This is a genomic window from Pseudomonas trutticola BRTCR10, from assembly GCF_056155105.1.
Window position 1 is genome coordinate 3,787,554 of record NZ_CM149552.1, and the last position, 230,017, is coordinate 4,017,570.

A 230,017-nucleotide genomic window follows, 5' to 3' on the forward strand; every position below is an offset into this window, starting at 1 on the left:
CGCGCCAGACCACCACATTGACGTTGCCGAACTCATCTTCCAAGGTGACAAAGGTCACGCCGCTGGCGGTGCCCGGTCGTTGCCGGCCCGTGACCAGACCGGCAATGCTCACCGGCCGCCCGTGTTCAACATCGAGTAACTCTTGCGAACTGCGGCAGCGCAGCGCCTTCAATTCGCCGCGCAACAGCGCCAGCGGATGCGGCCCCAGCGTGGTGCCCACCGTCGTGTAATCGGCGTGCAGATCCTCGCCGACGCTGGGTTTTGGCAGCACCACATCAGGCTCTTCCTGGCTCGGCAATCCGGCAAACAACCCAAGTTGTTTCTGCACCCCGGCGACTTCCCAGCGCGCCCGGTGACGATGCCCGGCCAGGCCGCGTAATGCTCCGGAATCCGCCAGCAACGCCTGCGCCCGACTGTCGAGCGCAGCCCGCTCGCCCAGGTCGGCAACGTCGGCAAACGCCCCACGCGCACGCGCCGCTTCAATGCGCTGGGCATCGTCTTCGCGAAAACCCTTGATCATGCGCAGGCCCATGCGAATCGCCGGTTGCGCGCCGCTGATCGGTTCCAGGCTGCAATCCCAGTCACTGGCGCGCACGTCCACTGGACGAATCTGCAACTGATGCCGCCGGGCGTCCTGGAGAATCTGATCGGGGCTGTAGAAACCCATCGGCCAACTGTTGATCAGCGCACAGGCGAAGGCCGCCGGTTCGTGGCACTTGAGCCAGCAACTGGCGTAGGTCAACAAGGCGAAACTGGCGGCGTGGGATTCGGGGAAACCGTAGCTGCCGAAACCCTTGATCTGCTCGAAGATCTGCGCGGCGAATTCTTCCGTGTAGCCGTTTTTCTTCATGCCGGCGGCCAGACGTGCCTTGTGCGGCTCCAGACCGCCGTGACGTTTCCACGCGGCCATGGAGCGGCGCAACTGATCGGCCTCACCGGGGCTGTAGTCGGCGGCGACAATGGCGATCTGCATCACCTGTTCCTGAAACAGCGGTACGCCGAGGGTTCTTTCCAGCACCACCTTGAGTTCTGGCGACGGATAGGTTTCCTCTTCTTCCTTGTTCCGCCGGCGCAGATACGGATGCACCATCCCGCCCTGAATCGGCCCCGGCCGGACGATGGCCACTTCGATCACCAGATCATAGAACTTCGCCGGTTTCAGGCGCGGCAGCATCGACATCTGTGCCCGCGATTCGATCTGGAACACGCCGATGGTGTCGGCGCGGCTGATCATCTCGTAGGTCGGTTTGTCTTCGGCCGGGATGTTCGCCAGGCTCAGGTCCATATTGCGATGGCGGCGCAGCAAGTCGAAACAGCGGCGGATCGCGCTGAGCATGCCCAGCGCGAGGATATCGACCTTGAGCAGCCCGACTGCGTCGAGATCGTCCTTGTCCCACTGAATGATCGTGCGGTCGGCCATTGCCGCGTTCTCCACCGGCACCAGTGTGTCCAGCGGCTGCTCGGAAATCACGAAACCGCCGGGGTGTTGCGACAGGTGCCGGGGGAAGCCGATCAGTTGCCCGGTCAGGCTCAACACCCGGCGCAGCACCGGGCTGTCGGGGTCAAACCCGCCTTCGAGCAAGCGCGCCACTGGCGGCGTTTCATCGCTCCAGTGGCCGCAGCAATCGGCCAATGCGTTGATCTGATCCGGCGGCAACCCCAGCGCCTTGGCCACATCGCGCACGGCCCCGGCGGCGTGATAGGTGCTGACCACCGCCGTCAGCGCCGCGCGATGACGGCCATAACGACGGAACACGTATTGCAGGACTTCTTCGCGGCGTTCGTGTTCGAAGTCGACATCGATGTCCGGTGGCTCGTTGCGCTCTTTGGACATGAAACGCTCGAACAGCAACGTCGTGCGATCCGGGTCGATTTCGGTGATACCCAAGGCAAAACACACCGCCGAGTTGGCCGCCGAACCCCGCCCCTGACAGAGGATGTGCTGCTTGCGAGCGAAGCTCACCACGTCGTGTACGGTGAGAAAGTAGCTTTCGTAGCCGAGTTCGGCGATCAGTTCCAGCTCAGCGTCGATCTGCTTGAGCACTTTGGCCTGCGGTCCTTGCGGCCAGCGCCAGGCGATGCCTTCTTCGGTCAAATGCCGCAACCAGGAACTGCCGGTATGCCCCTCCGGCACCAACTCCTTGGGGTATTGATAACGCAACTGGCCGAGATCGAAGGTGCAGCGTCGGGCCAGCTTCACTGATGCCTCCAGCAATGCCGACGGATACAGCTCGCGCACTACCTCAACGCTACGCAAATGCCGCTCGCCATTGGGATGTAAACGCAATCCGGCCTCGGCCACGGGTACGTGATGGCGGATCGCGGTCATGGTGTCCTGCAAGGCACGCCGGCCCCGGGCGTGCATATGCACATCGCCACTGGCCACGGCGGGAATCTGCAGCTCGGCGGCCAGACTCAGCAGCATCGCCAACCGTCGCTGATCGTCCTGCCCGCGATGCAGTTGTACCGCCAGCCACAGCCGTTCGCCGAAGGTCTGTTTCAGCCAGCGGCCCTCCTCCACATCCTCCACAGTGTCCGGCACCCACAACACCAACAACCCGGGCAGCGCTCCGCTGAAGTCCTCGCGCAGCACTTGATACTGGCCTTTCTGCGTACGCCGCCGGGCACGGGTGATCAAGCCGCACAGCGCCTGATAACCCTCAAGGTTCTCGACCAGCAGCACCAGTTTCGGGCCGTTGTCGATACGGATCTCGCTGCCGATGATCAGCGGCAGCTCAACGGATTTCGCCGCTTGCCAGGCGCGAACGATCCCGGCCAGGGTGCATTCGTCGGTGATCGCCAGCGCCTGATAGCCGTGCTTTTTCGCCCGCTGAAACAGTTCCAGCGCACTGGACGCACCGCGCTGAAAACTGAAGTTCGACAGGCAGTGCAGTTCGGCGTAGCCAGCGTTCATGCAAACCAGCCCTGCAGCCACAACGGACCGTCCTCGCCCACCGCCCGATAGGCCCAGCCTTGCTGACCGGCGCGGTTCTGGATCAGGTAGTAATCGCGACGCACATCGTCACCATCCCACCAGCCGGATTCGATGCGCTCGGGGCCCATGAGGATCCGCGCCGAACCTTGCGGCACGCTCTGCGGCTCGCCGAGCAACCAGCCCGGGCGGTGGACACTGGGCAAGCCTGAGCACGGTTGTTTATCGACGCCGTTTTGCCAGGCGCACTCTGGCCGATGATCCGCCTGAAAGCGCAGCCCTTGTACCGCGTCATCCCCCAGCCGAGCGCGCAGGCGTTCGCGCAATTGCTCCCAAGGCAAGGTCTGCTGCGGACGGTCGTCGAACAGCTCCTGAAACTGCGGCACAAAACTCGGCAGATCTTCGGCGCGCAAACGGAAGCCACGCACCGGTGCCTCGACCTGCACCTGCTCCAGCCGACCACGGGCCAGTTCGAAGAGCATCGCCGGATCGCGTTCGGCGCTGAGCAGACCGACCTTGATCACGGTGTCCGGCAGCCCGGCGTGTTCCAGATGCAGATCAAAGCGCTGCACGCCGCTGTCACGCCCGCACAGGAACGCCGACAGATCACCGGTCAGACGCCGTAACGGGAATAACAAGGCCTGATGGGATTGCACGTCGAAATTCAGCTCGATGCGCACATCGAAACGATCCGGCGGCAAGTAAAACTCCAGCGCCAATGGCCGCGCACCGAACAAGGTGTCGAGGTGTTTGAGCATCGGCGCCTCGAAACGCCGGGCCAGCGCCTGGCGCGGCAGGCTCTGCACCTGACTCAGATTGCGCAGGCCCATGCGCGACAACGCCGTGGCCACGCCCGGCTCCAGACCGACGCGGTCGATCGGCAACTGGCCGAGGTGATGCTGCAAGGCCTCGCCGTCCGGCACCACCAGCCCGTCATAAGCGTTGGCCAGAATGCGCGCGGCCGCCGGGTTGGGCGCCGCGACAATGCGATGACGGAAACCCAGATCGGTCAGTTCCTTGCGCAGTCGTGCTTCGAACTGCGCCCAGGAACCGAACAGGCCCAGGCTGGATTCGATCTCGAACACCACGGTGCGTGGGTAATGCACGCTGACCTGAGCACTGAAACCGTAGGCCCACGCGGCGAGAAACCGCTGCCAGTGTTCGACCTCGGCCACCTCGTAATCGGCGGTGGCGAAACCTTTGCTCATGGCCTGCGCGGCCGTCATCGACTGGCCGGGGCGCAAGCCGAGTTGGCGTGCCGCCGGGTTGACCGCTTGCAACACCCGACGCTGGGCCGGACCGCTCAGCAGCACCAACGGCTCAGCGGGATCGGGCCGCTGACGCAGCACGGCGTCGAGGGCCAATTGCGGAAAAACAATACACACCCAGCGCATGACGACCTCAATGCCCCACGGCAAAGGCAATCGGCGCTGTACGCGCCAGTCCGCCGCGGCACTTGAGGACGCGCAGTTGCGCAGGCTTGGCATCGATGGCAATGCGCAGCGCTGCCGGCGACGGGTTGACCGCTTCGCTCAACGGTCGCCAGGCGAATGCCAGGGTCTGGCCGGTTTCCGCCGCCACCTGCAAGCGCCGCAATGCGCGGTCGTCAGCCTTGTGCGGCCAGCACAGCACCGCGCCGCAACTGCCCGAACGCAGGCATTGTTCCGCGGCCCACAAGGCATCGCGTTCACTGGCCTGAATCACCGACAACTGGCGCAGATCGACCCCGGCGTTTTCCCATGCCTGCGGGTACGGCACAAACGGTGGCGCCACCAGCACGATGCGCTCGCCTGCCGCCGAGAGTCGCGCCAGCGTCGGCCAGACCAGTTGCAGTTCGCCGACACCGGGGCCGGCCAACAGAATTTCGCTCAGTGCCGCCTCCGGCCAGCCACCGCTGGGCAATGCCGCGTCCAGCGCGGCATGGCCGGTGGGTTGTGGACTGGCCGCCGGAGGCGCAGGCCGGCCCTTCCAGACCTGGCCGCCATTGAACAGCGTATCCAACGCAACAACGGCGCCCATCAGCCTTGCCTCACCAGACCGCAGAACACCCCTTCGATGGCCAGATCCTGATCATCGCCCACGACAATCGGCTGATACGCCGGGTTGCGCGGCAACAGCCGCACCGTGTCGCCGACACGTTCGAAACGTTTGATGGTGACTTCTCCGTCGAGCCGCGCCACGACGATCTGGCCGTTCAACGCCTCGGGATTACGCCGCACGCCGACCAGATCGCCGTCGAGAATGCCGTCCTCGATCATCGAGTCGCCCTGCACTCGCAGCATGTAATCGGGTGTGCGGGAGAACAACGCCGGGTCGAGCATCAAGCGGCTATGGATGTCGGCATCAGCGCCAATCGGTGCACCGGCGGCCACCCGACCGAGCACCGGGATGTCGAGCAATTCCGGACGTGGCGGTTGCCCGAGCAAACGAATGCCCCGGGCCTGATGCGGATTGACCTCGATAAACCCGGCTTCGGTGAGCGCCAGCACATGCTTGCGCGCCACGCTACGGGAGGCAAAACCAAAAGCCTCGCTGATTTCAGCGAGGCTTGGGGGCTGACCGTGTTCGGCGATGCGTTCGCGGATAAAGGTCAGGATGGCGGTACGGCGGGGAGTCAGGTTCGTCATGGAGTACATTTGTACTCCTGTAGGATTTTCCTGACAAGCGCCGCAGGTCGGCCTACCCCTTGATCGTTCCCACGCTCCGCGTGGGAATGCAGCCCGTGACGCTCCGCGTCACTGGACGCAGAGCGTCCCCAGAGGCATTCCCACGCAGAGCGTAGGAACGATCAAGGACTGGGTGTCAGTTGAGGCCGCGTTCGGCGAGGAATGCGCCGATGTAATCGATGAACGCCACGACTTTCGCCGTGGCCCGCCGATGGCTCGGGTACACCGCCAGAATGTGCGGGCCGAAGGTATCCGGGTCGATGTCGTAGTCGGCCATGACCCGCACCAGACGCCCGTCGGCAATGTACGGCGCGGCGCTCCACAGCGGCGTGTGCAGCAAACCGCGCCCGGCCAGGGCGCTGGCCAGCAACAGGTCGTAATTGTCACTGCGTAATAACGGTGTTGCAGGTTGTGCCAGGCTCAAGCGCTGGCCATCGCGCTCGGCCCACCAGAATTCACGGCTGAGCAACGGATGCCGGTACAGCAGCCATTCATGCTGATCGAGGGTTTGCGGGTTCACCGGCAAACCCTTGCGCGCCAGATATTCCGGGCTGCCGCAAAGGGCCAGGCGATTGCTGCCGACCACCCGCGCAATCAGCCCCGGCAGGTCATCATGGCCTTCGCGCAAGGCCAGGTCATAACCGCTTTCGAGCAGATTGACGAACGCGTCGCACAGATCCACTTGCAGGCTGATCTGCGGATATTGCTGCAAGAAACCGTCGCACACCTGATCGAGAAACGCCCGTCCATACGCCAGCGGCGCAGTGATTTTCAAGCTGCCGCGCAAACCATGTTGCAGCTGTTCGATTTCCTCGCCGGCCTCCTCCAGCCGCTGCAACACCAACCGTGCGGTTTCCAGATACACCCGGCCGATCTCGGTCAGCAAAATCCGCCGCGTGCTGCGTTCGAACAGCCGCGCGCCGAGTTCCGTTTCGAGGTGATTGACCGCTTTGGTCAGGGCCGACGGGGTCTTGCCGAGTTGCTCGGCGGCGCGACTGAAACTACCGAGTTGCGCCGTGACCACGAACATTTTCAATGCACCCAACTTGTCCATGCTTTTTCCATTCAGGCAAAAACGTTTTTCGTGAGGGAGGCGTTCTGTTGGCCGTTGCCAGCCACTAATCTGGCCATCAGACGCAATAACAAGGAAATCTTCAATGAAAAGATTCATCCCGAGCCTGCTGGCTGCCGCCGTAAGTTTTGCCTCGATGGAAGCCATGGCCGCTGCCGATCTGGTGCTGCTCAACGGCAAGATTTTCACCGCTGATCGCGCTCAACCCAAGGTTCAGGCACTGGCCGTAGAGAATGGCAAGGTGCTGAAAGTCGGCAGCGATGCGCAGATCAAAGCGCTGATCGAACCCGGTACCCAAGTGATCGACCTCAAAGGCAAAGCACTGATGCCCGGCCTGATCGACAGCCATTCCCACGCGATTTTCGGTGGACTGGAAATGGTCTCGGCGAACATGGAAGACGAAGTCGTCGCCCTCGATGAGCTGGAAAACAACCTGCGCACCTGGCGTGACGACGGTACGGCCAGACACGGCGATGTCTTGAGCATCGCGGGCATGAGTTCGAAGTACTGGGCACAAGCCGAAGCCTTGGGCAAAACCTTCAACAGTGGCGAATGGGCCAACGTGCCGGTGGTGTTCATTGGCAGTGACCACCACACCGCGTGGGCCAACAACGTCATGCTCAAGCGCGCCGGCATCGACGCCGCAATGCTGAAAACCCTGCCCGACGCGGAAAAAGACACCATCGGCAAACTGGCCAGCGGCGAACCCAACGGCTTTGTAGTCGATGCCGGTTGGGATCGGGTCGCCTCGAAAATGCCGGTGCCGAGTGCCGCCGACATGCTCAAAGCCGCACAGTCCGCCGTACGTTTCAATAACAGCCTCGGCATCACGGCGTGGATGGACCCCGCCGCCAACGCCGCACCGGGCGAAGCGGTTTTCGCCCTCAAGCCCACCGAGAAAACCGTCGGCGTGCTGCCGGCCTATAAGGCCTTGTCGGAAAGCGGCGACATGAGCGTCCACGTCGCCGCATTGTTAGTGGCCAATCCAAAAAGCGTGCCGGCCGACCTCGATACGCTGGACAAGGTGCGCCAGCAATTCCAGGGCATCCCCAACCTGACCCTGCCCGGCATCAAGATCTTCGCCGACGGCGTGATCGAATACCCGGCGCAAAGCGCAGCGATGATCGATCCCTACAGCAACTCGCACAAACAGGGCGAGTTGCTGATCGACCCGCAGCACTTCGGCGAACTGGTCAGCGCCATCGACCAGCGCGACTGGCTGGTGCACATTCATGCCATCGGCGACCGCGCGGTGCGCGAATCGCTGAACGGCATCGCCCAGGCGCGCAAGGATCGCCAGAGTGGCGTGACGCACTCGATCACCCACCTGCAAATGGTCAATCCAAAAGAGTTCGCCCGCTTCAAGCCGCTGAACGTGATCGCCTCGATGCAATTGCTCTGGGCCAGCGCCGACGATTACACCACCGACATGATCAAGCCCTACGTCAGCGCCCTCGCCTTTCGCTATCAATACCCGGCGCATTCGCTGCTGAAACAGGGCGCGACGATTGCCGGCGCCAGTGACTGGCCGGTGTCGTCGCCGAACCCGTTCAACGCCATGGCCCAGGCGATCACCCGCGTGGGCCCGCTGGGCGTGCTCAACGCCGACGAGCGTCTGGACCGCGAAACCATGTTCTACGCCTACACCGCCAACGCGGCGCGCACCATTGGCCTGGACCAGCAGATCGGTTCGCTGACACCGGGCAAACAGGCCGACTTCATCGTGCTCGACCGCGATGTGTTCAGCGTCGACGCCAAAGCCCTGCATGACACCCAGGTTTTGCAAACCTGGTTCGGCGGCCGTCAGGTCTACACCTCCGCCCAATAACACCAAAAATCCCCCTGTAGGAGTGAGCCTGCTCGCGATAGCGGTGTGTCAGTCACCATCAACGCTGAATGAACCACCGCTTTCGCGAGCAGGCTCGCTCCCACAAGGTCTGTGAGGGTGGCTGAGATTGCATTCCCCCTACAGTTTTCGTACTGCCCAATAAAAATCACAACATCGGGACTTCACATGAAAGCCTTGCCTCTGTTCGCCCTGAGTTTCTTGAGCGTGCTGCCCTTGAGCAGCTTTGCGATCCCCTTGAACGACGACTTCGCCGTGCTGGTGGATCTGACCCTGGCCAGCGACTATCGCACTCGCGGTATCTCGCAGACCCAGAATGACCCGGCGCTTCAGGCCGGTCTGACCCTCGCCCACAGCAGTGGCTTGTACCTCGGCGCCTGGAGTTCGAACGTCGATTTCGGCGGCGGTCTGAAAACCCGCCAAGAGGTCGATTACTACGCCGGCTGGCTTTGGCAGGCCACCGAAGATGTCAGCCTCGATCTGGGCTATCTCAAGTACGCCTATCCCAAGGAAAGTCAGTTCAATCAGAGTGAGGTCTACGGGATTTTCGGCGCTTACGGGGTGAAAGTGGCGGCGTATTACTCCAGCGATGCGCCGGGGATCGACAGCAAGCAGAGTTCGCTTTACAGCTATGTCAGTTATGAAACCGGGCTGCCGTTCGATTCAGGCCTGAAATTGCGTTACGGCAATATGGACTTCAAGGACCCGCACCTGTACTCCGCGTCGGGGCATGGCGAAGAGTCGTACCGGGAATGGGAAGTCAAAGTCACTCACAATCTGGCCGGTGTGGTACTGGGCTTGAGCTATATCGACACCGATCTGTCGCAGGCGCAATGCCTGAGTAATTGGGGCTTCAAGGATGTGTGCACGGCCACCGTCGTCGCCAGCGTCGGCAAATCCTTCTGACCAGCGAAATCACCTGTAGGAGTGAGCCTGCTCGCGATAGCACTGTGTCAGATAACACATCGACACCTGACACACCGCTATCGCGAGCAGGCTCACGCCTACAGGGTTTCGCTGTGCTTTCGGCGTTTGTTACGGGATGTTTACGAATTTTTTACTAATGTTCTTCTACAGTTACCCGCGCAACCGCGTGGGTTTTCTATTCATGTAGAGGAATGTTTGACATGGCTTTGGGCAACGGACTGCGTTTACCGTCCATCACTCCTACCCGACTGGTGCTGCTGTTTTCCCTGGCGCTGGTGGCGTTGTACAACCTGGCGACCTGGAAGGCGCTGGGCACGCTGATTACCCTGCAGGGCGCGCACAAACTGGCGTTCTTCGCCTCTTTCGGGGTGTTCCTGTGGGCGGCCATCACCCTGCTGCTGACCCTGGTGTCGTTTCGCTGGACGCTGAAACCGGTGCTCACGGTGGTCGCCCTGCTCTCGGCCTGCGCCGCGTATTTCATGAACGAATACGGAATCACCATCGACACGGTGATGATCCAGAACGTCTTCGAAACCAATCCCGCCGAAGCCACTGCACTGTTCAACGGCAAACTGCTGACCTATGTGCTGCTGCTCGGCGTGCTGCCGGCGGCGTTGATCTGGCGTTGGCCGGTGAGTTACCGGCCGTTCTTTCGCGGTTTGCTCAACAAGATACTGGTGATCGTCGCCTGCGTACTGGTCATCGCCGTCTCGGTGGGTGCGTTCTATTCGACCTATGCGCCGATCTTTCGTGAAGAAGACAAGCTCACTCACTTCATCAACCCGACCAACTACATCTACGCGATCAGCAAATACACCAAGCAGCGTCTGGGGATCAAAAAACACTTCGTGGTGCAGGCCATCGGCGAAGACGCGGTGATGAGCGCCAAGGCTGCCAGCCGCGAGAGGAAATCGCTGATGGTCTTCGTGGTCGGCGAAACCGCCCGCGCCGATCATTTTTCCCTGAACGGTTACGAGCGCGAGACCAACCCCGAGCTGAGCAAGCTGGACATCCTCAACTTCACCCAAGTGCATTCCTGCGGCACGTCCACCGCGGTGTCGGTGCCGTGCATGTTTTCGATGTTCCCGCGTGAGGATTACAGCGACAAGAAAGGCAAAACCTACGAGGGCCTGCTGGATATCCTGCAACGGGTCGGCGTGCAAGTGCTGTGGCTGGACAACAACAGCGATTGCAAAGGCACCTGCCTGCGCGTGCCCAATCGCGATATTTCAAAGAACCAGCCGGGACCGTTCTGCGACGGCAAAAACTGCCTGGATGAGGCCTTGCTGGCGGATCTGCAAAGCTACATCGACAGCCTCAAGGGCCACGCGATCATCGTCCTGCACGCCGATGGCAGCCACGGCCCCGAGTATTACGAGCGCTATCCGAAAGACATGGAGCGTTTCAAACCGATCTGCCACACCAACCAGTTGGGCAGTTGCAGCCGCGATGAACTGGTCAACGTGTACGACAACACGATTTTGTACACCGACCATTTCCTCGCCAAGGTGATTGAGCTGCTCAAGCGCAATCAGCAGACCCTCGATACATCGATGATCTATGTCTCCGATCATGGCGAGTCGCTGGGCGAGAACGGCTTGTACCTGCACGCGGCGCCGTATGCGCTCGCACCGGAGGCACAGACCCATGTGCCGATGGTGATGTGGTTTGGCGACAACACCCTGGCCCACGAAGGCATTGACCGCGGTTGCCTGCAAGGCAAGACCGGGCAGGCTGATTTGAGCCATGACAACCTGTTTCATTCGGTGTTGGGTCTGTTTGAAGTCAAGACTTCGCTGTATCAGCCGGGGCTGGACATATTCCACGGATGCCGGCCTTCCATGACGGCTGCGCAATAGTTCAGGCACTGAAGATCCCTGTGGGAGCTGGCTTGCCAGCGATGGCGGTTTGTCAGTCACTACAGATGCCGGATGTGCCGACCTCATCGCTGGCAAGCCAGCTCCCACAGGGATCTTCAGTGTTCTCAGGGGGTGAGGTTTGCGAGGTAGGCCCACGGATAGATCCCGCGTTGGTGGCCGTCGCTGAACACCAGTTGCACTCCGTAGCCCTGGGGATTGAGTTCGATCAGGCGCACACGGTCATCGACCAGCGGCACCATGCCTTTGAGGCGAAACGCGCGGCATTGCGAGCACGGGCACTGGCGGCGCAATTCGGCGTGGTTGAGATGCTGTTCGCGGCCGTCCGGCCAGCTCAACCGCAGCGTCTGCTGGCTCTGCGAGTTCCCCACTGACAGCGGGTTCATTGCAACTGACTCAAGGCAATGCGCACCGCTTTGCGCACTTCCGGGTCGCCATCATCCTGCGCCGCCTGCAATGCGGCCACGGCGCCGCGATCATTCAGTTCACCCAAGGCCAGTGCGGCTTCCTTGCGCAGGTTGCTGATGCGATGGCCGAGGGTTTCGATCAGCGCGTCCAGCGCCGGAGCGAAACGCAAGCGGCCGAGGCTGCGAGTGGCGCGTAAACGCACTTGCCAATAATCGTCACCCAAGGCGTCGACCAGTGCCGGGCCGGCGTCGCTGTGGCCGACCTTGCCCAAAGTCGTCGCAGCTTCTTCGCGCACCTGCCAGGCGTCGTCCTGCAAGGCCTGACGCAGGGCCGGAAGGACTTCAGCACCAGAGGCCAGACCAAGGGCACCGGTGGCAGCGCGGCGGACTTCGGTGTCCGGATCGTCGCTGGCCAGTCGTGCCAATGCCGGTAATGCATCGAGTTGCTTGAGCCAGCCAAGTACGCCGACGGCTTCGCGGCGCACATTGGCGTCGGCATCATTAAGTGCCGCGAGAGCTGCCGGCGCGGCATCGGCGAAACGCAATTCACGCAGGGCGCGGAACGCGGCGATGCGTACGCTGACGTCGGCATGATCGGTCCACGGCAGAATCACCCGCCCCGCCGCCTCGGTCTTGAGCAGGCTCAAACTTTGGGCTGCGGCGGCTTGCACGGCAGGCGACGGGTCGGTCAACGCTTCGCACAAGGCTTGCACAACAGGCTGATCTTCCCAGGCCTCCAGCAACCGCGCGGCTTCAGCGCGGACTTCTTCGGCGGGATCCTGAGCGAGGCGATCGACCAGCCAGAGCAAGCCATCCGGCTCCTCCAGATCCGCCAGATCAATCAGGGCAATGCGCCGCACAGCGGCGTCGTCGGCGGTCAGGCGCGGTTGCAGGGCGAGGATGTCTTCGTTAACGGTCACAGCAAAAATAGAGGTCATAAGGCAAATCGCGGCAAAGGGTTTTCGGGAGGCAGGCCGAGCGGATTGAGGCGCGGCAGCGGTCGGTTGTCGTCGTGACGCAGCAGGTCGAGGCAGTGGCGCTTGAGTCGGGAGAACTCGGGGCTGGTGACCAGTTCGCTGGTGCGTGGCCGGGCGAAGTCGAGACGCAAGTCTTCGATGATGCGCCCCGGCCGTGCGCTCATCACCAGCAAGCGGTCGGCGAGAAACAGCGCTTCGTCGATGTCGTGGGTAACGAAGACCACGGTGGTGCGGATGCGCGTCCAGATGTCCAGTAGCAGTTCCTGCATATTCAAACGGGTCAGTGCATCCAGTGCGCCGAACGGCTCGTCCATCAGCAACAGGCGCGGGCGGTTGACCAGCACTCGGGCAATCTCGACGCGTTGCTGCATGCCGCCGGAGAGTTGATCGGGCCAGCGTTCGGCAAAGCCGTCGAGGCCGACCAGGTTGAGAATTTCGTCCGCCGCGCGATGGCGCTCAGCCTTGCCGATGCCACGCATTTTCAAACCGAAGGCGACGTTGTCGCGCACCGTGCGCCACGGGAACAGCGTGTGATGCTGGAACACCATGCCGCGCTGCGGCGACGGCCCGGACACTTCGCCGCCATCGACTTTCAGGCTGCCGGCATGAGCGCTTAGATGCCCGGCCAGCGCGCCGAGCAAGGTCGATTTGCCGCAACCGGACGGGCCGAGAATGCACACGAACTGGCCGGGTTCGATTTGGCAATCGAGCCCCTGAACCGCTTCGAACGCTTCTCGGCCTTCGCCAAGGACAATCGACAGTTGGCGAATATCGATCCGCCCTTCCGGGGTTTGCATCACGCTCATCAGGTTTTTCCTCGCGGTCGATGCCAGGGCGTGAACAACCCGCCGAGGCGTTTGATCAGCAGACTGCTGCCCATGCCCAATACGCCAATCAAGAGCATGCCGACGACGATATCGGCGTAGTTCTGAATAGTGTAGGACTCCCAGGTGTAGTAGCCGATGCCGAACTGGCCGGAGATCATTTCCGCTGTCACCAGGCAGAACCACGACGTGCCCATGCCGATGGCGAGGCCGGTGATGATGCTTGGGGCAGCGCCGGGCAGGATCACTTCCAGCAGGATCGCCTGGCGCCTTGCTCCAAGGCTTTTCGCTGAGGCGATCAGGCGCGGATCGACGCCTTCGACGCCGTGCACGGTGTTGAGCAGAATCGGGAACAGGGCGCCGGTGAAGGTGATGAAGACCATCGATAGCTCGGAGGATGGGAACATCAGGATGGCCAGTGGAATCCATGCCACGGCGGGGATCGGGCGCAGGACTTCGAGCGGCGGCAGTAACAAGTCTTCGGCCCATTTCGAGCGGCCGATGGCCAGGCCAAGGGCGATGCCGATGAGCAATGCGGCGAGGTAACCGGCGAAGACGCGGCTAAGGCTGGCGGTCAGGTGTTGCAGGAGCTTGCCGGAATCGCCGAGGCCAAGTGCGGCTTCGAGCACGGCCAGCGGCGTTGGCACGTTGGCAAAGGTGACGAGGCCGAGGTTCCAGTGGTGGCTGGCGGCGAGTTGCCAGAACAGCAGGCAGAGCAGCAGTGAGGCGGCCCTCGGAACCCAGCGCAAATAGGATCGGTACACAGTAATTCCTCTTAAACCCAAATCCCTGTAGGAGTGAGCCTGCTCGCGATAGCGGTATGTCAGTTGTTGCTGTGTTGTCTGACACACCGTTATCGCGAGCAGGCTCACTCCTACAGGGGAACGCGGTGTTATTGGGGTTAGCGGATGGCAACGGCTTGGGTCGTGGCATCGGTAAAGTCGAAAACCTTGCCACCCTGCGTCGCCGCATATTGCTGCGCCTGGCCCTTGAGCAGAAATGCACTCAAGCGACCCTTGGCATCACTGGCAAACCACGCCTGATCGGCGAGCAATTTGATCCCGCTGTCGCTGGCCTGCGCATACACCGCGCGGATGTTTTTGCCTTCCTGCTTCAGTGCAGCGAGCGCGGTGAACGCTGATTCGGCGGAGGCGTATTGGCGCACCTTGTCCTCACCGCGCACCCAGATTTCGGCGACGTGGCTGAAGTCGGTGATCGCTTTACCGCTCGCCGCATCCATGGCCTTCAGCGGCGTCTGCGTGTAGTTGGCCAGTTGCGCGGTGTAATCCAGATTCGACGCCTTGAACGCCGCCCGGATGTATTGGTCGTCGATGAAGGTGTTGAGATCGAGGCCACGATCGGCCTTCTTCAGCAACTTCAACGTTTCAATGGCGGTTCCGACAGCCTGGCGATATTCGGGCTTCCAGCTCAGGTCGCGGGTCTGCACGCCGAGCGGGCCGTGGAACAGGTAATTGACCTCGGCATCGACGCCGGTGACTTTGGCGATCAGCTCGCTGTACTTTTCAGGTTCAGCCGCGAGCAGTTGATTGGCCTCAATGCTCGCACGCAGGTAAGCGACGACGATCTCCGGGTACTGTTTCGCGTAGGCCTGATCCACCAATGCGCCGTGGAAAGTCGGCGCATTGGCCTGGGCGCCGTCGTAAATCTTGCGAGCGAAACCACGGCTGGGGAACAGCTCGGCGAACGGCACAAAATCAGCGTGGGCGTCGATCTTGCCGGCTTGCAACGCGGAGCCGGCAACTTCCGGCGGCTGAGCGATGATGTTCACATCCTTGAGCGGATCCCAGCCCTGCTCCGCCACCGCGCGCAACAACATGCCGTGGGCGGTCGAGGCGAATGGCACGGAAATGGTCTTGCCCTTGAGTTCGCTCAGCGACTGCACGCCGGACGCGCTCGGCACGACGATGCCGTTGCCGCTGCCCTTGATACTGCCCGACAGCACGCTGATGAACAGGCTGTGTTTGCCGGCGGTTTCGAACGCGACACCGTTGAACGCACCGGGGAAATCGGCCATGGCGCCGAAGTCGAGTTTGCCGGCGACCATCTCGTTGGTCAGCGGTGCGCCGCTGGTGAAGTTCTTCCACTGCACGTCGTATTTGGCGTCTTTATAGGCGCCGTCGTGAGGCAGGTATTTGTCGAGCAGACCGAGCTCACGAATCAACAAGCCGCCGGCGGCGCAGTTGATGGTGGTGTCCTGGGTGCCGATGGCAATGCGGATGGTTTCGGCCGAGGCCGACAAGGTGAACGAAGCCAGTACCAGACCGGCGATTGCTGCACGCAACATGGTTGTTTCCCCTCGAATCATTTATTGGATGTTCGTCTCCGCCGCGATCAGGGCGCGGTGGGAAACGAGGGGTGTCTTGAATCCAGCGTCCGGTGTTTCCGGATGGCTATTGTTGTCTGGGCCGGCCTCATCGCTGGCAAGCCAGCTCCCACAGGGTTTTCGGGTGTTTGCAAGATCTATGTCCGAACAAAAATCCCTGTGGGAGCTGGCTTGCCAGCGATGAGGCCCTATCAGTCAACGCAATAAATAAGGAATGTCGACTTTCACGGCCCCGGTCGGGCAATCCTTTTCGCACGGCATGCAGTACCAGCATTCATCGAACGCCATATAGGCCTTTTGCGTGGCCGGGTTGATCGCCAGCAAGTCCATCGGGCAGACATCCACGCACACGGTGCAGCCTTTTTCAGCGATGCATTTGTCCTCGTCCACGGTGACGGGGGCGTTGGAGCGGAAGAAGATTTCCTGAGCTTGATAGGCCATGGTTCGGACTCTTTGATGTATTGATGTATCAAGCGGCAAAAGCGCCCACCCGCAAGCGGTCGTAAGCCTGCATTTCTTCAGCATCGAGGGGGATGATGTAGGGCTCGACGGCTTTCTTGAAGCTGGTCATCTGCCCGTCCTCGCCCTTCTTCAGATGGCAATGGCAGAACCATTCACTGTCGTTGCGCTGCGGGTGATCGACGCGATAGTGGTACAGGCCCCAACGGCTTTCGGCGCGGAACAACGAGGCGCGCGCGGCCATTTCGGCGCAGTCGCGGATCACGCTGGTTTCCATCGCGCGCATCAGTTCATGGGCGTTGTTGGCCTTCATCTGCTCGAGATCGCGCTCGATATCGCTGAAGCGTTGCAGACCAATCTGCATCTTCTTGGTCACTTTCGGCGGTTGCAGGTAATCGTTGACGAAGCGTCGCAGCTTGTATTCGACCTGTGCCGGCGGCAGACCGTGTTCGCGATCCAGTGGCGCGTAAACTCGGGCTTTCTCTTTCTCGATCTGCTCGGTATCCAGCGCCGAAAACTCGCGACCGGCGACGAAATCCGCCGCGTTGTGCCCGGCGAACCAGCCGTAGGTGAACGCACCGAGCATGTAGTTGTGCGGCACCGCGGCCATGTCACCGGCCGAGTACAAGCCTTTCACCGACGTCTCGGCCCGTTCGTTGACCCACACGCCCGACGCCGAATGGCCGCTGCAAAAGCCGATTTCGGAGATGTGCATCTCGACCATCTGCGTACGGTAGTCAGTGCCGCGATTGGCGTGGAACTGGCCGCGACTTGGACGCTCGTTGCTGTGCAGGATTTCCTCGATGTTCTGGATGGTTTCTTCCGCCAGGTGATCGAGCTTGAGGAACACCGGGCCGTTGCCGCTCTCCAGTTCCTGGTGAAACTCCCACATCATCTGCCCGCTCCAGTAATCGCACTCGATGAAGCGTTCGCCCTTGTTATTGGCGGTGTAGCCACCCAGCGGGCCGGTGACATAAGCGCAGGCCGGGCCGTTGTAATCCTTGATCAGCGGGTTGATCTGGAAGCACTCGAGGTTGGCCAGTTCGGCTCCAGCGTGATAGGCCATCGCGTAACCATCGCCGGCGTTGGTCGGGTTTTCGTAGGTGCCCATCAGGTAACCCGATGAAGGCAAGCCGAGACGCCCGGCGGCGCCGCACGCGAGGATCACTGCTTTGGCCTTGATCACATGGAAGTCGGCGGTGCGGCAATCGAAGCCCATCACGCCATTGACGGCGCCCTCCTCGTCGGTCAGCAAACGCGTGCACACCAGGCGATTGGTGATGCTCACCCGTGCGCGTTTCAGCTGGCGATAAAGGACCTTCTTGATGTCGTGCCCTTCCGGCATCGGCAGCACATAAGCACCCATGTGATGGACTTTTTTCACCGCGTAATCGCCGGTTTCGTCCTTCTCGAACTTCACGCCCCAGCGGTCGAGCTGCTCGATGGTTTCGAAACTGTGCGTCGCGTAGGCGTACACCGCCGCCTGATTGACGATGCCGTCGTTGGCGATGGTGATTTCCTTGGTGTACTGCTCTGGCGTCGAATGGCCGGGGATGATCGCGTTGTTCAGGCCGTCCATGCCCATGCTGATCGCGCCGCTGCGCTTGACGTTGGCCTTGTCGACCAGCAACACACGCAAATCCTTGTTTTTTTCCTTGGCCTTGATGGCGGCCATCGGGCCTGCGGTGCCACCGCCGATGACGACGATGTCGTATTCCTGTTCGAGAACGTTGCGGGTCATGCCTGCTCCCCTTTTTGCCGGTCGATCCGCAGGCGGTACTGGAACGCATCGCCACGGTAGTAAAGGTGCTCGAAGTCCAGCGGCTGGCCGTCGGCGTCGTGGGTCAGGCGTTCGATGCGCATGATTGGCGAGCCGGCCTCGACGTTGAGGGCCTGGGTCAGATCGCTGTCAGCGAGCACCGCGTCGATGGCCAGATCGGCGTGGCCGAGGGCGATGCCGCAGTCGTTTTCGAGAATCAGGAAGATGTCGCGGGTGACCAGATCAGCCTTCTCCAGCCGTTCGCCGATGGCTTTGGGCAGGTAGGTGATTTCCAGCGAGATCGGCTCGCGGTTGATCAGCCGTACGCGTTTGATCTGCGCGACGGACTCGCCTTCTGCGACTTGCAAACGCTCGGCGACGCGTTTGTCGGCCGGGATGAATTTGAAACTGCGCAGGCGGTTGATCACCTCATAACCGCGCCCGGTCATGGACTCGGCGAGGCCTTGCAGGCTGCTGACGTTCTGAAAGGTTTTCGGTTTGGCGACGAAGGTACCTTTGCCGTGAATCTTGAAGATCAGCCCTTCCTTCTGCAGATCGCCCAAGGCCTGGCGCACGGTGATGCGGCTGACTTTGAACAGCGCACCGAGTTCGCTTTCAGAAGGCATCTGGCTGTCTTGCGGGTATTCGCCGTCGAGAATGCGCGCACGGAGGACATCGCGCAGTTGGGTGTGCAGCGGCACGCTGGAAAGAGATAGAACGTTATCGGTCATCACAGGATCACTTGTTATAACGAGTTATGACGTGATCTTAGAGTTGTTATGACAAGGTTGAGAAATACCGAATGGGCATAACCTTAGATGCATGGCACACGCTGTCACCTGTGGGAGCTGGCTTGCCAGCGATGGCGTCCTGTCAGCCAACGGATTGGCTATCTGAAGCACCGCTATCGCTGGCAAGCCAGCTCCCACAGGGGGATGGTGTAAGACTGGTGGTCAGTGGCGCTTGAGGATCTGGTCCATGACCCAGTCAGTCTTGAGCGCTTGTGCGGCCATGGCCGGGTGTTGCGAGTCGCCACGGATGTGCGCGTTCATGCCGAGCACGTGATGCCACTGAATGTGTTCGTGATGGGGGATTTCCAGACTGATCTGTTCGTCGGCAAATAGCTGGACCGGGTGCTCATCGAATACGGAAAAACTGATCCGCCCGAGGCTGCCAATGATCTCGACCCGATCCTCGCGCCGATCCGCGACAAAGCTCCAGCAGCCCATGCCCAGCGCCCCTGAAGCAAACCGCCAACTGGCGCTGACGGCGTCCTCAGCCGCATACAACCCGGCTTGCCGTGCGGTGAATCCGGCGACTTCAACAATGTCGCCAAGCAGATACTGGAACAGATCAAAACCATGGCTGGCCAGATCCGCGAAGTAACCGCCGCCGGCCACCGCCGGATCGGTGCGCCAGTTATCGCGACCTTCCAGATCCGCTGCTGATGGCGCCTTGGTCAGCGTCCAGCTCAAATGCCGCACGTCACCAATACGCCCCAGCTCCAGCCACTGACGCACCTGCGCAAAACGCGGCAACGAACGGCGATAGTAGGAAACGAACAGGTGCAGGCCTGCGTCGGCAAACGTCTGCTGCATCTCGCGGCTTTGCCCGGCGTTGAGCGCCATGGGCTTTTCCACACAGCAATGTTTGCCGGCGGCAGCGACTTTGAGGCTATAGGCGTGGTGACTGTCGGGCGGCGTGGCGATGTACACCGCATCCACCTCGGGGTCGTTGATCAGCGCATCGACATCGGTGTAGACCCGGGCGATGCCGTGGCGCGTGGCGTAATCGCTCACCGCTTCAAGGCGTCGCCCCATCACCGCCACCAGCGCCGAACCGGGGGCCTTGTAGAAGGCCGGTCCGCTTTTGCGTTCAGCGACGCTGCCGCAACCGATCATGCCCCAACGCACCACGTTCATGTCTACTCCCTGTATTTGAAGGCCTTAGCCGATGCGCAAAGCGCGCAGATCCAGATGCCCGTCCTTGAGTGGCGGGCACCAGTAATAGCCGCCGGTGATCGGACGGCTGATGCGATACAGACCGTCGGTGATGCCGTCTTCCAGACCGCTCATGCGGCGCAGCTGCGCTTCGAACGCATCCAGCGAAAAACCGAACGCGAGGAACATCAGGCCCGCGCGATCACCTTCAATCCACGGCATCGAGCGGCGTACGACGAACGCTTCCGGCGCAAAGCTTTCCTGCGCGGTGCGTTTGACGTGGGCGGAGACCGGCGCGTCGTCGATCTCTTCGTTGTCGCTCAGGCGCCGGCCCATGATGTTGTCCTTGTCTTCGGCGGACAGCTTATGGAAACCCTTGAGATCGTGCTGCCATTGCTGGATCGCGGCGAAGCTGCTGCCGACCAGGCCATCGGCGCCTTCACCCAGCAATGCAGCGGCGATGGCTGCGTCATCGTGCGGGTTTTCCGTGCCGTCCTCGTAGCCAGTCAGGTCGTGGCCGTCCTTGTGGCGGAAGGCTTCCTGCACATCTGCCAGACGCAGTGCCGGCGCCAGTGCGGCTTCGAAGGCATTGCAGCGGTTGAGCAACTCGCCACGGTCAACGCCGTGCAGCCAGAGCCACAGCGCGTGCTGGGTCGACGGGTTTTCCACGCCGACGCCGGTCATGGCCGGGAAGCTGCGCAGGCCGTCGATTTCCACGTTAAGAGCTTTGGCCAGGGACTCGCCGAAACCGACCACTGCCGATTTGCCGTCCACCAGGTTCATCAGGTTGTCGATCGCCTGCGGCAGTGCTTCAACCGATTCGAGGGCGAAAAACAGATGACGTGCTTGCGCAGGAACAGGGGTGGCGAGAATGCCCGGCTGGTAGTAACTCATGTGAACTCCTTGGAAAGTGCGCGGGAGTTTACCTGTGGCCGGAGGGTTTGTGGGGTTGAAACGCTGATGTACTAAGCACGAAGTTCCCTTGTGGCGAGGGGATTTATCCCCGATGGGCTGCGCAGCGGCCCCAATTCAGCCACCACTGGTCAGCCTGATTCACCGCGTATTGAGGTTTTGGGGCCGCTTCGCAACCCATCGGGGATAAATCCCCTCGCCACAGGGTTCATCTAAACCGTTGCGATGCTCTCAACCCGCCACGCACTCGGGCTCATCCCCGTCCAGCGCTTGAACGCCCGGCGAAAACTGCGCACATCGCTGTAGCCCACCTCCTCGGTAATCCGCTCGATGGGCATGTCCGGATTGGCCAACAGACTCATCGTCCGCGCCTGCCGTACTTGCTCCAGCAGTGCTTCAAAAGTCAGCGAATGTTCGGTCAGGCGCCGACGCAAAGTGCGGCTGCTCATGTTCAGATCACCGGCAATCTTTTCGATATGGCTGCCCCGGCTCAGGTCCCGGGCAATCGCCCGCTCCACTGCCTGAATCAGATCAAGTTTCTGATGCACCTGCGCCGCTTCCAGCTCCAGCAACGCCACTGCCTGACGCAACGCCAGCGAGTGGTGATTCGGTAGATTCACATCAAGCCATTGCACGTCGATCAACATGCGATTGTGCAGGCAACCGAAGCGCACCTGCGGCCCGAGCAGGCGGTGATATTCGCTCAGGTAATCCGGGGCGGCATGCATGAACTCCACGGCAATTGCCTGGAAATCGGCCCCCGCCAGCGCCCGGCCATACACCAGCAGACTGGCGAAAAACTCCTCGACCGCGAACACCTGCACATCGGCGAACGGCAAGCGGCATTCGGCATCGAGATGGACCTGTTCACCGACCACATCGACGCTGGACACCACAATTCCGCCCGACGTGTGCTGATGGCGAATCCCCAGGGCAAAGGCATCGCGCAAGGTCTTGCACAGCGACAAAACGTGGCCGAGCAGCCCCAGCGTGCCCAGTACATTCTGCGCGCCGACCCACAGGCCCAGGCCCTGATTGGGCAGCACCTTGAGCGCGCGCTGAATCATCGCCACGGCCTGACGATAGGAAATCCGCTGAGCCGGATCCTGCAAATCTTCGAGGGTAAAACCCAGCCCACGGCACAGGCTTTCGGGGTCGACGCCCTTGTTCTGCGCGACTTCGGCGAGGGTTTGCAGGAGAAATGGCGATACCAACGCCAGTTCAAAGGTCGGGTCTTGGACTTTTACGTTCATGGGGGCGAGACATTCCGGAGCACGCTTGATTGTTATTTTTGTAACCGGTTATGTCGAAAGAAGTTAGCACAGGGTTGGCGCACTGTCCGCAGAAGTCCCCCTAACTGTCCGCCAATACCCTGCCCTGTCGGGCGCCAAGCGCTTATTTCTATAGTGCCGGGCGTCCTGCGTGCCGGCGTTGCGCCCAATCACAATAATAATGAGGACGGATATGAACCCGAACCGCGCGACTTACCGTTGCCGCCTGGCCCTGACATTACTGGCCGGCACCGCGACCCTGCCGGCGCTGGCCACCGAAGCCGGCGTCGACAACATCGGCACCGGCACCGACGGCTTCTTCATGCTGCCGCTGGAAGTCGACAGCCTTCCGGAGAACATGGTCGCGTTCAACCTCTACTACAACCATTACAAGGCGCGAAAACTCAACATCAGCTCGTTTGGCGGCAAAGTGCCGAATGTCGAGATCGAATCCACCGCCGTCATTCCACGCCTAGATTATCTGAGCCCCGTGCGGATATTCGGCGGACGTCTGGCCGGCTACATTGCCCAGCCGTGGTTGAAGCAGGAAGTCTCGGTGTTCGGCCTCAGCGACACCCGCGAAGGCATGGGCGACACCACCATCGCGCCGATCATTCTGTGGGACATGGGCAAGAACCTGACCCTCGGTGCAGCGGTGGAAATCACCGTGCCGACCGGCGAATACAGCGTCGATCGGTTGGCCAACACCAGCAACAATTTCTACACCTACAAACCGCTGTTCTCCTTCACTTGGCTGCCCACGGACAAGACCGAAGTCTCGATGAAGACCACTTACAGCTTCAACGAAAAGAACAAGGACACCGATTACAAATCGGGGCAGATCTTTCACTTCGATTATTCCGCCAGCTACAAGATCACCGACGATCTGATGCTCGGCATCAACGGCTACTACCTCAAGCAGACCACCGACGACAAACAGTTCGGCCACACCGTGCAGTTTGCCGGGCAGGACGTCGATGACGGCGTGCGTGGCAAGGTCTTCGCGATTGGTCCGGCGCTCCACTTCACCTTCCTCAAGTACGCCAGTGCGGAGATTCGCTGGGCCAAGGAATTTGATGTGGAGAACCGGCCGGAAGGGGAAATGTTGTGGGCGAAAGTCAGCATTCCTTACGCTTTCTGACCCCACCGCAATCCCCCGTGGGAGTGAGCCTGCTCGCGATAGCGGTGTATCAGTTACTGATGTGCTGTCTGACACACCGCTATCGCGAGCAGGCTCATTCCTACAAGGGTTGTGGCCAGTTCCGAAGTTTTTAGCAGAAAAAAAGGGCGGCCAAATGGCCGCCCAAACGTACTACACGAGAGTCTTTTACAACGTCAGTTGTCCACGCTCCTCCTCGGTCAACTGCTGTTTCGCCTGTTCATCCAGCGCCCCCGCGCCCAGCACCTGCACCGGGCTGTTCGGGTTGTAACCCGGAGCCGGCGCGCGGCTGGCGCCATCGCGGGACGGTGCGAGCTGCTCATTGCCGAAACTCAACACCTGCACGGTAAACACCGACGCCTGATTCTGCCGCGCTGCCGCCTGCTGCTGACGGGCGACGTCTTCCGCCGCCTGGGTCGCCGATGACGCGGCGGAACTGGCTGAGGTGATGGCCCCGGTGTTGACCGCCGAGACCACCGGCACACCCGTCGACTTGCCCTGCACCGAAATGTTGGCGGCGTTGACCACCGTCAGCGCGGCGATGTTGACGTTGCCCGACACGCGAATCCCCGCCTCGCCCGCATCAATCGTGCCCAGCGGCGCGATCAGATCGATGTCGCCTGGCTTCACTTCGGCAATCGGATTGAGCGTGGCGATACCGGCACCCGTGCTCGGTACCGATGGCGACAGGGTCACGTTGCCCCAGGTGTCGTAGACGCGTTTCGGCGGGGTGTAGACCACAGTGGTTTTCGAGCCACGACCGGCGTTGATATCGCCTTCGGCCGACCAGCCGAGAATCGAGCCGCCGAAGGTGGTCATGATCCGGCTCTGACCGAGCAGGATGCTGCCCTGCGAATAGAGCTGAATGTTGCCCGAGCCCTGGGTGATGATCCCCGCCGTCGACGGTGGCGCTGCGCCTTCGATGCCGAACACCTGACCACCGCCCGGTGTGAGCATCTGGATGTCGCCGCCAAACAGCGTCTTGACCCCGGCGCCGCCGTACAGCGTGATGTCGCCGTCGTAGCGGATCGGATTGCCGGCCACATCGGTGGTCGGGAACAGCGCGGCAATGGCATTGCGACCGCGCAGGTAACTGCCTTTGCGCGGGCCGTCGACATCGTTGTATTCCAGGCCACCGGCACGCAGTTCGGCGAAGTACACCTGACGGGCGAAGATCGCCTGCTCGGCACTCGGCAACGCGGCGTAGAACGCTTGCGCCTGTTCGGCGCTGCCGCTGAAGCCGTAACCGAGGGTCAACCAGCTCTGTAGTTCGTCGAGATAGGTTTTGACCACCTTGCCCGGTTGCGCGCTGAGCGAGGTATCCGGATTGGCAACATTCAGCGTGTTCAGATACCGCGCGATGAACCGCAAATAATCCGGCCCCTGTGCCCCTGCGCCAGCCTGCAACACCACGCTCGCGCCAGGCTGGTTATCCCCGGCCACCAACGGCCCTATGCTGTTGATGCTGGCGCGATCCTCCATGAGGATGTTGCGCCCGGCATTCACGTCCAGAACACCCGGCCCGGCGATGTCGAAACTGCTATAGAGGATGTCGCGCCCGGCCGAGACCCGAGAGACATCGCCAGGCTGGCTGTGCACGAACAGATTGCCGGTAGAGGCGATCTGCTCGTTACTGCGGCCCCTGCCCTCGCTGGCCGAATACGTCTGTTGTCCCAGGTTCGTACCGGAAGCGACGATGTCGCGCCCCGCCACCATCCACACCGGACCCGCGGCTTCATACCAGGTGCGTTTCGTGGTCTCGAAGAACAATGTCTCGCCCGTACGAATCCCCACCAGATCACCGGTCAATGCATAGAAACGCGCCGGCCCCTGGACACGGCTCAACCCCGAGTAACTATCAGGACCAAAAGCAAAGAGTGGGTAGCGCGTATTGGTCTCCGCCAGCACACCGTCGCTGCCGGCGTTGCTCATGATCGGTCGGCTGTAGACGTTGTTGCCGTAGCCATTGAATGCAGGTGCAAAGGGTGTCGCGATGGCCGATGGGCTGGCACCTGACTGGTTGATGGCGTAGCCACCGGCATAGATCGAATCGCCTGCGATCAGCTCAAGCTGCCCCGCGTTCGAAGGCGCCAGCAGCAGCGAATAGTTCAGGGCCGGTGCAGCGTTGCCTACACCGTAAGCCGCTGACGGCCCGACATAAATCGAACCCTGGCCCGCGACGGCGCGCAGTATCGACGGGATCACGTAGCGATCATCGGTGGGCGACGTATTGAGCCCGTCGATTTTCCCTTGGACGGTGGTTTCCATCAGTTGGGTGTTCGGCGTCAGATTGCCGCCTGCCGAGAATAAATCGATGGCCGTGTGATCGGTCCACAGCGAAAACCCCGTCAAACCGCCACCGGCGTGGTAAACGCCATCGGCCGTGGTAAACGGTGTCGAGTTCTGCAGACGCACGCGGCCTGGGTCCGCAGCGCCACCGAGTACCAGATCGCCTCGGGTATTGAGGCGCATACCCGAGTCGCCGGGAATCAGCACCACCCCGCCGCTGGCATTGCTGGCCGTCGAATTGAACGGATCGAAGGCGCGCGTTTCCCTTGGGTCGTGAAACAGCGAAGACGCGCCGTACTGCAGATTGACCCCGCCCAACGCGGCGCCCGTCAGTTGCGCAGCACCACGCAGGTTGATGATCGCGCCCTGCAAATCGTGCGTCGGCGTGCCTGTACCTGGCAGGCCCGCGCGTGCTTGCAGAGACGGATTGAGGGTGCCACCGAGACGAATATCCAGGTCTCCGCCCCCGGTCAGTTGCAGGTTGCCGTCGCTACCGACGCGGCCGGTGCTGCCGACCGCCACGATCAGGCCCTGACTGCGTGGGTAAGCCGCATACTTTTCATCGCCCATGGCCTTGAGCATGCCGGCATCCCCGGTGGCGCTCAAACTGATGTTGCCGCCGCCCAACGTACCGAAACCGGTGAAGCCCACCAGATAGGGTTTGCTTTCCACACCCTGCATTGGTAGAGGCTGCGCAGCGTAGCTGCCAAAGTTGATCCACCAGGCCGTCGGCACATCGTCGTTTCCCGTCCCCTGGCGCCACAGCCAATTGCCCACCGCGACACTTGGAAGCTGCTCACGCGTGCCGTCGGCAACGGCAGTGGTACGACGGCCGAGCACGTCACCCGACACCGACCCGCCGGCATTGATCGTCAGGTTACCGCCCATCTGCGGATACCAGGCCTGATAAAGACTGGCACTGCCGCCATCGACCCATTTTTCGGCATCGCTGCCCGCGCTGCCCAACACCGAACCATCGGCCGACAGACGCCCTCGTGCCTGGTTGTAACGCGCATCGACGTTGCTCGATTGAGTGCCGGCGGTGTACACGCCAAACGGTGAAGCCATGCTCACGTTACCGGCAGCCATCAGGTCCAGGTCACCGGTGCCGGTGCGCAACACGCTGAACATTTGCGAATGGGCTTCGGCGCTCTTGCGGGGATTGTTTTCGATGCACAGCGCCGGATCGATGCTGCACCAGAACAATTCGTCATCGTTCATCGGCGTGTAATCCGGCATGCCCATCCAGTTACCCGGCGCCCACACCGTGCGCGCCATCGGCGCACAGGCGTCGGGCGCGATCTCGCAAAGCAGCAGGTATTCCTCTGGAACCGGTTCGTACGGAGTAAAGCCATACTCGTTACCTACGGCCCAGACCAGTTTGCCGGCCACCTCGATCATGGTCACACCGTAGTGGGTGTCCGCCAGCTGCAAGTTGCCGGCGCTGGCCTGAGGTTTCACTGCACGGCTGTCGGCTGCGGCCAGATCGGCGCCTGCCACCATGCGCATCGACCACGACGCACTGCCTGCCGGCAGCATGCTGGCAATCGCCCAGTTGCGACCTTGTTGTGTGCCATTGGACGGACGCAGATCGAGGAACACGGTGCCGTCCGCCAGCTTCACATTGGTCATGGATGGAATCAGCGAACCACGTAACAGCTCCAGCGTAGTGCTCAGCAAGACGCCGACCGTTTTATTGTCGCCATCGACAGCACCCGGCAGCGGCACACCTTTGGGCCATAGCAGGGTCTGTAACGCAGTGGCGTTGTTCAAACGAATGCCTGCGCCCAAACGACTGCCTGCCGGCAGGGTCACAGCGTTTTCGAGCAATGTGCCGGCGGCATACAGCAGATTGCCCACCGAGTCATGCACATCGCCAGCCAGCACGGTTCCGGCCTCAAGCGTATAGGGTGCGGCCAGCGTGCCCTGAACCGGCAACACAGTACCCGCTGCCAGCGTGGCGGCCTGAATCGGCAAGTCGTAGTTCAATGTTGCACCGACCGGGAAAAGCGTACCTTCGGCAAGGCTCACCCCGGCGCCCGGCACAATCAGGTCGCCACCGTACGGCTGAATGCCCGGTACCAGTTTCCAGCCAGCATCGTCGGCAGTTTCCGGCGGCGGCGCAAAACCGTCGTTGATGCTGCCGTAGATATCGAGATTGCCACCCGCCCGGATCAACAGGCTGCCCGCCTCACCGCTGCCATACACCGAGGTTCGGCGAGTGTTCGGGTTGAGGCTTGCATAACGGTAGCCGGACAGATCGAGATCGCCCTGTACAACCAGATCACCGTCGGCAGATTTACTGACGATTTCGACACCCGGGCGCAGGTGAAATACATCCGCGTAGGTCGCATTGTTGAGGCCGGCCAGTTTACGTTGCAGCAGATCACTGTTGTTCAGTGCCGCGTTGATAAAGCCGTCGCTGTCAGTGTGAATGCGGTCCAGGTAGCCCTGATCGATCACCTGATACGGGCGACCGCTGGCCGCCGGATCGGTGCCGTCGACGGCATCGCTGTAGCGGCGCACGGCGTTCAGCCCAATGGAGCGGGCACCTTGAATATTCACCGCGCCGCTGGCATCAATCGCAATGTCATTGCCGCCCAGGCGCGGTGCATTCAGCTCCAGCGTCCCACGCGCCAGACCATCGCGTTGTCCCGCCAGGTTTCCAGCCACTGCATCGGTGCCGTGACGCAGATCGATCCGTGCACCGGCGGCCAACGTCAGTACACCGTCAGCGGAATTGAGCTCGACCATGGCGCGGTTCGGCGCGTCGATGATCTGGCCGTAGCTGTCGACTCGCAGCACGCGGCCATGAGCATCCAGCACCGCGTCACCGGTCAGGCTCAAGCCGTTTTTGCCGGCCAGACGAATGCTGCCGACCCGTTCGCCACTGGCATCGATCAGCCCGGCCACGGTGAGGCTGCCGCTGTCCACCGAGACATTGACCTCGCCGGCCTTGAGCCCGTCACCGATGACCAGATCACCCTGCTTGAACTGGAAGCTGCGGCTTCCAGTCACTGCGCCCTCATTCAGGCGCTGGTTGAGGCTGGAGAAGGCCTGGCTCAAATCACCCTGCAGACGCTGAGCGCGAATGTCCACACCGGCGGCCTTGTACGGCACCCAGGTGCCGCCCGCATCGTAGTAGCCGCTGCTGCTGCCGACGATCTGCCCTTGCAGGTCAACCTGTCCGGCGTCGACGGCCAGGGCCACGACACTGAGTTGGCCGGCCTGATTGTTGACTGCCGACAGATCGATCCGCGAACCCGCCGCCTGATGAATATTGCCTGCGCTGCTGTGCAACGACACATCGCCGCCCCAGCTGTATTTCTTCACATCGTTGAACGGCAGGACGCGACCTGCCATGTCCACCTGCGCGCCGCTGCCAAGCGTCAGATCGTCCTCGGCATTGACCAGCAGTTTGCCGCTGGCAAGCACGATGCGACTGTCGAGCACAACGCTGCGTGCCGACAGACTCAGTTGCGCGCCGAGGGCATCCGCCACCGCCGTGGTGGCGGTGCCGCTCAGGCTCAGGTTGTTGCCGGCCTTGAGCTCGCTGACCGAGGCGGCTTCGCCGGTCAACAATGGCGTGCGCAGGTTGAGATTGCCACCGCTGTAGCTGAACCCCGTGACCGCGTCGTAAGCCCCTTGCGATTCGTACACCGCCAGGCTGCCCTTGTGGTTGGCGGTGATGCGTTCGCTGGCATTGAGGTTGACGTTGGCAAAACCCAGAGTGAGTCGGTTGTTGAGATCCAGACCATTGGGTTGTGGATTCGGGCCATAACCCAGTTCGATCCGTTGCGCCTGAATATCCAGCGTGCCGCGGCCGTTGCCAGCGCCATCCTTGACCACCGTGCCCGGCGCTTGCGTGGCACCGTTCCAGATCAGATTCCGGGTGCGAATCGTCGCCACGTCGCGGACACCTCCCGAGCCATAGATGGCCGGGGTGCCCAGCACCAGATTCTGCAATCGGCTCTCGCCGGTCTGTGGGTCGAGCGTGTCGAGGGTGACATCGCCGAAAAAGTTGAATGCATCGCGGGCCACCAGACTCAGGGTTTCCAGGGCTGGCGCGCCGAATTGCGTGTCGCCCTGCAACAAACGATCAAGCACGTTCTGGTTCAGCGTCAGGCCTGCGGGCAGACGACCGGTGGCCGCTGCCAGTGCTTGCGCACTGCCGGCATTCACCACGCCGACCGACAGTCCCAACTGGCGGGTGCCGAAACGAACGCTCTCGCCCATTTCGAAGTCTTTGTCGGTGGCGGCGATGATGCTGCCATTGGAGTACAGCAACGCCGGCGCCGTGCACTCGGCGGTCGGACAGGCGCCAATACGAATGCTCCCGCCTCCGCCCGGAGAAGGCGCAAGCACTGGCGTCCAGCCATTGGAGACCACCAGCAGGCTGTTGCGCTCCGGTACATAGATGAAACCGGCCGCCGCATCGTACGCAACGGCGCCGCGCCCCAAGGTATTGATGCCCGCTCCCGCATCAATCGTGATGCCGCCATTGGCGCTGGTGGTGCTTAGCACGACCTCCGGCGCCGAGAGGATGGCTCCCTCTCTCAGCGTGATGGCGGAGGTGCTGCCGATCATTTTTATGGAGCTGCCTTCCGCGCCGTAATACACGGTCGGGGTGCCACCGATGGTCAGTCGTCCGGCATTCAGCGCATTGAGGGTGTCGGCATACAGCGATACACCGGTAAACCCCGCCGTGCGCGTCCGCCCGGCGCCGAGAATCTCAAACTCACCGCCGGTATAACCGCCCTGGACGACAGTGGTGCCCATCACCCCGCCATCGGCGGGCTTGAACAGCACCCGCCCATTGAAGTCGAGAGCGTTGTCATGTTCGCCGCCGCTGACCATGCGCAGGTGCAGCGTGTTGCCGTCCAGCGGCGTGCGAGCACGTGGCAGGCCGCGCCGTGCGGCATCGTTGAGAACAAATTGGGTGTAGCCGGTTTCGTTGTACTGCGAATAACGCCGCAGGACATCGGCAGACGTCACAATCACCTGGCTGGGCAGGCTGTCACGAATGCCGGTATTGGCAATCGACATCTGCCCGGAACTGGTCCAGGAACCGTTGCGCAACGGCAACGCGCTGCCCATCGGGCCGGCCATCGCCTGACCATTGATTTCGACCCGGAAGGCACCCGGTAACAAGGCGAAGGTTGACGGCAGCAAAGTGTAGGTGCCCGGCGCCAGCCCGGGAATACCGGCCTGGAGCGTGATCTGCTGGCCGATACGCGGATCGACGGCGCCGGCCTCGGCGAGCATCGGCGCATAACGGCTCTGGTCACCCGCGACAATGGCATAAACGGGGTTGCTGGCCAGTCCCGGCAGGCTGAAGGTGCCATCGGTGGCATTGCGTACCAGCGGATTGAAACGTGCGTCGGTAGAGCCGCCTCGCCCGGAAACAAAACCGGCCCCGCGCAAATCGCCGCCCCCCGCAAGATCGATCAGCGCGCCGGCCTGTACATCGGTGTATTGCGCGTCGAGTATCACCCCGGATGTCGCACCGGCAATGCCATTGAGGATCACCGACTTGCCGTTGTATCGATAGTCGATCCCGTCGGTGGTTCCGCCATAAGGCATGACCAGTCCGGCGGCACTGACAGACGTCACGCTCCCGGGCAGCAGGTGCAATTCACGGGTTTTGACAAAAACGTCCTCACCCAGCGCAATGAGACCCAACGGCGCCCGAATCACGCCCCCCTGCTCAATGTGGCCAGCGCTCAATGTGAGGCTGCCGAACACCGAGTAAGGCAGTGTCGTCGGCGCCGCCCCGTGACTGCTGATACGCAACGTATGCTCCGGCACCGATCCGGCCTGGCTCTGATAACCCACGCGCACTTCAGCCTGGACACCACTGGCCGGATAGATTTGCGCTGCACGCAAGTGCATGTCACCGGGTGTCCACAGACGGCTTCGCTGTTGCTCATCACTCGGCGCGAGAAATCTCATGTCGCCTGCGCTGTCGAGCGTCACCTCAGCAAAGCCACGCCGACTGACCTTGAGCTCCGGTGCTCCTGCTTGCAAAACAGTCCCTTCGGTGCCAAAAGACAGCGAACTCCCAAGGTCCAGCAGGTTCGCAGAGGCGTTGAACTGCGCAGTGGACAACAGCGCGGTCGGGTTGCTCATGACCCGTGGACGAATCTTGCTGTCCGAACTCAGGTAAGTGCCCACCCCGGACAGGCGCAAATAAGGCGCACTGAGGTTGACCCGAGTGCTGTCCTTCGCCGACTCGGCCAGGGAAATGGAACCGGCGAACAGACTCAGACTCTGCCCCATGTTCAGGTCGACATCGCCCTCGAACGACATCAGGCCGTTGCTCAGCAGACTGACGTTATCGAAACCGCCACTGGTTAATTGATCAGCACTCAGACGCGTCCGTCCATAACGTAAAAGTGCCGCGGCTTCGCCCGCTTGCAGCGTCTGCGGCAGTGCCTCCGTCGGCCCTTGGCCGATGATCAATTCCCGTGGCACCCGCACCGCGTTGGTCATGACCGCGGCACCGTAGGCCGGCGTGTCCAGCGCGATTTCCAGACGTCCGCCCGCCGCGCCTGCACCACCGGCGCCGGCCTGCAGACTGCCTTCGATAAACAGGCCATTGTAGGAGCTCAAGGCAATGCGTCCGCCATCGGTGGCCACGCGAACCGGTCCTTGCCCGGTATTGTCCAGCACCGCTTGCGTGCCGGAAGCCTCCAGACGCGCACCTTGACGGACGATGACGTAAGCGTCGGCGGCGGTCGCGGTGGCCTTCTTCGCATCAATTTCGCCACCGAGGATGATCGAGCCGCCCTTGCCGACCTGACCGTAGACTCTGCCCAACGCATCCACTGCTGTCGCGGCCCGACCGGCGACATCGAGCACGGCATGCTCACCGATCCAGATCGAACGGTTGTGCGCCGTCGGATCCGCCTCTTGCAACGACGTTGCCACATCAATCGAGCCGAATTGCTGCTGACGGATATCAATGCTGCCGCCCCACGCGTTGAGCTCACCGTCCACCGTGATCTGACCTGCCCCGCGCAAGCTGATGCGCTGACCGGGATCGACGTTGATCCGTGAGCCCTGGCCGATGGACAACGGGCTGTCGGCGGGGTCAATCAAACCGGGGAACGTTGCGCCGGCCTGCAATGCAACGGAGGCACCAGCTCTTTGCGTCAGTACGCCCTTGAGCGGATTTTCCTGGAACAGCGTCGGCGTCCAAAGCTCAAGGGCATTGCCTGGTGTCGTACCGGACGGCACGTTCGAGGCTGATTCGGCGAAACGATAGACCGGCATCAGCACATCGAGGGCGGTGTCATCGGCCAGTTCCAGGCCCTTCAAACCGATGATGTTGTAGGCGCTGAAGCCCGAGCGGAACAGTCCCGGCGCCAGACGCAACGTCTGTCCATCGAGGCCCTCGCTGGCAGAGCCGATCAGCACCTTATTGGCCTGCAGGGTCAGCGTACCGCCGCCGCTCACGCCGTAACCCTGAATGTCACCATCAAGCACCATGTGTGACTGGCCGGGCGCGCTGTTGGTGCTGGATTCAAGGGTCACGTCGCCCCCCTTGCCGCCACGGGTCTTGCCGTTGGCCAGTATCGCGCCGCCCGATGAGACATCGACTTGACTGCCACTGGCCAGAAGGATGTCGCCGCTGCTGCGGATCGACACCGTCCCGCCGTCGATGTACGCCAGTCCGCCAGCGTCGTCCGGGTTGCTCGACAGGTTGCTCCAGAGACCTTGAGTCTGCAAATGCACACCCTGTGCAACGGCCACCCGCGCCTGTTTAGCCGCTGGCACCGGGAGGCTGACGTCGTCGCGTCGATTCGTGGCGAGCTGGTTCAACACGTTGCCAAGACGCAGGCTGCCACCTTGCGCTACCAGGTCAGCGTTGACCTGTACCTCAGGGCTGAACAGCGTGATGTCACCGCCATTGTCCAGCGCCACGCGGTCATTGACCTCAATGCTGTTTTTGGCGGAAATCTTCAGCGCCCCCAGCTTGAATCCATTAAGCAGCCCGGCATCGAGAAACAGTTTGCCCCGACGCTCTTCAGCGACCGCGCCAGCCAATCCTGAATCAGTACCGGTGTCACGCACGCCCCCGACCTGCACTTGATCCAGCAGCGGGCTGAGCTGATAAAGCAAGCCCGAACTGGCAGCGACATAGGCGGCATCGTAGCCACCCACGATCAACTGCCCACGCCGTGCCCGGGCGGTCTGCGCCTGCTCATATCCGTCGAGACCGGCCCGGGGGGTCCGGGTTTGCCGTTCGCCCTGAAACACCTCGCCCAACAGTTGACCGTCCAGCACGGCGTTGCCCGTGGCAATCACCAATTGCCCGGCGTCACGACCCACGGTATACCCGGCTTCCAGACGACGCGTCGGCGCGATCAATGGGCTATAGAAATATTCAGTCTGCCCCCAGCGCTCACTGCTACTTTCGTAACCTTTGTAAAGACCGCTGTAGAGAATGTCGCCCGGCGCACGGGAGACTTCGTATAAGCGCCCGTCGGCACCGCGCAGCCAGCTCTGGCGAATCTCGCCGCTTTGCACATCGAGCGTGCCGCCGGACAAATTGATCAGCGAACCTTTTTCGCTGATCACATCATTGCCGGAAAATCTCACTTCACCGCCCTGAGCCATCCATTCACCGATACCGTGGCCCTGGGTGCCAAGGTAACCGCCCACTTCCAGCAGCCCGCCGGCGGTGTACCAGCGGTCAGTGGCGTAACCGTTGGTGCCCACCGGCACGAAGACCAATTCGCGAACATCGACCCAGACATCGTTACTGTTCAGCGCACCGCTCTGGCGATTGACCGAGGCATCGCGCTGCTCGTTACCCTGCACGTTGATCTTGATGTTGTTGGCTTCCATGGCCACTTTCACGCCCAGGGCGCCGGAGACATCAATCACCGCCCCGTCGCGCACCAGATTGCGCTGGCCGGCAGCCACGGCGACCTGACCGCCAGTAGCGAGGGTGATCGAGCCTCGTTGAAACTCGACGGTACCCCCGCTGCCGATATCGATGCGTGACTGGTCACTGCGAATCCGGTTGTCGGCATTCACACCGATCAGCGCCGACTCGCGCTGACTGTCGAGGGCGGTCAGGTCGCTGCTGTCGAGCAGGATTGCACTGACGCTGCCTTCGCCCAATGTCACACGGCCCCGAGTGTCAGTGGCCGGATTGAGCAAGTGCACGGTGCCACGCGTCGCGACCGAAGTGCTCGCCAGCAGCACGCCGTTTTGCACGACGTCGCGGCCAGTCAGAGTGATGTCGCCCGTCGCGGCCTGAATCAGGCCGGTGTTGCTGACCTTGCCGGTGCTGTCAGCCTTGAAACCGGGAATGACCTCGCTGCCAAAGGTCGTGGAATAACCATTACCCTCGGTGCCCGAACCTTTACGAATGTAGAAGCGGTCACCCGCGCCGAGGACAGTCTGACCTTTGGCCGTGCTGATAGAGCCGTCGTTCTGCACTTCCTTGCCGAGCAACAGGGTGTAGCCGCCGGAATCAGTGGAAAGCGCAGGTTTGCGTGTTTCAATCGCGGCACCACGTTCCACAAGGACTTTGCCGGCAGCGTCGGTGAAGGTTGGCTGGCTGCCCTTGCTGTCGAAATACAGACCACGGTCGCGGAACTGCACATCGCTGATATCCGCCGCTGCCGCCACCAGGTTACGCACATTGACCTGACTGCTGCCGCTGAACACGATGCCGTTGCGGTTAATCAGGATGACGGTACCGTCCGCCTTGATCTGTCCTTGAATCTGGCTGGGCCGCGCGCTCGGATCATTGACCCGGTTGAGCACCGCCCAGTTGGACTGCTGGGCAAATTCCACCGTGGTATTGCGCCCGACGTTGAAGGTTTCCCAATTGAGAATCGCCTTGTCGGCAGTCTGCTCGATCTTCACCGAGGTCTTGCCGTCGGCCTGGGTTTGTTGCGGGCCTTTGGCATTCATCCAGCCCTGGGCCAGGCTGTTGTCGACTTTCAGACCGCCCTCGCCCAGTCCATCGGGCACCACTTGCACACTGCCCACTGCGGCGGCGCGTCCGGCCGCTTGTGCCGCCTGCTGGGCGGCGATCGCCGCCACGGTGTTGTTGAGTGTCTGCAACGAACGCTGTAACTGCTGATTGGCCCGCTGCTGCTGGGCCAGCGGTGGCGTCATCCCCGGCAAACCACCCACGCCAGGTCTCGCCGCCGCTGCTTGCTGCGCAACACCTTTAGCGGCAAACCAGCTCGAGCTGAACGCGGTTGCGGCCTCGGCACTGCCCGCCACCAGACACAACGCCATCGCCTGGGCCAGCGGCTTGAGCAACCACTGGGCCGGATCGCCAGCGCCACGGTTTGCAGGCTGGACACGGGTACTGCGACGGGAGGTGCGAGCAAGCATCACTACAGATCCTTTTTGATTGCAGGCCGGTTCAGCCCTGCTGTTACGACATAGGCAGTTGGCGAGCATCACGACCGAACGGATGTCACACAAATTTCATGTTCGAGGTGTAAATCGGCAAAAAAAATGGCAGCAGCCCGAAGGCAGCTGCCATTTCATTGCGCGTGAAACGAGGCTTGCTTAAGGACGACCGACACCGTTGCAGGCGTTGGCGTTGTTGATGTCCAGGTTGTTGCCCGAGCTGTTGGTGATGAAGTTGGCGGTCACAGCGGTTTTCCAGTTGTTTGGAACCGGCGTGAAGCTGTGGGCAACGGTGGCAACGTTGTTGCCCGGGTTGCTGTAGTGAGTGGTCAGGAAGGCTTTGACATCAGCGGCCACGGCTGCGTCCTTGTAGCACTGGCCGAAGATGAAGTTGGTGTAAGCCACGATCGGATAACCGGTGGCCGGGTTAGGCACGACTGGCGCCCACTGTGCCGGGTTGGCCGGCGCGGTTGGCAAGGCAGCAGTGCTGAGTGCCAGGGTCACGTTGGCGTTGGTTGGCTGTACGCCATTGACGCGGGCAACCACGGCGTTGCTGGTTGCGTTCACGCCGTCCGGACCGACGTAACCGATGGAACCGTCTACGGCGTTCACGGCAGTCGCCACGTCAGCGGTGTTGGCTACGCCGACCCAAGTCGAAGGCAGAGCAGAACCGGCTGGCAGACGAGCGTTGCTGAAGGTGGAGTTGACGGCGAATTTGCCTGGGCAAACAGCATTCAAGTGGCGGCTGAGGATTTCAGTGGTGCCACTGGAAACGTTGCGGTAAACCACACGGATCGGAGTGGTGTCGGAAGTGCCCAACAGGGTACCCCAATCGGTCACGCTGCCCGAAAGCGCGTTGCACAGCTGAGTGCTGGTCAGGTTAAGCGCGGTCTGGCCGGCTTTTTTGTACGGAATGGCAACCGAAGTGGCCACCGATGGCAACTGGATCAGCGGGCCGTATGAAGTACCGAAGTTGGTGGTGTAGGTGCTGAGTTCCGAAGCGCTGAGAATCGAATCGCTACCGGCGAAGTGCACAGTGCCGGTGGTGCTGAACTGTGCAGAGTTGTTGGTCAGGAAAGCACTTTTGCCAACGCCGCTACCGGTCACGGCGTAGCTGAAGTTGGCAGGCAGGATGCTGTTGGCAGAGCCTTTGTACAGAGCGGCAGGCAGTGAAGCGCCACCACCGGTTACGGCCATGGCCTGGGCAGAGGCCAATGCGGCGACAGTCAGTGAGGCTGCGATCAGAGTGCGCTTGAACATGAAGAATCTCCTTTTCAACTGGGTTGTGAACACAGGGTTTCGGATGGCTTGCATGACACTGGGAGGACTCACCGGGCCCTCGCTAGCGCTGGCCCTGGTTGAGTCGCACTGAGAAATTCGCAGTTTCCGGTGACAGATAAAGGAAAAAACCTCGGGAGCTGCGGGGTGTTTCTGAAGGGATTTTCTCGGGTGTTTGTCGGATGCTGCGCAGCGTCTGGATCGCGGGTTTGGCTGAATCGGGCTGGAGCCGTTGGCGGGTGGTTGCAGATGACAGAAAGGAGAACCCGAGGATCGGGGAAACATGGCTCGGGTGATGGAGAATCTTTTGCAAAAACTTTGAATGATCTATTGGCCTGACTGGCCTCATCGCTGGCAAGCCAGCTCCCACAAAGAACCATGTCGTCAATGCGATCTGCGACACAACACAAAAACCTGTGGGAGCTGGCTTGCCAGCGATGAGGCCGGCCCAGTCACCATCAATATTTCAGACACACCACTACTGGACCAGTTGGTTGATCTCGATGATCGGCAACAACACCGCCATCACAATCACCAGCACCACCCCGCCCATCACCACAATCATCAGCGGTTCGAGCAACGCCGTCATGCCCATCGCCCGCCGCTCGATATCGCGGGACAACGTCTGCGCCGCCCGCTCCAGCATAGGCGGCAGCGAACCGGTTTTCTCACCACTGGCGATCAGGTGAATCAGCACCGGCGGGAAGACGTTTTCCACTCGCAATGCTGCGGCGAGGTTGACGCCTTCGCGCACCTTGGCCGTCGCCTCAGTGACACTCAGGCTCAAGCGATCGTTGGACAGTGTCTGCCGCGCTGCTTCCAATGCGCGCAACAGCGGCACCCCGGCGCCGCCGAGAATCGCCAGGGTCGAGGCGAAACGTGCGGTGTTCAGACCCAGGATAAAACGCCCGAAAAGCGGCAACTTCAACACCCGATGATGCCAACTCAAACGCGCCGCCGGATTGCGCAGATACAAGCGCCAACTCCAGAAGCTTGCGCCCATGATCCCTGCACACAGCCAGCCCCAACTACGGATGAAATCACTGGCATTGAGCATCGCCAGGGTAAGCCCCGGCAAATCCTGCCGCGCCTGGGAAAACGCGCTGACTACCTGCGGCACGACGTAACTGAGCAGGAAAATCACAATGCCGATCGACACCAGCCCGACCACGCCCGGATAGATAAACGCGGTGAGAATCTTGCCGCGCAGGTTGTTGCGCTCCTCGATGTAATCCGCCAGGCGCTCCATGACTTGCGCCAGATCCCCGGACTCTTCCCCCGCCGCAATTAGCGCGCGATAAATCTCCGGAAAATCCCGTGGCCGCGCCGCCAGCGATTCCGCCAGACGCATGCCGCTGCGCACATCGGCGCGCACGGCGCTGAGGGTGTGGGCGATGTGTTTTTTCTCGGCCTGCTCGACCGTGGCACTCAGCGCGGCCTCCAGCGGCAGACTGGCGCCCAACAGACTCGCCAATTGCCGCGTGGCCCAGGCCAGATCGTTGTCCGAGAGCTTGGCGCTGAACAATCCGCCACCGCCATGGCTGGCGACATTGCTTTCCTTGTGCACCGATAACGCGGTCAAACCACGCCCGCGCAACGCACTGAACGCGGCGCCCTGACTGTCCGCTTCAAGGTGCCCGGATTCGATCTTGCCGGTCGCATCGGCGGCTTCAAAACGATAGCGATTCATCAGGCGTCCCGTGTCACACGAAGGATTTCTTCAGGGGCGGTGGCGCCGCTGCGGATCCAGCGCTCACCGTCCTCGCGCAGGCTGAACATCCCGGCCTTGGCCGCCGATGCACGCAGAGCCTGCTCCCCTGCACCTTGGTGAATCAGGGTGCGGATGTCGTCGTCGATGCAGAACAATTCGTGAATGCCGGTGCGGCCGCTGTAGCCGGTTTGATTGCAAGCCGCGCAGCCGACCGGGCGCCACGTCCCCGGTGTCGCCGGGTCTTCCTGTTTGCACTGATTGCACAAGCGTCGCACCAAGCGTTGCGCGAGTACGCCAAGCATCGACGAGGCCAGGAGAAACGGTTCGACGCCCATGTCGATCAAGCGGTTGACCGCCGACACCGCGTCGTTGGTGTGCAGCGTTGCCAGCACCAAATGCCCGGTCAGCGACGCCTGCACGGCGATTTGTGCGGTTTCCAGATCGCGGATCTCGCCGATCATGATGATGTCCGGGTCCTGGCGCAGGATCGCTCGCAGCGCCAGCGCGAAGGTCATGTCGATCTTGGCGTTGACCTGAATCTGGCTGATGCCCGGCAGGTCGTATTCCACCGGGTCTTCGACGGTGAGGATGTTGCTGGTGCTCGCATCGAGTCGCGCCAGGGCGGCGTACAGGCTGGTGGTTTTTCCGCTGCCCGTCGGGCCGGTAACCAGCACGATGCCGTGGGGCTGGCGGATCAGGTGATCGAGTTTGGCCAACACCTGCGCGTCCATGCCGAGGGTTTCCAGATGCAGACGCCCGGCCTGTTTGTCGAGCAAACGCATCACCACCCTTTCGCCATGCCCGGTCGGCACCGTTGAAACACGAATATCAATCGGCCGCCCGGCCACGCGCAAAGCGATGCGACCGTCCTGCGGCAGGCGTTTTTCGGCGATATCGAGTTGCGCCATGATCTTGATCCGCGACACCAGCGCACCGTGCAACGCCTTGCGCGGCGAGACCACGTCACGCAGCGTGCCGTCGACCCGGTAGCGCACCACCGAATGGGTTTCGAACGGTTCGATGTGAATGTCACTGGCCTCGTCGCGCGCGGCTTGGGTGAGCAAGGCGTTGATCATGCGAATCACCGGTGCGCCGTCCTGGGTGTCGAGCAGGTCGGTGATTTCCGGCATGTCTTGCATCAAGCGGTCGAGGTCGACTTCGTTTTCTGCTGCGCCGACCACCGCTGCCGCACTACCCGTGTCGGCATAGGCACTGGCAAGCAAGCCATCGAGTTCGTCATCGCGCACGCGCTGAATCGTGGTCGCACCAAACTGCCGCCGCGCCTCGCTGATCGACCAACCCGGCGTTGACGGGCACACCGTCAGTACGCCATCGCACAAAAGAATCCGCTGTGCCTTGGCCCAGGCGTAAGGCAACGCACTCATCGCCGCCCCTCCGCAACCCGAATGATCTCCCCGATGGCAATGCAATCCCTTGGAACACTGGGATCCCCTGTGGCGAGGGGATTTATCCCCGATCGGCTGCGCAGCAGTCGTAAATCCTGCACATGCGGTCCATCAGTAAAATCCGGGTGACTGGTTTTGGGGCTGCTGCGCAACCCATCGGGGATAAATCCCCTCACCACAAAGGCATCACTCACATTGAGGGCAGGTTTCAAAAGCGTGTGCTCCCTTCAATCGGCACCGCTTTGATGGTTGCTCGCGGCCCCGAACTCGGCCCCACCGCCGGCACACCCTGCGCCGCCGCCGGCAACTGCGGTGCCTGCATGTCCGGCATCGCCCAGCTGCGTTCCGGCTGCAAACCACCCTGCGCCCGGCGCATGAAGTCATAGCGGTTCAGCGTAATGCTGCGCCCCGCTTCGCTATCACGAATGATGTACGGGCGCAGGAACACCATCAGGTTGGTCTTGGTGATCGCCCGGCGTTCATTGCGAAACAATGCGCCAAGGCCGGGGATCGTCGATAACCATGGCACCGCGTCATTGCTCTGGCTGTAACCGTCCTGGAGCAAGCCGCCGAGCACCATGATCTGGCCGTCATCGAGCAGGATGCTGGTATCGATTGCGCGTTTGTTGGTGACGATGCCCGCAGCTTTTGCACTGCTGGAGGCACGCTCATCAATGCTGCTCACTTCCTGATAGATATCGAGCTTGACCGTGCCGCCCTCGGAAATCTGCGGGCGCACGTTAAGCTTCAAGCCAACCTCTTCACGGGTCACCGTCTGGAACGGGTTATTGCTGGTGCCCCCGCCGCCCGTAACGTAACTACCACTGACAAACGGAATGGTCTGGCCAACAAAAATACTCGCCGCTTCGTTGTCCAGGGTCAGCAGGTTCGGCGTCGACAGCACGTTGGTGCCGCCCTTGCTCTTCAAGGCCCGGGCCAGCACTTTCAGGTCAAGAATCTTGCCGATGCCGGGGATGTCCACCGTGCCGTTGACGTAACCGAGGTTCAAGCCTTGCGGCAGCACGTCGAGGCTGGTTTTGCCGTTGAGGTTGATCCCCGAACCACCCAGATTCGCGCCACCGATCACGCCATTACCGCCGAGGTTGCCGGTCTGCCATTGCACGCCGAACTCACTGGCATCGTCCTCGCCGACTTCGACGATCAGGCTTTCGATCACCACTTGCGCACGCCGTTGGTCAAGCAGATCGATGACTTCGCGCAGGTTGCGATACAGCGGTTCCGGCGCGGAAATCAACAAAGTGTTGGTGGTGGCGTCGGCCTGAATGGTCACGCCACCGGCACTGAAGGCGACGTTCTGCTCGCTGGCCTGATTAGCGCCGCTGCTGGTCGAGCTGCTGCCCTGCGCATAACTGCCACCAGTGCTGCCGCTGCTATTGCTGGTCGATGTCGTGCCGCTGCTTTGCGCACCACTCTGGCCGTTCTGCCCAGCGTTGCCGCCAGTGCTTGCACCCATGGCGCTGAGCATCGAACGGGCACTGTCGCTGGTGCCGCTGTCGCTCTCGCCCGTGAGCAAACCGCGCAATGCCTGCGCCAGTTTCGCCGCTTGCGCGTTGCGCAAATAAACCACATGCAAATTGCTCGGATTGCTCTGCGCGTTGTCGAGTTTGTAGATCAGATTACGCGCCAGCTCCGTGCGCTCCGGGCTGCCGGCGCGAATGATGATGGTGTTGGAGCGCGGATCACCGATCACTGCGATTTTCTGCGTCGGATCATTGCCCGGCGCATCGAGCAAATCCGCCACCATCGGCGCAATGTCGGCAGCGATACCGTTCTGGATCTGCACCACATCGGTGTCAATCGCACTCGGCGAATCAATGCTCGCAATCAACTGCGCCACGCGGGTCAGGTTCTCCGCGTAATCGGTGATGACGATGGTGTTATTGCCCGGATAGGCGTTGATCGGATTGTTCGGCGAAACAATCGGGCGCAGCACCGGAATAAGGTTCACCGCGTTCTCGTATTGCAAACGAAACGTACGGGTGAGCATGCCGTTACCCGCCGGTTTGTCAGCGCTGTAAATTGGCCCACCCAACAACTTCGCATCCGCCTCCGGCACCACCTGCGCCACGCCGCCGACATCAACGACGCTGAAACCCTGCATACGCAACGCCGCGAGCAGCATGTCGTAAGCCTGCCGCGCCGGCACCTGACCTTCCGAGACCAGCGTCAACGTGCCCTTCACCCTAGGATCGACCAGAAACTGCTGCCCGGTCGAACGCGACAGCGCCCGCACCACCGCTTGAATATCGGCGTCGACAAAATTCAGCGTCACCGGTTGATCGCCCAAAGGATTGCTCGGCAACGCAATACCCGACGCCGCCGCGCCGCTGCGCGCACGCTTGCTGATGTTGTGCAATTGCTTCGGCACAGGTCGCGCCTGCGCCTGTGCGCGCTCGCGGTCGAGCACCGCGTCGCCGCTGCGTTGGGTGTTGGCCAGCGGCCGGCCCAGCTCACTGTCGACCAGCAATGGCGGCTGATTCTGTGGTGTGGTGGTGTTGCTGCACGCGCTCAACGCCATCAGCAACATCGGCAACGCCAGACGTGCCGGTTTGGATCCTGACCCCTTCATGAAGCTTCCTTAGCGCCCAGCGCCTGATCCATGCGAACGGTGCCTGACAAAGTGCCGGCAGTGACTTCGGTCGAGGGGTTGTCTGCGCGTTGCAAACGGGCCTCGACCACTTGCAGAGAAAGTTGTGCCGGGTTGCTCAACAGCCAGTCGAGCACGGCGTCGGCCGGTGCCGCGTCGAAGGTCAGCAGCCAGGCACCCTGCGCATCCTGTAATTGGTAATGGCCCGCCAGGCCGCTGGCCTGCAGCGTCTGCTCCAGCGACTGCGCCAAGCTTTGCCCGTCCGGGCGCACGCTGACTTCGCGCAGCAGTACTTCCAGCGCCTCGGTCTGAGCGCGCAGCTTTGGCGTTTCGGCTTGCCAATAAGCGATTTTCTTCAGCGGCGGCTGGATCAGCGCGACCCACAGCAGCAGGCCGACCAGCGCAACGGCCATGCCGCCGACCATGCGTTTTTCGCGCAACGCCAACGGCTGCCAACGCGCCTGCATCTGAGCGTTAACGCGTTGCCATTTGGCGCGGTACAGCGCGAGCGAGGCCTTATTCATCTTCTTCTGCTCCGCCGCTGTCATCGCTCTCGCTTGGGGTGGCTTCAGTGGACGGACGCAAGGTCCAACCCTCCTCATCTGCCGTCACGCTGATACCGGCCTGGGCCAAGGTGCTTTGCCAGTCCTGATCATTGCCGCCACGACGGGCTTCACTGAGCAGACTCAGTTGCAAGGTGCCGTCGACAAACGCCAGGCGCTCGACACTGCCGGCCATCGACGGCATGCCGCTGCCCGCCTGCAACACCAGACGATTGAAAGTCTGCGCCGGATCATCCGCCGCGCCCTTCTGCCGCGCCGCCAATTGCTGACGGGCCTGTTGCAACGGGTTGAGAATCACCGGCAACTCGGGAAAAGCCTGCTTTACCCGCAGGTTCATCTGGGTTTTCAGTTGCTGGCCCTGCCCGGCTTCGCGAGCGGCATACAGGTTCAATCCAACGACCCAAACGGCCACGGCCAACGCTGACAGAGCGATCGCCCTGCCCCAGCCGCGATGTTCGGTGTGTTGCTGTTGCACTGCACCATGCAGTCCCCAACCCGGTAGCGGCCCGGTCCAGCGCTGCACATCGGCCATCGGCAGTTCAGCACCCGATGGCGGTTGATCACCGATCCAATGCAAAGTCGCACCCGGTTCCCACACCACACCGTCAAAACCGTCATCGAACAACGGCTGCACCCGCGCCACTTGCACGCTGTCGCGCAACAACAAATGCCCGTCCTGCACGCAAGCAACGGTGCCCGGCAGCACCGGCAAGCTGTAAGGCGCCGGGTAGAGTCCGCGCAGGTTCAGCCCAGCACTTTTCAGCAACTGGCCAAAACCCAACAAAAGCTGCCGAGGCGCCCAGGCGATCTGCACCTGCCCGGCCTCATCCCGCGAGCTGTGCGCGATGTGCATCTCGCTGCTGTCGCCCAGCATCAACGCCTGCGCCGCACACTGCACCGCCGCGACGATCTTGTTCGCAGGCAGCGGCGGCAAATCGAGACTCGCCAACAGGCTGTCGGCCGGGTGCAGAAAACACACCAGCGGCGGCACTTTCGACTGCTGACTCAACTGGCTCAGGCTGAGGCGCTCTTCCCGCGTGACCTGCCCCTGACGATCCAGCCAGGCGCAGTGCAATTCACTGTGCAAATCCAGCTCCGCCAAGGGCGGCAACGCCACCTTCAACTGGCTCATACGCCCACCCGCGACCAGATCACCTGCGGCAAGCGGTCCTGGCTGCGATGCAGCAACGCCTCAAGACTGACCCGCCGCTGATCGCGCCGCGCCTCGCCGCGCAGGCGAAACCAGTCACTGGTGATGCCGACTTTGACGCTGGTCAGCTCCAGCTGCGGCATGCGCAAACGGTTAACGAAATCGCCACGGTTGATAAACCAGCGCCCGGCATCGCGTTCAGCGATCAGCGCATTCGCGCGCTCCAGCGACAGCCCCGGCACATAAGCAGCTAAAACCGGCGCAGTGGCAGTGTTGCCATTGAGCCAAGTCGTCGCCGGAATCACCGTCAGGTACGGCGCCAGTTTGCCGATCAGCGCCTCATTAACGCCGTCGACACTGCGCAAATCATCAATGCTGCGCAGCATTGGCAACGTCGGGTTCTGCGGTTTGCGGGAAGCGTTTGGCGAGGTCGCGCGACCACTGTCGAAACCCGTTTTCGGCGTCTCGGCAATCTGCGGATTCAGCAATCTCGGGTACGAAGCAATCACCCGCTGACTGATGCGCTGGCTCAACCCGGCACTGACCCCGATCAACTCGCACAAGCGCTGAAACGCCGCGACCTGCGCTTCATCGACCCGCTCATTGGCGACCAGATTGCGCAGGTTGAACTTGCCCTGCTCATCCTCCAGTCGCCCCTCAAAACCTGGCGCGGAGAGACGTTGCGCCCACGGCTGATCGAGCCGGGTCAATGGATCGCGCTGGCGTGCATCCCAGAGCAATTGCCGGCTGATCTCCAACCCGCCCTGCACCAGCCAACGCCCCTGCACACGCTGCTGATCCGCCTCCAGCGCACGGGTCGACACGCTCTGGCGCGTCAACATGCCCGCCGCAATCACCGCCACCACGGCCGCAATCAACAACGCGCTGATAATCGCCATGCCCTGTTGCTTCGCCCCCTCAGGCGAGCGGCTGTTCATGGCCGGCCTTACAACTGCCAGGAACCGATATCGGCATTCACGCCGTCGCCGTCCGGCTGACCGTCGGCACCGAGAGAAAAGATGTCGATCTCGCCATTCGCGCCAGGGTTGAGGTACTGATAAGGACGCCCCCACGGATCGTTCGGCAAGCGCTCCAGGTACGAGCGCCAATTGCTGTTCTTCGCATCCGCCGGCCGCTCCACCAACACCTTCAGGCCCTGGTTCATGCTCGGGTAAGTGCCATGATCGAGGCGATACAACTTCAACGCCTGCATCAACCCACCAATATCCTGCTTCGCCGCCGTCGCCCGCGCCTGATCCGGCCGGTCAAGCACCTTGGGCACCACCATCGCCGCGAGAATCCCCAGAATCACCACGACCACCATGATCTCGATCAGGGTAAAACCCTGCTGACCACGCGGCTTGCGCAACGGTTGATGAAGCGATTTGAAAGGTGCGATATCCATCTCGACATTCCCTGGCTTGATTCGATTCGACGCGCAGTGTTGCAAGAAGATATGTCAGTGATGTTGAAAATCCTCGGGTGTTTTCGTCGTCAAGCCGTCAAGGACGGGGGTTAGCGTCGAGGGCTGTGCTTTGGCTTTAGGCCTTTTATGCGTGCGCGTTCGCGAGAAGACGGTTTCACTTTGATTGAGGTGCTGGTGGCGCTGGCGATTATTGCCGTGGCCATGTCGGCGGCTGTGCGCGTGGCGGGGTTGATGACGCAGAGTAGCGGGGTTTTAAGGGATCGGTCGGTGGCGATGATTGCGGCGCAGAGTCGGATGGCGGAGTTGCGGCTGGAAGGCAAGTTGCCGATGGGCATGAAAGCGCAGGATTGCGATCAGGGGCGGCTAATGCTGCGCTGTGAACAGGTAATCGCAGCGGCAGAGAATGGTCGATTGCTGAAGATCGGCATCCAAGTATTCGACCGCAACCAGGATGCGCCGCCGTTGGCAAAACTCGAAACCCTACTAAACCGCCCCCTGTAGGAGCTGCCGCAGGTTTTGTGGTGTTTGCAGATTTTGCACTCACCACAGAACCCTGTGGGAGCGGGCTTGCCCGCGAAGGCGCCAGAACAGACACCCATCAATCACCAGGTGACCCCGACACGCGCATCACCCCGTCAATTACAAATTATCTAACACCCGATTCACCGCCAGCACTCCCTATAACCGAACACGGCAATCGGTCGAACATCGGCTTCCGCCCGATGACTGACTAACCTGCCATCCCAGCCAGACATTCATATGCCCGTCAGCGTTACGGATAAGGCACACCAAGCTCCCAGCGTGATTGCCAATGCGCGATGTATTGACGCGAAACCTCTGGCATATCCCGAATCACCACCACATTTTCCGAGTTAGTCGTTTCGGCGGACGGAGCGAAATTGAACGAACCTGTTTCGACCGTATTACCGTCGACAATGATGGTTTTGTCGTGATGGAGATGGAAATGTTCATTGGTACGCAGCTCCACGCCGTTCAAAACCACAAGGTCCATAGCCGTCTTACTGGACTTGCCCAGATTCCGCTTTTTATCGACCACTATGCGCACCTCCACCCCACGCTTCTTCGCATCAATCAAAGCCTGCACGATATCGGGAGCCTGGAACGCATAGGCGAGCATTTGAATGCTGTGCTGCGCAGACCCGATGGTTTCCAAAACCAGCTTTCGCGCCGAACCTTCCGGGGAAAAACCGACCTGAACGCTTGGATCTGCATGTGATATGGCCGCAATACAGAGCAAGATCGCCAGCGCGGCGCATTGCAATCTAGTCATGTTTGAAGACCTTGAGTTGACCAGGCGGGACGTTTTAATTGCAGGATGCCAGCCCATCTGAGCTACCTCTTCTCGGAAAAGATCAGCAACAGAACCAGCAACTATCCTGCAAAGTCGCAATGTATCTGCATGCTCTCTGTCGGGTTGCGGTGAATCTCGAAGCCGCACTGCACCAGAGCAGCCTTGACCTCGTTGAGAACGCTGAGATGTTCAGCCGCCCTGCTGTGTTGAAGGCTCGGTGATGTAAATACGCCCAACGGCAAAAATCGCAATCTCCTGCCATTCAGAATGATTGAAACATCCACATGAGAGCCATCCACATCATGCCCATTGGAGCCGAATATATCGCTCACCTCGTCTTTTCGGCCTGGATAGCATGCGCAAAACAACCGGATGCCCAGCCACCTCGACAGGAACCTGAACAACCCCAGCTGACTGCTTTTATTTTCATAACCCCGAACGAGCAGTAGTTGAACTGACGGGGGAAGCTTCGACTGAGCTTCAATCAATTTAAGGAAGACATTTTGTTCAATCAGTACTTCAGAGGATGGCCAGCGAGGTTTGACCTTCAAGCCCTGATTCTCTCCCTTGGAAAGGGTCAACATAGCGTTCGAACTCTACTTTTAACGATCTGATTTCCCAAAATTTAGCATGAGCAAGCGTCCCTCCGCTTACAGGCAAAAATCCAGGCTGTCGGGCCACCATCGCGGTCAAGCCAACTCCCTCAGGTTTCAATCCCCGGACACACTATCCGTGACCAACCCAAAACCCTGTAGGAGTGAGCCTGCTCGCGAAGGCGCCAGAACGGACACCCAATCAATCACCAGATGTACCCGACACCCGCATCAATCCGCCAACTGCAGATTATCCAAAGCCCGATTCACCGCCAGCTCCCCGAGCATGATCAACTGCGCAATCCCCAACAACGCCCGACGCTGCGCCGCCGGCAACAGACTGGCGCAGTCCTGCGCGATGGTTTTGGCCGAAACGAGTGTTTCGCTGGCATCGATCAGTAATTCTTCGTTTTTGTTGTCCGCAGTCACGGCGTACATCCCACGGGTTTTACGTGGCGGCGGCGTGGAACCGGGCGGACAGAGGTAATGGTCGAGGGCGCGGTCGGCGGCTTCGTGGAGTTTTCTGGAATCGAGGGATTCGTACGGCGAAACCGAATCGGTTTCGGGCGGGTTGGGTGTTGGTTTGATCATGGTGAAGCTCCTATTAGAGTGGAGCCGCCATAACTGTCGCTAAACAGAAAGGTGGCGGCTGTACGCAGGTTAGCGAACCGGTTATAGGCACCCGGCAGACCCAAGGGTCTCCCGCATACAGCCACCATAGCGGAGTAGCAGACATTGAATCTGCGACAAAGCATGGAACGCTGATGCACCTATTTATAAGTCGAGTCGCTAAACCCGATCGCTGATTCCTCAGCGACCGCACCACAATAGAACCCGCCTCCAAGGCGCACAAGCCGGCGGATTCTGGCGTAGCTGTAGGCAAAGGCGCAAGGATTTGTAGCCTGCGAGAGTGTTTGGAGATGTCTTTTAAACGTTGGTGTTTATGGAGACCCTCATTCCGTCTCGGATCCCTCAACAGATTCGTGCCCTTGTCCCAACAGACAAAAGAAAATGGCCGAGATTGTCAGTCGTAACTGACAACCTCGGCCAAATGAACAGCTCTATTTTTTCCGGCACATCTCAACGTCATCCTGGGTTTTCAGGTCTGTATCAATTCCCAAGCGGTACCGGCAGTAGTCGATAATCCTCCCCCGCTCATCTGCCATCAGGCGCTCTACCTTCCTGATCTCACCGTCGTTTGCGTGGATGTTGTAGAACTTCATCTGAAACGTGGGATGTTTCTTGATGAAGACAATCGTCTCGATGTCACCATCCTCTAGGGCTTCGTAGTAACCGACGTAGAGCATCGTCACCACGGCGAGGATTACTGCGATTAAAAGCTTTTTCATTCTTGCGGCGCCGGAGGTGGGAGTAGTTGGGTCTTGGCAGGAAAGAAGGCTGATTGCTTTTCAGAAAATGAATCAGTCGCCATTTTTCACCACCAGCCCAACTCCCACAGGTATCAGCATCCTACAAAATATCTGTAATCAACATAAAACCCTGTAGGAGTGAGCCTGCTCGCGAAGGCGCCAGAACGGACACCTAATCAATCACCAGAAGTGCCCGACGCCAGCATCAATCCGCCAATTGCAGATTATCCAGCGCCCGATTCACCGCCAACTCACCAAGCATGATCAACTGCGCAATCCCCAACAACGCCCGACGCTGTGACGCCGGCAACAGACTGGCGCAGTCCTGCGCGATGGTTTTGGCCGAAGCAAGTGTTTCGCTGGCATCGATCAGCAGTTCTTCGTTTTTGTTGTCCGCAGTCACGGCGTACATCCCGCGGATTCTACGTGGGGGCGGCGTGGAACCGGGCGGACAGAGGTAATGGTCGAGAGCGCGGTCAGCGGCTTCGTGGAGTTTTTTTGAATCGAGGGATTCGTAGGGGGAAACCGAGTCGGTTTCGGGCGGGTTGGGTGTTGGTTTGATCATGAGTGAATCTCCAAATCATAGAAAAGGAGCCATCATCTTTCGCTACCAAACGAAGGGGTGGTGGCCATACGAAGGTTGGTAGACCGGTGACTTGGAGAACCGGCGCGCCCGAAGACGCCCTGCGCATGGCCACCATAAATACACAGCCCCAAAAGGACCTGTATCGGGTGACGCTATGCGCCAAGTCAAAAGCCGGGCTACCAAACCCGATCACTGATTCGTCAGCGACTGGACCACAATAGAACCCACCCCCAAAGCGCACAAGCCGGCGGATTCTGGCGTAGCTGTAGGCAAAGGCGCAAGGATATGTAGCCTAAGAGAGTGACTGGAGATGTCTTTTTAAACGTTGGTGTTTATCGAGACCGGATTACCTCACGCATCCCTATAGACCCATCCCCTTAACCCGAGTCCCCTTATCCCAGCAGACAAAAAAATGGCGAGGTTGCGGCACGTAACTAACAACCTCGGCCAGATAGCCTATGCTCATTCTTCCGGCACATTTCAGAGGAATGCGTCCTAAAAAACACTTGGGTTGATCGATAACGAAATCTTACCGGCATAGATCTGCTGGTCAGTCTGTTCCTAGCTGAGAGGGTCAAGAGTGTTGCAATGCATAAATTGTCGCTGATGAAAGGAAATCGTAATGCGAGTCACAAAAATCACTATAGAAAACTTCAGGCTACTAAAGAAAATATCGGTAGATATAGAAAATAATTTATCGCTAATAATCGGCAAAAACAACTGCGGAAAAACGTCATTTCTTTTATGTTTAGAAAAGTTTGTTGGCGGCAGCTCAACGAAAAACACATTTACATTTGAAGACTTAAGCAGCGACACGAAGGATAATCTATTAAAAGTAGTCGAAGGCACGATGCCTAACGACCAACGCATTGCAATATCATTAAAGATATTCATCCAATACGATGATACAGACGACCTTGAACACATTGGCGACAAGGTAATAATAGACTTAGACACCGACAACAAATATGTTGTCATAGCTTTCGAGTACGGGGCCAGCACAAAGGACATACAGAGTCTTTCAACCGACTTCAACAACCTCAAAAACAGAAAAATAGCTGAAGGCAAACCTTACAAGAACCTATTTGACTACTTGAAAGAATATCACAGCAGATATTTTTCAATCGCAAGGCGTAGTCTGCGTTTTGATATACCATCAAACCAAGAAGATGACACGACCTTCATTGACTTAGATGCTGAAGGAATAAACCTGACAAAAATAATAAATTTCAAATGGATAAGCGCACGAAGAAACGTTTCCAACAAAGATGCGGATAATTCACTATCACTGCTATCCGCTAAAATCTACAAAAAACTTGAGGCTAGCAATCCAGATCAGAACATTGTAGAAAACTTTAAGGACACATTAACCGCAACTGATACAAAGCTCAACGCCGTGTATGATAAAATATTTGAGGACGTGATTGACGATGTAAAGAAATTTGGCGGAGTTAACCAGAACGAATCGGTAATAAAAATCGTATCCTCACTACAGCATCGAGATCTCTTGGAGGAAAATACTACCGTCATGTATGGACTGGGCGGTAGTGATCACGATCTTCCCGAAAACTACAATGGGTTAGGATATCTGAATCTCATCAGCATGATATTTGAAATCAAGCTCAAGCTTCACGACTTCCACAAAGACATAACTGAGTCCCCTTCTGACATAAATCTACTATTCATTGAAGAGCCTGAAGCCCACACACACCCTCAGCTTCAAAGAATTTTTATAAAAAACATTAAATCCTTATTAAGCCCAGGAATCAGCCGTGCTGACGGTATCACCAGGAGCCTGCAGACGATATTGAGCACCCACTCCTCTTACATAGTTTCAGAAAGTGATTTTGAAGATATCAAGTACTTCAAGAAAGCAAATGGATACGTTACCTCAAAGAACCTGAAAGACCTCAAAGATTATTATGGCGACTCACAGCACTATACTTTTCTGAAGCAATACCTGACCATTCATAGATCTGAGTTATTCTTTGCAGACAAAGCAATTTTTATAGAAGGGGACACCGAGCGAGTTTTACTTCCAGCCATGATGATGAAAGTAGACCAAGAAGACTTGGTAGAAAACGTTAGGTCAGGTGCGAAAAGCCACATACCGCTTCTTTCCCAAAACATCTCAATGATTGAGGTTGGTGCGTATTCGCACATTTTTGAAAAATTTGTTAGTTTTATCGGTGTTCGCTCTCTGATTATAACCGACATTGATTCAGCCAAAGAGTTTCCAGCTTTGGATGATCAAGGCAACGTTAAATTAAATAAACAAAATGAACCAAAAACTGATTTGAAGAAATGCAGGGTCGCTGAAGGCACCCACACCACCAACGCTTCTTTGGGCTTCTTCTACAACACTGACGACTTGGGGTTTTTCAGCGCCCTTAAAATGACGCATAAAACACTAACAAAAAGAGTAGGCTCCCCATGGAGCCAGTGCGAACAGGGAGAGTTACTTTGCGCATATCAAACCGCAGAAAAGAATTCGTTGGGTGAGGAATACCACGCACGTAGCTTTGAAGATGCCTTTTTCCACGTAAATAAAGATTTTATAAAAAGTCTAGCCTTTGACCAAGAAAACAGTTTCATCGGAAAGATCAAGCTGCCCTCGCTAGTACAAACACATCTAAAAGATTTTGCAAACTCCATCACGGACGCTTACACATGTGCTGAAAAAGCGATAGGTAGCAAACCATCTTTCGCTATGGAAATACTATTGAATAGCACTAGCCACGAACTAACACTCACGGACACACAAACAGGCGCCCCTATTAAAATCACTATAGAATTCGCCAACTGGCACACCCCAGCGTATATCAAGGAAGCTCTAAAATGGCTGAAACAAGACTAACTCTAGAGCCCGAAGTCCAAGAGATATTCAAGCTAATTGATGAAGGAAGTAACTTTTTGCTTAGTGGGGGCGCGGGTAGCGGGAAGACGTATTCGTTGGTGCAATGTATAAGGCAAGTATTAAGCGAGAATTTGCACTGCTCTATTGCCTGCATGACGTATACGAATGCAGCTGTCGCAGAAATTCGTAGCCGCATAAGTGATCAAAGGTTACACGTAGGCACCATTCACGATTTTTTATGGGATCTAATAAGCCCCTACAGGGCCGAACTTATGGACCTGCTAATACAGTCATTAGAAAGTGAAGACCCCGACTCTATAAGTAACCCGGACGATGACTTTGACCCCTCCTCCTTGAAAGGCAAAGAGGTGAAGTACAAAGAGTATACAATTATCCGAGAAGGAATTATATCTCATGACGAGTTGCTCATTATCGCTCACGAGATGTTTAATTCTCACCCCAAGCTTTGCGATATAGCTAAAGACAGGTATAAATTTATATTTATCGATGAATATCAAGACACATCAGCAGCAGTGATTAGAATATTCCTTCAACACTTCCAGCAAGGAACGAAGAAAAATATTGTCGGTTTTTTTGGAGACGCAATGCAGTCAATTTATGACGACGGCGTCGGAAACCTAGACAAATATATTGAGGAAGGGTGCGTCCATGAAGTTAAGAAGGAACAAAACCGAAGAAATCCAAGATTGGTATTCGAGCTCGCTAATAGACTGAGAACTGACAATTTAAGACAAGTAGCTTCGCTTGATGAGAACGCACCTAACATGCTGAACGGGATTGTTATAGATGGCGAAATAAAGTTTATTTATTCCGAGGGACCAGAAGACAATCTGCAGCTAGTTAAAGATTCATTGAGCTGGGACTTTAACCATACCAAAGAGAACAAAGAGTTAAATCTAACGCATAATTTAATCGCACCTAAAGCGGGCTTTCCTGAGCTAATGCTAATTTATGATGGTGATAAAATCCTCGAATACCGGGATCGCATAAAGAAATTTATCAAAACTAGAAAAATATCTACAGACTTTTCGAACCTTACATTCGGACAGGTAATAAATCGTTTACTCGATACATACCCCATTGAAAAAGCCAATCTTTCTCCTACGCCGACGATGCAACAGTTTATAGATCTACATCGCGATCTGTACGATCGTGCTCTCGCAGAGCAGTATGAGACTTTCAGGCGTATATACTTGTCTAAAGATGCGCTTATAGACGATAAAAAAGATGATCCTAATGCGTCCTCGAAGGCTGGTAGCAAACGTGACGCACTCATAAAACATCTGTACAAAATTCAACACATAGTGAACCTTTACGAAAACAAAAAATATCATGACTTTCTGAAACTGACGGAGTTTAAGATACGCTCTATCGAGGACAAGAGAAGACTTAAGGACTTCATCGACGAGTTGAGAGAAATGTCTAGCTCCACTATCGGCACAGTCATCGATAGAGCGGATGAACTTGGCATTTGCAGAAAGGATGACAAACTTTCTATTTTTACTGCACGCAACCGCTATGTTTACGACAGAGTAAAAGAGGTCAAGTTTGTCGAATTTAAGAAGCTATACCAATACTTGGAAGGCCACACTCCATTCTCCACTCAGCACAAGATAAAAGGTGCAGAATTCGATAATGTTCTCGTGGTATTAGATAACGGAAAATGGAACAAATACAACTTTAACTATCTCTTCGAAGAAGCGGGCACTCCATCTGTTCTTGAAAGGACAAAAAAGCTTTTCTATGTTTGCTGCACACGCTCAAAAAAAAGCTTAGTCGTTTACTATCGAAACCCTAGTAAGAAAGTGTTAGCAACAGCCATAAAATGGTTCGGAGACGCCGCTGTTTCGAGTATGGGGTGACTCAACCATTTGCCCAACATGCGCCGCACCCTCGGTGCGGCACAACTAGGAAGGTTTTATCTTAAGGCGAAGGTGCAGTTACCCCTGCTCACAATGAGATGGCATGTGGCTTAGGTGTAATGACTTTATCCGAGGCGAATAACCGAGCTCGGGAAGCCAATTGTTCTTTACGATTTACAGAAGTACCCAGTACGAACTGCACATGGGTATATGCCTGCAAATCACGGCCTAACCAACCTCGGCAACACCACCCCCTCCGCCAACCTCTCCACCCCCAACCTTACCCTCTCCCCACCCTGCTCAATCACCACCCCATCCCCCTCCACAGCCACCAACTTCACCCCAGGCCCAACCTTCTCCCCCTGCAAAAAACTCCTCGGCGGCCCATCGTTCAGGCTCAGTATCGCCACCGCCCCGCGACTCCCCGCCATCACCCCGCTCACCTTGATATCCATCGGCGCCGTCTGATTGGAAAACCACTGCAACGCCGGGCTATCACTGCGCGCCGCCAGCAACTGCGGGGCCGCTGCGGGGGTGTGTGATTCGGCGGTGGTCAGCAGCAGCGACGACCATGTCGCCACGCCGACCAGCGCTGCGAGCAGCGCGAGGGCCTGGACCATTTGGGGTGGGGAAACGCGTGCGGTGAAGGTCATGGGTTGAATCTCCTTTTTATCCCTGCTGTCAGCCTACGCGGCAATTCTCTCCGTTTTATTTCACACGCCTTACATGTTGGCCGTGCACGATGGCGCTGGACGCAAAGGAGCGCGCGCGCGATGAACAGGCAAGAGGGTTTTACGCTGATCGAGTTGATGGTGGTGCTGGTGATCATCGGTATCGCCAGTGCGGCGATCAGCCTGAGTATCAAGCCGGATCCGCTGCAGTTGCTGCGCAAGGATGCCGAGCGTGTGGCGCAGTTGCTGCAGGTGGCGCAGGCGGAGGCCCGGGCGGATGGCCGGCCGATTGTGTGGGTGAGTGATGCCAAGGGGTTTTGGTTTAGTCGGCGCAGTGACAGTGGCAAGGGGTTTGATCATTTCGCTCAGGATCCGCAGTTGCGGCCGCGTGCCTGGCAGAGTCCGAAGATGGAGGTGCGGGTGGAGCCGAAACAGAGGGTTGTGCTGAACGCTGAGTGGATCAATCCGCCGCTGCAATTGACGTTGTCGGATGGGATGAATCGCTTGAGTGTGCTGCGTGATGGCAGTGGAAGGATCAGCCTGCAATGAAGCGCCAGCAAGGGTTTACGTTGATTGAGGTGATGGTCGCGATTTTGTTGATGGCGGTGGTGAGTTTGATTGCCTGGCGGGGGCTGGACAGTGTGACGCGGGCGGACAGTCATTTGCAGGCGAGCAGTGAGCAGAGTGACGGTTTGTTGCGGGCGTTGAATCAGTTGCAGCGGGATGTGGAGATGCGGGCGGGGGTTGAGTTGACCGAGCCGAGGAAGGTTGGCGTGGATGATGAGCCGCCGAGCGCCCCGCCCGCTCTGACTGTGCGCAGTAGCGACAGTAAAGGTTTTCGTCTGGACATCATTCGCACGGCGGCGGATCAGCCGGGGGCTTTGCAGCGGGTGCGGTGGTGGGTCAAGGGCGACACGTTGTATCGGGCGGTGGCTGAGGCGCGGAGTCGGTATCCGTTGCCGGCGCCTGGGAATGGGGTTGCTGTTTTGAGTGATGTCAGTGATGTGCAGGTGCGGGTTTGGGAGGTGGATAAGGGCTGGCGGCAGTTGAGCGGGAATCGGCGGGAGGATCCGTTGGGGTTGGAGATTCGGTTGAGTCGGGGGACGGCGCAGGGGGTGGAGAAGTATCGGCAGGTGATTGGGCCGTTGGAGTGATTTGCGGGCCATGAATCAAATGTGGGAATGGGTGGAGTCAGTTGTGGATTGGTTGGCTGGTAGGCCGTCATCGCTGGCAAGCCAGCTCCCACAGGGATTGAGTGAGGTCAGTGGGGATTGTTGGCTGTGAGGTCGTCATCGCGAGCAGGCTCACTCCTACAGGTGGATTGGGTACATCAGCAAGAGATTGGTTGGTTGGCAGGCCGTCATCGCTGGCAAGCCAGCTCCCACAGGGATTGGGTGAGGTCAGTTGGGGGATTGGTTGGCTGTGAGGTCGTCATCGCGAGCAGGCTCACTCCTACAGTTGGATCGGGTACATCAGCAAGAGATTGGTTGGTTGGCAGGCCGTCATCGCTGGCGAGCCAGCTCCCACAGGGATTGGGTGAGGTCAGTTGGGGATTGGTTGGCTGTGAGGCCGTCATCGCGAGCAGGCGCACTCCTACAGTTGGATCGGGTACATCAGCAAGAGATTGGTTGGCTGGTAGGCCGTCATCGCTGGCGAGCCAGCTCCCACAGGGATTGAGTGAGGTCAGTGGGGATTGGTTGGCTGTTAGGTCGTCATCGCGAGCAGGCTCGCTCCTAGAGTTGGAGCGGGTACATCAGCAAGAGATTGGTTGGCTGGATGGCCGCCTTCGCGAGCAGGCTCGCTCCCACACAAAAGCAACAGCAAGATCAAAAGATCGCAGCCTTCGGCAGCTCCTACAGGGGTGATATGTACCACCCGCACGCGGCGAATGCCGCACCACTCAAAGGATGAGCGTTAGCTCGGCTGCAGCTTTTGATCTTGATCCACGGGCGACGTCGTAAGGCTGAGTGGAGGGATTCATCCGGGGGGTGGGAGCGCAGCGACCGTTTGGCGCAGCCAAACACATCGAGAGGAGGTGCAGCGAAGCAAACCGGAGGCGATGCCCCCGGATGGATCCCGGAGCGAAGGAACCCCGAGCCTCAGCGAGCGGGCCGCACGTAGGAGCAAGCCTTTTGGGTTACCTTTTCGGCGTTTGGAAAAGGTGACCCGCCGTAAGGGCGGAACCCTAAGCAGCCGTTACCGCAGCAACGGATATGTACCCAGTCAAACCCACTAGCTCAAAACCACGACGCCCCCCGGCAACTCGGTGCATTTGACCCCGTAGGCATCCCGAATCAGCAATGCAACGCCAGCAAGTTGGTCAAGGCTGAACCGCGCCTGCACCCGCCGCTGCCCAAGCTCACGGTTGAGCAGCAACAGCATCCCCGGCCGATACCGGTTGATCTCATCAATCATCTGACTCAGGGTCGCGCCGTTGAAGACCAGCACTTGTTGGCGCCAGTTCATCACTGCGGCTGTGTCGACGCTTTGTACGCTGCCCACCTGCCGCGCGTCGTAGGTCACCTGCTGCCCCGGCTCCAGGCGCAGGCTACGACCTTCAACATCCACTTCAACCGCGCCATCAAGACAGGTCACGCAGACTTGTTGATCAGTGTTACGCAAGTTGAAACGCCCCTGACTGGCCCGCAACCACCCTCCCCCAGCCTGCATCGCCAGTGGCAACCGCGCGGTCTGCACCTCAACTTCACCACTGACCAGCTCAAAACCCTGCACACCGTCAGACACTGCGCGCTGATTGATCCGCGTCTGCGTGTTCAGCTCCAGGCTCACACCCTGCGCCGGTTCAAATCGGCGCTACTGGCCGACTTCAGTGATGTAGTCAGCACCCAACCCTTCGAAGCCACCGGGAATCGTCCCGCGAACCAGCAAAAACGCCGCCGACGCGGCAATTGCCCCGCCGAGAAAGGTACGTCGACCGAAACGACGTGGCGCCTGCATTTGCTCCACGGCCGGTTGCAGCAACTGCCACAACCGCTTGGCCTCTTCGAACGCGCGGGCATGTTCGGCGCTCTGCGCGCACCATTCGCGCAGAGCGCGGGCGTCGGCCACGGTGGCGCGGCCGGAGGTCAGCAGGACCAGCCAGTCGCGGGCTTCGCTGTGCAGATTGTCGGCCGCCGATGGCTCGGCAGGTGTCAGTCGAAAGATGTTCAAACGCGCAGATTCTCAACGAATTGATCGGGCACTATTCAGAAGACGGTTTTCCGGCCCCGCGACCGAACCGCTGAAACACTTTTCTTTCCAGTTTCGCGGCGCAGAAGCCCAATGCGGCTTTGATTTCCTTTTCGACCATGCGCGTGGAAATGCCGAAGCGCTGGGAAATTTCCAAGTGCGGCGCCTCTTCCAGACGCGCCGCAATGAAGATCTTGCGACGGCGTGCGGGCAGTTCGTAGAGGGCGTTGAGCAGCGACTGGATTTCCTTTTGCCCGCCCACTACCCGCGCCGGGTCCAGGGCTTCGTCACCGATTTGCAGCAGCTCTTCGACTTCCTCGCCGGTGAGCAGCCGCGCATCGGCCTGACGGCGGTCGGCGGCGATGTTCAGGGCCATGCGATAGAGGTAGGCATTGGGTCGCAGGACGTTCGGCGGCGTCTCCATGCGGTCGACCCGCAGGTAGGTTTCGTGCAGCACGTCGTTGGCCAGATCCTCCGAACCGAGACGCCTGCGCAGGCGCACCCGAAAGTCCTCGTAGGACGTCAGGAACAGTTGGACCATCGAACCTTGTCCGGTGTCTTTCATCCCCCGGAAACTCCTTCCCATGTGGTGCATTCCATGCGTTTCCCTGACGACTCCGGTAACAACAGCAACGTGACCGGCTGACGCAAAGCGCTGGGCGTCGGCCGGTCGATCCTGAGATTGCGAAAACTCTCCACCAGCGCGTTGTCGCGCCGTACATCACCGGTCGAAGTGACCAACCGGTTGTGCTGCACCAAGCCGTCGCGGCCGACCCACACCTGCAACACCGCGCGGTAACTGCCCGGACGGGTCAGCGGCGAACGGCACAGGTTGCGCTCGATGGCAGCCTGCACCGCCGTGGCGTAACTGCGGTTGACCGCGACGCTTTCCGGCGTCTGTTTTTGTGGCGGCGCCGGCACGTCTTCGACCTGCGCCACTTGCAAGGTAAATGCATCGTCCCGGGCATACCGCGCCATCAAACCACTGCCGCCGAGCAATCGACGCAGGGCATCGGCGGCGGTGTATTCACCGTCCACCGCCAGCGAGCGACGACCGCGACTCAACTGACTGTCGACCAGCACCGCAACGCCAGTGGCGTGGCTGTACTGATCCAGCGCATGGGCCAGATCCTGTGCCGGAATATGCAGCGTCATGCGCAAGTCCGCCGGCACCGCGTCGGCCATCGCGTGGCCCGCCGCACAGCCAAGCAGCCACCCCAGACACATCCGGCGCACAAGCCTCGTTGAACGCTGAAAACCGTCTCGGGAACTGCCTCGCTGCACGGCTGACGAATCCTTGAAAATCGTCATCCTGAGGGCTGTTTATGAATCTGGTGTGACGGGCGGTGCAAAAAAACCATCACGGGAATTGCGCATGGCTTGCACTAGACTCAAGCCATAGCGCGGCCCCTCCGGGCCGGCCAGGAGGCGAGCATGAAAACAGTGTGGCGATTGAGCCTTGGCGGGCTGTTGTTGATGGCGCTGTCGAGCGCTTATGCCGAGCAGCCGTTGGGTTGTGTGGAAGTGACGGTCGGCGGTTACAAAGCGCCGAATTACGACTGCTTGAGCCAGCAGATGGGCAACAACCCGGAAGGCGCTGCGGCGGCGGAGAAGAATCAGGAAGCACTGAATGTGCCGGTGAATAAACGGCCGCCGAATCAGCTTGGTCTCGCGACGCCGGCGGCGACCAGTACGCGGATGGGCAACACCTTCGGCACCTCAGTAAAACCACAACGCCCACCGCAATGATTTTGATCTTGATCGTTCCCACGCTCCGCGTGGGCACGCAGCCCGGGACGCTCCGCGTACCATCCAGAGCCGAACGCAGAGCGCCCGTTGAGGCATTCCCACGCAGAGCGTGGGAACGATCATGTGGTGTTCAATCGCTTGGGGTTTACCGATCGTTCCCACGCTCCGCGTGGGCACGCAGCCCGGGACGCTCTGCGTCCCATCCAGAGCCGAACGCGGAGCGTCCGTTGAAGCATTCCCACGCAGAGCGTGGGAACGATCATGTAGTGTTCAATCGCTTGGGGTTTGGCGGAAGCTGACGGCCAGACGATTCCAGCTGTTGATGGTAGTCACGGCCATGGTCAGGTCGACCAGTTCCCCTTCGCTGAATTGCTCGCGGGCCTGCTGATAAATATCGTCAGGCACATGACTTTCCGCCAACAACGTCACCGCCTCCGCCCAGGCCAACGCCGCACGCTCGCGCGGGTTGAAGAAGTTGCTGTCGCGCCACACCGCGATCGCATACAAACGCCGATCACTCTCCCCCGCGCGCCGCGCATCCACCGAATGCATGTCGGTACAGAACGCACAGCCATTGAGCTGCGAGGCGCGGATCCGGATCAGTTGCAACAGTGGCTGTTCGATACTGAGGTTGGCAGTCAGCGCCTCCATGGCAATCATCGCTTTCATCGCCTTGGGCGAAGCGTTGTAGTAATCCAGGCGCGGGGACATGGCGGTTCTCGGTGGACGGAATAATGACTTCACCGTAACCGCCGACAGCGATGCATTACAGCCCCAATTGCACGGAAAACCGCTACACCACTGAATCCGGACACACACTGACCCTGTGGGAGCTGGCTTGCCAGCGATGGCGGTATATCTGCTGACACTAATGCTGGATCCGAAGGCCTCATCGCTGGCAAGCCAGCTCCCACAAGGTACGTGACCAATTCGAGTTTTTTACTCCACGCAACTACTGCCCCCCAAACAAACGGGAGTAATCTGGCCGGCACACTCAATTGCCCGGGGAGCCTCGTCGGTATGGAACTTCACGTCGTGATCAACGGCCGCAAGGATCTCGCCGGTCAGTTGTATCAGCAGCTGCGCGGGGCCATCGAGTCCGGCCGTCTGGCCGCCGGCACGCAATTGCCACCCAGCCGTCTGCTCGCCGAGCAACTGGGCATCTCGCGCAAGACCATTTCCGACACCTACGCACAACTGACCTACGAAAACTTTCTCACCGGAGTGATCGGCAAAGGCACCTACGTCAACGCGCGCCCGGCGCAGATCCAGCGCAAGCAAAGCCACACCGAACTGGCCAGTGCCGACGTGATCGAGAGCTGGCGCAATCTGCCGGTGTTTCTGCGCCACCCGACGCTGGAAGGCTCGCTGCGTTATGACTTCATCGGCGGCGCCACCAGCAAAGGCCAGTTTCCGCAGGATGACTGGCGCCGCTGCGTCGCCCATGCGATGCGCCAGATGGGCCAGTCCAAGGGTTTCTACAGTGTCGCCGAGGGCCTGCCGGCGCTGCGCAATGCGATTGCCCGGCACATCGCGTTTTCCCGTGGGATCAACTGTCAGGATGAAGACATCGTCGTGTGCAACGGCGCGCAACAGGCGCTGGACTTGATCACTCGCGTGTTGATCCGCCCCGGCAGTCTGGTCGCCATGGAAGACCCCGGGTATCCGCCGGCACGCCTGTTGTTCGGTCCCCATGGCGCCGAGGTGGTCGGTGTGCCGGTGGATGCTGAAGGGATTGTCGTCGAGCAGATTCCCGACGGTACGCGGCTGATTTATGTAACGCCTTCGCACCAGTTCCCGCTGGGCATGCCGATGAGTCAGGCACGCCGCGAAGCCTTGCTGGTCCGCGCCCATGAACTGGGCGCAATCATCATCGAGGACGACTATGACAGTGAGTTTCGCTATGAAGGCCGGCCCACCGATTCGCTGTTCAATCTCGATCAACGCGGCATCGTCGCCTACGTCGGCACCTTCTCGAAAACCCTGTTACCGGAGCTGCGTCTGGGCTATGCGATCCTGCCGCCGGCCATTCTCGAGGCAGTGATCCGCGCCAAACAGCTCACCGACCTGCACGCCTCAACCCTCCCGCAATGGGCGTTGGCCAAGTTCATCGCCGAGGGTTGCCTGCTCAAGCATATCCGCCGCTGCCACACCATTTATGCCCAGCGCCGCGAACGGATTCTGGCGCGCATGGCCACCGATCTGGCGCCATGGCTGGACGCGGTGCCGGCCAGCGCGGGCTTTCACATGGCGGTGTTCTGCAAGGTGCCGATCGACTTGCCGTTGGTAATCGAACTGGCGAAAAAGGTCGAGGTTGGCCTGTATTCGATCAATGGTTTCTATTACCAGCAACCGCCGAAAAACGGTCTGTACTTCGGCTTCGGCGCCATCGAAACCCTCGACATTGATATCGCTCTGGATCGCCTGCGCGACATTCTGCAACAAGTTGCCTGAATGATTGGTCTGGGTGATTAACCGCCGATTGGTTATTGGTGATCGACAGGTGCAGGCCTATTCTGCACAGGCGTTATCCCTCAATGAGCAGGATTCGTCCGGCCTGATTCAGGAGTGTGAGCAATGTCCAACGAAGTGATCAATACGGTCCAGGTGCAGGCTGCCGCCGGCCGCTCGGAGGAACTGGGCAGGCAACTGCAGAAGATCGTCGAAACCCTGCGCGAAACCCCGGGCTGCGATTCCTATCTGGTCGACCGTTGCCCTGAGGACAGTCACCGCTGGACGGTCAGTGCGCGCTGGCAGTCGGAGGCGGCGATGCAGGCGCATTTCAACCGGCCCGAAGCGCAGGGGTTTATTGACCTGATCGATAGCCGGTTGGCCAATAGCGTCGACTTCAACAGCTTTCCCATCGTTTGACTTACGGACGCCATCGCTGGCAAGCCAGGCTCCCACAGGGTTTTGTGTCGTTCATTAATCATACGAACGACGCAAAAACCTGTGGGAGCTGGCTTGCCAGCGATGGCTTATTTGAAAGCACTGAAGATCCACAGATTGGTCACCTGATCTTCCCGAATATTGGCCGTTTGAATGCGCCACCCTGCGGACTACTGTGATTGCACCCCCAACCTCACAGGTAACCCGCCATGAAAGCCCTGCCCTTCTTCGCCGCCGCCCTCGCCCTGAGCCTTTGCGCCTCGGCCGCTTTCGCCCACGACCCGTCCGAAAAAGTCACCGTGCTGCAAGACCAGATGCTGAAAAACGCCCCCGGCAAAAAAGCCATGATGATCGAAGTGGACTACAAACCCGGCCAGTCTTCCATTGCCCACAAACACGACGGCACGGCCATGGCCTACGTACTCGAAGGCGAAGTCATTTCCCAGGTAAAAGGCGAACAGGCGATCACCTACAAGAAGGGCCAATTCTGGTACGAGCCTGCCGGCTCCGAACATCTGGTGTCGAAAAATGCCAGCAAAACCAAACCGGCCAAGTTGTTGGTGTTCATGGTGCTGTCGCCGGATGAGCAAGTGCTGATCCCGCTGAAAAACTGATGGATGTTTAATCAGCCATAAATAAAAAGGCGCAAATCATCGATTTGCGCCTTTTTATTTCCCGGCGCAATTAACCGCCCCGCGTTACAGCAAATAAAACTATTCAACAGCAAACCAGACAGCAAATTGTCAGGTTGCTTACAGCGTAGCGGGTTTAGTCTCAATTAACGGTCGTCAACGACGACAACTCAAACTTTCCGACTGATGTTGTTTCACGGGAGAAACACCATGAAACTTGCGTTTGCCAGCACCTTGGCGATATCGGTTCTAGCACTTTCCGCCTGCTCGGTGCCGACCGCACCGAAAGCAGTTTCATCCCTCGACACACTCTTCACCCAACCGGTCGGCCGCAGCAGCGCCGCCCAGGTGAAAAGCGGTCCCGGCGTATCGCTCGGCGTGGTCTACAGCCCGAGCACCCAGACCAACCGCGAATACCTTCGCAACTATCAGGCCAACGCCGGCACCGGTTTCGGCCAGAGCCTGCTGGTGCAACCGATTCACGACGCCTACGTCGCCAGTTCAAAACCCGACATGGCGGTGGATTGGGTCAACGCCTCGCTGCAGCGTCAGTTCGGCTCGGTGACGGTGTATCCGGACATGCAGAGCCTGCGTGCGGCCAGACCGGATGTGGTGGCGATTATCGACACTCACAGCCAGTTGATCACCTCGCGCAGTTCCGATATCAAGGCGGATGTCAGTGCCGATTTTTATGATGCGCGGTTGAACTATATCGGTACGGCGAAAGGTTCGGATGCGCGGGAATTGACGCCGGTGTGGGCGGACTTCAAGCGGTCGGAAGAGATAGTGGCGGATATTAATCAGCAGCAGGATGTGCAAGTAAGGGCGTTGCAGAAGTTTGACCAGTCGCTCAGTAATTTATTGACCAAGGCGACAGATAAAGTGTCGATGCTTGATAGTAAACAGGATAAAAAGTTGTATTGAATGTGAGGGCCTCATCGCTGGCAAGCCAGCTCCCACAGGGCACTTGTGTCGATCACAAAACCATTGTGGGAGCTGGCTTGCCAGCGATGAGGCCAGAACAGCCACCACAAAACCCTCAGACATAAAAAAGCCCCGGCATCTCACGACACCGGGGCTTTTTCATTCAGCCACTACTTACGCCAGTTCAAGCTCGGCATTCGCAGTCACCGCAGGCACTACCGCTTGCCCACTCAACGCCAGATCCAGCAGTTCACGGTTGGCCACCGCATACATGGCGTAGTCCGTGCCGCTCGCCGCACGGATTTCTACCAGCATGGCGCGCCAGCGCGAGATCATGCTTTCGTGCTGTTCCATCCACAGCGCCAGGCGTGCTTCCACGTCCTGAGTGCCGTCGCCCTGTTGCAGGACGGAGATGGTGATCGCACGTTGCTGCCAGTCGACGTCATCGCGGAACGCTTCACGGGCCAGGGCTTGCCAGTTGTTTTCAACCGGCAGCGCGCTGATCTGTTGCAGGTACCAGGTGATGTCCAGCGCACTGCCCACAGCGAAGTAGGCCTTGGCCACTTCGGCCGGGTTCTGGCCAGTCACGTCGGAGGCTTCGATGATCGGCAGCAGCGTGTACAGGTGCGAGGTGCCCGCAACCATACGCGCCAGCAGTTCCGGTACGCCGGCTTCGACATACGCCTGATAACGCGCCTGCCAGTTTTCACGGATTTCGCCGCTCAGCAGCTCGTCGAGTTTCAGACCCAGCTCTTTCAGGTGCGGACCGAAATGCGCGACGTCACGGGCAGCGTTCTGCTCGTTGCGGCGAGCACGCAGGAACCAGCGCGTGGCACGGCGGCCTAGACGCATCAGCTCGTCCATCAGTTCCAGCTGTACGTCAGCGCTGACTTGGTAGTCCAGCGCTTCGATCTGACGGAACCAGTGCGGGAGGTGGAAGATGTCGCGCACGATCACATAGGCGCCAGCCACGTTCGCCGGGCTCATGCCGGTCGACTCTTTGAGTCGTTGAACGAAGGTGATGCCCATGTGGTTGACCAGGTCGTTGGCGATCTGGGTGCTGACGATCTCGCGCTTCAGACGGTGACGACGCATGGCTTCGGAGAACTTGCTGACCAGGGTCGGCGGGAACGCCGTTTCCATGTCGCGGGTCAGGTAGTCGTCGTCCGGCACCAAAGAGCCCAACAGCTGCTCTTTGAGGTCGATCTTGCTGTAGGAGATCAGTACCGACAGCTCAGGACGGGTCAGGCCGTGGCCTTCAGCGATACGCTCGTTGATCTGCTCTTCGGTCGGCAGGAACTCGATGGCGCGGTCCAGCTTGCCACGGCCTTCCAGATCACCCATCAGACGCTTGTACTCAGCGATGCGCTCGTAGGCACGACGCGCTGCCAGGGACAGGGCCTGAGTCTGCTTGTAGTTGTTGCCCAGCACCAGATTGCCGACTTCGTCGGTCATGCTCGCCAGCAACTGGTTGCGTTGCTTGTCGGTCATGTCACCGGCCTGAACCACTTCGTTCAGCAGGATCTTGATGTTTACTTCGTGGTCGGAGCAGTCGACGCCACCGGCGTTGTCGATGAAGTCGGTGTTGGAGCCGCCGCCATTCAGACCGAATTCCACACGACCCAGTTGGGTCATGCCGAGGTTACCGCCCTCGCCCACGACTTTGCAGCGCAGCTCGTTGCCGTTCACGCGCAGCGCATCGTTGGCCTTGTCGCCGACATCGGCGTGGCTTTCAGTGCTGGCCTTGACGTAAGTACCGATACCGCCGTTCCACAGCAGATCCACCGGTGCCTTGAGCAAGGCATTCAGCAGTTCGGTCGGGGTCAGCTTGTCAGCCTTGATGTCGAAGCGTTCCTGCATCTGCGGGGAGATCGCGATGCTCTTCGCGCTACGCGAGAAGATACCGCCACCTTCGGACATGATGCTGGTGTCGTAGTCGGTCCAGGCCGAACGCGGCAGGTCAAACATGCGTTGACGCTCGACGAAACTGGTCGCCGGGTTCGGGTTCGGGTCGATGAAGATGTGCAGGTGGTTGAACGCAGCGACCAGTTGCAGCTTGTCGGACATCAACAGGCCGTTACCAAACACGTCACCGGCCATGTCACCCACGCCGACCACGGTGATGCTGTCTTCCTGGACATTGATGCCGCGCTCGCGGAAGTGACGCTGTACGCCAACCCACGCGCCTTTGGCGGTAATGCCCATTTTCTTGTGGTCGTAACCGGCCGAACCACCGGACGCAAACGCGTCACCCAGCCAGAAGCCATAGTCGATGGCGATGCCGTTGGCGATGTCGGAGAAGGTTGCAGTGCCCTTGTCCGCCGCTACTACCAGGTAGGGGTCGTCATCGTCGTGGCGAACCACGTTCAATGGCGGCACCAGTGCGCCGTCTTTCAGGTTGTCGGTAATGTCCAACAGGCCCGAAATGAAGATGCGGTAGCAGGCGATGCCCTCGGCCGCGATCTCGTCACGGCTGCCGCCCAGTGGCAGACGACGCGGCAGGAAGCCGCCCTTCGCACCCACTGGCACGATGACCGAGTTCTTCACTTGCTGGGCTTTTACCAGACCGAGGACTTCAGTACGGAAGTCTTCTTCACGGTCGGACCAGCGCAGACCACCACGAGCGACGTTACCGAAGCGCAGGTGCACGCCTTCAACGCGCGGCGAGTAAACGAAGATTTCGAACTTCGGCACTGGCTTCGGCAGCTCAGGAATCGCGTGCGGGTTGAACTTGAAGCTGAAGTACGACTTGTTCTGGCCGTTGGCGTCAGTCTGATAGAAGTTGGTCCGCAGGGTGGCTTTGATCAGGTCGAGGTAACGACGCAGGATGCGGTCTTCGTTGAGCACCTGGACGTCGTCCAGTGCGGTCAGAATCGCTTGTTCCAGACGCAGTTGCTTGTCTTCCAGATCGTCGTCGCTGAGTTTGCGCGCCAGATAGAAGCGTGTCTTGAACAACCGGGTCAGTTCGCGAGCGATGTCGGTGTGGTTGTTCAGGGTGCTGGCGATGTAGCCCAGATCGAAGCCCAGACGAATCTGCTTCAGGTAACGCGCGTAAGCGCGCAGCAGCGCCACGTCGCGCCATGGCAGACCGGCGGTCAGCACCAGACGGTTGAACGCATCGTTTTCGGCGTCGCCACGAACGATGTGGACGAACGCGTCCTGCAGGGTGTCGTTGAGTTGCTGGATGTCGAGGTCCAGGCCTTCAGCGGCGGTGAACGCGAAGTCGTGAATCCAGAACTCGCGGCCATTGGTGTGACGCAGACGGTACGGGAATTCACCCAGTACGCGCAGACCGAGGTTTTCCAGAATCGGCAACACGTCGGACAGTGCCAACGGGGTGTCGGCGTGATACAGCTTGCAATGCAGCTCGCGCTGGCCGGAGACCTGGCCGAGCGGCTGATAGAAGCTCATCACCAGCGGATTTTTTTCGTTCAGGCTCAGCAGGTGCTGCATGTCGACCACGGCCGAATGCGCTGCAAAGCGCTCGCGGTAACCGGCCGGGAAGCCTTTCGGGAAGTCGGCCAGCACGTTGGTGCCGTGGGCTTCGCCGAAGCTTTCGACGGTCAGTGCAGCATAGTCGTCCTGCCAGCTGCGGCACGCTTGGACGACTTCTTTTTCCAGCAGCACCGGATCGATGTCGAGACGGTTTTTCGGGTCGACACGCAGGATCAACTGCACGCGCGCCAGAACCGATTCGGAGAAGAACGTCCAGAATTCGCAATCGGAAGCCTTCAGGCGCTCCATCAGCACTTGCTGGATCTTCTGGCGAACTTCGGTGGAATAGATGTCGCGCGGCACGTAGGCCAGGCAGTAGCAGAAACGACCGTACGGGTCTTTGCGCAGGAACACGCGGATCTTGTTGCGTTCCTGGATCTGCACGATCGACATCACGGTGGTGAACAGTTCATCGACCGGGGTCTGGAACAGGTCATCACGCGGCAGCACTTCGAGGACCTGCGCCAGTTCCTTGCCCAGGTGAGCCTTGGACTGGAAGCCGGAGCGGGTTTCGATTTCTTCGACCTTGCGGCGGATGAACGGGATGACCCGCACGCTCTCGCCATACACCGACGAGGTGTACAGGCCCATGAAGCGGTGTTCCTTGATGACTTTGCCGTCAGCGTCGATTTCACGGATCGACACGTAGTCCGGGTAAGCCGGACGGTGTACGCGGCTCGGGTGCGCTGCCTTGGCGAACGACAACAGGGTCGGTTCGCGCAGGTAGTTCACCGCGTAGTCTTCGATGCGCAGGTCATCGTAGGTCAGGCCGGTGCGCAGCAGTTTGGTCAGGCCGAGGAAAGAGTTCTGGTCGTACTCGATGTGGCCGCCATCAGCCTGATCGGTGACCACGAATTCTTCGTAGCCGAGGAAGGTGAAGTGGTTGCCCACCAGCCATTCCAGGAAGCTTTTGATTTCGTTCTTTTCGTCGGTATCGACGGCGAACGCGCTGTTGTCGAGCTTGGTGAGGATTTCCTGCACCTTGGCTTTCATCGGCTCGAAATCGGCGACCGCGACGCGGACTTCACCGAGAACCTGTTCCAGCTCTTTGCTCAGCACATTCAGTTCGGCCGCGTTCGCGCAGCGGTCGATTTCCAGGTACATCAGCGATTCGTGCAGAACACCTTCGCCGGTGCTGCCTTTTGGCAGAATTTCCAGCAGTTCGCCCTTGCTGCCACGACGTACGCTGAGCACGGTGGTTTGCAGGGTGTGGATGCTGTAGCCGCGGCGGTTCAGCTCGGTGCGGACCGAGTCGACCAGAAATGGCAGGTCGTGGTGCAGGACTTCGACCGCGGTGTGGGTCGACTGCCAGCCATGACGCTCGTAATCAGGGTTGTAGACGCGCACTTGCGGTTGCGCGTGATCGAAGCGCTCAAGCAGGCGCCACGCAGAAAGAGTACAGCCAGCGAGGTCGGAGAGGCGACGTTGAGTCAGCTCGTCCAGGGAAATGATGCCGAAGAATTGTTCAGCGAACAGCGCCACTTGTGGCAGTGCCTGTTCACTGATGTGCTGCGCCAGTGCCGCTTGCAGTTGGTGCTGGAAGTCGGCTTTGCTGGCTGCGGTGAAGAACGCCATCTGTGGTACTCCGCTTAAGCTTGTTATTGATGGAAAGCGTCGCGTGCAACACCCCTTTCGGGGTTCAAGTCACCCTGCTCCTGATTCTCGGGCAGAGGAAACAGGGGGACAGGTGGGTGAAGCTGGACGGGACACTCAGGTCACATTCACCTTCCATAGAATGAGCATCTGCAAAAACGACTGTCGGGGCTGCCAACAATGCCTTTACGGGTGCTCATCCGTTGCGCAGCTTAATGGGTGCGACAATGTGTCTGCTTGCGGTGCTGCGACATATTCGGTCATTGGCACGTAAACCAAGGCTTTGGCACCGGTAAACACTAGCAGGCATTAAGAAAAACAGCGGCTCGAATGCCCGTATTTACGGTACATGCGTGCCAGAAATGACCATTGACCTGTGTCGCGTACACGACACATCCTCTGACACTCTCACATGCAGAAATTCCCGAGGGCTGGCAGAATCGCGCCCAATTGCGACCAACACGCCCTACGAGGCAGGAATTCCCCATGCAAATGACCACCGCCCTACTGATCGTCAACCCGTGCGATGACGAAGAAGACAACATGGCCATGCTCTGCTGCCACAGCGACAAGGGCGACATGTTTCTGATGAGCCGTTATCCGGATGAGGATGAGCTGGAGATTACGCTGGATGGCGAGCCTTCGACGCTGGATGGGGTGAAAGTCACCCTGACCTCGAACCTGTTGAAGATCGAAATCGCTGCAGCGGATGCCGATGCGTTGAACGGGGATGATGTGCTGGAGATCAGCTTTAACCCGGACATGGTGGATCTGGATGAGGTTGTCGAGACCTTGACGAACATCCTTGATGGGACGGGTACCTTCATTAACGAGATTTGATGTTGCCTAGGCTGGCCCCATCGCTGGCAAGCCAGCTCCCACAGTGATCGATGTGTTGCACAAATCGCATGCACACCACAGATAACTGTGGGGGCTGTGTTGCACAAATCGCATGCACAACCCTGAACCTGTGGGAGCTGGCTTGCCAGCGATGAGGCCAGAACAGTCACCCCCAACACTCCCCCGCTACAAAAATCCAACAAATCCCCCAGTCATTTCCCGCACTTTGCGCAAAATGCCGTTAGTCGCCACCCCCCGCGATGGATTAAAGTAACGCCCCCAGCCCCGGCGTTATCCGAACGCCCGTGGCCATCCCTTTCCAGGAACAGTCATCGATGGAACATCGTGAAGCGCTGCTGGCGCTGCGAACCTTTCTTTCAACGCAGATTCTCGGCCAGGAAAAACTCATCGAGCGGTTGCTCATCGCCCTGCTCGCCGACGGCCACATGCTGGTCGAGGGCGCGCCAGGGCTGGCCAAGACCAAAGCGATCAAAGAACTCGCCGAGGGCATCGAAGCCCAGTTCCATCGCATCCAGTTCACCCCTGACCTGCTGCCCGCCGACATCACCGGCACCGAGATCTATCGCCCGGAAACCGGCAGTTTCGTGTTCCAGCAAGGGCCGATCTTCCACAACCTGGTACTGGCGGACGAAATCAACCGCGCCCCGGCCAAGGTGCAATCGGCGCTGCTCGAAGCCATGGCCGAACGTCAGGTGAGTGTCGGCCGCAGCACCTACGAACTGTCGCCGCTGTTTCTGGTAATGGCCACGCAGAACCCGATCGAGCAGGAAGGCACTTACCCGCTGCCGGAAGCCCAGCTCGACCGTTTCCTGATGCACGTGAAAATCGGTTTCCCGGACGCTGCCGTCGAACGCCGCATCCTCCAGCAGGCCCGTGGCGAAGCGCTGAACGGCGAGACCAAGCCCGAGCGTCGTGTCAGCCAGCAGGCGATCTTCGCCGCGCGCAAGGAAATCCTCGGTTTGTACATGGCCGACGCCGTGGAGGAATACCTGGTGCAACTGGTCATGGCCACGCGCACCCCGGCCAAGTTCGACCCGGAGATGGCCGAGTGGATCGCTTACGGCGCCAGCCCGCGTGGCTCGATCGCCCTCGACCGCTGCGCCCGCGCCCACGCCTGGCTGGCCGGTCGCGATTTCGTCAGCCCGGAAGACATCCAAGCGGTGCTGTTCGACGTGTTGCGTCACCGCATCATTCTGTCGTTTGAAGCCGAAGCCGCCGGCATCGATCAGGATCGGGTGGTGCAGCGGATTCTCGACGTCGTAGCCGTCGCTTGACCCCCATGAACGCCCCTCTGCCGTCCGAACCGGGCATCCGCGTCAGCCTCGCCGAGCTGATCGAGATGCGTCACCGGGTGCGCGAAGTGCAGCTGTTTTCCACGCCGAGCCAGCGCAGCCCGCTGATCGGCCTGCATCACTCGAAATTCCGTGGTCGCGGGGTCGACTTCGATCAGGTGCGGGTCTATCAGGCCGGCGACGACGTGCGCACCATCGACTGGCGGGTGACGGCACGCACGCAAGAACCGCACACCAAGCTGTTCCATGAGGAACGCGAGCGGCCGATTTTCATCATGGTCGAGCAAAGCACGCGGCTGTTTTTCGGCTCCGGGCTGATGTTCAAATCGGTGCTGGCGGCGCAAGCGGCGGCGTTGATCGGCTGGGCCGCACTGGGCCATAACGATCGCGTTGGCGGGCTGGTGTTCGGCGACAACGAGCACTACGAAATCAAGCCACGGCGCAGCAAACAAAGCCTGCTGCAATTGCTCAACCGCTTGGTGAAGGTCAATCAGTCGCTGCACAGCGAGCGTGAGCCGGATCGCGATGCGTTTGGCGTCGCCCTGCGCCGTGCCCGTGAAGTGCTGCGCCCGGGCAGTCTGGTAATCGTGATTTGTGATGAGCGTGCGCTGTCCGACAGCGCCGAGCAGCAACTGAGCCTGCTGTCGCGTCACTGCGACCTGCTGATGCTGCCGCTGTCCGATCCGCTCGATCACGCCCTGCCCGCTGCCGGGCTTTTAAGATTCGCCGAACGCGGCGCGCAACTGGAACTCGACACCCTCAACTTCGACCTGCGCCAGACCTATCGCGCTCAGGCCGAAGCGCGAATCGCCCGTTGGGAATTGCTCGCGCAGAAGTTGCGGGTGCTGCTGATGCCGCTGAGCACGCAGAGTGAAATGGTCGAGCAGATGCGCGAGTTCCTCAATCCGCAGCGCCCAGGGAAAGGTCGATGAACGGCCTCGAACAACTGCAACCGCTGATCTCGCCGCCACCGATTGCCTTCTGGCCACCGGCGCCGGGCTGGTGGCTGCTGCTTCTGTTGCTGCCGCTGCTCGGTTTCGCCGTGTGGCGCCTGCGGCGTTTCATTCCGATGAAGAAACGCCCGATCATCCGCGCCGAACAACCACTCGACCCGGTGCGCGTCGCCGCCCTCGCAGAACTGGCGCAGATGCCCAAACCTTACGACGGCGCCCCGGCCGGGGCGTGGCTGCAACAGCTCAACGGCCTGCTCAAGCGCTTGTGCCGCAACCACTATCCCTACAGCCAGAGCCACACCCTCAATGGCCGCAAATGGCTGGCGTTCCTCGACAACCGCTGCCCGGCCGCCGGCCTGACACGCTGGATGGTGCTGGTCGAAGGCGCGTACAAACCGGAATGCAAACTCGACGACAAAGCCATCGCCGGCCTGACCCAGGCCGTCGACACGTGGATTCGCAAACATGTTTGAGTTCGCCTGGCCGTGGATTTTCGCGCTGTTGCCGCTGCCGTGGTTGATGCGCCTTGTACTGCCGGTGGCCGACAGCGGCGAGCCGGCGCTGAAAGTCAGTTTCCTCGCCGACCTCGAAGGCCTCGCTCGCCGCCGCGCCCGCGCCAACCTGCCGGCGTGGCGCCAACAGGCACCGTTCATGCTGTTGTGGCTGTTGCTGCTGACCGCCGCTGCCCGTCCGCAATGGCTCGGTGAGCCGCTGCCGATTGCGGCCAGTGGGCGTGATCTGTTGGTTGCCGTCGACGTGTCCGGTTCGATGGACTTCCCCGACATGCAATGGCAGGACGAAGACGTCAGCCGACTGAATCTTGTGCAGCACTTGCTCGGCGATTTCCTCGAAAGCCGTGACGGCGACCGCGTCGGCTTGATCCTGTTCGGCAGTCAGGCCTATCTGCAGGCGCCGCTGACCTTCGACCGCCACACCGTGCGCGTCTGGCTCGACGAAGCGCGCATCGGCATTGCCGGCAAGAACACCGCCATTGGCGATGCCATCGGTCTGGCCCTGAAACGCCTGCGCATGCGCCCGGCGCAAAGTCGCGTGCTGATTCTGGTCACCGACGGCGCCAACAATGGCGGTGAAATCGATCCACTGACCGCGGCAAAACTGGCGGCGAGTGAAGGCGTGAAGATCTACCCGATCGGCATTGGCGCCAACCCGGAAGAAAGTGGCTCCACAGCGCTGCTCGGGGTCAACCCGAGCCTTGATCTCGACGAGCCGGCGCTCAAAGCCATCGCCGAAGTAACCGGCGGCCAGTATTTCCGCGCCCACGACGGCAAAGAGCTGCAAGCGATCAAGGACACCCTCGACCAGCTCGAACCGGTCACCCAGCAACCGACCCAGGCCCGGCCGGCGCAAGCCTTGTATCACTGGCCGCTGGCGTTGGCCTTGTGGTTGAGCCTGCTGCTGGTTGCGCGCGAATTGTGGCCGGATAACCCGCTGCAACGCCTGTTCACCAAGGAGCTGTATCTGCAAAGTCCGTTGCCTGACTGGCGCGAGCGCCTCAAGCGCCTGCGTCTGCGGAGGCGTCGATGATCGCCCTCTGGCCGCACTGGTTCCGTCCCTGGTGGCTGCTGCTGTTGCCGCTGCTCGGCTGGCTGCTCTGGCAACTCTGGCATCGGCAGAAACGCGCCGGGCGCTGGCAGATGATTCTGCCGCCGGCGTTCCATGCCACGCTGCTCAGCGGCGGTAACGGCCGCGACAGCAAACTGCCGTGGGTCGCCCTGGGTGTGGCGTGGCTGCTGACGATTCTGGCGCTGCTCGGGCCGAGCTGGGAACGCGTCGAACAGACCAGCCAGAAACCTGCCGACCCGTTAGTGGTGGTGCTGGAACTGACCCCGGAAATGCTCGCCACCGATTCGCCGCCGACGCGACTGGAACAGGCGCGGCGCAAGCTGTTCGATCTGTTGCAGGCGCGCAGCGATGCGCAGACCGCCATCGTCGTCTACGCCGGCAGCGCGCACACGCTGGTGCCGCTGTCGGATGACCTCGCGACCAGTCGTAATCTGCTCGATGCGCTCAAGCCATCGCTGATGCCGGAAAGCGGCCATCGCGCCGATCTGGCCGTTGGCAAAGCACTGGCGCTGCTGAAACAGGGCGCGCTGGGTCAGGGGCGAATTTTGCTGATCGGCTCATCGCTGAGCGAAGAGGAACGCCAAGGCATTCGCCGCGCACTCAGCGGACAATCGGCGCAATTGTTGATGCTCGGCATCGGCACCGCTGAAGGTGCACCGATCGCTCAAGAGGACGGCAGTTTCCTCAAGGACGAACAAGGCGCGATTCGCGTGCCGCAACTCGACAGTCCAGGCCTGAGCGCATTCCTCAATAGCGTCGGCGGCGAATACCACCCTGCCCGTCTGGACGAAGGCGATCTAGCTGCCCTCGGCCTGCTCGACGGCCCGCGCAGCCTGCGCGACGACGGCCAGACCGTACGCCTGGATACCTGGGCCGATCAGGGTTACTGGCTGCTGTTGCCGCTGTTGTTATTGGCCGGGTGTGCCGGACGGCGCGGCTGGCTGTTCTGTTTGCCGTTGCTGTTGTGCCTGCCGCAACCGAGCTACGCTTTCGATTTCGAAGACCTCTGGCTGCGCCCAGACCAGCAAGGCCTGCACCTGCTCAAACAGAAACGCCCGGCCGAAGCGGCGCAACATTTTGACGATCACCAGTGGCAAGGGGTGGCGTTGTACGAGGCCGGCGACTACAGTGGCGCCGCCCAGCGTTTCGCCGAAGGCAGCGATGCCCGCGCTCACTACAATCGTGGTAACGCGCTGGCGAAAAGCGGCGAGCTGGACGCAGCGATCGACGCCTATGAACAGGCGTTGGAACTGCAACCGGACTTGCGCCCGGCACAGACCAACAAGGCCCTGGTGGAAAACCTGCTGAAGCAGAAAAACACCCCGCCGCCCGCCGAGCCGGAAAACAAGCCCAGCGAGCAAAACCTGCCCGGCGATGAACCGCCGCCAGCGACTGCACCGCCGCCGGCAGTGAAAAGTGAAACACAGAGCGAGGCGCAGCCCGCCGAGCCGGCCAGCGAACCGCCGCCAACCACACCACCGCAGCCAGGCCCCGACGAACTAACGGGCAGCGTTGAGGAAGAACAAACCGACACCGTGCCGACCCTGCGCCCGAGCGAGGACAACCTCGAAGGCGAGCAACGCCAGGCACTGGAACAATGGCTGGGCAAGATCCCGGACGATCCGGGCGAATTGCTGCGACGCAAATTCTGGTACGAACAGCAACAACATCAGGATCAGGAAAACACTCGATGAACCGTTTCACCGCGCTCTTGCTGCCCCTGCTGCTCTGCACGGCCACCGCCAATGCGGCCGAGCTGACCGCCAGTGTGGATCGCAGCCGCCTGAATTCCGGCGAGACGGTCGAACTCACTCTCGAAACCAGCGACGTCACCCAGTTCGGCAAACCCGACCTGGCCCCGCTGGAAGCGTTGTTCGAAGTGCGCGGCACGCGGCAAGTCAACCAACTCAACACCCTCAATGGCGACAACCGCGCGACCACGCGCTGGATCATCACCCTGTTGCCGAAAGAGAACGGCAGCGTGGTCATTCCGCCGCTGCAAGTCGGTGATGTGCAGAGCCAGCCGATCACCGTGCAAGTGGTCGAAAGTGACACTCGTGACGAGAAGAACAACCTCGATCCGGTGTTCATCGAGGCCAGCCTCGACCAGTCCAGTGTTTACGTACAGGCCCAGTCGATTCTGACCCTGCGCATCTACCATTCGGTCTCGTTGTATGACGACAGCAGCCTGACCCCGCTGCAAATCGCCGATGCGCGGGTTGAGCAGTTGGGCGACACCCGCACATACGAAAAAGACATCAACGGTGTGCGCCATGGCGTGATCGAGATGCGCTATGCGATCTATCCGCAGCACAGCGGGTTGCTGACCATCGTGCCGCAGACGTTCAGCGCGACGCTGGTCGACACGCAGCCGGCCCAGGACGCCAGCGCACAAGGGCCAAAGGCCGGCAAATTGATGCGCGTCAGTTCCGCCGAAATCCCCCTGACCGTCAAGCCCAAGCCGCAGACCTACCCCGCCGATTCGCCGTGGCTACCGGCGCGCAGCCTGAGCCTGAGCGAGAGCTGGAACCCGGAGCCGGAGCACATCCAGGTCGGCGACTCCCTGACCCGCAGCCTGACGCTGAAAGTCGAAGGCTTGGCCAGCTCGCAACTGCCAGCGCTGCCCGCCACCGAAGTCAACGGCCTGCGCCGCTATCCGGATCAACCGGTGCTGAGCAACCAGAGCAGCGACCGGGGCCTGATCGGCAGCCGTGAAGAACGCGAAGCCCTGGTGCCGAGCCGCAGTGGCTCGATTGATTTACCGACGGTCGATGTGGTGTGGTGGAACACCTTCGAAGACCATCTGGAACACACCAGCCTGCCAGCGCGCACCCTGCAAGTGGCGAACAACCCGAGCCTGCAAGTCGACACCCCGGCCGGCAACCTGCAACCGGGAAGCGTCGATAACGATGTGTTGTGGTGGTGGAAACTCAGCACCCTGATCCTCGCCTGCACCACCCTCATCGGCTTCGGCCTCTGGTGGCGCGCACGCTGGCAACCGGCAGTGCATCGCGCCGCCCAAACCGGCCCGAGCCCGCGCACCTTGATGGACGACATCAAGCGTGCGAGCCAGGCGAATGACCCGCAGGCGACGCGGCAGGCACTGGATGCATGGGCGCGTCAGCAGCCGGAGACACTGGCGGACATGGCGGCGCGGTTTGTGCCGTTGTCGGATGCGCTGGATGGGCTCAATGGTGCGCTGTACAGCGAGACGGGGCAGCATTGGCAAGGTGAGGATTTGTGGCGGGCGATCCGCGCGATTCCGGCGGCGGAACGGGTGCAGGATCCGGTGGGTGACAGCGGGTTGCCGCCGCTTTATCCGAAGTAAAAAATAGCTGAGGAAAATCGGAATCGATAGTTGAATTCGTTGTTACTTGCTCGCCTTCGCGATAGGAGAAAACAAAAGCCTTCCATTGTTCACCGCGCTTGCCTGCGCTGGCCTGTAATTCGCCTACCAGACGAAGAATGATCGCGCCGTTGATGTCGTTCTCGACGTTCTAGGCCTCTACGCCGTCCTTCTCAACGCACAGCTGCGTCTCAATATATCCTCACCCAGTTCGACACCATAACGAAACGCATCATAGCCATGAACTACGCCGGTTTCGACCAGCTGGAAAATTTCCTGGGCAATTTTTTATATTTTCAGTGATCACTCTATTTACCCCCTGCCAATTTATTCACACTTGATCAACTGCTCTAGAATTCCATGCCGATCAGGCAAGGAAACAATAGTATTTTGAAATACCTCCTCGAGGCTGCCAGACCATCTATAGACCTTGAACTGATCAAGGAATCCCGACACCAAGCGCAGCAACAGACAATAGTCCAGCGCAATCCCACCCTCGTCCATTTCAATAATCATGAGCGTTATTCCAGCCATATCTACTGGCAACACAGCGCCTTCTTTTCGCAGAAATTCTTCTAGACTCTGCCCTTTAAATTTTTCAATTCTTATCCACGGCTCAGAGCTCTGCTTACTGCTCCACTCACGATTGACTTCCCATTTATTGACTTTCAAATCCAAAAAACTGCAATCGCTAAAAACCTCTCTATCCTGAAAATAAGAAACGGGAACGCTTCCCCATGCCTGACTGACCAAAGCGTCTCTCTCAGGCAAGTGAGCCCCTGGTTCCAATACAACAGCATATCTATTGCTCATGAGAGCCCGGTACAGATAACGGACCTGTTTTGCGAAGTGGTTTTTTCTATTTCCTGCAGCCTAAACATAGTCCATCCAGTCATCAGAATTAACAGAGCGTCCCTTTTCAAGGAAAGCCTTGTAGCGCTCCCTGTATTTATCTAGAGAAACATCTGAAACGTTTATGAAAACAAATCCGCTCTGTCTCTCTTCAACAGACAAAGACACTGGATCTATTTTTATCGGAGCACCGCTTACCACAACCCCCGACAATTTTGACCGATGAAATATAAAGCTCTTCCCTCCCGCCAGCGGAAGAATTAGCTCTGCAACGGCAAATATTATCTCCGGCTTTGAAACTTCACACCTATCACCTTCCTCATAATTTTCCGAGTGGTTTTCCGGAATAAGAAACAATCTGTAATCTATAATTACCAACCATCCTTGCAAGTCAACACAATCGCCAACAGTCACTGTTACTCCCCAATCACAATAGCGCTATATAGAGCCGGGACAGACAACCTTCATTAACCGAGCATCTTCAATCATTCAATATTTGAAACATAAGGGTCAACACCCTCACGGATTAATCGCTCCCGCAGCTCAAACAAAAACTTCATAACTGCTTCCTCACCCATGGCTGCGGTCAGCGCTTCCTGTTCCGAAATCTCATCCTCACGTATGACATCCACGTGATTACCCGCGTCGTACTTGATGAAATAACGTTCGTGGCGCAGGTAAATTTCCACATCGCGAAATTTGAATAACACGTTATCCACGCCGCTTCCTCATTGGAAAGTCGAAAGCAAACTCACTTTCCCCGTCGTTTGCCTCGCACGTTCAGTCGCAGCATTGATCTCATCCGCATACGCCGACACGTCCAGACCCAGACTGATCATCGACCTGATCGATTCCAATGCGACGTAAATCGCACGGTTGCCGTGACGTGAAGTCACCTTCAGTAATACGACCAGTGCTCTCTCATCCGGGTCTCCCAACGTCTCGCATAACCGCAATACCCAGAAATCGCTTTTGCTGTCTACAACTGCCAATAGCTCCAGCCAATCGGCGTCAGAAAAGCCATCCAGCATTTCGTAAGCCCTGATAATGGCGACATCGGACCAGTAATCGCTTGAGTATTCTTTATCAGCAAACATCTCGATAAATTTATCAAACTTAATAAACATCGTCGCTTGGCTCACCCCGTGAAGAAACCACCTACCGACTTCTAAAGAAGAAAAAGTTTCGTACGGCTTCCATGTCCGATAGTAAAACGGGGACAGACTACGTTTTCGGAGTACTTCCTAAACGTGGTCTGTCCCCATCATTTACCCGTATATCTCAAGAAATCCCTTGTCACTCGATTCAACGGTAAGCACTGCATCCTCATACCCCTCAAGGTCATCGCTCAGCCAGGTTTCCCCTGGGCGCAGCAGATGAAACTTCACCGTCGCATCGAATTCGTCACCCGAAATGACTCCCTGCAGAACTCCCGGCTGACCTGACTTGTTCCACGCCTCAAACACTAAAAACAAGTACGAGAGCGCGCATGCCAAAAAATCAGCGGTTACATAATCATCGGCATGGATCGAGTTAACGAAACATTCATATCCCGTTCTATCTGGGAAATTCTTCAGGCTTACATGCTTCTGGAAGCTCTCCAGACTCTTCAAAAAAACACAACCATCCCGTTCCACGAAACCGGACCTTGCGATATCCGCCAACTCGCCATCCAGAGAAGCACACCCCACACGAGCGAGCATTTGCTGCATTTCACAGTTAAGTTTCACACACGTCCCTCAAGCATCACGCCACTTCGCCAAGCACCAGGGCTGTAAGGGTGTATCGCGCACGGACAAATGCAGAATACAGAACCGGGGACCCTGCACCGAGGACAGACTACAGTTTATTTAAACGTAGTCTGCCCCCCCCAAATTTATTGCTTACTCCGCCAGTCAGAGAGTGCGGCCCGTTAATTGGAGCTCTTTCCATAATCAAACCCTTCGGGAATGTCAGGCCAAACTGGCTTTACGAGCAACGCATCCAGATCGTCATAGATATCCCTGAAAAAATTCGCAAGATCCATGAAATTCATACGTGAATGCACCAGCGCCGCCGCCAACATGACATCATCCCCACTCTCCCTGGCGGAGGCCATTTTAGACATATTGAAAAGAGCTTTCTCAAGTCTTTCCGACAACTCGGCCTCCCAATTCAGTTTGTAATCAGCCTCCCAACTGTCATCATCAAAACCACCGGTTTTTTCTTTAACCAATTGGATGATCAGGTTTTTCACCGATTGGAAATCATTCATCTCAACTTTCTCTTTTCCGCGCGGGCATTTTTGTTTTTGCTTCATTTACCGGACCATCGAGGTTCAACACAACTTTCAGATCGTTAAATTTATCGAAGACCTTAAGGTGGTCATGGTGAGCGTTATTGCAATAAAACCGGGACCGATCACGTTTATTATCAAATCAATGGTTGAATTTCGTTGTCACTTGTTCGCCTTCGCGGCAGGACAGGACAGGACAGGACAAAGGATATCCATGGCTCGCCGCGAGCGACTGCAATCTCGTGTAATTTTTCTACAATCGCATAGATTTTCGAATGGTTGAAATCGTTTTCAGCGCCCCAGATTTCTGAACCATTTTTTTCAATGGCGAGACTGACTTACTTCCTTTATATAGGAAGAAAACTGTCCACCACCTTGATCCACATGCAGCCGCCCGCACTGCTGGCATCGATAAACCGTCACAGCCCCTTGATCTATCGTTTCGTAGAACTCGTCTTCAGACAGCCAACGATTTGATAGCGCACAGCCAATTTCATCTATCTTCTGTTCAGCGACCAGAGACATTTCACACTCGGAGGTCCCTTGAGACAGGTTGATTACATGACCGCAGACACAAGCAAATTTCGGCATGATTACTGAAGCGTCCTCTTTCTGTTCAAGCTTCGTCTTATGCCCATTTTAGAAGCACAGCTTCATCGGAAACTGTTGGTAGTTTTCTAAAACGCGAAAAGCATACCGCACCTACCGCCAATGATATCAATATGATAGCCAAATACCAGATAACCGCTGTCAGGCGTCACCGTAATGCCCAGCCGCGCGATACCCCGACAAGCCCTCACGCCGCAATAATCTGTAAACTCTCCCCTCTTTCGCCGCCCTTCATGTCCCTGCGGCCATCACCTCTTTATCTGTAGCGGAGTCCGCCTTGCGTCTGTTTCACACCTCCGACTGGCACCTTGGGCAAAACCTGCACGGCCAGGAGCGCGATTTCGAGCATGCGTGCTTTCTGGAATGGCTGCTGCGCCAACTGCAACTGGCGCAGCCGGATGTGCTGCTGATTGCCGGGGACATCTTCGACACGGTGAACCCGCCGGTCAAAGCCCAGGAACGCCTCTACGATTTCATCGTCAGCGCCCACGAGCAGCAGCCGTTGCTGACCATCGTAATGATTGCCGGCAACCACGATTCCGGCTCGCGGATCGAACTGCCCGCGCCGTTGATGCGCCGTTTGCGTACTCATGCGCTGGGTCGGGTGCTGTGGTTGGACGATGGCCAACTCGATGCCGAGCGTCTGCTGCTGCCGCTGCCGAACGCACAGGGGGAGATCGCCGCGTGGTGCCTGGCGCTGCCGTTCCTGCGCCCGGCGGAGGTGACTGGCGCGCATTTGGGCGACAACTATTTGCGCGGTATCGGTCAGGTGCATGAGTGGCTGATCGAAGCGGCCAACGCCAAGCGCAGGCCCGGCCAAGCGCTGATCGCCATCAGCCACGCGCACATGGCCGGTGGTTCGGTGTCCGAGGACTCCGAGCGCAGCCTGATCATTGGCAACGCCGAAGCCCTGCCCGCCAGTCTGTTCGGGCCGAGCATCAGCTACGTCGCCCTAGGTCATTTGCACAAGCCGCAGAAGGTCAACGGCGAAGAACGCATTCGCTACAGCGGTTCGCCGATTCCGCTGTCGTTCTCGGAGATTGGCTACCAGCACCAGATTCTCGACGTCGTGCTTGATGGCGAAGCCCTGGTCAGCGTCGAGCCGAAACTGATCCCGCGCTCGGTCAACCTGCAGCGCATCGGCCCGGCACCGCTGGCCGAGATTCTGCTGCAGCTGGCCGACCTGCCGAACATCGATCTGCTCGCCGAAACCCAGCGCCAGCCATGGCTGGAAGTGCGCGTGCGCCTTGACGAACCGCAACCGGATCTGCGCCATCAAGTGGAAACCGCCTTGCAAGGCAAAGCCGTTCGACTGGTACGCATCGCCGCAGAATACGCCGGCAACCGTGTCGCGGACGGCAGCGAGGACGGCACTGCGTTGATCGAACTCGATCAACTCACCCCGCAGGAATTATTCAGCCGCGCCTGGCTGGACAACTACGGCAGCGAGGTCGATGAGCAGACGCTGAAGGACTTCGCCGAACTGCTGCAAGACGTGCAACTGGAGGGCGAGCAGCCATGAAGATTCTCGCCATTCGCTTGAAAAACCTCGCTTCGCTCGCGGGCCCGTTCGAGATCGATTTCACCGCCGAGCCGCTGGCCAGCGCCGGTCTGTTCGCGATTACCGGCCCGACCGGCGCCGGTAAAAGCACCCTGCTCGACGCCTTGTGCCTGGCGCTGTTCGGCGCGGTTCCACGCCTGAACAACACCGGCCGTGACGCCAAAGTCCCGGATGCCGACGGCGAAATCGCCACTGGCGACCCGCGCACGCTACTCCGTCGAGGCACGGGCGAAGGCTACGCAGAAGTCGATTTCGTCGGTGTCGACGGCCGTCGCTATCGCGCACGTTGGGAAGCCAACCGCGCCCGCGAGAAGGCCGGCGGCAAGTTGCAGGCCAGCCGTCAAAGCCTGCGCGACATCGATCAGGATCAACTGCTCGCCAGCCAGAAAGGCGAATACAAGACGCAACTGGAAGCCGCGCTGGGTCTGAATTTCGAACAATTCACCCGCGCCGTGCTTCTTGCCCAAAGTGAGTTCAGCGCATTCCTCAAGGCTGATGACAACGACCGCAGCGAGCTGCTGGAAAAACTCACCGACACCGCGCTGTACACCCGCTTGGGCCGCCGCGCGTTCGACAAAACCAAAGAAGCCCGCGAAGCGCACAAGCTGTTGCAGGATCAGGCGACCGGCGTCACTCCGCTGGCCCCTGAAGCCCGCGCCGAACTGGATGAGCGTTTCAATGCAGCGCAGCAACAGCTGAAACTGCAACAGGCGCAACTCAAGCAGCTTGAGCAGCAGCACGGCTGGCTCAAGGATCTGCGCCAGTTGCAGGACGCGCAGCAAGCGGCAGCCGAACAACTGCACAGTGCCCGACAGCAGTGGGAAAGTCTGGCCGGTGAACGGGTCAAACTGACGCGACTGGAGCAGCTCGGCCCGCAACGGCACCAGTTCGCCCGCAAGACTGAACTCGACGCGCTCTTGTCCCCGTTGGCCGCACAGATTGCCGCGCACACGCAGCAACTCGCCGAGCTGACCGAGCACCAGACACTGCTGGAGCAAAACCTCGACACGGCGAAAGTCGCCCTGAGCGAAGCCCAGCACACGCAAAGCGAAAGTGCAGCGTTGTTGCGTCAGGCTTTTGAAGAGCAAAGCACCCTCGCCCGTCTGGCCAAAGACACGGCCCAGAGCAGCGAAGCGAAACACAACGCGGAGCAAGCCTGCAGCCAGGGCCAGAGCGCCATTCAAGCCTTGCTGGACAAGCAGACCCAGGTCGCCGAACGCCTGCAACGCATTGCCGCCGGACTTGAGCAAAGCGCTCATCTCGCGCCATTGAGCGATGCGTGGAATGCCTACCGCGATCGCCTGCAACAGCTGATGCTGATCGGCAATCGCTTGAACAAGGGCCAGACAGAACTGGCTTCGCTCGAAGAAAACGCCACTCGCAGCGCCGAAGCATTCGCGACACAAAAGCAGCAACTGGAAGTGTTGTTCAAAGAGGCTGGCGCCGAGCCGGATGCCGTTGCCGAGCAGATCGGCATCCTCGGCAACCTGTTGCAGGACAACCGCAAACAGTTGCGTGCCATTGAAGACCTCTCGCGGCTGTGGGCTACGCGGCAGGATCTGGACAAACGCGGCGCCGAGCTACAACAGCGTCAGCTCAACGCTCAGCAGGAGCGCGAGCGCCTGACTCAGGACGGGGTCAAAACCAAAGCCGAACTGACCATCGCCGAGCAAACTCTTAACGTCACCCGCGAGTTGCTTGAGCGTCAGCGTCTGGCCCGCAGTGCCAGTGTCGAGGAGTTGCGCGCGCAGTTGCAGGACGACCAGCCGTGCCCGGTCTGCGGCAGCAACGAACATCCGTACCACCAGCCCGAGGCGCTGTTGCAAAGCCTTGGCAAACACGATGAAAGCGAGCAGGCCAACGCCCAGCGAGTGGTCGATCAGCTCAAGGAAAAACTCACGGAACTGCGCGCCGAAGTGGTTGGCGTCATCGCTCAGCAGAAAGAACTGCTGCAACAGCAGGAGCATTTGGCGAATCAGCAGCAGGCGTTGGCACCAAGCCTCGACGCTCATCCGCAAACCGTGCAACTGATGAATCAGGACGCCGACAAGCGCGACGCCTGGCTCACCCGGCAGAACGAGCAGTTACACCAGAGCATCACTCAGGACGAACAACGCCAAAGCGCCCTGCTCACCTTGCAGCAGGATGCCGCGCGGCTGACCCAGCAACTGCGTCAGGCCGAAACCGCGCATCAGCAAGCGGCGCAGCATCTGAGCAACCAACAGCGCGAGCTGAACAGCGACCGGCAGCGGCTTGAAGAAGAAATCAGCGCGTTCGCCAGTCTGCTGCCAGCGGACACTCTTGAGGCCTTGCGTGTAGAGCCTGCGGCAACGTTCATGCAACTCGACCGACAGATCGCCGAGCGCCTTGAGCAAGTCGATCAGCAAAAGGAAGAGCTGGCCGAACAGCAACAACGTCAACAGACGTTGGAGAAAGAACAGGATCGTCAGCAGAGCCGCGTGCAACAGTCGCAAGTCGCCGAACAGCAGTTCAATGCGCTGGCCGAGCAACAGCGGGCCTGTCAGGAAAAACTCGCGCAACTGCTCGGCGAGCACAGCAGCGCCGAGCACTGGCAGCAGCAACTGGAACAGGCCGTAGAGCAGGCGCGTAACGCCGAAACCACGACTGCCCAGGAACTGCAAAACGTGCGCACGCAACTTGTGCAGATCGCTGCCGAGCTCAAGGCGCAGCAGGAACGCTTGCAGGCGCTGGACACTGAAGACAAGGATCTGGCCGGCAAGATTGCCGACTGGCGCGCCCGTCACCCGGAACTGGACGACGGCGGCCTCGAAGAGCTGTTGCGCGTCGACGACGGGCAACTCACTGCACTGCGCCAACGCCTGCAACTCAATGAAAAAGCCATCGAACAGGCGAATGTTCTGTTGCAGGAGCGCGAGCAGCGCTTGCTCGATCATCAGGCCCAGCACAACGGCAATCTCGACGGCGAACAACTGGCCAGCGCCCTTGCCGACCTGCAAAACCAGTTCAACGTCAGTGAGCAGCAATGCGCCGAACTGCGTGCCGAACAGGCTGAAGACCAGCGTCGGCAGAACGCCAATCAGGCGCTGGCGCAGCAGATCGCCGACGCCTATGCCGAGTACCAGCGCTGGGCACGCCTGAGCGCATTGATCGGTTCGGCGACTGGCGACACATTCCGCAAGATCGCCCAGGCCTACAACCTCGACTTGCTGGTGCACCACGCCAACGTGCAGTTGCGTCAACTGGTCAAGCGCTACCGTTTGAAGCGCGGCGGCAGCATGTTGGGGCTGTTGGTGATGGACACGGAAATGGGCGACGAACTGCGCTCGGTGCATTCACTGTCCGGCGGCGAGACGTTCCTGGTGTCGTTGGCTCTGGCGTTGGGCCTGGCATCGATGGCATCGAGCACGCTGAAAATCGAATCGCTGTTCATCGACGAAGGCTTCGGCAGCCTCGACCCGGAATCCCTGCAACTGGCGATGGACGCCCTCGACGGCTTGCAGGCGCAGGGTCGCAAGGTCGCGGTGATTTCCCACGTACAGGAAATGCACGAGCGGATCCCGGTGCAGATTCAGGTGCAGCGTCAGGGCAATGGTTTGAGCACATTGGAGGTGAAATGAATACGCTGTACTCCTTCCGCCGTTGCCCGTACGCGATGCGGGCGCGGATGGCGCTGCGTTATTCGGGCGTGGCGGTGAACATTGTTGAGGTCAGCCTCAAGGCCAAACCGGCCGAGATGCTAGCGATCTCGCCCAAAGGCACGGTGCCGGTGCTGGATGCCGGTGGTCTTGTGATTGATGAGAGCCTGGAGATCATGCGCTGGGCGCTGGCGCAGAATGATCCGCAGGGTTGGTTGCTTGGCGGGGATTCACGGATTGCGGAGCTGATCGAGGCGAACGATCAGGGGTTTAAGGTTGATTTGAATCGGTATAAGTACGCCGAGCGCTATCCGGAGCAAACGATGGAGATTTATCGGGCCGAGGGCGCGGTGTATTTGCAGAGGCTGGAGGAACTGCTGACGGATCGCGATTATTTGTTGGCGGATCATCCGAGCCTGGCGGATATCGCCTTGTTGCCATTCGTACGTCAGTTCGCCCATGTTGATCGCGAGTGGTTTGCGCAGACGCCTTTCGTACGATTACAGGCTTGGTTACAACACTTTCTAGAATCCGACCTCTTCACCTCGATCATGAAGAAGTAAACCTTACCCTCCGCTTGAAGATCGTTCCCACGCTCCGCGTGGGAATGTCTCAAGGGACGCTCTGCGTTCCAATCGGACGCAGAGCGTCCGGGGCTGCATTCCCACGCAGAGCGTGGGAACGATCAAGTAAGCGCTTTACGCCAGAGCATCGCACATACCCAACGCCGAGCAATCCACTTCAAACGGCCCGAGGAAATCGACCGAGACCTTTGCCGGTGGATTACCGGCCAGCAGCCCCAGCGTATTTGCCCGCTCAATGTTGTGCGCAATGTTGTGGTTGGCCTCTATGGCCCGGGCCAATGCACCGACCGAGCCTTGACCAATCCCCAGTAATGAAGCGCCATTGGTGATTAATGCCAGACCGGCAATCACCCAGAATCTGTAGCCTTTCATGCTCCACCGACTCCTGCGAGTTCAGTCCTATCAACCATCACGCTGTGCGAACGGTGTTCAAACTGGATGCCGGGGTTTGCGACTTGAATCGGCGCTTCGAACGTGTGTTCCAGTTGCGATGAAATGCTGACGATCAGCACCAGAGCCAGGTAAAGACCGATGGCCAGGTAGGCGCCGAATTTGGCAGAAGAGATGATTGCGCTGGCCATGGTGTTCTCCGTGGGCATGTTTCGATGGCCACAGAATCGATCAAAAAACTTCAGCTAACCACTCAGCGTTTCCCATAGTAACCATCAGCTTCGTTGATTATTTAGCCAGTCTATTTGCGAGTTTGAAGAAACCTATCGTGCCGCGAAAAACACACGCAAACGTGTAGGAGCTGCCGAAGGCTGCGATCTGATCGTTCCCATGCTCAGCGTGGGAATGCCTCTTGGGACGCTCTGCGTCCAGTGACGCGGAGCGTCACGGGCTGCGTTCCCACGCAGAGCGTGGGAACGATCCCAAGGGCAAGATCAAGACTGCAGCCTTCGGCAGCTCCTATAGGGAGTCGCGCGAGGCGGGAATTTCAGTGTTGGGCTTTGTGATCCAGGGCGGCGTAGAAGTTGGCGCTCTGTTGCAGGTATTTCTGGGTGTAGCTCTGGGTGTGGGATTTTTTGCTGTTGATTTCAACGTTGGCGCTGGCTGGCAGAACCACGGTGGCGGAGATGGCGGAAGCGGCGATAACGGAGAAGAGATTGAAGTTCATGGCGGTAACCCTCGTGTTCGGTTGGCTTGCTTGCCCGGTTGGGCCGTGGAGCAAACTTAACGCTCGAGGGTTGATCGCTTGAAATGCTTTGTAGCATTAGCAGTTATCAGCGCGATTAATACAAAGAGACAGGCCCCGTAAACCGGGGCCTGTGGCTTATTGTCGCACTAGAAACTTGAGGTCGCTCGGGGCATCCATCGGCAGTTTCTGCACGGTTTTGCCGAGCAGACCGGTCTTGCCATCGCGTTCGACGACGACAATTTCGTTGCTTTTCTGGTTGGCGATCAGCAGGAATCTGCCACTCGGATCGAGGCTGAATTCGCGCGGGTGATCACCTTCCACCGCACGTTTTTGCAGCTCTTTGAGCTGGCCGGTCGCCGGATCAATGCTGAACACCAGCAGTTGATTAGCGGTGCCACGGTTGCTGACGTAGAGGAATTTGCCGTCAGCGGAAGCATGCAGCGCCGCCCCGGCCTTGTCCGATGTCGGTTGGCCAGCGGCCAGATCGACCAGTTGCGTCTGGGTCAGCACGCCGTCGTTGTAGTCGAACACCGCAACCTGCGCGCTCATCTCCATGGTCAGCCAGGCGTGTTTGCCGTCAGCGCTGAACAGCAGATGACGCGGGCCACTGCCTGCCGGCAAAGTCACCGAGGCGGTTTTGGCCGGGGTCAGCGGCAAGTCAGGATTGGCTTTCGGGTCGAATTTATAGATGAAGACTTTGTCCGCACCGAGGTCGTTGGAGAACACATAGCGGCCGTCCGGCGAAGATACCGTCGAGTGCACGTGGTTCGAGGCCTGACGCTCGGGATTGACCCGGCTCGCCGGGTGCGCGCTCATCTGCACCACCGGTTTCAACTTGCCGTCGGCGCCGACCGGCAATACCGCCAGCGTTCCGCCCGGATCTTCCATCACCGAATAGTTGCTGACGAACAGATGGCTGGCGTCCGCGCTGAGGCTCGAATGGGTGGGTTCGTTGCCCAGGCTTTGCACTTGGTTGATCAGGCTCAGCGCGTGGGTCTTCGGATCGATCGCATAGCTGCTGACGCGACCGACCGGGTCTTTCTGGCCAGGGCCGTTTTCATTGACCACGAACAGGCGTTTCTGGTCTTTGGAAAGGGTCAGCCACGACGGGTTTTCACTCTTGATCACTTGCAGCGGTTTGGTGGCGATCTGGCCGGTGGCGCTGTCGAAGTTCATTCGATAGATGCCCTGGCTGGTGCCTGCGGTGTAGGAGCCAACCAGCAACTGGAAGTTTTCCGCGCTGGCGCTGGAAAGGCCCATCGCGCCGACGCTGCCGGCCATCAGCAGCGGCCAGAATTTACGCATTTTCATCGGTTTCATCCTCATCGTCGCTGCCGCCGAAGGCTTCGCTGCAGACCAAGCGGTGCTCACCGGAATCACCAACGATCACCCAGCTTTGCAGGTCATTATCAAAGGTTGCTGCTGCGACCTGCGCCGGCGTGAACTCCCAGTGCTTGGCCGCTCGGCCATCCATGCATTCGATGTGCAGGTTGTCGTCTTCGTCGAGAGAAAATTCGAAGGCATGCAAGCCGTCGATTTCGACCATATCGGAGTGTTCGAGGACGTCGAGAAGGGTTTGGGCAGTCATGGCAAACAGTCTTTCTAGGGGGGAAAGGGCCAATGATAGCTCATTGGCGACGCAGAACCCTGTGGGAGCTGCGGTGCGACGATTCGACTTGCCAGCGATAGCAATCTGTCTGACACAACAATGTTGGATGTGCCGCAGTCATCGCTGGCAAGCCAGCTCCCACAGGTTTGTGGTGTGGTTTAGAGCGCGTCGCGCGATGGCTTGCCGTCGACCAGTCGCTGGATGCGCAACGGGTTGGCATTCTTCAGCGGCTCGGGCAGCATGCTGTCCGGGTAATTCTGGAAGCACACCGGGCGCAGGAAGCGATCGATGGCGAGCGTGCCGACGGAGGTGCCCCGCGCATCGGACGTCGCCGGATACGGCCCGCCGTGTACCATCGAATCGCACACTTCGACGCCGGTGGGATAGCCGTTGAGCAGGATCCGTCCGACCTTCTGTTCCAGCAGCGGTGTCAGTTCCGGGAAGCGTTCGAAGTCCGCCTGCTCGCCAATGATCGTCGCGGTGAGTTGGCCGTGCAGCCCCGTCAACGCCGCGCTGAGTTGCGCCTTGTCCGCGACTTCGACAATCACTGTGGTCGGGCCGAACACTTCTTCCTGCAGCACTTCATCGCCATCAATCAGCAGGCTTGCATCAGCCTTGAACAACTGCGGCTGCGCCTGATTGCCCTGCTGTGGATTGCCGGCCAGATGCTCGACGCCAGGATGCGCCAGCAGCTTCTGCAAACCTTTGCCGTAGCTGCCGAGGGTGCCAGCGTTGAGCATGGTTTGCGCCGGTTGATCGCCAATCAGCCCGGCAACCTGCTGCACGAACGCGCTGAACTGCGGCGAGCGGATCCCGATGACCAAGCCCGGATTGGTGCAGAACTGACCGCAGCCCTGCACCACCGACGCAGTGAGGTCGCGGGCCACGGTTTCCGAGCGCTCGGCCAGCGCCTGCGGCAGAACGATCACTGGATTGATGCTCGACATCTCGGCGAACACCGGGATCGGTTGCGGGCGTGCAGCCGCCATGTCGCACAAGGCACGCCCGCCCTTGAGCGAGCCAGTGAAGCCGACAGCCTGGATCGCCGGATGTTTGACCAGCCATTCACCGACGCCGCCGCCATAAACCATGTTGAATACGCCGGCTGGCATCGCGGTTTTTTCCGCCGCACGAATCAGCGCATCGGCGACCAGTTCCGCTGTCGCCATATGGCCGCTGTGTGCCTTGAACACCACCGGGCAACCGGCGGCCAGGGCCGACGCGGTGTCACCGCCAGCGGTGGAAAATGCCAGCGGAAAGTTGCTGGCGCCGAACACCGCCACCGGGCCGAGGCCGATGCGGTACTGGCGCAAATCGGGACGCGGCAACGGTTGACGATCCGGCAGCGGCAGATCGATCCGCGCCCCATAAAAATCACCACGGCGCAGCACTTTGGCGAACAGGCGCATCTGCCCGCTGGTACGCCCGCGCTCACCTTGAATACGCCCGGCTGGCAATGCCGTTTCGCGGCAGACCACGGCAACGAAGTCATCGCCGAGCGCGTCCAGTTCATCGGCGATCGCATCGAGAAACTGTGCGCGGCGTTCAGCGCTGAGGCTGCGATAAGCCGGGTACGCGGCAGCGGCGGCTTTGGCGGCGGCGTCGACTTCCTGCTCCGTGGCCTGGATGAAATCGTGAGGCAATTGCTCGCCCGTCGTTGCATCGACGGATTGCAGTTTGACGTCGCCAGCTGCGCTGCGCTGCCCGCCGATGTAGTTGTGACCGAGAATCTGAGTCATGGGATCTCCTTAAAGGGTGCCGATGCTGTCCGGTTCAAAAGCCGCTGCAACCGGGGCGATGCCATTGACCAGCGGGGCGCCGAATTCGGCCTGGCTGATCTCGAATACATCGCCCGGTCGCGTGCGGATGCCGTCGGCAAACGACAGGGTCGCGGTGCCGAAGAAGTGAATGTGCACGTCGCCAGGACGCAGGAACTGGCTGTATTTGAAGTGGTGGTATTCGAGGTTGGCGAGGCTGTGGCACATGTTCGCCTCGCCGCTGAGAAACTCGTTCTGCCAGAGCACTTCGCCGTCGCGCAGAATGCGACTGCTGCCCGCCAGGTGTTGAGGTAGTCCGCCGACGCGAAGTTCCGGACCATAACTGCAACTGCGCAGTTTCGAGTGCGCGAGGTACAGGTAATTCTTGCGTTCCATGATGTGGTCGGAAAACTCGTTGCCGACCGCGAAACCCAGCCGATAGGGCTTGCCGTCATGACCGATGACGTAGAGGCCGGCCATCTCCGGTTCCTCGCCGGCGTCCTCGGCGAACGGCGGCAGCGGGAACGGTTGGCCCGGACGCACGACAATGCTGCCGTCGCCCTTGTAGAACCATTCCGGCTGCACACCGGCCTGCCCCGCCGCCGGTTTGCCACCCTCCACGCCCCATTTGAAGATGCGCATGGTGTCGGTCATCGTCGCTTCGTCGCCCGCTTGCTGATGCATTTTGTCCCGGGCCGAAGCACTGCCCAAATGCGTCAGACCGGTGCCACTGACCAGCGTGTGCGCCGGGTCCGGATGATCGAGCGGCGGCAGGATGCGCAGGTCTTTGAGCAACTGCGCATAGTCGTGGCTGATACCCAGGCCGAGGGTGTGCACTTGCTGTTCGAGGGTGCTGCCGGCCTCGATGGCGGCCAGCGCCAGATCGCGGGTGCTGCGGGCGTCTTGCACTTCGCGCACGAGACCGTCCTCGACCACGCCGACGCGGCGCTCGCCGTTGCTTAATTCGAATTGAACCAGATGCATGTTCTTCTCCTATTCCTTCGAAAACACCGCTGATCCCTGTGGGAGCTGGCTTGCCAGCGATGGCGGCGGCACATTCAGCATTGATGTGACTGACAGATTGCTATCGCTGGCAAGCCAGCTCCCACAGGGTTTGCGGTGATGGATCGTTTGATATCAGGTTCGCGTGGCACCACGGGCGCTGGCAGCAAACTGGTCGACTGGCAGGACGTGTTTACGTTCCAGCACGCGGTAGACGATTCCGGTCAGGATCAACCCGAACACCATCACCCCGGAGAGGAAGTACAGACCTGAAGCCAGATTCCCGGTGTACTCCTTCAACGCGCCAATCACGAACGGTCCGATGTACCCGCCAAGATTCCCCACCGAGTTGATCAGTGCGATCCCCGCCGCCGCACTCGCGCCAGCAAAGAACCGCCCTGGCAAAGTCCAGAACACCGCCGTGCAGGAAAACAGCGCGAAAGCGACCAGACACAGCGCCGCCAGTTGCGCTACCGGTAACGACAGCCACGCGCTCATGAACAGGCCAATCGCACCGAGCACGTAGAGCACGGCGAGATGGCCGTAGCGATCATTCATACGGTCGGAACTGCGCGGCACGATCAGCAAGCCGATGATCCCGAAGATGTATGGCACCGACGATACAAAACCGGTGACCAGATCGCTGCCACCGAACTGCTTGATAAGCGTCGGTAGCCACAAACCGAGCCCATAAATGCTCAACGTCACCGGCAGATAAAACAGCGCCAGCAGCAACACTCGCTTGTCTTTCAGCGCATGCAGCGGATTGCCGTGACGGGTCTGACCGTATGCCTGCAAATCCTTTTTCAGCTCGCCGGTCAGCCAGTCTTTCTCGGCCTGATCCATCCATTTCACTTGTTGCGGGCCATCCGGCAACCAGCGCAGTACCGGCCAGGTCAGCAGGATCGCCGGGGTGCCGATGACGATGAACAGCCACTGCCAGCCATGCAGCCCAAGGATGCCGTCCATGCCCAGCAGGCCGCCGGACACCGGGCCGGTAATCATCATCGCGATGGGTTGCGAGAGGATGAACAGGCCAAGGATCTTGCCGCGATGGCGCACCGGGAACCATTGGGTGATGTAGTACAGAACGCCGGGGAAGAACCCCGCCTCCGCCGCGCCGAGCAGAAAGCGCATCACGTAGAAACTGTGCGGCCCCTGGACGAACGCCATGCCGATGGTAATGGCGCCCCAGGTAATCATGATCCGCGCAAACCAGCGCCGCGCACCGAAGCGTTCGAGCATCAGGTTGCTGGGGATTTCGAGGAGAAAGTAGCCGATGAAAAACAGCCCGGCGCCGAGACCGTAGGCGGCGTCGCCGATGCCGATGTCGGCGCCCATGTGCAGCTTGGCGAAGCCGACGGCGGAGCGATCCACATAGGCGATCAGGTACAGCAGGATCAGGAAGGGAATCAGTTTCAGCGTAATGCGCCGGATCAGCCGCAGTTCCTGGCTCATGAGATCGGTCTCCGATTGTTGTTTTTATAGAACCTCGGGGGACGCCTCTCACGAAAAACCGCCAGGGCCATCCCTCCGTCGAAAACGACTATATAGTAATACTAATTACCCAACAACACTTCCAAACCGTCGATTTTGCGCTTATGTTAGGCCGTAGCTCGAACACTATAGTCATACAATAAGAGAATCGATCATGTCTGATAAGAAACCCACCCTGCGCTCCGCCCAATGGTTTGGCACGGCCGACAAGAACGGCTTCATGTACCGCAGCTGGATGAAGAATCAGGGCATCGCCGACCACCAGTTTCATGGCAAGCCGATCATCGGCATCTGCAACACCTGGTCGGAACTGACCCCGTGCAACGCGCACTTCCGCCAGATCGCGGAGCACGTCAAACGCGGGGTGATCGAGGCCGGTGGTTTCCCGGTGGAATTCCCGGTGTTCTCCAATGGCGAATCGAACCTGCGCCCGACCGCGATGCTGACGCGCAACCTGGCGAGCATGGACGTTGAAGAAGCGATTCGCGGCAACCCGATTGACGGCGTGGTGCTGCTGACCGGTTGCGACAAAACCACCCCGGCGCTGCTGATGGGCGCGGCCAGTTGCGACGTGCCAGCCATCGTCGTGACCGGCGGGCCGATGCTCAACGGCAAGCACAAAGGCAAGGACATCGGCTCCGGCACTGTGGTCTGGCAGCTCAGCGAACAGGTCAAGGCCGGCACCATCACCATCGACGATTTTCTGGCGGCCGAGGGCGGCATGTCGCGTTCCGCGGGCACCTGCAACACCATGGGCACCGCGTCGACCATGGCCTGCATGGCGGAAGCACTCGGCACTTCCCTGCCGCACAACGCGGCGATTCCGGCGGTGGATGCGCGGCGTTATGTGTTGGCACACATGTCCGGTATGCGTGCGGTGGAGATGGTTCGCGAGGATCTGAAACTGTCGAAGATTCTGACCAAGGAAGCCTTCGAGAACGCTATTCGGGTCAACGCAGCCATCGGTGGTTCGACCAACGCGGTGATTCACTTGAAAGCCATCGCCGGACGCATCGGCGTCGAGCTGGATCTGGACGACTGGACCCGCATCGGGCGCGGCATGCCGACCATCGTCGACCTGCAACCTTCCGGGCGTTTCCTGATGGAAGAGTTCTATTACGCCGGTGGTTTGCCAGCGGTGCTGCGCCGTCTCGGTGAAGCCAATCTGATCCCTAATCCGCACGCATTGACCGTCAATGGCAAGTCCATCGGCGAGAACACCAAGGACGCGCCGATCTATGGCGAGGACGAAGTGATCCGCACGCTCGACAATCCGATCCGCGCCGACGGTGGAATTTGCGTGTTGCGCGGCAACCTGGCGCCACTCGGCGCGGTGCTCAAGCCGTCCGCCGCCACCCCGGAACTGATGCAGCATCGTGGCCGTGCGGTGGTGTTCGAGAACTTCGACATGTACAAGGCGCGGATCAATGATCCGGAGCTGGATGTCGATAAAGATTCCATTCTCGTGATGAAGAACTGCGGGCCAAAGGGTTATCCGGGCATGGCCGAAGTCGGCAACATGGGTTTGCCGGCCAAGCTGTTGGCGCAGGGTGTGACCGACATGGTGCGCATTTCTGACGCGCGGATGAGCGGCACGGCGTACGGCACCGTGGTTTTGCACGTAGCGCCGGAAGCAGCGGCTGGTGGGCCTTTGGCAACGGTCAAGGAAGGCGACTGGATCGAGCTGGATTGCGCGACCGGACGTTTGCATCTGGATATTCCGGATGCCGAGCTGGCAGCGCGTATGGCCGATCTGCAACCACCGCAGCAATTGTTGGTGGGTGGCTATCGTCAGTTGTACATCGACCATGTGCTACAGGCGGATCAGGGCTGTGATTTTGACTTCCTGGTCGGGTGCCGAGGGGCTGAAGTCCCCCGCCATTCCCACTAACACCGCCGTCCCCTGTGGGAGCTGGCTTGCCAGCGATTACGGTCTTTCAGCTGACATTCATGTTGACTGACACTCCGCCATCGCTGGCAAGCCAGCTCCCACATTTGCTTTTTGTATACGCCTCAAGATTGTGTCGTGCCTGCTATGATGCGCGCCATCTCCATCGCTCAGGATCGCGCCGTTCCCCATGGATTACCGCAAACCTTCCGACCGTAAAAGCATGCACTCGCGCATCGTCCAGGAACTGGGCATGCAGATCGTCTCCGGACGCTTTTTGCCCGATGACAAACTGCCCGCCGAAGCCTTGCTCTGCGAGGAGTACGCGGTCAGTCGGCCGGTGTTGCGTGAAGCCACGCGGGTGCTGGTGGCCAAGGGGCTGGTGTATTCCAAACCGCGTGTCGGCACGGTGGTCAAGGCTCGGCGCGAGTGGCACATGCTCGATCCGGATGTGCTGCACTGGCTGATGCAAAGCAGCCCGCAGAATGAGTTTTTCAACGTGCTGACCAGCGTGCGCAGCATCATCGAACCCGCCGCCGCCGCCCTCGCCGCCCAACATGCGACCGAGGCCGACATTGCCCTCATCGGCGAAGCCTACCAACGCATGGAAGCGGCGCCGACGCCGGAAGCCCTGTTGCAACCGGATCTGGACTTTCATAGCCGGATTGCCGATGCGACGCACAATGATTTGCTGGCGAACCTGTGCAACATGCTGTCGGTGGCGATTGCCGAAGCGTTGAAGCATTCGAATCAACGGCCGAATCTGCATGAATTGGCGTTGCCTCGGCACAAGGCGATTCTCACCGCGATCGAAAATCGCGATGCGTTGGGGGCACGGCATGCGACGTTGGTGCAGTTGGATGATGCCCGAAGTGCGCTCAGCGTCGTGCTAGGCACAGAACTTTCCTGACACACCCCAATCCCCCATGTAGGAGTGAGCCTGCTCGCGATAGCGGTATGTCAGGTAAAGAATCGCTGACTGACACACCGCTATCGCGAGCAGGCTCACTCCTACAAGGGGATTGTGTGAAATTCGCGGGATAAAAAAAGCCGCAACCCTGAGGTTGCGGCTTTGTCGTTTCAGCCTTGCAGATCAGTGAGCAAACAACGAGTTGCCCTTCTGCCCCGCCAGCTTCTCCGGTTTGATCAGGAACTTCGCCAGTGCAGGCAACAGCCACAGCGCACCGAACATGTTCCACAGCAGCATGAAGGTCAGCATCAGGCCCATGTCGGCCTGGAACTTGATCGCCGAGAAGATCCAGGTGCACACGCCGATGGCCAGGCAGAGACCGGTGAACAGCACCGCTTTACCGGTGGATTTCAGGGTTTGGTAATAAGCTTCCTGCAACGGCAGACCGGCACGCAGGAAACTTTCCAGGCGGCTGTAGATGTAGATGCCGTAGTCGACGCCAATCCCCACCCCCAGCGCCACTACTGGCAGCGTCGCGACTTTCACGCCGATGCCCATGAACGCCATCAGCGCGTTGCCGAGTACCGAGGTCAGCACCAGCGGCAGGACGATGCACAAGGTCGCCGCCCACGAGCGGAAGGTGATCATGCACATCACCGCCACGCAGATGTACACCAGAATCAGGATGGTCAGCTCAGCCTGTTTGATGACTTCGTTGGTGGCCGCTTCGATCCCGGCGTTACCCGCTGCGAGGATGAATTCCAGACCGTCCTTGTTGTTGTCCTTGGCGAATTCCTGCACCGCATGCACCGCACGATCGAGGGTTTCGGCCTTGTGATCGTTGAGGAACACCAGCACCGGCGCGAGCGAGCAACTGTTGTTGTACAGACCGTCAGCGCGGGCAATCGAGTTGTTCAGCACATCCGGGTTACGCGACAGGGTTTCCCATTTCAGGTTGCCCTCGTTCATGCCCTTGATCATCTGCTTGGACACAGTCACCAGCGAGATCGCCGACTGCACGCCCTCGGTGTTCTGCATCTTCCACATCAGTTCGTCGATTGGCGCCATGGCCTCAAAGCGTGAACAGCCTTCAGCCTTGGTCTTGACCATCACCACCAGCACATCGGAACTGGTCGAATAGTTGTTGATGATGAAGTTGTTGTCCTTGTTGTAACGCGAGTCCGGACGCAGCTCCGGCGCGCCCTGGTCGAGGTCGCCGATTTTCAGGTTCTGGCTGTACCAGAGGCCGCCGCCGAAGGCGATCAGCGCCAGCACTACCGAGATGCGTGCGACTTTCGGGTTGGCGAAGTTCGACAGCAGGCGCCAGAACGGGTGTTCGCGGTTCGCGTCCTTCTTGCTCTTGGCAATCGCCCGCTTGCTGATGCCGACATAGGAAATCGCTACCGGCAGCAGGATCAGGTTGGTGAACACGATCACTGCCACGCCGATCGACGCGCCGATGGCCAGTTCACGGATCACGCCGATGTCGATGATCAGCAGCGTAATAAACCCGACCGCATCCGCGAGAATCGCGATCATCCCCGGCAGGAACAGTTGCCGGAAGGTGCGCCGCGCTGCGGTCAGGGCGTTGTCGGCCTCGCTGGATTGCAGGGCGATACCGTTGATCTTTTGTACGCCGTGGGAAATACCGATGGCGAAGATCAGGAACGGCACCAGCATCGAATACGGATCGAGCCCGAAGCCGAAGAAGTGCATTAATCCGAGCTGCCAGACCACCGCCACCAGTGTCGTGCTCAACACCGCAATGGTGCTGCGCAAGCAATTGGTGAACCACAACAGCAGGATCAGGGTGATGACGAAGGCGATGCCGAAGAACATCACCACCATCACCAGACCGTCGATCAGGTCACCGACCTTCTTGGCGAAACCGACGATGTGGATCTTGACGTTAGGGTTCTGCGCTTCGAACTTGTTGCGGATCTTGTCTTCGAGTTCATGGGAGAACTTGCGGTAGTCCAGCGCCAGCAACTTGCCCTGGTCATCCGGGTCCGGATAGGACTCCAGCAACGGGATGTCGACAATGCTCGACTTGAAGTCGTTGGCCACCAGACGCCCGACCTGACCGGACTTGAGCACGTTGTTGCGCAGCAGATCGAGGCTGTCCTGCGAGCCGTTGTAGCTCTGCGGGATCACTTCGCCGCCGGCAAAACCTTCTTCGGTCACTTCGGTCCAGCGTACGCTCGGGCTCCACAGCGACTTGAGGCCGGAACGGTCGACGCCGGAGATGTAGAACACCTCGTCGTTGATCTGACGCAGGGTCTCCATGTACTCCTTGGAGAAGATGTCGCCGTCGGTGGCTTCCACCGAAATCCGCACGGTGTTGCCCAGGTTCGCCAGATCGTTGCGGTGCTCCATCATCTTCTCGATGAACGGATGCTTGAGCGGGATCATTTTTTCGAAGCTGGTCGACGGCCGGATCAGCGTGGCCTGCCAGAACAGGAAAATACTGACCACCAGACAGATAAGGATCACGGCCGGGCGGTTGTTGAAAATCAGACGTTCGAGGAACGTCGCCTTGTCCTGCTGAGGAGTGATCAAGGAAGTCATAGCCCCGCCTTCTTATTATTGATCTCGGCGCCGTTTGGCAGTGTGGTGTGCACACCGCCCTGCCCGGTCAGAATCAGGTTGCCGTCGCCAGCCGCAGTGACCGAGGACAGCGAAATGCGATCCGGGCGGTTGAACACGCTGAAGGTTTCGCCATTGTCGCTACTGCTGATCACCGAACCGCCGTTGCCGACGATGACGATGGAGCCGTCCGCCAGCAGCGTGGCGCCGGACAGGCCGAACTCCAGCGCACCGCGCGCGGCTTTCAGTTCGACCTGTTCCCAGGTGCTGCCGAAATCGGTGGAGCGGTAAAGGTTGCCGCGCAGACCGTAGGCCAGCAGGGTCTGCGCTTGCGCGGTGCCTATCACGCCGAACAGCGAGCCCTCGTACGGGCCTTCGAGTTTTTCCCAGGTCTGGCCCCAGTCGGCGGAGCGGAACATGCTGCCGGATTCGCCGACGATGAACAGCCCGGCGTCTTTCACCGCCGCGATGGCGTTGAGGTGGAACTGGTCTTCATTGTCGAGGCGGTCGCTGACGTCTTCCCAGTGTTTGCCGCCGTCGGTGGTTTCCAGCAGCGCGCCATACGCGCCCACGGCGAGGCCGCTGTCGACGTCCTTGAACCAGACGTCGAGCAGCGGCGATTCACGTTTGAGGTCTTCGAATTGCTTGGTCCAGGTCAGACCGCCGTCTTCACTGGCGAGAATCTGCGCGTCATGGCCGACCGCCCAGCCGTGTTTGTCGTCGACAAAGTACACCGCCGTGAGCAGTTGCCGGCTCGGCACCTTGGCTTGAGTCCAGGTCTTGCCCTGGTCATCGGAATAGACGATGTGCCCGCGATCTCCGACCGCCACCAGCCGCGTTCCGGCGTGGACAACATCGAGAATCAGGCTTTTCGTGGCTTTGGCGGATTCGGTGGCGTACACCACGTCGGCCGGGGCCTCGGCGGCGATCACAGGTGCCGACAACGTGGCGAAGCCCAGCAGAGAGAGTGCTGTGGCCAGCAACGCGGTGTTGCGTAACGCCGGCGGGCGGCAACGACTCATAGACCTTCCCCTATTTATTATTGTTAGGCCATCTGGCCTTCAAGGGCGCCGCAAGTGTGCTCCAGTGATGGCTGGTCAGAAGCATAGTCCTGAAACCCGCAATCCAGAGCCACTTCGGAAGCTGGCCCATCCTATCGGGCTTTAGAAACGTCTGACAATCGGCGCCACGTTATCTTTTGTTAACCAAAAGCGGCCCGCTATTGCCGAGATATTCCCCTTGTAGGAGTGAGCCTGCTCGCGATAGCGGTGTGTCACTTAGCAATTGTTCAGTTGACACACCGCTATCGCGAGCAGGCTCACTCCTACAAGGGATCGTGGGGGCTTAGGGATTTGAATGCATGACCATTCGCCGGAGTGATGCGGCAAATCTTGTGAGAGGACTTGCACGATCAGTATTATGGTATACCATCAGACGCACAGACACTCTCAATCCCCCAACGGAGCAGCTCATGAGTTTCGAAATTCGCAAGATCGTCAGCTATGTCGAAGAGACCTTCATCGAAGGCGGCAAGGCCGCTGACAAGCCAGTGACCATGGTCGGCCTCGCCGTGGTGATGAAAAACCCGTGGGTGGATAACGGTTTCGTTGAAGACCTCAAGCCGCAGATCCGCGCCAATTGCTCCGACCTCGGTGCACTGATGGTCGAGCGTCTGGTTGGCATCATCGGCGGCGCCGAGAAGATCGAGGCGTACGGCAAAGCGGCCGTGGTCGGCGCCGATGGCGAGATCGAACACGCCTCCGCCGTGATCCACACCCTGCGCTTTGGCAATCACTATCGCGAAGCGGTCAACGCCAAGAGCTATCTGAGCTTCACCAACAAGCGCGGCGGCCCGGGCACCTCGATCCAGATCCCGATGATGCACAAGGACGACGAAGGCCAGCGTTCGCACTACATCACCCTGGAAATGCAGATCGAAGACGCGCCGCGTGCCGACGAAATCGTCGTGGTGCTCGGTTGCGCCGACGGTGGTCGCCTGCATCCGCGCATCGGCAACCGTTACATCGATCTGGAAGAACTGGCCGCCGAAAAAGCCCAGTAATCACAATAAAAAGGCATTGCAGGAGCGCTCCATGATTCGGCTCACCGCTGAACTCACCCCGGCTGGCACCAGTTACCTGGCGACCGGCCAAGGCCAGCCCGTGGTCTTGATCCACGGCGTGGGCCTGAACAAAGAAATGTGGGGCGGCCAGATCGTTGGCCTGTCGGCCCAATATCAGGTGATCGCCTACGACATGCTCGGCCACGGCGCCAGCCCGCGACCGGCCAGCGGCACCGACCTGCTCGGGTACGCTGATCAGTTGCTGGAACTGCTCGATCACTTGAACCTGCCTGAGGCAGCGGTGATCGGTTTTTCCATGGGCGGGCTGGTGGCGCGGGCGTTTGCCTTGCATTACCCGCAGCGCCTGCAAAGCCTTGTGGTGTTGAACAGCGTGTTCAACCGCAGCGAAGAGCAGCGTGCCGGCGTTATCGCCCGCACCGCTCAGGCTGCCGAACATGGGCCGGACGCCAATGCCGAAGCGGCGCTGTCACGCTGGTTCAGCCGTGAATATCAGGCGGCTAACCCGGCGCAGATCGCCGCGATCCGCCAGACCCTCGCCGGCAATGATCCGCAAGGCTATCTGACCACTTATGAGCTGTTCGCCACCCAAGACATGTACCGCGCCGACGACCTGGGCAGCATTCAGGCGCCGACGCTGATTGCCACCGGCGAACTCGACCCGGGTTCGACCCCGGAAATGGCCGAGCAACTGGCCCGGCGCATCCCCGGCGCGAAGGTTGCCGTGCTGCCCGAGCAACGGCATATGATGCCCGTAGAGTCGCCGCGACTGGTCAACCAGACGCTGCTGGAATTTCTCCAATTCGCACACTCCCGACAAAACCAAATAAAGGGGATCGTTGCATGACACTCGCACGCTTCCAGATGTGCATCGGCGGAGAATGGGTCGACGCCCTCTCCGGCAAGACTTTCGAAAGCCTCAATCCGGCCTCCGCACAAGCCTGGGCCGAACTGCCCGACGCCGATGAAGCGGACGTCGAACGCGCCGTGCAATCAGCGCAGGCCGCGTTCGACAGCCCGGCCTGGCGTGGCCTCACCGCCACTGCACGGGGCAAACTGCTGCGTCGCCTCGGTGACCTGATTGCGGAAAACAAGGAACAACTGGCGCAGCTGGAAAGCCGCGACAACGGCAAACTGATCCGCGAAACCCGGGGTCAGGTCGGTTATCTGCCGGAGTTCTTCCACTACACCGCAGGCCTCGCCGACAAGCTCGAAGGCGGCACGCTGCCGCTGGATAAGCCCGACCTGTTCGCCTACACCGTGCACGAAGCGATGGGTGTGGTCGCCGCGATCATTCCGTGGAACAGCCCGCTGTACCTGACTGCAATCAAACTCGCCCCGGCCCTCGCCGCCGGCAACACGATTGTGATCAAGCCGTCCGAGCACGCTTCGGCGACGATTCTGGAGCTGGCGCGTCTGGCCCTCGAAGCCGGGATTCCGCCGGGCGTGGTCAACGTCGTCACCGGGTATGGCCCGAGCACCGGCGCCGCCCTCACCCGTCATCCGCTGATCCGCAAGATCGCCTTCACTGGCGGCGCGGCGACGGCGCGGCATGTGGTGCGCAGCAGCGCCGAGAACTTCGCCAAGCTGTCGCTGGAACTGGGCGGCAAGTCGCCGAACATCATCTTCGCCGATGCCGATCTGGACAGCGCGATCAACGGCGCGATTGCCGGGATCTACGCGGCATCCGGTCAGAGCTGCGTGTCCGGCTCCCGCCTGTTGGTGCAGGACGAAATCTACGACGAGTTCGTCAATCGGCTTGTCGAGCGCGCTCAACGCATCCGCATCGGCAACCCACAGGAAGACAACAGTGAGATGGGCCCGATGGCCACCGCGCAGCAACTGGCGGTGGTCGAAGGTCTTGTGGCTGATGCCATCGCAGAAGGTGCGCGTTTGCGTACCGGCGGCAAGCGTCCGGCGGGTCTTGGTGAAGGCTGGTTCTACGAGCCGACGCTGTTCGAATGCGACCGCAATTCGATGAAGATCATGCAGGAAGAAGTGTTCGGCCCGGTGGCTTCGGTGATTCGATTCAAAGATGAAGCTGAAGCGCTGGCGATCGCCAACGACTCGCAGTTCGGCCTCGCCGCCGGCATCTGGACCCGCGATCTCGGTCGCGCCCATCGCCTCGCCCGGGATGTACGTTCGGGGATCATCTGGGTCAACACCTACCGTGCGGTGTCGGCGATGGCGCCGATTGGCGGCTTCAAGAACAGTGGCTATGGACGCGAAAGCGGCATCGACTCGGTGCTGGCTTACACCGAACTGAAAACGGTGTGGATCAACCTCTCTCAGGCACCGATGCCTGATCCGTTTGTGATGCGCTAGGAGTCCTGCGAAATGATCGAACCCGGCATTTACAAAGACGTGATGAGTTCGTTTCCGTCTGGCGTCACGGTGGTCACCACCCTCGATCCGGATGGCGGCATCGTCGGCATCACCGCCAGCGCCTTTAGCGCGCTGTCGATTGACCCGGCGCTGGTGCTGTTCTGTCCCAACTACGCTTCCGACACCTATCCGGTTTTGCGCGACAGCAAGAAATTCGCAATCCATTTGCTGTCCGCCGAGCAGACCGCCGAGGCCTATGCGTTTGCTGGTAAAGGCAAGGACAAGGCCAAGGATATCGAGTGGCATCTGAGCGAACTCGGTAACCCGATTCTGGCCAAAGCGACGGCGATCATCGAGTGCGAGCTGTGGCGGGAATACGACGGCGGTGATCACGCGATCATCGTGGGCGCGGTGAAGAACCTGATCCTGCCGGCGCAACCGGTGACGCCGATGATCTACCACAAAGGCAAGCTCGGGCCATTGCCGACACTGGCCTGACAGAACAATGCAAAATCCTGTGGGAGCTGGCTTGCCAGCGATGAGGACTTAACATTCAACATCGATGTTGGCTGATAGTCCGCTATCGCTGGCAAGCCAGCTCCCACAGGGATTGAGGTGAGGCAAAGAATATGAATAACGAGAAGTACGAAAAAGGCCTGAAGATTCGCACCCAGGTGCTCGGCGAAGCCTATGTGCAGCGCTCGATCGACAACGCCGACGACTTCACCCGCCCCCTGCAGGAAATGGTCACCGAATACTGTTGGGGTCATGTCTGGGGCCGCGAAGGCTTGTCGCTCAAGGAGCGCAGCATGATCAACCTGGCGATGATCTCGGCGCTCAACCGTCCGCACGAACTCAAGCTGCATGTGCGCGGCGCCTTGCGTAACGGCCTTAGTCGTGAGCAAATACGCGAAATTCTGCTTCAGGTCGGCATTTATTGCGGCGTCCCGGCGGCCGTGGACAGTTTCCGGCTCGCCCGTGAAGCCTTCGCCGAAGCCGACGCCGAGGCCTCCAGTTAACCCCTCGGCTGTTTTGATGCCCGTCTGGCATGGACAGCCACAGTAAAGAGCGGACCCCATGAAACGCCAGCCACTCGACGACAGCTTCAAGGTCAATCGCAACCCCGTTACCCTGCGCGAAATCGTGCTGGATAAACTGCGTAGCGCGATCATGAATTTCCAGCTCATGCCGGGCGATCGTCTGGTGGAGCGCGATCTGTGCGATCGCCTTGGCGTCAGCCGCACATCGGTGCGCGAAGCCTTGCGTCACCTTGAATCTGAAGGCCTGGTCGAGTTCGCCGATGCCAAAGGCCCGCGCGTGGCAATCATCACCCTCGCCGATGCCGTCGATATCTATGAGCTGCGTTGCGTGCTCGAAGGTTTGATCGTCCAGCTGTTCACGCTGCGCGCCAAGGCCAAGGACATCAAAGCCCTGGAAAAAGCCCTCGACGAGAACCGCAAGGCACTCAAGGACGGCGAACTGCAACAGGTGATCGACTCGGTGCAGGGCTTCTACGACGTGCTGCTGGAAGGTTCGGGCAACCATGTTGCGGCGACTCAGCTGCGTCAGTTGCAGGCTCGCATCAGCTACTTGCGCGCGACTTCGGTTTCCCAGGAAAACCGTCGCGGCGCGAGTAATCAGGAAATGGAAAAAATGGTCGCGGCGATCAAGAGCGGCGATCCGCTGGCGGCGCATCAGGCCTGTGTTGATCACGTTCGCGCTGCCGCTGCGGTGGCACTCGACTATCTCAAGCGCAAGCAGGAAGAGACCGGGGCTACCCCGCCAATCACCCTGCCCATCGCGCTGAAAGAACCCCGTATAGGTCACTGATATGTTCAGCCCGAGCTATTGCCCGAAATGCGGTGGCCCTGACCTTGGTCAGCAGGTGCCGCCGGGCGATACGCACGAGCGCCTGATGTGCCGCGGCTGCGGCTACATCCACTACGTCAATCCGAAGATCATTGCCGGCTGCATCATCGAGCAGGACGGCAAATACCTCTTGTGCCAACGGGCGATTCCCCCGCGCCCGGGCACCTGGACGCTGCCGGCCGGCTTCATGGAAAGCGGCGAGACCACCGAGCAGGCGGCGCTGCGTGAAGTCTGGGAAGAAAGCGGCGTGCGTGCGGAGATTCTCTCGCCCTATTCGATTTTCAGCGTGCCGAAGATCAGCGAGGTGTACATCATCTTCCGCGCCATTGCGCTGGAGATCACCGGGCAGTACGGGCCGGAAACGCTGGACTACAAGTTCTTTGCGCCTGAAGACATCCCGTGGGAACAGATCTATTACCCGGCGATCCGGCAGATTCTCGAGCGCTATATCGAGGAGCGCCAGGCTGGGGTGTATGGGATTTACATGGGTAATGACGATAGCGGCAAGATCCACTTTATCCGCTGAAGACCGCATTCCCCCCTGCCTGATCGTTCCCACACTCCGCGTGGGAATGCAGCCCGGGACGCTCCGCGTCCCTTCAAAAGCCGAACGCGGAGCGTCCGAAGAGGCATTCCCACGCGGAGCGTGGGAACGATCATTGCGTGGGAACGATCACTTCCGCGGGGTTCAGAGTGGGGCGATGCCTTCGACGATGATGATTTCCGCCTTCGCCCATTCCTCGCGGTAACTTTTCGCCTCCTGGTACGCCGCCGATTGGTAGCACGCCACGGCTTTTTCGTAGCTTTCAAACTCGATCACCACACTGCGTTGCGGCGTCCTGCGCCCTTCCATCGCCTCGCTGCGCCCGCCTCTCGCGAGAAACTTCGCGCCGAACTCGGCGAAGGCCGCCGGCGCGCGCTGGGTGTATTGGCTGTAGTGATCGGCATCGGCGATATCCACGTGAGCAATCCAGTACGCCTTCATAGTGACCTCTTTGTTGATTTTGTATTATGGTATACCAATATATTTCCAACGAACCCTGAGAGTCCAGCATGGCCTTCAACAGCATCGAAGAAATCATCGAAGATTATCGTCTCGGCAAAATGGTCCTGCTGGTCGATGACGAAGATCGCGAAAACGAGGGCGACCTGCTGCTGGCCGCCGACTGCTGCACGCCCGAGGCGATCAGCTTCATGGCGCGTGAAGCGCGGGGGCTGATCTGCCTGACGCTGACTGACGAACATTGCCAGCGTTTGGGCCTTGAGCAAATGGTGCCGGCCAATGGGAGCGTGTTCAGCACAGCCTTCACGGTGTCGATTGAAGCGGCGGTTGGCGTCACCACCGGCATATCCGCCGCCGACCGCGCCTGCACGGTTGCCGCCGCCGTAGCCAAAGACGCTCGCGCCGAAGACCTGGTACAGCCGGGCCATATCTTTCCGTTGCGTGCCAAGGAAGGTGGCGTGCTGACCCGCGCCGGTCATACCGAGGCGGGTTGCGATTTAGCGCGTCTCGCCGGTTTCACACCGGCCTCGGTCATCGTCGAGGTGATGAACGACGACGGCACCATGGCCCGTCGCCCGGATCTGGAAGTGTTTGCACGCAAGCACGGGATCAAGATCGGCACCATCGCCGACCTGATCCACTATCGACTCAGCACCGAACACACCATCGAACGGATTGGCGAACGTGAGCTGCCGACGGTGCACGGCACGTTCCGCTTGATCACTTTTGAGGATCGCATCGAGGGCGGCGTGCACATGGCCATGGTCATGGGCGATCTGCGCCGCGAAGAGCCGACGCTGGTGCGCGTGCATGTGATTGATCCGCTGCGTGATCTGGTCGGTGCCGAGTACAGCGGACCGACGAACTGGACGCTGTGGGCGGCGTTGCAACGGGTGGCGGCTGAAGGGCATGGGGTTGTGGTGGTACTGGCCAATCATGAGTCGTCGCAGGCGCTACTTGAGCGCGTACCGCAATTGACCCAACCGCCACGGCAGTTCAGTCGCTCGCAATCGCGGATTTATTCCGAGGTGGGGACTGGGGCGCAGATTCTGCAGAATCTGGGGGTTGGCAAGCTGCGTCACCTGGGCCCTCCTCTGAAATACGCTGGCCTGACCGGGTATGACCTGGAAGTGGTCGAGAGTATTCCGTTCACCGAATAACTCACGTCGAGCACAAATCCAAATGTAGGAGTGAGCCTGCTCGCGATAGCGGTGTGACATTCAGCAATGATGTTGACTGATACACCGCTATCGCGAGCAGGCTCACTCCTACAGGGTTTTCCATTTCAAACTGATTCCTCTGAGCTTCCAAAAAACAGATTCGCCAGATAACCGGTAAGGCAAAGTGCTTGCACAAAGTTTGGAATACCATAATATGATATTCCATAGACCGGACACTCCAACGAACGTCCATCTACTGCTCCCGATAGGCGGGCAACAACGCAAGCCCGCTCAAAAACACAACAATGAGGGCGTAAAAATGGTGTTGAACAAAGCTGCAACCGCGATCTTTTTTGCGGGACTGCTCAGCGTCACCGGCCAGGCTGCAATGGCTGCCGAAAGCGTGAATTTTGTCAGCTGGGGTGGAAGCACCCAGGATGCGCAGAAACAGGCCTGGGCCGATCCGTTCAGCAAGGCCAGCGGCATCACCGTGGTGCAGGACGGGCCGACCGACTACGGCAAACTCAAAGCCATGGTCGAGAGCGGCAACGTGCAGTGGGACGTGGTCGATGTCGAAGCCGATTTCGCCCTGCGTGCCGCCGCTGAAGGCCTGCTCGAACCCCTCGATTTCAAAGTGATTCAGCGCGACAAGATCGACCCGCGTTTCGTCAGCGATTACGGCGTCGGCTCGTTCTTCTTCTCCTTCGTCCTCGGCTACAACGAGGGCAAACTCGGCGCTGCCAAGCCGCAAGACTGGACGGCACTGTTCGACACCAAGACCTACCCCGGCAAACGCGCCCTGTACAAATGGCCAAGCCCCGGCGTGCTCGAACTGGCGCTGCTGGCCGACGGCGTCGCGGCCGACAAGCTCTACCCGCTGGATCTGGATCGCGCCTTCAAGAAACTCGACACCATCAAGAAAGACATCGTCTGGTGGGGCGGCGGCGCGCAGTCGCAGCAACTGCTGGCCTCTGGCGAAGCGAGCATGGGTCAGTTCTGGAACGGCCGCATTCACGCCCTGCAAGAAGACGGCGCGCCGGTTGGCGTGAGCTGGAAACAGAACCTGGTCATGGCCGACATTCTGGTGATTCCAAAAGGCTCGAAAAACAAGGACGCGGCGATGAAGTTTCTGGCCAATGCCAGCAGCGCCAAAGGCCAGGCCGACTTCTCCAACCTGACCGCCTACGCCCCGGTCAACCTCGACAGTGTGGAGCGTCTGGATTCGACGCTAGCCCCCAACCTGCCGACTGCCTACGCTAAGGATCAGATCACTCTTGATTTCGCGTACTGGGCCAAAAACGGCCAGGCCATCGCGACACGGTGGAACGAATGGCTGGTCAAATGAAAATGGCGGCCACCGCGTCCCGTCCCTCCACTGCCACCGGGAGCGCCGCGAGCGCTGCCGGCTCGGCCCACGGAAAACAGGCGGTTGCGATGCAGCAAGCCCCGTCCCTCAGACAACGCTGGCGCGGCGCCGGCAACCTCGCACCGGCGCTGCTGTTCATCGGCCTGTTCTTTCTCGCGCCGTTGATTGGCCTGCTGTTGCGCGGCGTGCTCGAACCGACCCCGGGCCTTGGCAACTACGAACAACTGTTCGCCAACTCGGCGTATGCACGAGTGCTGCTCAACACCTTTTCGGTGGCCGGGCTGGTGACGCTGTTCAGCCTGCTGCTGGGCTTTCCGCTGGCCTGGGCGATCACCCTGGTGCCGCGTGGCTGGGGTCGCTGGATCCTCAACATCGTGCTGCTGTCGATGTGGACCAGCCTGCTCGCCCGCACCTATTCATGGCTGGTGCTGCTGCAAGCCTCGGGCGTGATCAACAAAGCGCTGATGGCGATGGGCATCATCGATCAGCCGCTGGAGATGGTGCACAACCTCACCGGTGTGGTGATCGGCATGAGCTACATCATGATCCCGTTCATCGTGCTGCCGCTGCAGGCGACCATGCAGGCCATCGACCCGATGATTCTGCAGGCCGGCTCGATCTGTGGTGCCAGTCCGTGGACCAACTTCTTCCGGGTGTTCCTGCCGCTGTGCCGGCCGGGTCTGGCCTCCGGCGGCTTGATGGTGTTCGTGATGTCGCTCGGTTACTACGTCACCCCGGCACTGCTCGGCGGCGCGCAGAACATGATGCTGCCGGAGTTCATCATTCAGCAGGTGCAATCGTTCCTCAACTGGGGTCTGGCCAGTGCCGGCGCTGCGTTGCTGATCGCGATCACTTTGGTGCTGTTCTACTTCTACCTGAAGCTTCAGCCGGAATCCCCGGTTGGCGCCAGTAACGCGAGGTAAGCCGACATGCTCCTGACTCCCAATGCGATGAGCCGGCGCATGCGTTTCGGCCTCTACGCCACCACCGGGCTGATCGGTCTGTTCCTGCTGTTGCCGATCGTCTTCATCGTGCTGTTGTCGTTCGGCTCGTCGCAGTGGCTGGTGTTTCCGCCACCGGGCTGGACGCTGAAATGGTACGGCCAGTTCTTCTCCAACCCGGACTGGATGAACGCCGCAGCGGCCAGCCTCAAGGTCGCCGTGCTGACCACAATCTGCGCCGTGACCCTCGGTTTGCCGACCGCGTTTGCACTGGTGCGCGGGCGCTTTCCCGGCCGGGAAATGCTCTACGGCCTGTTCACCCTGCCGATGATCGTGCCACTGGTGATCATCGCCGTGGCGGTGTACGCGCTGTTCCTCAAGCTTGGTTACACCGGGACGATGTTCGCCTTCGTGGTCAGCCATGTGATTGTTGCGCTGCCATTCACCATCATCTCGATCATCAACTCGCTGAAGCTGTTCGATCAGTCGATTGAAGACGCGGCAGTGATCTGCGGAGCCTCGCGTCTGCAAGCAGTGTTCAAGGTGACCTTCCCGGCGATTCGTCCGGGCATGGTCGCCGGCGCCCTCTTCGCCTTTCTGGTTTCGTGGGACGAAGTGGTGCTCAGCGTGATGATGGCCAGCCCGACCCTGCAAACCCTTCCCGTGAAAATGTGGACCACCCTGCGCCAGGACCTGACACCGGTGATCGCCGTCGCTTCGACGCTGCTGATCGGCTTGTCAGTGTTGGTCATGGTGATCGCCGCCGCGCTGCGCCGGCGCAACGAAATCAGCGCCTGAGCGCCCAGGAGTACGACATGAGTGCCGTGATCAAAGACGCATCCCAGCAGAACGACAAACCCCTGGTCAGCCTGCGCAACCTGAACAAGCATTACGGCGACTTTGCCGCCGTCGACAACATCTCGCTGGACATCAAGGACGGCGAGTTCCTGACCTTCCTTGGCTCCAGCGGCTCGGGCAAAAGCACCACGCTGTCGATGCTTGCCGGGTTCGAAACGCCGAGCAGTGGCGAGATCCTCGTCAACGGTCAGTCGCTGGTGAACGTGCCGCCGCACAAGCGTGACATCGGCATGGTGTTTCAGCGTTATTCGCTGTTCCCGCATCTGTCGGTGCGCGACAACATCGCGTTTCCCTTGGCGATTCGCAAACTTGCCGCAGCCGAACGTGACAAGCGTGTCGACGCGATGTTGAAACTGGTGCAACTTGAGCAGTTCGCCCATCGCCGCCCTTCGCAATTGTCTGGCGGCCAGCAACAGCGTGTCGCCATCGCCCGGGCGCTGGTTTACGAACCGCGCATTCTGCTGATGGACGAACCGCTCGGTGCCCTGGATAAAAAACTGCGTGAAGACTTGCAGGACGAATTGCGCCAACTGCATCGGCGCCTGGGCATCACCATTGTTTACGTGACCCACGACCAGGAAGAAGCCATGCGCTTGTCGCAACGCATTGCAATTTTCAGTCACGGCAAGATTGTCGGTCTGGGCAGCGGATATGACCTTTATCAGAATCCGCCGAATGCCTTTGTCGCCTCGTTTCTGGGGAACTCGAACTTCCTCAAACTCAAGGCCCAGGGCAATGCAGCGGCGAGTTTTGAAGGGCAGTCGTTGTCGATTCGGCTGACGGCGGGATTGCACACCGATCAGGATGTATTGCTGATGGTGCGGCCGGAAAAAGCCTTGGCCTTGAGCGTGCCGCAGGCGCTCAGCGAACCGCTGCCGTCGGGTTGGAACGAGGTGTCAGCGAAGGTCGTGGAAGTGTTGTTTCTCGGGGAAAGCCAGACTTGCAGCGTGGTCACCTCGGGCGGCACCTCGATGACGGTCAAGGCATTGTCCGCGGCCGGCATGCCGCTCAAGGCCGGCGATCCGGTGCAAGTACGCTGGGCCACTGCCGATGCGTGCGTCTACACCGAATGGACCGAAAGCGATCTCAACAAGGCTGCCGGTTCTCACTGAGCTTTACTGGCAACACACAACTCCTACAGTTGAACTGCGTGTACCCCTCGGGTCATCACAGCGTCGGGCTGCGGTGGCCCTTTTTTTCAGACGATGGGCGCAAACCCTTCAATCTCATCCGGCCACGCCGTAAGAATTTCAAACCCGGTCTCAGTCACCGCGACCATATGCTCCCACTGCGCCGACAACGAGCCATCCTTGGTCAGCACGGTCCAGCCATCCGGCATGTTCTTCACATGACGCTTGCCGGCATTGAGCATCGGTTCAACGGTAAATATCATTCCCGCCTTCAACTTCATTCCCTGATTCGGAAAACCGTAATGCAGGATCTGCGGCTCGTCGTGATACACCTTGCCGATCCCATGCCCGCAATACTCGCGCACCACGCTAAAGCCCTCCTTCTCCGCCAGCGTCTGGATCGCGTGGCCGATATCGCCCAAAGTCGCACCCGGCTTGACCACGCGAATTCCCGCACACATCGCCTCGTAAGTGGTCTTGATCAGATGCTGCGCCTCAGGCGTTGCCTCGCCGACCACGTACATGCGACTGGTGTCGCCGAACCAGCCGTCCTTGATCACCGCGATGTCGAGGTTGACGATGTCACCATCCTTCAACGGCGTGCCCGAAGGGATGCCATGACAGACCACATCGTTGACCGAGGCGCAGACGGTTTTCGGAAAACCGTGATAACCGACGTTGGCCGGCACGGCTTTCTGCACGTTGACGATGTAGTCGTTGCACAGCCGATCCAGCTCATCGGTGGTGACGCCAGCCTTGACGTGCGGCACCAGCATTGCCAGTACTTCTGCAGCGAGTTTGCCTGCGGCACGCGATTGGGCGATATCGGCCGGGGTGTTGATCTTGATCTGGTTTCTCATGCGCTGACGGCTTCCTGAGTCAGTTGTTGCAGATCCAGCCCACCGTTCTGCTCGGCGCGGATCAGCAAGCGGCAAATGGCGCTGTGGTCGAGGTTGGGATGCAGCTCGGCGAGCATGCCGATGCGCATCCAGTGCTCGGCCTGCGCGTTGATCGAGCGGCTGAGGGCGTTACTGGAGATGCGCAGATTCTCGTGCATGTCCTCTGAAATCTTTACGATGCCCATATATGAATCCAATACGATGTGTATATGGATCGTATATTAGCCAAGCTCTATGAGGAATTGCAAACCAAGACCTGTGACGGGTAATGGGGTGACGAATTTCAGGCAAAAAAAAGCTGCCGGAAATGGCAGCAAAAACTTCAAGAACACGCGATGTATTGAGCAAAGTGTAGGCGCCGGAAAATGACAGTGTCATGACAGCGGCAAATTCATTCAATCGCCCCTGCGTCATCATCAGGATGTCATCAAGCCAAAGGCAGAATCCTCGCAAACCGTCTTGAGCCTTCGACGGATGCTTTGCAAGGACTCCCATGAAAGAAGACGCCTCGCTGTTCGCCGCCATCGACCTGGGCTCAAATGCATTTCGCATGATGATCGGCCAGTCGGTACGCAGTCGCAAAGGCCTGATGATTCAGGAAGTCAAAACCTTGCGCGAGCCGGTGCGTTTGTCCGAGGGCTTTGACGGTGGCGCACTGGATACGATGGCGCTGGATCGAGGCTGGCAGGCGTTGGCGCGATTCGGCAAGAAACTGCGCGGGTTCGACCCGGGTCGAGTGCGGGCAGTGGCGACCAGCGCAGTGCGCGAGGCCGATAACGCGCCGCTGTTTCTGGCCAGTGCCGAGCGGCATCTGGGTTTTCGCATCGACGTCATTTCCGGCCATGAAGAGGCTCGTCTGGTCTACGCCGGCGTGGCGCACACGTTACCGGGCGTCGAAGACATGCGTCTGGTGGTCGATATCGGCGGCGGCTCCACCGAACTGATTCTCGGCCAGGGCTCGCAACCGCTGCTGACCGAAAGCATCGCCGTCGGCAGCGGCACGTTAAGTACGCGATTCTTTCGCGGTGGCGCCATTTCTGCCGGCGCCCTGCAAGAAGCCGAACGCGTGGCCATCCTGCAATTCGAAAAAGTCGCCCGCCGCTATCGCGCTCAGGGTTGGCAGCAGACCATTGGCTCTTCGGGCACTGCGCGCATGCTCGCCAAAGTGCTCAAGGCCAATCGACTTAACGATTTCGCTCAGGACGGTATTACCTACGCTGGCCTGTTGCGTCTTTCCTTGCTGTTGCTGAAGGTCAGCAACGTCCAACAGTTGAAGCTCGCCGGTCTGCAACCTCATCGCCAGAGCATCCTGCCCGGCGGACTGGTGTTGATGCTGGCGGCATTCAAGGTGTTTGGCATCTCGCAGATGGTGCCCTCCGAACCGGGATTGAGGCTGGGTGTTCTGCACGGGCTGATGAGCAATCACTGACCTCTGCGCATTGCAGCAGATTCACTCGCTAATCAAGGCTTTCCTGATAGCGAGGACGCCCTTTCAAACCTCAATGACGCCTTCCTGTAAAAGCTGATAAATGCCTCCCACCTCCTCGCGGTTTTCGTTCTATCGTTAGATCGAAATGGCAGCATTTCCGGCCGACTAAAGGTTGCGACGCCCCCTGTCTGAGCCTATGTTGCACGCGAGCTTATTCCCCGCGAATGGAACGCGATCAACACCACAAAGAGGTGAAGAGATGTCAAAGGATTCACGCCCTGCCGTACTTGGGCTGATCGGCAATACGCCGCTGGTACAAGTGACCCGCTTCGATACCGGCCTGTGCACACTGTTTCTCAAACTCGAATCGCAAAACCCCGGCGGTTCAATCAAGGATCGTATCGGTCTGGCAATGATCGATGCGGCTGAACGTGATGGTCGCCTCAAACCCGGCGGCACCATCGTCGAGGCCACTGCCGGCAACACCGGCCTGGGTCTGGCACTGGTCGGGCGCGCCAAAGGCTACCGCGTGGTGCTGGTGGTGCCGGACAAGATGTCCACGGAAAAAGTCCTGCACCTGAAAGCCATGGGCGCCGAGGTGCATATCACCCGCTCCGATGTCGGCAAGGGCCATCCCGAGTATTACCAGGACGTCGCCGCACGTTTGGCGAAAGACATTCCCGGCGCATTTTTCGCTGACCAGTTCAACAACCCGGCCAACCCGCTGGCCCATGAATGCAGTACCGCACCGGAGATCTGGGCGCAGACCGAACACGACCTGGATGCCATCGTCGTCGGCGTCGGTTCGGCCGGGACCCTGACCGGGCTGACCCGTTTCTTCAAGCGCGTGCAACCGGATCTGGAAATGGTCCTGGCCGACCCGGTCGGCTCGGTCATGGCGCAATACAGCCGTGACGGCTCGATGCTGACGCCTGGTTCGTGGGCGGTCGAAGGCATCGGCGAAGACTTCATTCCGTCGATCACCGATCTCTCCAGTGTGCGTCACGCCTATTCGATCAGCGATGAAGAAAGCTTCGATCACGCCCGCCAACTGCTCAAGGCCGAAGGTATTCTCGGCGGCTCGTCGACCGGCACTTTGCTCGCTGCTGCGCTGCGTTATTGCCGCGAACAGACCGAGCCGAAACGCGTCGTCAGTTTTGTCTGCGACACCGGCACTCGCTATTTGTCGAAGGTCTACAACGACCAGTGGATGACCGATCAGGGCCTGTTGCAACGCAAGGGTTATGGCGACTTGCGCGACCTGATTGCCCGTCGCTTCGAGGATGGCCGGGTGATCAGCGTCGGCCCCGACGACACCTTGCTGACCGCGTTCCAGCGCATGCGTCTGGCAGACGTTTCGCAACTGCCGGTGCTGGTTGAAGGCAAGGAGCTGGTTGGCGTTATCGATGAATCCGACATCCTGCTGGCCGTTCACGAAGACGCTGCACGCTTCAGCCAATCAGTTTCCAGCGTGATGACCGATAAACTGCAAACGCTGGCACCAGGCGCTACCCTTGCGGAACTGGAATCGGTGCTCAGCCGTGGCCTCGTGGCCATCGTCGCCGACGCGTCGGGCTTCCATGGCCTGATCACCCGCACCGACATGCTCAACCAATTACGGAGATCCCTCGCATGAGTCAGCACGACAAGAATTCCCAAGGCTTCGCGACCCGGGTGATCCACGCCGGGCAAGAGCCTGACCCGACCACCGGCGCGCTGATGCCGCCGATCTATGCCAACTCGACTTATCTGCAAGACAGCCCCGGCGTGCACAAAGGCTTCGACTACGGCCGCTCGCACAACCCGACGCGTTTTGCCCTTGAGCGTTGCGTGGCGGATCTGGAAGGTGGCACCCAGGCGTTTGCTTTCGCTTCCGGGCTGGCGACGATTTCCACCGTCCTCGAACTGATCGATGCCGGTTCGCACATCATCTCCGGCAACGACCTGTACGGCGGCACCTTCCGCCTGTTCGACAAGGTGCGCCAACGCAGCGCCGGGCATCGTTTCAGCTACGTCGACCTGACTGACCTGTCGGCGTTCGAAGCGGCGCTGCAGGACGACACGCGCCTGGTCATCGTCGAGTCGCCGACCAACCCGCTGCTGAGCCTGTCAGATCTGGCGGCCATCGCGCGGATCTGCCGCGCACGCGGGATCATCAGCGTGGCCGACAACACGTTTGCCAGCCCGTACATCCAGCGGCCGCTGGAGCTGGGTTTCGACATCGTGCTGCACTCGACCACCAAATACCTCAACGGTCACTCCGACGTCATTGGCGGTATTGCCGTGGTCGGGCAGAACGCCGAACTGGCCGAACGCCTGGGCTTTTTGCAGAACGCGGTCGGCGCTATTTCCGGGCCGTTCGATGCATTCCTGACCTTGCGCGGGGTGAAAACCCTGGCGCTGCGCATGGAGCGGCATTGCAGCAACGCACTGGATCTGGCGCAGTGGCTGGAGCAGCAGCCGCAGGTCAAACGCGTCTACTACCCGGGCCTCGCGTCGCATCCGCAGCATGAATTGGCCAAGCGGCAGATGCGCGGTTTCGGCGGGATGATTTCGGTGGATCTGAACACTGATCTGGCCGGCGCACGGCGTTTCCTGGAGAACGTGAAGATCTTCGCTCTGGCTGAAAGCCTCGGCGGTGTCGAGAGTCTGATCGAGCATCCGGCGATCATGACGCACGCGACCATTCCACCTGAAACCCGCGCCATACTGGGTATCGGCGATGGTTTGGTGCGGCTGTCGGTGGGCGTCGAAGACGTCGAAGACCTGCGCGCCGATCTGGCGCATGCACTGACGAAAATCTAGTCCGGTAAGAACGACAAAGCCCGCACGATGCGGGCTTTGGTTGTTTGAGCAGGCGGCCAGTGCTGGTCTCTGGCTTACAAGGTTTATCAGGCTTCTCACAGTACCGGGCGAAATTGAAAAAGTAGTGCCTCGGCTGCTTCACACGGCGTAAGGGCTGGATCTCAGCGCGGAGATCTTTCTAACCGTGTACCCTTCGGAACGCGCCCCACGTCCCCTTGCTATCCGTTTGCGCATCAGTCTGCGTCTTCGCCTACATTCTTGAGCCTAGCAAAAGGCCGGAGGTCCGGGCTGGCGTTTTTAGACCGATTTCCTTCTTGCCCCTGCCTGCAAGGAAGTGAAACGACTAATCGCTGATTGTCCCTTCGTCCCCCGGCAGGATGGGCAGTCGATGCCGATCCATACTGCTTCAGTCGCGTTTCCCAGTGTCATCGAAATCGTCGACACCCGTGCACTGAAGGGTGCACCCGTGCCAATTGCCAAAGAGCTTGATCGCAGGCGCCGTCGCAGCGGACGGTGCTGATCGGGTTAAGGCCAACCGCCTCGCTTACTCCCGCGTAGGCGTCGGCTCTGATCGAGTCGCCTCGGCATTGATGACCGGCAGTTATTCCGACCAGTCCAACAGCACTCAGTAATACCTCTTTCGGCCCAACGGACGGCTTCGACTTGCCGTCTGTTCGGCGCCGCAGTAGCACATTTGTGCTAATCGACCGCTGCGCCACCCGACGCTATATTCCCCTGCAACCCCCGATGTTCCCCAACGTTGCCCTCTCGCAGCGTGCGGGATCGTTGTGCCTGGAAATCAGAACAACACCAAGGAAGAAACACCATGAAACTGCATACCCAGCTCTGCAAAGTCGCCGTTGTCGGCGCCCTCCTGATCGGCGTCGGCGGTTGCCAGACCGTCAAGCCCAGCGAAGCCAGCATGAAAGAGCGCGCTCAGACCGTCATCGGCAAACCAGTGTCGAAAATCGACAACGTCCGCAGCGACAGCACCCTCACCTACTACACCGCCTACACCCCGGCCGGTGAGTACAACTGTGAATTGCCCAGTGGCGCCATCATCGCGGTCGCGAGCATGGGCATCATGACGCCGCCGCTGTCATGCCTGCCCAAAGGCGCCTCGCCGATTCCATTCCAATAATCCCACTTCCTCGGTAAAGGACTGCGTTCCATCATGAAAACCCTGATCGCAACACTCACCCTCGCCACCCTGTTCCTCACCGGCTGCGCCACCCCGAAACAATGGGAAGCCACCGGCGGCAGCAAAAACGATGGCGTCGTCCAGGTCTCCTATGAGCTGGGTCAATTCGAAAGCGGCCAGACCAGCGCCGAACAAGGCCTGACCGTCGCCGCACAACGCTGCAAGACCTGGGGCTACAAAAACGCCGAGGTCACCGGCTCGGAGAAAAACATCTGCCGCACCATGGGCCAGTACAACTGCCTGCAAACCACCATCACTCAGGACTATCTCTGCAAACGCTGACGCCCGGCCCATGTAGGCGCAGCGTGCCGCAGCGCCTACAGAGTTTCCGCGACAGGCGCTGCATGCCGGTCGCGCAGGGTTCGCAAGGTCGTGCGCAGCTCGGCCGGGCGTACCGGTTTGGACAGGATGGCAATTTGGCGGTCGTGCAAGGCCGCCTGTATTTTTTCGATGTCATGCCCGGTGATGATCATCGCCGGCACCGCCCAGCCGCGCTGGCGCCGCACATCGTCAATGCATTCGATGCCCGTGGCATGGGTACCGAGATCATAGTCGGCGACGATGATGTCGCAATCGGTGACCAGGTCGCGCCCCGTCAGTTCGGCCTGCACCACACAGCCCCAACGCTCCAGCAACGCCGACGTGGCCATCAGCACGTTGCGATCATCCTCCACCAGACACACCTTCAGCCCGGTCAGCAGACCGACCTGGCGCGCATCATCGCGAATGACTGATTGTTGCGGCGCAGCAGCCATGGGAAGTCCGGACAAAGTGACCGCCGTCCCGCGCCCCAGCCGTGAGCGCAGCGCGACCTCCAACCCGATCAATTGCCCCAGACGCTTGACGATCGACAGGCCCAGCCCCACACCCTCGACGTCTTTGTCACGTAGCTGGCGAACCCGGTAAAACTCCTCGAATACCTTCGGCAGATGCTCCTCGGCGATGCCATTGCCCTGATCGTAAATGACGATAGCCAGCCCGGCTGCGCGCCTGCGCACACCGATCAGCACCGGTCGCTGCGCGCCGTACTTGAAGCAGTTGGAAAGCACGTTCTGCACCATGGTCGCCAGCAGCGCCGGATCGGTGCGCACCCAGTATTCACAAGGTCGCAAACGCAACTCCACGCCCGCCCAGCGTGCCGCTTCGGCGTTCTGCCGAATCAGCTCCGCGAGCCATTCGCCCAGATGCACGATTTGCAATTTCGGCAGGATCCGTCCGTTATCGAGGGTGTACAAGTCGAGAATCGAACGGAACAACTGCGACACGTTGAGCAGTGAACGGTCGATGTTGTCGACCAAGCGTCGCTCTTCCTCACCCAATCGCGACTCACGCAAGCACGCAGTAAATAGGCCGATGGAATGGATCGGCTGGCGCAGGTCATGGCTGGCCTGAGCGAGAAACCGCGACTTCTCCAGATTGGCCGCGACCGCTTCTTCGGACGCCTTGCGCGTGCGTTCAAGCAACAAGTGCGCATAAAACGGAATCACCGTGCTGGTGATCATCAGCATCAACACCATGAACGGTTGCGCCTGCCACACGGGCGTCAGCCGATAAACCGCGAGCAACGCCAGCAATGCCAACACCGTGGCAATTGCCAGATAACGCGAGCCGTAACGCATGCCGTTGCCGAGGTTGACCCAGATGATCACCGCATACAGCGGCAATGCCGCTTCGCCACCGACCACCAGCCCGAAGCAGGTGCCGGTGTAATCGTGGACCATGGCGAAAATCCGCCGTGCCGAATAATGCCCCGGCCAGCGCACAATCGTCTGGCGCAGCACAATCGAGGCCAGCAAGAACAGGCAGATATAGGTGACCACCGGCAGATAGGTATCGAAGCGCTGGGCCGGTAAGACGCCCAGTACGCCGATGTAAACCAACGCGATGCTGGCGATGATAATGCGCAGATTGGCCTGATCGAGCTCGGTGTTTTTCTCGAACTTCATGGTGAACGTCCTTGTGCCGCAATCGTCATATTCAGCACAAACCGACAGGCAATGCCCGCACCGGGTGCTAAGGTGCATGCCATCAGCAACACCCGGCCCAGGGAGGGTCACGCCATGACATGCCGAATTATCATAGCCGACGATCACCCGATGTTTCGCGAAGCAATGCTGCGCACGGTGCAGCGCCTGCTCCCCGACGCAAATATTGAACAGGCTGGCGACCTCGACGCCGTACTGGCGCTGCTGCCGTGTGGCGACGAGCCGGATAGCCTGATTCTGGACCTGCGCTTTCCCGGCCTGACCTGCGTCAGTCAGCTCGCCGAACTGCGTCGCCGCTTGCCGCGCACCACGCTGATCGTGGTGTCGATGGTTGATGACGAGGCGTTGATCAGCGACGTCATGGCAGCAGGCATCGATGGCTTCATCGGCAAAAACATCGCACCGGACGAAATCGGTCAGGCGATCCTGGCAATTCGCGAAGGTGAAGTGCTGGTGAAGTTTGCACCGTCGGGCTTATTGCCGCTGGAGACCGGTGCGGCGCTCACGCCCCGTCAGCAAGAGGTGTTGCGGCTGATCGCGCAAGGCAAGACCAACAAGGAAATCGCCCGTGAACTGGATATTTCGCCGTTTACGGTGCGGATTCATGTGTCTTCATTGCTGCGCATACTGAACGTACCCTCACGCGCTGCCGCAGCCGTGAAGAGTCGCTCTCTGTAGGAGCTGCCGCAGCCTGCGGCAGCTCCTGCAAGTCAGCGTTATGGATCGACTTGCGCCATCAACTCAGGCACCGACTCCGGACGTTTCGCGTAGCGCTGCGCAAGCACCGCACACACCATCAACTGAATCTGATGGAACAACATCAACGGCAGGATCAACACACCAATGGTGCTGCCGGCAAACAACACCTGCGCCATCGGCACGCCGGTCGCCAGGCTCTTTTTCGAGCCGCAGAACAGGATGGTGATGCGGTCTTCCTGGTTGAAACCAAACGCCTTGCCCAGCAGGGTCGACGCGAGCAACACCAGCGCCAGCAAGATACAACAGACCACCACCAGCCCCAGCAACTCGATGAGCGGAATCTGATGCCAGATGCCTTCGTTGACCGCCTCACTGAACGCGCCGTAGACCACCAGTAGAATCGAGCCCTGATCGACAAATTTCAGCCAGTTCTTGTTGCGCCCTACCCACGCACCGATCCAGCGCCGGGCGATCTGCCCGGCGATAAATGGCAGCAGCAGTTGCACGCTGATTTTCAGGATCGCATCGAGGGTCGAGCCGCCGTCGCCATGCACGTTGAGCAGTAGGGTCACCAGCAACGGCGTGAGGAAAATTCCGAACAGGCTGGACGCCGCAGCGCTGCAAATCGCCGCCGGGATATTGCCCCGCGCCAGCGAGGTGAAGGCAATCGCCGATTGCACGGTGGCGGGCAATGCGCACAGGTAGAGCATGCCCATGTACAGCTTGTCGCCGATCAACGGCGACAGCAGTGGTTTCAGCGCCAGCCCCAGTAGCGGGAACAAGACAAAGGTCAGGCCGAACACCAGCAGATGCAGGCGCCAGTGGCCGGCACCGGCGATGATCGACTCTCGGGAGAGCTTGGCGCCGTGGAGGAAAAACAGCAGCGCGATGGCGATGTTGGTCAGCCAGCCGAAGCCGACCGCGACCTGGCCGCTGGCTGGCAGAAAACTGGCCAGCAGCACAACGCCGATCAGCGTCAGGGTGAAGTTATCGGGAAGAAATCTTGGGCGCGTCATGATGTGTTCATCCGGGGTTGCCAGGGCGTGCCAGCGACTTTAACGTGACAAGGAATTACCGACTAACGCCGAAGAGCCTGCAGATGCCGCCTAAAGGACAGGACAAAAGCTTTCGACGCAGCATTCCCGGGCTGCCCAGCCTGCCGCGCGCGCTGTACGGGCGCACCGAATCGCTGCCCAATCGCGCACTGACCCGGCGTCACAGCCATCCGTGGGTGCAATTGTCCTATGCGATTCAAGGCGTACTTGAGGTGCAGACCAGCGCCGGGCGTTTCGTTGCGCCGCCGGAACGCGCGGTGTGGATTCCGGCCGGCGTACCGCATCGGGTATTCAGTTCGCCGCACACCGAGATGCGCAGCCTGTACATCGATTGCAACGTCGCCTCGCGACAGATCGAGCGCTGTCATGTGCTCGGCGTCAGCGATCTGCTCAGGGAGCTGATCCGCGCCTTCAGCCAGGTGCCGGTGGAATACGATGAGCGCGGCGCTCACGGGCGCCTCGCTCAAGTGATCCTCGATCAACTGGCCGACGCACCACACATCGACCTGATGCTGCCGCTGCCCCAGGACGCCCGTTTGCGCCAGATCTACCAGAGCCTGGAGCAACACCCGGAACAACAGACCACGCTGAGCCACTGGAGCGAGAAATTCGGCGTCACCGAAAAGACCCTCACGCGTCTGTTTCTGCGCGATACCGGCCTGACCTTCCGTGCCTGGCGCCAGCGCTTGCGCCTGCTCGGTGCGCTGACGCCACTGGAGAAAGGCGAACGCGTCACCGACGTCGCGCTGGCCTGCGGTTACGATTCGACGTCGGCGTTTATCGCGGCGTTTCGCCAACAGTTTGGGGAAACGCCGGGGGAGTTTTTCCGTTGAATATTCAAGGCACTTCTTTCTAGCCTCCTTCAACCTCGTTAAATCAAGCCCATTCAGGGTTTGATCGATATTCTTTTATCAAGACTGCCCCTTAATACCTCGGTGCCTACACACCGACCACCAAAATACAACTGTCATAACTGACAGTTGTGCAATGAATCGGCAGAAAGTAGTTTTTAACTGCATGCCTAAATTCTAAATGTCATGCAGTTGTATCTCCGAACGCTTACCGAATCCTCAGGAGTTCGTAACATGAACAATTCCAATAAACATATTACGCTCGGCGTTGATAAAGACATGCGCCGACTGCCGCTCACAGAAAAACACACTACAGAAGACGTGTATTTCAACGCAACATTCACGCCCCCCCTGCCTGCAATAGATAAGTTCAACGCCAACAGATTTATCTATGGCTCTTTGAGTGAAGATACAATCAGCATCATCGGCCGCCACGTTTTCGACGAATCCATGGATTTCCTCTCATTTGTTCTACCCCGAGACCTGAAAAATGGAACACACCCAATCGTCCAATGGGGCGAAGGCGGAGTAAGCGCCCTGGTTGCGACAAGTACCGTGCCGTACGACGGTCGCGACGGAGAACTGACGATAACTCAAGATAAAAAACGAAATACAGCCCACGCAACTTTCAACTTCGACATCACCTACGCAGGTGACACATATAAAGTAAACGGGGAGCTATTCGTCGTCGCTACCGGCCCTCTTTAGCACTCTTCCTTAGAGCACCTGGCTGCCAGCTCTTCCAATAAATCGGCTGATGGCACGAAGTACAGGCTACCGGTCACCGCCGTGCTGAAATCCAGCAGCTTGTCGTAGTTGCCCGGTGGTTTGCCGACGAACATGTTTTCCAGCATCTGTTCCATTGGCGCTGGCGAACGCGCATAACCGATAAAGAACGTACCGAACTCCCCGGCTCCCGGCCGGCCGAACGGCATGTTGTCACGGAGGATCTTCACCTCCTCGCCGTCCGCTGTGGTGATTGTCGTCAGCGCACTGTGGGAGTTGCTCGGTTTGACCGAGTCATCCAGTTCGATATCGGACAATTTCTTGCGCCCGATCACGCGCTCTTGCGCCTCGACACTCAGTTCATTCCACGCACTCATGTTGTGCAGATACTTCTGCACCAGCACGTAACTGCCGCCACTGAAGTCCGGATCCTCATCGCCGACGATGGTGAAGTTCACGGCTTTGCGCCCGACCGGGTTTTCCGTACCGTCGACAAAACCGATGATGCTGCGCATGTCGAAATAGCGGAAACCCTGGACCTCATCGACCACGGTCACGGCATCGCCCAGCGCTGCCATGATCTGCGTGGCCAACTCGAAACACAGATCCATTTGATCAGCGCGGATGTGCAGCAGCAAATCGCCGGGGGTCGCCGGGGCGTGGCGCCCGGCCGCGCCAAATTCGCGGAAACCGTGCAGTGACGCCGGTCGCGGGCTGCCGAACAGACGATCCCAGGCATTCGAGGAAAACCCGCAGACGCAGGACAGATTGCCTGCCGGTACGCGTTTGCCCACCGAGCGCACCAGCCCCGCGAGATCAGCGCACCAGCCTTTTACGGTGTCGTTCGCTGCGGTGCCGGCATTGAGCGTCGCGACGATAAAAATCGCGCTACTGGTGATCGGGCTGCACACCGCTTGAGGTTCCAGAGTGTCATCGGTCATCGCTGAAAGTACCGCTGCGCAAGGGGTGCGCCAAGGGCTCACCCCGGTGAAAGAGGATGGGTCGGATTGCCGCTGGCGGCCGACACTTCGTTTTTAACGAACTCTGCCCCAGAAATAAACGATTTTTCTTTGCCGCGAACCCGTCGCTAGCATGGCTTCGTCTGACCCTCATCAAACAAGACAGGGAGCGCGAACATGCCAGCCACCCACATCAATATCGGCGAACCATGGATGTGGGGCGCCTTCATCGTTTTCGTTCTGGCCATGCTGGCATTGGACCTGTTTGTGTTCGGCGGACGCAAGGCGCATCGGGTGTCAGTGCGCGAAGCCTTGTCCTGGGTCATTGCATGGTGCCTGTTGGCATTGAGTTTTGCGGCGTTGCTCTGGTGGTACCTGAACGGTACGTTTGGCGGTGAAATCGCGCAGCAGAAAACCCTGGAATTTCTCACCGGTTATCTGATCGAGCAGTCACTGTCTATCGACAACATGTTTATCTTCGTGATGATCTTCAGCTACTTCGCCGTGCCACCGGAGTTACAGCGTCGAGTGCTGCTGTACGGGGTGCTCGGGGCGATCGTGATGCGCGCGGTGATGATTTTCGCCGGCGTCTGGCTGGTCTCCCGGTTCGAATGGCTGCTGTATGCCTTCGGCGTATTCCTGATCATCACCGGGATCAAGATGCTGGTGTTTGCCGATCAGCAACCGGATCTGGACAACAACCCGTTACTGCGCTGGGTGCGCGGGCGTTTACGCATTACCGGCGGTTTTCATGGCGAACGGTTTTTCGTCCGGCAAAACGGCGTGCGCTGGGCCACGCCGATGTTTCTGGTGCTGGTGCTGATCGAGGCGAGCGACCTGATGTTTGCGGTGGACAGCATCCCGGCGATCTTCGCGGTAACCACCGACCCGTTCATCGTGTTCACCTCGAATATCTTCGCGATCATGGGCCTGCGGGCGCTGTACTTCCTGCTGGCGGACATGGCTGAGCGCTTTCATTTGCTCAAGTACGGATTGGCGATTGTGCTGGTGTTCATTGGCGGCAAGATGACGCTGATGCCGTGGTTTCACCTGCCGGTGGAGTGGTCGCTGGCGGTGGTGGGAAGCGTGATTCTCGGCTCGGTGCTGTTAAGCCTGATGGTGAGCAAAAACGCACAACGCAACACGCAATGACACGTTTGAGACTGCTCGCGAAGACGTCGGGGCAGGCACATCCATGCTGAATGTGCCGCCCTCTGACTGACGATCAGTCCAGTCGCGGCACGGTGAAGCGGAACTCGCTGCCCTGCCCCGGCTCGCTTTCGGCGACGATTTGTCCGCCGTGAGCCTCGACAATACCTTGGGTGATGTACAAGCCGAGGCCGGTGCCGGTCGGGTTGCCTTCCTTCACCGTCCAGTAACGGTCGAACACGTGCGGCAGGTGCTCCTTGGGAATGCCCTCGCCGCTGTCACGCACGGTGAAGACGATTTCATCGCCAACGGACGTGGCATACACGCCGACCGTGCCCAGGCGCGGGGTGAACTTGATGGCATTGCCAACCAGATTCGACAGCACCTGAAACAGCCGTTCCGGGTCGGCATGGATGCGCAGATCCGGGTCAGCCGCGAAGGAAATGCTGATGTCCTTATCCACCGCCAGCGGCGCGAGCAGCGCCTGCGCTTCTTCGAACATCTGGCTGACGTCGAGCTTCTGCGGCGTGATGCTGTAGCGCCCGGCGTCGATTTTCGAGGTGTCGAGGAGGTCTTCCAGCAGCGTGTTCATGCGCCCGGCGGCCTGTTGCATGGTGTCGATGGCCGTGGAGATGCGCCGCGAGGTGTGCGGGCCGTCGGAGCTGAAGGCCTTCTGCATCATGCCGCAGAGCATCGAAATGACCGTCATCGGATTGCGCAGGTCGTGGGAAACCACCGCCACCAGTTCGTCACGGGCGCGCACCGCCTCCTGCTCGCGGCGCACCTGACGCGCCAGGTCGTTTTCCAGCGCTGAGCGGCGCAAGTCATTGGCCGCAAACACATCGCCATGGCTCCACTTGGTGGAGATCCCGGCCATCTCGACTTTCCAGATTTCGAACGACGTACGCGGACGCAGGCGCAGGCCGGCATCGGAGTTTTCCAGATCCAGCGGCTTGCGCGGATCACCGCTCCAGTTGATGTTTTCCTTCACTTCCGGACGGAACCACAGCACGCCGTTGTCCACCGGTTTGGGCAGGCTCATGGCAAGCACGCCGCTGGCGACTTGCTGATATTGCGCGGCAGGTGGGAACACACTGGCCAGATGATGACTGGCAAAAACCGCCTCGCCGCTTTCCTGCAACCATTTGTGCAGTGCGCGGATCTCATCCGGCTCGGGGCAGTTGCCGTAACGGTGCAACTGCTTGTCTTCGATGATCGCGATACCGCCGGCATTGGCCAGCGCCATCAACACTTGCGGCTGATTGGCCAGACCATCGAAAACATTCTGCGGCGAATCGATCATCGCCTGATTGAGCAGCGCCAGTGCCTCGACTTTTTCCTCGCGCTGACGACTGACTTCCAGTGCCTCCATCGCGCTGATCTGCAGCGACAGTACCTGGCCGATGGTCTGGCACGCGGTGCGCAGTTCATGCGGCACATGCAGCGGCTGACGATTGCCGCAACTGATCAGGCCCCAGAGTTTGTCGCCCTTGAGCAGGGAAATGCTCATCGACGACAACACGCCCATGTTTTTCATGTACTGGCAGTGGATCGGCGAAACGCTGCGCAGGGTCGCAAAGCTCAGATCCAGCGGCGTTTGCGTGTCCGGACGCAGCTTCGGCAGCAGCGGCACCGGTTGATAGTCGGCGTTGGGAATGATCCGCAGCCAATTGGTGCGGTACAACTCGCGGGCCTGCTCGGGAATGTCCGAGGCCGGGAAGAACAAGCCATTGAACACTTCCATCGACGGATCGGACGCTTCGGCGATGACCTGGCCGTGGCCCTCCTCCTCGAAACGATAGATCAGCACGCGGTCATACCCGGTCATGGCCTGGATTTCCTTGACGCTGATGTCGTACAGCGCTTGCAGCGACGTGGCCGCTTGCAGACGCTGGAGCATCCGCCCCAGATTCGTCTGGTTGCCGGCGACATTGCGCGGCTGGAAGTTCTCGACGTGGATCTCCAGCTCCAGAATCAGTACACCCTGATGCCGGTGCAGCAAGCCTTCGAACGCGCAGCCGTTGAGATGGAAATGCAGCGGCGGCGCATCGAAAAACGCCGGTTGCTGCAAGGCCTCACGCACCTGGCCGGTGTGCTCGTCGCCGAGCAGGCTTTGCAGCGGTTGGCCGATCAGCGCCTCTGGCGTACGGCCCAGCAGGGTTTCGACGTTGGCGCTGACCTGAATGATCGCGAGCGCAGGCTCGCTCAGGGTCAATAACAAGCCGTGCGGCTGAATCGCGCCGGGAAACCGAATCGGCTCGTCGGCACAGTTGGCCAGCAACTCTTCAAACGCTTCTTTGTCTTGCGGGGTCATGCCAGTACCTCCCGGCTCTCGAGCCAGCGCTCGAAACAGCTGAATGTGGTTTGTGCAGCTTGCACGACGGCTTCGCGTTCGGTGGCGGCCATTGGACGATTGCCCAGGTATTCGATGAAATCACGCCAGCGGCGGCCGGTGGCGGCACCGTAGATGTCGAGAAATGCCGCACCGTTGTCGGCTTCCAGGCCCAGGCGTGCGGAGATTTCCCGGCGCAGAATTTGCCCGCCCAGCGTTGCACCTTCGAGCACGTACAGCACACCCAGGCAGGCAGCGCTCGAGTCAATCAGCGGCAGTTGATCGCAGAACGGCTGGTTTTCGAGGACTTGAGGGGTAACGCCCAGTGTTTGCAGATCGCTGCGCAAAGTCTGGGTCTTGAGGCGTGGCGTCAGGTCGAAATCGTCGGGGACTGAACCACTGCGCTGCAAGGCGTTTTCCAGCGGCTGATAGAAGCCGTAATAAGCCTGCATCAAGCGCACGAAGGCGGGTGTATCGAGGATATCGGAGAAAAAAGGAAGGCGTTTTTCCAGTGCGATGTGCAGTTCGGCAGTGCCGGCTCGCAAATCCTGAAGCACCGGTGGCACATAAACTTCACGGGCCTTTGCTTGCATGTATATCGCTCTTGGTGGGGCCGCCTGGGGCCATTCGGGGTCGGTTGAATGTCGGGTGAATGTTACACGGCAAACGACATTTCTGACCGTATGGATGGTTTTTTCTGACGAAACCATTGCCCTCGGACTTTTCAGAGTTCAGCGCTGCACAAAAAGTTCGATCTGATTGCCCAATCACCTACGGCTGCTGTACCGCGACAGCGCTGCATGACTGTACGGGTCAGGCGCCGTAGGCCCGTGATAAAAATACGTCTCCCGTCACCGGAGCCCGCCACATGGATCTCGCCACGCTTTCGCTGTTTCTTCCGGCCTGTTTCGCCTTGAACATGGCCCCCGGGCCGAACAACCTGCTATCGGTCAGCAACGCCACCCGTTATGGCTTTCGTCGCGCCTGCTCGGCGGGGATCGGGCGGATTCTGGCGTTCGCCGGGATGATCGCCCTCGCCGGTGCCGGGTTGTCGGTGGTGCTGCAAACCTCGGAATGGCTGTTCCATGCGATCAAGATCATTGGCGCGGCGTATCTGTTGTACCTGGCGTGGCAATTGTGGCGGGCCAATACCGAAGCCGAGCAACAGGTGACGGGCGCGGCGGTCGGCTTCTTCGCGTTGGCCCGACAGGAGTTCCTCGTCGCAGCAGGGAATCCGAAAGCGATCCTGCTGTTCACCGCGTTTCTGCCGCAGTTCGTTGACCCTGCCCGGCCGGTGCCGGCGCAATTCGCCGTGCTCGGCGTACTGTTTCTGCTGCTGGAATGGATCGCCATCAGCGCCTACGCGTGGATGGGCCTGCACATGCGCCGCTGGTTTGCCGAACCGCGCGGTAAACGCTTGTTCAATCGTTGCTGCGCGGGGTTGTTGTCGGCGGCGGCTTCGGTGTTGTTGATGGCGAAGCGGGCCTAAGCCGCAGACGGGCCTTTGAGCTCGACCTGATTGCCGTCCGGATCAAAGCAGTACAGCGACAGGCCGTAGCCCTCGGCACCGAAGCGGGTGGCGGCTTTTTCGACGTTGAGGCCGTGCGACTGCAAGTGCGCGGTCAACGCCCCCTCATCGAACGGTTCGATGCGCAGACAGAAGTGATCGACATTGCGCCGCTCGACACCGGCCGCCCCGCCGCCCTTGCGGCCGAGTTCGCCCGCCAGGTCGACGAGATCGATCATCGACGTCCCGGCGCGCAAGTGCACCAGACCCAGCGGTTCGTTGTGCTTGACCACTTCGGCGCCAAACACCTTGGCGTAAAAGTCGATGCTGCGTTGCAGGTCCGCAACGCGCAGCACGATGTGATCAATATGTTGAATCGAAAACGGATGCATAAACCCACCTCCTCACACATTCGGCAGCTTCAACACCGTAGTCCAAGGGACTGCGAAATTCATTGTCGATTTTTCGGTGGAGCCATCGAGAATCTGGTTTTACTCTCAGCTCATGAACATACAAACCGCTGTCCTGCCGCCCCATGCCGAGATGGTTCGCGCCATGCTCGAACGCGATACTGCCTATGAAGGCGTGTTCTTCACGGCCGTGAAAACCACCGGGATCTTCTGCCGCCCGAGCTGCACCGCGCGCAAGCCGAAACCGGAGAATGTCGAATTCTTCGCCCATGCCGACGAGTGCATGTCTGCCGGTTATCGCGCCTGTCTGCGCTGCAAACCGCTGGACGCTGCGGCGATTGCGCCGGATTGGGTGCAACGGTTACTCGCGGCAGTCGAAGCGGATCCGGAAATCCGCTGGAGTGACGCGCAGTTGCTGACCAAAGGCATCGAGCCACTGAAACTGCGGCGCTGGTTCAAGCAGCATTTCGGCATGACCTTCCACGCGTGGCTGCGCACCCGCAGGCTCGGCATGGCGCTGGGCGGGATCAAGCAAGGCGCCTCAATCGATCATGCGGCGTTCGATTCCGGCTACGAATCCCTCAGCGGCTTTCGCGATGCGTTCCAGAAGTCATTCCACATCACCCCCGGCCGCGCCGCCAACAGTGAACCGCTGTTGTTCACCCGGTTGACCACGCCGCTGGGGCCGATGATCGCCATGGCTGAACGGCGTGGACTGGTGTTGCTGGAGTTTCTTGATCGGCCGGCGTTGACCCGGGAAATCGAGGAGTTGCAGAACCGTTACGGTTACGTGGTCGCGCCGGGGCACAACGCACACCTGCAGCAGATCGAGCGCGAACTGGTGGAGTATTTCGCCGGCCGCTTGACGCGGTTCACGGTGGCTTTGCACCTGCCCGGCAGCGAGTTCGCCCGGCAGGTCTGGTCGGCACTGTTGCACATCCCTTATGGACAGACCCGCAGCTACGGCGCCATTGCTGCCGGTCTGGGCAAACCCGGCGCCAGTCGTGCGGTGGGCCTGGCCAACGGGCACAACCGTCTGGCGATTGTGGTGCCTTGTCATCGGGTGATCGGCGCGGATGGTTCGCTCACCGGCTATGGTGGAGGACAGCCGCGCAAGGCGTTTCTGTTGAGACTGGAAAACGCTGCGGTGCAGCTCACCCAACAACTGGCTTTCTGACGATTTGATTCAAACCACAAGAAGGGATTTCGATGGACGCGCTCGACACTCGGTTCCACCAATTGCACCAGCAAGACTTGCTGATCCTGACCAACGTCGCTGACGCCACCGGCGCGCGACTGGTCGAACATCTGGGCGGCAAAGCCGTTGCCACCAGCAGCGCTGCGGTGGCCTGGGCGCACGGCTACCCGGACGGCAACACCCTGCCCCTCGAACGTCTGGTTTCGACGGTGGAATCGATTGCCCGGGTGATCAGTATTCCCCTGACCGTCGACGTCGAGGCTGGTTATTCCGATGATCTCGGGCACGTGGCCGAAGTGCTGGATGCGGTGATCGCCGCCGGCGCTGTCGGGATCAATATCGAGGACGGTTCCGCGGATCCCGAGCTGCTGGCGCGCAAGATCGAAGTGGCGCGACAAGTGGCCGACAAACGCAATATCCAGCTGTTCATCAACGCCCGCACTGATGTCTATCTGAAGAGCCTGGTACCGGCCGAGGATCGCGTCGCCGAAACCCTGCGCCGCGCGGCGATTTATCAGGCTGCCGGTGCCGATGGCTTGTTCGCCGCCGGTGTCACCGCCGCCTACGAGATCGAAGCCATCTGCAAAGGCACTTCGATGCCGGTCAACGTGCTGGGCTTCGCCTGCCTGCCCTCGCCTGCCGAGCTGCAAGCGTTGGGCGTACGCCGCTTGAGCGCCGGTTCCGGCATCGCCGAGTTCCTCTATGGCGCGATGGACGGACTGGTGAAAAGCTTTCTCGCCACGGGCAAGCTCGATACCCACGACTTGAAGGCGTTCACCTACGGCGAAGTCAACGGCTTGCTGAAATAGCATGGCCGACACTTATCAAGCGGCCAGCACTTTTCTGGCCGCGCTCGATGCCGATTGGCAACAGCATGTCGCCGCTGTCGGCCCTTGCCTGCATCAGCCGCACCCGGCGCGCGATCCGTATGAGTCGCTGGTGCGGGCGATTGCCTATCAGCAGCTGCATGCCAAGGCTGGCGATGCAATTGTCGGGCGACTGGTGGGCCTGTTTCCCGGGCAATCGTTTCCGCGACCTGAACAAATCCTCGCGACGGATTTTGATCGAATGCGCAGCTGCGGGTTTTCGGCGGGCAAGATCGCGACCATTCAGGGGATCGCTCAAGCGACGCTGGACGGTGTGGTGCCGGATTATGCGACAGCGCTGGCGATGGCGGATGAAGCGCTGATCGAGCGGTTGGTCAGCCTGCGCGGGGTTGGCCGCTGGACCGTGGAGATGTTGTTGATCTACAGCCTGGAGCGGATGGATATCTTGCCGGCGGATGATTTTGGCGTGCGTGAGGGCTATCGCCGGTTGAAGGGGTTGGCGGTGCAACCGACGCGCAGGCAAATGGTAGAGATCGGGTTGGCGTGGAGTCCGTATCGGACGGTGGCGGCCTGGTATTTGTGGCGGGTACCTAAGGTTTAGACCGCGTTATCGTTCATCGCTGGCAAGCCAGCTCCCACAAGGTCGGTGGTGAATATAGAGTCCTCAAGCAATACAAGTCCTGTGGGAGCTGGCTTGCCAGCGATGGCGGTGGGTCAGATGACATTGATTCAAGCTGCGCCGACGCCTTCGCGAGCAGGCTCGCTCCCCACCTTTGGAATCGATTCCCCTGTGGGAGCGAGCCTGCTCGCGAAGGCGTCATTCGATTCAACACCCTTTCAAAGGCCGGATTTCAACCGGCTGAACGCACGGATCAACGCCCGATTGAACGCCTTGCCATTGTCATTCTTGCTGTACAGCGAGGTCCGCACCGGCTCGGACGGATACGTCCCCGGATCATTGCGAATCGCCGCATCCACCAACCCGTCCGCCGCCGTGATCGCATTGGCGTAGTGGATGGTGTCAGTGATCGGCGCAATCACCTCCGGCGTCATCAGGTAATCCATCAACGCCAGCCCGGCCTGCGGGTGCGGGGCATCCTTGGGAATGACCATGGCGTCGAACCAGATCAACGTGCCCTCTTTCGGAATCCGGTAACTGAGCCTGAATGGTTTGTTAGCCGCCTGCGCCTGCCCGGCAGCGATGGCAACGTTGCCGTTCCACGACATCGCCACGCAGGTGTTGCCGTTGGCCAGATCGCTGATGTTCAGGTCGTTGTCGAAGTAGCGAATGTACGGACGGATCTTCGCCAGTTGCTGCTCGGCGAGTTTCAGGTCATCGAGGTTCTGCCGGTTGATATCCAGCCCCATGTACTTCATGACGGCGGCAAACACTTCGTTGGGATCGTTGAGCAGGCTCACCCCACAATCGGCGAATTTCGACACCACTGCCGGATCGAACAACATCGCCCAGCTGTCGGTCGGCGCATTCGGCAGGCGCTGCTTGATCGCCTCTTCCTGATAGCCCACACCGGTGGTGCCCCACGCATAAATTCCGGCATAACGGTTACCCGGATCGAACACCGCCATGTGCTGACGAAACTCCTCACCCACGCCAGCAAAATGCGGCACTCGCGCCTTGTCCAGCGGCTGAATCGCACCGCTCTCGATGGCGCGCGACAGATGCTGGCCGGCGGTCAGCACCAGGTCATATCCGCTGCGCCCGGTGAGCAGTTTGGTCTCCACCGTTTCCAGTGAATCGAAGTGATCGGCGACCACATGAATACCGGTTTTCGCCTCGAAATTCTTCAAGGTATCCGGCGCCAGATACTCACCCCAGATGTACAGATTGACCACCGGTTGCGCGGTGTCGGCGGCCTGCACACACAAGGGTGCAAGCACCAGCAACAACGCTTGAGTCAGTTTGTGCAGGCCCATCATCACACTCCCTTTTTGTGGTCAGGCGTGCCGGCGTATTGCGGCATGGTGATGCACGCGACATTGCCACCGCCGAGGAGGATTTCCCGGGAGTTTTCGATGCCGACGATTTTGTGTTGCGGAAACAGCTCGGCCAGGGTCGCCATGGCCACCTTGTCGTTGCGATCACCAAACAGCGGCACCACGATCGAGCTGTTACCGGCGTAGTAATTGATGTACGACGCACAGATTTTCGTGCCGGCCTGACGGGTGTGGGTGCTGTCCTGCTGGTCGAGGCCTTCGGCTTCTTCGGCGGTCCACTCCAGCACATCCGGTTGCGGCAGTTTGTGCACGATCAACTCGCGGCCACGACTGTCGCGAGTGCTGCGCAGGATGTCGTAGGCCTCTTGATAGATCTCCCACTGCGGATCGTCGCGGTTTTCGGTCCATTGCAACACCACTTCGCCGGGGCGGACAAAGCACGCCAGATCATCGACGTGACCATCGGTTTCGTCGAACTTGCAGCCCCGAGGCAACCAGATCACTTGCTCGGCGCCGAGGTAGTCGGTGAGCCTGCGAGTGACTTCTTGCTTGCCCAGATGCTGGTTGCGATTACGGTTGAGCAGGCACTGCTCGGTGGTGAGAATGCTGCCCTGACCGTCACTCTGGATGCCACCGAGCTCGGCAATCAACGGTGCGCGATAACGGTCGAAACGTTCGATCTCAAGGATCTTGCTGGCGATCTGATCGTCCTTGTCCCACGGGTAATACAGTCCGCCGTCGAGTCCGCCATAGGCGTTGAATTCAAAGTCGACACCGCGCACTTCACCGCTCTGATCGTTGACCACAAAACACGGGCCGCTGTCGCGAAACCAGGTGTCGTTGCAGGTCATTTCCACCACGCGCACTTGCGCCGGCAACTGGCGGCGGGCGGTGGCGAATTGCGCGGCGGAGGCGCACACGGTGACCGGTTCACTGTGGGAGATGGCGGTGACAATCTGCACCCAGACTTTCTGCGCAGGCTTGGCGCCGTTGCGCCAGACATCGGTGCGCTCAGGCCAGCCGAGCCAGCAACCGGACTTGGCTTCGAATTCGCCGGGCAGACGGAAGCCGTCGTATTTCGGGGTGGAGTCGAGCAAACGTGCCATGGTCAAACCTCGTCTTCGCGATGGGAATGACTACAAGGTACGGTCGCAGGCCTCACGCTCGCCAACGATGAATATTGCGGAACAGTTGAATTCAACTCATCAATCGGCCAGCTGATCGTTGAACCATTCCAGCATTTGCGCCACGGCCGGGCGCTCCAGGCGCACACGCTCGCAGACCAGCGCGTATTGACCCAGCGCGGTCATGCTTGCGGTGAACGGCCGCACCAGCCGGCCGCTCTGCAAGTCTTCCTGCGCGGTCAGGTTGTCGCCCATCGCCACGCCCTGCCCTTGCACAGCCGCTTCCAGCGCCAACCCGGCGTGAGCGAAATACAACTGGCGCTGCGGGCGTTGATCTCCGGCGTGGCTGGTCAGCCAGGCGGTCCAGGTCTTGCCGTCCTGATCGTCGTGCAGCAGACAGTGTCGGGCGAGATCCTTCGGCGTTTTCAACGTGCCCTGGTTGAACAGGCCGGGGCTGCACACCGGAAAGAATTGCAGGGCTGGCAACGGCCGGACGAAGTAGGCGCTGCTGTCCGCCGGGCCGGTGCCGTAGGTGATGGCCAGATCGATGTCTTCGCCCGGCGCGCTGGCGTCGATGGGTTGTTCGTAAAGGTGCAAGGTGATGTGCGGATAGCGCGCATAGAAATCACTGAGGCGACTCATCAACCACTTCTGCGCAAGCTCAGCGGTGACGGCCAGACGCAACACGGCAAGCGAAGACGGGTCGCGCAGTTCATCGCAAGCCTCGCCGATCAGTTCGAAGGCCTGTTGCAGGCTTTGCATCAGGCGTCCGGCGGCGATGGTCGGGCGAACTTGTCGGCCTTCACGGATGAACAGCGGGACGCCGAGTTGTTCTTCGAGCTGGCGGATTTGATGACTGACGGCACTGTCGGTGACACACAACTCGGCGGCGGCCCGGCCGAAATGCGCGTGGCGGGCGGCACATTCAAAGGTGCGCAGGGCGGGCAGTGAGGGAAGTCTTCGCATGAGGGGGATCCGCTTTTTTTGGGCCATGCTGACTGGGCCGAGGGCGTGCGTCCAGTTTGGTCGACTGTATCGCACTGTATATCGCCCCACCGCAGACACACCAAGCTCACAATTCCACCCGCCCGCGACACATCGTCGATACACCCCAAAGCTCAAATAACCCGGTCGATTCAATTCCCCCATCGTCCGGAGACTCATCATGACCACCAACCTTTCAACCGCCACCCAAGCCGTACACCTGAACCTCGACCGCGCCGGCACCTGGCTCGCACCACTGACCCTGCGCCTGTTCATCGCCTGGGAGTTTTTCGAATCAGGATTGGAAAAATTCAACGGCCAGAACTGGTTCGAGGACATTCAGAGCCGGTTCCCGTTTCCCTTCGATCACTTGCCGGCAACGTTGAACTGGGAACTGTCGATGTGGGCCGAGCTGATCGGCGCGCTGGCGATTCTGGTCGGCCTCGGCACGCGGATCTCGGCGGTGTCGCTGATCGTGGTAACCGTGGTCGCCACCGCTGCCGTGCACTGGCCCGCCGACTGGTCATCGCTGAGCGAGCTGGCCCAGGGTTACGCGATCACCAACAAGGGCTTCGGCAACTTCAAGTTGCCGGCGATTTACCTGGCAGCCTTGGTGCCGCTGGTATTCGCCGGGGCGGGCAAATTGAGCGTCGATGCGTGGCTGGCGCGGCGGTTCTGGAATCGCCGCGCCCGTTGAGGCTCAATGTGCCCGATCGAGTCCGGCCAACAACGCGTTGTCACGGCTGTAGATGTCTGGCGAGTAACGCACGTGGCCGGCGTTGTCGACTTGCACGGTCCAGTAAGTCATCAGGATCGGCACTGGCGCCGACAAGCGAAATTCATGGGTGGTGCCGGTGGCGAGCAACGTCTCGGTTCGGGCCTTTTCTGCCGGGCTCAGCAACAAGTCGCGCAGTTGCATCGGGTGCTCGACCCGCACACAGCCCGAGCTGAACGCCCGTGGCCCCTTGTCGAATAACGCTTTGCTCGGCGTGTCGTGCAGGTACACCGAAAACGGATTGGGGAAGCGGATGACCATTTGCCCCAGCGGATTGCGCGGCCCGGCGTCCTGACGCAGGAGGATGTTGCCCGGGTTGTCCCAGTCGATATCCGCCGCCGCCAGCGGTTGCCCGTTGGCGTCAAGCACTTGCAAATTCTGCCGACTGAGGAAGGTCTGGTCCTTGCGGATCGCCGGCAACTTGTCTTCCTTCCAGATGGTCGGCGGCACGGTCCAGGTCGGGTTGAGGGTCAATCGCGTGACACGGGATTTGAGCAACGGTGTCTGGCGCTCGGCACGGCCAACCTGGGTACGGGTCTGCCACACCGGCTCGCCGCGTTGATACAGGGTCAGTTCGGCGGCGGCGACGTTGACCAGCAAACCATCGGGTTCCATGTCCTGGGCCAGCCAACGGAAGCGCTCGAGATTGACCCGCAGTTGTTCGCGGCGGGTCAGCGGGCTGATGTTGAGTTCGGCAATCGTTCCCGGCCCGACCACGCCATCCGCTTGCAACGAATGGTTGGCCTGAAAGCTTTTCACCGCGTCCACCAGCACGCCCTCGTAGGCATTGCCGGGCGCGCCGGCGGCGTGGGTCAGATAGCCTTCGCTGTACAGACGTTGCGCCAGTTCCGGCACGCGTCTGTCTTCCATCGACGGGCGCAGCAGCGGCCCGTTGCCCACCGATTGCCATTGCGGCAAGGCCTTCAGCCGTTGCGTGGCGTAGAGCTGACGCAGGTTCTGATACTGCGCCAGGCGCGGGCGGGCCAGGTCGAATGCGGCGGGGATGTCATGCATGCCCGGCACAGCAATGGCGAGCAGTTCGGCCTGACGGTCGCGCGGTGCCTCGTCGGCGTGCCACAGCGGTTCGAAGTGCGATTGCAACAGGCGTCCGTAATGCAGATCCTGCAGGGCTTGCAGGTAATAGCGGCTGATGTCGATATCGGCGCACAGCTCGCCGTCCTGCGGCGGATTCGTCGCAACCGGGTAGCGTTTCGGACTGAGGCCATCATCGGCCAACAGCTGCAACTGCCCCTGCAAGGCTTGCAATCGTCCGGACTCGCGGGCCCACACCGGCATCCAGTCCTGCTGTTGGTAAAACGCTTGCAACTGTTCCAGCGCCGGGCCAGCCAGGTGCGCGGCAATCGCCGGACAGGCCTGCGGCAGACTGATCAGCACGGCCTGCAAAGGGCTTTGCGGCTCGACTGGCATTTCTGCCGGCGGCGTCGGCAGTGTCTGCAACGGCGGCAGCGGTTCATCGGCACAAGCGACAAACGGCGCAGCGAGCAAACAAATGCTCAAGTAGCATGCGTACTTTTTGAACAACTGCTTTACTCCAATCCATGGCCTTCTTGATGATGGCCAACCTTACATCAGGTGCGCTGAACAGTCAGGCTCGATCTGCGAGCTTGCAGGTTACGACTGGGAGTCAGAAGCCAAAGTGCCAATTAAGTAGCAAGTGAGGACACTTTTTAAATGTTGACGTTTTTGCGCCGACTTCTGCTGACCACCGCGACCCTCGTCGCGGTGACCAGTCCAGCTTTCGCCGCCGGCAAACCATCGCCGGTTCTCTTCACCAGCCTCGCGCACGCCGCGCCAGAACTCAATCCCCAGGCGCTGAAAGGTGCCTTGAGTGCCATGCAATGTGCGGTCAACAACGGCGCGAAGCCGTCCCGTCATCTGGCAATCATCGATTATTCGCAACCGTCCACCGAACGTCGCCTGTGGATCTTCGACCTCAACCGGAAAAAACTGGTGCTGCGCGATCTGGTCGCCCACGGCTCCAACTCCGGGGAAAACTTCGCCACGCAGTTTTCCAATGTCGAAGGCAGTTATCAGTCCAGTCTCGGCCTTTTCCGCACTCAGGAAAGCTACAGCGGCACCCACGGTTATTCGTTGCGCATGGACGGTCTGGAACCGGGCTTCAATGACATGGCTCGCGATCGCGCCATCGTCATTCATGCCGCCAGCTATGTGAACCCGTTATGGAGCAAACGCCAGGGCCGCATCGGTCGCAGCCAGGGTTGCCCGGCCGTTCGGCCACAGATTGCGAAGCAGGTGATCGATAAGCTCAAGGACGGTCAGTTCATGTTCTCGTGGTACCCGGATCAGCGCTGGCTGAAAAAGTCGCCGTACCTGAACTGCCAGCCGCAGCAAGTAGCGAGCATCCTGAGTACCCACGCCAGCTAAGGCGCAAGACACACTGAGAGCTGGCTTGCCAGCGAAGGGTCGGCACAGTGGATTCTTCATCGACTGCCCCGCCGCCATCGCTGGCAAGCCAGCTCCCACAGGGTTTCGTGATGTTCCCGAAATCTGCACGCACACTGTAAAAACTGTGGGAGCTGGCTTGCCAGCGATGACGGTGGGTCAGTCAACATCAATATCGATGTCTGCCGGCCTCATCGCAGGCAAGCCAGCTCCCACAGGGTTTCCTGGTGTTCCCGAAATCTGCACGCACACTGTAAAAACTGTGGGAGCTGGCTTGCCAGCGATGGCGGTGGGTCAGTCAACATCAATATCGATGTCTGCCGGCCTCATCGCAGGCAAGCAGCTCCCACTGTTGATCTGGGTTCGGCTGATGATCAGTGCCATGATCATCAGCGCCGTGGCGACGCCGAAGGTGATGTGCAATCCGCTGGCAATGACATCGGCCGGGGCCTGAGTCGGCCCCCCGGTGGCCACGGCAAACACCGCGCCCATCGCCGCCGCCCCCGTGATCAGGCCCAGATTACGCGCCAATCCGAGCAGCGCCGACACCACGCCGCGCTGCTCCTGCGCCACCCCTGCCATCAACCCGGTATTGTTGGCCGCCTGGAACAGCGCGTAGCTGATGGCGACCACCGCCACTGGCAATAAATAAGCAGGCAGCCCGAAACTCATCGGCAATAACGCCAGCAATCCGCAGCCGCCAATCAACCCGAGCAAGGCCCCAGGCACCACCCGCCGCGCGCCAAAGCGATCCACCAGACGACCGGCGGGCATGCCGCTGAACGCCGACAACAACGGCCCCGCCGACAACGCCACCCCGACCATGGCACTGCTCAGACCCAATCCGCGACTCAGGTAAAACGGCCCGACTACCAGTGTGGTCATCATCACGGTCGTCACCAGCAACGTCAGCAGCAGACTGCCGCTCAGGCGCAGATCGGCGAACAAGGACAGACGAATCAGCGGCGCCTTGGCTCTCATCTCGACAATCACGAACACTCCCACACCGCACAGACTGACCAGCAGCAACGCCAACGTGAAACCTTCTAGCGTCATCGCCAGTGCATAGGCGGCCAGCGTCAACACCAGCACCCCGGAACCGAGATAATCAAATGCAACCCTCGTGCGTGCCGTTCGATCTGCCGGCAGATAGCGATACACCAGCCACGCATTGAGCAAACCCAATGGCACGTTGAGCAGAAATATCGACTGCCAACCGACATGCGCCATCAGCAGCCCACCCAACGACGGCCCGAGGGTGGTGCCGGTGGCTGACATCGTCGCCAGCAACCCCATCGCACTGCCCGCCCGCGTTTTGGGCACTGCATCGGAGACCAATGCCACCGTTAACGCGAACATGATGGCCGCTCCCACGCCTTGCACCGCCCGTGCGCCGATCAGCCAAGCCAGTCCCGGGGCCAGCGCACAAGCCAACGAAGCGCTGGTGAAAATGCCGATCCCGATCAACAGCAGGCGGCGCCGACCGAAGCCATCACCCAGACGCCCGACGCTGACAATCAACGTGGTGATCGCCAACAGGTAGGCCAGGACAATCCACTGCACCTGCTGAAACGTCGCCTCAAACGCCGCCGCCAGTACGGGCAACCCGGCGTTGGCAATGCTGGTGTCCAGTGACGGCATCAACATCGACAGCGCCAGACTGGTCAAAGCCCAGCGGGCGGTGGTGCTCAAGGATTCTCGGGACATGGGGCGCTCACGCTGCAAGTTCATGCGCCATAGCTTGAGTCTCGACAACACAAGGCGCAAGACGCATGCTTTGCACTTGATACCTGCACGGAACGCCATGTCATGTCTGTACCGGATCTGAATCTGCTGATCACCCTCGACGTGTTGCTGCGCGAAGGCAGCGTTGCCCGCGCCGCCAAATCTCTACGCCTGAGCCCCTCGGCGATGAGTCGCGCGCTGGCCCGTTTGCGCGAAACCACCGGAGATCCTTTGCTGGTCCGGGCCGGTCGGGGTCTGGTGCCGACGCCGCGAGCGCTGGAACTGCGCGAGCGCGTCAGCCATCTGGTGCAGGAAGCCGAGGCGGTTTTGCGTCCCGCCGAAGTGCTCGATCCTCGCCAGTTGCACCGTACGTTCACCCTGCGCAACACCGACGGTTTTGTCGAAACCTTCGCCGCCGCCCTGCTCGCGCGCATCGCTGAAGAGGCGCCCGGCGTGCGCCTGCGCTTTGTGCAAAAGGCCGACAAGGACAGCACGCCGCTGCGCGAAGGCCGCGTCGATCTGGAAACCGGGGTGGTCGATGACAGCACCGATCCGGCGCTGCACAGCCGCATCCTGTTTCAGGATCAGTGGATTGGCGTGGTGCGTGAGGGGCATCCGTTGAGCACGGGGAAAGTCACTGGCAAACGCTTCGCCGGCGGCCAGCACATTCTCATCTCACGACGCGGACGCAGCAGCGGCCCGGTGGACGAAGCGTTACTCGCCGTGGGGCTGACGCGGGACATCGTCACTTCATTCGGCGGGTTTTCGGCGGCGCTGACGCTGGTGCGTGAATCCGACCTGATCGCCACCGTTCCCGAACGTCATACCAGCAAGCTGCGCACGGGCCTGCACAGTTTTGCCCTGCCCTTCGAGATGCCGGCGATCAGCGTGTCCATGCTCTGGCATCCGCGCATGGACGCCGACCCCGCGCATCGCTGGTTGCGCAATTGCGTGCGGGAAGTCTGCGCCTAGCGCGCATCGCCGCCGGCAGGTTTATAGAAGAGGAATTTTTTCGTCTCGGCGGTTTTCCGGTATTCCCTGGCCCAACTCGGATGCACGTTGCGGTCATGGAAATACAACGCGCCGTTGGTGCGATCCTTGAGCTGGCGGTTCAACGCCTTGCCGGCGATTTCCTTGGCCAGCGCGTACTCAGCGTCTTCCTTGACCTGATCCGGACGCCCGTCACACCACCAGGAAAACTGGCAGCTTTTGCTTTCAGAACCCTGTTTGACCACGGCACACACCGTGTCCGGGAAACCTTCATGGCCGAGGCGATTCATCACCACGCTGGCCACGGCTTCCATTTCCGGGGTGTCCTTGCCTTTGGCTTCCCAGTAGATACTCCGCGCCAGGCAAGTGATCGGATCATCCAGCGGCGCGGCGCCGGCCGGGTCCACGGCTTGCACTTCGGTCGGGGTAATCGCCTCGGACTTGGGCGCCGGGGCCGTGCTGACTTTGTCCGCCGCTTTCTCTTCCAGCACCTGGGCTTTCTCTTCAGCCTTGGCCTTGATCGGTGCTTGATCGGTGGCCAGCGCAGCGCTGGCCAACAGGGTTAATGCGAAACAGCCAGCCAACCACTTCAATCCCATGTCTGTTCTTCCGGCAGGGCCCGATGCGGGCAAAGTGTTACGTCGGGGAAACACCCGGATTCCGGGGGTCTTCGGTGAGTGTAGACGGCAAATCCGGGCAAAAAGTTGCGCAGAAAAAACGCCTGATAAAGAAAAAGGCATTGCGCTCACCGGGGGCCTTTCGCGCATCATGGGCGCATTCAGCTCAAGGGAGATTTCCATGCGCTTCATGCCATCCGTCTTGCGTTGCGCCGCGTTGTCCGCAGGCGTGTTGCTGGCTATCCCGGCCATGGCCGGCGATGAGTCGCAACTGATCGAGTCGATCAACAGTTACCGCAGCCAACCGCAGCGCTGCGGCACTCAAGCGTCGAATGAACTGGCACCGCTATCAGCTGATCCTCGGCTGAGGTTACGGGCAACTGGCGCTGTCGATCTGCAACAGGCCATGGCCAGCGCCAGTTACCCGATGGTCAATGTCCAGGCGATTACGCTCAACGGCCCGCGTGATGCGGCGTCGGCGATGAAAGCGATTCAGGAAAGTTTCTGTCAGGTGGTGCTCGATCCGCAGTTCGTCGATGTCGGTGTCAGCCGTGACGACCGCGACTGGCGCATTGTGCTGGCGCGGCCGTTGCTGACGGCGAAACTTGGTGATGCGCAAAGTGAGGGGCAGAAGCTGCTGAGTGAACTCAATATCGCCCGCAGCCAGCCGCGTCAATGTGGCGGCCAGGCCTTCGCCGCCGCAGCACCGCTGGCCTGGAACGCGAGCCTGGGCACCATCTCCCAGGATCACAGCCGCGACATGGCCAACAACAATTACTTCGACCACAAGGACCGCGACGGCCGCACCCCGGGCGATCGCGCTGAACTCGCCGGCTATAGCGGACAACTGGTAGGCGAAAACATCGCCGCCGGGCAAGACACCGTACACAAAGTCGTCGAAGGCTGGCTCGCCAGCCCCGGCCACTGCGCCAACCTGATGAACCCGCAATACAAGGAACTCGGCGCCGCGTACGCGACTGACCCGAAAAGCAGCGCGGGGATCTATTGGACGGCGATGTTTGGTGCGCAGTAAATCTCAAGCTCACCACTAGACCTGTGGGAGCTGGCTTGCCAGCGATAGCCGTCATTCTGCTGATCATCGACGGCATCAATCAACCGGTCATTAAGAGTGATTGGACGGTGCCCGACATTGCCCCTACCCTGCGCCGTCCAGATCCGCTGTCAGCGGTTTTCCCCACAGCGAGGCTGTCATGTCAGAGCGCATCTTGATCGATGGCTTCAACCGCCGCGTTGACTACCTGCGCATGTCGGTGACCGATCGTTGCGACTTTCGCTGTGTCTATTGCATGGCTGAAGACATGCAGTTTCTGCCACGCCAACAAGTGCTGACGCTAGAAGAGATCTATCAACTGGCGCAGAGCTTCGTCGCACTGGGCACGCGCAAGATCCGCCTGACCGGCGGCGAGCCGTTGATTCGCCCCGGCGTGGTCAAGCTGTGCGAGCAGATCGCCGCCCTGCCCGGCTTGCGTGAGCTGTGCATGACCACCAACGGCTCGCAGCTCGGCAAATTTGCCGCGCCGTTGTTCGACGCCGGGGTCAAGCGCCTCAACGTCAGCCTCGACAGCCTCGACCCTGAGCGCTTCAAGCAGATGACCCGCACCGGCGATCTGGCGCTGGTGATCAACGGCATCGATGCCGCGCACAAGGCCGGATTTACCCGCACCAAACTCAACGTCGTGGTGATGCAGGGTCGCAACGATCAGGAGATCAACGATCTGGTGAGTTTTGCCATCGACCGCCAGCTCGACATCGCCTTCATCGAAGAAATGCCGCTGGGGATCATCAATGAGCACAGCCGCGCCGAGTCATTTTTCTCAAGCGCGCAGGTACGGGAAAAGATCGCCGAGCGCTACACCCTGATCGACTCTGCCGAATCGACTCAAGGCCCGTCGCGCTACTGGCGGCTGGCCGAAGCACCGGATATTCGCCTCGGTTTTATCTCGCCGCACAGCCACAATTTCTGCGGCACCTGCAACCGGGTGCGGCTGACCGTCGAAGGGCGTTTGCTACTGTGTCTGGGTAACGAGCATTCGATGGACTTGAAAGCGCTGCTGCGCGCGCATCCGGGGCAACCGCAACGTCTGGAAAAATCCATCATCGAAGCAATGAAGCTCAAGCCCTACAGGCACAACTTCGAAGTGAGCGACGACGTGCAGGTCGTGCGATTCATGAACATGACCGGCGGTTGATGCGTCACGTCCACACGTAATCGGGATCACCCAGCATGATTATCAGACCCAAGGTCAGTCAGTTCGCCATCCTGTTTACCCTCAAGGGTTCGATTGCCAAGCGAATCGCCTTGCGCACTCTGATGGTTACCCTGCTGGCGTCGGCCATCGTGCTGGTGGAAATCCTCCATCCCAGCAGCTTTACCAAGGTCAACGCCACGCCGTTCACGCTGCTGGGTTTGTCGCTGTCGATTTTCATGAGTTTCCGTAACAACGCCTGCTATGACCGCTGGTACGAGGCGCGCAAGGCCTGGGGCGAAGTGATCGTGCATATTCGCTCGATCCTTCGTGAAACCCACATCATCCGTGAATCGCCTCAACGCCGGCACTTACTGTTCAACCTGTGCGGCTTCGCCCATGCCCTCAACGCGCGGCTGCGACGTGAAGATGAAGCGGCGGCCAGCAGCGCGTGGGTCAACCCGAAACCCGACGCACAAGTGCCGGACTACAGCGCCCGGATCCTGCACCGGATCGGCGAACAGTGCTCCGATCTGCAACAGGCCGGAGCACTGACCGAATGGCGCTACATGCTGCTGGCCAATCACCTGACCAGCCTTACGCAAGCGCAAGCCGTGTGCGAGCGGATCAAAAACACACCACTGCCCTTCCCCTACACGTTGCTGCTGCACCGCACGATCTACCTGTTCTGCATTCTGCTACCGTTCGCCATGGCCGAACCGCTGGGCTGGTTGACGCCGTTGTTCACCGCGATTGTCAGCTATACCTTTTTCGGACTGGATGCGATTGCCGATGAGTTGGAAGACCCATTCGGCCGCGATGAAAACGACCTGCCAACCGATGCCTTGGTACGCACGATCGAACGCGACATCCTGGCTGAACTAGGTGTTGCGCAACTGCCACCGGCGTTGATGCCCGTCGATTACGTCTTGAGTTGATCCGTTATTCACAGCCTCACCTGAACGCTATTGCATTGAACAAAAGCCTGATTAGATAGTGGCTCCGCCATGATTCGACTCAGGAGCCGCACTTGAGCACAACGCCGAATGATCTATCCCGCCCCGAGCCCGTCAGCCTGCGACAGGCCTGGCGTTTCTGGCTGAAACTGGGCTGTATCGGCTTTGGCGGCCCGGCCGGGCAAATCGCGATCATGCATCAGGAGCTGGTCGAGCGCCGGCGCTGGATCTCGGAACGACGCTTTCTCCACGCCCTCAACTACTGCATGTTGCTGCCCGGCCCCGAGGCTCAACAGTTGGCGACGTACATCGGCTGGCTGATGCATCGCACCTGGGGCGGTGTGATCGCCGGTGCGCTGTTTGTGTTGCCCTCGCTGTTCATCCTGATCGCGCTGTCGTGGATGTATATCGCGTTCGGCGACGTGCCAGTGGTGGCCGGGATCTTCTACGGGATCAAACCGGCGGTGACCGCGATTGTCTTGCACGCGGCCCACCGCATCGGCTCGCGGGCGCTGAAAAACAGTTGGCTGTGGGCCATCGCCGGTGCGTCATTCGTGGCGATTTTTGCCTTCAATCTGCCGTTCCCGCTGATCGTGCTCGGCGCGGCATTGCTCGGTTATTTCGGTGGGCGACTGGCCCCGCAGCGCTTCAACAATAGCGGGCAGCGCAGCAGCGAAAAATCCTTCGGCCCGGCATTGATCGATGACGACACGCCAACTCCCGAACATGCACGATTCAGTCTGCCGAAGTTGTGGTGGCTGCTATTGATTGGCGCAGCGCTGTGGTGTCTGCCCTTGGCACTGCTGACAGCCCTGTTCGGCTGGGATGGCACCTTCACGCAAATGGCCTGGTTCTTCACCAAAGCCGCGCTGCTCACCTTCGGCGGTGCTTACGCCGTGCTGCCCTATGTCTACCAAGGCGCGGTCGGGCATTACGGCTGGCTGACGCCGACACAGATGATTGATGGTCTGGCGCTTGGCGAAACCACGCCGGGGCCGCTGATCATGGTGGTGGCGTTTGTCGGCTTCATAGGCGGTTATGTGCAACCGGCGTTCGGCGCTGAGCATGCGTTCGCCGCTGGCGCAGTGGCGGCGACGCTGGTGACGTGGTTCACCTTTCTGCCTTCGTTTCTGTTCATCCTCGCCGGTGGGCCGTTGGTGGAATCGACCCACAACGAATTGAAGTTCACCGCACCGCTCACCGCGATCACCGCTGCGGTGGTCGGGGTGATCCTCAATCTGGCGTGTTTCTTCGCTTATCACGTGTTCTGGCCGACAGGTTTCGCGGGACAACCCGATGTTTTCTCGATTGTGCTGGCGGTCATGGCGGCGCTGGCGCTGTTCGTTTTCAAGCGCGGCGTGATTGCAGTGTTGATCGTTTGCGCCCTTGTCGGGCTGGGCTTTCATCTGCTGCGCTGAGGACTGGCCGCAGCTCTGAGACTGAATCAGTCGTTTACACGCTCAAGGATTGCCCCTTACTATCCGGGCACACCGGTCGGCGGGCCTGCCCCGCCACCGACGCTTTCCGCCAACGGAAACACGCGTTATGAGTACGTCACCACAACAACGAAAAACGTTGAACGTCTCTGCACTGCGCACCCTCTCTCCCGGGGGCGGCGTATGAATCGTATCGTCAATCTCCCCATGGCCCTGCGCCGTTCCAAGCTGCGTCACTCCGCACGCCCGCCGGATATCGCCTGCTGATTTCTGTCAGCCGGAAAAGATCCATTTGTGGCGAGGGAGCTTGCTCCCGCTGGGGCGCGAAGCGGCCCCAAAAGTCAGGACTGCTGCGCAGTCCATCGAGGATGAATCCCCTCGCCACAGGTTTTGTATCTCGTCGGACTGATCTCCATTTGATATTCCTGCCGGGACGCCCATAGCTGCGTCCGGCCCGAATCTGCGCGCCTGCACGGCGCCATCGTGAGTGATTGATTATGAAATTCGCAGCCATCGAAGACGCACGCCTGTTCCTTGAACAGAACCCCGATATCGACATGATCGAACTGTTCATCCTCGACGCCAACGGAGTGCCACGCGGCAAGTTGTTGCACCGCGAAGAACTGCTCGCCGTTTACCAAAGCGGCCGCCCGCTGCCCAGCACCATCCTTGGTCTGACCGTGCAGGGCGAAGACGTGGAAAACTCAGGTCTGGTTTGGGACGTCGGTGATATCGACTGCCGCGCCTACCCGCTCGAAGGCAGTCTGGTGCGCCTGCCGTGGCGGCAGATTCCGACCGCAGCGGTGCAGGTCAGCATGCACCCGACCGAAGGCCTGCCAGCGAGCATCGCCGACCCGCGTCACCTGCTGATCAAGATCATTGACGGCCTCAAGGCCGAGGGCTATCACCCGGTCATGGCGTGCGAACTGGAGTTCTATCTGCTCGACGCCAAACGCGATCACAACGGCCGACCGCAACCGGCGCTGGATGCCGATGGTGGGCGACCGCGACATACTCAGGTCTACGGTTTGCGCGAGCTGGAGCAAATCGAACCGTTCCTCGCCGACCTCTACAGCGCCTGCAAACTGCACGGCATTCCGGCGCGCACGGCGATCTCGGAATACGCGCCGGGGCAAGTGGAAATCACCCTCGAACACGGCGATGCGCTGCAAGCGATGGATCAGGCCGTACGTTACAAACGGCTGGTCAAAGCGATCGCGCACAAGCACGGCATGCAAGCGACGTTCATGGCCAAGCCGTTCGATGATCTGGCCGGCACCGGCATGCACATGCATGTCAGCCTCGCCGACGCCGAGGGGCGCAATCTGTTTGCCTCCGAAGACCCGGCCGGCACGCCGCTGCTGCGCACGGCGATTGGCGGCATGCTCGCGTCCTTGCTCGATTCGCTGCTGCTGTTCTGCCCCAATGCCAACTCTTATCGCCGTTTTCAGGCCAACAGCTATGCGCCACTGGCGCCGACCTGGGGTGTCGACAACCGCACCGTCAGCCTGCGCGTACCGGGCGGCCCGGCCAACACCCGGCACATCGAACACCGCATTTGCGGCGCCGATGCCAATCCTTATCTGGCGGCAGCAGCAATCCTCGCCGGCATTCATCGGGGCATTCGTGAGGACCTTGATCCGGGCGCCCCGGTCGAGGGCAATGGTTATGCGCAGGCGAAGGAGTTGCTGCCGACAGATTGGCTGACATCGCTGCAGGCATTGGAAAATTCAGCGTGGGCGCGCGATGCCTTGGGGCAGGAATTTCTGGGGGTGTATCTGGCGGTCAAGCGTGCCGAATACCGGCAGTTCATGGCTGAAGTGGGTGAGCAGGATTGGCGCTGGTATCTCACCGAAGCCTAAGAACCCCACCGCTAAACCCTGTGGGAGCTGGCTTGCCAGCGATGGGGCCGGGACACTCAGCATCTCTGGTGACTGACACTCCGCCATCGCTGGCAAGCCAGCTCCCACAGGGATCCCGATTAGCCTCCCGAATTTTGTGTGGACACCGACATGACTGAACGCTGCAATTCCTACTACACCGCCACCCTCAACCAGGACACCGACTACCCGACCCTGCAAGGCCGGCACAAAGTCGACGTGGTGATCATCGGCGGCGGCTTCACTGGCGTCGCCACCGCCGTCGAACTGGCCGAAAAAGGCCTGAAAGTCGCCATCGTCGAAAGCCATAAAATCGGCTGGGGCGCCACCGGGCGCAATGGCGGCCAGGTCACCGGCAGCCTCTCCGGCGACGCTGCGATGCGCAAACAGATGCGCCCGAAACTCGGCGACGAGGTCGATGATTTCATCTGGCACTTGCGCTGGCGCGGGCACGAGATCATCAAGCAGCGCGTGGAAAAATACGCCATCCAATGCGACCTCAAACACGGTCACCTGCATGCCGCGTACAAGCCCAGCCACATGACTGATTTGCGCAACGATTACGAAGAAGCCGTGCGCCGAGGCATGGGCGATGAAGTCAGTCTGCTCGACCGCAGCCAGGTGCGCGATTTGCTGCAAAGCGATCTCTATCACGGCGCGATCAAGAACACCCGCAATATGCACCTGCACCCGCTCAATCTATGTATCGGCGAAGCGCGGGCGGCGGAAAGTCTCGGCGCCCTGATCTTCGAAAACAGCGAAGTGCTGGAAATCATCCATGGCGACACACCGGGTGTGCGCACTGCCCACGGCCAGATCGATGCCAATCAGGTGATGCTCGCCGGCGACGTTTATCACAAGCTCGAACCGGGCCAGCTCAAGGGCAAGATTTTCCCGGCCATGGGCGGCATCGTCACCACCGCGCCGCTCGGCGATCTGGCGAAGCAGATCAACCCCGAAGACCTCGCCGTCTATGACTGCCGCTTCGTCCTCGACTACTACCGCCTCACCGCCGACGGACGCCTGCTGTTCGGCGGCGGCGCCAACTACAGCGGCAAGGACTCGCGCGACATCGCCGCCGAATTGCGCCCGTGCATCGAACAGACCTTCCCGGTGCTCAAAGGCGTGCAGATCGATTACCAGTGGAGCTGCGCGATGGGCATCGTCATCAACCGCATCCCGCAACTGGGCAAGCTCTCGGACAACGTCTGGTATTGCCAGGGCTACTCAGGGCATGGCATCGCCACCACCCACATCATGGGCGAAATCATGAGCCGGGCGATCACCGGGCAGATGGAGCAGTTCGATACGTTTGCGGCGTGCCAGCACATTCGCGTGCCGATGGGGGACTTGCTGGGCAATCCATTGCTGGCGGCGGGGATGTGGTATTACCAGATGCTTGAAAAATTGCGTTGACTGGACTGACCCCATCGCTGGCAAGCCAGCTCCCACAGTGACTGCGTCGTACGCTACTCAACCTGTGGGAGCTGGCTTGCCAGCGATGGGGCCATCAGCCTCAACACAAGACTCAATCAGGCAACTGCTCCACCTCAATCCCCAACCGCCGGTAATCCTCAACATTACCCGACGCCAGATGTCGCTCGGTAATCAGCGTATGCACCCGCGTGCACGGCGTCACCACGAACGGCTCGACCGCGCCAAGCTTGTCCGCCGTGGTCACCGCGATCACCTGCGCAGCACTTTCGAACAGCGCCTGCTTCACTGGCACTTCATCGAAATACAGCGAACTCAATCCCACCTCCGGATGAATCGCGCACACCCCGGTAAACAGCAGGTCAGCCTTGATGCTTTGCAGCAGACGCACCGTTTCGTGACCGCTGACCGACATGGTCGCCAGGTTCAACTGCCCGCCCGCCAGAATCACCTTGATGCCCTTGTACTCGGCGAGGGTGATCGCGGTCATCGGCGAGGTGGTCACGGCAGTGAGCTTGATATCCGCTGGTAGCGAACGCGCAATCTGCAGCGTGGTGGTGCCGGAATCGAACAGCACGATCTGGCCATCCTTCACCCGCCCGGCGGCGAGTTGCGCCAGGCGTGTCTTCACCTCATCGGTTTCACTGATGCGGGTGAAGTAATCCTTGCCGGTGTCTTTCGGTCGCGGCAACGCACCACCGTGAACCCGCTGCACCAGGCCGGCGTTGTCCAGTTCGGCGAGGTCGCGGCGGATGGTGTCTTCGGACACGGCAAAATGCTGGCTCAACTCGGACGCCATGACCTTGCCGTCGCGTTCGAGGATCAGGAGGATTTTCTGCCGACGCAGGGATGGGAGCTCGGTAACCGAATGATCGTGCATGGTTATGCCTGTTTATGCTTGTAATTGCAGGTTTTCGCCGAGATTAGCCAAAACCTCGGGCAAACACAAACAGGCGGGCATCAATTGTCTCGATCATTGGAATCAGCAAGGGGAATTTTTCCTTTGCATTCAGCCTGTTCAGAATGGCCCCACTCTCAACAGGCTTCAGGATGAACACCTTATGAATCTCAATTTCGCTTTCGCTTGCATGATCGTCGTGTCGTTCGCGATTGCCTTGGGCCACGCCTGAGGCATCAAACCGACGCTGCCAGATGCTCGCGAAACCACTTGTGCGCGGGATCACGGTGCAGTCGCTCGCCCCAGAACATCGCCATTTCGTAGCCCGGCACCTGCAGCGGTGCCTCGACCACTTGCAACGCCGGGTTACCGCGCACCAGCCGTGACGGCAGCATCGCCACCAGATCGGTGCTCGCCAGCACCGACATGACCATCAAAAAGTGCGGCACCGACAGCACCACTTTGCGCGACAGCCCCACGTCGGCCAGCACCTTGTCTGTCACCCCGAAAAAGCCCCCGCCTTCACGCGACACCATCACGTGTTCCAGTGCGCAGAATTCCTCGCGGCTCGGTTTGCCCGTCAAATCCGGATGCCCGAGACGCCCGGCCAACACATAGCGCTCGGTAAACAGCACCCGTTGATGCAGGTCCAGCGGCGCGTCTTCGGTGATGTGCAGCGCCAGATCGAACACACCCTGCTCCGCTTGCTTGACCAATTGCGCTGGCATCAGGTCGATAACCGCCAACCGAGTGCCCGGTGCCTGCGTACGCAAACCACTCAGGGCTGGCAGGAGAACGGTAGATTCGCCGTAATCCGTCGCCGCGACTTTCCAGGTCTGGGTCGCCAGTGCGGGGTCGAACGCAGCAGCCGGCGCCACCGCCCGTTCCAGTGCTTGCAGCGCCTCGCGCAAAGGCTCGCGCAACTCATCGGCCCGCGCCGTCGGACGCATGCCGCGTGGGCCGGGGAGCAACAGCGGATCGCCAAAGATGTCACGAAGCCTGGCCAAATGAACGCTCACCGAAGGCTGCGAGAGGTTCAACCGTTGCGCCGCGCGGGTGACGTTGTGCTCGGACAGCAACACGTCGAGGGTCAACAGCAGATTGATATCCAGCCGTCTCAAATTATTCATGGCTATACCAGACATATCAGACATTCATTTCCAATATACCTGTGGAGCGCCGATCCTGCTGCCATTCAGCCACGGAGTTCCCCCATGAAAGTGCTATTGGTTTACGCCCATCCCGAACCCACCTCCCTCAATGGCTCGCTCAGGGACTTCACCGTCCAGCGCCTCGAAGCCGCCGGTCACAGCGTGCAGGTTTCCGACCTTTACGCGATGAACTGGAAAACCACCCTCGACGCCGACGACGCCCCCGAGCGCGATAAAAACCAGCCGTTCCACGCCTCCCTCGATTCGAAATGCGCCTACGCCCAAGGCACACAAGCCGCCGACATCGCCCGCGAGCAGGAAAAATTGCTGTGGGCCGACGCGCTGATCCTGCAATTCCCGCTGTGGTGGTTCACGATGCCGGCGATCCTCAAGGGCTGGGTCGATCGGGTTTACGCCTACGGGTTTGCCTACGGTGTGGGTGAACACTCCGACAGTCGTTGGGGCGAGCGTTATGGCGAAGGGAAGATGAAAGGCAAACGGGCGATGTTGATGGTCACCACCGGTGGCTGGGAATCGCATTACAGCCCGCGCGGGATCAATGGGCCGATGGATGATCTGCTGTTTCCGATCCAGCACGGGATTCTGCACTACCCCGGTTTTGAGGTGCTGCCGCCGTTCCTGATTTACCGCACCAGTCGCATGGATGAAGCGCGGTATGCCCAGACGACTGATGAACTGGGACGGCGTCTGGATGAGTTGTGGAGCACGCGGCCAATTGCGTTTCGACATCAGAATGCAGGGGATTACGAGATTCCGGCGTTGACGCTCAAAGATGCCATTGCCCCGGACAGTGAAGGTTTCGCCGCACACATTCGTTAAGCCCAAAAAGATCGCAGCCTGCATTAGCTCTTACCGGGGGTACGCAATCCCAACGCAGGAGTTGCCGCAGGCTGCGATCTTTTGATCTTAATCAGCAACCACCACCCGCGCCTTGCGCACAAACAACGCGTGGGCCTTGTCCCAAAAGTTGCCGCCGAGCACAAAAAAGCTGCCCACAAACATCAAATCCCCAAGCAATTGCAACTGCCACAAATTGGGCCGCAACCCCGGCCAGAAGTTATCAAAATACGGCTCCAGAAACGACGTCAGCAACGGCAGGCAAAACATCACCACGCCCACCCGATGCCGCAGCGGCGAGACTTCGGCGACAGGGGTCGGAAGCATCCCCGAGACATGTCGGCCAATCGTGCGTTTCAGTTCAGCGAATCCGGCCTTGCCCATCACCGCGATCACCAGCAGCAACAGCACTTTGTTACTGATAAACAGCACCCCCGTCAGCGCCGCGACTTTCGAGCCGGGTACATCGAGAGCGGCGGCCAACGGCACCATTAGCCACGAGCCAAGCATCAGGCAGATGATCGCCACACCGACCTTGAAGCGCCAGGTGGCAGCGGGGGCCGGTGTCACCGGATCTTGAGCAGTTTCCATGGTCTCGTACCTGTTTGGGTGGGGGCTGATGCCTGAAAAGCGTAGCAGCAGATTCGCCCGAACAATTTGCAATTCGCCGTCTATGCTCCACTGATATTTGCGGGTCAGGGACATAACGCAATGCCTTCGACAACAGCCCTGCTGACGCGGCCCGGTCATCTGTTGTTGCTTGTCGCCTTGAGTTTCAGCGGCTGCGTGCGCCTGGGGCCGGATTTTCAGCCGCCCGCCGAGACGTGGAGCAAGCAATGGAACAGCGTGGCGCTGGAACAGGCCAGCGAACGTGCCGCCCAGCCGGATCTGCGCCAGTGGTGGCAGGTGTTCGCCGACCCGGTACTCGATCGCCTGATCAGCGAAGCCGATGCGCACAACAGCAGCCTGAAAATCGCCGGGCTGCGAGTGCTTGAAGCTCGCGCCCAATTGGGCATAGCTGAAAGCGGGCGCTATCCGCAACTGCAACAGCTCGGTGTCGACAGCCTGTACGTTGATCGCCATCAATCTGGCGGCAACAACCCGCAGGATCTGCATTTCTGGCAACACAGCGCCGCGTTCGATGTCGGTTGGGAGCTGGATTTCTGGGGTCGTTTCAGCCGTGCCATCGAGTCGTCCGACGCCAGCTACTTTGCCGCGCAGGCCAATTACGAAGACGCCCTCGTGCTGCTGCGCGCGCAAGTCGCCGACACCTATTTCTCCCTGCGTACCACCGAAGCACGCCTGCGCGTCGCCCGGGAGAACGCCGTCCAGCAGAAGCGCAATTTCGAAATCACCGAAAAACTCTTCAACAGCGGCCAGACGGCCGAACTCGACCTGCAACAGGCGAAAACCCAATACCTCGGCACGCTCAGCAGCCTCCCCGCATTCGAAGATCAAGTCCTGCGCACCCGCAACGCTTTGGCAGTTTTAGTCGGCCAGCCACCCGGTGGCGCGGCCTTGCTGGCCGAGCAAACAGGTTTGATTCCATTGCTCGATCGCGCCGTGCTGCAAGACGTCCCGGCCAACCTGCTGTTGCGTCGCCCGGATATACGCGCGGCAGAACTGAATGTTGCCGCGCAATCGGCGCTGGTCGGCGTCGCCGAAACCGATCTGTATCCGTCGCTGACCTTGCTTGGCAGCATCGTCTGGTCCAGCGATTCCCTTGGCGCGACGCCGCGCAGCCTCGATCTGATCGGAGGCCCGAGCCTGCGCTGGAACATCTTCGATTACGGCCGTATCCGCAACAACATACGGGTGCAGGACGCGCGTTTGCAGCAACTGATCGAAGCCTATCGCGACAAGGTCCGCCAAGCTGCGCGCGAAGCCGACGATGCCGCCAGCGGCTTGAGCAAAGCGCTGGAGCGCGAACGCATTCTGCGCGAGGCCGAAGGCGCTGCGCGACGTTCGCTGGTGCTGGCCAACACGCAATACCGCGAAGGTTATTCCGACTTTCAGCGGGTGCTCGACGCGCAACGCGCCCTGCTCGAATTGCAAGATAACTATCTGGTCAGCCGTAGCAACGCCGTGAGCAACCTGATCGCCCTGTACAAAGCCCTCGGCGGCGGCTGGCAAAGCAACGCGCCGCAGGTCGATGAGCCGACACGGCAACAAATGCAACAACGCACTAATTGGGGCGATTTGCTCAGCGCGCCGCCCGCCCAACCGGCGTATCCCCTCCCATCGCAGGTAACCCGTCATGACTGAAGCCGCGCCACCCGCCCCGGCCCCCGCGCCTGCCCAGCCCGATCCTGCAAAAAAAGGCATCCGCTGGGTGCTTTTGCTGATCGTACTGAGCCTGGCCTGGTACCTGCTCGCCGACCGCTACACGCCCTATACCCAACAAGCGCGGGTCGGCGCATTCGTGATTCCGGTGGCGGCGGAAGTTGCGGGTCGGGTGATCCGCGTCAACGTGCGCAACAATCAGGATGTAAAGGCTGGCGATGTCCTCTTTGAACTCGACCCACAGCCACTGCAAATAGCGGTCGATCGGGCGAAAGCCGATCTGGAATCGACCCGCCGTCAGGTCGGTGCGAGCACTGCCGGAATCGCTTCGGCGCAAGCTTCATTACGCGCAGCCCAAGCCAACGAACTCAAGGCGCGGCAGGACAATCAGCGGCTTGAAGGTTTGTATAAACAGGACCCTGGCACGGTCTCTGTCCGTCTTCTTGAGGTATCGCGAGCCAACCGCGAACAAGCGGTCGCCCAAGTCGCCGCTGCCCGCGCCGAAGTACAGCGCGCACAAGAGCAGGAAGGCGGCAACACCGACACCAACGCCCAGTTGCGCAGCGCTGCCTCGGCACTGGCCAAAGCCGAACTGGATCTGGCCAACACCCGCATCGGCGCGCGTTCGGCCGGGTTGATCACCGACCTGCGCACCGACGTCGGCCAGTTCACCGCCGCGGGCAGCCCGGTGATGACCTTGATCGCGATTCATGACGTGTGGATCAGCGCCGACCTCACCGAAAACAACCTCGGCCGCGTGCAACCCGGAACGGCGGTGGCCATCGTCCTCGACGCCCTACCCGGTGAGGTGCTTGAGGGCCGGGTGCGCAGCGTCGGTTACGGCGTCAGCGTCGGCCAGACCCCGGCGCCGGGCACCCTGCCGAGCATCCAGAACAGCCGCGACTGGTTGCGTCCGGCGCAGCGTTTTCCGGTGATCATCGAGTTCACGGAAGAGGCAAAGAAACGCCTGATAGACAGCCGCGCCATCCGTGCTGGCGGTCAGGCTGAAGTCATGGCGTTCCCCAGCGAAGGCAATCCGCTCAACCCGTTGGGACGGTTGTTTGTCAGCCTGATGAGCTGGCTGTCGTATGCCTACTGAGCGCAGCGTCCCGACGCAACGGGCCTTGCGCCTGGCGTTCGGCACGGCGCTGTGCACCGCTGCCAGTTATGCCTTGGCATTGCCGCTGGCGTTTATTTCGCCGGTGTTGGCGGTGTTGCTGCTGGCCAGTCTGCCCCGGCCATTACCGCTCAAAGGTGCGTTGGTATTGGCGCTGGCGGCGGCGCTCACCACGAGCATTGGCCTGCTGTTGGTGCCGTTGCTGCGTTATTACCCGGTGAGCGGCGTGTTGTTGATCGGCACCGGTTTGTTTGTGGTGTTTCGCTTTGGCCTGCGTGGCGGCAATCCGTTGATCGTGACGTTTCTGATGATCGGCATGACCATGATTTCTGCCGCCGGGTTCGCCGAGTTTGATCTGGCGATGGCGGTGATTGGCGCGTTGGTCAAAGGCCTGTTACTGGCGGTCGCGGTGGTCGGTATCAGTCACGCACTGTTTCCGGAACGGCCCGACAGCCCTGTGCCCCCGAAGCCGCCCGCGATGCCCGCCGACGAAGTCCCGCGTGTGGCCTTGCGCGCCACGCTGATCGTGCTGCCAACCTTTTTGCTGGCCCTGAATGACCCGGCGAGTTACCTGCCGATCATCCTCAAAGCTGTCAGCCTCGGCCAGCAAAGCTCCACCACTCACACCCACCACGCCGGGCGCGAATTGCTCGGCTCGACCCTGCTCGCGGGTGTACTGGCGGTACTGCTGTGGTGCGGATTGAGCCTGTTCGTGCACCTGTGGATGTTCTTTCTGTGGATGCTGCTGTTCGGGTTATGGCTGGCGCGCAAACTCTATCGCCTCAGTCCGACGCGGTTCAGTCCGGGCTTCTGGCTCAACACCCTGGTGACGATGATCATCCTGCTCGGCCAATCAGTGCAGGACAGCGCCGCCGGCAAAGACGTCTACACCGCATTCGCCGTGCGCATGGGCCTGTTCATTCTGGTGACGCTCTACAGCGCACTGATGATGCACCTGCTCGAAGCGCACAAACCCCAGCGTCAAGGCGTGACCTGATAGCCGCGCCCTTGCAGACACCCGGTGTAGGCACTGGAACTGGCTGCCGCATCGGTTTTGCTCTGCGCGCGTCGCTCCTGCCGCTGCCGTGCGCCACCGACTACAGCGCCGGCGGTTGCCGTCTGTCTGGCGCGGTTCTGCCGGTAATCCTGCTTACGGTCATCGTCGACCGCATCGTACAACTCGTCGTGCTGGCGACCGCGCACCTCAGCCGCTGTTGCACCGGCCGCAGCACCCACGGCAGCGCCCTTCAGGCGACCGCCGGTTTGCGGGGTTGATGTGGTGGAACTGGCGGCGACCGAGTGGCAGTCGTTGATGTCGATCTGGGTTTGTTGCGAGGTCTGGCCCTTGAGCGGGACGACGGTTTGCGCATTGGCTTGCGTGGCGCAAAGAGCGGCGATCAAGAGAGCGGTGGACGATAAACGGTTCATGATTACCTCCGGCGGGGCCTGGATTGGCTGTGAGGCGGGGTAATCGGGAAGTGTAGTTCAACAGCAGCAATCTCATTTGCGTGGTGAAGGAGCAAACTCCCTCACCACGACGGATGATGCGTAGTCAGGCCCCCTCCCGCACCCGCCGCACCTGCACCAACAACGCCGGCGCAAAATGCAGCAGCACCATCCGCGCCAAGTGGTGAGTCAGGATAAACACCACGTTCAGCCCACCGGCAAACGCGACAATCGCAATCGTCTCGATCGCCCCCGGCATGTACGCCAGCCATAACGACAACGGATCACTCCCGAGGAATCGCGCCGCCACTTCGGCAAATGCCGCCGCGACTACGATCATCAACCCGACCGAGATCAGCGCCGTGCGGCCATGCAGGCCCAATTCCTTGAAGCCCAAACCCTGGAACCGCGAGCCGATGCGCACGCCGAGAATCAGCGCCGCCAGATTCAAGCTCCAGTCGGGCATGTGAAAACCGTGCAACCAGCCTGTTTTTACACAGACTGCGGTGATGATGATCGCCGTGAGCATGAAGGGCGCCGGCACGCCAATCACCAGCAGCAATCGACCGAGCACGACGCTCAAGCCGATTACCGAGAAAACCGTCAGCGCCATGCCGGTGGTCAACGGATCGCTTTCAACAGCAGCCACTGAAACCTGCCCCGGAATCAAAAAACTCACCAACACCGTGATCAGCAGTAACCGCATCAGATGCACGATGATGACTTTGCTCGACGCCTTCTCCGACTCGAGCAAATCAAACACCGCCGCCAGTGCCCCCGGATACACCGCGAGTAGCGCATCCGTGCGGTTCCACCCTGCCCCACGCGTCAGCCACCAACCGGCCAGGGCAATCTGCACCGTCAGACACAGCAGCAAAACGCCAAGGCTTGGGAGCATGGTCGACGCCGTCGCACTGTCCCACGCCTCAAACATCAGCCCGGTGGCGATGCCCAGCGAGACCTGGATATAACCCAGCCCATAAGGCGTTGCGGGTGCGAAACCTGACTTCGTCACGACCAGTGCCGTGACAAGGATCGAACCCAGCAACAAGCCGTGAGGCACGCCGAGGGATTGCAACGCAACGCCAAACCCGGCGGCGATCAACAGACACAGAATGGATTTCATATTCGCCTTCCTGGCTATTCGAATGACTTAAGCGCGCAACCGTCCGATCGCGCGTCGGTATTTTTCGACCCGTTCCAGATCCTCCCAACTCGGCGAGGCGATCCGTGACAGGTCGCTGTTTTCTTCCAGATCTGCGAGTTTGACCACGCGACCGATCGGGTTCTGTGCGGCGCGTACGACGAAATCCTCGTAGGACTCGCCGGGCACTTTGGTCACCGATGCGATGGCCGTCAGCACCTCTTCGCTGAAGCCTTCCTTGCGCAAGTCGTCGAGACTGATAGCGCAATCCTCGACCACATCGTGCAGCACCGCGACGATGCGCTCCTCCAGCGTGGTCATGCGCAGCATCACCTTCAGCGGATGCAAAATGTACGGCGCTCCGCCCTTGTCCACCTGCCCAGCGTGGGCCGCAGCGGCGATGGCGATTGCGCGTTCAAGCGTCTGAGTCATGAGAATCTCCCCAAGTTAAATGCCATACCGGCCGCCAACGTGGATATTGCGTTTGAGCCAAGCGCCAATGGCCTTCAAGCGACCGACTGGCTTCGCTGGCTCGGAGTGACGCTTGAGAATCATCGACACCAATGTCACTTGATCCACACCAGGATGTGCATCGATCAACTCAGCGACCCAGGCACAATCAGACTTCTTCAAATGCTCACGCCACTCACCGGGCCAGGCCTCCAGCTCATCCAGCGCCAACCAGATCGCGCCGCCCTGCTCGGCATGCCCGCCACCAATCGATTGTTCGAAACAAAAAGGCGTGGCCGCTCGGGTCAAGTCGATGCTGAAGAAGTAGACGTCGTGGGTCTTGTGCTGCGGCGTGGGGGCGTTATTGCGACCGCCGATTTCGATCATGTGTGGGTCCGTCCGTGGCGAGGCGTTACAAACTGTTTCATGCATACCATCACGGATTCACCCAACCATGGCAAATCAAAAATCAACTGAATCGCACCAATCAACATCCGAAGACACTTCGAATTTTTGTCCTGCGCATAGGCCGGCCATGAACTTTTCTTTAAAGTGATGTCAATGCGATATCGCTAATTGTCTTTAGTCATGCGGCATCACTCAGCGTCAGGCTGTTTCCTGACAATCATGGAAGTACCCCCGATGAGACTGATTCTCTTGATGTTATTGATGTTGAGCGGCTACGCGCACGCCGGTTGTGAAAACATCAAAAACGATGACATGCGCAGGGACTGCAGAGCCACGACCAATGGCTGATGGGTGCCACCGACGCCACTGTCCCCAAGAGTCGTTTCGGCCCGGCCATCTCGCGAATAATGTTTGCCCGCCTCTGGCACGAGGCGGGCACTCGGGATTGACCGTTCGGTATACTCCCCCCGCCATGCTTGCCCCGCATCACGCCTCAACCTGGAAAGGACACCGATGAGCAGTATTCCACTCTCCGAACAGATGGGCGCAATGGCCTTGGTCGATGAGTTGCGCCATCAGCAGAAACAGGTTCAGGAACACCTCGATCTGCCGCGACGCCGAGCCGAAATTGCCGAGCTCATTCGCAGCTATTACCAGAACCACAACATCGCATTCGACGACAACCTGATCGAACAAGGCGTGCGTCAGGTGTTCGCGCGTCGCCTGCTGCTGGAAATGCCGCCCGTGGGTGCAATCGACACCTGGCTGATCAACACGTTAGTCCGGCGCTCCGGTGTGATCAAAACGCTGCGAACCTCTGCCATGGTGCTATTGGGCATTGCCTTCGTGGTCTACAAATTCACTAGCCCGACGGTTTACAGCCCAGCCGAAGTGAGCGAGATCAGCACTGACGCCGCGATTGTCCGCGATGATCGCAAAAAGCTGTTCCGGGAGGTGGACAAGCAGCGTGGCGCCGTGGAGGCCCTGGCTCGCAGGCTGGCCGAACAACCGGACCCGCAGGCCAGCGTATTGCTGCAGCGCGCCCGGAGCGCGCTGCCGGCTACCGACGTACGCACGTCTATCGGTCTTTCCGAGCCCGTCACATCGGCAAACGCAGCCGCGATCGAAGGTCGGGTCAAAGAACTCGAAGAGGGCCGGTATGCAGTCAACCGGTCTCTGTACGATGTTGAAGGCAATGTGAAGTATGCCGGACGTATCCTCGACACTCGTAATCAACTCAAAGAAATGCTGCAAGACCCGAAGTTTGCCCTCGGGATTGCCCACTCCAGCAATCTGGACCAGCGTCTGGCGGAAGTCGACCAGTTGCTCAAGCAAGTCACCGACTACGACAGTGCCCAGGATGCTTCAACGGCGTACAACGATCTGCGTGGCGATCTCTGGAACTATGAACAAGACATGCTCGAACTGCAGTCCATGCGCTACCGCTCGCTGAAAGAGCGCATCACCTCCCGCAGGGTACCGGATGAAATCCGACCCCAACTGCGCAGAAAAGTCGAAGTCATCCACCAGTTCCTTGAAGCCGGTGACTCGGCGGCCGCCGAACGAAAAATCAATCATCTGATCAGCTCGATGAAAGATGCAGGCTACTGGCGCCGCTGGGGTGGTTCGGGAGAATGACAGATTGAGAAGGACGCCCCCCATGAGCAGCACCGCACTCTCCGATCAACTGACGGCGATGGCGTTCATCGACAAACTGCGCCATGAGCAAAAGCAGATTCAGGATCATCTGGACCTGCCCCGCCGTCGCGCGGACATCGCCGAGCGCATCCGCGCCTACTACATCGGTAACGCCATCGAGTTCGATGACAACCTGATAGAACAAGGTGTGCGGCAGTTTTTCGCCCATCGCCTGAAGCTGGAGACCCCGGCACTCAATGGATTCGATACGTGGCTGGTCAAGTGGCTCAGCCGCCGTGGCGCTTCGCCGGCGAGCGACAAACCGGGAACCATACGCCTGTCGCCACTCATTCTGCTGATCCTGTTATTCAGTGCGCTAATTCTGTGGGCGACTCACCACAACAAGGATGCCGGGAGAGTTGACTACCTCGTCAAAAATGCCTGGCCGATACGCGACAAAAGCTTCACGTTGAACGAGCAAGTGCAGTCAATAACCAAACGTCTCGCGGCGTTGGGCAAGAGTAACGCGGAGCACCCGAACGCGAACGTCGGCCGTTTGCTCCAGCGTGCGCAATCCAGAATGCCAACCAGCGCTTTTCGCACGGATCTTGGTGTGGATTTAAAAATCACCAAAGACAATCTGGACTCGGTGGAACTGCAAGTCATGACACTCAAAGCCCAGCAACTGCGGTTCGAAACCGACTCTAACCAAATCTACAACGACATGAAGTACGCCGGTGCAATCATCTGGATGCGCCAGAGCCTGCGTGACATCAGCGAAGATCCGAAGAGTACCGCCAGGATCGAACAATCCGGCAGTCTGAAACAGCAAATGACCCTGCTCGGGCAACAGCTTGATCGCATCGATAACGAGACGACTCACGACGACGCGTTCTCCACGTTCCGTGATATCGACGACGAGCTGTTTGGCATCGGTCAATAAACCACCGACTGCCTGGCCAGCCGCACGAAAGGACACCTGATGCGCAGCATTCCACTCTCCGAGCAAATGGCGGTAATGGCTCTCATCAAAAACAGGTACTGCAATGACCTCAACCTCCCAGAACCAGGCGTCATCGCCCAGTCAATCGACCGCCAGACAGAAGCCGGCGCACAGTGCCAAAGACTACGAAGACATCCGCCAGGAATGCAGGGAAAAACTGCGCGCCTACAGTGAAAACGAAGCCTATGTCTTCCTGCGTGATCGGGCCTATGGCACCGACCAATACGCGTTCGGTTTTTTCCAGCGTTGGCTCGACGGCCTGCTGGCCAAGCGCATCAACTACGCTGGCAATCGCCAGAACGAGTTGATGCTGCTGGCGATGCAGGCGCGCAATGAAGAGCTGTACGGCAAGCCTGCCCGCTGAGGGTTAATGCTTGCCCACACCCAGAACAGACGACACCACGTAAGGACACTCGATGACCAACTACCTCGAACGGGCACTCACTGGTCTGCGCACGATCGGCATCAACCTGTTTCAACCCGTTCATGATGCACCGGTGATGGTACTGCTCGACCGCGTCGCTCAGTACGACAACAGCAAAGTTACCGCCATCGCTTCGGTACTGCAGCAGTCGACCGCGTTCAACAGCATGGTCCGCGAGCAGACTGAAGGCATGGACATTTCCACGCGCTTCATGGACATCACCCAGCGCTTCACCTCGATCCGTGAAGACGCTTCGGCCATGGCCGAATGGATGGACGACGGTCGCCTCGACACGTTGGAAAAACTCAAGCTGAGCTGGATGAACCTGCGTCGCGGCTCGATTCCCAGCCGCTTCAATGACATCCGCGAAAGCTACTTGCAGGTGTGCAAGTCGGCCAATGACCAGATTGCCCGGGAAAGCGTGGTGCTTGAGGCGTACATGGACTTCCGGATGGCGATGAAAGCCGCAGAAGTCGACGCCCAGCAAGTTCTCGCAGTGGCCGGCCAAGCGCTGGAACAACGCACTCAGGCGCTGAACGACGCCAGTGCTCAGGTCAGCGCTGCCGAGACTTCCGAACCGGCCCGGCGCGCCAGCCTGGAGCTGCAACGCGATGAAGCCGTGCGTGCCCTGCAGGATGAAGACAAGCGCTACCAGATCGTCAAGGACATCGCCGATGACCTCAAGGTCGGGTACAACACCGCCGAAATGATATTTGCCCGAATCAATCAGGTGCACGTGATCAAGGAGCGCCAGTATCAGCGCATGGTCTCGTTCTTCTCCACCAACGAAGTGGTACTCACCGGCCTCGCCGTATCCTTCATCAGCAACAGCGGCCTGGCCGAAGCGACCCACACACTCAATGCCACGACCGAAGGCATCAGCAAAGGGCTCGAAGCGTTGGGCTCTGCCGGCAATCAACAGATTGAGGCGGCGGTCAAAGCCAGCTACGGCTCGACCATCAAGGTCGATTCGGTTCGTGCGCTTGCCGATGCGACCCTGAGCTTCCAGACCGACATGCAGAGCCTGACCGACAGCTACCGCGCCGAATCAAGCAATGCCGCCCGTGACATTGCCGATGCCGTGGAAGATGCCAAGCGCAAGTTTGCAGCGCTGCTGAGCAAGGCTGCCTGACGTTTCCAATGCAAAAACGCCGATGCCCGCCTGGGCATCGGCGTTCGTCTACGTCGATTGACGTTGAAGAATCACGCACATGAAAAAGGGACGCCATTGGGTGTCCCTTTTTTGCCTTTGGGGCAAGCAGATCAATCAACGTTTCATGGCTTCACACTGGTTGCGCAGGTCCCCATCGCCGATGCTCGCACAGCTACTGCCCTGCTTCGCCTCGCAGAAGGCACGCTGATCACGATCCCCGATGCTGGCACATGAACCGCCTTTCTCTGCTTCGCAGGCCGTGCGCAAATCGTAATTGTCGATGGAAGAACAACTAGCGCCTTTCTTGGCGTCACAATAGGCGCGCTGGTCACGATCCTCGATACTGGCGCATGAACCGCCCCTCTCCGCTTCGCAGGCCGTGCGCAAATCGTAATTGTCGATGGAATAACAACTGCTGCCTTCCTGCGTGGCCTGGCAATAGTTGCGTTTGACAGGATCACTGATGCTGGCACAACTGGCGGAAACGTAACCGCTGAACAGCAACAACATCGCAAGAATCAATTTCATCTCACACTTCCTTGGGTTGCCAGGAAACAGCCTGGCACTGCTTGATCCGTTCGAAATGAGCGTCGCGACACGCCATCAAATTGACATCAATTTAAAGGAAAGTTCCCAACGGCACGCAAAGCCATGATTTGAGATTCGACCAAATTTGAAGTCTGAAAAACGCGTAGGAAAACACCCCTTGCGGCGAGGGGATTCATCCCCGATGGGCTACGAAGTGACCCCAAACCAGCGAGCTCATTTCTCCAGATACGCCGCACGCCACGGATTACGAAGCCTGCCTCGCCGAACGCCTCAACGCCGTCCTCAAATACCTCGACCTCATCGCCTGCACCAGCCTCCCCGATTACGCCGAGCACGACAACAACACCGTCACCAACATCGCCCGAATCATGGTCCAGGATGTCAGTGACGTGTTTCGGGTGATCGAGCAGCGAGGTTTCGAAGCGCCGACCTCATAACCAACACACTGCAAAAAGTGCCAACTTCATAAAAGCCCGGTCACCCAATCAGCGATAACGTCGTTGGCACTTCGGAATAATCATCTCCTGACTTCCGCGCCCCTTGTAAGACACGTCTGAACATCACCCACAGAGAACCCGCACCTCACTGTTCCGGCTTTAGTCGACGGTTACTCTTCAAACAAGAGTTCTCCATTCAATAAAGCAGAGCATCCATGGCCAACCACAGCTATATGAGCATTACTGGAAACCGACAAGGTCTGATCTCGGCCGGTTGCTCCGACACAAATTCGATCGGCAACAAATGCCAACTGGGTCACCTCGACGAAATCATGGTCCTGGCCTACTCCCACAACATGACTACCGACAATAACGGCGGCGTCACCGCCGACCGTGGCAAGCACTTACCGATCATGATCACCAAGAACATCGACAAATCCTCCCCCCTCCTGTCCTCCGCACTTCACGAACGCGAAGTGCTCGACTGCACCATTTTCTTCTACCGAACCTCTCCCGCTGGTACTCAGGACAAATACTTCAAAATCCACATCGCCGGTGCAAAAGTCGCCCACATCAACCTCCAGGTCCCCCACGCCATCCATTTGAACGACGCACAGCCACAGGAACTGGTGTCATTCACTTACCGAGAGATCAGTTGGACGCACATTCAGGCGGGCACCTGCGGCTACAGCACTTGGGGCAACGAGGATGAATGAGGATTCGTGTGACATTAACGATGTCACACGGGCTGCTGCTGATCTGGTCGCCTTCGGCTGCCAGATTGGCGCGACTCAGTTGTATGACAGCTTCAGCCAACTTCGATTTAGCGAGATCGTTTCGTCTTATGCGAATGAGATTATTCGGGCGGTGGATGAAGGTGTCATTAGTGCGAAGCAAGGGTTGCTGGCACTGAAAGATGAGTACGCTGACTTATCGGAAAAAGTATTGTTCTATGCGCAAAATGGCGTTGGCGTAGCGGCGGGAGTAATGCAGGCACAAACAGGTACGATATTAATAGGGCAACGGAGAGGTATTAATCTGCCACTGGGGGTAGCGTACTACGCCCATGGCGTTAACAATATTTACGAGGGTCTAGGGAATATTTACAACGGCCCAGGCAAAGAAGGTATCACCGGCCCTACTAGACAGCTCTACCAAGTTTTTTTAGGAGAAAGCGATGGAAATATAAGTTATTACTCAGCCGACTTAAGCCTTTCTATCATTGGCATCTTTAGACTGACTCGCAAAACCGACTCAACCGAACTGTTTATTCGAGATCCGATAAACTATGAGCACGTCTACCATCAGATGGGAAAAGCGGCTTTAGCATTTGAAGCCCTGGTTAACTCATTTACAATAAAAAGCATGACAGACAAAGACGACACAAATAATCCAACATCAAATTAGTTGTATCACAATTCTGTACGCAACCAAAACCATATAGAAATTATCACAAACGCTACCACACCTATAACACCCCGATAAAGATCGGTAAAACCGAATCCTTCACCAACAATCTGAGCGATGAATTGAACGATAACCTCAGCGCAAAACAATGCAGAAATAAAGATATAAAGATAACCGACAATCACTGGAGTTTTTTCTACCTTGGTATCTCGACCAAGCGACTCCGCAAGCTGCTCAACAAAGAAATAACGAAAATTAACAAACAACATCCCCAAAAAAACAAAACCCAAAACAACCTTTTTGACAACTCCATCCAAAGGAAAAACCTTACCAAGGTTATGTACCAGTAGCGCACCATACAACGCACTGAGAAGAATAGTTAGGATAAAAAGACCAACAACTACACAAAACTCTCGAATCAACATATAGAGCCCACACTCACAAGACACACATCACGAGAACTTCTACTCCCCCTCACGCCCTGCCAACTATAAAGAATATCTGTCATGCAATTCAAACATGCCAGAAGAACAATAGCTTCATGGATGCCGCGTCATCAGGTACTTGCTCAGAGCTTTCTTACAAAGCAATACTATCGAGCCTACAAACTTTTCCTTCCATCAAGAAATTACGCCCCCCAAAAGGAATCCCGCACTCCACGCTACTTGACGAATCTCCGCTACGGCGCAAAAAAACTACCTTGCGCATCTCGAAAATGGCTCTGGAATAAATAGTGTCAATTTGATAGCTTCAGCGCCGATTATCCTGCCACCGACCGCTGGATGAGCCTCGAATGACCAGATGACGCAGACGTGCTCAAAAGAAGTCATTCTGTCAGGCAGCCCCCTGCAAGTAATCCCGTCACCTTCATGACCCACCTCAAACCACTACGGACAGAAATGCCATGAAACTGTTGTACGCAGGCTCGGCCCTGCTTTTGATCGCAGGTTGCGCGCCAATGCCGCAATACGAGCCCCCGGCCAACGGACCTCAAGCGCAGATTCGCAGTGAGATGGACGCATTGCTCAGCCGTCACAACTACATCGCCCTCAGCGCAGCGCCGACCATTGCCTGTAAGTACGGCAGATCAGTCCCGGTGACACCCGAGCGGCAATTATTTTCGGTCAGAGGGGGATATCCAACGGAGCATCAGGGTTTTCGAGCCATTGAGGCCGGCAAGCCGATCCGCCTGGTGCTTGAGGGTGCGGCCACAGCGCAACGCAGGTGCTCGGTCGAATTTGTCACCGAGTTCAAGCCGGGCGCACGATATGTGGTCAAAGGTGGAATCAGCGATGGCCCGACTGTCATCAGTAGCTGCCAGATCAACATCGTTGATCTGGATTCCGGAGCTCGACTGGTTCTGGCTGAGCAGACACCGGCCAACAACTGTGCTCTGGATCGGTTAAGCATGCCAACGCCCTGAGGGCGCTGTCATTGAATGCGCATGAAGCGGCCATCCGCCGCTTCTGGCATCGGTCAGTAATCAGAAGTTGGCGGGCGTATTCGCACTAATAATCTCAGCCTCATCCGCCCCGATATTGCGGAACTTGTGCGGCAACGTTGTCGGAAAGTAATACCCATCCCCCGCATTCAAAACACTCACCGACCCATCCACGGTCAACTCAACCGTCCCACGCGTCACCAGCCCGCACTCCTCACCTTCCGCATGCACAATCGGCTCTTCCCCGGAGCTCGCGCCCGGTGCGTATTGCTCGCGCAGCAAGCGCATCTGGCGGCTTGGCACTGAGGCGCCGATCAGTAGCAGACGCAGGCCATGGCGGCCAAGATCGGGCTGTTCGTTGGCGCGGAAGACGTATTGATGCTCGCGCGGCGGTTGGTCGAAGGTGAAGAAGTCGGCCAGGGACATCGGGATGCCTTCGAGCAGCTTTTTCAGGGAGCTGACCGAGGGACTGACGCGATTCTGTTCGATCAGGGAAATGGTGGCATTGGTCACGCCGCTACGCCGGGCCAGCTCGCGCTGGGAGAGTTTGTAGCTTTCGCGTACTAGTTTGAGTCGAGAACCCGTATCCATGACAGCCTTATGTTGAGGTACTTAAGGGTAATGGGGGTGGGTGGCGGGTGACGCGCCGGGGCGCGGATCACGTTGCTCCCGTGTCCCGGAACCGTGAAAGGCGGCTATTAAATCACGTTTGCTGATGTTGCTCAGCAGGTTCGATGGACGGTGCGGCAAAAGTCCTTCTTGCCTTGGTAATACAGTGCCTGTGGGAGCGAGCCTGCTCGCGAAAGCGGTGCGTCAGGCGCCATGGATGTTGGCTGATATGACCTCTTCGCGAGCAGGCTCGCTCCCACAGTTGGATCTCTTTTGTGTCAGTTGGCTTTGTGGAGGTTGTCAGGCCGTCATCGCTGGCAAGCCAGACTCCCACAGGGTTGGTGGTGTTTCTGTTGGAGTGATGATGCCCTTGCTGGCCTCGTCGCGAGCAGGCTCACTCCTACATTTTGATCTTTGGTGTATCAGATAAAAAACCGGCGGGGTCTTGGGGGCCGCCGCCGGGGAGGTAACCTAGATGCCGAAGCGGTCACGCAGCGAGTAGTACACCGCGCCGAGGGCAGTCAACGGCGCCGAGAACGTGCGGCCGCCGAGCATCGGCATGTGCGGCAGCGAGGCGAACGCATCGAAGCGTTCGGCGTCGCCACGGATCATTTCCGAGATCAGTTTGCCGGCCAGGTGCGAGCAAGTGACGCCGTGGCCGCTGTAGCCTTGCATGTAGTAGGCGTTTTTCTCGATGCGGCCGAATTGCGGCATACGCGACATGGTCAGCAAGAAGTTGCCGGTCCAGCGGTAGTCGATTTTGACGTCTTTGAGCTGCGGGAAAGTCTTGAGAATCTTCGGGCGGATCAGTTGTTCGATGTCGTCCGGTTCACGCGCACCGTAGACCACGCCGCCGCCGTACAGCAGGCGGTTGTCGGCAGTCAGACGGTAGTAGTCGAGCAGATAGTTGCAGTCTTCGACGCAGTAGTTGTTGGTGATCAGGCTGCGCGCCTGTTTTTCAGTCAACGGTTCGGTGACGACGATCTGCGAGCCGCACGGCATGCTTTTCGCGGTCACGCGGTTGTCCAGACCTTGCGGCAGGTAGGCGTTGCCGGCGATCAGCAAGTACTTGGCGCGCACTTGGCCTTTGGCGGTGCGTACGACGTTTGGCTCGCCGTACTTGATTTCGACGGCCGCCGATTGCTCGTAGATCTTGCCGCCCAGACGCACAATGGCCGCCGCTTCACCGAGGGCCAGGTTCAACGGGTGAACGTGGCCGCCCTGCATGTCCAGCAAGCCGCCGACGTAGGCATCGGAACCGACTTCACGACGAATATCCGCAGCGTCAAGCATCTTCAGATTGCGGTTGCCGTAACGTTCCCAGCTGCGCTTTTGCTCTGCCAGACCGTTGAGTTGTTTCTTGTTCATCGCTGCGAAGATGCCGCCCGGGCGGTAATCGCATTTGATGTCGTAGTCCTTGATGCGCGAACGGATGATGTCGGCGCCTTCGAAGATCATGCTGCCGAGGATTTCCGCAATCTTGTCGCCGTAGCGTTCTTCGATCACATCGACGTCGCGACTGTAGGAGTTGACCAGTTGCCCGCCGTTGCGACCGCTGGCGCCGTAGCCGACTTTTGCCGCTTCCAGTACGGTCACCTTGTAGCCGGCTTCGGTCAGGAACAGCGCCGAGGACAGACCGGTGTAGCCGGCGCCGATGATGCAGACGTCGCACTCGACCGACTCTTCAAGAGTCGGGAAGTCGATGACTTCGTTGCGGGTGGCGGCGTAGTAGCTGTTGACGTGTTGTTGTTTCATTTTATTGTTCTCCGAGGGTCGCCGGTTAAAGCGACCACCGTTGTAAAAGAGTTAGAGCTTGATCCAGGTCGCTTTCAGCTCGGTGTACTTGTCGAACGCGTGCAGCGATTTGTCGCGACCGTTGCCCGACTGCTTGAAGCCACCGAACGGCGCGGTCATGTCGCCGCCGTCGTACTGGTTGACCCAGACGCTACCGGCGCGCAGGCCCCGGGCGAAGGTGTGCGCCTTGCTCAGGTTGCTGGTCCACACACCGGCGGCGAGGCCGAAGATGCTGTCGTTGGCGATCTGCAGCGCTTCTTCAGCGGTGTCGAAGGTGATCAGCGACAGCACCGGGCCGAAGATTTCTTCGCGGGCGATGGTCATCGCATTGGTCACGCCATCGAAGATCGCCGGCTGCACATAGAGGCCACCGGTTTCTTCGAGAGCGCGTTGGCCGCCAGCAATCAGCTCGGCGCCCTCCTCACGTCCGATGCTGATGTAGCGCAGCACGTTGTCCAGTTGACGCTGATCGACCACGGCACCCACGGTGGTCGCCGGGTCCAGTGCGTGACCCGGCTTCCACGCTTGCAGTGCTTCCACCAGCAACGGGATGAACTGCTCGCGGATCGAACGCTCGACCAGCAGACGCGAACCGGCGGTGCACACTTCGCCCTGGTTGAAGGCGATGGCGCCGGCGGCGGCCTGGGCTGCTGCGCGCAAGTCCGGTGCGTCGGCAAACACCACGTTCGGGCTCTTGCCCCCCGCTTCGAGCCAGACGCGTTTCATGTTGCTTTGGCCGGCATAAATCATCAGCTGTTTGGCAATCGCCGTGGAGCCGGTGAAGGCCAGCACGTCGACGTCCATGTGCAACGCCAACGCCTTGCCGACGGTGTGACCGAAGCCTGGCAGAACGTTGAACACGCCTTTTGGAATGCCGGCATCCAACGCCAACTGCGCGATGCGGATGGCGGTCAGCGGCGACTTTTCCGAAGGTTTGAGAATGAACGAGTTGCCAGCTGCCAACGCTGGAGCGAATTTCCAGCTGGCCATGATCAACGGGAAGTTCCACGGCACGATGGCCGCGACGACACCGGAAGGCTCGCGAGTGACGAGGCCGAGTTGATCGTGCGGGGTGGCCGCCACTTCGTCGTAGATCTTGTCGATGGCTTCGGCGCTCCAGCGAATCGCGTTGGCGGTCGCCGGGATGTCGATGCTCATCGAGTCGCTGATCGGTTTGCCCATGTCGAGGGTTTCCAGCAGCGCCAGTTCTTCCTGGTGCTGCAGGATCAGATCAGCGAAGCGGATCAGGATGCGTTTGCGCTCGGCCGGGGCTTTTTTCGCCCACACGCCGGACTCGAAAGACTGGCGCGCGACTTCCACGGCGAGGTTGGCGTCGGCTTCGTCGGTGCTGGCCACGGAGGCGAGGAAACGGCCGTCAACGGGGCTCAGGCATTCGAAGGTGTCGCCGCTGATCGCCGGGCGGTATTCGCCGTTGATAAAGGCGCGGGATTCGATGGTCAGGGACTGGAAGCGTTGTTCCCAGTCGTTGCGGGTTGTAGTCATTGTTGTGGCTCGACAAGGGGGAATTGGGTGATTGCCGAAATGCCGACAATCTTCACGACCTGACCAAAACCCTGTGGGAGCGGGCTTGCCCGCGATAGCGGTGGGTCAGTCGCCTTCAATGCTGAAGGTGACGGCCTCATCGCGGGCAAGCCCGCTCCCACAGGGGTTGGTGGTGTGCATCAGGAATCGCTATAGGTCTTTAGACCGTATGCAGATACCAGTTGTACTCAAGGTCAGAGATCGAGTTCTCGAACTCGGCCAGCTCGCTTTCTTTACAAGCGACGAACACGTCGATGTACAGAGGGTCGATGTAGCGGGCCATGACTTCGCTGTCGTCCAGTTCGCGCAGTGCGTCGCGCAGGTTGTTCGGCAGGCTCTGCTCGTTCTGCTCGTAGCTGTTGCCTTCCACCGGGGCGCCCGGTTCGATCTGATTGGTCAGACCGTGGTGAATACCGGCCAGTACCGATGCCATCAACAGGTACGGGTTGGCGTCGGCACCGGCAACACGATGCTCGATGCGCACGGCGTCGGCGGAACCGGTCGGTACGCGCACGGCCACGGTGCGGTTGTCGATGCCCCAGCTCGGCGAGTTCGGTACGTAGAACTGCGCGCCGAAGCGGCGGTACGAGTTGACGTTCGGACACAGGAACGCCATTTGCGCAGGCAGGGTCTCCAGCACACCGCCGATCGCGTGACGCAGCGCGGCGTTCTGCTCGGGATCCTCGCTGGCAAAGATGTTGTTGCCTTCTTTGTCCAGAATCGAAATGTGTACGTGCAGACCGTTGCCCGCCTGGCCCGGATACGGCTTGGCCATGAAGGTGGTATCCATCTCGTGGTCGTAGGCGATGTTTTTCACCAGACGCTTGAGCAGGACGGCGTAGTCGCACGCCTTGATCGGGTCGGAGACGTGATGCAGGTTGACTTCGAACTGCGCCGGGGCGCTTTCCTTGACGATGGCGTCAGCGGGGATGCCCTGCTCTTTCGCGCCTTCGAGGATGTCTTGCAGGCAGTCGACGTATTCGTCGAGGTCGTCGATCAGGTAGACCTGAGTCGACACCGGACGCTTGCCCGATACCGGCGAACGTGGCGACTGCGGACGACCGTTCACGTTGTCCTGATCGATCAGGTAGAACTCGAGTTCGAACGCGGCGCAGATGGTCAGGCCCATGTCATCGAACTTGCGCACGACGTTGGCCAGCACTTCACGCGGGTCGGCGAAGAACGGCTCGCCTTCGAGCTCGTGCATGGTCATCAGCAATTGGGCGGTTGGGCGCTTCTGCCACGGCTCGATGCTCAGGGTGCCGGGGATCGGGTAGCAGATGCGGTCAGCGTCGCCGATGTCCAGACCCAGGCCGGTGCTTTCCACCGTGGAGCCATTGATGTCGAGGGCGAAGAGCGAGGCCGGCAGGTTGATGCCTTTCTCGTAAACCTTATGAAGACTGGTGCGTTCGATGCGCTTGCCGCGCACCACACCGTTCATATCCGCAATCAGAAGGTCGACGTACAAAACCTCAGGATATTTCTTAAGGAATGCGTTTGCTTCGTTGAGTTGAACGGTACGCAGAGGGACCGACATGATGCACCTATTTAGCTGTTAATTATTATGTTCACTGCTGTTTCGCCGAGCCAGTCAACCCGAACGGCAAAGTGAAGTCAATAGCGAACAGCTGGCCGCTCAGCCTTTATTTTTAGGGCCTTTTTTAACACTCTCGTGCCAATACAGGTGCCAGAGGCCCGGAAATCATGAAGATTTGATGAGCGGCGTTTAGAATTTTTTACATGGCAGTTGTTAATTAAAATCAACGAGGCTAAGCTCCGGAAAAGCTCGTTCAAGTGTCAAACTTCGAGGTGAATAAAAATGGCATTCAAGCCATTGATCGGCGTTACTGCGTGCGTCAAACAGATTGGCCTGCACCCCTATCACATCAGCGGCGACAAATACGTTCGCGCTGTCAGCGTTGCGGCGCTGGGGTTGCCAGTGGTCATTCCTTCCCTTGGCAACCTGACTGAAATCGAGGACCTGCTCGGTCAACTCGACGGTCTGCTGCTGACCGGTTCGCCCTCGAATGTGGAACCTTTCCACTATCAAGGCCCGGCCAGCGCCCCCGGCACGGATCACGATCCGGCGCGGGATGCCACCACCCTTCCTTTATTGCGTGCAGCCATCGCGGCGGGCGTTCCGGTGCTCGGCATCTGCCGTGGTTTCCAGGAAATGAACGTGGCGTTCGGCGGCAGCCTGCATCAGAAAGTGCACGAGTTGCCGGGCATGCTCGATCACCGCGAAGCCGATAGTCCGGACGTGGCCGTGCAATACGCACTGGCTCACGCCGTGACCGTGCTGGATGGCGGCGTGTTCGAAGCGCTGGAGTTGCCGGGCGAGTTCCAGGTCAACTCGATCCACAGTCAGGGCATCGACCGCCTCGGCCCCGGCCTGCGCGCCGAAGCGGTGGCGCCGGACGGTCTGATCGAGGCGATCTCGGTCGAGCACAGCCCGTCGTTTGCCCTCGGCGTGCAATGGCACCCGGAATGGCAAGTGCTCGACAACCCGAACTACCTGAAGATTTTCCAGGCATTCGGCGAGGCTTGCCGGCAACGGGCGGCGCGACGCAACCAGCGCTGACACACCCCGGGATTTCAAAACTGTTTACTGCCCCCACGGGGTCGGCGGTTGCGCGTGTGCGTATCCGTCATCCGTGAAAACAACAAACCGTAATAACAACAAGTACGACCCAGGCAGCCAGGACGGCGGCGCCGACCAAGCCGGATCGGTATGAGCTGTCCCCGTCAGATCAATGCAAAACCCTGTGGGAGCTGGCTTGCCAGCGATGAGGCCATCACCTTCAACATAATGGGTGACTGACCCTCCGCCATCGCTGGCAAGCCAGCTCCCACAGGGGGATGTGATCCGACCGGGAATGCACTTACAGATCTGCAATCCACTCTTAAGCCAGGCCACGTTGGCCCGGCGACTGAAACCTGTTGGGAGTTTCACATGGCAAACGCCTCCAGCACTTACAGGAAGGCACTTGAAGGTCATCAGCAACCGAAAAAGGTGTTGGTGAAAGTCGATCGTGTCACCAAGAAGTTCGACGAAACCACGGCAGTGGACGACGTGTCCCTGGAGATCCATCAGGGCGAAATCTTTGCCTTGCTTGGCGGCTCCGGTTCGGGCAAATCGACCCTGCTGCGCATGCTCGCCGGTTTCGAGCGGCCGACTGAAGGGCGGATTCTGCTCGACGGCGTGGACATCACCGACATGCCGCCGTACGAGCGGCCGATCAACATGATGTTCCAGTCCTACGCGCTGTTCCCACACATGACCGTCGCGCAGAACATCGCCTTCGGCTTGAAACAGGACCGTTTGCCGGCCAGCGAAATCGACGCCCGCGTCGAAGAAATGCTGCGCCTGGTGCACATGACCCAATACGCCAAACGCAAGCCGCATCAACTCTCCGGCGGTCAGCGCCAGCGCGTCGCCCTCGCCCGCTCGCTGGCCAAGCGGCCGAAGCTGTTGCTGCTCGACGAACCAATGGGCGCGCTGGATAAAAAGCTGCGTTCGCAGATGCAGCTTGAGCTGGTAGAGATCATCGAGCGCGTCGGCGTGACTTGCGTGATGGTGACCCACGACCAGGAAGAGGCCATGACCATGGCCGAGCGCATTGCGATCATGCACCTGGGCTGGATCGCCCAGATCGGCAGCCCGGTCGACATTTATGAAGCCCCGGTCAGCCGCATGGTCTGCGAGTTCATCGGCAACGTGAACGCCTTCGACGGCACCGTGGTGGAAGACCTTGAAGGTCACGCGATCATCCACAGCCCGGATTTGCAGCAGAAGATCTACGTCGGTCACGGCGTCAGCACTTCGGTGCAGGACAAGTCGATCACCTACGCGATCCGCCCGGAAAAAATGCTCGTCAGCACCATCAAACCGGAAGTCCGCTACAACTGGTCCGAAGGCAAGGTGCATGACATTGCTTACCTCGGCGGTCACTCGGTGTTCTACGTCGAATTGCCCGGCGGCAAAATCGTCCAGTCGTTCATGGCCAACGCCGAACGCCGTGGTGCGCGTCCGACCTGGGACGACAAGGTTTACGTCTGGTGGGAAGACGACAGCGGCGTGGTGCTGCGCTCATGAGAACCTTCAATCAGCAATTCCTGCGCCTGGTGCCCAGCGGACGAAAACTGGTGATCGGCATTCCGTTCATCTGGCTGTTCCTGTTCTTCATGCTGCCGTTTTTTCTGGTGATGAAGATCAGCTTTTCGGAAGCCGCACTGTCGATCCCGCCGTACTCGGAGATCTACACCTACGCCGAACAGAAATTCCAGCTGCTGCTGAACATCGGCAACTACAGCATGCTCGGCGAAGACGAGTTGTACCTGTCGGCTTACCTCGGTTCGCTGAAGGTCGCGGCACTGAGCACGATGATGTGCCTGCTGATCGGTTTCCCGATGGCCTACGCGATCACCAAAACCGGCAAGGAAACGCAAAACGTCCTGCTGCTGTTGATCATGATGCCGACCTGGACCGCAATCCTGATCCGCGTTTACGCGTGGATGGGCATTCTCAGCAACAACGGTCTGCTCAACGCGTTTCTGATGTGGACGGGGCTCACCGATCACCCGATCGAGATCCTCAACACCAACACGGCTGTGTACATCGGCGTGGTCTACGCGTATCTGCCGTTCATGGTGCTGCCGCTGTACGCCAACCTGGTGAAGCACGACGGCAGCCTGCTGGAAGCCGCTTCGGATCTGGGTTCGAGCAACTTCAACAACTTCTGGAAAATCACCGTGCCGCTGGCCAAGAACGGGATTATTGCCGGCTGCATGCTGGTGTTCATTCCGGTGGTCGGTGAGTTCGTGATTCCGGAACTGTTGGGCGGCCCGGAGACCCTGATGATCGGTCGCGTGCTGTGGCAAGAGTTCTTCAATAACCGCGACTGGCCGGTGGCGTCTGCCCTGGCGGTGGTGATGCTGTTGATCCTGATTGTGCCAATTCTGCTGTTCAACCGCAGCCAGGCCAAAGAGATGGAGGCACGGGGATGAAACGCTTCGGTTTTTCCAAGTTCATGTTGATCTTCGGCCTGATGTTCATCTATCTGCCGATGCTGATTCTGGTGATCTACTCGTTTAACGCCTCGAAACTGGTGACGGTGTGGGGCGGCTGGTCGGTGAAGTGGTACGTCGGCTTGCTCGACAACACGCAACTGATGGGCTCGGTGGTGCGCTCGCTGGAAATCGCCTGCTACACCGCGATTGCTGCGGTGGCCTTGGGCACCCTCGCCGCCTTCGTGCTGACGCGCGTCACCCGCTTCAAGGGCCGCACGCTGTTTGGTGGCCTGGTCACAGCGCCGTTGGTGATGCCGGAAGTGATCACCGGTCTGTCGCTGTTGCTGCTGTTCGTGGCGATGGCGCAACTGATCGGCTGGCCGCAGGAACGTGGCATCGTGACGATCTGGATCGCCCACACCACGTTTTGTGCAGCCTATGTGGCGGTGGTAGTCTCCGCCCGCCTGCGTGAACTGGACCTGTCGATCGAAGAAGCGGCGATGGATCTGGGCGCGAAGCCGTTCAAGGTGTTTTTCCTGATCACGATTCCGATGATCGCGCCGTCGCTGGCAGCGGGCGGGATGATGTCGTTCGCCTTGTCGCTGGATGACCTGGTGCTGGCGAGCTTCGTGTCCGGGCCGGGCTCCACCACCCTGCCGATGGAAGTGTTCTCGGCGGTGCGTCTGGGCGTGAAGCCTGAGATCAACGCGGTGGCGAGCTTGATTCTGCTGGCGGTGTCGCTGGTGACTTTCCTGGTCTGGTACTTCGGCCGCAAGGCAGAGGCCAGCCGCAAGAAGGCGATTCAGGAAGCGATGGATCAGACGGCGAATGAGTCGTGGCAGCCGCAAAGAGCCGCCACCACAGCCTGACAGCTTGATGGAGATCCATTGTGGCGAGGGGATTTATCCCCTCACCACAGAAGCTCTCTCCCAAGGTTTTATGTACACCCGGTTTGCGTTTTTGAATAAGAAGAATGGAGTTTCACCGATGAAAATGTTTGGCAGGACTCTGCTGACACTGTCCTTAATGGGCGCAATCGTCATGGGCGCCCAGGCCAACGACAAGGTGCTGCGTGTTTACAACTGGTCCGATTACATCGCGCCGGACACCGTCAAGAAGTTCGAAGACGAGACCGGTATCCGCGTGACCTACGACGTCTTCGACAGCAACGAGACCCTTGAGGCGCGTTTGCTGGCGGGCAAATCCGGTTACGACCTGGTCGTGCCGTCCAACAGTTTCCTGGCCAAGCAGATCAAGGCCGGCGTCTATCAGACGCTGGATAAATCAAAGCTGCCGAACTGGAAGAATCTCAACCCGGTGCTGCTGAAAAACGCTGCCGCCAGTGATCCGGACAACGCCCACGCGTTCCCGTACATGTGGGGTTCGATCGGCATCGGTTTCAACCCGGCCAAGGTCAAGGAAGTGCTCGGCGCCAATGCCCCGACCAACTCCTGGGACTTGCTGTTCAAGCCGGAAAACGCTGAAAAGCTCAAAGCCTGCGGCATCAGCTTCCTCGACTCGCCGACCGAAATGATCCCGGCCGCCCTGCACTATCTGGGTTATCCGGTGAACGACAAGGACAAGGCGCACATCCTCGAAGCCGAAGCACTGTTCATGAAAATCCGCCCGTACGTGGCGTACTTCCATTCTTCGAAGTACATCTCGGATCTGGCCAACGGCAACATCTGCGTGGCCGTCGGTTATTCCGGTGACGTGCTGCAGGCCAAGGCCCGCGCCGTGGAATCGGGCAACAAGGTGAAGATCGACTACAGCATCCCCAAGGAAGGCGCCGGCAGTTTCTACGACATGGTCGCCATCCCGCGCGATGCGGCGAACGTCGAGAACGCTTACTTGTTCATGGACTTCCTGATGCGCCCGGACATCATTGCCGAGATCACCAACAGCAACGGCTACAGCAATGCCAACTCGGCCGCTACACCGCTGGTGGACGAAGCGATCCGCAACGACCCGGGCTCTTATCCGTCGCAGGCGGTGATGGCGACTTTGTATGCGGTACCGGATCAGCCGATCGCCACCCAGCGGATCATGACCCGTGGCTGGACCCGAGTGAAACTCGGCAAGTAACCCTACGGAGTTGGAGTTCCAACAACACTGATGAACATGTGGGAGCTGGCTTGCCAGCGATGACGGTGGGTCAGGCAAAGGTGATTCGGATGTGCTGACCCCATCGCTGGCAAGCCAGCTCCCACAGGGTTTTGAGATCACATTCAGACAGTGCCAGGCCCAGGATTTTCTTAGCTTAAATAATTCAGTGCTTTTCCGTTCACGCAGCGCCTTACCACCGCTGCACCCTGCAATGAACGGCCTCACCTGGCTCCCTCGGCTCAGGTGAATTTCAGGCGCCCTTGGGCGCCTTTTTTTGTCTCTTCAGATCAGCGGCCAATCCTGCAGAACGCGGTAACGGCCCTTGTGCGATTCGAACAAGGCAAAACGTTCGGCACGCAGGAAGAATTCCGGCGGCGTAGTGTATTCCGGCTCTGGCGCACGGTAATCCCGAGCCAGCGTCAGGTGCGGGCGAAACTCTCGGGCTGTCTCTTCAAAGCCGAATGGCAGCATGGCCTGTTCCAGGCCGTAGACCAGGCGCAGCAACTCCGGCGGCGCTTGCTCGGGCGCCAGTGACAACACCCCGGCGCGGTGCCAGACCTGCAAGCGATCCAATGAAATGCGCAACGCCTGCCCCGGCGTGCGCACTTTGCCAGCGGCTTCGCAGACCTCGCCGATCTGCGCCAGCGGCACGGCGCCGAGGAACAACAGGGTCAGGTGAAAATTATCCGCCGGTACAGCTTTGCCGGCCCGCAAACCCAACTCCGCACGCCACTGAGCTATCGCCTTGCGCTGCGCCGGTGGGCAGTCCAGTGCAAAAAACAGCCGCTTGAACGGCTCATCCCTGTGCGCTTCATCGGTCATGGCCTGCTCCTTCACTGGTGAACGGCAGATTCTACACAGCCTGATCTGACGACTCGCAGCGCAGGTCTATAGTTCAAGGATTGCCATCAACCGGAGGTCGCCATGCGCGAGATCCTCAGCAAAGAGCCGTGGTGGGCCCGGCCACCGAATCCCGGACAGGATGAACAAGAACTGGAATGGGGCTGGCTGGTGCATTACAGCGAGGGCGAGCCACGTTTCGAATTCATCCGTGAGCGGCCGACGGACGAACAGATCCGCCACCGCAAAAGCTGCCGGATCACCCCTTCAGCAGAATGAGATACAAAACCTGCGGGATGCCACGATCGTCCATCCAGCGCAAATCCCTGTGGGAGCTGGCTTGCCAGCGATGGCGATAGCCCCGTCAACACTGATGCTGAACAGGCTGGCCCGATCGCTGGCAAACCAGCTCTCACAGAGTTATTCGAGTTCCCGAAAGTTTCAGGCTTCAGGGCTCGATGAGGTACTGGAAGCCGCCATAAATCATGCGCTGCCCGTCAAACGGCATCGGGTTGACGTCGGGTTTCATGCGCGGGTCTTCCATCATTTTCGCCATACCGGCGTCGCGGGTGGCTTTGTCTGGCCAGATCAGCCAGCCAGACGCCACGGTTTCACCCTCCTTGAGTTTCACTGCCATCGGGAACGACGTGAGCTTGCCGTCCGGCACGTCGTCACCCCAGCATTCGGCCACGCTCAGAGCGCCGTATTCCTTAAAGAGTACCGCGGCGATTTCGGCATGTTTTTTGTACTGTTCACGATTGGCAGTCGGGACCGGGGCAACAAAAATATCGATGTAAGCCATGGCTATTCTCCTTGTACGGTGGGTTCGTTCTGTTGAATGGTCGATTGTGGCGGCTGCCATTCGACACGATTCACGCCCAACCCGACCGACGGCTCCTCGCCCCCACCCAGATTGCGCTCGACCTGCCCGGCCATGTGCAACGTGCCGGCCATGACGCCGGTGGTCGGGTTCTGCACCAGTTTCAGCCAGGCCTTGTCAAAGGTGTTGCCCAGGCTGCTGCGGATCAGCGCCTCGCTGTCAGGCCGGTCGTTGGCCTGGAGGATCGCCCGGATCCCCATCACTCCCACCGAGATCATCGCCCCAGCCAGTTTGCCGGCCGCTGCTGCGACGGCGCTGGCGGCGCCACGCGGGGCCATTTCCGCTTCCATGCGCTGGCTGGCGCGTTTGGCCACGGGTGCCATACCGGCGTCGGTCGAGGCAATGCCCTTAGCGCCGCCGTCGGTGTGAATCTTGTCGATCAGCGCCGCGTAGGCCGGCAGCGTGTTCAACGGTTCGGTACTGATGACCTTGTACAACGAGGCATCGCGAGCAGGCGGCGGGCCAAGTGCGATCGCCGGTATCTTCTGCAAACGCCCGTATAGCTGAGCGACAGGCACACCGTGACGCTGGGCGATGAGCGGCATCTGTTGCGCCATCAGTTGCGCATAGAACGCCGTGGCCTGTCCCAGAATGGCGTCGGGATCGATCTCCACCGCCACCGGCGCAAGGACCCTTTCCTGATATTGCTCAAGCAGATACGTCGCCAGTCGCTTGGCCGATGCGTCCTGCTCGCCGCCGGCGCTGATCGTGTACCAACTGACCTTCATCGACAGCCATTCCTGGGTCCAATAGCTGCTGAACCACGGGATGAAATTTTCTTCAGTTTGCTGATAGACGCGAGTGCGCCAATGTTCCATCGAGCCACGGGCGAACAGCTTGACCTGCTCGGTGGCCTGTTGCGAAGCACTGACGATCTCGCGGTCGACTTGCTGCCAGGTCGCGGGTGACACAACCACTGCCGGCGCGGGTGCAGGGGCCCGCACCGAAGAGGCGCAGCCGGCCAGCAGAAACAGTGCGACAAGGGCCAGCGCACGCAGGGTCACGGTGGCGGTTTCCTTCAAATAAGGAGATAGGCAGATTTGAGTATAGGTGGATCAGTAGAGCCTGATGGTGGAGGTGCTGGCCCTATCGCTGGCAAGCCAGCTCCCACAGTGATCTCCAGCGAACTTGGATTTTGTGAGCACCCGCGATTCCCGTGGGAGCTGGCTTGCCGGCGATGGGGCCAGCAAACCCACCACCGAATTCCCAACCATCAATGCCGTCGATATTCACCATCGCGATGATTGCCTTCCGCCCGCCGTCCGGCGAAGGCACGATTGCCCCCATCCGAGACACAACGAGGAGTTCACATCATGATTCACACCATCGCACTCTCCGTGAGTTTCCCGGTGTTCGGCAGCAACTACTACGAACAACACGTCGTCAACTGCAAGGCGCAGACGCTGGTGTTCAACGAAGATTTCGAAGATCTGCTGATGCCCGCCGCGACCAATCATTTCAGCAATGAAGTGGTTGGCATCAACGATCAGTTCCGCTTTCTGAGCGACATTCTCGCCACCCATTTGCTGGATCTCGAGGCCTCAGTGCCTGCGCATACCAGCGTCCGGGCGAGCGCTCACTTTTAATTGCAACACGCACAAAAAAGCCCACTGGCCGTTTCGGCGCAGTGGGCTTTTTTTACAACGCAATAACGCTGCTCAGCGTGTCCAGCAATCGCGATAACGCGAGCACACGTCGTATTGCGCTTCCAATCTAGCCATGCGGTCGAGATGGCGTCTGCTGGCTTCGGCCATCTCCTCTTTGGCCGACTGATAGTAAAACTGGATCATGGCCGTCTCCATCTCCGTCGGCGCCACGTTGCCGCGCTTACCGGAAGTACCGTCAATGGCGGACCATGCCTTCAACTGCTGGTCGTCGATACTGCGCAAACGCTTGCGGTACTCATCGCTGGTACGTGCCATCGCCTCGCTGGCAATGGCATCGCTTTCATGGGTGAACTCGAACAGATTCTGGCGATAAAGCGTCCAGTACTCATCCGGCAATTCGAAGCGGATTTTGCCCTTGCGCTCGCTGACCATCGAATCGATTTTGTCCGGGGAAAAGCTCGTCGACGTCGGCGTTTTCAGATCAGATTTGATCGCCACGAAAAGACTCGCCTCGACGATGCGATCGATCATGGCGGTGCGCTCCGGCGTATCCGGCAACTGCACCAGTGTTTTCGGAAAGATCCCACGCCCGGCACATGCCTCCAGTCCCTCTCGTTTCATTGGAATGGGCGTGCGCAGGTCCTTGCCGTCAATACGCTGCACCTGCTGCAACAATGTCGAACATTGCCGGCCCTTGACGCTGAGGGTCAATTCGTACTCTGAACCACGCTCAGGTTTGAAGTTGAAACCGTATCCGCAAACGGCATAACCCACTTGGGTGTTGACACTCAGGTACATGTCTTTTTCGGGCGGCAGTTTGATTTCCAGATAGCCCCTGGCCTTTTCCGGTGGGGCGACCATCATGCCGGCCCGGCGGTTGCTGTCGGGGATGAACAGATTGTTGAGCAGGCCCGTCGTCAGACCATCGCAATGCTCTGCATCGTAGTAGTCCATCGTTGCGTTATCGGTATTGGCGACAAAACGCAACTTGGCGGCATTGCTGTCGGTAGCATCCTGATAAGTGCCCGTCACAGAGCATCCCGAAAGCAAGAGCCCCGACAGCGCTGCGCAGATTACAGCGGGCGAGCAGCGCAACAGAGGAGAGACAGACATGATCATCCTTGGGTGAGAAAGGCAAAAAGACGGCGATGCTACTGAATCGCCATCATCGAGTCCATCCCCTCATGTCTGCGTAACTCTTTTTCATGCCCGACGCGCAGAACTCAGTCAGTCATCATCGCGATCACGGTAGTAGCGACGCCCGTCACGGCGGTCGTCATCGCGGTCATCCCAGCGCCGGTCATGGTCGTAATTGCGCCCATGATCGCGGTCGTAATGCCGACCGTGGCGGTGGTCATCATCAAAATCCGCCACACAGCCACCGAGCATTACGGCGGCGGTTACGGTCAGCAAAATCGTTGTAGTGCGCTTCATTCAACACTTCCCTAAAACCAAGGTCTTGACGACGGAACGGCTAACGCTGCCTGCATCTTCAGGACGCAGTGCGCGCAGCCGCCCATACGACCGGGCAAAAACACTTTGATTCAGTGGCCAGCAACGACCGTTTATCGCCTCAATCGCCCTGGCCGAACAGCGGCGTAATGCCACCTATACTGCTTCTTGACGATACCCACGCAACGGACCTGCGCCCTCAAGAATAAAAAGCAGAGGTGCACCATGGTCTGGCAGCAAATCTATGATCCGTTCGGCAACCCGGTGATCTCCACGCTCATGGCCGCCGTACCGGTGGTGGTGATGCTCGCGGCGCTGGCCTTCTTCCACGTCAAGGCGCATCTGGCCGCCCTGCTCGCCCTCGCTTCGGCGCTGCTGATTTCGATCTTCGCCTTCGGCATGCCGGCGAGCATGGCCGGTTCTGCGGCGCTGTTCGGCGCAGCCAACGGCTTGTTGCCGATTGGCTGGATCGTGCTCAACATCATCTTCCTGCATCGCCTGACCACCGAGAACGGTTCGTTCAAGGTGCTGCAGGATTCACTGGCGCGGATCACTGACGATCGACGTTTGCAGTTGCTGTTGATCGCCTTCTGCTTCGGGGCGTTTTTCGAAGGCGCGGCGGGCTTCGGCACGCCGGTAGCGGTGACCGGGGCGATTTTGATCGGCCTCGGTTTTTCACCGTTGGCCGCGTCCGGTCTGGCCTTGATCGCCAACACCGCGCCAGTGGCCTTCGGTGCGCTCGGTACGCCGATCATCACCCTGGCCAAAGTCACCGGACTGGATGAGATGGAACTGTCGATGATGGTCGGTCGGCAACTGCCGTTCTTTTCCGTGCTGGTGCCGTTCTGGTTGATCTGGGCGTTCGCCGGGTGGCGCAAGATGCTGGAGATCTGGCCGGCGATTCTGGTGGCCGGGGTCAGCTTCGCCGTGCCGCAATTCCTCGTGTCGAACTTTCACGGACCAATGCTGGTGGACGTGATCGCCGCGCTGATTTCCATGGCATGCCTGACGCTGTTCTTGAAGGTGTGGAAACCGGCGACGATTCATACCTCGGCGGCGCTGTCAGGGCGAGTCGACAACTCGAAAGTCGAGGAAGAAAAAGTCACCGCCAGCGCCGCGTTCAGCGATCAGGCGCGCCCGGCGGTGATGCGCGCGTGGATGCCGTGGATCATCCTCACCGTGTTTGTGTTTGCCTGGGGCACCCAGGGCTTCAAGAACATGTTCGACGTGCGCCCGGCAATCGATCCGGTCACGCATTCGGCGAAACTTGATCCGCAAGGCAAACCGGTCAACGAGGCCAACCCGATTTTCGCTCCGGCCGTGACCTTCACCACGCTGCACCTGCAAATCGAGAAAGTCCCGCCAGTGGTACCCGCGCCGAAAGCCGAGGAAGCGGTGTACAAATTCACCTGGTTCACCGCCACCGGCAGCGGGATTTTGCTCGCGGCGATCGTCGGCGGTCTGCTGATGGGCTACTCGATTCCGCAACTGTTCAAGCAGTACCTGCGCACGCTCTGGGTGGTGCGGTTTTCGTTGATCACCATTGCGGCGATGCTGGCGCTGGGGTTCCTCACGCGTTACTCGGGACTCGACGCGACCATGGGCCTGGCGTTTGCGGCGACGGGGATTTTCTATCCGATGTTCGGCACCTTGCTCGGGTGGCTGGGCGTGGCGTTGACGGGCTCGGATACCGCTTCGAACGTGCTGTTTGGCGGGCTGCAACGGGTGACGTCGGAGCAGCTCGGGATCAGTCCGATCCTGATGGCGGCGGCGAACAGTTCGGGCGGGGTAATGGGCAAGATGGTCGATGCGCAATCGATTGTGGTGGCCTCCACGGCGACGCGCTGGTATGGACATGAGGGTGAGATTTTGCGCTATGTGTTCTTTCACTCGATTGTGCTGGCGATTCTGGTTGGCGGGTTGGTGACGTTGCAGGCGTATGTGGCGCCGTTTACCCATATGGTGGTTGGCGGGCATTGAGACTGGATGATCTGGCCTCATCGCTGGCAAGCCAGCTCCCACAGGTTTCTATGTTGTGAATCAAATTGTGTTTACGGCATAAGTCCCTGTGGGAGCTGGCTTGCCAGCGATGAGGCCCTGTCATTCAACACCTATATTGGCTGACACCCCGCCATCGCGAGCAGGCGAAGACCTACATTGAATCTGTGTCGGCCAGACCATTGATGAACTGTGCGCATAACTCTATAGCGTAAATCCGCAAAAACCTTTTCCTATCCCCGGCGGTCATTCCTAGAACGAGACTGGCAAGCATGCCGGCGTGCCCCCATGGGCCATTCGCAACCCTGCCGCCTGATTGAGAGAAAAAGGAATCGAACCATGCCGATTTCCCGACGCAAATTTTTGATCCTCGGCGCTGTGACCGCGACCGCGTTTGCGATGCCACCCTTTATCAGCCTCAAGGCCTACGCCGCCAATCTGGAGCAACCGGCCATGAACAAAGTGACGATTCAAATCAATGGCAAGCCCCGCGCCCTTGAGGTCGACAACCGCACCACCCTGCTCGACGCCCTGCGTGAACACCTGCACCTGACCGGCAGCAAAAAAGGCTGCGACCACGGCCAGTGCGGCGCGTGCACGGTGATCGCCGATGGTCGACGGATCAATTCCTGCCTGACCCTGGCGGTCATGCACGAAGGCTCAGAGATCACCACCATCGAAGGCCTCGGCATGCCGGACAACCTGCACCCGATGCAAGCCGCGTTCATCAAACACGACGGCTATCAGTGCGGCTATTGCACGCCGGGGCAGATTTGCTCGGCGGTGGCGGTCATCAAGGAAATCCGCGACGGCATTCCCAGCCATGTCAGTCCCAGCCTGACCGAGCAACCACAACTGATCGCATCAGAATTCCAGGAACGCATGAGCGGCAATATCTGCCGTTGCGGCGCCTACTCGAACATCATCGAGGCGATCAGCGAAGTCGCGGAGGTGCCGGCATGAGACCGTTCAATTACAGCCGCGCCGACTCCCCCGCCGCCGCGGCACAAGCGGCGCAGATCGAAGGCGCGAAATTCATCGCCGGCGGCACCAATCTGCTCGATCTGATGAAGCTCGACATCGAAACCCCGCTGCACCTTATCGACGTCAATCACCTCGGCCTGGATCAGATCGAAGCCACGCCCGAGGGCGGTCTGCGCATCGGTGCGCTGGTGCGCAACACTGATCTGGCTGCCGACGCCCGCGTGCGCAAGGACTACGCGCTGCTGTCGCGCGCTCTGCTCGCCGGCGCTTCGGGGCAGTTGCGCAACATGGCGACCACCGCCGGCAACCTGCTGCAACGCACGCGCTGCCCGTATTTCTACGACACTAATCAGGCCTGCAATAAGCGCAACCCCGGCAGTGGCTGTGCGGCGATTGGCGGGGTCAGTCGGCAGTTGGGAATCATCGGTGTCAGCGCGGCGTGCATCGCCACGCACCCGAGCGACATGGCGATTGCGATGCGCGCCCTCGATGCGCAGATTGAAACGGTCAAACCCGACGGCAGCACGCGCAGCATTGCCATGGCGGATTTCCATCAGTTGCCCGGCAACACGCCGAACATTGAAACCAGCCTGACCGTTGGCGAGTTCATCACCGCTGTAACGTTGCCTGCGCCTGTCGGCGGCACCCACGTTTATCACAAGGTACGTGATCGTTCGTCCTACGCGTTTGCGCTGGTGTCGGTTGGCCTGATCCTGCAAAAGGACGGCAGCGGCCGCATCGCCGTCGGCGGCATTGCGCCGAAACCGTGGCGCGTCGAAGCGGCTGAAGCGCTGCTGCCCAAGGGTGCGAAAGCCGTCAGCGACCGATTGCTCGAAGGCGCCACGCCAACCGACGACAACCAATTCAAACTGACCCTGGTCGAGCGCACGCTTGGCTCGGTGTTGGCGCAAGCGAGGGATGAAGCATGAAATTCGACACGCCCGCCACCACCAACCCGATTGATCAATTGAAGGTCATCGGCAAACCCACCGACCGCATCGAAGGCAAACTGAAAACCTGCGGCCAGGCGCCGTACGCCTACGAGCAACATGAGGCGGTGGCAAATCAGGCCTACGGTTTCATGGTCGGCTCGGCCATCGCCAAGGGCCGCATTACCAACATCGATCTGGAAGCAGCCAAAGCCGCGCCCGGTGTTCTGGCGATCGTTACCGCCGCCAACGCCGGCAAACTCGGCAAGGGCAAATACAACTCGGCGCACCTGCTGGCCGGCCCTGAGGTGCAGCATTATCACCAGGCTGTCGCGCTGGTGGTCGCCGAGACTTTCGAGCAGGCCCGCGCCGCTGCGCAGTTGGTAAAAGTCGATTATGTCGCGGCCAAAGGCGAGTTCGATCTGGCCAGCGTGCGCGATCAAGGCGTTGAACCGAAAGACGAACTGCCAGACGTAAAACACGGCGATTTTGCCGCCGCTTTTACCGCCGCGCCGGTGCAGTTCGACCAGACCTACACCACCCCGGATCAGTCCCACGCAATGATGGAACCGCACGCAACATTGGCCGCGTGGAAAGGCGATCAGCTGACCTTGTGGACGTCCAACCAGATGATCGCCTGGAGCGTCGGCGACATCGCCACTACCCTTGGCTTGCCCGAGGAAAAAGTCCGCTTGATCTCGCCGTACATTGGCGGCGGTTTTGGCGGCAAGCTGTTTATTCGCGCCGACGCGATACTCGCCGCCCTCGGCGCGCGCATGGCGAGCAGACCGGTGAAAGTCGCCCTCGCCCGCCCACAGATCGCCAACAACACCACCCACCGTCCAGCGACTATCCAGCGCATCCGTATGGGGGCGACGGCGGACGGCAAACTCACCGCCATCGCTCACGAAGGCTGGTCGGGCAACCTTGAGGACGGCAAGGTCGAGGTCGCGGCGCAACCGAGTCAGTTGCTCTACGCCGCACAAAATCGTTTGGTCAGCATGCGTCTGGCGCCGCTCGATCTGCCCGAAGGCAACGCCATGCGTGCGCCGGGTGAAACACCGGGGTTGATGGCGCTGGAAATCGCCATGGATGAAATGGCCGAGCAGCTCAAACTCGATCCGATCCAGTTCCGCATCCTCAATGACACTCAGGTCGACCCGGTGAAAACCGAGCGGCCATTCTCCCAGCGGCGTTTGATCGAATGCCTGCAAACCGGTGCCGATAAATTCGGCTGGGACCAGCGCAACGCCAAGCCCGGCAGTCGCCGCGAGGGTCGCTGGCTGATCGGCATGGGCGTCGGTGCAGCAATCCGTAATAACCTGCTGGTGGAGTCCGGCGCACGGGTCCGACTGGAGCGCGACGGCAAGGTCACGGTGGAAACCGACATGACCGACATCGGCACCGGCAGTTACACGATCATCGCGCAGACCGCTGCCGAGATGATGGGCGTGGGTATCGACGATGTCGTGGTGCGGTTGGGCGATTCGAACTTCCCCGTGTCAGCGGGCTCCGGTGGCCAGTTCGGCGCCAACTGCTCGACGGCCGGGGTCTATGCCGCGTGCGTAAAACTGCGTGAAGCGGTCGCGGCAAAACTGGGCATGAATGGCGAAGTCGAGTTTACTGACGGTCAGGTGCGAGCCGGCGGCAAAACCTTGCCGCTGCGCAATGCGGCGCAGAACGGCGTTGTTGAAGCAGAGGACAGCATTGAGTTCGCCGACCTTGCCAAGCAGTATCAGCAGTCGACGTTTGGTGCGCACTTTGTTGAAGTCGCGGTGGATGCGGCGACTGGCGAAGTTCGCGTGCGGCGCATGCTCGCCGTGTGTTCTGCCGGACGGATTCTTAACCCGAAAGCCGCGCGCAGTCAGGTTATCGGGGCGATGACCATGGGCGTGGGCGCGGCGTTGATGGAGGAATTGGCGGTCGACAAGAAGCTTGGCTTTTTCGTCAACCATGATCTGGCGGGATATGAAGTTCCGGTGCACGCCGACATTCCGCATCAGGAGGTGATTTTTCTTGATGAGACCGATCCGATTTCTTCGCCGATGAAGGCCAAGGGTGTCGGTGAGTTGGGGATTTGCGGGGTGAGTGCGGCGGTGGCGAATGCGATCTACAACGCGACCGGGGCACGGGTGCGGGAGTATCCGATTACCCTGGACAAGATTCTCTCGTCGTTGCCGGAAATGATTTGATGCATTGAAAAGCTAAAAGCCCCTCACCCTAACCCTCTCCCGAAGGGAGAGGGGACCGATTGGGGGATATTCAAGGGCTGCACCGATTTGAACGTGCGGCTGTGAATCCATGATCGATATGATTTTTCAGGTCGATGGATAGCGTTAGACACCTCGGTCGGCTCCCTCTCCCGTCGGGAGAGGGCTGGGGTGAGGGAAATGGGTGTATGAGTTATAAAAGGCCACGGTAACGCACTAGCATGGGGTGCTAGTACGTTATTTATTCGCGGTGCGGATACTGCGCTTCGCTCACCTGCTCCATCCACTCCACCACATTGCCATCCAGCACTTCGGCAATAGCGATGTGCGTCATCGCCGTGGTTGGTGCCGCGCCATGCCAATGCTTGGCACCGGGCGCGATCCACACCGTGTCGCCAGGACGAATCTGCCGAACAGGTTGCCCCCACTCCTGCACAAAACCTGAACCAGCAGTAACGATCAGCGTCTGACCCAACGGATGGGTGTGCCACGCCGTCCTTGCTCCGGGCTCGAATGTCACCGTGGCGCCGCTGACTCGCGCGTCATCGCTGCCTTTGAATGGCGCATCAATCCGCACGGCGCCGGCAAACCAGTCAGCCGGCCCTTTAGCCGATGGTTGTGATCCATTGGGCGTTACCGTCACCCGTGGATGTTCATTGGCCTGAACATCCGCAGCCAACAACGAAAGAGTCAAAGCAGATGCAGTAATCGGATTCATGACCAGCCCTCCAGAATTTCGACAAACCCCTGCGGCACTGCCAACACGGGACATGCGTTCACTTTATCGGGCTGTACTCTTTAGATAATCGACTAGAATTCGAAAAAACTTATGCGGGACACTCATCAATGCTTCGTGAAAACGCCACTGACCTGCTCGCCTTTCTCGCCGTGGCACGTGAGCGCAGTTTCACCAAGGCTGCGGCCAAACTCGGCGTCTCGCAATCGGCGCTCAGTCATACCATCCGTGCCCTCGAAGCGCGATTGGGCCTGCGCCTGCTGACCCGCACCACCCGTAGCGTCTCCCCCACCGAGGCTGGTGAACACCTTTTGCAAACTGTTGGCCCGCGCTTTGAAGAGATCGAAGTAGAACTCGCTGCTCTGAGTAATCTGCGCGAAACCCCGGCCGGCAAGATCCGTATCAACGCCACCGACCATTCGCTGGACTGGCTGCTGCGCCCGGTGCTCAAGAAGTTTTTGCCGCACTTCCCGGATATCGCCGTCGAAGTCTGCTGCGATTACGGTTTCGTCGACATCGCCGGGCAAGGTTTCGACGCGGGCGTGCGCCTGGGCGAGGACGTGGCGCAAGGCATGATCGCGACGCGCATCGGCCCGGACATGCGCATGGCGGTGGTCGGGTCGCCCGCGTATTTCGCCAGCCGCTCAGTGCCGCAAACGCCACGCGCGCTCACCGAACACGCCTGCAACAATTTGCGCCTGCCCACTAACGGCGGGCTCTATACCTGGGAATTCGAAAAAGATGGCGAGAGCCTCAAGGTGCGGGTTTCCGGACAAGTCACGCTGAACGGCGTCTACCCGCTGCTTGATGCGGCCCTGGACGGTTTCGGCCTGAGCTATATCCCGGAAAACATCGTCGCGCCGTACCTGGCCGATGGCCGCTTGCTGCAAGTGCTCGAAGACTGGTGCCCGACCTTCGCCGGTTATCACCTTTACTACCCGAGCCGACGCCAGGCGGCACCGGCGTTTGCCTTGTTGCTGGAGGCGCTGCGCTATCGCGAGTGATTCGGCCTACCCCACCAGCGCAATCAACTGATGGCGCTGCGCATCGGTGAGCATCGGCCCGAATCCCGCCCTGACGTTATCAGCCATGTAGCGTGGATTGCCGGTGCCGGGAATCACGCAAGTCACCGCCGGGTGCGCCAGCAGAAACTTCAGCGCCAGTTGCGGCCAACTGTTGACCTGCACGTCCGACACCCACGCCGGCAGCGGTTTGCCCTTGAGCCGGGCGAGCAAGCCACCGCCGCCAAACGGCCGGTTGCAGATCACTGCCACACCGCGCTCGCGGCACAGCGGCAGAATGCGCTTTTCCACGCCCCGGTCGTCGAGGGCGTAGTTGATTTGCAGAAAATCCAGCGGCTCGGCCTGCAACACCGCTTCGACTTCGTCATAGGCCGAAGGCGTGTAGTGGGTGATGCCGATGTAGCGAATGCGCCCCTGCGCTTTCCATTCACGCAGGGTTGGCAGATGAGTTTGCCAGTCCAGCAGATTGTGGATCTGCATCAGATCGATGCATTCGGTGCGCAGCAGGCTGAACGACTGCTCCATCTGCGCAATACCCTCCTCACGTCCCCGCGTCCACACCTTGGTCGCCAGAAACGCTGGCGAGCGCGGCTGATGGATCGACAACAGTTCGCCCGTGGTCGCTTCAGCGCGGCCGTACATGGGCGAGCTGTCGACAACCGTGCCGCCCTTGGCGAACAGTTCGTCGAGCACCGCCGGCAGTTGCTTGTAGGCCGGATCGCCGGGGCCGACGTCGAAACCGCGATAGGTGCCCAGCCCGACCATGGGCAGCGGCTCGGAGCTGGATGGGATGACGCGGGTCTGCATGGCTTGGCCTCCGGGCGCGGCGGACGATGTGGCAGTGGCCAACGCCCGATCAAAGGTGAAGACCGCCGAAACCCCGGCAGCCAGCGTGAGCAATCGGCGACGGGAGTAACCCTCAGTGTGGCTCATGCTGGTTCCCCTGCTGCGTGGATCTGTTGCACGTTGTGTGCGAAGGCGGCCGGATCGAACCGCTGGACTACACTGCGACAGCGAACCCCCATACCCCGTTAAAAGTAGCCGAATGTCCCGAACCCTGATGTCACTCGTCGTTTTGATCATCGCCGTGTACCTGGTGCTGTGCGCAGCGCTGTTCTTTTTTCAGCGCTCGCTGATCTGGTTTCCCCAATCCAACGCCGTCAACAGTGCCGACTCACAACTGACCCTGTCGATGCCGGACGCGCAGGTTTCGGTGATCACCCGCGAGCGTGTCGGACCGCGGGCGCTGATCTATTTCGGTGGAAATGCGGAGGACGTGTCGCGCAACCTGCCGGAATTTACCGAGGCATTTCCCGATCACGCGCTGTACCTGCTGAATTATCGCGGCTTCGGTGGCAGCGGCGGCTCACCGTCCGAAGAGGCGATTGCCGAGGATGCGCTGGCGCTGTTCGATCAGGTATATGCCAGCCATCCGCAAGTCGCCGTGATCGGGCGCAGTCTGGGCTCGGGTGTCGCCGTGCGTCTGGCCAGTCAACGGCCGGTGCAGCGGTTGATTCTGGTGACGCCGTACAACAACCTCGAAGAAATCGCCGCGCGGCAATATCCGTGGGTGCCGGTGAAGTGGTTGCTCACGGATCGCTTCGAGTCGGGCAAGTACGCAGCACATCTTCGCGTGCCGACGTTGTTGCTGGCAGCGAGTGATGACGAGGTGATTCCCCGGGCCAGTACGCAGCGGTTACTGGCCAATTTTCCCAAGGGCGTGGCGGTGCTCAAGGTGGTGCCGGATTCGGGGCATAACTCGATTTCCGAGCGAGCGGAGTATTTGCAGTGGATGGGGGATGTTTTGAATCGCTGACAGTTGATTGCCTGGGATTTTTTCCTGGCTGGATGGGCCTCATCGCTGGCAAGCCAGCTCCCACAGGATCGGGGTCGTTCACGACATTTTTGTGCCGCACGGAACCTTGTGGGAGCCGGGTTTGTTAGTCCGGTCGAGATCAATCCTTAGCAACTCCTTGCGCAGCATGGAGGGCTTCAGGATTGCTATTCCAGCCTGCCAGTCGAGCGGCAAGAGATTATTCAGTTTGTCTTGGCTGACGCTGGATTGAGCCAGCAGAGCGCTTTTACCGTCGCGGATGCCGATTACATTCAGCAACCAGTCTTCGCCCTGCCCGGCCATCCAGCCATTGATCGTCGAAAGGTGCTTTTGTAATAAGGCATCGGCATCCCATACCGTCATTTGCGCGAACACGTGCGGCAGATGGCTCTCGGGCTGCATGCGTTTCAAATCGGCTGCCAGTGCGGCAGCGAGGTCTGCTTCGATGCTGGCCTGGCACTCAAGGAAATACGTTTGTGGCCAGCTCACGTGCAGTTTTCCCAGAGGCGCGAGTTCGGAGTAGGCCTCGATATCGGCTGCCGTGGTCATCTGCCCGGTGAAATTCAGCGTGTTATCCAGAATCGCCGTGGCCAGTAACGCGGCGCTTTGCTCGCTGATCTGCGGCAACAGACCCGCCGTCTGCCAGCGCTGGAAAACCTGAGTGGCGGCAGCGCCGATCGGGCGGATATCGGCGGTCGATCCCAGTTTTTCCGCCCAGTAGTGTTCGTAACCCGGGTGATGGTCAATGACTTCCACCACCTGGTCGAGCATCACGATCGGGTCAAAATGGTGATAGTCGGAAACGTCGACCAGGATGAATTGGTCGTTCGTTTTCGGGGTGTAGTCGCTAAGACCGTTGCCCCAGGCGAGCACGGTTTTCGAGACGCTGGCGTTAGGTCGTGTGCTGCTGACGGCGCGAGCAGGAATGCCTTGCAGGTTGAGCAGTTCGGCGTAGGCGATGCAGCAGGCGTAGGCGTCGATATCCAGATAGGCCGCGCCGGAGGTGATGATTTTCATGGGCGGCAACATCGCACGAAATCATGACGTTTGGGTGACAGGAAAAGATCGCAGCCGCGTTGCACTCGACAGCGCCTGCAGGGCTGCGATCTCCTGTTTTTTATGCCGCAGCTTTACCGCCCGCGACCATCGCCGAAGCCGCCAACATTGCGCGCAACAACACCGCACACCCCGCCGCCAGATCATCCGGCGCAGCATTTTCGATTTCGTTGTGGCTGATGCCGCCCTCGCACGGCACAAAAATCATCCCGGCAGGCCCAAGTTCCGCGAGGAAGATCGCGTCGTGGCCGGCGCCGCTGACAATGTCCATGTGCGACAGGCCCAAACCTTTCGCGGCACTACGCACAGCGTCCACGCAGCCCTTTTCGAAGTACAGCGGAGGAAAATCGGCTGTCGGGGTCAGCTCATAAGTGAGGCCATGTTCTTCGCACGTGGCGTCGATGACTTGCTTCACCTCAGCGATCATCGAGTCCAGGCGTGCCGGTTCCAGATGGCGGAAATCGAGGGTCATGCGCACCTCGCCGGGGATGACGTTGCGCGAGCCGGGATAGGCTTGCAGGCAACCCACGGTGCCGCAGGCATGGGGTTGATGGCCGAGGGCGGCGCGGTTGACGGCGCCGACGATCACCGAGGCGCCGACCAGGGCATCTTTGCGCAGGTGCATCGGCGTCGGGCCGGCGTGCGCTTCGACTCCGCGCAGCTTCAGGTCGAACCACTTCTGCCCCAGCGCACCGAGGACCACGCCGATGGTTTTCTGTTCGTCTTCGAGGATCGGGCCTTGTTCGATGTGTGCCTCGAAATAGGCGCCGACCTTGTGGCCGCTGACTTTGCGCGGGCCGGCATAGCCGATGGCGTTGAGCGCTTCGCCGACGGTGACACCTTCGGCATCGACTTTGGCGAGGGTTTCTTCAAGGGTGAATTTCTCGGCGAACACGCCGGAGCCCATCATGCACGGAGCGAAGCGCGAACCTTCTTCGTTGGTCCAGACCACCACCTCCAGTGGCGCTTCGGTTTCCACGCCGAGGTCGTTGAGGGTGCGCAGGACTTCGACGCCGGCGAGCACGCCGAAGCAACCGTCGAACTTGCCCCCGGTGGGTTGGGTGTCGATGTGGCTACCGGTCATCACCGGCGCCAGGTTCGGATTGCGGCCCGGGCGGCGGGCGAAGATGTTGCCGACTTCATCGACCGTGACGCTGCATCCGGCGTCCTCGCACCATTGCACGAACAGGTCGCGGGCCTGGCGATCGAGGTCAGTCAGGGCCAGGCGACAGACCCCGCCCTTGACCGTGGCGCCGAGTTTGGCCAGTTCCATAAGCGAGGCCCAGAGGCGGTCGCGGTTGATGTGCTGATGGGTGGATTGCAGAACGTCTACGGCTGCGTTCATGGGGATCTCCTCAGGCTGCTTTTCTTATGGATGTTGCTGTGGTGCTTGTGAGACAGCCATCGCTGGCAAGCCAGCTCCCACAGGGGAATGCGCTCCATATTTGAATTTGGAATGCGGTCCACTGTGGGAGCTGGCTTGCCAGCGATAAGGCCCGCCCTCACACCGCTGATTTCACGACCGAAGGCTGCGCACGCATCACGCACAACCCGTAATAAATCACCCCGCCCAGCGCCGAACCGGTAAACCAGCCGTAGCTGTAAAACCAGCTGAACGCATCGCTGCCCAGCGACAACAAGGTCAACACCACCGGCACGCCGAACGCGACGAACCCGGCCCAGTTCCACGCCGGATACACGTCGTCGCGGTACAACCCGGCCAGGTCCAGTTGCTGTTTCTTGATCAGGAAATAGTCCACCACCATGATCCCGGCGATCGGCCCGAGCAGGCTCGAATAGCCCAGCAGCCAGTTGGAATACACGGTCTCCAGGCTGACATCGGAAACGATCAGCCCAAGTTTTTTCAGCAACTCATGGCCCATCAGCAACAGCCCGACAAAACCGGTGAGCAACACCGCTTTGGTGCGATTGATGACCTTGGGCGCAATGTTCTGGAAGTCGTTGGTCGGCGACACAATGTTGGCGGCGGTATTGGTCGACAGCGTGGCGATGATGATCAACGCCATCGCCACCGCAACCCACACCGGGCTCTGGATATGGCCGATCAGGCTGACCGGATCAGACACCGTGACACCGACCAGTTTCACCGACGCCGCCGTCATGATCACGCCGAGGGAGGCGAACAGAAACATGGTCAGCGGCAAGCCGAATATCTGCCCGAGGATCTGGTCCTTCTGGCTCTTGGCGTAACGACTGAAGTCGGGAATGTTCAGCGACAATGTGGCCCAGAAGCCGACCATCGCCGTCAGCCCGGCAGCAAAGTAACTGACCACACTCGCGCCTTCCGGACGTTTCGGCGGGATTGCCAGCAGCTCGGTCATCGACACATTGGGCATCGCCCACACCAGCAAGCCGATCCCGACCGCCACCAGCAGCGGTGCCGATAAGGTTTCCAGCCACTTGATCGACTCGGCGCCGCGAATCACCACCCACAGGTTCAGCGCCCAGAAAATCATGAAGCCGATCACCTCCCCGGTCCCGCCGAGGGATTTCCAGCCGTCGAAAATCGAGCCGAGAAACAGGTGAATGGCCAAGCCGCCGAACATCGTCTGAATACCGAACCAGCCGCACGCCACCAGCGCGCGAATCAGGCACGGCACATTGGAACCGAGAATCCCGAACGACGAGCGCAGCAACACCGGAAACGGAATGCCGTACTTGGTGCCGGGAAACGCGTTGAGCGTGAGCGGTATCAACACGATGATATTGGCGAACAGAATGGCCAACAGCGCTTCGCCAACAGTCAGGCCGAAGTACGCAGTGAGCACACCGCCGAGGGTATAGGTCGGCACGCAGATCGACATGCCGACCCACAGCGCGGTGATGTGCCATTTGTTCCAGGTTCGTTCGCGCACCTTGGTCGGTGCCATGTCGTGGTTGTAACGGGGACTGTCGAGGACGTCGCTGCCGGCTTCGAGTTCGAACAAGCCGTCGCGCTCGGTCACTTGCGATCTGTTCTGTTGCATGGCCGCTCCACTGTTCTTCTGATTATTTTTTTGCTCATCAGGCGGCTGCACACATAGGTGCAAGCCGGACGATGGCCGGAGGAACTGACAACTTTCATGCACCGGCCACGGTGTCAGCGGCGGCATCAATAAACGTGCCGGGTGCCCCGCTTACGCATCGGGCGGTGTTTCAAACGCTTTGCAACTTTCTGATATTCATCAGTTTTAATTATTCACCGGATGAGTTCGCGCAAACTTGTCTGGGTGCTCAGGCTAAACACTTGGCAAGTTGTCCGAACAGACAGGACTCAATCTGGTGCACTGGATTTATTTTCATTGTGAACGAGCAACCGCAGCTCAACTTCAAGCGGCTGATTTCACATAGGAAATCTTGCTCATATTTCCAACCTGTCAAGTGCGTCAAAATGGTGAACAGCCTCACCATTTTGGTGATTTTGTATTTTTATCCTTATTTTTCAGTAGCTTAAAACAGTCATAAGCTTATAAAAAATAATCTTGATCTATTGCAAATCTGCGACTAGCTTCTATTCCTGACAGCGCTGACAGGAATACGCCCCTCACCGCTGTACATCAATAAAACATTTAGAACCGACACAAGTCGGTCATGCCTGCGAGGAACTCGGAATGTCTCTGTTGATCCGTGGCGCCACCGTTATTACCCATGATGAAAGTTATCGCGCCGACGTCTATTGCGCTGACGGCGTGATCAAAGCCATTGGTGAAAATCTTGATATTCCCGCCGGCGCCGAAGTACTCGACGGCAGCGGCCAATACCTGATGCCCGGCGGCATAGACCCGCACACGCACATGCAACTACCGTTCATGGGCACCGTCGCCAGTGAGGACTTCTACAGCGGCACGGCAGCGGGTCTGGCCGGCGGCACCACGTCGATCATCGACTTCGTTATTCCCAATCCGCAGCAATCATTGATGGAAGCTTTTCATCAATGGCGCGGCTGGGCCGAGAAGTCGGCGTCGGACTATGGTTTCCATGTCGCGATCACTTGGTGGAGCGAGCAGGTCCGCGAGGAAATGGCCGAACTGGTCAGCCATCACGGCATCAACAGCTTCAAGCATTTCATGGCCTACAAGAACGCGATCATGGCCGCCGACGACACCTTGGTGGCGAGTTTCGAGCGCTGCCTGGAACTCGGCGCGGTGCCAACCGTGCACGCGGAAAACGGCGAGCTGGTGTATCACCTGCAACGCAAGTTGATGGCCCAAGGCATCACAGGGCCGGAAGCGCACCCACTGTCGCGTCCGTCGCAGGTCGAAGGTGAAGCCGCGAGCCGGGCGATTCGCATTGCCGAAACCATCGGCACGCCCTTGTATCTGGTGCATGTCTCGACCAAGGAAGCCCTCGACGAAATCACCTATGCGCGCAGCAAAGGCCAACCGGTTTACGGCGAGGTGCTCGCCGGGCATCTGCTACTCGATGACAGTGTCTACCAACACCCAGACTGGCAGACCGCCGCCGGTTACGTGATGAGCCCGCCGTTCCGTCCGCGCGGTCATCAAGAGGCGCTGTGGCATGGCTTGCAGAGCGGCAATCTGCACACCACCGCCACCGACCATTGCTGTTTCTGTGCCGAACAAAAAGCCGCCGGGCGCGACGATTTCAGCAAGATCCCCAATGGCACCGCCGGCATAGAAGATCGCATGGCGGTGCTTTGGGATGAAGGGGTCAACAGCGGACGTTTGTCGATGCAGGACTTCGTCGCCCTCACCTCCACCAACACCGCAAAAATCTTCAACCTCTATCCACGAAAAGGTGCGATCCGCGTCGGCGCCGATGCCGACCTGGTGCTGTGGGACCCGCAAGGCACGCGCACCATCTCCGCCAAGACCCACCATCAGCAAGTGGACTTCAACATCTTCGAAGGCAAGACCGTGCACGGTGTGCCGAGCCATACCGTCAGCCAGGGCCGGTTGGTCTGGGCCGATGGCGACCTGCGTGCCGAACGCGGGGCCGGGCGGTACATCGAACGGCCGGCGTATCCGGCGGTGTTTGATTTGCTGAGCAAGCGGGCCGAGCAACATAAGCCAGTTGCCGTGAAACGCTGATCCCCGAACATGATCGTTCCCACGCTCTGCGTGGGAATGCAGCCCGGGACGCTCTGCGTCCCATTGGAACGCGGAGCGTCCCTGGAGGCATTCCCACGCGGAGCGTGGGAACGATCAAACGCAAAACCCACTGCCCATCAGAGGCAGAAAACCTCAAATAACCGTGAGGCACAAAACCGTGATCGAGACCCTGAACCATCTCCCGCACCCGCACGAAAGCGCGGCCGCCCTCGCCGGCCATTTCAGCGATCTGGCGCCGCCGCTCAATGATCGCCAGGCGCATCTGGAAGCCTCACGCTGCCTGTACTGCTACGACGCGCCGTGCGTCAATGCGTGCCCGAGCGAAATCGACATTCCGTCGTTCATCCGCAACATCCATCAGGACAACGTGCCCGGGGCCGCGCAGAAAATCCTTTCGGCGAACATCCTTGGCGGCAGTTGCGCACGGGTCTGCCCGACCGAAATCCTCTGCCAGCAGGCCTGCGTGCGCAACAACGCCCACGAATGCGCGCCGGTATTGATCGGCCTGCTGCAACGTTACGCCGTGGACAACGCGCATTTCACCGAGCACCCATTCCAGCGTGCCGCCAGCACCGGTAAGCGCATCGCCGTGGTCGGTGCCGGGCCGGCGGGTCTCTCCTGCGCGCATCGCAGCGCCATGCACGGGCATGACGTGGTGATTTTCGAAGCGCGGGAGAAGGCTGGCGGCCTCAACGAATACGGGATCGCCAAGTACAAACTGGTCGATAACTACGCGCAGAAAGAGCTGGATTTCCTCCTGCAGATTGGCGGCATCGAGATCCGTCACGGGCAGAAACTCGGTGAGAATCTGACCCTCAGCGAGCTGCATCAACAGTTCGACGCGGTGTTCCTCGGCCTCGGCCTTAACGCCAGCAAACAGCTCGGCCTGGCCCACGAGGACGCTCCCGGCCTGCTCGCCGCCACCGATTACATCCGCGAACTGCGCCAGACCGATGACCTCACGCAACTGCCGCTGGCCGAGCGCTGCATCGTCCTCGGCGCGGGCAACACCGCCATCGACATGGCCGTGCAAATGGCCCGCCTCGGTGCTCGCGATGTCAATCTGGTGTATCGCCGTGGCGCCGCCGACATGGGCGCGACCGGCCACGAACAGGACATCGCCAAGGCCAATCAGGTGCGCCTGCTGACCTGGGCGCAACCGGAAGAAGTGCTGCTCGACGAGCAGGGCCACGTGCGTGGCATGCGTTTCGCCCGCACCGATCTGGTCGACGGCCGTCTGCAAACCACCGGAGAAACCTTCGAGCTGGCCGCCGACGCAATCTTCAAGGCCATCGGCCAGGCCTTCGACGGCAGCGCCCTCGTCGACCCGCTGGCCCGCGAACTCCAGCGTCAGGGCGAGCGCATTCAGGTTGATGAAAACCTGCGCACCAGCATCCCCGGTGTGTATGCCGGTGGCGACTGCACCAGCCTCGATCAGGACCTCACCGTACAAGCGGTGCAACACGGCAAACGTGCCGCCGAAGCGATCAACGCTCAACTGATGCTCAACGTGGAGGCTGCGTAAATGGCCGATCTCTCGATAGTCTTCGCCGGCATCAAAGCCCCTAATCCGTTCTGGCTGGCGTCCGCGCCGCCGACCGACAAGGCCTACAACGTGGTCCGCGCCTTCGAGGCTGGCTGGGGTGGTGTGGTCTGGAAAACCCTCGGTGAGGACCCGGCGGCGGTCAACGTCTCGTCGCGTTACTCGGCGCATTACGGCAACAACCGCGAAGTGCTGGGCATCAACAACATCGAGCTGATCACCGACCGCTCGCTGGAGATCAACCTGCGCGAGATCACCCAGGTCAAGAAAGACTGGCCGGACCGCGCGCTGATCGTCTCGCTGATGGTGCCGTGCGTCGAGGAGTCGTGGAAACACATCCTGCCGCTGGTGGAAGCGACAGGTGCCGACGGCATCGAACTGAATTTCGGCTGCCCCCACGGCATGCCCGAGCGTGGCATGGGCGCGGCGGTCGGCCAGGTGCCGGAGTACGTCGAGCAGGTCACGCGTTGGTGCAAGACTTACTGCTCGCTACCGGTGATTGTCAAACTGACGCCGAACATCACCGACATCCGCGTCGCCGCCCGTGCTGCGCATCGCGGTGGCGCCGATGCGGTGTCGCTGATCAATACGATCAACTCGATCACCAGCGTCGACCTCGAACACATGGTCGCCCTGCCCACCGTCGGCAGCAAAAGCACCCACGGCGGTTATTGCGGTTCGGCGGTCAAGCCGATTGCGCTGAACATGGTCGCCGAGATCGCCCGCGACCCGCAGACCCAGGGCCTGCCGATCTGCGGCATTGGCGGCATCGGCAGTTGGCGCGATGCGGCGGAATTCATGGCGCTGGGCAGCGGCGCGGTACAGGTATGCACGGCGGCGATGCTGCATGGGTTTCGGATTGTCGAGGAGATGAAGGACGGCTTGTCACGGTGGATGGACAGTCAGGGCTACGCCAACATCGCCGAGTTTTCCGGGCGCGCGGTGGGCAATACCACCGACTGGAAGTATCTCGATATCAACTATCAGGTGATTGCGAAGATTGACCAGGAAGCGTGCATTGGTTGCGGGCGCTGCCACATTGCTTGCGAGGACACTTCACACCAGGCGATCAGCAGTCTCAAGCAGGCGGACGGCACGCATAAATATGAAGTGATCGACGATGAATGTGTGGGCTGCAATCTGTGCCAGATCACTTGCCCGGTGCAGGACTGTATCGAGATGGTGCCGATGGAGACGGGCAAGCCGTTTCTCGACTGGAATCATGATCCGAGGAATCCGTACCATGTCTCACCTTAAGGCAGGTAGCGTCTGAACTGACGCTTTCGCGAGCAGGCTCGCTCCCACAGTTGGAATGCATTCCCCTGTGGGAGCGAGCCTGCTCGCGAAGAGGCCAGTCTGCTCACCGCAAGACTCAGGGCTCCAGCCCGATCCCGCGCAGGATCACGCTGGTCACCGTCTGCACCGCCCGTTCGAACTGCATGTCCGACAGCGGCTGGTGATCATTGAGTATGTTCACCTGATGATCAAAGTCAGCGTAATGCTGGGTCGAAGCCCAGATCATGTACAGCAGGCTCGACGGTTCCACCGGCAGAATCCGCTTGTCTTCTACCCACTGGCGGATCTTCGCTTCCTTCATTTTCGCCCAGTCATACAGGCTGACATCCAGCGCCTCGCCCAACGTCGGCGCACCGTGGATGATTTCGTTGGCCCAGACTTTCGAACCGTATGGCCGACTGCGTGAGTGGTTCATCTTGGCGCGGATGTAGCTGCTGAGCACCACACGCGGGTCGTCGAACATCTCGAAGCACAACGCATCCTGTTTCCACACTTCCAGCAGGTCGAACAGCACGGCGCTGTACAGTTCGCTTTTGGTTGAAAAGTAGTAATGCAGGTTGGAACGCGGCAGCTGCACCTCAGCAGCAATGTCAGCCATGGCGGTGCTGCCGAAGCCTTTTTCGGCGAAGACTTTTTCCGCCGCCAGGAGGATTTTTTCGACGTTACTGCGGCGGATCTCGATCTTGTGATTGCCCATAAGGGCTCCCTGACAACAGCGTTGCCCAAGACTAGCATCCGCTCTGGTGCGCGGGCGACCGCTGAAAACAAAACTTCGTACAGCGGCGAGTGGATGGCTAAACTGACGGCTTCTTCGATCCTGCCTCAGAGGTACCCGCGATGCTGTTCAAGAACATCCTGACCACCACTGCCCTGCTCGCCTCGCTGTTCGCCGCCTCGTCGGTATTCGCCCACGCCCACCTGAAAAGCCAGACCCCGGCCGCCGACAGCACCGTCGCCGCCCCGGCCGATCTGCGCCTGACTTTTTCCGAAGGCGTTGAGGCCAGCTTCACCAAAGTCACGGTGACCAAGGACGGTGCCCCCGTCGCGGTCAAAGCACTGACCACCGAAGGCGACAAGAAAACCCTGATCGTCACCCCGGCCGCACCGCTGACGGCGGGTGAGTACAAAGTCGAATGGCACGCCGTGTCGGTCGACACGCACAAAAGCGAAGGCGCCTATCAGTTCAAGGTTGGCCAGTAATTCATGAGTGAAGCGCTGGTGCTGTGTCGCTTTGTGCATTTCACCGTGGTGTTGATGCTGTTCGGGGCCTGGCTGTTCAGGCCCTTGTTACTCGAGGGTGAAGCGCCGGCGGTGGATCGGCACCAGGCGCGGCTGGCGCGTTGGCTGGCGGCAATTGCGCTGGTCAGCGGCGTGATCTGGGCGCTGTTGATCACGGCGAGCATGGCCGGCTCAACAGCGGCCGCGTTCGATCCCGACACGCTTGCGCTGGTGTTGGGCAAGACCTTTTTTGGTCAGGTGTGGCTTTGGCATTTGCTGATCAACGCTGTGCTGCTGGCATTACTGTTCACGCCGTGGCGCTCAAGCATGCCGCTGCGGCTGGGCTTGAGTGGCTTGCTGTTGGCGACCCTGGCCCCGGTCGGGCACGGCGCAATGCTGGATGGCTTGAGCGGGCAACTGCTGATTCTCAACCAGATCATTCATCTGACCTGCGTGGCGGCGTGGCTTGGCGGATTGTTGTTGCTGGTGCTGATCCTGCGCCAGCCGAGTGAGCCGCTGAAGCAGATTCTGCAGCGTTTCAGCGGTGTCGGTTATGCGCTGGTGGCGGGGCTGCTGATCAGCGGATTGATCAACGTGCGCGTGCTGACCGGTCAGTGGTGGCCGACGCCGCTGTTCACAGGCTTCGCACTGATTCTGCTGATCAAGGCAATGATCGTGCTGGGGATGTTGGGGTTGGCGCTGTTCAATCGCTTGCGCATTGCTGATTGCGAACAGCGCATCGGTGCGCTCAAGCGCAGCGTGATGCTGGAATGGCTGCTCGGCATCGGCGCAGTCGCCGCCGTCTCACTGCTCGGCACCCTGCCCCCGATGATCTCAACCTGAACGCACTTCCCCTGTGGGAGCTGGCTTGCCAGCGATGACGGTGTGTCAGGAACAGATATTTCGGATGTGCCGACATCATCGCTGGCAAGCCAGCTCCCACAAAGTTATAAGTTGATCAGTGCGGCTGGGTATCGCCCGCAGCGGTGTCGATACTCACCACCACCGACATCCCCGGCCGCAACCGTTCCTCTTCCTGCTGCCCCTCATCAATGGTGATGCGCACAGGCACGCGCTGGGCGATCTTGACGAAGTTGCCGGTGGCGTTGTCAGCCTGCAGCAAGGCAAATTCAGAACCCGTGCCCGGCGAAATATGCTGCACATGCCCGGTGAATTTCTTGTGGTTCAACGCATCGACGGTGAACCGTACCGGTTGCCCGACCCGCACATTGTCCATCTGCGTTTCCTTCATGTTGGCGATCACCCATTTCTGGTTCGGCACCAACGCCATCAACTGCGCACCGGAGTTGACGTAGGCACCGAGGCGCACGCCGATCTGCCCGAGCTGGCCGTCGCGCGGGGCGACGATGCGCGTGTTCGACAAGTCGATGCGCGCCAGTTGCACGGCCGCTTCGGCACTGGCCACCGCCGCCTCTTGCGAGCCGCGATTGACGATCACCGTTTGCAGATCCTGACGGGCTATTTCCAGATTGGCCTTGGCCTGCGCCACCGCCGCAATGCCCTGTGCATTTGCCGCGAGGGCCACGTCCATCTCGCGCTTGGACACCGAGCCGTCACTCACCAGCTCCCTGTTGCGGCGCAAATCCGCTTCGCTCTTGCGTAACTGCGCTTCGCTGTCAGCGACCACCGCCTGACGCAGCTTGATCGTCGCTTCGGCACTGTTGCGTTGCTGCACGACGTTAGCCAATGCGGCTTTCTGCACGGCCAGTTGTGCCAGCGACTGGTCGAGGCGTTGCTGGTAGATGCGGTCGTCCAGACGCACCAGCAAATCGCCGGCCTTCACATACTGGAAATCCTGCACCGGCACTTCATAGACATAACCGGCGAGCTGCGGGCCGATGATCGTCACCTGCCCGCGAATCAGCGCGTTTTCGGTGGTTTCGACCGCGCTGCTGAACGGTGGCAATTGCCAGGCGTACAGCACGATCAACACGCCGACGATGGCAATCGCGGCAAAGCCCAGCGAAGAGATGATCCGCACCCGCAACGAGCGCGGCTCGGTGTTCGGCGATGACGGCGGCGCCACACCTTCAGGCGTGGCGGCAATGGCATTGGTGGTTGTGGTGGTCGGTTCGGTCATGAAGAAGTGGCACCGCTGGTTGGTACGGAAGGCGCTGGGGCGACGCTTTTGGTGGTGCTCATCAGCCACAGCGCACGAATGGAAATCCAGATCATGGTCAGCACCGCGATCACCGCGATGAGCATGAACACATCGTTATAGGCCAGTACGTTGGCTTCGCGAGTCGCGGCGTTGGCCAGACTGCGAATACCGGCAAGATTGCGCAGGCTCGGATCGGCCAGCAGCGAGCCGTAAGCCGATCCGCCGCTCGCCACCCGTGCGGCGACTAATGGATCTGACATCACCAGGTGTTCGACGATGTGACTGGAGTGAAACTTCTCCCGGACGATCTGAAAGGTGCCGAGCAACGCCGCACCGATCAGCCCGCCGAGGTTGTTGCAGATCCCGAACAGCACGGAAAAGCTCACCAGATTGCGCGGATTGGTCAACACGTTACGCGTGCCGAGGACCATGGTCGGACCGAGGAAAAACGTACTGCCGAACGCCAGCAGGAACTGACTGAAATACAGATTCTCGGGACGCGTCAGGTTGTTCGAATAGCTGTCCATCACCGAGCCCGTCGCCATCAGCGCCAGCGAGATGATCAGCGGCATGAGCAAGTGTTTCGGGTCAATGGTCAGCGCACTGGTGAGCAGCCCGGCGACGCTGCCGATCAGCATCACCACGTACAGGCTGTGTAACTGCTGATTGCTCATGTTGAGGTACTGCATGAAGCCGACGGCGCCGGTGGATTGCTCCGACGTCACCATGCGGATCAGAATCACCGCCAGCGCCAGCCGGATCATCACCCCGCTGCCCAGCCAGCGGGTCATCAGCATCGGGTTGCTGCGATTGTGCTCGATGGCCAGACCCGTGAGGATCAACGCAATCGAGGCAGCGAGCGCAACGCCGATCCAGTCGGCTTCGAGCCACCAGTCAATCCGCCCCAGCGACAGTACCGCACAGAGCAACGCCACGCCGCTGGCAAGAATGGCGAAAGTCAGGAAGTCGAGTTTTTCGAAAGTCTTGAAGCGGTCGCCCGGCGGCAACTTGAGCATCAACACGCAGCCCAGCGATAGCAACGCCATGCCCAATTCGAACAGGTACAAGCCACGCCATTCGGCAATCTGCAGCAAGTCTTCGGAGAACAGGCGCGCCAGCGGCAACGCCAATTGCGAGGTGCCGAGCCCCAGCACCAGCGCCTTCATCCGCCATTTAGCCGGGAATGCCTGCACCATGTAATACAGGCCCAAGGAACTCAGCGCGGCGCCGACCATGCCGTGGGCGGCGCGCACCGCCACTGCCGAATTCAGGTCGTTGACGAACAAATGACCAAAGGTCACCAGCGCATACAGCACCAGAAACACCTCGGTAAACGCACGCAAACCGAACTGCTGACGAAACTTCACCAGCAGCAGGTTCATCGACACGTTGGTCATCACGTACGCCGCCGGCAACCAGGCCATTTCCGCCGTGGTCGCGCCGAGTGCACCTTGCAGGTAAACCAGGTTGGCGACCACCAGCGAATTGCCCAAACCACCGGTCAACGCCACCAGCAACCCGACCAGCGCATAGGCCAGGCGCTTGGGGTTGGAGTGCAGCGGTGTCGATGGGGAACCGGGCAGACTGGGCTTCTCGTGAGGCTGCCAGTTGCGCGGGGCGTATCGATCCATTCAGAGGCCTTGTGCTGGAAGTTGCTGAAGTTTGCCGCAAATCGTCCTGCAAACCCATATCCCCTGTGTACACAGAGATCCCTGTGGGAGCGGGCTTGCCCGCGAATGCGCTACGTCATTCGATGACTATGTTGACTGATACACCGCTTTCGCGAACAAGCTCGCTCCCACAAAGGATTTTTGTGAATCCGGGATTCGTAAAATTTGTTTAAAAGTCATCTCGTCCGCAGCGGATTTTTCCCCAGCGTAGCGGGTGCCACCCTTGAGCCACTTCTCAAACCTCAAGGTGACCGATATGACCACTTCACACCGACAACGCTCCCCGCACCTGCTGAAAAACCTGCTGGCCGCCGCGCTATTGCTGCCCGCCCTCGCCTTTGCCCAGGAACGGCCATGGCCGGATGGTTCACAACTGGTGATCTCGGTATCAATGCAGTTCGAGACCGGTGGCCAACCCGACGGTGCAGAAAGTCCGTTCTCCGGCAGCCCTTTACCCAAAGGCTACCCGGATCTGCCGGCGCAGACCTGGTTCGATTACGGTTACAAGGAAGGTTTGTGGCGCATGCTCGATCTGTGGGATCGCACCGGGATCAAAGTCACCTCCCACGTGGTCGGCGAAGCCGCGCTCAAACACCCGGAGCTGGCCAAGGCGATTGCCGAACGCGGCCATGAACTCGCAGCGCACGGTATGCGCTGGGCCGACTCCTACAACATGAATTACGCGCAGGAAAAACAATTCATCGGCGACGGAGTGGCGGCGGTGGAAAAACTCACCGGCCAGCGTTCGGTCGGCTACAACGCCAATTGGCTGCGGCGCAGTCCCAATACGCTGAAGGTGCTGCAAGATCTCAACTTCACTTATCACATTGACGACGTCAGCCGCGACGAGCCCTTCGTGACGATGGTGCGCGGGCGTAAGTTCGCCGTGGTGCCGTACACCCTGCGCAACAACGACATCGTTTTGGTCGAGGGCCGGCATTTTTCCGCCGACCAGTTTTATCAGCAACTGGTGCTGGAGTTCGACCGGCTCTATACCGAAGGTGCAAGCAAGCGTCGGATGATGTCGGTGAGTCTGCACGACCGCATCGGCGGTACGCCGGCGATGGTCGAGGCGATGGAGCGGTTCATCCGTTACGCCCAGTCGCACCCGAAGGTGAGTTTCATGCGCAAGGATCGGATTGCGCAGATCGTGCTGACCGAGAAAAATCCGCTGATCGATAACAGTGAAGCGGCTTATAACCAGTAATTGGACGCAGCACCATTGGTGAGGGAGCTTGCTCCCTCACCACGGATCAAGACTCAGGCACGCAACAACATGTAAGCCGCGACCACCAGACACACACTGGCAAATCCCACCTGCAACGCCCGCGCCGGCACCCGTGCGCAGAGCCTGCGACCGATGATCATGCCGATAATGCTGGCGACGATGAACGCCGCGCCGAGGCTGTCGATGCGTACCCCGGCATGGAACGCGCCGATCACACCAATCGCCGAGATCAGACTGATCACCATCAACGACGTGGCGACGATGCCGCGCATCTGTACGTCGGTCAGTTGCTTGAACGCCGGCACGATCAGAAAGCCGCCACCGACACCGAGCAGTCCGGAAACCACCCCGGTGACCGCCCCCAGCGCTGCGAGGGTCGCCGTGCATTTGGCGGTCCAGTCGAAGCGTCCGGTTTCTTCATCAAGCATGCAGTTTTTCTGCCCCCAACTGCCGTGGCCGTGGTCGCTCGGGCCTGCTTCCTGACGCTCGCGGCGCAGCATGCGCCAGGCCACCATGACCATCAGCAGGCTGAACAGAATCATCAGGATTTTCTCCGGCAACTGGTGCGCGAAGTAGATCCCCAGCGGCGAAAACACCGCGCCGAGCGCCGCAATCAACAACGCCGCGCGATACCGCACCAGACCATGACGCAAACCATCGATGGCTCCCACCGCCGCCGCACTGCCCACAGCGAACAACGCCACGGGCGCGGCCTGGGTCATCGTCCAGCCGAGCCCGAGCACCAGCGCTGGCACCGCGAGAATGCCGCCGCCCGCCCCGGTCAGACCGAGGACCAGCCCCATCACTACGCCAAACAGACTTGCCAGCAACATAGTGATTTCTCAGTCGACTTTGGACAGACGCGTCAGCCACTCGCGCCCCTTGAGCATGCCGTTCCAGTAGAACCACGGCAGCAGCGTCGCCTTGAGAAACCATGCCGAGCGGCGCGGCACGGTGGGGTCCAGCGCAAAGGTCGGCAGCAACTTCCCGGCATAACCGAACTCGGCGAGGATCACTTTGCCCTTCTCCACCGTCAGCGGGCAGGAGCCATAGCCGTCGTACTTCAGTGGCAGCGGTTGTTGTTTGCGCAGGGCTAGCAGGTTTTCCGCCACGACCACGACTTGCTTGCGCACCGCTGCAGCGGTTTTCGCATTGCTCGTGCCGCAGATGTCGCCAAGCGCGAACACTTCGGGATAACGCGGATGCTGCAGGCTGTGCGGATTCACTTCGCACCAGCCAGCGGGGTCTGCCAGCAGACTTTGCGCGATGAAATCCGGCGCGACCTGCGGCGGCACGACGTGCAGCAGATCGAAGGTTTTCGCCTCACGGACAACGTTGCCGTCCGCGTCCTTGCGCTCGAACCAAGCCGTTTTCGCCGGGCCGTCGACCTTGACCAGGTTTGAATTGAAAGCCAATTGCGCGTTGTATTTTTCGATGTACTTCATCAGTGGCGGCACGAACGTCGCCACGCCGAACAGCGCGGCGCCGGCCAGATTGAATTCGACTTCGATCTTGTTCAGCACGGCATGCTTGCGCCAGTAATCGCACGACAGATAAAGCGCTTTTTGCGGCGCACCGGCGCATTTGATCGGCATCGCCGGCTGCGTGAACAGTGCCTTGCCGCCGCGCAGTTTCTGCACCTGATCCCAAGTGTATTGCGCGTGCTGATAGCTGTAGTTGGATGTCACGCCGTGCTGGCCAAGACTTTGCTGCAAGCCTTCGATTTTTTCCCAGGCCAGACGCAGGCCGGGGCAGACGATCAGGTTCTGATAGCTGACCGTGCGCTCGTCGCTCAGGGTGAGTTGGCGCTGCTCGGGGTCGATCGCCGTCACCGCCGCCTGAATCCAGGTGGCCTGACGCGGCATCACCCTGGACATTGGTCGGACGGTGTCTTTCACGTCGAAAGCGCCACCGCCCACCAGTGTCCACGCCGGTTGATAGTAATGCTGGGCACTTGGCTCGATCACGGTGATGTTCAACTGCGGATCGCGCTTGAGCAGGCTGGCGACGAAACCGATGCCGGCCGTACCACCGCCGATGACCACGATATCTGCACTGATGGATGGGCCCCAGTGTTGATCGTTCATTGCTAGTTCCTTATTGCTGCACGCAAGGAGTATCAGTCATACACAAAACCTGTAGGAGCTGGCTTGCCAGCGATGGCGGAGTTTCAGTCGCCATCAATGTCGGCTGACGAGGCCTCATCGCTGGCAAGCCAGCTCCCACAGGTTTTTTGTGCTGTTGGCTGACATTATGAGTGGCCGAGGCTTTTCATTACGGCTCCACAGTAGAGCCCGGACAGGGTTTTCATCACCAGGATGACTTCAGGGCTGGCGAGGCCGTAAAAAATGTACTTGCCTTCACGACGGGTCGCGACCAACCCTTCATCACGCAGAATGCCCAGTTGCTGAGACAGCGTCGGCTGGCGCACGCCGGTCATTTTTTCCAGCTCGCCGACGTTGCGTTCGCCCTGGGTCAACTGGCACAGGATCAGCAGACGGTCCTCATTGGCCAACGCCTTGAGCAACGCACAGGCCTTGGAGGCCGAGGCGCGCAATTGGGCGACTTCACATTCGGTCAGACTGGATTGCATTTGCAGGAAGCCTTCAACGTCACTTAAGCTGCGAACATTATGTTTTTACATAAAGTGTTGCAACCCATGACTGACTTTTCATCCTCTTGCACAGGTTCGTGTCCATGCCCGCGCTGATTCAAGCTTTCCTCGACCCCGCCTCCTCGACCTACACCTATGTGGTCTACGAAGCCGATGGCGGGCAGTGCGCAATCGTCGATCCGGTGCTCGATTATGACGGTGCCGCCGGCCGCACCTGCACCGCGCAGGCGGACAAAATCATCACCTTCGTCCGCGCGCATAACCTGCAAGTGCAATGGCTGCTGGAGACCCATGCCCACGCCGATCACCTGTCTGCCGCGCCGTACCTGCGCCGGGAACTGGGCGGCAAGATCGCCATTGGCGAATCCATCAGCAAAGTGCAAAACGTGTTCAAGGCGCTGTTCAATCTGGAGCCGGATTTCTGCGTTGACGGCTCGCAATTCGATCACCTGTTCGCGCCCAACGAGTCGTTCCTGATCGGCAACCTCAAGGCTACCGCCCTGCACGTGCCCGGTCACACGCCAGCGGACATGGCCTACCTGATCGACGGCGAGCAGATTCTGGTCGGCGACACGCTGTTCATGCCCGACGTCGGCACTGCCCGGTGCGACTTTCCCGGCGGTAACGCGCATCAGTTGTTCAACTCGATCCACAAGCTGTTGGCGTTCCCTGCCGGCGTGAAACTCTATGTCTGTCACGACTACCCGCCCGAAGGTCGGCAATCGCAGTGCCAGACCACTGTCGGTGAGCAGCGCAAGAGCAACATCCATGTGCATGACGGGATTGATGAGGCGGCGTTCGTCGAGATGCGCACCAAGCGTGATGCCGGGCTGGGCATGCCGACGCTGTTGCTGCCGGCGATTCAGGTGAATGTGCGGGCGGGGAATTTTCCGGCGGCCGAGGACAATGGCGTGGTCTACCTGAAGATCCCTCTGAACTCCTTATAGGAAAAGTCGCTCAACTCGCTGAAAAATAAATATTTCCTACGCTCTCTGGCGATAGAGGTGAACTGGATAAAATCCTGTCAGCAGCCAGACTTCATTGGGCAAACATTCAATGGAGTTTTCGCAATATGGATATTCGTCGTAATCACCGTGACATGTCAGCGGCACAGAAAGACGCGTTCATCAGCGCCATCCTGATTTTGAAGAATCAAACCCCCAGCATCCTGCGACCTGGCCAGCAGTATCGCTATGATGATTTTGTACAGATTCACAAGAATTCCATGGGGCTGGGCCATCCGATTTCCCCCAATCCCCATCGCAGCCCCCTGTTTTTTCCCTGGCACCGGATCCTGATTCGCCAATTCGAGTGGGAACTGCAAGTCGTGGCCAATGACCCCGGCATTACCCTGCCTTACTGGAACTGGAGCATGAGCGGCGCAGACAATCCCTTCATGGATGACTTCATGGGCAGAGATGGCGATCCCCAGTTAGACCAGCGTGTAACCCTCGGGCCATTTGCTTTCGAGAGTGGCATCTTCGGCGTCAGGATCTGGGATGGTGACGAAGGGATTCCGATGCTGAGGCGCAACTTTGGTGCAGCCGGTTCGCCACTGCCTACCGCGCCAGAGATCGAGTCGGCCATGAACCGAACACCCTACTGGTCCGAACCCGAAGGTTGGGAAAACCAGATGGAGCAGATGCACAATAGAGTGCATTCGTGGGTCGGCGGCAACATGGCCAGCGCCGCCTCGCCGAACGACCCGATATTCTTTCTGCACCACTGTCACCTCGATTACCTGTGGGAAATGTGGAAGCGTCAGCACCCGGCCGAACCCGCGATCTCGTTTGCCGATGACGCCCCCCGGGACATGCTCGATGCCACCCTGATCTTTCATCCGGACATCGAGCCTGCACCTTGGCAAAGAATGTGGAAGGCTGGACAAGTCATCGACACGGCGGCACTTGAATATCGGTATGACTTCAATGACGCCGCCGCAATCAGGCGCCCAGAATCAGACCGTTGACCGGCAGCGGCAACGCGGTCTTGTAGCGCACCTGCTTCAGCGCAAAGCTTGACCGGATATTCGCCACGCCCGGCACCTTGGTCAGGAAGTCCATCATGAACCGCTCCAAAGACTGAATGGTCGGCACCAGCACCCGGATCAGATAGTCCGGGTCGCCGGCCATCAGATAGCACTCCATCACCTCGGGACGATCGGAAATGGCTTCCTCGAAATGCTGCAACGCTTCCTCGACCTGTTTCTCCAGACTGACGTGAATGAACACGTTCACGTGCAGGCCCAGCAGATCGGCATCCAGCAGTGTCACCTGTTCGCGAATCAACCCTAATTCCTCCATGGCCTTGACCCGATTGAAGCACGGTGTCGGCGACAGATTGACCGAGCGGGCGAGGTCGGCGTTGGTGATGCGAGCGTTCTCCTGCAGGCTGTTGAGAATGCCGATATCGGTACGGTCCAGTTTGCGCATGAGACAAAACCACCTGTTTTTTATGTTTATGCAGAGTTTCTATCTGCAAATGATCTTCAGCGCAACGAAACAGAGAGAAATATTCTTCTTGCCCGGGCCTATGATTGTTGTAGGACAAGATTTCTTTCACCCAAGAATGATTGCCAGCTCACTACAAGAAATTCACAAGATCGAGCGTAGAAGCCATGACCCAAGCGTATGAACCGCTGCGTCTGCACGTTCCCGAACCATCGGGCCGTCCAGGCTGCAAAACCGACTTCTCCTACCTGCATCTGACCGATGCCGGCACGGTGCGCAAACCTCCCATCGACGTAGAACCTGCCGACACTGCCGACCTCGCCCGTGGCCTGATCCGTGTGCTCGACGATCAGGGCAATGCCCTCGGCCCATGGGCCGAAAACGTACCGGTCGAGATCCTCCGCAAAGGCATGCGCGCCATGCTCAAGACGCGGATCTACGACAACCGCATGGTGGTCGCCCAGCGTCAGAAAAAAATGTCGTTCTACATGCAGAGCCTTGGCGAAGAAGCCATCGGCAGCGCCCAGGCATTGGCCTTGAACATCGACGACATGTGCTTCCCGACCTACCGTCAGCAAAGCATCCTGATGGCCCGCGATGTGCCCCTGGTCGACCTGATCTGCCAACTGCTGTCCAACGAGCGCGATCCGCTCAAGGGCCGCCAATTGCCGATCATGTACTCGGTCAAGGACGCCGGTTTCTTCACCATTTCCGGCAACCTTGCCACCCAGTTCATCCAGGCCGTCGGTTGGGGCATGGCCTCGGCGATCAAGGGCGACACCAAAATCGCCTCGGCGTGGATCGGTGACGGCGCCACCGCCGAATCGGACTTCCACACCGCCCTCACCTTTGCCCACGTCTACCGTGCGCCGGTCATCCTCAACGTGGTCAACAACCAGTGGGCGATTTCGACCTTCCAGGCGATTGCCGGTGGTGAAGCCACCACGTTTGCCGGACGCGGCGTCGGTTGCGGCATCGCCTCGCTGCGGGTTGATGGCAACGACTTCTATGCTGTTTACGCGGCATCTGCCTGGGCTGCCGAACGCGCCCGCCGCAACCTCGGCCCGACCATGATCGAATGGGTCACCTACCGCGCCGGCCCGCATTCGACCTCCGACGACCCATCCAAATACCGTCCCGCCGATGACTGGAGCCACTTCCCTCTGGGCGACCCGATCGCCCGCCTGAAGCAGCACCTGATCAAGGTCGGCCACTGGTCGGAAGAAGAGCACAGTGCCGTCAGCGCCGAACTCGAAGCCGAAGTGATTGCCGCACAGAAACAGGCCGAACAGTACGGCACCCTCGCCGGCGGCCAGATTCCAAGCGCCGCGACCATGTTCGAAGACGTCTACAAAGAGATGCCGGAGCACTTGAAGCGCCAGCGTCAGCAGTTGGGGATCTGACATGAACGATCACAACAACAATATTCAGTTGGAAACCGCCATGACCACGACCACCATGACCATGATCCAGGCCCTGCGCTCGGCCATGGATGTGATGCTTGAGCGTGACGACAATGTGGTGGTGTTCGGTCAGGACGTCGGTTACTTCGGCGGCGTGTTCCGTTGCACCGAGGGGCTGCAAACCAAGTACGGCACTTCGCGGGTGTTCGACGCACCGATCTCCGAGAGCGGCATTGTCGGCGTTGCCGTCGGCATGGGCGCTTATGGTCTGCGCCCGGTAGCGGAAATCCAGTTCGCCGACTACGTCTACCCTGCTTCCGACCAGATCATTTCCGAAGCCGCCCGCCTGCGTTATCGCTCGGCCGGCGAATTCACCGCTCCGATGACCCTGCGCATGCCCTGCGGTGGCGGCATCTATGGTGGCCAGACCCACAGCCAGAGCATCGAGGCGATGTTCACTCAGGTCTGTGGCCTGCGCACCGTCATGCCCTCCAACCCGTACGACGCTAAAGGCCTGCTGATCGCCTCCATCGAAAACGATGACCCGGTGATCTTTCTTGAGCCGAAACGTCTGTACAACGGTCCGTTTGACGGCCACCACGACCGCCCGGTAACCCCGTGGTCGAAACACCCGCAAGCCCAGGTCCCGGATGGTTACTACACCGTGCCGCTGGACGTCGCGGCGATCACCCGTCCGGGTAAAGACGTGACCGTGCTGACTTACGGCACCACCGTGTACGTCTCGCAAGTTGCCGCCGAAGAGTCCGGCGTCGATGCCGAAGTCATCGACCTGCGCAGCCTGTGGCCGCTGGATCTGGAAACCATCGTCAAATCGGTGAAGAAAACCGGCCGTTGCGTGGTGGTTCACGAAGCCACCCGCACCTGCGGTTTCGGCGCCGAACTGGTGTCGCTGGTGCAAGAGCATTGCTTCCATCACCTGGAAGCGCCGATCGAACGCGTCACCGGTTGGGACACCCCCTACCCGCACGCGCAAGAGTGGGCGTATTTCCCTGGGCCGTCCCGAGTGGGCGCGGCGTTGAAACGGGTCATGGAGGTCTGAATGGGCACGCACGTTATCAAGATGCCGGACATCGGCGAAGGCATCGCAGAAGTAGAACTGTCGCAGTGGCACGTCAAGGTTGGCGATCTGGTCGTGGAAGATCAGGTACTGGCGGACGTGATGACGGATAAGGCGATGGTCGATATTCCGTCGCCCGTGCACGGTAAAGTCATTGCCCTCGGCGGTCAGCCGGGCGAAGTGATGGCGGTCGGCAGTGTGCTGATCAGTATTGAAGTGGAAGGCGCGGGCAATCTGAAGGAGTCCGACAAACCGGCTCCAGTTGCGGCGAAAGAACCTGTTGCACCGAAAGTCGAAACCGTCGTCGAGAACAAACCTGCTCCAGCCGCCGCACCGCGTCCGGCTGCTGTTTGCCAAGGTCCGATGGTGGCTCGCGAAGCGGACGAACGCCCATTGGCCTCGCCGGCAGTGCGCAAGCATGCGCTGGATCTGGGCATCCAATTGCGTCTGGTGCGTGGTTCCGGCCCGGCCGGTCGCGTGCTGCACGAAGACCTCGACGCCTATCTGGCGCAAGGTCAGTCGAATGCATCGGCACCTGCATCTGCCACTTACGCCCAGCGCAACGATGAAGAACAGATCCAAGTGATCGGCATGCGCCGCAAGATCGCCCAACGCATGCAGGACGCCACCCAGCGTGCAGCACACTTCAGCTACGTCGAAGAAATCGACGTCACCGCGATCGAAGAACTGCGCGCGCACCTCAACGAAAAACACGGCGTCAGCCGTGGCAAGTTGACCTTGTTGCCGTTCCTCGTACGTGCATTGGTCGTTGCCCTGCGTGACTTCCCGCAAATGAACGCTCGCTACGACGACGAAGCCCAGGTCATCACCCGCCTCGGCGCGGTGCATGTTGGCGTCGCTACACAAAGCGATGTCGGCCTGATGGTGCCGGTGGTGCGTCACGCCGAGGCGCGCAGTCTGTGGGACAACGCGGCGGAGATCTCGCGTCTGGCCAATGCCGCACGCAATGGCAAGGCCAGCCGTGATGAACTGTCGGGCTCGACCATCACCCTTACCAGCCTCGGTGCACTGGGCGGCATTGTCAGCACGCCGGTGCTGAACCTGCCGGAAGTGGCGATCGTCGGCGTGAACAAAATCGTCGAACGCCCGATGGTCGTCAAAGGCCAGGTAGTGATTCGCAAGATGATGAACCTCTCCAGCTCCTTCGATCACCGGGTGGTCGACGGCATGGACGCGGCGCTGTTCATTCAGGCCATTCGCGGTTTGCTCGAACAACCCGCCACTTTGTTTGTGGAGTAAGGCACCCATGCAATCCTTGAACACCACGCTGCTGATTATCGGCGGCGGCCCCGGCGGTTACGTCACAGCTATTCGCGCCGGACAACTGGGCATTCCGACGATTCTGGTCGAAGGCCAATCGCTGGGTGGAACGTGCCTGAACATCGGCTGCATCCCGTCGAAAGCGCTGATTCATGTGGCCGAGCAGTTTCACCAGACTCAACACCACAACCAGCATTCGGCGCTGGGTATCAGTGTTTCCGCCCCTACCCTCGACATTACTAAAAGCGTCGAATGGAAGGACGGCATTGTTGATCGCCTGACTACTGGCGTCGCCGCACTGCTGAAAAAGAACAAAGTCCAGGTCATCAATGGCTGGGCCAAAATTATCGATGGCAAAACCGTCGAAGTCGGCGACACCCGTATCCAGTGCGAGCATCTGGTGCTGGCCACCGGGTCCACCAGCGTCAACCTGCCGATCCTGCCGATTGGCGGGCCGATCATCTCCTCCACCGAAGCACTGGCACCGAAGTCGGTACCCAAACGCCTGGTGGTGGTCGGCGGTGGTTATATCGGTCTGGAGTTGGGCATTGCCTATCGCAAGCTGGGTGCCGAGGTCAGTGTGGTCGAGGCCCAGGATCGCATCCTGCCGGCCTATGACGCGGAACTGACACAACCGGTGCATGACGCGCTGAAGCAACTGGGCGTGAAGCTGTATCTCAAGCACAGCGTTTTAGGCTTCGACGGCACGTTGCAAGTGCGCGATCCGAATGGCGACACTTTGAATCTGGAAACCGATCAGGTGCTGGTGGCCGTCGGGCGCAAACCGAATACTCAAGGCTGGAACCTCGAAACGCTGAATCTTGAGATGAACGGCTCGGCAATCAAGATCGACAGCCGCTGCCAGACCAGTATGCGCAACGTCTACGCCATCGGCGACCTCTCCGGCGAGCCGATGCTGGCTCACCGTGCCATGGCTCAAGGCGAAATGGTTGCCGAGTTGATCAGCGGCAAAACCCGCGAATTCAATCCGACCGCCATTGCCGCCGTGTGCTTCACCGATCCGGAACTGGTGGTGGTCGGCAAGACGCCGGACGAGGCCAAGGCTGCCGGACTGGACTGCATCGTGTCCAGTTTCCCGTTCGCCGCCAATGGCCGGGCGATGACCCTGGAATCGAAAAGCGGTTTCGTGCGGGTGGTCGCTCGTCGCGACAATCATCTGATTGTCGGCTGGCAAGCGGTGGGCGTCGGGGTTTCGGAACTGTCCACGGCGTTTGCGCAAAGCCTGGAAATGGGTGCGCGACTGGAAGACATCGGCGGCACCATTCATGCGCATCCAACCTTGGGCGAAGCGGTGCAGGAAGCGGCGCTGCGTGCTCTGGGGCATGCGCTGCACCTGTGACACAAAAATCTGTGGCGAGGGAGCTTGCTCCCGCTGGGCTGCGAAGCGGCCCCAAACCCCGCCACCACCGTGCATCTGTTGCACCGCAGTGTCCGGTTTTGCCAGTGCTGCGCACTGGAGCGGGAGCAAGCTCCCTCGCCACAAAAGAGCTGGGGCATGCAGGAATGATGGGGATTTAGTAAGCAAGCTAATATTTTTGCCAATCCCTCCATCGTCCGGGCTGCGAAACCGCGCAAGAATGAAGTATTGTTGTGCCCATCCAAAAAACGTCAGAAGCCTTGAACCGTTTCGACGGTTGTTCAGTGATAGAGGGTGTCATGGGTAACGAAAGCATCAATTGGGACAAGCTGGGTTTTGACTACATCAAGACCGACAAACGCTATCTGTCGTACTTTCGCGATGGCGAGTGGGACAAAGGCACCCTGACCGAAGATAACGTGCTGCACATCAGCGAAGGCTCGACTGCCCTTCACTATGGCCAGCAGTGCTTCGAAGGCATGAAGGCCTATCGTTGCAAGGACGGCTCGATCAACCTGTTCCGCCCAGACCAGAACGCCCTGCGCATGCAACGCAGCTGTGCGCGTCTGCTGATGCCGACGGTCGACACCGAGCAGTTCATCGAAGCCTGTAAAGCCGTGGTTCGTGCCAACGAGCGTTTCATTCCGCCCTACGGCACCGGCGGCGCGCTGTACCTGCGTCCGTTCGTGATCGGCGTGGGTGACAACATCGGCGTGCGCACCGCTCCCGAGTTCATCTTCTCGATCTTCTGCATTCCGGTCGGCGCCTACTTCAAGGGTGGCCTGACTCCGCACAACTTCCAGATTTCCAGCTACGACCGCGCGGCCCCACAAGGCACCGGCGCAGCCAAGGTCGGTGGCAACTACGCCGCCAGCCTGATGCCGGGCTCGAAAGCGAAAAAAGCCAACTTCGCCGACGCGATCTATCTTGACCCGATGACCCACACCAAAATCGAGGAAGTGGGTTCGGCCAACTTCTTCGGGATCACCCACGACAACAAGTTCGTCACCCCGAACTCGCCGTCGGTACTGCCGGGTATCACCCGTCTGTCGCTGATTGAACTGGCGAAATCACGTCTGGGCCTGGAAGTGGTTGAAGGCGACGTGCTGATCGACAAACTGTCGGACTTCAAGGAAGCCGGCGCCTGCGGTACCGCTGCGGTCATCACCCCGATCGGCGGTATCAGCTACAACGATCACCTGCACGTTTTCCACAGCGAAACCGAAGTCGGCCCTGTTACCCAGAAGCTCTACAAAGAGCTGACTGGCGTGCAGACCGGCGACATCGAAGCGCCAGCGGGCTGGATGGTCAAGGTTTGATCTGACGACTGCTGATGCATAAAGCCCCCATCGAGTGATCGCTGGGGGCTTTTTCATGGCCGCTGTTTGTGCAACCACTCGATGAACACGTTGCTGTACGCAGACGCTTGCGGCGCCACACCGTAGTAATAGCGCGGCAGTGGCATGCGCAAGTCCGGCAACGGGCAGATCAACCGACTGCTCGACAAATGCGTGCCAAGCAATGTGGTCGGACACAGCGCCAGCCCATCGCCCGCCACCGCTGCCTCCAGCACCCGGTGCATGTAATCGAATTGCCGGATCACCTGCGTAGTGCTTTGACTTTGCCCGAAGTGCATGGCCCAGTGGTGCCAGTCCTCGCGACGCGCCCTGACGGTCAACAAGGTATGTGCGCTGAGGCCTGCGAGGTTCGCCAGCGGTTGCCGTTCAATCAATCCAGGCGCCGCGACCAGGACCAACTCATCCTCGAACAATGCGTGCGCCTCGAGCGCCGGCGCCCAGTCGTCGCGGCCACGACGGATGACAATGTCGAAATCATCGCGGGCCGGATCCGGCGATTGCGTCTGCGTGACGACCTGGGCGTCGATATGCGGATGCTGCGCCGCGAAGTCCGCCAACCGAGGCGTCAGCCATAACAGCGCGAAGGACGGCCGGACATTGATCTTGATCGTCGGTCGCGCCGCCTGCTGTTTCAATTCGGCAGCGGCGTCGGCGATCTGCGCCAGACCAGCGCTGACTTGCTGATAAAAACGCTGACCGGCCGGCGTCAGCAGCGACTGCCTGACACGCCGTTCAAACAGCAGAACACCCAAGTGTTCTTCCAGCAGTTTGACGTGGCGGCTGACCGCACTGTGACTGACATGCAGTTCATCGGCCGCCAGGGTGAAGCTCTGGTGACGCGCGGCCACAGCGAAGGCACGAACCGCGTTTAGCGGGGGAAGTGGATTTTTCATGCGTCTAATTTAGTTACATGTAGGCTGCATTTAAAGCGTTTGTCAGCGTTTTGTCGTCACGCCAATCTGCCTGCACGCAGACACGCGATTCGACGGAGCAACACCATGCACAGCTACGGACTCTTTGTCCTGTTCGCCACCCTGACCATCCTAAGCCCCGGTCCGGGTGTGATCCTGACGCTTTCCAATGCCGTGCGCCTGGGCTGGACCGGCGCAGTGCCGGGGATTCTGGGGATCGCCTCGGGGGCTTTTGTGGTTGCTGCTCTCAGTGCCACCAGCCTCGGCCTGATCCTCAGCGCCTCGGCGACGGCCTTCAGTGTGCTGAAATACGCTGGGGCTGCTTACCTGTTGTACCTCGGTTTCAAGAGCTGGCGTTCGGACCGTTTCCGTCCCCTGCAAGCGGTTCGCCCTTCTCGTGCGGGCTACCGCTTTCTGGAAGCAGCGTCTTTGCAGTTTCTCAATCCCAAAGCCATCTTCTTCTTTCTGGCGGTGTTCCCGCAGTTCATCGACACGGAACAGGCCTTTTACCCGCAATTCTTCAAACTGGTGACTTCTTACGCGGTACTGGTGATTATGGTGCATGGCAGCTACGCCCTGCTTGCCAATGCCGCCAAAGGTTGGCTGTCGAGCCCGAAAGGATCGTGGCTCGCGGCGAAAGTCTCGGGCGTGACCTTTGCCGGTTTTGGTCTGCTGATGGCTTCGGCAACTCGCTGAGCTGACGACTGCATCCAGACTATTTCAATGCGATGCGCTTGCCCGCCCGCGAGGCGATTCCGCTGGCCTGCCCGTTCTGTTGCTTGCCCATCCGCGCCTGGCTGATCAATCCGGGAATCAACTCTCCCTCCGGCAGGTTCTTCCAGAACCGCACCGGCAAATGCCCCTGCATGACCTTCGGGTTCAACCGCGCCGGGTTGAAGATGTGGCTGTAATAGGTCAACCACAACTCGCCATGGGGATCGTCGACGTTCTGCGCCATTTGCTGCCATTCAACCGGGCATTGGCGCTGATGAATCAGTTGTTCGCCATCGTAGTAAACGCCATCGCGTGGTGTCGCAATCAGCCAGCGGTGCCGTCCCATACGTGCAACGAAATGCTCACTGGCGCTGTGCAGGATGTCGTGAGCAGGTTCGTGCCAGGCGACATATTGTGGGCCTGGTAAATCTTTCGGGCGTTCGATGAAACGCACGAACGCATGCAAATGATGGGCTTCACGGCTCACTTGCTTGATCCGTCTCTGCAACTCGCTACCAAGCTTGTCACCGGCCATCATTGCCGTACGATCACCGTGGCTGACTCGCCATAGCACTTCATACAGCAGGCTCCAGCGTTGATCGCCCCGGTATTGCGCGGCCTGTTCCAGTGTGTCGAGCAGCGCACGCGGAATCCGTGCCTGAAATGGCCCCTGGCCCTCAGGCACGTGATCATCACTGGCAAACAGATCGGCCACGCCTTCCGAGGCCCAACTCACCACGCTCGGATCGATTTCATGACTGAGCAGCCAGCGCGCCTGCTGGCGCCAGGTGTCGAACAGGTCATCGCAATCGAGATTGATCATCCCCACAACCCCATCTGCTGTGGCATTGGCCGGTCGCGCAATTGCTGGTAGAGCAAATGGCTGGTGACCTCGCCCTGCTGCGGGTGGTAATCGCTGGTGATCATGAACGGCTTGGCCTTGGCCAGCACGCAGCGCATGCGCGCCACATCCTCGTAGCGGATCCGCCGCTGACGACGCAACTCCACCAGCCGTTCGGTGGTGCGCAGGCCAATGCCGGGAATGCGCGCGATCAACGCTGGCTCGGCACGGTTCAGGTCCAGTGGGAACACCTCGCGGTTCTGCAACGCCCACGCCAGTTTCGGATCGATGTCCAACGCCAGATTACCCGGACCGTCGAGCAACTCCCCGGCGCTGTAGCCGTAGCTGCGCAAGAGAAAATCCGCCTGATACAAACGATGCTCGCGCATCAATGGCGGCGCGGCCAGCGGCACGCTTTTCGGGCTGTCGGGGATCGGACTGAACGCCGAGTAATAAACCCGGCGCAGCCGGAAGTTGCCGTATAGGGCCTGAGCGCCGTGAAGAATTGTGCTGTCGTCCGTGTCATCGGCGCCGACAATCAACTGCGTGCTTTGCCCCGCCGGAGCAAATTTTGGCGCGCGAGGTTCGTTGAGTACAGTCTGCTCACCGGTGTAGATGGTTTGCATCGCCTGCTTGATCGAGCCGATGTTTTTCTCCGGCGCCAAGGTTTGCAGGCTGGCATCGGTGGGCAATTCGATATTGACGCTCAAGCGATCGGCGTAGCGCCCGGCCTCGGCGATCAGCGCGGGGTCGGCATCGGGAATGGTCTTGAGATGAATGTACCCGCGAAATTCGTGCTCTTCACGCAGCAGCTTCGCCACGCGGACAAGCTGCTCCATCGTGTAGTCCGCCGAGCGGATGATGCCGGAACTTAGAAACAGCCCGCTGACGCAGTTGCGCCGGTAGAAATCCATGGTCAGCGCCACGACTTCTCCGGGCGTGAAGCGAGCACGCGGTACATCGCTGGAACGGCGATTGACGCAGTATTGGCAGTCGTAGAGACAGAAATTGGTCAGCAGAATTTTCAACAGCGAGACACAGCGCCCGTCCGGCGTGTAGCTGTGGCAAATGCCCATGCCATCGGTCGAGCCCAAGCCGCTCTTGCCTTCGGAACTGCGCTTGGGCGCACCGCTGCTCGCGCAGGAGGCGTCGTACTTGGCGGCGTCGGCGAGGATGCTGAGCTTGTCGATGATTTGCATGGCTACGACTCAATACTGGTTATGCGTACAGTATCGAGTCCGATGAGTGAGTTCAATTTGCAAGACCAGATCAAAAGATCACAGCCTTCAGCAGCACCTATACGATTCAGGTATATGCAGTCCCTGCAGCAGCTGCCGCAGGTTGCGATCTTTTGATCTCCGCCTCGACCGGCAACTCGACACCGAATCGCGCGCGGATTTCCCTGCGCCCCACCGCCGTCAGCGCCAACGCCCGACTGTCCAGATCCTGTGTCAGCCATTTGCGCTTCAACGCCATCTGCAACACCGCAGCCCCCAGCGAACCCCCGAGATGCGGCCGGCGCATGCTCCAGTCCAGACATGGGCATGCGAATTTGCGACGCATCGTCGACAGATCGCCGACCTCAATACCCAACCCGGCAAACAACCCTGCGCCACTGGCGCTCAAGCGATACGCCTGCTCATCGGTTGCCACCAGCCACCCCGCGTCAATAAAGCGGTCATGCAGCAGCACCGCCAGCGTCCCGGCCATGTGGTCGTAACAGGTGCGAGCAAATTGCAGGCGATCCGGCGTGTGCGGCTTGAAGGCCGGCGTGGCGTTCTGGCCGATCACCATCAACGCTTCCAGCGCTTGGGCGACACGTTTGTCGGCCAGGCTGTAATAACGGTGGCGCCCCTGGACATGCAGACGCACCAGCGCCAGCTCCTTGAGTTTGGCCAAGTGTGCGCTGGCGGTGGACGCGCCAACTTCAGCGATGGCCGCCAACTCGGTGGCAGTGCGGGCGTGGCCGTCCATCAACGAGCAGAGGATTTTCGTGCGCGCCGGCTCGGCGATGGCGGCGGCCACCTGCGAGACGCCGATGTCTTGATGTTCTGCATGCATGGTTCGCTCCCGGACGAATCATCGCCGTTAAGGAGTGGAGATAGTAGCAACACTTTTCCCCACGACAAGGCTGCGAACCATGGACCCGATCATCGCTGCGACTCATGCCGATCCCTATCCCTACTACGCCTCACTGCGCGCCGAAGGTGGGCTGACGTTTCATCCTGGCCTGAAATTGTGGGTCGCCAGCAGCGCTCGCGCGGTTTGCGCCGTACTGGCACATGCCGAGTGCCGGGTGCGTCCAGCGCTGGAACCCGTGCCCAAAGCGATCGTCGAGGGCATGGCCGGCAATGTCTTCGGCCAGTTAATGCGGATGAACGACGGCGAACGCCAGCGCTGCCCGCGTTCGGCCTTCGAGCCTGCTTTGGAGTGGATCGATCACGACGAGGTCCGCGCAAGAGTGAGCGCACGCCTGATCAGCACAGACGCCGACGGTCTCTACAAAGCCATGTTCCGTGGCCCGGTGTGCGTGGTCGCGGCATTACTCGGCTTCAGCCCGGCGCAGGGTCGGGCAATCAGTGACCTGACTGCCGACTTCGCCGCCTGTCTGTCGCCGTTGAGCAATGACCTGCAACTGGCGGCGGCCCACCGCGCGGCGGAACAGCTGCGGGGTTACTTCATCGAGTTGCTGGCCGAATCTGAAGGGCACAGCGCTTTGCTCGCGCGAATCCGGCAACGCTTCAATGGCGATGAAGAAACCCTGATCGCCAACCTGATCGGCCTCTGCTCGCAGACGTTTGAAGCCACCGCCGGACTGATCGGCAATGCGCTGGTGGCGTTGCGGCGCAATCCTCAGCTATGCACTTACCCCGTTGAAGCCCTGCTGAGCGAAGTCCAGCGCTTCGACCCTTCAGTACAGAACACCCGGCGCTTTGTCGCGGCGCCCTGCGAAATCGATGGCGTGCGCCTGGAGGCTGGCGATGTGATTCTGGTGCTGCTGGCCTCGGCCAATCGCGATCCGGCGCTGAACGAAAACCCTGACCTGTTTCTGCCGGACCGGACGAACCGCCGCAGTTTCAGTTTTGGCAGCGGTCGGCATCAGTGTCCTGGGCAAGCGTTGGCGATGGGCATTGCCAGTGCGACGCTGAGGCAGATTCTCGATCATGGCGTGGAACTGGATCGCCTGAGCTGGCATTACCGGCCTTCGCTCAATGGGCGTATTCCAATGTTCGGTTTTGTCGGCGCCTGAATGGACGTCTTCGCGAGCAAACTGGGAATTGCATTCCAGAGGTGGGAGTGGGCTTGCTCACGAAGACGTCAGGTCAGTCACCACACAATTGACGGTCAGACCGCCAATTGCAGAATCAACCAGCTATTGGCCCCGCTGATCAGCACAAATAACCCCCACGCCAGCACGCGGGTCGGCCAGCGGTTCACAAACGGCCCCATGAGCTGCTTGTCATTGGTCATGCGGATCAAGGGGTACAAGGCAAACGGCAGTTGCAGGCTCAACACCACCTGGCTCATCACCAGCAACTTGCCCACCGCGTTATCGCCCATCAGCCACACACCGATAAACGCCGGGATCAACGCCAGGCCTCGGGTGATCAGACGCCGTTGCCAGCAGGGAATCCGCAGGTTCAGATAGCCCTCCATGATCACCTGCCCGGCGATGGTGCCGGTGAAGGTCGAACTCTGGCCGGACGCGAGCAGCGCCACGCCAAACAACACACTGGCGAGCGCGCCGCCAACCAACGGATCGAGCAAGTGATAGGCATCCTGAATGTCCACCACGTCGGTGTGCCCGGACTGGTGAAACGCCGCCGCGGCGAGAATCAGGATCGCCGCGTTGACCAGCAGCGCCAGCGCCAGCGAGCCAATCGTGTCGATGCGTGCCAGTTTTACCGCGTCCTGTTTGCTCGCCAGATCCTTGCCGATCATCCGCGTCTGCACGATGGAGGTATGCAGATAGAGGTTATGCGGCATCACCGTGGCGCCCAGAATGCCGATCGCCAGATACAACGGCGCTGCATTGCTGAAGGCCGACAAGGACGGTTTGAAACCCTGAAAGACATCCGGCCAGTACGGTTTGATCAGCACCAGTTCAACGAAGAAACACACACCAATGGTGGCGACCAGCACCAGCATGATCGCTTCCAGTCGGCGGAATCCACGGTTCTGCAAGGCCAGCACCAACAGCGTATCGAACGCCGTCAGGGCAATGCCGAAGGTCAGCGAACAACCGAGCAGCAAATGAAACGCCAGCGCGCAGCCGAGGACTTCGGCGAGGTCGGTGGCGATGATCGAGATCTCCGCCAACACCCATTGCAGGCGCGCCGTCGGCGTGCTGTAACGCTCGCGGGACAATTGCGCCAGATCGCGCCCGGTGGCGATACCCAGCCGCGAACACAGGCACTGCACGACCATGCCCGCCAGACTCGCCAGCAACACCACGAACAGCAGGCTGTAGCCAAAGCGCGATCCGGCTTCGATGGCCGTCGCCCAGTTGCCCGGATCCATATAGCCGATCGACACCAGCAAACCGGGGCCGGCGAAGCGCAGCACCCGCTTGAAAAACGCGGCATTGGGATCAACCGTGACGCTGCCGGCCACTTCCGGCGGGCAAAACGGCGCGGTGGCGATTTTGGGCAAACTGAATTTCACGCACACATCCAGAAACAAGTCGAAAGACGCAGCTTAGACGTTTCGGGCTGCGCCATGAAGAGCAAAAGATCGCAGCCTTCGGCAGCTCCTACCGATTTACCGAGTCATCCCCAGCAACTGCTGACGCAGCTCGGGGCTGCGCGTTCGCGGATCCAGCCAGATATCAAAAAATGCCCGGGCAAACTGCGGATCATCAATCTCATGTTGCAACTGCTGCCCGACAAAAAAACGCGCGCCCTGCCCCGGCAGATAAACCCCGGTAATGCGCGTGCCGGCCTGTACATCGACAAACGACTGCTGCATCTGCATCTGCCAGCCTGCAAGTTGCGCGGCGCTGATGTTGCTGCCAGCCAGACGTTTGATTTCATCGACGCTGGCTTTCACCAGGTCGTCGCGAGAGATGGTGCGGCGGTAGATCAGCTCCAGAGCAAACGGTTGGTCCGGCGCCAACGGTCGCGCGGCGCTCCACAAGCGAGCGTTGTACACATCAAAACCCCATACGCTGAAGTCGCCGGTGCCAATAATCTGCGCGCCCGGCACCGCGTCCTGCCAATTGGCCCAGGTCGGGGTCAGCAGCAAAGCCCACAAACCGATGCCGCAGCATCCACGCAACACCTTTGGAGTTCTGTTCATCGCGGCATCGACTCCGGCAAAACCCTGATAATCAGAGCATAGCCACGAATCGCCAACGCAACTTTGTATACAGTTTCTGTATAACAATGCAGCAATCCATCAGCGCCAATGCTAACGTGGCCCACTCTCACCCGACGGAGACACCTGCGTGCTGATCCTCAAACTGCTGCTGATTCCCGGTTTTCTGCTGCTGATTTCGCTGGCCGGCAAGCGTTGGGGGCCGAGCGTGGCCGGGTGGCTGTCGGGCTTGCCGGTGGTGGTCGGGCCGATTCTGTTTTTCCTCGCCATTGAACAAGGGCCGCAGTTTGCCGCGCATTCGGCGGTGGCTGCGTTGTCGGCGATGTTCGCGATGATTGCCTTCTGCATCACCTACGCGCAGGTCGCCCAACGCGCGAACTGGCCGTTAGCGCTGACGGTGTCGCTGTCGGTGTGGGCCGTGATTGCTTGGGTGTTGTCGCTGATCCCGGCGTCACTGCCGTTTTCAGTGGCAGCGGCGGCGGTTGCGTTGTTGGCATCGCCGTACCTGTTTCCTACGGTGCAACCGATGCTCAACGGCCCGGCGCCGAAGTCGGACAAACTGATCTGGCGGATGATCGCCGGCGCTGCGTTGACCCTTGTGGTGACGATGCTGGCCAGCACCGTCGGCGAACGCTGGAGCGGGCTGTTGGCAGTGTTTCCGGTGCTGGGCAGTGTCATGGCGGTGTTTTCCCAGCAGACGCGCGGCCCGGCGTTTACCGCGGCATTGTTACGGGCGACGGCGACCGGTATGTACTCGTTTTCGGCATTTTGCCTGGTCTCGGCGCTGACCTTGCCGAGCCTGGGTCTGAGTGGCTTTGCCATTGGCGTGGCTGTATCGGTGGCCATGCTTGGCGTGACGCGCAAGTTGCTGGCCAAACCGGCGCCGGTGAGATCGACGCGAACGTCTGACGCCTGAAGCGCTTCTATCAATAAGTCCGGACGAGCCGGGCTGGAGTGCCAAGGCGCTGCGTGGGATGATCGCC

General features: G+C 59.8%; 204 protein-coding genes and 2 pseudogenes (1 of these 206 running past the window's edge). 101 read left to right on the forward strand and 105 right to left on the reverse strand.

Features of this window, described 5'->3' with window-relative positions:
• The 5 genes from ACVVH8_RS17135 to ACVVH8_RS17155 all read right to left on the reverse strand — a co-directional run.
• Nucleotides 1–2,914 carry the 5' portion of an error-prone DNA polymerase gene (locus ACVVH8_RS17135; protein ID WP_475225099.1) on the reverse strand. It extends 164 nt beyond the left edge of the window, so 2,914 of the gene's 3,078 nt are visible here — the first part of the coding sequence; it begins with the start codon at nt 2,912–2,914; its stop codon lies beyond the left edge, outside the window.
• The gene (locus ACVVH8_RS17140; protein ID WP_103302398.1) at nt 2,911–4,326 is read right to left on the reverse strand and encodes a Y-family DNA polymerase; all 1,416 of its coding nucleotides are present in this window, start codon (nt 4,324–4,326) and stop codon (nt 2,911–2,913) included. Before ACVVH8_RS17140 ends, ACVVH8_RS17135 begins: the two co-directional genes overlap by 4 nt.
• A gap of 7 nt (nt 4,327–4,333) precedes the next feature.
• Nucleotides 4,334–4,951: a translesion DNA synthesis-associated protein ImuA gene (gene imuA / locus ACVVH8_RS17145; RefSeq protein ID WP_053120911.1), complete on the reverse strand. Its 618-nt coding sequence runs from the start codon at nt 4,949–4,951 to the stop codon at nt 4,334–4,336.
• Nucleotides 4,951–5,568, reverse strand: coding sequence for a transcriptional repressor LexA (gene lexA, locus ACVVH8_RS17150; RefSeq protein ID WP_103302399.1), 618 nt, complete (start codon nt 5,566–5,568; stop codon nt 4,951–4,953). Before lexA ends, imuA begins: the two co-directional genes overlap by 1 nt.
• Before the next feature lie 166 nt (nt 5,569–5,734).
• Nucleotides 5,735–6,652 (reverse strand): LysR family transcriptional regulator, encoded by a 918-nt coding sequence (locus ACVVH8_RS17155; RefSeq protein WP_475225101.1) that lies wholly within the window; start codon nt 6,650–6,652, stop codon nt 5,735–5,737.
• A gap of 103 nt (nt 6,653–6,755) precedes the next feature.
• Here ACVVH8_RS17155 and ACVVH8_RS17160 point away from each other — a divergent pair, with 103 nt between their 5' ends.
• The 3 genes from ACVVH8_RS17160 to ACVVH8_RS17170 all read left to right on the forward strand — a co-directional run bounded on the left by ACVVH8_RS17160 (nt 6,756) and on the right by ACVVH8_RS17170 (nt 11,302).
• A complete protein-coding gene (locus ACVVH8_RS17160; RefSeq protein ID WP_475225103.1) occupies nt 6,756–8,498 on the forward strand; it encodes an amidohydrolase in 1,743 nt (580 codons plus the stop codon).
• A gap of 186 nt (nt 8,499–8,684) precedes the next feature.
• Nucleotides 8,685–9,422, forward strand: a complete 738-nt coding sequence (locus tag ACVVH8_RS17165) for a TorF family putative porin (RefSeq protein ID WP_475225106.1) — start codon at nt 8,685–8,687, stop codon at nt 9,420–9,422.
• 221 nt (nt 9,423–9,643) lie between these two features.
• A complete protein-coding gene (locus ACVVH8_RS17170; protein ID WP_475225108.1) occupies nt 9,644–11,302 on the forward strand; it encodes a phosphoethanolamine transferase in 1,659 nt (552 codons plus the stop codon).
• Between the two features lie 125 nt (nt 11,303–11,427).
• Here ACVVH8_RS17170 and ACVVH8_RS17175 read toward each other — a convergent pair whose 3' ends face one another.
• The 11 genes from ACVVH8_RS17175 to ACVVH8_RS17225 form a co-directional block, all read right to left on the reverse strand.
• Nucleotides 11,428–11,706 carry a DUF971 domain-containing protein gene (locus ACVVH8_RS17175; protein WP_475225110.1) on the reverse strand — a complete coding sequence of 93 codons (279 nt, stop codon included), beginning with the start codon at nt 11,704–11,706 and terminating at the stop codon, nt 11,428–11,430.
• Nucleotides 11,703–12,665 (reverse strand): HEAT repeat domain-containing protein, encoded by a 963-nt coding sequence (locus tag ACVVH8_RS17180; protein WP_475225113.1) that lies wholly within the window; start codon nt 12,663–12,665, stop codon nt 11,703–11,705. Before ACVVH8_RS17180 ends, ACVVH8_RS17175 begins: the two co-directional genes overlap by 4 nt.
• A complete protein-coding gene (locus tag ACVVH8_RS17185; RefSeq protein WP_103302407.1) occupies nt 12,662–13,510 on the reverse strand; it encodes an ABC transporter ATP-binding protein in 849 nt (282 codons plus the stop codon). The genes ACVVH8_RS17180 and ACVVH8_RS17185 overlap by 4 nt, the downstream gene beginning before the upstream one ends.
• Entirely contained in the window at nt 13,510–14,292 is a 783-nt protein-coding gene (locus ACVVH8_RS17190) for an ABC transporter permease (RefSeq protein ID WP_475225115.1), read from the reverse strand. Before ACVVH8_RS17190 ends, ACVVH8_RS17185 begins: the two co-directional genes overlap by 1 nt.
• A gap of 137 nt (nt 14,293–14,429) precedes the next feature.
• Nucleotides 14,430–15,833, reverse strand: coding sequence for an ABC transporter substrate-binding protein (locus ACVVH8_RS17195; protein WP_475225118.1), 1,404 nt, complete (start codon nt 15,831–15,833; stop codon nt 14,430–14,432).
• A 234-nt stretch (nt 15,834–16,067) separates the two neighbouring features.
• Nucleotides 16,068–16,313, reverse strand: coding sequence for a 4Fe-4S dicluster domain-containing protein (locus ACVVH8_RS17200; RefSeq protein ID WP_003225615.1), 246 nt, complete (start codon nt 16,311–16,313; stop codon nt 16,068–16,070).
• Nucleotides 16,314–16,341: 28 nt separating this feature from the next.
• Nucleotides 16,342–18,072, reverse strand: a complete 1,731-nt coding sequence (locus ACVVH8_RS17205; protein ID WP_475225120.1) for a fumarate reductase/succinate dehydrogenase flavoprotein subunit — start codon at nt 18,070–18,072, stop codon at nt 16,342–16,344.
• Nucleotides 18,069–18,821 carry a GntR family transcriptional regulator gene (locus tag ACVVH8_RS17210; protein ID WP_475225123.1) on the reverse strand — a complete coding sequence of 251 codons (753 nt, stop codon included), beginning with the start codon at nt 18,819–18,821 and terminating at the stop codon, nt 18,069–18,071. The genes ACVVH8_RS17205 and ACVVH8_RS17210 overlap by 4 nt, the downstream gene beginning before the upstream one ends.
• A 222-nt stretch (nt 18,822–19,043) precedes the next feature.
• A complete protein-coding gene (locus ACVVH8_RS17215; RefSeq protein WP_475225125.1) occupies nt 19,044–20,012 on the reverse strand; it encodes a Gfo/Idh/MocA family protein in 969 nt (322 codons plus the stop codon).
• Between the two features lie 24 nt (nt 20,013–20,036).
• Nucleotides 20,037–20,924 (reverse strand): Dyp-type peroxidase, encoded by an 888-nt coding sequence (locus ACVVH8_RS17220; RefSeq protein WP_475225127.1) that lies wholly within the window; start codon nt 20,922–20,924, stop codon nt 20,037–20,039.
• A 230-nt stretch (nt 20,925–21,154) separates the two neighbouring features.
• Nucleotides 21,155–22,195, reverse strand: a complete 1,041-nt coding sequence (locus tag ACVVH8_RS17225; RefSeq protein WP_212809186.1) for an AraC family transcriptional regulator — start codon at nt 22,193–22,195, stop codon at nt 21,155–21,157.
• A 211-nt stretch (nt 22,196–22,406) separates the two neighbouring features.
• Between ACVVH8_RS17225 and ACVVH8_RS17230 the strand changes: the two genes are divergently transcribed.
• Entirely contained in the window at nt 22,407–23,354 is a 948-nt protein-coding gene (locus tag ACVVH8_RS17230; RefSeq protein ID WP_103302416.1) for a SphA family protein, read from the forward strand.
• 186 nt (nt 23,355–23,540) lie between these two features.
• On the opposite strand, the gene ACVVH8_RS17235 is transcribed toward ACVVH8_RS17230, so the two are convergent.
• From ACVVH8_RS17235 to gspG, 9 genes are all read right to left on the reverse strand, one after another.
• Nucleotides 23,541–36,026, reverse strand: coding sequence for a filamentous haemagglutinin family protein (locus tag ACVVH8_RS17235; RefSeq protein ID WP_475225130.1), 12,486 nt, complete (start codon nt 36,024–36,026; stop codon nt 23,541–23,543).
• Nucleotides 36,027–36,206: 180 nt separating this feature from the next.
• Complete coding sequence (locus ACVVH8_RS17240) at nt 36,207–37,307, reverse strand: substrate-binding domain-containing protein (RefSeq protein ID WP_103302418.1); 1,101 nt, start codon at nt 37,305–37,307, stop codon at nt 36,207–36,209.
• 496 nt (nt 37,308–37,803) lie between these two features.
• Nucleotides 37,804–39,015, reverse strand: a complete 1,212-nt coding sequence (gene gspF, locus ACVVH8_RS17245; RefSeq protein ID WP_475225133.1) for a type II secretion system inner membrane protein GspF — start codon at nt 39,013–39,015, stop codon at nt 37,804–37,806.
• A complete protein-coding gene (gene gspE / locus ACVVH8_RS17250) occupies nt 39,015–40,421 on the reverse strand; it encodes a type II secretion system ATPase GspE (protein ID WP_201233666.1) in 1,407 nt (468 codons plus the stop codon). The genes gspF and gspE overlap by 1 nt, the downstream gene beginning before the upstream one ends.
• 229 nt (nt 40,422–40,650) lie before the next feature.
• The gene (gene gspD / locus ACVVH8_RS17255; RefSeq protein ID WP_475225136.1) at nt 40,651–43,032 is read right to left on the reverse strand and encodes a type II secretion system secretin GspD; all 2,382 of its coding nucleotides are present in this window, start codon (nt 43,030–43,032) and stop codon (nt 40,651–40,653) included.
• Complete coding sequence (gene gspM, locus ACVVH8_RS17260; protein WP_475225139.1) at nt 43,029–43,574, reverse strand: type II secretion system protein GspM; 546 nt, start codon at nt 43,572–43,574, stop codon at nt 43,029–43,031. Before gspM ends, gspD begins: the two co-directional genes overlap by 4 nt.
• Nucleotides 43,567–44,745 (reverse strand): type II secretion system protein GspL, encoded by a 1,179-nt coding sequence (gspL, locus tag ACVVH8_RS17265; RefSeq protein WP_475225142.1) that lies wholly within the window; start codon nt 44,743–44,745, stop codon nt 43,567–43,569. Before gspL ends, gspM begins: the two co-directional genes overlap by 8 nt.
• Nucleotides 44,742–45,701: a type II secretion system minor pseudopilin GspK gene (gene gspK, locus ACVVH8_RS17270; RefSeq protein ID WP_475225144.1), complete on the reverse strand. Its 960-nt coding sequence runs from the start codon at nt 45,699–45,701 to the stop codon at nt 44,742–44,744. Before gspK ends, gspL begins: the two co-directional genes overlap by 4 nt.
• An 8-nt stretch (nt 45,702–45,709) precedes the next feature.
• Nucleotides 45,710–46,168, reverse strand: a complete 459-nt coding sequence (gene gspG / locus ACVVH8_RS17275; protein WP_475225146.1) for a type II secretion system major pseudopilin GspG — start codon at nt 46,166–46,168, stop codon at nt 45,710–45,712.
• Nucleotides 46,169–46,315: 147 nt separating this feature from the next.
• Between gspG and gspI the strand changes: the two genes are divergently transcribed.
• Nucleotides 46,316–46,690, forward strand: coding sequence for a type II secretion system minor pseudopilin GspI (gene gspI, locus ACVVH8_RS17280; RefSeq protein WP_475225149.1), 375 nt, complete (start codon nt 46,316–46,318; stop codon nt 46,688–46,690).
• Between the two features lie 271 nt (nt 46,691–46,961).
• Here the strand turns inward: gspI and ACVVH8_RS17285 are convergent, their stop codons facing one another.
• The 5 genes from ACVVH8_RS17285 to ACVVH8_RS17305 all read right to left on the reverse strand — a co-directional run bounded on the left by ACVVH8_RS17285 (nt 46,962) and on the right by ACVVH8_RS17305 (nt 50,029).
• Nucleotides 46,962–47,480, reverse strand: coding sequence for a phospholipase D family nuclease (locus ACVVH8_RS17285; protein WP_475225151.1), 519 nt, complete (start codon nt 47,478–47,480; stop codon nt 46,962–46,964).
• A 101-nt stretch (nt 47,481–47,581) separates the two neighbouring features.
• Nucleotides 47,582–48,085, reverse strand: a complete 504-nt coding sequence (locus ACVVH8_RS17290) for a hypothetical protein (RefSeq protein ID WP_475225154.1) — start codon at nt 48,083–48,085, stop codon at nt 47,582–47,584.
• Between the two features lie 240 nt (nt 48,086–48,325).
• On the reverse strand, nt 48,326–48,685 hold the full coding sequence (locus ACVVH8_RS17295) for a DUF6124 family protein (protein WP_475225157.1): 360 nt from the start codon (nt 48,683–48,685) through the stop codon (nt 48,326–48,328).
• Between the two features lie 470 nt (nt 48,686–49,155).
• Nucleotides 49,156–49,443 carry a hypothetical protein gene (locus tag ACVVH8_RS17300; protein ID WP_475225160.1) on the reverse strand — a complete coding sequence of 96 codons (288 nt, stop codon included), beginning with the start codon at nt 49,441–49,443 and terminating at the stop codon, nt 49,156–49,158.
• Nucleotides 49,444–49,669: 226 nt separating this feature from the next.
• Nucleotides 49,670–50,029 carry a DUF6124 family protein gene (locus ACVVH8_RS17305; RefSeq protein WP_475225162.1) on the reverse strand — a complete coding sequence of 120 codons (360 nt, stop codon included), beginning with the start codon at nt 50,027–50,029 and terminating at the stop codon, nt 49,670–49,672.
• A 643-nt stretch (nt 50,030–50,672) separates the two neighbouring features.
• Between ACVVH8_RS17305 and ACVVH8_RS17310 the strand changes: the two genes are divergently transcribed.
• Both ACVVH8_RS17310 and ACVVH8_RS17315 read left to right on the forward strand, forming a co-directional pair.
• Nucleotides 50,673–52,907 carry an ATP-dependent nuclease gene (locus ACVVH8_RS17310; RefSeq protein WP_475225164.1) on the forward strand — a complete coding sequence of 745 codons (2,235 nt, stop codon included), beginning with the start codon at nt 50,673–50,675 and terminating at the stop codon, nt 52,905–52,907.
• Nucleotides 52,889–54,790 carry a UvrD-helicase domain-containing protein gene (locus ACVVH8_RS17315; protein WP_475225167.1) on the forward strand — a complete coding sequence of 634 codons (1,902 nt, stop codon included), beginning with the start codon at nt 52,889–52,891 and terminating at the stop codon, nt 54,788–54,790. The genes ACVVH8_RS17310 and ACVVH8_RS17315 overlap by 19 nt, the downstream gene beginning before the upstream one ends.
• A 221-nt stretch (nt 54,791–55,011) precedes the next feature.
• On the opposite strand, the gene ACVVH8_RS17320 is transcribed toward ACVVH8_RS17315, so the two are convergent.
• A complete protein-coding gene (locus ACVVH8_RS17320; protein WP_475225169.1) occupies nt 55,012–55,443 on the reverse strand; it encodes a type II secretion system protein N in 432 nt (143 codons plus the stop codon).
• A 120-nt stretch (nt 55,444–55,563) separates the two neighbouring features.
• On the opposite strand from ACVVH8_RS17320, the gene ACVVH8_RS17325 reads away from it, so the two are divergent.
• Both ACVVH8_RS17325 and ACVVH8_RS17330 read left to right on the forward strand, forming a co-directional pair.
• Complete coding sequence (locus tag ACVVH8_RS17325; RefSeq protein ID WP_475225172.1) at nt 55,564–56,010, forward strand: GspH/FimT family pseudopilin; 447 nt, start codon at nt 55,564–55,566, stop codon at nt 56,008–56,010.
• Complete coding sequence (locus ACVVH8_RS17330) at nt 56,007–56,615, forward strand: prepilin-type N-terminal cleavage/methylation domain-containing protein (protein ID WP_253484400.1); 609 nt, start codon at nt 56,007–56,009, stop codon at nt 56,613–56,615. Before ACVVH8_RS17325 ends, ACVVH8_RS17330 begins: the two co-directional genes overlap by 4 nt.
• Nucleotides 56,616–57,693: 1,078 nt before the next feature.
• Here the strand turns inward: ACVVH8_RS17330 and ACVVH8_RS17335 are convergent.
• From ACVVH8_RS17335 to ACVVH8_RS17345, 3 genes and pseudogenes are all read right to left on the reverse strand, one after another.
• Nucleotides 57,694–58,632: pseudogene (locus ACVVH8_RS17335) on the reverse strand (FecR family protein).
• A 31-nt stretch (nt 58,633–58,663) separates the two neighbouring features.
• On the reverse strand, nt 58,664–59,215 hold the full coding sequence (locus ACVVH8_RS17340) for an RNA polymerase sigma factor (RefSeq protein ID WP_463396619.1): 552 nt from the start codon (nt 59,213–59,215) through the stop codon (nt 58,664–58,666).
• On the reverse strand, nt 59,212–59,877 hold the full coding sequence (locus ACVVH8_RS17345; RefSeq protein WP_475231205.1) for a secretin and TonB N-terminal domain-containing protein: 666 nt from the start codon (nt 59,875–59,877) through the stop codon (nt 59,212–59,214). The genes ACVVH8_RS17340 and ACVVH8_RS17345 overlap by 4 nt, the downstream gene beginning before the upstream one ends.
• Nucleotides 59,878–60,084: 207 nt before the next feature.
• Between ACVVH8_RS17345 and ACVVH8_RS17350 the strand changes: the two genes are divergently transcribed.
• A complete protein-coding gene (locus ACVVH8_RS17350) occupies nt 60,085–60,399 on the forward strand; it encodes a hypothetical protein (RefSeq protein WP_475225174.1) in 315 nt (104 codons plus the stop codon).
• Nucleotides 60,400–60,669: 270 nt separating this feature from the next.
• Here ACVVH8_RS17350 and ACVVH8_RS17355 read toward each other — a convergent pair whose 3' ends face one another.
• The gene (locus ACVVH8_RS17355; RefSeq protein ID WP_401296946.1) at nt 60,670–61,110 is read right to left on the reverse strand and encodes a carboxymuconolactone decarboxylase family protein; all 441 of its coding nucleotides are present in this window, start codon (nt 61,108–61,110) and stop codon (nt 60,670–60,672) included.
• A gap of 309 nt (nt 61,111–61,419) precedes the next feature.
• Between ACVVH8_RS17355 and pdxR the strand changes: the two genes are divergently transcribed.
• The 4 genes from pdxR to ACVVH8_RS17375 all read left to right on the forward strand — a co-directional run bounded on the left by pdxR (nt 61,420) and on the right by ACVVH8_RS17375 (nt 64,844).
• Nucleotides 61,420–62,853 (forward strand): MocR-like pyridoxine biosynthesis transcription factor PdxR, encoded by a 1,434-nt coding sequence (gene pdxR / locus ACVVH8_RS17360; RefSeq protein WP_475225176.1) that lies wholly within the window; start codon nt 61,420–61,422, stop codon nt 62,851–62,853.
• A 123-nt stretch (nt 62,854–62,976) separates the two neighbouring features.
• On the forward strand, nt 62,977–63,270 hold the full coding sequence (locus ACVVH8_RS17365) for a putative quinol monooxygenase (RefSeq protein WP_103307409.1): 294 nt from the start codon (nt 62,977–62,979) through the stop codon (nt 63,268–63,270).
• A gap of 227 nt (nt 63,271–63,497) precedes the next feature.
• Complete coding sequence (locus ACVVH8_RS17370; protein ID WP_315447773.1) at nt 63,498–63,902, forward strand: cupin domain-containing protein; 405 nt, start codon at nt 63,498–63,500, stop codon at nt 63,900–63,902.
• Nucleotides 63,903–64,130: 228 nt separating this feature from the next.
• Nucleotides 64,131–64,844: an ATPase gene (locus tag ACVVH8_RS17375; protein ID WP_475225179.1), complete on the forward strand. Its 714-nt coding sequence runs from the start codon at nt 64,131–64,133 to the stop codon at nt 64,842–64,844.
• Between the two features lie 174 nt (nt 64,845–65,018).
• Here ACVVH8_RS17375 and ACVVH8_RS17380 read toward each other — a convergent pair whose 3' ends face one another.
• Nucleotides 65,019–69,914 carry an NAD-glutamate dehydrogenase gene (locus ACVVH8_RS17380; protein ID WP_475225182.1) on the reverse strand — a complete coding sequence of 1,632 codons (4,896 nt, stop codon included), beginning with the start codon at nt 69,912–69,914 and terminating at the stop codon, nt 65,019–65,021.
• Nucleotides 69,915–70,418: 504 nt separating this feature from the next.
• Between ACVVH8_RS17380 and ACVVH8_RS17385 the strand changes: the two genes are divergently transcribed.
• The 7 genes from ACVVH8_RS17385 to ACVVH8_RS17415 all read left to right on the forward strand — a co-directional run bounded on the left by ACVVH8_RS17385 (nt 70,419) and on the right by ACVVH8_RS17415 (nt 77,950).
• Nucleotides 70,419–70,772: a hypothetical protein gene (locus ACVVH8_RS17385; RefSeq protein WP_103305776.1), complete on the forward strand. Its 354-nt coding sequence runs from the start codon at nt 70,419–70,421 to the stop codon at nt 70,770–70,772.
• Between the two features lie 335 nt (nt 70,773–71,107).
• Nucleotides 71,108–72,067 (forward strand): AAA family ATPase, encoded by a 960-nt coding sequence (locus tag ACVVH8_RS17390; RefSeq protein WP_003218556.1) that lies wholly within the window; start codon nt 71,108–71,110, stop codon nt 72,065–72,067.
• Nucleotides 72,068–72,072: 5 nt separating this feature from the next.
• Nucleotides 72,073–73,017, forward strand: a complete 945-nt coding sequence (locus tag ACVVH8_RS17395) for a DUF58 domain-containing protein (RefSeq protein WP_103305775.1) — start codon at nt 72,073–72,075, stop codon at nt 73,015–73,017.
• Entirely contained in the window at nt 73,014–73,511 is a 498-nt protein-coding gene (locus tag ACVVH8_RS17400) for a DUF4381 domain-containing protein (protein WP_475225184.1), read from the forward strand. Before ACVVH8_RS17395 ends, ACVVH8_RS17400 begins: the two co-directional genes overlap by 4 nt.
• Nucleotides 73,504–74,583: a vWA domain-containing protein gene (locus tag ACVVH8_RS17405; RefSeq protein WP_475225187.1), complete on the forward strand. Its 1,080-nt coding sequence runs from the start codon at nt 73,504–73,506 to the stop codon at nt 74,581–74,583. The genes ACVVH8_RS17400 and ACVVH8_RS17405 overlap by 8 nt, the downstream gene beginning before the upstream one ends.
• On the forward strand, nt 74,580–76,316 hold the full coding sequence (locus ACVVH8_RS17410) for a tetratricopeptide repeat protein (RefSeq protein ID WP_475225190.1): 1,737 nt from the start codon (nt 74,580–74,582) through the stop codon (nt 76,314–76,316). Before ACVVH8_RS17405 ends, ACVVH8_RS17410 begins: the two co-directional genes overlap by 4 nt.
• Complete coding sequence (locus tag ACVVH8_RS17415; protein ID WP_475225192.1) at nt 76,313–77,950, forward strand: BatD family protein; 1,638 nt, start codon at nt 76,313–76,315, stop codon at nt 77,948–77,950. Before ACVVH8_RS17410 ends, ACVVH8_RS17415 begins: the two co-directional genes overlap by 4 nt.
• A gap of 345 nt (nt 77,951–78,295) precedes the next feature.
• Here the strand turns inward: ACVVH8_RS17415 and ACVVH8_RS17420 are convergent, their stop codons facing one another.
• The 7 genes from ACVVH8_RS17420 to ACVVH8_RS17450 all read right to left on the reverse strand — a co-directional run bounded on the left by ACVVH8_RS17420 (nt 78,296) and on the right by ACVVH8_RS17450 (nt 81,620).
• A complete protein-coding gene (locus ACVVH8_RS17420) occupies nt 78,296–78,781 on the reverse strand; it encodes a hypothetical protein (RefSeq protein ID WP_212809213.1) in 486 nt (161 codons plus the stop codon).
• A 60-nt stretch (nt 78,782–78,841) separates the two neighbouring features.
• Nucleotides 78,842–79,234: a hypothetical protein gene (locus ACVVH8_RS17425; protein ID WP_475225194.1), complete on the reverse strand. Its 393-nt coding sequence runs from the start codon at nt 79,232–79,234 to the stop codon at nt 78,842–78,844.
• Between the two features lie 71 nt (nt 79,235–79,305).
• On the reverse strand, nt 79,306–79,539 hold the full coding sequence (locus tag ACVVH8_RS17430; protein WP_475225197.1) for a hypothetical protein: 234 nt from the start codon (nt 79,537–79,539) through the stop codon (nt 79,306–79,308).
• 9 nt (nt 79,540–79,548) lie between these two features.
• Nucleotides 79,549–79,962: a hypothetical protein gene (locus ACVVH8_RS17435; RefSeq protein ID WP_218276683.1), complete on the reverse strand. Its 414-nt coding sequence runs from the start codon at nt 79,960–79,962 to the stop codon at nt 79,549–79,551.
• A 126-nt stretch (nt 79,963–80,088) separates the two neighbouring features.
• Nucleotides 80,089–80,550 carry a hypothetical protein gene (locus ACVVH8_RS17440; RefSeq protein WP_103305769.1) on the reverse strand — a complete coding sequence of 154 codons (462 nt, stop codon included), beginning with the start codon at nt 80,548–80,550 and terminating at the stop codon, nt 80,089–80,091.
• A 182-nt stretch (nt 80,551–80,732) separates the two neighbouring features.
• Nucleotides 80,733–81,119 (reverse strand): hypothetical protein, encoded by a 387-nt coding sequence (locus tag ACVVH8_RS17445; protein ID WP_475225199.1) that lies wholly within the window; start codon nt 81,117–81,119, stop codon nt 80,733–80,735.
• A gap of 297 nt (nt 81,120–81,416) precedes the next feature.
• Entirely contained in the window at nt 81,417–81,620 is a 204-nt protein-coding gene (locus ACVVH8_RS17450) for a hypothetical protein (RefSeq protein WP_103305779.1), read from the reverse strand.
• Nucleotides 81,621–81,981: 361 nt separating this feature from the next.
• Here ACVVH8_RS17450 and ACVVH8_RS17455 point away from each other — a divergent pair, with 361 nt between their 5' ends.
• The 3 genes from ACVVH8_RS17455 to ACVVH8_RS17465 are packed head-to-tail and all read left to right on the forward strand — an operon-like array spanning nt 81,982 to nt 87,445.
• Nucleotides 81,982–83,226: an exonuclease SbcCD subunit D C-terminal domain-containing protein gene (locus ACVVH8_RS17455; RefSeq protein WP_475225201.1), complete on the forward strand. Its 1,245-nt coding sequence runs from the start codon at nt 81,982–81,984 to the stop codon at nt 83,224–83,226.
• On the forward strand, nt 83,223–86,864 hold the full coding sequence (locus ACVVH8_RS17460; RefSeq protein ID WP_475225204.1) for an AAA family ATPase: 3,642 nt from the start codon (nt 83,223–83,225) through the stop codon (nt 86,862–86,864). The genes ACVVH8_RS17455 and ACVVH8_RS17460 overlap by 4 nt, the downstream gene beginning before the upstream one ends.
• On the forward strand, nt 86,861–87,445 hold the full coding sequence (locus tag ACVVH8_RS17465) for a glutathione S-transferase (RefSeq protein WP_475225206.1): 585 nt from the start codon (nt 86,861–86,863) through the stop codon (nt 87,443–87,445). Before ACVVH8_RS17460 ends, ACVVH8_RS17465 begins: the two co-directional genes overlap by 4 nt.
• 135 nt (nt 87,446–87,580) lie before the next feature.
• On the opposite strand, the gene ACVVH8_RS17470 is transcribed toward ACVVH8_RS17465, so the two are convergent.
• The 8 genes from ACVVH8_RS17470 to ACVVH8_RS17505 form a co-directional block, all read right to left on the reverse strand.
• A complete protein-coding gene (locus tag ACVVH8_RS17470) occupies nt 87,581–87,838 on the reverse strand; it encodes a hypothetical protein (protein WP_103305764.1) in 258 nt (85 codons plus the stop codon).
• Nucleotides 87,835–88,047: a hypothetical protein gene (locus ACVVH8_RS17475; protein ID WP_103305763.1), complete on the reverse strand. Its 213-nt coding sequence runs from the start codon at nt 88,045–88,047 to the stop codon at nt 87,835–87,837. The genes ACVVH8_RS17470 and ACVVH8_RS17475 overlap by 4 nt, the downstream gene beginning before the upstream one ends.
• Nucleotides 88,048–88,403: 356 nt before the next feature.
• A complete protein-coding gene (locus ACVVH8_RS17480; protein ID WP_007917967.1) occupies nt 88,404–88,583 on the reverse strand; it encodes a hypothetical protein in 180 nt (59 codons plus the stop codon).
• A gap of 156 nt (nt 88,584–88,739) precedes the next feature.
• Nucleotides 88,740–89,915, reverse strand: a complete 1,176-nt coding sequence (locus tag ACVVH8_RS17485; protein ID WP_103305762.1) for a lactonase family protein — start codon at nt 89,913–89,915, stop codon at nt 88,740–88,742.
• Nucleotides 89,902–90,192: a DUF5629 family protein gene (locus tag ACVVH8_RS17490; RefSeq protein ID WP_475225208.1), complete on the reverse strand. Its 291-nt coding sequence runs from the start codon at nt 90,190–90,192 to the stop codon at nt 89,902–89,904. Before ACVVH8_RS17490 ends, ACVVH8_RS17485 begins: the two co-directional genes overlap by 14 nt.
• Nucleotides 90,193–90,371: 179 nt before the next feature.
• A complete protein-coding gene (locus tag ACVVH8_RS17495) occupies nt 90,372–91,952 on the reverse strand; it encodes an aldehyde dehydrogenase (NADP(+)) (RefSeq protein WP_475225211.1) in 1,581 nt (526 codons plus the stop codon).
• Nucleotides 91,953–91,961: 9 nt separating this feature from the next.
• On the reverse strand, nt 91,962–92,954 hold the full coding sequence (gene araD1, locus ACVVH8_RS17500) for an AraD1 family protein (RefSeq protein ID WP_475225214.1): 993 nt from the start codon (nt 92,952–92,954) through the stop codon (nt 91,962–91,964).
• A gap of 153 nt (nt 92,955–93,107) precedes the next feature.
• On the reverse strand, nt 93,108–94,430 hold the full coding sequence (locus ACVVH8_RS17505; RefSeq protein ID WP_103305758.1) for an MFS transporter: 1,323 nt from the start codon (nt 94,428–94,430) through the stop codon (nt 93,108–93,110).
• 193 nt (nt 94,431–94,623) lie between these two features.
• Between ACVVH8_RS17505 and ACVVH8_RS17510 the strand changes: the two genes are divergently transcribed.
• Nucleotides 94,624–96,360 carry an IlvD/Edd family dehydratase gene (locus ACVVH8_RS17510; RefSeq protein WP_315447737.1) on the forward strand — a complete coding sequence of 579 codons (1,737 nt, stop codon included), beginning with the start codon at nt 94,624–94,626 and terminating at the stop codon, nt 96,358–96,360.
• A 187-nt stretch (nt 96,361–96,547) separates the two neighbouring features.
• Nucleotides 96,548–97,267, forward strand: a complete 720-nt coding sequence (locus tag ACVVH8_RS17515; protein WP_103305757.1) for a FadR/GntR family transcriptional regulator — start codon at nt 96,548–96,550, stop codon at nt 97,265–97,267.
• A gap of 183 nt (nt 97,268–97,450) precedes the next feature.
• Here the strand turns inward: ACVVH8_RS17515 and ACVVH8_RS17520 are convergent, their stop codons facing one another.
• Complete coding sequence (locus ACVVH8_RS17520; protein WP_212809227.1) at nt 97,451–99,835, reverse strand: efflux RND transporter permease subunit; 2,385 nt, start codon at nt 99,833–99,835, stop codon at nt 97,451–97,453.
• Entirely contained in the window at nt 99,832–100,875 is a 1,044-nt protein-coding gene (locus tag ACVVH8_RS17525; RefSeq protein ID WP_103305755.1) for a WD40/YVTN/BNR-like repeat-containing protein, read from the reverse strand. Before ACVVH8_RS17525 ends, ACVVH8_RS17520 begins: the two co-directional genes overlap by 4 nt.
• Before the next feature lie 449 nt (nt 100,876–101,324).
• Here ACVVH8_RS17525 and ACVVH8_RS17530 point away from each other — a divergent pair, with 449 nt between their 5' ends.
• From ACVVH8_RS17530 to ACVVH8_RS17560, 7 genes are all read left to right on the forward strand, one after another.
• Complete coding sequence (locus tag ACVVH8_RS17530; protein WP_475225217.1) at nt 101,325–101,915, forward strand: amino acid synthesis family protein; 591 nt, start codon at nt 101,325–101,327, stop codon at nt 101,913–101,915.
• Between the two features lie 31 nt (nt 101,916–101,946).
• Nucleotides 101,947–102,780, forward strand: coding sequence for an alpha/beta fold hydrolase (locus ACVVH8_RS17535; protein WP_103305753.1), 834 nt, complete (start codon nt 101,947–101,949; stop codon nt 102,778–102,780).
• Nucleotides 102,777–104,258 (forward strand): aldehyde dehydrogenase, encoded by a 1,482-nt coding sequence (locus ACVVH8_RS17540; protein WP_212809230.1) that lies wholly within the window; start codon nt 102,777–102,779, stop codon nt 104,256–104,258. Before ACVVH8_RS17535 ends, ACVVH8_RS17540 begins: the two co-directional genes overlap by 4 nt.
• A gap of 12 nt (nt 104,259–104,270) precedes the next feature.
• A complete protein-coding gene (locus ACVVH8_RS17545) occupies nt 104,271–104,756 on the forward strand; it encodes a flavin reductase family protein (RefSeq protein ID WP_103305751.1) in 486 nt (161 codons plus the stop codon).
• 131 nt (nt 104,757–104,887) lie between these two features.
• Nucleotides 104,888–105,277 (forward strand): carboxymuconolactone decarboxylase family protein, encoded by a 390-nt coding sequence (locus tag ACVVH8_RS17550; RefSeq protein WP_095125671.1) that lies wholly within the window; start codon nt 104,888–104,890, stop codon nt 105,275–105,277.
• A gap of 58 nt (nt 105,278–105,335) precedes the next feature.
• Entirely contained in the window at nt 105,336–106,088 is a 753-nt protein-coding gene (locus ACVVH8_RS17555) for a GntR family transcriptional regulator (protein ID WP_103305749.1), read from the forward strand.
• A gap of 1 nt (nt 106,089) precedes the next feature.
• Entirely contained in the window at nt 106,090–106,653 is a 564-nt protein-coding gene (locus ACVVH8_RS17560) for an NUDIX hydrolase (RefSeq protein ID WP_475225221.1), read from the forward strand.
• 162 nt (nt 106,654–106,815) lie between these two features.
• On the opposite strand, the gene ACVVH8_RS17565 is transcribed toward ACVVH8_RS17560, so the two are convergent.
• Nucleotides 106,816–107,112: a DUF1330 domain-containing protein gene (locus ACVVH8_RS17565; protein WP_103305747.1), complete on the reverse strand. Its 297-nt coding sequence runs from the start codon at nt 107,110–107,112 to the stop codon at nt 106,816–106,818.
• 68 nt (nt 107,113–107,180) lie between these two features.
• Between ACVVH8_RS17565 and ribBA the strand changes: the two genes are divergently transcribed.
• The 5 genes from ribBA (at nt 107,181) to ACVVH8_RS17590 (ending at nt 112,567) form a co-directional block, all read left to right on the forward strand.
• Nucleotides 107,181–108,290 carry a bifunctional 3,4-dihydroxy-2-butanone-4-phosphate synthase/GTP cyclohydrolase II gene (gene ribBA / locus ACVVH8_RS17570; protein ID WP_475225224.1) on the forward strand — a complete coding sequence of 370 codons (1,110 nt, stop codon included), beginning with the start codon at nt 107,181–107,183 and terminating at the stop codon, nt 108,288–108,290.
• A gap of 319 nt (nt 108,291–108,609) precedes the next feature.
• The gene (locus tag ACVVH8_RS17575; protein WP_212809234.1) at nt 108,610–109,635 is read left to right on the forward strand and encodes an ABC transporter substrate-binding protein; all 1,026 of its coding nucleotides are present in this window, start codon (nt 108,610–108,612) and stop codon (nt 109,633–109,635) included.
• Nucleotides 109,632–110,579: an ABC transporter permease gene (locus tag ACVVH8_RS17580; RefSeq protein WP_177431443.1), complete on the forward strand. Its 948-nt coding sequence runs from the start codon at nt 109,632–109,634 to the stop codon at nt 110,577–110,579. The genes ACVVH8_RS17575 and ACVVH8_RS17580 overlap by 4 nt, the downstream gene beginning before the upstream one ends.
• Before the next feature lie 6 nt (nt 110,580–110,585).
• Nucleotides 110,586–111,395, forward strand: a complete 810-nt coding sequence (locus ACVVH8_RS17585; RefSeq protein WP_315447718.1) for an ABC transporter permease subunit — start codon at nt 110,586–110,588, stop codon at nt 111,393–111,395.
• Between the two features lie 17 nt (nt 111,396–111,412).
• Complete coding sequence (locus tag ACVVH8_RS17590) at nt 111,413–112,567, forward strand: ABC transporter ATP-binding protein (RefSeq protein ID WP_475225227.1); 1,155 nt, start codon at nt 111,413–111,415, stop codon at nt 112,565–112,567.
• A gap of 86 nt (nt 112,568–112,653) precedes the next feature.
• On the opposite strand, the gene map is transcribed toward ACVVH8_RS17590, so the two are convergent.
• Nucleotides 112,654–113,445 carry a type I methionyl aminopeptidase gene (gene map / locus ACVVH8_RS17595; protein WP_212809236.1) on the reverse strand — a complete coding sequence of 264 codons (792 nt, stop codon included), beginning with the start codon at nt 113,443–113,445 and terminating at the stop codon, nt 112,654–112,656.
• Entirely contained in the window at nt 113,442–113,669 is a 228-nt protein-coding gene (locus tag ACVVH8_RS17600; protein WP_007918027.1) for a ParD-like family protein, read from the reverse strand. Before ACVVH8_RS17600 ends, map begins: the two co-directional genes overlap by 4 nt.
• Before the next feature lie 308 nt (nt 113,670–113,977).
• On the opposite strand from ACVVH8_RS17600, the gene ACVVH8_RS17605 reads away from it, so the two are divergent.
• The 5 genes from ACVVH8_RS17605 to yecR all read left to right on the forward strand — a co-directional run bounded on the left by ACVVH8_RS17605 (nt 113,978) and on the right by yecR (nt 119,201).
• Entirely contained in the window at nt 113,978–114,913 is a 936-nt protein-coding gene (locus tag ACVVH8_RS17605; RefSeq protein ID WP_475225229.1) for a Ppx/GppA phosphatase family protein, read from the forward strand.
• 259 nt (nt 114,914–115,172) lie between these two features.
• Complete coding sequence (locus tag ACVVH8_RS17610) at nt 115,173–116,549, forward strand: pyridoxal-phosphate dependent enzyme (protein ID WP_103305740.1); 1,377 nt, start codon at nt 115,173–115,175, stop codon at nt 116,547–116,549.
• A complete protein-coding gene (locus ACVVH8_RS17615) occupies nt 116,546–117,718 on the forward strand; it encodes a cystathionine gamma-synthase (protein WP_401296893.1) in 1,173 nt (390 codons plus the stop codon). Before ACVVH8_RS17610 ends, ACVVH8_RS17615 begins: the two co-directional genes overlap by 4 nt.
• Nucleotides 117,719–118,544: 826 nt before the next feature.
• Nucleotides 118,545–118,859: a hypothetical protein gene (locus tag ACVVH8_RS17620; protein WP_103305738.1), complete on the forward strand. Its 315-nt coding sequence runs from the start codon at nt 118,545–118,547 to the stop codon at nt 118,857–118,859.
• Between the two features lie 33 nt (nt 118,860–118,892).
• The gene (gene yecR, locus ACVVH8_RS17625) at nt 118,893–119,201 is read left to right on the forward strand and encodes a YecR family lipoprotein (protein ID WP_103305737.1); all 309 of its coding nucleotides are present in this window, start codon (nt 118,893–118,895) and stop codon (nt 119,199–119,201) included.
• A 35-nt stretch (nt 119,202–119,236) separates the two neighbouring features.
• On the opposite strand, the gene ACVVH8_RS17630 is transcribed toward yecR, so the two are convergent.
• On the reverse strand, nt 119,237–120,865 hold the full coding sequence (locus tag ACVVH8_RS17630) for an ATP-binding response regulator (protein WP_475225232.1): 1,629 nt from the start codon (nt 120,863–120,865) through the stop codon (nt 119,237–119,239).
• 114 nt (nt 120,866–120,979) lie between these two features.
• Here ACVVH8_RS17630 and ACVVH8_RS17635 point away from each other — a divergent pair, with 114 nt between their 5' ends.
• Nucleotides 120,980–121,582 (forward strand): LuxR C-terminal-related transcriptional regulator, encoded by a 603-nt coding sequence (locus ACVVH8_RS17635; protein ID WP_103305735.1) that lies wholly within the window; start codon nt 120,980–120,982, stop codon nt 121,580–121,582.
• Between the two features lie 38 nt (nt 121,583–121,620).
• Here the strand turns inward: ACVVH8_RS17635 and ACVVH8_RS17640 are convergent, their stop codons facing one another.
• Nucleotides 121,621–122,619 (reverse strand): bile acid:sodium symporter family protein, encoded by a 999-nt coding sequence (locus tag ACVVH8_RS17640; protein WP_212809244.1) that lies wholly within the window; start codon nt 122,617–122,619, stop codon nt 121,621–121,623.
• 83 nt (nt 122,620–122,702) lie between these two features.
• On the opposite strand from ACVVH8_RS17640, the gene ACVVH8_RS17645 reads away from it, so the two are divergent.
• Complete coding sequence (locus ACVVH8_RS17645; protein ID WP_475225235.1) at nt 122,703–123,491, forward strand: AraC family transcriptional regulator; 789 nt, start codon at nt 122,703–122,705, stop codon at nt 123,489–123,491.
• Between the two features lie 252 nt (nt 123,492–123,743).
• Nucleotides 123,744–124,217, forward strand: coding sequence for a hypothetical protein (locus ACVVH8_RS17650; protein WP_475225237.1), 474 nt, complete (start codon nt 123,744–123,746; stop codon nt 124,215–124,217).
• Here the strand turns inward: ACVVH8_RS17650 and ACVVH8_RS17655 are convergent.
• Entirely contained in the window at nt 124,214–125,176 is a 963-nt protein-coding gene (locus ACVVH8_RS17655) for a Dyp-type peroxidase (RefSeq protein WP_475225240.1), read from the reverse strand. The two genes, ACVVH8_RS17650 and ACVVH8_RS17655, sit on opposite strands and share 4 nt — an antisense overlap.
• Nucleotides 125,177–125,371: 195 nt before the next feature.
• Here ACVVH8_RS17655 and ACVVH8_RS17660 point away from each other — a divergent pair, with 195 nt between their 5' ends.
• A complete protein-coding gene (locus tag ACVVH8_RS17660) occupies nt 125,372–126,346 on the forward strand; it encodes a TerC family protein (protein ID WP_475225242.1) in 975 nt (324 codons plus the stop codon).
• A gap of 73 nt (nt 126,347–126,419) precedes the next feature.
• Here ACVVH8_RS17660 and ACVVH8_RS17665 read toward each other — a convergent pair whose 3' ends face one another.
• Together ACVVH8_RS17665 and ACVVH8_RS17670 are read right to left on the reverse strand one after the other, a co-directional pair.
• Nucleotides 126,420–128,657, reverse strand: a complete 2,238-nt coding sequence (locus ACVVH8_RS17665; RefSeq protein WP_212809247.1) for an ATP-binding protein — start codon at nt 128,655–128,657, stop codon at nt 126,420–126,422.
• Nucleotides 128,654–129,268: a biliverdin-producing heme oxygenase gene (locus tag ACVVH8_RS17670; protein WP_475225245.1), complete on the reverse strand. Its 615-nt coding sequence runs from the start codon at nt 129,266–129,268 to the stop codon at nt 128,654–128,656. Before ACVVH8_RS17670 ends, ACVVH8_RS17665 begins: the two co-directional genes overlap by 4 nt.
• Before the next feature lie 275 nt (nt 129,269–129,543).
• Between ACVVH8_RS17670 and ACVVH8_RS17675 the strand changes: the two genes are divergently transcribed.
• Complete coding sequence (locus tag ACVVH8_RS17675; protein WP_475225248.1) at nt 129,544–130,164, forward strand: LysE family translocator; 621 nt, start codon at nt 129,544–129,546, stop codon at nt 130,162–130,164.
• Here ACVVH8_RS17675 and ACVVH8_RS17680 read toward each other — a convergent pair.
• A complete protein-coding gene (locus ACVVH8_RS17680) occupies nt 130,161–130,574 on the reverse strand; it encodes a VOC family protein (RefSeq protein ID WP_475225251.1) in 414 nt (137 codons plus the stop codon). The genes ACVVH8_RS17675 and ACVVH8_RS17680 overlap by 4 nt on opposite strands.
• A gap of 112 nt (nt 130,575–130,686) precedes the next feature.
• Here ACVVH8_RS17680 and ACVVH8_RS17685 point away from each other — a divergent pair, with 112 nt between their 5' ends.
• Genes ACVVH8_RS17685 through ACVVH8_RS17695 form a run of 3 tightly spaced genes read left to right on the forward strand, consistent with a single transcriptional unit; the run spans nt 130,687 to nt 133,218 of the window.
• Nucleotides 130,687–131,769 carry a bifunctional transcriptional activator/DNA repair enzyme AdaA gene (locus ACVVH8_RS17685; RefSeq protein WP_401296870.1) on the forward strand — a complete coding sequence of 361 codons (1,083 nt, stop codon included), beginning with the start codon at nt 130,687–130,689 and terminating at the stop codon, nt 131,767–131,769.
• A gap of 32 nt (nt 131,770–131,801) precedes the next feature.
• Nucleotides 131,802–132,599: an isocitrate lyase/PEP mutase family protein gene (locus ACVVH8_RS17690; RefSeq protein WP_475225254.1), complete on the forward strand. Its 798-nt coding sequence runs from the start codon at nt 131,802–131,804 to the stop codon at nt 132,597–132,599.
• A 1-nt stretch (nt 132,600) separates the two neighbouring features.
• Nucleotides 132,601–133,218, forward strand: a complete 618-nt coding sequence (locus ACVVH8_RS17695; protein ID WP_212809253.1) for a DNA-3-methyladenine glycosylase family protein — start codon at nt 132,601–132,603, stop codon at nt 133,216–133,218.
• Nucleotides 133,219–133,454: 236 nt separating this feature from the next.
• Here ACVVH8_RS17695 and ACVVH8_RS17700 read toward each other — a convergent pair whose 3' ends face one another.
• The 3 genes from ACVVH8_RS17700 to ACVVH8_RS17710 form a co-directional block, all read right to left on the reverse strand.
• Nucleotides 133,455–134,552, reverse strand: a complete 1,098-nt coding sequence (locus tag ACVVH8_RS17700) for an extracellular solute-binding protein (protein WP_103305723.1) — start codon at nt 134,550–134,552, stop codon at nt 133,455–133,457.
• A 2-nt stretch (nt 134,553–134,554) separates the two neighbouring features.
• Entirely contained in the window at nt 134,555–135,679 is a 1,125-nt protein-coding gene (aguA, locus tag ACVVH8_RS17705; RefSeq protein ID WP_475225256.1) for an agmatine deiminase, read from the reverse strand.
• A gap of 99 nt (nt 135,680–135,778) precedes the next feature.
• On the reverse strand, nt 135,779–136,663 hold the full coding sequence (locus ACVVH8_RS17710; protein WP_475225259.1) for a LysR substrate-binding domain-containing protein: 885 nt from the start codon (nt 136,661–136,663) through the stop codon (nt 135,779–135,781).
• Between the two features lie 199 nt (nt 136,664–136,862).
• On the opposite strand from ACVVH8_RS17710, the gene ACVVH8_RS17715 reads away from it, so the two are divergent.
• Entirely contained in the window at nt 136,863–137,378 is a 516-nt protein-coding gene (locus ACVVH8_RS17715; RefSeq protein WP_212809256.1) for an HvfX family Cu-binding RiPP maturation protein, read from the forward strand.
• A gap of 3 nt (nt 137,379–137,381) precedes the next feature.
• Here ACVVH8_RS17715 and ACVVH8_RS17720 read toward each other — a convergent pair whose 3' ends face one another.
• Nucleotides 137,382–138,998: a L,D-transpeptidase family protein gene (locus ACVVH8_RS17720; RefSeq protein ID WP_401296859.1), complete on the reverse strand. Its 1,617-nt coding sequence runs from the start codon at nt 138,996–138,998 to the stop codon at nt 137,382–137,384.
• A gap of 150 nt (nt 138,999–139,148) precedes the next feature.
• Here ACVVH8_RS17720 and ACVVH8_RS17725 point away from each other — a divergent pair, with 150 nt between their 5' ends.
• On the forward strand, nt 139,149–139,862 hold the full coding sequence (locus tag ACVVH8_RS17725) for a murein L,D-transpeptidase catalytic domain family protein (protein WP_103305718.1): 714 nt from the start codon (nt 139,149–139,151) through the stop codon (nt 139,860–139,862).
• 312 nt (nt 139,863–140,174) lie between these two features.
• On the opposite strand, the gene ACVVH8_RS17730 is transcribed toward ACVVH8_RS17725, so the two are convergent.
• Nucleotides 140,175–141,587 (reverse strand): MFS transporter, encoded by a 1,413-nt coding sequence (locus ACVVH8_RS17730; protein WP_475225261.1) that lies wholly within the window; start codon nt 141,585–141,587, stop codon nt 140,175–140,177.
• Between the two features lie 102 nt (nt 141,588–141,689).
• Between ACVVH8_RS17730 and ACVVH8_RS17735 the strand changes: the two genes are divergently transcribed.
• Nucleotides 141,690–142,577 carry a LysR family transcriptional regulator gene (locus ACVVH8_RS17735; protein WP_103305716.1) on the forward strand — a complete coding sequence of 296 codons (888 nt, stop codon included), beginning with the start codon at nt 141,690–141,692 and terminating at the stop codon, nt 142,575–142,577.
• On the opposite strand, the gene ACVVH8_RS17740 is transcribed toward ACVVH8_RS17735, so the two are convergent.
• Nucleotides 142,574–143,194: a cell wall hydrolase gene (locus tag ACVVH8_RS17740; protein ID WP_103305715.1), complete on the reverse strand. Its 621-nt coding sequence runs from the start codon at nt 143,192–143,194 to the stop codon at nt 142,574–142,576. The genes ACVVH8_RS17735 and ACVVH8_RS17740 overlap by 4 nt on opposite strands.
• A 199-nt stretch (nt 143,195–143,393) precedes the next feature.
• On the opposite strand from ACVVH8_RS17740, the gene ACVVH8_RS17745 reads away from it, so the two are divergent.
• From ACVVH8_RS17745 to ACVVH8_RS17770, 6 genes are all read left to right on the forward strand, one after another.
• Complete coding sequence (locus ACVVH8_RS17745) at nt 143,394–144,245, forward strand: CAP domain-containing protein (protein WP_103305714.1); 852 nt, start codon at nt 143,394–143,396, stop codon at nt 144,243–144,245.
• Between the two features lie 178 nt (nt 144,246–144,423).
• Nucleotides 144,424–145,422, forward strand: a complete 999-nt coding sequence (moaA, locus tag ACVVH8_RS17750; protein ID WP_475225263.1) for a GTP 3',8-cyclase MoaA — start codon at nt 144,424–144,426, stop codon at nt 145,420–145,422.
• 35 nt (nt 145,423–145,457) lie between these two features.
• Nucleotides 145,458–146,357 carry a bestrophin family protein gene (locus ACVVH8_RS17755; protein WP_103305712.1) on the forward strand — a complete coding sequence of 300 codons (900 nt, stop codon included), beginning with the start codon at nt 145,458–145,460 and terminating at the stop codon, nt 146,355–146,357.
• 92 nt (nt 146,358–146,449) lie between these two features.
• Complete coding sequence (gene chrA / locus ACVVH8_RS17760; RefSeq protein WP_475225266.1) at nt 146,450–147,793, forward strand: chromate efflux transporter; 1,344 nt, start codon at nt 146,450–146,452, stop codon at nt 147,791–147,793.
• A 515-nt stretch (nt 147,794–148,308) separates the two neighbouring features.
• On the forward strand, nt 148,309–149,673 hold the full coding sequence (locus ACVVH8_RS17765) for a glutamine synthetase family protein (protein ID WP_475225268.1): 1,365 nt from the start codon (nt 148,309–148,311) through the stop codon (nt 149,671–149,673).
• Between the two features lie 150 nt (nt 149,674–149,823).
• Nucleotides 149,824–151,107: an NAD(P)/FAD-dependent oxidoreductase gene (locus tag ACVVH8_RS17770; RefSeq protein ID WP_475225271.1), complete on the forward strand. Its 1,284-nt coding sequence runs from the start codon at nt 149,824–149,826 to the stop codon at nt 151,105–151,107.
• Between the two features lie 112 nt (nt 151,108–151,219).
• On the opposite strand, the gene ACVVH8_RS17775 is transcribed toward ACVVH8_RS17770, so the two are convergent.
• The 3 genes from ACVVH8_RS17775 to ACVVH8_RS17785 are packed head-to-tail and all read right to left on the reverse strand — an operon-like array spanning nt 151,220 to nt 153,153.
• The gene (locus ACVVH8_RS17775; RefSeq protein WP_475225273.1) at nt 151,220–152,005 is read right to left on the reverse strand and encodes a DeoR/GlpR family DNA-binding transcription regulator; all 786 of its coding nucleotides are present in this window, start codon (nt 152,003–152,005) and stop codon (nt 151,220–151,222) included.
• Nucleotides 152,006–152,048: 43 nt separating this feature from the next.
• Nucleotides 152,049–152,309: a hypothetical protein gene (locus ACVVH8_RS17780; RefSeq protein ID WP_475231254.1), complete on the reverse strand. Its 261-nt coding sequence runs from the start codon at nt 152,307–152,309 to the stop codon at nt 152,049–152,051.
• The gene (locus ACVVH8_RS17785) at nt 152,260–153,153 is read right to left on the reverse strand and encodes a LysR family transcriptional regulator (RefSeq protein WP_212809264.1); all 894 of its coding nucleotides are present in this window, start codon (nt 153,151–153,153) and stop codon (nt 152,260–152,262) included. Before ACVVH8_RS17785 ends, ACVVH8_RS17780 begins: the two co-directional genes overlap by 50 nt.
• An 84-nt stretch (nt 153,154–153,237) precedes the next feature.
• Between ACVVH8_RS17785 and ACVVH8_RS17790 the strand changes: the two genes are divergently transcribed.
• Complete coding sequence (locus tag ACVVH8_RS17790; RefSeq protein ID WP_475225276.1) at nt 153,238–154,014, forward strand: NAD(P)H-dependent oxidoreductase; 777 nt, start codon at nt 153,238–153,240, stop codon at nt 154,012–154,014.
• Nucleotides 154,015–154,101: 87 nt separating this feature from the next.
• Here the strand turns inward: ACVVH8_RS17790 and ACVVH8_RS17795 are convergent, their stop codons facing one another.
• Nucleotides 154,102–154,623, reverse strand: a complete 522-nt coding sequence (locus ACVVH8_RS17795) for a transporter suffix domain-containing protein (RefSeq protein ID WP_475225279.1) — start codon at nt 154,621–154,623, stop codon at nt 154,102–154,104.
• 120 nt (nt 154,624–154,743) lie between these two features.
• Here ACVVH8_RS17795 and ACVVH8_RS17800 point away from each other — a divergent pair, with 120 nt between their 5' ends.
• From ACVVH8_RS17800 to ACVVH8_RS17810, 3 genes are read left to right on the forward strand one after another with little or no spacing between them, the layout of a single operon-like run.
• Complete coding sequence (locus ACVVH8_RS17800; RefSeq protein ID WP_475225281.1) at nt 154,744–156,297, forward strand: efflux transporter outer membrane subunit; 1,554 nt, start codon at nt 154,744–154,746, stop codon at nt 156,295–156,297.
• On the forward strand, nt 156,290–157,414 hold the full coding sequence (locus tag ACVVH8_RS17805; RefSeq protein ID WP_475225284.1) for an HlyD family secretion protein: 1,125 nt from the start codon (nt 156,290–156,292) through the stop codon (nt 157,412–157,414). Before ACVVH8_RS17800 ends, ACVVH8_RS17805 begins: the two co-directional genes overlap by 8 nt.
• Complete coding sequence (locus tag ACVVH8_RS17810) at nt 157,404–158,429, forward strand: DUF2955 domain-containing protein (protein WP_475225286.1); 1,026 nt, start codon at nt 157,404–157,406, stop codon at nt 158,427–158,429. Before ACVVH8_RS17805 ends, ACVVH8_RS17810 begins: the two co-directional genes overlap by 11 nt.
• Here the strand turns inward: ACVVH8_RS17810 and ACVVH8_RS17815 are convergent.
• The 4 genes from ACVVH8_RS17815 to ACVVH8_RS17830 all read right to left on the reverse strand — a co-directional run bounded on the left by ACVVH8_RS17815 (nt 158,414) and on the right by ACVVH8_RS17830 (nt 160,859).
• Nucleotides 158,414–158,860, reverse strand: a complete 447-nt coding sequence (locus tag ACVVH8_RS17815; protein WP_475225288.1) for a hypothetical protein — start codon at nt 158,858–158,860, stop codon at nt 158,414–158,416. The two genes, ACVVH8_RS17810 and ACVVH8_RS17815, sit on opposite strands and share 16 nt — an antisense overlap.
• Nucleotides 158,861–158,984: 124 nt before the next feature.
• A complete protein-coding gene (locus ACVVH8_RS17820) occupies nt 158,985–160,004 on the reverse strand; it encodes an AbrB family transcriptional regulator (RefSeq protein ID WP_475225291.1) in 1,020 nt (339 codons plus the stop codon).
• A gap of 27 nt (nt 160,005–160,031) precedes the next feature.
• A complete protein-coding gene (locus ACVVH8_RS17825; RefSeq protein ID WP_475225293.1) occupies nt 160,032–160,454 on the reverse strand; it encodes an HD domain-containing protein in 423 nt (140 codons plus the stop codon).
• 15 nt (nt 160,455–160,469) lie between these two features.
• Entirely contained in the window at nt 160,470–160,859 is a 390-nt protein-coding gene (locus tag ACVVH8_RS17830) for a hypothetical protein (protein ID WP_123528973.1), read from the reverse strand.
• Nucleotides 160,860–161,393: 534 nt separating this feature from the next.
• Between ACVVH8_RS17830 and ACVVH8_RS17835 the strand changes: the two genes are divergently transcribed.
• From ACVVH8_RS17835 to ACVVH8_RS17850, 4 genes are all read left to right on the forward strand, one after another.
• Complete coding sequence (locus ACVVH8_RS17835; protein ID WP_475225296.1) at nt 161,394–162,518, forward strand: DUF6384 family protein; 1,125 nt, start codon at nt 161,394–161,396, stop codon at nt 162,516–162,518.
• A gap of 22 nt (nt 162,519–162,540) precedes the next feature.
• Nucleotides 162,541–163,461 carry a DUF6384 family protein gene (locus ACVVH8_RS17840; RefSeq protein ID WP_401296832.1) on the forward strand — a complete coding sequence of 307 codons (921 nt, stop codon included), beginning with the start codon at nt 162,541–162,543 and terminating at the stop codon, nt 163,459–163,461.
• Between the two features lie 103 nt (nt 163,462–163,564).
• Complete coding sequence (locus ACVVH8_RS17845) at nt 163,565–163,885, forward strand: hypothetical protein (protein ID WP_475225299.1); 321 nt, start codon at nt 163,565–163,567, stop codon at nt 163,883–163,885.
• Between the two features lie 52 nt (nt 163,886–163,937).
• Entirely contained in the window at nt 163,938–165,077 is a 1,140-nt protein-coding gene (locus tag ACVVH8_RS17850; protein ID WP_475225302.1) for a merozoite surface protein 3b, read from the forward strand.
• Nucleotides 165,078–165,212: 135 nt separating this feature from the next.
• Here the strand turns inward: ACVVH8_RS17850 and ACVVH8_RS17855 are convergent, their stop codons facing one another.
• Nucleotides 165,213–165,626: a hypothetical protein gene (locus tag ACVVH8_RS17855; protein WP_212809276.1), complete on the reverse strand. Its 414-nt coding sequence runs from the start codon at nt 165,624–165,626 to the stop codon at nt 165,213–165,215.
• Nucleotides 165,627–165,901: 275 nt separating this feature from the next.
• Here ACVVH8_RS17855 and ACVVH8_RS17860 point away from each other — a divergent pair.
• The 3 genes and pseudogenes from ACVVH8_RS17860 to ACVVH8_RS17870 form a co-directional block, all read left to right on the forward strand.
• Nucleotides 165,902–166,084: pseudogene (locus tag ACVVH8_RS17860) on the forward strand (fructose-bisphosphate aldolase); the annotation flags it as partial.
• A gap of 215 nt (nt 166,085–166,299) precedes the next feature.
• Entirely contained in the window at nt 166,300–166,800 is a 501-nt protein-coding gene (locus tag ACVVH8_RS17865) for an Hcp family type VI secretion system effector (protein ID WP_103305924.1), read from the forward strand.
• The gene (locus ACVVH8_RS17870; protein ID WP_475225304.1) at nt 166,793–167,491 is read left to right on the forward strand and encodes a DUF4225 domain-containing protein; all 699 of its coding nucleotides are present in this window, start codon (nt 166,793–166,795) and stop codon (nt 167,489–167,491) included. Before ACVVH8_RS17865 ends, ACVVH8_RS17870 begins: the two co-directional genes overlap by 8 nt.
• Nucleotides 167,492–167,496: 5 nt before the next feature.
• Here ACVVH8_RS17870 and ACVVH8_RS17875 read toward each other — a convergent pair whose 3' ends face one another.
• Entirely contained in the window at nt 167,497–167,916 is a 420-nt protein-coding gene (locus ACVVH8_RS17875; RefSeq protein WP_103305922.1) for a hypothetical protein, read from the reverse strand.
• 533 nt (nt 167,917–168,449) lie between these two features.
• On the opposite strand from ACVVH8_RS17875, the gene ACVVH8_RS17880 reads away from it, so the two are divergent.
• Complete coding sequence (locus ACVVH8_RS17880) at nt 168,450–168,914, forward strand: hypothetical protein (RefSeq protein WP_401296821.1); 465 nt, start codon at nt 168,450–168,452, stop codon at nt 168,912–168,914.
• Between the two features lie 60 nt (nt 168,915–168,974).
• On the opposite strand, the gene ACVVH8_RS17885 is transcribed toward ACVVH8_RS17880, so the two are convergent.
• The 4 genes from ACVVH8_RS17885 to ACVVH8_RS17900 form a co-directional block, all read right to left on the reverse strand.
• A complete protein-coding gene (locus ACVVH8_RS17885) occupies nt 168,975–169,523 on the reverse strand; it encodes a cupin domain-containing protein (RefSeq protein ID WP_007950154.1) in 549 nt (182 codons plus the stop codon).
• 489 nt (nt 169,524–170,012) lie between these two features.
• Entirely contained in the window at nt 170,013–171,296 is a 1,284-nt protein-coding gene (locus ACVVH8_RS17890; protein WP_475225306.1) for an NAD(P)/FAD-dependent oxidoreductase, read from the reverse strand.
• Between the two features lie 51 nt (nt 171,297–171,347).
• Complete coding sequence (locus ACVVH8_RS17895) at nt 171,348–172,838, reverse strand: aldehyde dehydrogenase (protein ID WP_212809282.1); 1,491 nt, start codon at nt 172,836–172,838, stop codon at nt 171,348–171,350.
• Between the two features lie 199 nt (nt 172,839–173,037).
• The gene (locus tag ACVVH8_RS17900) at nt 173,038–174,414 is read right to left on the reverse strand and encodes a glutamine synthetase family protein (protein ID WP_103305918.1); all 1,377 of its coding nucleotides are present in this window, start codon (nt 174,412–174,414) and stop codon (nt 173,038–173,040) included.
• 282 nt (nt 174,415–174,696) lie between these two features.
• Here ACVVH8_RS17900 and ACVVH8_RS17905 point away from each other — a divergent pair, with 282 nt between their 5' ends.
• From ACVVH8_RS17905 to ACVVH8_RS17925, 5 genes are all read left to right on the forward strand, one after another.
• The gene (locus ACVVH8_RS17905; protein ID WP_475225309.1) at nt 174,697–175,458 is read left to right on the forward strand and encodes a gamma-glutamyl-gamma-aminobutyrate hydrolase family protein; all 762 of its coding nucleotides are present in this window, start codon (nt 174,697–174,699) and stop codon (nt 175,456–175,458) included.
• A 372-nt stretch (nt 175,459–175,830) separates the two neighbouring features.
• A complete protein-coding gene (gene potA / locus ACVVH8_RS17910; protein ID WP_007962457.1) occupies nt 175,831–176,973 on the forward strand; it encodes a polyamine ABC transporter ATP-binding protein in 1,143 nt (380 codons plus the stop codon).
• 29 nt (nt 176,974–177,002) lie between these two features.
• Nucleotides 177,003–177,884, forward strand: coding sequence for an ABC transporter permease subunit (locus ACVVH8_RS17915; RefSeq protein WP_401298853.1), 882 nt, complete (start codon nt 177,003–177,005; stop codon nt 177,882–177,884).
• On the forward strand, nt 177,881–178,756 hold the full coding sequence (locus ACVVH8_RS17920; protein WP_166217076.1) for an ABC transporter permease subunit: 876 nt from the start codon (nt 177,881–177,883) through the stop codon (nt 178,754–178,756). Before ACVVH8_RS17915 ends, ACVVH8_RS17920 begins: the two co-directional genes overlap by 4 nt.
• A 118-nt stretch (nt 178,757–178,874) precedes the next feature.
• Nucleotides 178,875–179,972, forward strand: coding sequence for a polyamine ABC transporter substrate-binding protein (locus tag ACVVH8_RS17925; RefSeq protein WP_475225311.1), 1,098 nt, complete (start codon nt 178,875–178,877; stop codon nt 179,970–179,972).
• Between the two features lie 303 nt (nt 179,973–180,275).
• On the opposite strand, the gene thpR is transcribed toward ACVVH8_RS17925, so the two are convergent.
• The gene (gene thpR / locus ACVVH8_RS17930; RefSeq protein ID WP_475225313.1) at nt 180,276–180,815 is read right to left on the reverse strand and encodes an RNA 2',3'-cyclic phosphodiesterase; all 540 of its coding nucleotides are present in this window, start codon (nt 180,813–180,815) and stop codon (nt 180,276–180,278) included.
• A gap of 102 nt (nt 180,816–180,917) precedes the next feature.
• Here thpR and ACVVH8_RS17935 point away from each other — a divergent pair, with 102 nt between their 5' ends.
• Nucleotides 180,918–181,112 (forward strand): hypothetical protein, encoded by a 195-nt coding sequence (locus ACVVH8_RS17935; protein WP_103305912.1) that lies wholly within the window; start codon nt 180,918–180,920, stop codon nt 181,110–181,112.
• Nucleotides 181,113–181,281: 169 nt separating this feature from the next.
• Here the strand turns inward: ACVVH8_RS17935 and ACVVH8_RS17940 are convergent, their stop codons facing one another.
• Together ACVVH8_RS17940 and ACVVH8_RS17945 are read right to left on the reverse strand one after the other, a co-directional pair.
• Nucleotides 181,282–181,635 (reverse strand): DUF1428 domain-containing protein, encoded by a 354-nt coding sequence (locus tag ACVVH8_RS17940; protein ID WP_103305911.1) that lies wholly within the window; start codon nt 181,633–181,635, stop codon nt 181,282–181,284.
• Nucleotides 181,636–181,637: 2 nt separating this feature from the next.
• Nucleotides 181,638–182,717, reverse strand: coding sequence for a hypothetical protein (locus ACVVH8_RS17945; protein ID WP_475225317.1), 1,080 nt, complete (start codon nt 182,715–182,717; stop codon nt 181,638–181,640).
• A 309-nt stretch (nt 182,718–183,026) separates the two neighbouring features.
• On the opposite strand from ACVVH8_RS17945, the gene ACVVH8_RS17950 reads away from it, so the two are divergent.
• Nucleotides 183,027–183,299: a hypothetical protein gene (locus ACVVH8_RS17950; RefSeq protein ID WP_475225319.1), complete on the forward strand. Its 273-nt coding sequence runs from the start codon at nt 183,027–183,029 to the stop codon at nt 183,297–183,299.
• 72 nt (nt 183,300–183,371) lie between these two features.
• On the opposite strand, the gene ACVVH8_RS17955 is transcribed toward ACVVH8_RS17950, so the two are convergent.
• Together ACVVH8_RS17955 and ACVVH8_RS17960 are read right to left on the reverse strand one after the other, a co-directional pair.
• Nucleotides 183,372–184,352: a hypothetical protein gene (locus tag ACVVH8_RS17955; RefSeq protein ID WP_475225321.1), complete on the reverse strand. Its 981-nt coding sequence runs from the start codon at nt 184,350–184,352 to the stop codon at nt 183,372–183,374.
• Nucleotides 184,353–184,547: 195 nt separating this feature from the next.
• Nucleotides 184,548–184,754, reverse strand: coding sequence for a hypothetical protein (locus ACVVH8_RS17960; protein ID WP_475225323.1), 207 nt, complete (start codon nt 184,752–184,754; stop codon nt 184,548–184,550).
• A 243-nt stretch (nt 184,755–184,997) separates the two neighbouring features.
• Between ACVVH8_RS17960 and ACVVH8_RS17965 the strand changes: the two genes are divergently transcribed.
• The 4 genes from ACVVH8_RS17965 to paoC all read left to right on the forward strand — a co-directional run bounded on the left by ACVVH8_RS17965 (nt 184,998) and on the right by paoC (nt 190,875).
• A complete protein-coding gene (locus tag ACVVH8_RS17965) occupies nt 184,998–186,752 on the forward strand; it encodes an L-lactate permease (protein ID WP_401298580.1) in 1,755 nt (584 codons plus the stop codon).
• Between the two features lie 357 nt (nt 186,753–187,109).
• The gene (paoA, locus tag ACVVH8_RS17970) at nt 187,110–187,733 is read left to right on the forward strand and encodes an aldehyde dehydrogenase iron-sulfur subunit PaoA (protein WP_401298583.1); all 624 of its coding nucleotides are present in this window, start codon (nt 187,110–187,112) and stop codon (nt 187,731–187,733) included.
• Nucleotides 187,730–188,683, forward strand: coding sequence for an FAD binding domain-containing protein (locus tag ACVVH8_RS17975; protein ID WP_475225326.1), 954 nt, complete (start codon nt 187,730–187,732; stop codon nt 188,681–188,683). The genes paoA and ACVVH8_RS17975 overlap by 4 nt, the downstream gene beginning before the upstream one ends.
• Nucleotides 188,680–190,875: an aldehyde oxidoreductase molybdenum-binding subunit PaoC gene (gene paoC, locus ACVVH8_RS17980; protein WP_315447342.1), complete on the forward strand. Its 2,196-nt coding sequence runs from the start codon at nt 188,680–188,682 to the stop codon at nt 190,873–190,875. The genes ACVVH8_RS17975 and paoC overlap by 4 nt, the downstream gene beginning before the upstream one ends.
• A 259-nt stretch (nt 190,876–191,134) precedes the next feature.
• Here paoC and ACVVH8_RS17985 read toward each other — a convergent pair whose 3' ends face one another.
• Nucleotides 191,135–191,611, reverse strand: coding sequence for a (R)-mandelonitrile lyase (locus ACVVH8_RS17985; protein WP_475225328.1), 477 nt, complete (start codon nt 191,609–191,611; stop codon nt 191,135–191,137).
• Nucleotides 191,612–191,739: 128 nt separating this feature from the next.
• On the opposite strand from ACVVH8_RS17985, the gene ACVVH8_RS17990 reads away from it, so the two are divergent.
• Nucleotides 191,740–192,633 (forward strand): LysR family transcriptional regulator, encoded by an 894-nt coding sequence (locus ACVVH8_RS17990; protein ID WP_475225330.1) that lies wholly within the window; start codon nt 191,740–191,742, stop codon nt 192,631–192,633.
• Between the two features lie 6 nt (nt 192,634–192,639).
• Here the strand turns inward: ACVVH8_RS17990 and ACVVH8_RS17995 are convergent, their stop codons facing one another.
• On the reverse strand, nt 192,640–193,584 hold the full coding sequence (locus tag ACVVH8_RS17995) for an aldo/keto reductase (protein ID WP_212809299.1): 945 nt from the start codon (nt 193,582–193,584) through the stop codon (nt 192,640–192,642).
• 112 nt (nt 193,585–193,696) lie between these two features.
• Between ACVVH8_RS17995 and ACVVH8_RS18000 the strand changes: the two genes are divergently transcribed.
• The gene (locus tag ACVVH8_RS18000; protein ID WP_475225333.1) at nt 193,697–194,467 is read left to right on the forward strand and encodes an alpha/beta hydrolase; all 771 of its coding nucleotides are present in this window, start codon (nt 193,697–193,699) and stop codon (nt 194,465–194,467) included.
• A 78-nt stretch (nt 194,468–194,545) separates the two neighbouring features.
• Here the strand turns inward: ACVVH8_RS18000 and ACVVH8_RS18005 are convergent, their stop codons facing one another.
• The 3 genes from ACVVH8_RS18005 to ACVVH8_RS18015 form a co-directional block, all read right to left on the reverse strand.
• Nucleotides 194,546–195,502: a DHH family phosphoesterase gene (locus ACVVH8_RS18005; RefSeq protein WP_475225336.1), complete on the reverse strand. Its 957-nt coding sequence runs from the start codon at nt 195,500–195,502 to the stop codon at nt 194,546–194,548.
• Nucleotides 195,503–195,602: 100 nt separating this feature from the next.
• Nucleotides 195,603–196,886 (reverse strand): allantoate amidohydrolase, encoded by a 1,284-nt coding sequence (locus ACVVH8_RS18010; RefSeq protein WP_315447355.1) that lies wholly within the window; start codon nt 196,884–196,886, stop codon nt 195,603–195,605.
• Nucleotides 196,887–197,043: 157 nt separating this feature from the next.
• A complete protein-coding gene (locus ACVVH8_RS18015) occupies nt 197,044–198,528 on the reverse strand; it encodes an NCS1 family nucleobase:cation symporter-1 (RefSeq protein ID WP_103305932.1) in 1,485 nt (494 codons plus the stop codon).
• Between the two features lie 624 nt (nt 198,529–199,152).
• Between ACVVH8_RS18015 and hydA the strand changes: the two genes are divergently transcribed.
• From hydA to preA, 3 genes are all read left to right on the forward strand, one after another.
• On the forward strand, nt 199,153–200,592 hold the full coding sequence (gene hydA, locus ACVVH8_RS18020; RefSeq protein WP_475225338.1) for a dihydropyrimidinase: 1,440 nt from the start codon (nt 199,153–199,155) through the stop codon (nt 200,590–200,592).
• Nucleotides 200,593–200,770: 178 nt separating this feature from the next.
• Nucleotides 200,771–202,138, forward strand: coding sequence for an NAD(P)-dependent oxidoreductase (locus ACVVH8_RS18025; protein WP_475225341.1), 1,368 nt, complete (start codon nt 200,771–200,773; stop codon nt 202,136–202,138).
• A complete protein-coding gene (preA, locus tag ACVVH8_RS18030; protein ID WP_475225343.1) occupies nt 202,139–203,413 on the forward strand; it encodes an NAD-dependent dihydropyrimidine dehydrogenase subunit PreA in 1,275 nt (424 codons plus the stop codon).
• 115 nt (nt 203,414–203,528) lie between these two features.
• Here the strand turns inward: preA and ACVVH8_RS18035 are convergent, their stop codons facing one another.
• Nucleotides 203,529–204,149: a TetR/AcrR family transcriptional regulator gene (locus tag ACVVH8_RS18035; protein WP_095190174.1), complete on the reverse strand. Its 621-nt coding sequence runs from the start codon at nt 204,147–204,149 to the stop codon at nt 203,529–203,531.
• 140 nt (nt 204,150–204,289) lie between these two features.
• On the opposite strand from ACVVH8_RS18035, the gene copC reads away from it, so the two are divergent.
• Nucleotides 204,290–204,652: a copper homeostasis periplasmic binding protein CopC gene (gene copC, locus ACVVH8_RS18040; protein WP_103305894.1), complete on the forward strand. Its 363-nt coding sequence runs from the start codon at nt 204,290–204,292 to the stop codon at nt 204,650–204,652.
• A 3-nt stretch (nt 204,653–204,655) separates the two neighbouring features.
• The gene (gene copD / locus ACVVH8_RS18045; RefSeq protein ID WP_475225346.1) at nt 204,656–205,513 is read left to right on the forward strand and encodes a copper homeostasis membrane protein CopD; all 858 of its coding nucleotides are present in this window, start codon (nt 204,656–204,658) and stop codon (nt 205,511–205,513) included.
• Between the two features lie 115 nt (nt 205,514–205,628).
• Here the strand turns inward: copD and ACVVH8_RS18050 are convergent, their stop codons facing one another.
• Complete coding sequence (locus ACVVH8_RS18050; protein WP_103305892.1) at nt 205,629–206,771, reverse strand: HlyD family secretion protein; 1,143 nt, start codon at nt 206,769–206,771, stop codon at nt 205,629–205,631.
• Entirely contained in the window at nt 206,768–208,423 is a 1,656-nt protein-coding gene (locus tag ACVVH8_RS18055; protein WP_212809314.1) for an MFS transporter, read from the reverse strand. Before ACVVH8_RS18055 ends, ACVVH8_RS18050 begins: the two co-directional genes overlap by 4 nt.
• 295 nt (nt 208,424–208,718) lie before the next feature.
• On the opposite strand from ACVVH8_RS18055, the gene ACVVH8_RS18060 reads away from it, so the two are divergent.
• A complete protein-coding gene (locus tag ACVVH8_RS18060; RefSeq protein ID WP_475225348.1) occupies nt 208,719–209,669 on the forward strand; it encodes a polysaccharide deacetylase family protein in 951 nt (316 codons plus the stop codon).
• A gap of 53 nt (nt 209,670–209,722) precedes the next feature.
• On the opposite strand, the gene ACVVH8_RS18065 is transcribed toward ACVVH8_RS18060, so the two are convergent.
• The 3 genes from ACVVH8_RS18065 to ACVVH8_RS18075 all read right to left on the reverse strand — a co-directional run bounded on the left by ACVVH8_RS18065 (nt 209,723) and on the right by ACVVH8_RS18075 (nt 212,283).
• Nucleotides 209,723–210,523, reverse strand: a complete 801-nt coding sequence (locus tag ACVVH8_RS18065) for a sulfite exporter TauE/SafE family protein (RefSeq protein ID WP_103305889.1) — start codon at nt 210,521–210,523, stop codon at nt 209,723–209,725.
• A gap of 9 nt (nt 210,524–210,532) precedes the next feature.
• Nucleotides 210,533–211,777: an NAD(P)/FAD-dependent oxidoreductase gene (locus ACVVH8_RS18070; protein ID WP_401298631.1), complete on the reverse strand. Its 1,245-nt coding sequence runs from the start codon at nt 211,775–211,777 to the stop codon at nt 210,533–210,535.
• A gap of 164 nt (nt 211,778–211,941) precedes the next feature.
• Complete coding sequence (locus ACVVH8_RS18075; protein WP_475225351.1) at nt 211,942–212,283, reverse strand: ArsR/SmtB family transcription factor; 342 nt, start codon at nt 212,281–212,283, stop codon at nt 211,942–211,944.
• A 104-nt stretch (nt 212,284–212,387) separates the two neighbouring features.
• Here ACVVH8_RS18075 and ACVVH8_RS18080 point away from each other — a divergent pair, with 104 nt between their 5' ends.
• Both ACVVH8_RS18080 and ACVVH8_RS18085 read left to right on the forward strand, forming a co-directional pair.
• Entirely contained in the window at nt 212,388–213,251 is an 864-nt protein-coding gene (locus tag ACVVH8_RS18080) for an MBL fold metallo-hydrolase (protein WP_212809319.1), read from the forward strand.
• A 125-nt stretch (nt 213,252–213,376) separates the two neighbouring features.
• On the forward strand, nt 213,377–214,273 hold the full coding sequence (locus tag ACVVH8_RS18085; RefSeq protein ID WP_475225354.1) for a tyrosinase family protein: 897 nt from the start codon (nt 213,377–213,379) through the stop codon (nt 214,271–214,273).
• On the opposite strand, the gene bkdR is transcribed toward ACVVH8_RS18085, so the two are convergent.
• The gene (bkdR, locus tag ACVVH8_RS18090) at nt 214,248–214,736 is read right to left on the reverse strand and encodes a Bkd operon transcriptional regulator BkdR (protein WP_103305884.1); all 489 of its coding nucleotides are present in this window, start codon (nt 214,734–214,736) and stop codon (nt 214,248–214,250) included. The two genes, ACVVH8_RS18085 and bkdR, sit on opposite strands and share 26 nt — an antisense overlap.
• A 185-nt stretch (nt 214,737–214,921) precedes the next feature.
• Here bkdR and ACVVH8_RS18095 point away from each other — a divergent pair, with 185 nt between their 5' ends.
• The 5 genes from ACVVH8_RS18095 to ACVVH8_RS18115 all read left to right on the forward strand — a co-directional run bounded on the left by ACVVH8_RS18095 (nt 214,922) and on the right by ACVVH8_RS18115 (nt 221,213).
• Entirely contained in the window at nt 214,922–216,157 is a 1,236-nt protein-coding gene (locus tag ACVVH8_RS18095; protein ID WP_103305882.1) for a 3-methyl-2-oxobutanoate dehydrogenase (2-methylpropanoyl-transferring) subunit alpha, read from the forward strand.
• Nucleotide 216,158: 1 nt separating this feature from the next.
• Nucleotides 216,159–217,217 carry an alpha-ketoacid dehydrogenase subunit beta gene (locus ACVVH8_RS18100; protein ID WP_003224000.1) on the forward strand — a complete coding sequence of 353 codons (1,059 nt, stop codon included), beginning with the start codon at nt 216,159–216,161 and terminating at the stop codon, nt 217,215–217,217.
• The gene (locus ACVVH8_RS18105; RefSeq protein ID WP_475225357.1) at nt 217,218–218,495 is read left to right on the forward strand and encodes a dihydrolipoamide acetyltransferase family protein; all 1,278 of its coding nucleotides are present in this window, start codon (nt 217,218–217,220) and stop codon (nt 218,493–218,495) included.
• A gap of 7 nt (nt 218,496–218,502) precedes the next feature.
• Nucleotides 218,503–219,876, forward strand: a complete 1,374-nt coding sequence (gene lpdA, locus ACVVH8_RS18110; protein WP_475225360.1) for a dihydrolipoyl dehydrogenase — start codon at nt 218,503–218,505, stop codon at nt 219,874–219,876.
• 317 nt (nt 219,877–220,193) lie between these two features.
• Nucleotides 220,194–221,213 carry a branched-chain amino acid aminotransferase gene (locus ACVVH8_RS18115; protein WP_475225362.1) on the forward strand — a complete coding sequence of 340 codons (1,020 nt, stop codon included), beginning with the start codon at nt 220,194–220,196 and terminating at the stop codon, nt 221,211–221,213.
• A 53-nt stretch (nt 221,214–221,266) separates the two neighbouring features.
• Here ACVVH8_RS18115 and ACVVH8_RS18120 read toward each other — a convergent pair whose 3' ends face one another.
• Nucleotides 221,267–222,145, reverse strand: coding sequence for a LysR substrate-binding domain-containing protein (locus ACVVH8_RS18120; RefSeq protein WP_475225365.1), 879 nt, complete (start codon nt 222,143–222,145; stop codon nt 221,267–221,269).
• A 105-nt stretch (nt 222,146–222,250) separates the two neighbouring features.
• Here ACVVH8_RS18120 and ACVVH8_RS18125 point away from each other — a divergent pair, with 105 nt between their 5' ends.
• Nucleotides 222,251–222,859 (forward strand): LysE family translocator, encoded by a 609-nt coding sequence (locus ACVVH8_RS18125; protein ID WP_475225368.1) that lies wholly within the window; start codon nt 222,251–222,253, stop codon nt 222,857–222,859.
• A gap of 19 nt (nt 222,860–222,878) precedes the next feature.
• Here the strand turns inward: ACVVH8_RS18125 and ACVVH8_RS18130 are convergent, their stop codons facing one another.
• From ACVVH8_RS18130 to ACVVH8_RS18140, 3 genes are all read right to left on the reverse strand, one after another.
• Nucleotides 222,879–223,700: a TIGR03915 family putative DNA repair protein gene (locus ACVVH8_RS18130; RefSeq protein ID WP_475225371.1), complete on the reverse strand. Its 822-nt coding sequence runs from the start codon at nt 223,698–223,700 to the stop codon at nt 222,879–222,881.
• Nucleotides 223,697–224,917 carry a putative DNA modification/repair radical SAM protein gene (locus tag ACVVH8_RS18135; protein WP_475225374.1) on the reverse strand — a complete coding sequence of 407 codons (1,221 nt, stop codon included), beginning with the start codon at nt 224,915–224,917 and terminating at the stop codon, nt 223,697–223,699. The genes ACVVH8_RS18130 and ACVVH8_RS18135 overlap by 4 nt, the downstream gene beginning before the upstream one ends.
• Before the next feature lie 106 nt (nt 224,918–225,023).
• Nucleotides 225,024–225,779, reverse strand: coding sequence for an ArsR/SmtB family transcription factor (locus ACVVH8_RS18140; protein ID WP_475225376.1), 756 nt, complete (start codon nt 225,777–225,779; stop codon nt 225,024–225,026).
• 79 nt (nt 225,780–225,858) lie between these two features.
• Here ACVVH8_RS18140 and ACVVH8_RS18145 point away from each other — a divergent pair, with 79 nt between their 5' ends.
• Complete coding sequence (locus ACVVH8_RS18145; RefSeq protein WP_475225379.1) at nt 225,859–226,968, forward strand: cytochrome P450; 1,110 nt, start codon at nt 225,859–225,861, stop codon at nt 226,966–226,968.
• 95 nt (nt 226,969–227,063) lie between these two features.
• On the opposite strand, the gene ACVVH8_RS18150 is transcribed toward ACVVH8_RS18145, so the two are convergent.
• Both ACVVH8_RS18150 and ACVVH8_RS18155 read right to left on the reverse strand, forming a co-directional pair.
• Nucleotides 227,064–228,332 carry an Nramp family divalent metal transporter gene (locus ACVVH8_RS18150; RefSeq protein ID WP_475231207.1) on the reverse strand — a complete coding sequence of 423 codons (1,269 nt, stop codon included), beginning with the start codon at nt 228,330–228,332 and terminating at the stop codon, nt 227,064–227,066.
• A gap of 147 nt (nt 228,333–228,479) precedes the next feature.
• Nucleotides 228,480–229,016 (reverse strand): chalcone isomerase family protein, encoded by a 537-nt coding sequence (locus tag ACVVH8_RS18155; protein WP_103305872.1) that lies wholly within the window; start codon nt 229,014–229,016, stop codon nt 228,480–228,482.
• 148 nt (nt 229,017–229,164) lie between these two features.
• Between ACVVH8_RS18155 and ACVVH8_RS18160 the strand changes: the two genes are divergently transcribed.
• Nucleotides 229,165–229,950 carry a hypothetical protein gene (locus ACVVH8_RS18160; RefSeq protein WP_212809340.1) on the forward strand — a complete coding sequence of 262 codons (786 nt, stop codon included), beginning with the start codon at nt 229,165–229,167 and terminating at the stop codon, nt 229,948–229,950.
• The last annotated feature ends 67 nt before the right edge of the window (nt 229,951–230,017 follow it).

Bases quoted from the DNA above. Each gene is read 5' to 3' on its own strand.
- ACVVH8_RS17690 (WP_475225254.1), top strand. From the start codon at position 131,802: ATGGACGCGCTCGACACTCGGTTCCACCAATTGCACCAGCAAGACTTG.
- ACVVH8_RS17925 (WP_475225311.1), top strand. From the start codon at position 178,875: ATGAAAATGTTTGGCAGGACTCTGCTGACACTGTCCTTAATGGGCGCA.
- ribBA (WP_475225224.1), top strand. From the start codon at position 107,181: ATGGCCTTCAACAGCATCGAAGAAATCATCGAAGATTATCGTCTCGGC.
- ACVVH8_RS17880 (WP_401296821.1), top strand. From the start codon at position 168,450: ATGCCGCAATACGAGCCCCCGGCCAACGGACCTCAAGCGCAGATTCGC.
- ACVVH8_RS18155 (WP_103305872.1), bottom strand. From the start codon at position 229,016: ATGAACAGAACTCCAAAGGTGTTGCGTGGATGCTGCGGCATCGGTTTG.
- ACVVH8_RS17655 (WP_475225240.1), bottom strand. From the start codon at position 125,176: ATGACCGATGACACTCTGGAACCTCAAGCGGTGTGCAGCCCGATCACC.
- ACVVH8_RS18120 (WP_475225365.1), bottom strand. From the start codon at position 222,145: ATGAAAAATCCACTTCCCCCGCTAAACGCGGTTCGTGCCTTCGCTGTG.
- ACVVH8_RS17665 (WP_212809247.1), bottom strand. From the start codon at position 128,657: ATGACCCCGCAAGACAAAGAAGCGTTTGAAGAGTTGCTGGCCAACTGT.
- ACVVH8_RS17410 (WP_475225190.1), top strand. From the start codon at position 74,580: ATGATCGCCCTCTGGCCGCACTGGTTCCGTCCCTGGTGGCTGCTGCTG.
- ACVVH8_RS17670 (WP_475225245.1), bottom strand. From the start codon at position 129,268: ATGCAAGCAAAGGCCCGTGAAGTTTATGTGCCACCGGTGCTTCAGGAT.
- ACVVH8_RS17520 (WP_212809227.1), bottom strand. From the start codon at position 99,835: ATGACTTCCTTGATCACTCCTCAGCAGGACAAGGCGACGTTCCTCGAA.
- ACVVH8_RS17325 (WP_475225172.1), top strand. From the start codon at position 55,564: ATGAACAGGCAAGAGGGTTTTACGCTGATCGAGTTGATGGTGGTGCTG.
- ACVVH8_RS18085 (WP_475225354.1), top strand. From the start codon at position 213,377: ATGGATATTCGTCGTAATCACCGTGACATGTCAGCGGCACAGAAAGAC.
- ACVVH8_RS18145 (WP_475225379.1), top strand. From the start codon at position 225,859: ATGGACCCGATCATCGCTGCGACTCATGCCGATCCCTATCCCTACTAC.
- ACVVH8_RS18115 (WP_475225362.1), top strand. From the start codon at position 220,194: ATGGGTAACGAAAGCATCAATTGGGACAAGCTGGGTTTTGACTACATC.
- imuA (WP_053120911.1), bottom strand. From the start codon at position 4,951: ATGGGCGCCGTTGTTGCGTTGGATACGCTGTTCAATGGCGGCCAGGTC.
- gspM (WP_475225139.1), bottom strand. From the start codon at position 43,574: ATGAATAAGGCCTCGCTCGCGCTGTACCGCGCCAAATGGCAACGCGTT.
- ACVVH8_RS17785 (WP_212809264.1), bottom strand. From the start codon at position 153,153: ATGAATAATTTGAGACGGCTGGATATCAATCTGCTGTTGACCCTCGAC.
- ACVVH8_RS18050 (WP_103305892.1), bottom strand. From the start codon at position 206,771: ATGACCGAACCGACCACCACAACCACCAATGCCATTGCCGCCACGCCT.
- paoC (WP_315447342.1), top strand. From the start codon at position 188,680: ATGAAATTCGACACGCCCGCCACCACCAACCCGATTGATCAATTGAAG.
- gspG (WP_475225146.1), bottom strand. From the start codon at position 46,168: ATGGATATCGCACCTTTCAAATCGCTTCATCAACCGTTGCGCAAGCCG.
- ACVVH8_RS17775 (WP_475225273.1), bottom strand. From the start codon at position 152,005: ATGCACGATCATTCGGTTACCGAGCTCCCATCCCTGCGTCGGCAGAAA.
- ACVVH8_RS17640 (WP_212809244.1), bottom strand. From the start codon at position 122,619: ATGACGCGCCCAAGATTTCTTCCCGATAACTTCACCCTGACGCTGATC.
- ACVVH8_RS18065 (WP_103305889.1), bottom strand. From the start codon at position 210,523: ATGTTGCTGGCAAGTCTGTTTGGCGTAGTGATGGGGCTGGTCCTCGGT.
- ACVVH8_RS17680 (WP_475225251.1), bottom strand. From the start codon at position 130,574: ATGCATCCGTTTTCGATTCAACATATTGATCACATCGTGCTGCGCGTT.
- ACVVH8_RS17755 (WP_103305712.1), top strand. From the start codon at position 145,458: ATGATTATCAGACCCAAGGTCAGTCAGTTCGCCATCCTGTTTACCCTC.
- ACVVH8_RS18130 (WP_475225371.1), bottom strand. From the start codon at position 223,700: ATGATCAATCTCGATTGCGATGACCTGTTCGACACCTGGCGCCAGCAG.
- ACVVH8_RS17375 (WP_475225179.1), top strand. From the start codon at position 64,131: ATGAAACTTGCGTTTGCCAGCACCTTGGCGATATCGGTTCTAGCACTT.
- ACVVH8_RS17320 (WP_475225169.1), bottom strand. From the start codon at position 55,443: ATGACCTTCACCGCACGCGTTTCCCCACCCCAAATGGTCCAGGCCCTC.
- ACVVH8_RS17540 (WP_212809230.1), top strand. From the start codon at position 102,777: ATGACACTCGCACGCTTCCAGATGTGCATCGGCGGAGAATGGGTCGAC.
- ACVVH8_RS17795 (WP_475225279.1), bottom strand. From the start codon at position 154,623: ATGGAAACTGCTCAAGATCCGGTGACACCGGCCCCCGCTGCCACCTGG.
- ACVVH8_RS17710 (WP_475225259.1), bottom strand. From the start codon at position 136,663: ATGCGAAGACTTCCCTCACTGCCCGCCCTGCGCACCTTTGAATGTGCC.
- pdxR (WP_475225176.1), top strand. From the start codon at position 61,420: ATGGAACTTCACGTCGTGATCAACGGCCGCAAGGATCTCGCCGGTCAG.
- ACVVH8_RS18060 (WP_475225348.1), top strand. From the start codon at position 208,719: ATGACCACTTCACACCGACAACGCTCCCCGCACCTGCTGAAAAACCTG.
- ACVVH8_RS17460 (WP_475225204.1), top strand. From the start codon at position 83,223: ATGAAGATTCTCGCCATTCGCTTGAAAAACCTCGCTTCGCTCGCGGGC.
- ACVVH8_RS17415 (WP_475225192.1), top strand. From the start codon at position 76,313: ATGAACCGTTTCACCGCGCTCTTGCTGCCCCTGCTGCTCTGCACGGCC.
- potA (WP_007962457.1), top strand. From the start codon at position 175,831: ATGGCAAACGCCTCCAGCACTTACAGGAAGGCACTTGAAGGTCATCAG.
- ACVVH8_RS17835 (WP_475225296.1), top strand. From the start codon at position 161,394: ATGAGCAGTATTCCACTCTCCGAACAGATGGGCGCAATGGCCTTGGTC.
- ACVVH8_RS17875 (WP_103305922.1), bottom strand. From the start codon at position 167,916: ATGTTGATTCGAGAGTTTTGTGTAGTTGTTGGTCTTTTTATCCTAACT.
- ACVVH8_RS17740 (WP_103305715.1), bottom strand. From the start codon at position 143,194: ATGGGATTGAAGTGGTTGGCTGGCTGTTTCGCATTAACCCTGTTGGCC.
- ACVVH8_RS17635 (WP_103305735.1), top strand. From the start codon at position 120,980: ATGACATGCCGAATTATCATAGCCGACGATCACCCGATGTTTCGCGAA.
- ACVVH8_RS17225 (WP_212809186.1), bottom strand. From the start codon at position 22,195: ATGAACGTAAAAGTCCAAGACCCGACCTTTGAACTGGCGTTGGTATCG.
- ACVVH8_RS17985 (WP_475225328.1), bottom strand. From the start codon at position 191,611: ATGAATCCGATTACTGCATCTGCTTTGACTCTTTCGTTGTTGGCTGCG.
- ACVVH8_RS17480 (WP_007917967.1), bottom strand. From the start codon at position 88,583: ATGAACTTCAATCTCTTCTCCGTTATCGCCGCTTCCGCCATCTCCGCC.
- ACVVH8_RS17445 (WP_475225199.1), bottom strand. From the start codon at position 81,119: ATGAAGCAAAAACAAAAATGCCCGCGCGGAAAAGAGAAAGTTGAGATG.
- ACVVH8_RS17285 (WP_475225151.1), bottom strand. From the start codon at position 47,480: ATGACTAGATTGCAATGCGCCGCGCTGGCGATCTTGCTCTGTATTGCG.
- ACVVH8_RS17790 (WP_475225276.1), top strand. From the start codon at position 153,238: ATGAAAGTGCTATTGGTTTACGCCCATCCCGAACCCACCTCCCTCAAT.
- ACVVH8_RS17140 (WP_103302398.1), bottom strand. From the start codon at position 4,326: ATGCGCTGGGTGTGTATTGTTTTTCCGCAATTGGCCCTCGACGCCGTG.
- ACVVH8_RS17810 (WP_475225286.1), top strand. From the start codon at position 157,404: ATGCCTACTGAGCGCAGCGTCCCGACGCAACGGGCCTTGCGCCTGGCG.
- ACVVH8_RS17560 (WP_475225221.1), top strand. From the start codon at position 106,090: ATGTTCAGCCCGAGCTATTGCCCGAAATGCGGTGGCCCTGACCTTGGT.
- ACVVH8_RS17920 (WP_166217076.1), top strand. From the start codon at position 177,881: ATGAAACGCTTCGGTTTTTCCAAGTTCATGTTGATCTTCGGCCTGATG.
- ACVVH8_RS17645 (WP_475225235.1), top strand. From the start codon at position 122,703: ATGCCGCCTAAAGGACAGGACAAAAGCTTTCGACGCAGCATTCCCGGG.
- ACVVH8_RS17385 (WP_103305776.1), top strand. From the start codon at position 70,419: ATGCAAATGACCACCGCCCTACTGATCGTCAACCCGTGCGATGACGAA.
- ACVVH8_RS17865 (WP_103305924.1), top strand. From the start codon at position 166,300: ATGGCCAACCACAGCTATATGAGCATTACTGGAAACCGACAAGGTCTG.
- ACVVH8_RS17215 (WP_475225125.1), bottom strand. From the start codon at position 20,012: ATGAACGTGGTGCGTTGGGGCATGATCGGTTGCGGCAGCGTCGCTGAA.
- gspD (WP_475225136.1), bottom strand. From the start codon at position 43,032: ATGAAGGGGTCAGGATCCAAACCGGCACGTCTGGCGTTGCCGATGTTG.
- ACVVH8_RS17960 (WP_475225323.1), bottom strand. From the start codon at position 184,754: ATGAAGCGCACTACAACGATTTTGCTGACCGTAACCGCCGCCGTAATG.
- ACVVH8_RS17895 (WP_212809282.1), bottom strand. From the start codon at position 172,838: ATGACTACAACCCGCAACGACTGGGAACAACGCTTCCAGTCCCTGACC.
- ACVVH8_RS17995 (WP_212809299.1), bottom strand. From the start codon at position 193,584: ATGAGCCACACTGAGGGTTACTCCCGTCGCCGATTGCTCACGCTGGCT.
- map (WP_212809236.1), bottom strand. From the start codon at position 113,445: ATGAGAAACCAGATCAAGATCAACACCCCGGCCGATATCGCCCAATCG.
- ACVVH8_RS17195 (WP_475225118.1), bottom strand. From the start codon at position 15,833: ATGTTGCGTGCAGCAATCGCCGGTCTGGTACTGGCTTCGTTCACCTTG.
- ACVVH8_RS17730 (WP_475225261.1), bottom strand. From the start codon at position 141,587: ATGTCCCGAGAATCCTTGAGCACCACCGCCCGCTGGGCTTTGACCAGT.
- ACVVH8_RS17695 (WP_212809253.1), top strand. From the start codon at position 132,601: ATGGCCGACACTTATCAAGCGGCCAGCACTTTTCTGGCCGCGCTCGAT.
- ACVVH8_RS17610 (WP_103305740.1), top strand. From the start codon at position 115,173: ATGTCAAAGGATTCACGCCCTGCCGTACTTGGGCTGATCGGCAATACG.
- ACVVH8_RS17770 (WP_475225271.1), top strand. From the start codon at position 149,824: ATGACTGAACGCTGCAATTCCTACTACACCGCCACCCTCAACCAGGAC.
- ACVVH8_RS17305 (WP_475225162.1), bottom strand. From the start codon at position 50,029: ATGATCAAACCAACACCCAACCCGCCCGAAACCGACTCGGTTTCCCCC.
- ACVVH8_RS17965 (WP_401298580.1), top strand. From the start codon at position 184,998: ATGGTCTGGCAGCAAATCTATGATCCGTTCGGCAACCCGGTGATCTCC.
- ACVVH8_RS17515 (WP_103305757.1), top strand. From the start codon at position 96,548: ATGGATTACCGCAAACCTTCCGACCGTAAAAGCATGCACTCGCGCATC.
- ACVVH8_RS17745 (WP_103305714.1), top strand. From the start codon at position 143,394: ATGCGCTTCATGCCATCCGTCTTGCGTTGCGCCGCGTTGTCCGCAGGC.
- araD1 (WP_475225214.1), bottom strand. From the start codon at position 92,954: ATGCATCTGGTTCAATTCGAATTAAGCAACGGCGAGCGCCGCGTCGGC.
- ACVVH8_RS17180 (WP_475225113.1), bottom strand. From the start codon at position 12,665: ATGACCTCTATTTTTGCTGTGACCGTTAACGAAGACATCCTCGCCCTG.
- ACVVH8_RS17555 (WP_103305749.1), top strand. From the start codon at position 105,336: ATGAAACGCCAGCCACTCGACGACAGCTTCAAGGTCAATCGCAACCCC.
- ACVVH8_RS17235 (WP_475225130.1), bottom strand. From the start codon at position 36,026: ATGCTTGCTCGCACCTCCCGTCGCAGTACCCGTGTCCAGCCTGCAAAC.
- ACVVH8_RS17850 (WP_475225302.1), top strand. From the start codon at position 163,938: ATGACCAACTACCTCGAACGGGCACTCACTGGTCTGCGCACGATCGGC.
- ACVVH8_RS17205 (WP_475225120.1), bottom strand. From the start codon at position 18,072: ATGACCCGCAACGTTCTCGAACAGGAATACGACATCGTCGTCATCGGC.
- ACVVH8_RS17490 (WP_475225208.1), bottom strand. From the start codon at position 90,192: ATGACTGCCCAAACCCTTCTCGACGTCCTCGAACACTCCGATATGGTC.
- ACVVH8_RS18080 (WP_212809319.1), top strand. From the start codon at position 212,388: ATGCCCGCGCTGATTCAAGCTTTCCTCGACCCCGCCTCCTCGACCTAC.
- ACVVH8_RS17605 (WP_475225229.1), top strand. From the start codon at position 113,978: ATGAAAGAAGACGCCTCGCTGTTCGCCGCCATCGACCTGGGCTCAAAT.
- ACVVH8_RS17505 (WP_103305758.1), bottom strand. From the start codon at position 94,430: ATGAGCCAGGAACTGCGGCTGATCCGGCGCATTACGCTGAAACTGATT.
- ACVVH8_RS17165 (WP_475225106.1), top strand. From the start codon at position 8,685: ATGAAAGCCTTGCCTCTGTTCGCCCTGAGTTTCTTGAGCGTGCTGCCC.
- ACVVH8_RS17685 (WP_401296870.1), top strand. From the start codon at position 130,687: ATGAACATACAAACCGCTGTCCTGCCGCCCCATGCCGAGATGGTTCGC.
- ACVVH8_RS17870 (WP_475225304.1), top strand. From the start codon at position 166,793: ATGAATGAGGATTCGTGTGACATTAACGATGTCACACGGGCTGCTGCT.
- ACVVH8_RS18095 (WP_103305882.1), top strand. From the start codon at position 214,922: ATGACCCAAGCGTATGAACCGCTGCGTCTGCACGTTCCCGAACCATCG.
- ACVVH8_RS17975 (WP_475225326.1), top strand. From the start codon at position 187,730: ATGAGACCGTTCAATTACAGCCGCGCCGACTCCCCCGCCGCCGCGGCA.
- ACVVH8_RS17800 (WP_475225281.1), top strand. From the start codon at position 154,744: ATGCCTTCGACAACAGCCCTGCTGACGCGGCCCGGTCATCTGTTGTTG.
- ACVVH8_RS17290 (WP_475225154.1), bottom strand. From the start codon at position 48,085: ATGTTGACCCTTTCCAAGGGAGAGAATCAGGGCTTGAAGGTCAAACCT.
- ACVVH8_RS17220 (WP_475225127.1), bottom strand. From the start codon at position 20,924: ATGAGTTACTACCAGCCGGGCATTCTCGCCACCCCTGTTCCTGCGCAA.
- ACVVH8_RS17825 (WP_475225293.1), bottom strand. From the start codon at position 160,454: ATGACTCAGACGCTTGAACGCGCAATCGCCATCGCCGCTGCGGCCCAC.
- ACVVH8_RS17310 (WP_475225164.1), top strand. From the start codon at position 50,673: ATGCGAGTCACAAAAATCACTATAGAAAACTTCAGGCTACTAAAGAAA.
- ACVVH8_RS17575 (WP_212809234.1), top strand. From the start codon at position 108,610: ATGGTGTTGAACAAAGCTGCAACCGCGATCTTTTTTGCGGGACTGCTC.
- hydA (WP_475225338.1), top strand. From the start codon at position 199,153: ATGTCTCTGTTGATCCGTGGCGCCACCGTTATTACCCATGATGAAAGT.
- ACVVH8_RS17405 (WP_475225187.1), top strand. From the start codon at position 73,504: ATGTTTGAGTTCGCCTGGCCGTGGATTTTCGCGCTGTTGCCGCTGCCG.
- ACVVH8_RS18105 (WP_475225357.1), top strand. From the start codon at position 217,218: ATGGGCACGCACGTTATCAAGATGCCGGACATCGGCGAAGGCATCGCA.
- lexA (WP_103302399.1), bottom strand. From the start codon at position 5,568: ATGTACTCCATGACGAACCTGACTCCCCGCCGTACCGCCATCCTGACC.
- ACVVH8_RS17210 (WP_475225123.1), bottom strand. From the start codon at position 18,821: ATGACCGATAACGTTCTATCTCTTTCCAGCGTGCCGCTGCACACCCAA.
- ACVVH8_RS17185 (WP_103302407.1), bottom strand. From the start codon at position 13,510: ATGAGCGTGATGCAAACCCCGGAAGGGCGGATCGATATTCGCCAACTG.
- ACVVH8_RS18070 (WP_401298631.1), bottom strand. From the start codon at position 211,777: ATGAACGATCAACACTGGGGCCCATCCATCAGTGCAGATATCGTGGTC.
- ACVVH8_RS17230 (WP_103302416.1), top strand. From the start codon at position 22,407: ATGAACCCGAACCGCGCGACTTACCGTTGCCGCCTGGCCCTGACATTA.
- ACVVH8_RS17815 (WP_475225288.1), bottom strand. From the start codon at position 158,860: ATGAACCGTTTATCGTCCACCGCTCTCTTGATCGCCGCTCTTTGCGCC.
- ACVVH8_RS17840 (WP_401296832.1), top strand. From the start codon at position 162,541: ATGAGCAGCACCGCACTCTCCGATCAACTGACGGCGATGGCGTTCATC.
- ACVVH8_RS18010 (WP_315447355.1), bottom strand. From the start codon at position 196,886: ATGAACGCAGCCGTAGACGTTCTGCAATCCACCCATCAGCACATCAAC.
- ACVVH8_RS17700 (WP_103305723.1), bottom strand. From the start codon at position 134,552: ATGGGCCTGCACAAACTGACTCAAGCGTTGTTGCTGGTGCTTGCACCC.
- ACVVH8_RS17855 (WP_212809276.1), bottom strand. From the start codon at position 165,626: ATGAAATTGATTCTTGCGATGTTGTTGCTGTTCAGCGGTTACGTTTCC.
- ACVVH8_RS17550 (WP_095125671.1), top strand. From the start codon at position 104,888: ATGAATAACGAGAAGTACGAAAAAGGCCTGAAGATTCGCACCCAGGTG.
- ACVVH8_RS18075 (WP_475225351.1), bottom strand. From the start codon at position 212,283: ATGCAATCCAGTCTGACCGAATGTGAAGTCGCCCAATTGCGCGCCTCG.
- lpdA (WP_475225360.1), top strand. From the start codon at position 218,503: ATGCAATCCTTGAACACCACGCTGCTGATTATCGGCGGCGGCCCCGGC.
- ACVVH8_RS17660 (WP_475225242.1), top strand. From the start codon at position 125,372: ATGCCAGCCACCCACATCAATATCGGCGAACCATGGATGTGGGGCGCC.
- ACVVH8_RS18000 (WP_475225333.1), top strand. From the start codon at position 193,697: ATGTCCCGAACCCTGATGTCACTCGTCGTTTTGATCATCGCCGTGTAC.
- ACVVH8_RS17585 (WP_315447718.1), top strand. From the start codon at position 110,586: ATGCTCCTGACTCCCAATGCGATGAGCCGGCGCATGCGTTTCGGCCTC.
- ACVVH8_RS17200 (WP_003225615.1), bottom strand. From the start codon at position 16,313: ATGGCCTATCAAGCTCAGGAAATCTTCTTCCGCTCCAACGCCCCCGTC.
- ACVVH8_RS17725 (WP_103305718.1), top strand. From the start codon at position 139,149: ATGTTGACGTTTTTGCGCCGACTTCTGCTGACCACCGCGACCCTCGTC.
- ACVVH8_RS17580 (WP_177431443.1), top strand. From the start codon at position 109,632: ATGAAAATGGCGGCCACCGCGTCCCGTCCCTCCACTGCCACCGGGAGC.
- ACVVH8_RS17345 (WP_475231205.1), bottom strand. From the start codon at position 59,877: ATGTGTCTGGGGTGGCTGCTTGGCTGTGCGGCGGGCCACGCGATGGCC.
- ACVVH8_RS18100 (WP_003224000.1), top strand. From the start codon at position 216,159: ATGAACGATCACAACAACAATATTCAGTTGGAAACCGCCATGACCACG.
- aguA (WP_475225256.1), bottom strand. From the start codon at position 135,679: ATGGCACGTTTGCTCGACTCCACCCCGAAATACGACGGCTTCCGTCTG.
- ACVVH8_RS17845 (WP_475225299.1), top strand. From the start codon at position 163,565: ATGACCTCAACCTCCCAGAACCAGGCGTCATCGCCCAGTCAATCGACC.
- ACVVH8_RS17400 (WP_475225184.1), top strand. From the start codon at position 73,014: ATGAACGGCCTCGAACAACTGCAACCGCTGATCTCGCCGCCACCGATT.
- ACVVH8_RS17600 (WP_007918027.1), bottom strand. From the start codon at position 113,669: ATGGGCATCGTAAAGATTTCAGAGGACATGCACGAGAATCTGCGCATC.
- ACVVH8_RS17590 (WP_475225227.1), top strand. From the start codon at position 111,413: ATGAGTGCCGTGATCAAAGACGCATCCCAGCAGAACGACAAACCCCTG.
- ACVVH8_RS17510 (WP_315447737.1), top strand. From the start codon at position 94,624: ATGTCTGATAAGAAACCCACCCTGCGCTCCGCCCAATGGTTTGGCACG.
- copD (WP_475225346.1), top strand. From the start codon at position 204,656: ATGAGTGAAGCGCTGGTGCTGTGTCGCTTTGTGCATTTCACCGTGGTG.
- ACVVH8_RS17475 (WP_103305763.1), bottom strand. From the start codon at position 88,047: ATGGCCAGCGCAATCATCTCTTCTGCCAAATTCGGCGCCTACCTGGCC.
- ACVVH8_RS17470 (WP_103305764.1), bottom strand. From the start codon at position 87,838: ATGAAAGGCTACAGATTCTGGGTGATTGCCGGTCTGGCATTAATCACC.
- moaA (WP_475225263.1), top strand. From the start codon at position 144,424: ATGTCAGAGCGCATCTTGATCGATGGCTTCAACCGCCGCGTTGACTAC.
- ACVVH8_RS17890 (WP_475225306.1), bottom strand. From the start codon at position 171,296: ATGAAACAACAACACGTCAACAGCTACTACGCCGCCACCCGCAACGAA.
- ACVVH8_RS17905 (WP_475225309.1), top strand. From the start codon at position 174,697: ATGGCATTCAAGCCATTGATCGGCGTTACTGCGTGCGTCAAACAGATT.
- ACVVH8_RS17390 (WP_003218556.1), top strand. From the start codon at position 71,108: ATGGAACATCGTGAAGCGCTGCTGGCGCTGCGAACCTTTCTTTCAACG.
- ACVVH8_RS17170 (WP_475225108.1), top strand. From the start codon at position 9,644: ATGGCTTTGGGCAACGGACTGCGTTTACCGTCCATCACTCCTACCCGA.
- ACVVH8_RS17805 (WP_475225284.1), top strand. From the start codon at position 156,290: ATGACTGAAGCCGCGCCACCCGCCCCGGCCCCCGCGCCTGCCCAGCCC.
- ACVVH8_RS17295 (WP_475225157.1), bottom strand. From the start codon at position 48,685: ATGATCAAACCAACACCCAACCCGCCCGAAACCGATTCGGTTTCGCCG.
- gspI (WP_475225149.1), top strand. From the start codon at position 46,316: ATGCGTGCGCGTTCGCGAGAAGACGGTTTCACTTTGATTGAGGTGCTG.
- gspE (WP_201233666.1), bottom strand. From the start codon at position 40,421: ATGAGTGCGTTGCCTTACGCCTGGGCCAAGGCACAGCGGATTCTTTTG.
- preA (WP_475225343.1), top strand. From the start codon at position 202,139: ATGGCCGATCTCTCGATAGTCTTCGCCGGCATCAAAGCCCCTAATCCG.
- gspF (WP_475225133.1), bottom strand. From the start codon at position 39,015: ATGAATCGCTATCGTTTTGAAGCCGCCGATGCGACCGGCAAGATCGAA.
- ACVVH8_RS17380 (WP_475225182.1), bottom strand. From the start codon at position 69,914: ATGGCGTTCTTCACCGCAGCCAGCAAAGCCGACTTCCAGCACCAACTG.
- ACVVH8_RS17175 (WP_475225110.1), bottom strand. From the start codon at position 11,706: ATGAACCCGCTGTCAGTGGGGAACTCGCAGAGCCAGCAGACGCTGCGG.
- ACVVH8_RS17530 (WP_475225217.1), top strand. From the start codon at position 101,325: ATGAGTTTCGAAATTCGCAAGATCGTCAGCTATGTCGAAGAGACCTTC.
- ACVVH8_RS17900 (WP_103305918.1), bottom strand. From the start codon at position 174,414: ATGTCGGTCCCTCTGCGTACCGTTCAACTCAACGAAGCAAACGCATTC.
- ACVVH8_RS17350 (WP_475225174.1), top strand. From the start codon at position 60,085: ATGAAAACAGTGTGGCGATTGAGCCTTGGCGGGCTGTTGTTGATGGCG.
- ACVVH8_RS17675 (WP_475225248.1), top strand. From the start codon at position 129,544: ATGGATCTCGCCACGCTTTCGCTGTTTCTTCCGGCCTGTTTCGCCTTG.
- ACVVH8_RS17935 (WP_103305912.1), top strand. From the start codon at position 180,918: ATGCGCGAGATCCTCAGCAAAGAGCCGTGGTGGGCCCGGCCACCGAAT.
- ACVVH8_RS17615 (WP_401296893.1), top strand. From the start codon at position 116,546: ATGAGTCAGCACGACAAGAATTCCCAAGGCTTCGCGACCCGGGTGATC.
- paoA (WP_401298583.1), top strand. From the start codon at position 187,110: ATGCCGATTTCCCGACGCAAATTTTTGATCCTCGGCGCTGTGACCGCG.
- ACVVH8_RS17485 (WP_103305762.1), bottom strand. From the start codon at position 89,915: ATGAAAATGCGTAAATTCTGGCCGCTGCTGATGGCCGGCAGCGTCGGC.
- thpR (WP_475225313.1), bottom strand. From the start codon at position 180,815: ATGACCGATGAAGCGCACAGGGATGAGCCGTTCAAGCGGCTGTTTTTT.
- ACVVH8_RS17885 (WP_007950154.1), bottom strand. From the start codon at position 169,523: ATGGATACGGGTTCTCGACTCAAACTAGTACGCGAAAGCTACAAACTC.
- ACVVH8_RS17630 (WP_475225232.1), bottom strand. From the start codon at position 120,865: ATGAAGTTCGAGAAAAACACCGAGCTCGATCAGGCCAATCTGCGCATT.
- ACVVH8_RS17355 (WP_401296946.1), bottom strand. From the start codon at position 61,110: ATGTCCCCGCGCCTGGATTACTACAACGCTTCGCCCAAGGCGATGAAA.
- ACVVH8_RS18140 (WP_475225376.1), bottom strand. From the start codon at position 225,779: ATGCATGCAGAACATCAAGACATCGGCGTCTCGCAGGTGGCCGCCGCC.
- ACVVH8_RS18125 (WP_475225368.1), top strand. From the start codon at position 222,251: ATGCACAGCTACGGACTCTTTGTCCTGTTCGCCACCCTGACCATCCTA.
- ACVVH8_RS17565 (WP_103305747.1), bottom strand. From the start codon at position 107,112: ATGAAGGCGTACTGGATTGCTCACGTGGATATCGCCGATGCCGATCAC.
- ACVVH8_RS18055 (WP_212809314.1), bottom strand. From the start codon at position 208,423: ATGGATCGATACGCCCCGCGCAACTGGCAGCCTCACGAGAAGCCCAGT.
- ACVVH8_RS18035 (WP_095190174.1), bottom strand. From the start codon at position 204,149: ATGGGCAATCACAAGATCGAGATCCGCCGCAGTAACGTCGAAAAAATC.
- ACVVH8_RS17950 (WP_475225319.1), top strand. From the start codon at position 183,027: ATGATTCACACCATCGCACTCTCCGTGAGTTTCCCGGTGTTCGGCAGC.
- ACVVH8_RS17315 (WP_475225167.1), top strand. From the start codon at position 52,889: ATGGCTGAAACAAGACTAACTCTAGAGCCCGAAGTCCAAGAGATATTC.
- ACVVH8_RS17650 (WP_475225237.1), top strand. From the start codon at position 123,744: ATGAACAATTCCAATAAACATATTACGCTCGGCGTTGATAAAGACATG.
- ACVVH8_RS17765 (WP_475225268.1), top strand. From the start codon at position 148,309: ATGAAATTCGCAGCCATCGAAGACGCACGCCTGTTCCTTGAACAGAAC.
- ACVVH8_RS18135 (WP_475225374.1), bottom strand. From the start codon at position 224,917: ATGCAAATCATCGACAAGCTCAGCATCCTCGCCGACGCCGCCAAGTAC.
- ACVVH8_RS17830 (WP_123528973.1), bottom strand. From the start codon at position 160,859: ATGATCGAAATCGGCGGTCGCAATAACGCCCCCACGCCGCAGCACAAG.
- ACVVH8_RS17300 (WP_475225160.1), bottom strand. From the start codon at position 49,443: ATGAAAAAGCTTTTAATCGCAGTAATCCTCGCCGTGGTGACGATGCTC.
- ACVVH8_RS17160 (WP_475225103.1), top strand. From the start codon at position 6,756: ATGAAAAGATTCATCCCGAGCCTGCTGGCTGCCGCCGTAAGTTTTGCC.
- copC (WP_103305894.1), top strand. From the start codon at position 204,290: ATGCTGTTCAAGAACATCCTGACCACCACTGCCCTGCTCGCCTCGCTG.
- yecR (WP_103305737.1), top strand. From the start codon at position 118,893: ATGAAAACCCTGATCGCAACACTCACCCTCGCCACCCTGTTCCTCACC.
- ACVVH8_RS17395 (WP_103305775.1), top strand. From the start codon at position 72,073: ATGAACGCCCCTCTGCCGTCCGAACCGGGCATCCGCGTCAGCCTCGCC.
- ACVVH8_RS17450 (WP_103305779.1), bottom strand. From the start codon at position 81,620: ATGTCTCTGGTCGCTGAACAGAAGATAGATGAAATTGGCTGTGCGCTA.
- ACVVH8_RS17545 (WP_103305751.1), top strand. From the start codon at position 104,271: ATGATCGAACCCGGCATTTACAAAGACGTGATGAGTTCGTTTCCGTCT.
- ACVVH8_RS17715 (WP_212809256.1), top strand. From the start codon at position 136,863: ATGACCACCAACCTTTCAACCGCCACCCAAGCCGTACACCTGAACCTC.
- ACVVH8_RS17155 (WP_475225101.1), bottom strand. From the start codon at position 6,652: ATGGACAAGTTGGGTGCATTGAAAATGTTCGTGGTCACGGCGCAACTC.
- gspK (WP_475225144.1), bottom strand. From the start codon at position 45,701: ATGAACAGCCGCTCGCCTGAGGGGGCGAAGCAACAGGGCATGGCGATT.
- ACVVH8_RS17525 (WP_103305755.1), bottom strand. From the start codon at position 100,875: ATGAGTCGTTGCCGCCCGCCGGCGTTACGCAACACCGCGTTGCTGGCC.
- ACVVH8_RS18005 (WP_475225336.1), bottom strand. From the start codon at position 195,502: ATGAAAATCATCACCTCCGGCGCGGCCTATCTGGATATCGACGCCTAC.
- ACVVH8_RS17940 (WP_103305911.1), bottom strand. From the start codon at position 181,635: ATGGCTTACATCGATATTTTTGTTGCCCCGGTCCCGACTGCCAATCGT.
- ACVVH8_RS17365 (WP_103307409.1), top strand. From the start codon at position 62,977: ATGTCCAACGAAGTGATCAATACGGTCCAGGTGCAGGCTGCCGCCGGC.
- ACVVH8_RS17240 (WP_103302418.1), bottom strand. From the start codon at position 37,307: ATGTTCAAGCGCACTCTGATCGCAGCCTCACTGACTGTCGCCGCATTG.
- ACVVH8_RS17990 (WP_475225330.1), top strand. From the start codon at position 191,740: ATGCTTCGTGAAAACGCCACTGACCTGCTCGCCTTTCTCGCCGTGGCA.
- ACVVH8_RS17735 (WP_103305716.1), top strand. From the start codon at position 141,690: ATGTCTGTACCGGATCTGAATCTGCTGATCACCCTCGACGTGTTGCTG.
- ACVVH8_RS17620 (WP_103305738.1), top strand. From the start codon at position 118,545: ATGAAACTGCATACCCAGCTCTGCAAAGTCGCCGTTGTCGGCGCCCTC.
- ACVVH8_RS18015 (WP_103305932.1), bottom strand. From the start codon at position 198,528: ATGCAACAGAACAGATCGCAAGTGACCGAGCGCGACGGCTTGTTCGAA.
- ACVVH8_RS17465 (WP_475225206.1), top strand. From the start codon at position 86,861: ATGAATACGCTGTACTCCTTCCGCCGTTGCCCGTACGCGATGCGGGCG.
- ACVVH8_RS17420 (WP_212809213.1), bottom strand. From the start codon at position 78,781: ATGAGCAATAGATATGCTGTTGTATTGGAACCAGGGGCTCACTTGCCT.
- ACVVH8_RS17495 (WP_475225211.1), bottom strand. From the start codon at position 91,952: ATGACTCAGATTCTCGGTCACAACTACATCGGCGGGCAGCGCAGCGCA.
- bkdR (WP_103305884.1), bottom strand. From the start codon at position 214,736: ATGCGCAAACTGGACCGTACCGATATCGGCATTCTCAACAGCCTGCAG.
- ACVVH8_RS17340 (WP_463396619.1), bottom strand. From the start codon at position 59,215: ATGAAAGACACCGGACAAGGTTCGATGGTCCAACTGTTCCTGACGTCC.
- ACVVH8_RS17820 (WP_475225291.1), bottom strand. From the start codon at position 160,004: ATGAAATCCATTCTGTGTCTGTTGATCGCCGCCGGGTTTGGCGTTGCG.
- ACVVH8_RS17330 (WP_253484400.1), top strand. From the start codon at position 56,007: ATGAAGCGCCAGCAAGGGTTTACGTTGATTGAGGTGATGGTCGCGATT.
- gspL (WP_475225142.1), bottom strand. From the start codon at position 44,745: ATGAGCCAGTTGAAGGTGGCGTTGCCGCCCTTGGCGGAGCTGGATTTG.
- ACVVH8_RS17535 (WP_103305753.1), top strand. From the start codon at position 101,947: ATGATTCGGCTCACCGCTGAACTCACCCCGGCTGGCACCAGTTACCTG.
- ACVVH8_RS17370 (WP_315447773.1), top strand. From the start codon at position 63,498: ATGAAAGCCCTGCCCTTCTTCGCCGCCGCCCTCGCCCTGAGCCTTTGC.